General features: G+C 40.6%; 180 protein-coding genes and 7 tRNA genes (1 of these 187 running past the window's edge). 101 read left to right on the forward strand and 86 right to left on the reverse strand.

Going from position 1 to position 186,550, the window contains the following annotated elements; all coding sequences use genetic code 11:
* From FJX03_03125 to FJX03_03170, 10 genes are all read right to left on the reverse strand, one after another.
* Positions 1-925: the 5' portion of a replication-associated recombination protein A gene (locus FJX03_03125; GenBank protein ID MBM3632685.1), read on the reverse strand. The gene continues 365 nt to the left of window position 1, outside the view; 925 of the gene's 1,290 nt are visible here — the first part of the coding sequence; the start codon lies at positions 923-925; the stop codon falls past the left edge of the window.
* Positions 922-2,307, reverse strand: a complete 1,386-nt coding sequence (locus FJX03_03130) for a PDZ domain-containing protein (protein MBM3632686.1) — start codon at positions 2,305-2,307, stop codon at positions 922-924. The genes FJX03_03125 and FJX03_03130 overlap by 4 nt, the downstream gene beginning before the upstream one ends.
* A gap of 134 nt (positions 2,308-2,441) precedes the next feature.
* Positions 2,442-2,954 (reverse strand): hypothetical protein, encoded by a 513-nt coding sequence (locus tag FJX03_03135; GenBank protein MBM3632687.1) that lies wholly within the window; start codon positions 2,952-2,954, stop codon positions 2,442-2,444.
* Positions 2,955-2,981: 27 nt separating this feature from the next.
* Complete coding sequence (locus FJX03_03140; protein ID MBM3632688.1) at positions 2,982-3,746, reverse strand: MetQ/NlpA family ABC transporter substrate-binding protein; 765 nt, start codon at positions 3,744-3,746, stop codon at positions 2,982-2,984.
* A 13-nt stretch (positions 3,747-3,759) separates the two neighbouring features.
* Positions 3,760-4,398 carry an ABC transporter permease gene (locus tag FJX03_03145; GenBank protein MBM3632689.1) on the reverse strand — a complete coding sequence of 213 codons (639 nt, stop codon included), beginning with the start codon at positions 4,396-4,398 and terminating at the stop codon, positions 3,760-3,762.
* Positions 4,395-5,492, reverse strand: a complete 1,098-nt coding sequence (locus tag FJX03_03150; GenBank protein ID MBM3632690.1) for an ATP-binding cassette domain-containing protein — start codon at positions 5,490-5,492, stop codon at positions 4,395-4,397. The genes FJX03_03145 and FJX03_03150 overlap by 4 nt, the downstream gene beginning before the upstream one ends.
* Positions 5,493-5,562: 70 nt before the next feature.
* On the reverse strand, positions 5,563-8,139 hold the full coding sequence (clpB, locus tag FJX03_03155) for an ATP-dependent chaperone ClpB (protein ID MBM3632691.1): 2,577 nt from the start codon (positions 8,137-8,139) through the stop codon (positions 5,563-5,565).
* Positions 8,140-8,383: 244 nt separating this feature from the next.
* Positions 8,384-8,770 carry a DUF4167 domain-containing protein gene (locus FJX03_03160; GenBank protein ID MBM3632692.1) on the reverse strand — a complete coding sequence of 129 codons (387 nt, stop codon included), beginning with the start codon at positions 8,768-8,770 and terminating at the stop codon, positions 8,384-8,386.
* 139 nt (positions 8,771-8,909) lie between these two features.
* The gene (gene prmC, locus FJX03_03165; GenBank protein ID MBM3632693.1) at positions 8,910-9,845 is read right to left on the reverse strand and encodes a peptide chain release factor N(5)-glutamine methyltransferase; all 936 of its coding nucleotides are present in this window, start codon (positions 9,843-9,845) and stop codon (positions 8,910-8,912) included.
* A complete protein-coding gene (locus FJX03_03170; protein ID MBM3632694.1) occupies positions 9,758-10,993 on the reverse strand; it encodes an MFS transporter in 1,236 nt (411 codons plus the stop codon). The genes prmC and FJX03_03170 overlap by 88 nt, the downstream gene beginning before the upstream one ends.
* A 351-nt stretch (positions 10,994-11,344) precedes the next feature.
* On the opposite strand from FJX03_03170, the gene lpxC reads away from it, so the two are divergent.
* On the forward strand, positions 11,345-12,226 hold the full coding sequence (gene lpxC, locus FJX03_03175; protein ID MBM3632695.1) for a UDP-3-O-[3-hydroxymyristoyl] N-acetylglucosamine deacetylase: 882 nt from the start codon (positions 11,345-11,347) through the stop codon (positions 12,224-12,226).
* Positions 12,227-12,277: 51 nt separating this feature from the next.
* Here the strand turns inward: lpxC and FJX03_03180 are convergent, their stop codons facing one another.
* From FJX03_03180 to FJX03_03235, 12 genes are all read right to left on the reverse strand, one after another.
* Positions 12,278-12,541 carry a hypothetical protein gene (locus FJX03_03180; protein ID MBM3632696.1) on the reverse strand — a complete coding sequence of 88 codons (264 nt, stop codon included), beginning with the start codon at positions 12,539-12,541 and terminating at the stop codon, positions 12,278-12,280.
* A gap of 280 nt (positions 12,542-12,821) precedes the next feature.
* The gene (locus FJX03_03185) at positions 12,822-13,316 is read right to left on the reverse strand and encodes a hypothetical protein (protein ID MBM3632697.1); all 495 of its coding nucleotides are present in this window, start codon (positions 13,314-13,316) and stop codon (positions 12,822-12,824) included.
* A gap of 585 nt (positions 13,317-13,901) precedes the next feature.
* Positions 13,902-15,287 carry a type VI secretion system protein TssA gene (tssA, locus tag FJX03_03190; protein ID MBM3632698.1) on the reverse strand — a complete coding sequence of 462 codons (1,386 nt, stop codon included), beginning with the start codon at positions 15,285-15,287 and terminating at the stop codon, positions 13,902-13,904.
* A 2-nt stretch (positions 15,288-15,289) separates the two neighbouring features.
* Complete coding sequence (locus FJX03_03195; GenBank protein MBM3632699.1) at positions 15,290-19,768, reverse strand: hypothetical protein; 4,479 nt, start codon at positions 19,766-19,768, stop codon at positions 15,290-15,292.
* Positions 19,765-20,709, reverse strand: a complete 945-nt coding sequence (locus FJX03_03200; GenBank protein MBM3632700.1) for a DotU family type IV/VI secretion system protein — start codon at positions 20,707-20,709, stop codon at positions 19,765-19,767. Before FJX03_03200 ends, FJX03_03195 begins: the two co-directional genes overlap by 4 nt.
* A gap of 8 nt (positions 20,710-20,717) precedes the next feature.
* Positions 20,718-22,076, reverse strand: coding sequence for a hypothetical protein (locus FJX03_03205; protein ID MBM3632701.1), 1,359 nt, complete (start codon positions 22,074-22,076; stop codon positions 20,718-20,720).
* 295 nt (positions 22,077-22,371) lie between these two features.
* Positions 22,372-22,977 carry an OmpH family outer membrane protein gene (locus FJX03_03210; protein ID MBM3632702.1) on the reverse strand — a complete coding sequence of 202 codons (606 nt, stop codon included), beginning with the start codon at positions 22,975-22,977 and terminating at the stop codon, positions 22,372-22,374.
* A gap of 21 nt (positions 22,978-22,998) precedes the next feature.
* Positions 22,999-25,266, reverse strand: a complete 2,268-nt coding sequence (bamA, locus tag FJX03_03215; GenBank protein ID MBM3632703.1) for an outer membrane protein assembly factor BamA — start codon at positions 25,264-25,266, stop codon at positions 22,999-23,001.
* 16 nt (positions 25,267-25,282) lie between these two features.
* Entirely contained in the window at positions 25,283-26,386 is a 1,104-nt protein-coding gene (gene rseP, locus FJX03_03220) for an RIP metalloprotease RseP (GenBank protein MBM3632704.1), read from the reverse strand.
* A gap of 79 nt (positions 26,387-26,465) precedes the next feature.
* Entirely contained in the window at positions 26,466-27,626 is a 1,161-nt protein-coding gene (locus FJX03_03225) for a 1-deoxy-D-xylulose-5-phosphate reductoisomerase (GenBank protein MBM3632705.1), read from the reverse strand.
* Between the two features lie 12 nt (positions 27,627-27,638).
* Positions 27,639-28,457, reverse strand: a complete 819-nt coding sequence (locus tag FJX03_03230) for a hypothetical protein (protein ID MBM3632706.1) — start codon at positions 28,455-28,457, stop codon at positions 27,639-27,641.
* A complete protein-coding gene (locus FJX03_03235) occupies positions 28,429-29,187 on the reverse strand; it encodes an isoprenyl transferase (protein MBM3632707.1) in 759 nt (252 codons plus the stop codon). Before FJX03_03235 ends, FJX03_03230 begins: the two co-directional genes overlap by 29 nt.
* Before the next feature lie 154 nt (positions 29,188-29,341).
* Here FJX03_03235 and FJX03_03240 point away from each other — a divergent pair, with 154 nt between their 5' ends.
* Positions 29,342-30,112 (forward strand): hypothetical protein, encoded by a 771-nt coding sequence (locus tag FJX03_03240; GenBank protein MBM3632708.1) that lies wholly within the window; start codon positions 29,342-29,344, stop codon positions 30,110-30,112.
* Here the strand turns inward: FJX03_03240 and FJX03_03245 are convergent.
* The 9 genes from FJX03_03245 to FJX03_03285 all read right to left on the reverse strand — a co-directional run bounded on the left by FJX03_03245 (position 30,087) and on the right by FJX03_03285 (position 41,527).
* Entirely contained in the window at positions 30,087-30,671 is a 585-nt protein-coding gene (locus tag FJX03_03245) for a demethoxyubiquinone hydroxylase family protein (protein MBM3632709.1), read from the reverse strand. The two genes, FJX03_03240 and FJX03_03245, sit on opposite strands and share 26 nt — an antisense overlap.
* Before the next feature lie 366 nt (positions 30,672-31,037).
* On the reverse strand, positions 31,038-32,840 hold the full coding sequence (gene mutL, locus FJX03_03250; protein ID MBM3632710.1) for a DNA mismatch repair endonuclease MutL: 1,803 nt from the start codon (positions 32,838-32,840) through the stop codon (positions 31,038-31,040).
* Positions 32,837-34,096: a glucose-6-phosphate isomerase gene (locus FJX03_03255; GenBank protein MBM3632711.1), complete on the reverse strand. Its 1,260-nt coding sequence runs from the start codon at positions 34,094-34,096 to the stop codon at positions 32,837-32,839. Before FJX03_03255 ends, mutL begins: the two co-directional genes overlap by 4 nt.
* A gap of 30 nt (positions 34,097-34,126) precedes the next feature.
* Positions 34,127-35,563: an insulinase family protein gene (locus tag FJX03_03260; GenBank protein ID MBM3632712.1), complete on the reverse strand. Its 1,437-nt coding sequence runs from the start codon at positions 35,561-35,563 to the stop codon at positions 34,127-34,129.
* Positions 35,563-37,041 carry an insulinase family protein gene (locus tag FJX03_03265; GenBank protein MBM3632713.1) on the reverse strand — a complete coding sequence of 493 codons (1,479 nt, stop codon included), beginning with the start codon at positions 37,039-37,041 and terminating at the stop codon, positions 35,563-35,565. The genes FJX03_03260 and FJX03_03265 overlap by 1 nt, the downstream gene beginning before the upstream one ends.
* Positions 37,038-37,601 (reverse strand): DUF3035 domain-containing protein, encoded by a 564-nt coding sequence (locus FJX03_03270; protein ID MBM3632714.1) that lies wholly within the window; start codon positions 37,599-37,601, stop codon positions 37,038-37,040. The genes FJX03_03265 and FJX03_03270 overlap by 4 nt, the downstream gene beginning before the upstream one ends.
* 26 nt (positions 37,602-37,627) lie before the next feature.
* On the reverse strand, positions 37,628-38,086 hold the full coding sequence (gene lspA, locus FJX03_03275) for a signal peptidase II (GenBank protein ID MBM3632715.1): 459 nt from the start codon (positions 38,084-38,086) through the stop codon (positions 37,628-37,630).
* A gap of 101 nt (positions 38,087-38,187) precedes the next feature.
* Positions 38,188-40,977 carry an isoleucine--tRNA ligase gene (locus FJX03_03280; GenBank protein ID MBM3632716.1) on the reverse strand — a complete coding sequence of 930 codons (2,790 nt, stop codon included), beginning with the start codon at positions 40,975-40,977 and terminating at the stop codon, positions 38,188-38,190.
* Positions 40,978-41,080: 103 nt separating this feature from the next.
* Positions 41,081-41,527 (reverse strand): outer membrane protein assembly factor BamE, encoded by a 447-nt coding sequence (locus FJX03_03285; GenBank protein MBM3632717.1) that lies wholly within the window; start codon positions 41,525-41,527, stop codon positions 41,081-41,083.
* Positions 41,528-41,621: 94 nt separating this feature from the next.
* On the opposite strand from FJX03_03285, the gene FJX03_03290 reads away from it, so the two are divergent.
* From FJX03_03290 to FJX03_03330, 9 genes are all read left to right on the forward strand, one after another.
* Positions 41,622-42,164 (forward strand): hypothetical protein, encoded by a 543-nt coding sequence (locus FJX03_03290; GenBank protein MBM3632718.1) that lies wholly within the window; start codon positions 41,622-41,624, stop codon positions 42,162-42,164.
* Between the two features lie 7 nt (positions 42,165-42,171).
* A complete protein-coding gene (locus FJX03_03295) occupies positions 42,172-42,699 on the forward strand; it encodes a DUF177 domain-containing protein (GenBank protein ID MBM3632719.1) in 528 nt (175 codons plus the stop codon).
* Between the two features lie 512 nt (positions 42,700-43,211).
* Positions 43,212-43,415, forward strand: a complete 204-nt coding sequence (locus tag FJX03_03300; GenBank protein MBM3632720.1) for a 50S ribosomal protein L32 — start codon at positions 43,212-43,214, stop codon at positions 43,413-43,415.
* A 30-nt stretch (positions 43,416-43,445) separates the two neighbouring features.
* Positions 43,446-44,462 (forward strand): phosphate acyltransferase PlsX, encoded by a 1,017-nt coding sequence (gene plsX, locus FJX03_03305; protein MBM3632721.1) that lies wholly within the window; start codon positions 43,446-43,448, stop codon positions 44,460-44,462.
* Positions 44,463-44,466: 4 nt separating this feature from the next.
* Complete coding sequence (locus tag FJX03_03310; GenBank protein ID MBM3632722.1) at positions 44,467-45,447, forward strand: ketoacyl-ACP synthase III; 981 nt, start codon at positions 44,467-44,469, stop codon at positions 45,445-45,447.
* A gap of 29 nt (positions 45,448-45,476) precedes the next feature.
* Positions 45,477-45,767, forward strand: coding sequence for an integration host factor subunit alpha (locus tag FJX03_03315; protein ID MBM3632723.1), 291 nt, complete (start codon positions 45,477-45,479; stop codon positions 45,765-45,767).
* A 139-nt stretch (positions 45,768-45,906) separates the two neighbouring features.
* On the forward strand, positions 45,907-46,818 hold the full coding sequence (locus tag FJX03_03320) for a hypothetical protein (protein MBM3632724.1): 912 nt from the start codon (positions 45,907-45,909) through the stop codon (positions 46,816-46,818).
* A gap of 127 nt (positions 46,819-46,945) precedes the next feature.
* Positions 46,946-47,022: transfer RNA gene (locus tag FJX03_03325), tRNA-Pro, on the forward strand.
* A gap of 96 nt (positions 47,023-47,118) precedes the next feature.
* Positions 47,119-48,333 (forward strand): acetyl-CoA C-acyltransferase, encoded by a 1,215-nt coding sequence (locus FJX03_03330; GenBank protein ID MBM3632725.1) that lies wholly within the window; start codon positions 47,119-47,121, stop codon positions 48,331-48,333.
* A gap of 10 nt (positions 48,334-48,343) precedes the next feature.
* Here the strand turns inward: FJX03_03330 and FJX03_03335 are convergent, their stop codons facing one another.
* Positions 48,344-49,585, reverse strand: a complete 1,242-nt coding sequence (locus tag FJX03_03335) for a hypothetical protein (GenBank protein ID MBM3632726.1) — start codon at positions 49,583-49,585, stop codon at positions 48,344-48,346.
* Between the two features lie 223 nt (positions 49,586-49,808).
* Between FJX03_03335 and FJX03_03340 the strand changes: the two genes are divergently transcribed.
* From FJX03_03340 to FJX03_03390, 11 genes are all read left to right on the forward strand, one after another.
* Complete coding sequence (locus FJX03_03340) at positions 49,809-50,399, forward strand: methyltransferase domain-containing protein (protein ID MBM3632727.1); 591 nt, start codon at positions 49,809-49,811, stop codon at positions 50,397-50,399.
* The gene (locus FJX03_03345; GenBank protein ID MBM3632728.1) at positions 50,351-51,082 is read left to right on the forward strand and encodes a methyltransferase domain-containing protein; all 732 of its coding nucleotides are present in this window, start codon (positions 50,351-50,353) and stop codon (positions 51,080-51,082) included. The genes FJX03_03340 and FJX03_03345 overlap by 49 nt, the downstream gene beginning before the upstream one ends.
* A 172-nt stretch (positions 51,083-51,254) precedes the next feature.
* A complete protein-coding gene (gene nuoL / locus FJX03_03350; GenBank protein MBM3632729.1) occupies positions 51,255-53,237 on the forward strand; it encodes an NADH-quinone oxidoreductase subunit L in 1,983 nt (660 codons plus the stop codon).
* Entirely contained in the window at positions 53,234-54,826 is a 1,593-nt protein-coding gene (locus FJX03_03355) for an NADH-quinone oxidoreductase subunit M (protein ID MBM3632730.1), read from the forward strand. The genes nuoL and FJX03_03355 overlap by 4 nt, the downstream gene beginning before the upstream one ends.
* Positions 54,823-56,295, forward strand: coding sequence for an NADH-quinone oxidoreductase subunit NuoN (nuoN, locus tag FJX03_03360; protein MBM3632731.1), 1,473 nt, complete (start codon positions 54,823-54,825; stop codon positions 56,293-56,295). Before FJX03_03355 ends, nuoN begins: the two co-directional genes overlap by 4 nt.
* Positions 56,296-56,303: 8 nt before the next feature.
* Positions 56,304-57,032, forward strand: coding sequence for a biotin--[acetyl-CoA-carboxylase] ligase (locus FJX03_03365; protein MBM3632732.1), 729 nt, complete (start codon positions 56,304-56,306; stop codon positions 57,030-57,032).
* 207 nt (positions 57,033-57,239) lie between these two features.
* The gene (locus FJX03_03370; protein MBM3632733.1) at positions 57,240-58,823 is read left to right on the forward strand and encodes a ribonuclease J; all 1,584 of its coding nucleotides are present in this window, start codon (positions 57,240-57,242) and stop codon (positions 58,821-58,823) included.
* Positions 58,824-58,895: 72 nt separating this feature from the next.
* Entirely contained in the window at positions 58,896-59,297 is a 402-nt protein-coding gene (gene mce / locus FJX03_03375) for a methylmalonyl-CoA epimerase (GenBank protein MBM3632734.1), read from the forward strand.
* A gap of 169 nt (positions 59,298-59,466) precedes the next feature.
* Complete coding sequence (locus tag FJX03_03380; GenBank protein MBM3632735.1) at positions 59,467-60,201, forward strand: gamma-glutamyl-gamma-aminobutyrate hydrolase family protein; 735 nt, start codon at positions 59,467-59,469, stop codon at positions 60,199-60,201.
* Positions 60,198-60,953 (forward strand): rRNA pseudouridine synthase, encoded by a 756-nt coding sequence (locus FJX03_03385; GenBank protein MBM3632736.1) that lies wholly within the window; start codon positions 60,198-60,200, stop codon positions 60,951-60,953. Before FJX03_03380 ends, FJX03_03385 begins: the two co-directional genes overlap by 4 nt.
* 19 nt (positions 60,954-60,972) lie before the next feature.
* On the forward strand, positions 60,973-61,542 hold the full coding sequence (locus tag FJX03_03390) for a DUF924 domain-containing protein (protein MBM3632737.1): 570 nt from the start codon (positions 60,973-60,975) through the stop codon (positions 61,540-61,542).
* Positions 61,543-61,545: 3 nt separating this feature from the next.
* Here FJX03_03390 and FJX03_03395 read toward each other — a convergent pair whose 3' ends face one another.
* Complete coding sequence (locus tag FJX03_03395; GenBank protein ID MBM3632738.1) at positions 61,546-62,832, reverse strand: MFS transporter; 1,287 nt, start codon at positions 62,830-62,832, stop codon at positions 61,546-61,548.
* Positions 62,833-63,089: 257 nt separating this feature from the next.
* On the opposite strand from FJX03_03395, the gene ychF reads away from it, so the two are divergent.
* The 4 genes from ychF (at position 63,090) to dnaE (ending at position 69,475) form a co-directional block, all read left to right on the forward strand.
* Complete coding sequence (gene ychF / locus FJX03_03400) at positions 63,090-64,190, forward strand: redox-regulated ATPase YchF (GenBank protein MBM3632739.1); 1,101 nt, start codon at positions 63,090-63,092, stop codon at positions 64,188-64,190.
* Positions 64,191-64,239: 49 nt separating this feature from the next.
* Positions 64,240-65,454: a multidrug effflux MFS transporter gene (locus FJX03_03405; GenBank protein MBM3632740.1), complete on the forward strand. Its 1,215-nt coding sequence runs from the start codon at positions 64,240-64,242 to the stop codon at positions 65,452-65,454.
* 6 nt (positions 65,455-65,460) lie between these two features.
* Positions 65,461-65,928, forward strand: a complete 468-nt coding sequence (locus FJX03_03410) for an NUDIX hydrolase (GenBank protein MBM3632741.1) — start codon at positions 65,461-65,463, stop codon at positions 65,926-65,928.
* A 73-nt stretch (positions 65,929-66,001) separates the two neighbouring features.
* Positions 66,002-69,475 carry a DNA polymerase III subunit alpha gene (dnaE, locus tag FJX03_03415; protein MBM3632742.1) on the forward strand — a complete coding sequence of 1,158 codons (3,474 nt, stop codon included), beginning with the start codon at positions 66,002-66,004 and terminating at the stop codon, positions 69,473-69,475.
* Positions 69,476-69,532: 57 nt separating this feature from the next.
* Here dnaE and FJX03_03420 read toward each other — a convergent pair whose 3' ends face one another.
* Entirely contained in the window at positions 69,533-70,780 is a 1,248-nt protein-coding gene (locus tag FJX03_03420; protein MBM3632743.1) for a hypothetical protein, read from the reverse strand.
* 218 nt (positions 70,781-70,998) lie between these two features.
* Positions 70,999-71,940: a hypothetical protein gene (locus FJX03_03425; GenBank protein MBM3632744.1), complete on the reverse strand. Its 942-nt coding sequence runs from the start codon at positions 71,938-71,940 to the stop codon at positions 70,999-71,001.
* A 216-nt stretch (positions 71,941-72,156) separates the two neighbouring features.
* Between FJX03_03425 and FJX03_03430 the strand changes: the two genes are divergently transcribed.
* The 8 genes from FJX03_03430 to lpxB all read left to right on the forward strand — a co-directional run bounded on the left by FJX03_03430 (position 72,157) and on the right by lpxB (position 80,700).
* Entirely contained in the window at positions 72,157-73,689 is a 1,533-nt protein-coding gene (locus FJX03_03430) for an acyl-CoA carboxylase subunit beta (protein MBM3632745.1), read from the forward strand.
* A 140-nt stretch (positions 73,690-73,829) separates the two neighbouring features.
* Positions 73,830-74,162 carry a 2TM domain-containing protein gene (locus tag FJX03_03435; GenBank protein MBM3632746.1) on the forward strand — a complete coding sequence of 111 codons (333 nt, stop codon included), beginning with the start codon at positions 73,830-73,832 and terminating at the stop codon, positions 74,160-74,162.
* A gap of 5 nt (positions 74,163-74,167) precedes the next feature.
* Positions 74,168-76,087, forward strand: coding sequence for an acetyl-CoA carboxylase biotin carboxylase subunit (locus FJX03_03440; protein MBM3632747.1), 1,920 nt, complete (start codon positions 74,168-74,170; stop codon positions 76,085-76,087).
* Between the two features lie 148 nt (positions 76,088-76,235).
* A complete protein-coding gene (gene lpxD, locus FJX03_03445; GenBank protein MBM3632748.1) occupies positions 76,236-77,255 on the forward strand; it encodes a UDP-3-O-(3-hydroxymyristoyl)glucosamine N-acyltransferase in 1,020 nt (339 codons plus the stop codon).
* A 57-nt stretch (positions 77,256-77,312) separates the two neighbouring features.
* The gene (fabZ, locus tag FJX03_03450) at positions 77,313-77,765 is read left to right on the forward strand and encodes a 3-hydroxyacyl-ACP dehydratase FabZ (GenBank protein MBM3632749.1); all 453 of its coding nucleotides are present in this window, start codon (positions 77,313-77,315) and stop codon (positions 77,763-77,765) included.
* A 102-nt stretch (positions 77,766-77,867) separates the two neighbouring features.
* Positions 77,868-78,668: an acyl-ACP--UDP-N-acetylglucosamine O-acyltransferase gene (gene lpxA, locus FJX03_03455; GenBank protein ID MBM3632750.1), complete on the forward strand. Its 801-nt coding sequence runs from the start codon at positions 77,868-77,870 to the stop codon at positions 78,666-78,668.
* A gap of 5 nt (positions 78,669-78,673) precedes the next feature.
* Positions 78,674-79,537 (forward strand): LpxI family protein, encoded by an 864-nt coding sequence (locus tag FJX03_03460; GenBank protein MBM3632751.1) that lies wholly within the window; start codon positions 78,674-78,676, stop codon positions 79,535-79,537.
* Positions 79,534-80,700: a lipid-A-disaccharide synthase gene (gene lpxB / locus FJX03_03465; protein ID MBM3632752.1), complete on the forward strand. Its 1,167-nt coding sequence runs from the start codon at positions 79,534-79,536 to the stop codon at positions 80,698-80,700. Before FJX03_03460 ends, lpxB begins: the two co-directional genes overlap by 4 nt.
* Here the strand turns inward: lpxB and FJX03_03470 are convergent.
* The 6 genes from FJX03_03470 to FJX03_03495 form a co-directional block, all read right to left on the reverse strand.
* Complete coding sequence (locus tag FJX03_03470; protein MBM3632753.1) at positions 80,693-81,652, reverse strand: hypothetical protein; 960 nt, start codon at positions 81,650-81,652, stop codon at positions 80,693-80,695. The two genes, lpxB and FJX03_03470, sit on opposite strands and share 8 nt — an antisense overlap.
* A 99-nt stretch (positions 81,653-81,751) precedes the next feature.
* Positions 81,752-82,558, reverse strand: coding sequence for an undecaprenyl-diphosphate phosphatase (locus tag FJX03_03475; protein MBM3632754.1), 807 nt, complete (start codon positions 82,556-82,558; stop codon positions 81,752-81,754).
* Complete coding sequence (locus FJX03_03480) at positions 82,555-83,313, reverse strand: MBL fold metallo-hydrolase (protein MBM3632755.1); 759 nt, start codon at positions 83,311-83,313, stop codon at positions 82,555-82,557. The genes FJX03_03475 and FJX03_03480 overlap by 4 nt, the downstream gene beginning before the upstream one ends.
* Positions 83,310-84,104 (reverse strand): TatD family deoxyribonuclease, encoded by a 795-nt coding sequence (locus FJX03_03485; protein ID MBM3632756.1) that lies wholly within the window; start codon positions 84,102-84,104, stop codon positions 83,310-83,312. Before FJX03_03485 ends, FJX03_03480 begins: the two co-directional genes overlap by 4 nt.
* A 3-nt stretch (positions 84,105-84,107) precedes the next feature.
* Entirely contained in the window at positions 84,108-85,637 is a 1,530-nt protein-coding gene (locus FJX03_03490; protein MBM3632757.1) for a methionine--tRNA ligase, read from the reverse strand.
* Positions 85,624-86,658, reverse strand: coding sequence for an AAA family ATPase (locus FJX03_03495; protein MBM3632758.1), 1,035 nt, complete (start codon positions 86,656-86,658; stop codon positions 85,624-85,626). The genes FJX03_03490 and FJX03_03495 overlap by 14 nt, the downstream gene beginning before the upstream one ends.
* Positions 86,659-86,976: 318 nt before the next feature.
* On the opposite strand from FJX03_03495, the gene FJX03_03500 reads away from it, so the two are divergent.
* From FJX03_03500 to FJX03_03515, 4 genes are all read left to right on the forward strand, one after another.
* Positions 86,977-87,651, forward strand: a complete 675-nt coding sequence (locus FJX03_03500; protein ID MBM3632759.1) for a glutathione S-transferase family protein — start codon at positions 86,977-86,979, stop codon at positions 87,649-87,651.
* A complete protein-coding gene (locus FJX03_03505) occupies positions 87,651-88,496 on the forward strand; it encodes an SDR family oxidoreductase (GenBank protein ID MBM3632760.1) in 846 nt (281 codons plus the stop codon). The genes FJX03_03500 and FJX03_03505 overlap by 1 nt, the downstream gene beginning before the upstream one ends.
* A 77-nt stretch (positions 88,497-88,573) precedes the next feature.
* Positions 88,574-89,203, forward strand: a complete 630-nt coding sequence (locus tag FJX03_03510) for a guanylate kinase (GenBank protein MBM3632761.1) — start codon at positions 88,574-88,576, stop codon at positions 89,201-89,203.
* A 211-nt stretch (positions 89,204-89,414) separates the two neighbouring features.
* Positions 89,415-92,831, forward strand: a complete 3,417-nt coding sequence (locus FJX03_03515) for a hypothetical protein (protein ID MBM3632762.1) — start codon at positions 89,415-89,417, stop codon at positions 92,829-92,831.
* A gap of 20 nt (positions 92,832-92,851) precedes the next feature.
* Here the strand turns inward: FJX03_03515 and FJX03_03520 are convergent, their stop codons facing one another.
* Positions 92,852-93,082, reverse strand: coding sequence for a DUF1467 family protein (locus tag FJX03_03520; GenBank protein MBM3632763.1), 231 nt, complete (start codon positions 93,080-93,082; stop codon positions 92,852-92,854).
* 177 nt (positions 93,083-93,259) lie between these two features.
* On the opposite strand from FJX03_03520, the gene FJX03_03525 reads away from it, so the two are divergent.
* Complete coding sequence (locus FJX03_03525) at positions 93,260-94,096, forward strand: diaminopimelate epimerase (GenBank protein ID MBM3632764.1); 837 nt, start codon at positions 93,260-93,262, stop codon at positions 94,094-94,096.
* Between the two features lie 228 nt (positions 94,097-94,324).
* Here FJX03_03525 and FJX03_03530 read toward each other — a convergent pair whose 3' ends face one another.
* From FJX03_03530 to FJX03_03540, 3 genes are all read right to left on the reverse strand, one after another.
* Positions 94,325-94,594, reverse strand: a complete 270-nt coding sequence (locus tag FJX03_03530; GenBank protein MBM3632765.1) for a hypothetical protein — start codon at positions 94,592-94,594, stop codon at positions 94,325-94,327.
* 87 nt (positions 94,595-94,681) lie between these two features.
* Positions 94,682-95,146, reverse strand: a complete 465-nt coding sequence (locus tag FJX03_03535; protein ID MBM3632766.1) for a thioredoxin-dependent thiol peroxidase — start codon at positions 95,144-95,146, stop codon at positions 94,682-94,684.
* A complete protein-coding gene (locus FJX03_03540) occupies positions 95,147-95,362 on the reverse strand; it encodes a hypothetical protein (GenBank protein MBM3632767.1) in 216 nt (71 codons plus the stop codon).
* A gap of 144 nt (positions 95,363-95,506) precedes the next feature.
* On the opposite strand from FJX03_03540, the gene FJX03_03545 reads away from it, so the two are divergent.
* Positions 95,507-98,374 carry a DUF3971 domain-containing protein gene (locus tag FJX03_03545; GenBank protein ID MBM3632768.1) on the forward strand — a complete coding sequence of 956 codons (2,868 nt, stop codon included), beginning with the start codon at positions 95,507-95,509 and terminating at the stop codon, positions 98,372-98,374.
* Here FJX03_03545 and FJX03_03550 read toward each other — a convergent pair.
* A complete protein-coding gene (locus FJX03_03550; GenBank protein ID MBM3632769.1) occupies positions 98,364-99,536 on the reverse strand; it encodes a dicarboxylate/amino acid:cation symporter in 1,173 nt (390 codons plus the stop codon). The genes FJX03_03545 and FJX03_03550 overlap by 11 nt on opposite strands.
* 242 nt (positions 99,537-99,778) lie before the next feature.
* Between FJX03_03550 and amrB the strand changes: the two genes are divergently transcribed.
* Positions 99,779-101,209 (forward strand): AmmeMemoRadiSam system protein B, encoded by a 1,431-nt coding sequence (amrB, locus tag FJX03_03555; GenBank protein MBM3632770.1) that lies wholly within the window; start codon positions 99,779-99,781, stop codon positions 101,207-101,209.
* Between the two features lie 19 nt (positions 101,210-101,228).
* Here amrB and FJX03_03560 read toward each other — a convergent pair whose 3' ends face one another.
* Complete coding sequence (locus tag FJX03_03560) at positions 101,229-101,870, reverse strand: LysE family translocator (GenBank protein MBM3632771.1); 642 nt, start codon at positions 101,868-101,870, stop codon at positions 101,229-101,231.
* A gap of 221 nt (positions 101,871-102,091) precedes the next feature.
* Here FJX03_03560 and FJX03_03565 point away from each other — a divergent pair, with 221 nt between their 5' ends.
* Positions 102,092-102,727, forward strand: coding sequence for a hypothetical protein (locus tag FJX03_03565; GenBank protein ID MBM3632772.1), 636 nt, complete (start codon positions 102,092-102,094; stop codon positions 102,725-102,727).
* A 6-nt stretch (positions 102,728-102,733) separates the two neighbouring features.
* On the opposite strand, the gene FJX03_03570 is transcribed toward FJX03_03565, so the two are convergent.
* Positions 102,734-103,759 (reverse strand): aspartate-semialdehyde dehydrogenase, encoded by a 1,026-nt coding sequence (locus tag FJX03_03570; GenBank protein ID MBM3632773.1) that lies wholly within the window; start codon positions 103,757-103,759, stop codon positions 102,734-102,736.
* Positions 103,760-103,842: 83 nt separating this feature from the next.
* Entirely contained in the window at positions 103,843-104,841 is a 999-nt protein-coding gene (rfaD, locus tag FJX03_03575; protein ID MBM3632774.1) for an ADP-glyceromanno-heptose 6-epimerase, read from the reverse strand.
* A gap of 360 nt (positions 104,842-105,201) precedes the next feature.
* Between rfaD and FJX03_03580 the strand changes: the two genes are divergently transcribed.
* From FJX03_03580 to topA, 4 genes are all read left to right on the forward strand, one after another.
* Positions 105,202-105,477 carry an HU family DNA-binding protein gene (locus FJX03_03580; protein MBM3632775.1) on the forward strand — a complete coding sequence of 92 codons (276 nt, stop codon included), beginning with the start codon at positions 105,202-105,204 and terminating at the stop codon, positions 105,475-105,477.
* A 76-nt stretch (positions 105,478-105,553) separates the two neighbouring features.
* Positions 105,554-105,628 (forward strand) — tRNA-Val (locus FJX03_03585).
* A gap of 141 nt (positions 105,629-105,769) precedes the next feature.
* On the forward strand, positions 105,770-107,056 hold the full coding sequence (locus FJX03_03590) for a class I SAM-dependent RNA methyltransferase (GenBank protein ID MBM3632776.1): 1,287 nt from the start codon (positions 105,770-105,772) through the stop codon (positions 107,054-107,056).
* Between the two features lie 177 nt (positions 107,057-107,233).
* Entirely contained in the window at positions 107,234-109,708 is a 2,475-nt protein-coding gene (topA, locus tag FJX03_03595) for a type I DNA topoisomerase (GenBank protein ID MBM3632777.1), read from the forward strand.
* Between the two features lie 102 nt (positions 109,709-109,810).
* On the opposite strand, the gene FJX03_03600 is transcribed toward topA, so the two are convergent.
* Positions 109,811-110,245 (reverse strand): metallopeptidase family protein, encoded by a 435-nt coding sequence (locus FJX03_03600; GenBank protein MBM3632778.1) that lies wholly within the window; start codon positions 110,243-110,245, stop codon positions 109,811-109,813.
* A gap of 130 nt (positions 110,246-110,375) precedes the next feature.
* On the opposite strand from FJX03_03600, the gene FJX03_03605 reads away from it, so the two are divergent.
* The 9 genes from FJX03_03605 (at position 110,376) to FJX03_03645 (ending at position 116,866) form a co-directional block, all read left to right on the forward strand.
* Positions 110,376-110,855, forward strand: a complete 480-nt coding sequence (locus FJX03_03605) for a hypothetical protein (protein ID MBM3632779.1) — start codon at positions 110,376-110,378, stop codon at positions 110,853-110,855.
* A 138-nt stretch (positions 110,856-110,993) separates the two neighbouring features.
* Positions 110,994-112,343: a signal recognition particle protein gene (locus tag FJX03_03610; protein MBM3632780.1), complete on the forward strand. Its 1,350-nt coding sequence runs from the start codon at positions 110,994-110,996 to the stop codon at positions 112,341-112,343.
* Positions 112,344-112,372: 29 nt separating this feature from the next.
* Positions 112,373-112,909, forward strand: a complete 537-nt coding sequence (gene rpsP, locus FJX03_03615) for a 30S ribosomal protein S16 (GenBank protein MBM3632781.1) — start codon at positions 112,373-112,375, stop codon at positions 112,907-112,909.
* Positions 112,910-112,928: 19 nt separating this feature from the next.
* Positions 112,929-113,489 carry a 16S rRNA processing protein RimM gene (gene rimM / locus FJX03_03620; protein MBM3632782.1) on the forward strand — a complete coding sequence of 187 codons (561 nt, stop codon included), beginning with the start codon at positions 112,929-112,931 and terminating at the stop codon, positions 113,487-113,489.
* A gap of 14 nt (positions 113,490-113,503) precedes the next feature.
* Positions 113,504-114,244, forward strand: a complete 741-nt coding sequence (gene trmD, locus FJX03_03625) for a tRNA (guanosine(37)-N1)-methyltransferase TrmD (GenBank protein ID MBM3632783.1) — start codon at positions 113,504-113,506, stop codon at positions 114,242-114,244.
* Complete coding sequence (locus FJX03_03630; protein MBM3632784.1) at positions 114,241-114,699, forward strand: 50S ribosomal protein L19; 459 nt, start codon at positions 114,241-114,243, stop codon at positions 114,697-114,699. Before trmD ends, FJX03_03630 begins: the two co-directional genes overlap by 4 nt.
* A 182-nt stretch (positions 114,700-114,881) precedes the next feature.
* Positions 114,882-115,832 (forward strand): GNAT family N-acetyltransferase, encoded by a 951-nt coding sequence (locus FJX03_03635; protein MBM3632785.1) that lies wholly within the window; start codon positions 114,882-114,884, stop codon positions 115,830-115,832.
* Between the two features lie 118 nt (positions 115,833-115,950).
* Positions 115,951-116,487, forward strand: coding sequence for a hypothetical protein (locus tag FJX03_03640; protein ID MBM3632786.1), 537 nt, complete (start codon positions 115,951-115,953; stop codon positions 116,485-116,487).
* 55 nt (positions 116,488-116,542) lie between these two features.
* On the forward strand, positions 116,543-116,866 hold the full coding sequence (locus FJX03_03645; GenBank protein MBM3632787.1) for a hypothetical protein: 324 nt from the start codon (positions 116,543-116,545) through the stop codon (positions 116,864-116,866).
* A gap of 25 nt (positions 116,867-116,891) precedes the next feature.
* Here FJX03_03645 and nuoK read toward each other — a convergent pair whose 3' ends face one another.
* The 11 genes from nuoK to FJX03_03700 all read right to left on the reverse strand — a co-directional run bounded on the left by nuoK (position 116,892) and on the right by FJX03_03700 (position 126,276).
* Complete coding sequence (nuoK, locus tag FJX03_03650; protein MBM3632788.1) at positions 116,892-117,203, reverse strand: NADH-quinone oxidoreductase subunit NuoK; 312 nt, start codon at positions 117,201-117,203, stop codon at positions 116,892-116,894.
* A gap of 17 nt (positions 117,204-117,220) precedes the next feature.
* Positions 117,221-117,844 carry an NADH-quinone oxidoreductase subunit J gene (locus tag FJX03_03655; protein MBM3632789.1) on the reverse strand — a complete coding sequence of 208 codons (624 nt, stop codon included), beginning with the start codon at positions 117,842-117,844 and terminating at the stop codon, positions 117,221-117,223.
* Between the two features lie 9 nt (positions 117,845-117,853).
* Complete coding sequence (gene nuoI / locus FJX03_03660) at positions 117,854-118,342, reverse strand: NADH-quinone oxidoreductase subunit NuoI (protein MBM3632790.1); 489 nt, start codon at positions 118,340-118,342, stop codon at positions 117,854-117,856.
* A 10-nt stretch (positions 118,343-118,352) separates the two neighbouring features.
* Positions 118,353-119,378, reverse strand: a complete 1,026-nt coding sequence (gene nuoH / locus FJX03_03665; GenBank protein ID MBM3632791.1) for an NADH-quinone oxidoreductase subunit NuoH — start codon at positions 119,376-119,378, stop codon at positions 118,353-118,355.
* Positions 119,371-121,443: an NADH-quinone oxidoreductase subunit G gene (locus FJX03_03670; GenBank protein MBM3632792.1), complete on the reverse strand. Its 2,073-nt coding sequence runs from the start codon at positions 121,441-121,443 to the stop codon at positions 119,371-119,373. The genes nuoH and FJX03_03670 overlap by 8 nt, the downstream gene beginning before the upstream one ends.
* Before the next feature lie 139 nt (positions 121,444-121,582).
* On the reverse strand, positions 121,583-122,866 hold the full coding sequence (nuoF, locus tag FJX03_03675; GenBank protein ID MBM3632793.1) for an NADH-quinone oxidoreductase subunit NuoF: 1,284 nt from the start codon (positions 122,864-122,866) through the stop codon (positions 121,583-121,585).
* Positions 122,866-123,471 carry an NADH-quinone oxidoreductase subunit NuoE gene (nuoE, locus tag FJX03_03680; protein MBM3632794.1) on the reverse strand — a complete coding sequence of 202 codons (606 nt, stop codon included), beginning with the start codon at positions 123,469-123,471 and terminating at the stop codon, positions 122,866-122,868. The genes nuoF and nuoE overlap by 1 nt, the downstream gene beginning before the upstream one ends.
* Positions 123,468-124,631 carry an NADH-quinone oxidoreductase subunit D gene (locus FJX03_03685; protein MBM3632795.1) on the reverse strand — a complete coding sequence of 388 codons (1,164 nt, stop codon included), beginning with the start codon at positions 124,629-124,631 and terminating at the stop codon, positions 123,468-123,470. Before FJX03_03685 ends, nuoE begins: the two co-directional genes overlap by 4 nt.
* Entirely contained in the window at positions 124,628-125,281 is a 654-nt protein-coding gene (locus tag FJX03_03690) for an NADH-quinone oxidoreductase subunit C (GenBank protein MBM3632796.1), read from the reverse strand. The genes FJX03_03685 and FJX03_03690 overlap by 4 nt, the downstream gene beginning before the upstream one ends.
* A gap of 39 nt (positions 125,282-125,320) precedes the next feature.
* On the reverse strand, positions 125,321-125,884 hold the full coding sequence (locus tag FJX03_03695; protein ID MBM3632797.1) for an NADH-quinone oxidoreductase subunit B: 564 nt from the start codon (positions 125,882-125,884) through the stop codon (positions 125,321-125,323).
* Complete coding sequence (locus tag FJX03_03700; GenBank protein MBM3632798.1) at positions 125,875-126,276, reverse strand: NADH-quinone oxidoreductase subunit A; 402 nt, start codon at positions 126,274-126,276, stop codon at positions 125,875-125,877. Before FJX03_03700 ends, FJX03_03695 begins: the two co-directional genes overlap by 10 nt.
* Positions 126,277-126,493: 217 nt before the next feature.
* Between FJX03_03700 and FJX03_03705 the strand changes: the two genes are divergently transcribed.
* Positions 126,494-127,351: an outer membrane protein assembly factor BamD gene (locus FJX03_03705; protein MBM3632799.1), complete on the forward strand. Its 858-nt coding sequence runs from the start codon at positions 126,494-126,496 to the stop codon at positions 127,349-127,351.
* 12 nt (positions 127,352-127,363) lie between these two features.
* On the forward strand, positions 127,364-129,061 hold the full coding sequence (gene recN / locus FJX03_03710; GenBank protein MBM3632800.1) for a DNA repair protein RecN: 1,698 nt from the start codon (positions 127,364-127,366) through the stop codon (positions 129,059-129,061).
* 94 nt (positions 129,062-129,155) lie between these two features.
* Here recN and FJX03_03715 read toward each other — a convergent pair whose 3' ends face one another.
* Positions 129,156-129,746 (reverse strand): hypothetical protein, encoded by a 591-nt coding sequence (locus tag FJX03_03715; protein ID MBM3632801.1) that lies wholly within the window; start codon positions 129,744-129,746, stop codon positions 129,156-129,158.
* Between the two features lie 221 nt (positions 129,747-129,967).
* Here FJX03_03715 and rpsU point away from each other — a divergent pair, with 221 nt between their 5' ends.
* The 3 genes from rpsU (at position 129,968) to FJX03_03730 (ending at position 131,182) form a co-directional block, all read left to right on the forward strand.
* On the forward strand, positions 129,968-130,171 hold the full coding sequence (rpsU, locus tag FJX03_03720) for a 30S ribosomal protein S21 (GenBank protein MBM3632802.1): 204 nt from the start codon (positions 129,968-129,970) through the stop codon (positions 130,169-130,171).
* Between the two features lie 172 nt (positions 130,172-130,343).
* Positions 130,344-130,709, forward strand: coding sequence for a ribosome silencing factor (gene rsfS / locus FJX03_03725; GenBank protein MBM3632803.1), 366 nt, complete (start codon positions 130,344-130,346; stop codon positions 130,707-130,709).
* Positions 130,710-130,723: 14 nt separating this feature from the next.
* Positions 130,724-131,182, forward strand: coding sequence for a 23S rRNA (pseudouridine(1915)-N(3))-methyltransferase RlmH (locus FJX03_03730; protein MBM3632804.1), 459 nt, complete (start codon positions 130,724-130,726; stop codon positions 131,180-131,182).
* On the opposite strand, the gene rsmD is transcribed toward FJX03_03730, so the two are convergent.
* Complete coding sequence (gene rsmD, locus FJX03_03735; protein ID MBM3632805.1) at positions 131,154-131,723, reverse strand: 16S rRNA (guanine(966)-N(2))-methyltransferase RsmD; 570 nt, start codon at positions 131,721-131,723, stop codon at positions 131,154-131,156. The genes FJX03_03730 and rsmD overlap by 29 nt on opposite strands.
* 123 nt (positions 131,724-131,846) lie before the next feature.
* Between rsmD and FJX03_03740 the strand changes: the two genes are divergently transcribed.
* From FJX03_03740 to FJX03_03750, 3 genes are all read left to right on the forward strand, one after another.
* Complete coding sequence (locus FJX03_03740; GenBank protein MBM3632806.1) at positions 131,847-132,350, forward strand: hypothetical protein; 504 nt, start codon at positions 131,847-131,849, stop codon at positions 132,348-132,350.
* A 136-nt stretch (positions 132,351-132,486) separates the two neighbouring features.
* Positions 132,487-133,596, forward strand: coding sequence for a hypothetical protein (locus FJX03_03745; GenBank protein MBM3632807.1), 1,110 nt, complete (start codon positions 132,487-132,489; stop codon positions 133,594-133,596).
* A gap of 116 nt (positions 133,597-133,712) precedes the next feature.
* Complete coding sequence (locus FJX03_03750) at positions 133,713-134,795, forward strand: hypothetical protein (GenBank protein ID MBM3632808.1); 1,083 nt, start codon at positions 133,713-133,715, stop codon at positions 134,793-134,795.
* Between the two features lie 19 nt (positions 134,796-134,814).
* On the opposite strand, the gene FJX03_03755 is transcribed toward FJX03_03750, so the two are convergent.
* The 6 genes from FJX03_03755 to FJX03_03780 form a co-directional block, all read right to left on the reverse strand.
* Positions 134,815-135,525: a DNA replication protein gene (locus FJX03_03755; protein ID MBM3632809.1), complete on the reverse strand. Its 711-nt coding sequence runs from the start codon at positions 135,523-135,525 to the stop codon at positions 134,815-134,817.
* Complete coding sequence (locus FJX03_03760; protein ID MBM3632810.1) at positions 135,522-136,628, reverse strand: AI-2E family transporter; 1,107 nt, start codon at positions 136,626-136,628, stop codon at positions 135,522-135,524. The genes FJX03_03755 and FJX03_03760 overlap by 4 nt, the downstream gene beginning before the upstream one ends.
* Before the next feature lie 18 nt (positions 136,629-136,646).
* Positions 136,647-137,270 (reverse strand): CDP-diacylglycerol--glycerol-3-phosphate 3-phosphatidyltransferase, encoded by a 624-nt coding sequence (pgsA, locus tag FJX03_03765; GenBank protein ID MBM3632811.1) that lies wholly within the window; start codon positions 137,268-137,270, stop codon positions 136,647-136,649.
* Positions 137,271-137,279: 9 nt separating this feature from the next.
* Complete coding sequence (locus FJX03_03770; GenBank protein ID MBM3632812.1) at positions 137,280-137,702, reverse strand: nucleoside-diphosphate kinase; 423 nt, start codon at positions 137,700-137,702, stop codon at positions 137,280-137,282.
* A 220-nt stretch (positions 137,703-137,922) separates the two neighbouring features.
* Positions 137,923-140,142 (reverse strand): calcium-binding protein, encoded by a 2,220-nt coding sequence (locus FJX03_03775; GenBank protein MBM3632813.1) that lies wholly within the window; start codon positions 140,140-140,142, stop codon positions 137,923-137,925.
* Positions 140,143-140,326: 184 nt separating this feature from the next.
* Positions 140,327-141,511 carry a vanadium-dependent haloperoxidase gene (locus tag FJX03_03780; GenBank protein ID MBM3632814.1) on the reverse strand — a complete coding sequence of 395 codons (1,185 nt, stop codon included), beginning with the start codon at positions 141,509-141,511 and terminating at the stop codon, positions 140,327-140,329.
* A 241-nt stretch (positions 141,512-141,752) separates the two neighbouring features.
* Between FJX03_03780 and FJX03_03785 the strand changes: the two genes are divergently transcribed.
* The 4 genes from FJX03_03785 (at position 141,753) to FJX03_03800 (ending at position 145,179) form a co-directional block, all read left to right on the forward strand.
* Entirely contained in the window at positions 141,753-142,052 is a 300-nt protein-coding gene (locus FJX03_03785) for a 50S ribosomal protein L28 (GenBank protein MBM3632815.1), read from the forward strand.
* A gap of 83 nt (positions 142,053-142,135) precedes the next feature.
* On the forward strand, positions 142,136-142,918 hold the full coding sequence (locus FJX03_03790; protein MBM3632816.1) for a queuosine precursor transporter: 783 nt from the start codon (positions 142,136-142,138) through the stop codon (positions 142,916-142,918).
* Between the two features lie 30 nt (positions 142,919-142,948).
* Complete coding sequence (tgt, locus tag FJX03_03795) at positions 142,949-144,181, forward strand: tRNA guanosine(34) transglycosylase Tgt (GenBank protein ID MBM3632817.1); 1,233 nt, start codon at positions 142,949-142,951, stop codon at positions 144,179-144,181.
* A 329-nt stretch (positions 144,182-144,510) separates the two neighbouring features.
* Complete coding sequence (locus FJX03_03800; protein ID MBM3632818.1) at positions 144,511-145,179, forward strand: hypothetical protein; 669 nt, start codon at positions 144,511-144,513, stop codon at positions 145,177-145,179.
* Between the two features lie 64 nt (positions 145,180-145,243).
* Here FJX03_03800 and FJX03_03805 read toward each other — a convergent pair.
* Positions 145,244-145,320: transfer RNA gene (locus tag FJX03_03805), tRNA-Arg, on the reverse strand.
* Between the two features lie 131 nt (positions 145,321-145,451).
* On the opposite strand from FJX03_03805, the gene FJX03_03810 reads away from it, so the two are divergent.
* From FJX03_03810 to FJX03_03820, 3 genes are all read left to right on the forward strand, one after another.
* Positions 145,452-145,640, forward strand: a complete 189-nt coding sequence (locus tag FJX03_03810) for a zinc-finger domain-containing protein (protein MBM3632819.1) — start codon at positions 145,452-145,454, stop codon at positions 145,638-145,640.
* A gap of 88 nt (positions 145,641-145,728) precedes the next feature.
* Positions 145,729-146,502 (forward strand): ABC transporter permease, encoded by a 774-nt coding sequence (locus tag FJX03_03815; GenBank protein ID MBM3632820.1) that lies wholly within the window; start codon positions 145,729-145,731, stop codon positions 146,500-146,502.
* A 4-nt stretch (positions 146,503-146,506) separates the two neighbouring features.
* Positions 146,507-147,271, forward strand: coding sequence for an ATP-binding cassette domain-containing protein (locus tag FJX03_03820; protein MBM3632821.1), 765 nt, complete (start codon positions 146,507-146,509; stop codon positions 147,269-147,271).
* Between the two features lie 10 nt (positions 147,272-147,281).
* Here FJX03_03820 and trxB read toward each other — a convergent pair whose 3' ends face one another.
* A complete protein-coding gene (gene trxB / locus FJX03_03825; protein MBM3632822.1) occupies positions 147,282-148,220 on the reverse strand; it encodes a thioredoxin-disulfide reductase in 939 nt (312 codons plus the stop codon).
* Positions 148,221-148,353: 133 nt separating this feature from the next.
* Here trxB and FJX03_03830 point away from each other — a divergent pair.
* The 12 genes from FJX03_03830 to FJX03_03885 all read left to right on the forward strand — a co-directional run bounded on the left by FJX03_03830 (position 148,354) and on the right by FJX03_03885 (position 157,807).
* Positions 148,354-148,429 (forward strand) — tRNA-Thr (locus FJX03_03830).
* Between the two features lie 319 nt (positions 148,430-148,748).
* Complete coding sequence (locus FJX03_03835; GenBank protein MBM3632823.1) at positions 148,749-149,288, forward strand: HNH endonuclease; 540 nt, start codon at positions 148,749-148,751, stop codon at positions 149,286-149,288.
* A gap of 347 nt (positions 149,289-149,635) precedes the next feature.
* Complete coding sequence (locus FJX03_03840) at positions 149,636-150,043, forward strand: hypothetical protein (GenBank protein ID MBM3632824.1); 408 nt, start codon at positions 149,636-149,638, stop codon at positions 150,041-150,043.
* A gap of 526 nt (positions 150,044-150,569) precedes the next feature.
* Positions 150,570-150,848: a hypothetical protein gene (locus FJX03_03845; protein MBM3632825.1), complete on the forward strand. Its 279-nt coding sequence runs from the start codon at positions 150,570-150,572 to the stop codon at positions 150,846-150,848.
* 98 nt (positions 150,849-150,946) lie between these two features.
* A complete protein-coding gene (locus FJX03_03850; GenBank protein MBM3632826.1) occupies positions 150,947-151,246 on the forward strand; it encodes a hypothetical protein in 300 nt (99 codons plus the stop codon).
* Positions 151,247-151,400: 154 nt separating this feature from the next.
* Positions 151,401-152,678, forward strand: a complete 1,278-nt coding sequence (locus FJX03_03855; protein MBM3632827.1) for an NAD/FAD-binding protein — start codon at positions 151,401-151,403, stop codon at positions 152,676-152,678.
* Positions 152,671-153,438 carry a DUF1365 domain-containing protein gene (locus tag FJX03_03860; protein ID MBM3632828.1) on the forward strand — a complete coding sequence of 256 codons (768 nt, stop codon included), beginning with the start codon at positions 152,671-152,673 and terminating at the stop codon, positions 153,436-153,438. The genes FJX03_03855 and FJX03_03860 overlap by 8 nt, the downstream gene beginning before the upstream one ends.
* A complete protein-coding gene (locus FJX03_03865) occupies positions 153,435-154,628 on the forward strand; it encodes a class I SAM-dependent methyltransferase (protein ID MBM3632829.1) in 1,194 nt (397 codons plus the stop codon). Before FJX03_03860 ends, FJX03_03865 begins: the two co-directional genes overlap by 4 nt.
* A complete protein-coding gene (locus FJX03_03870) occupies positions 154,629-155,933 on the forward strand; it encodes an MFS transporter (GenBank protein ID MBM3632830.1) in 1,305 nt (434 codons plus the stop codon). It begins immediately after the preceding gene.
* Entirely contained in the window at positions 155,930-156,460 is a 531-nt protein-coding gene (locus FJX03_03875) for a DUF3833 domain-containing protein (protein ID MBM3632831.1), read from the forward strand. The genes FJX03_03870 and FJX03_03875 overlap by 4 nt, the downstream gene beginning before the upstream one ends.
* Before the next feature lie 3 nt (positions 156,461-156,463).
* Positions 156,464-157,231: an SDR family NAD(P)-dependent oxidoreductase gene (locus FJX03_03880; protein MBM3632832.1), complete on the forward strand. Its 768-nt coding sequence runs from the start codon at positions 156,464-156,466 to the stop codon at positions 157,229-157,231.
* 57 nt (positions 157,232-157,288) lie between these two features.
* Positions 157,289-157,807, forward strand: a complete 519-nt coding sequence (locus FJX03_03885; protein ID MBM3632833.1) for a hypothetical protein — start codon at positions 157,289-157,291, stop codon at positions 157,805-157,807.
* Positions 157,808-157,841: 34 nt separating this feature from the next.
* Here the strand turns inward: FJX03_03885 and FJX03_03890 are convergent, their stop codons facing one another.
* Together FJX03_03890 and FJX03_03895 are read right to left on the reverse strand one after the other, a co-directional pair.
* The gene (locus FJX03_03890; protein ID MBM3632834.1) at positions 157,842-158,741 is read right to left on the reverse strand and encodes a TIGR01777 family protein; all 900 of its coding nucleotides are present in this window, start codon (positions 158,739-158,741) and stop codon (positions 157,842-157,844) included.
* Between the two features lie 36 nt (positions 158,742-158,777).
* Complete coding sequence (locus tag FJX03_03895; protein ID MBM3632835.1) at positions 158,778-159,854, reverse strand: alkene reductase; 1,077 nt, start codon at positions 159,852-159,854, stop codon at positions 158,778-158,780.
* A gap of 737 nt (positions 159,855-160,591) precedes the next feature.
* Between FJX03_03895 and FJX03_03900 the strand changes: the two genes are divergently transcribed.
* The 4 genes from FJX03_03900 (at position 160,592) to FJX03_03915 (ending at position 163,760) form a co-directional block, all read left to right on the forward strand.
* Positions 160,592-160,780 (forward strand): TIGR03643 family protein, encoded by a 189-nt coding sequence (locus tag FJX03_03900; protein ID MBM3632836.1) that lies wholly within the window; start codon positions 160,592-160,594, stop codon positions 160,778-160,780.
* Positions 160,781-162,319 (forward strand): cryptochrome/photolyase family protein, encoded by a 1,539-nt coding sequence (locus FJX03_03905; GenBank protein ID MBM3632837.1) that lies wholly within the window; start codon positions 160,781-160,783, stop codon positions 162,317-162,319.
* Between the two features lie 73 nt (positions 162,320-162,392).
* The gene (locus tag FJX03_03910) at positions 162,393-163,010 is read left to right on the forward strand and encodes an oxidase (GenBank protein MBM3632838.1); all 618 of its coding nucleotides are present in this window, start codon (positions 162,393-162,395) and stop codon (positions 163,008-163,010) included.
* 27 nt (positions 163,011-163,037) lie between these two features.
* Complete coding sequence (locus FJX03_03915; protein ID MBM3632839.1) at positions 163,038-163,760, forward strand: SDR family oxidoreductase; 723 nt, start codon at positions 163,038-163,040, stop codon at positions 163,758-163,760.
* 78 nt (positions 163,761-163,838) lie between these two features.
* Here FJX03_03915 and FJX03_03920 read toward each other — a convergent pair whose 3' ends face one another.
* The 3 genes from FJX03_03920 to FJX03_03930 are packed head-to-tail and all read right to left on the reverse strand — an operon-like array spanning position 163,839 to position 165,354.
* On the reverse strand, positions 163,839-163,928 hold the full coding sequence (locus FJX03_03920; GenBank protein MBM3632840.1) for a hypothetical protein: 90 nt from the start codon (positions 163,926-163,928) through the stop codon (positions 163,839-163,841).
* Between the two features lie 27 nt (positions 163,929-163,955).
* Complete coding sequence (gene mutM, locus FJX03_03925) at positions 163,956-164,699, reverse strand: bifunctional DNA-formamidopyrimidine glycosylase/DNA-(apurinic or apyrimidinic site) lyase (GenBank protein ID MBM3632841.1); 744 nt, start codon at positions 164,697-164,699, stop codon at positions 163,956-163,958.
* A gap of 19 nt (positions 164,700-164,718) precedes the next feature.
* The gene (locus FJX03_03930) at positions 164,719-165,354 is read right to left on the reverse strand and encodes a heme-binding protein (GenBank protein ID MBM3632842.1); all 636 of its coding nucleotides are present in this window, start codon (positions 165,352-165,354) and stop codon (positions 164,719-164,721) included.
* Between the two features lie 144 nt (positions 165,355-165,498).
* Here FJX03_03930 and FJX03_03935 point away from each other — a divergent pair, with 144 nt between their 5' ends.
* Genes FJX03_03935 through FJX03_03945 form a run of 3 tightly spaced genes read left to right on the forward strand, consistent with a single transcriptional unit; the run spans position 165,499 to position 166,364 of the window.
* On the forward strand, positions 165,499-165,717 hold the full coding sequence (locus FJX03_03935; protein MBM3632843.1) for a deoxyribodipyrimidine photo-lyase: 219 nt from the start codon (positions 165,499-165,501) through the stop codon (positions 165,715-165,717).
* The gene (locus FJX03_03940) at positions 165,674-166,069 is read left to right on the forward strand and encodes a deoxyribodipyrimidine photo-lyase (GenBank protein ID MBM3632844.1); all 396 of its coding nucleotides are present in this window, start codon (positions 165,674-165,676) and stop codon (positions 166,067-166,069) included. Before FJX03_03935 ends, FJX03_03940 begins: the two co-directional genes overlap by 44 nt.
* Positions 166,059-166,364: a hypothetical protein gene (locus FJX03_03945; GenBank protein MBM3632845.1), complete on the forward strand. Its 306-nt coding sequence runs from the start codon at positions 166,059-166,061 to the stop codon at positions 166,362-166,364. Before FJX03_03940 ends, FJX03_03945 begins: the two co-directional genes overlap by 11 nt.
* 149 nt (positions 166,365-166,513) lie before the next feature.
* Here FJX03_03945 and FJX03_03950 read toward each other — a convergent pair whose 3' ends face one another.
* Together FJX03_03950 and FJX03_03955 are read right to left on the reverse strand one after the other, a co-directional pair.
* On the reverse strand, positions 166,514-167,434 hold the full coding sequence (locus FJX03_03950) for a J domain-containing protein (GenBank protein MBM3632846.1): 921 nt from the start codon (positions 167,432-167,434) through the stop codon (positions 166,514-166,516).
* A gap of 117 nt (positions 167,435-167,551) precedes the next feature.
* On the reverse strand, positions 167,552-168,871 hold the full coding sequence (locus FJX03_03955; protein ID MBM3632847.1) for an erythromycin esterase family protein: 1,320 nt from the start codon (positions 168,869-168,871) through the stop codon (positions 167,552-167,554).
* Between the two features lie 319 nt (positions 168,872-169,190).
* Between FJX03_03955 and FJX03_03960 the strand changes: the two genes are divergently transcribed.
* Positions 169,191-169,265: transfer RNA gene (locus FJX03_03960), tRNA-Gln, on the forward strand.
* 20 nt (positions 169,266-169,285) lie between these two features.
* On the opposite strand, the gene FJX03_03965 is transcribed toward FJX03_03960, so the two are convergent.
* Complete coding sequence (locus tag FJX03_03965) at positions 169,286-169,885, reverse strand: hypothetical protein (GenBank protein MBM3632848.1); 600 nt, start codon at positions 169,883-169,885, stop codon at positions 169,286-169,288.
* Positions 169,886-170,083: 198 nt separating this feature from the next.
* Here FJX03_03965 and FJX03_03970 point away from each other — a divergent pair, with 198 nt between their 5' ends.
* Positions 170,084-170,266, forward strand: a complete 183-nt coding sequence (locus tag FJX03_03970; GenBank protein MBM3632849.1) for a hypothetical protein — start codon at positions 170,084-170,086, stop codon at positions 170,264-170,266.
* A gap of 107 nt (positions 170,267-170,373) precedes the next feature.
* Entirely contained in the window at positions 170,374-170,694 is a 321-nt protein-coding gene (locus FJX03_03975) for a DUF167 domain-containing protein (protein MBM3632850.1), read from the forward strand.
* Positions 170,695-170,775: 81 nt separating this feature from the next.
* On the opposite strand, the gene FJX03_03980 is transcribed toward FJX03_03975, so the two are convergent.
* From FJX03_03980 to FJX03_03990, 3 genes are all read right to left on the reverse strand, one after another.
* Positions 170,776-171,690: an EamA family transporter gene (locus FJX03_03980; GenBank protein MBM3632851.1), complete on the reverse strand. Its 915-nt coding sequence runs from the start codon at positions 171,688-171,690 to the stop codon at positions 170,776-170,778.
* Between the two features lie 191 nt (positions 171,691-171,881).
* Complete coding sequence (locus FJX03_03985) at positions 171,882-173,876, reverse strand: response regulator (GenBank protein ID MBM3632852.1); 1,995 nt, start codon at positions 173,874-173,876, stop codon at positions 171,882-171,884.
* The gene (locus tag FJX03_03990) at positions 173,877-174,443 is read right to left on the reverse strand and encodes a cytochrome b (protein MBM3632853.1); all 567 of its coding nucleotides are present in this window, start codon (positions 174,441-174,443) and stop codon (positions 173,877-173,879) included.
* Positions 174,444-174,725: 282 nt separating this feature from the next.
* Here FJX03_03990 and FJX03_03995 point away from each other — a divergent pair, with 282 nt between their 5' ends.
* From FJX03_03995 to rlmB, 5 genes are all read left to right on the forward strand, one after another.
* The gene (locus FJX03_03995; protein ID MBM3632854.1) at positions 174,726-175,151 is read left to right on the forward strand and encodes a DNA-directed RNA polymerase subunit omega; all 426 of its coding nucleotides are present in this window, start codon (positions 174,726-174,728) and stop codon (positions 175,149-175,151) included.
* Positions 175,152-175,240: 89 nt separating this feature from the next.
* Positions 175,241-177,361, forward strand: a complete 2,121-nt coding sequence (locus FJX03_04000; protein MBM3632855.1) for a bifunctional (p)ppGpp synthetase/guanosine-3',5'-bis(diphosphate) 3'-pyrophosphohydrolase — start codon at positions 175,241-175,243, stop codon at positions 177,359-177,361.
* A gap of 33 nt (positions 177,362-177,394) precedes the next feature.
* On the forward strand, positions 177,395-177,793 hold the full coding sequence (locus FJX03_04005) for a holo-ACP synthase (GenBank protein ID MBM3632856.1): 399 nt from the start codon (positions 177,395-177,397) through the stop codon (positions 177,791-177,793).
* A gap of 20 nt (positions 177,794-177,813) precedes the next feature.
* Entirely contained in the window at positions 177,814-178,548 is a 735-nt protein-coding gene (lepB, locus tag FJX03_04010) for a signal peptidase I (protein ID MBM3632857.1), read from the forward strand.
* Positions 178,500-179,330 carry a 23S rRNA (guanosine(2251)-2'-O)-methyltransferase RlmB gene (gene rlmB / locus FJX03_04015; GenBank protein ID MBM3632858.1) on the forward strand — a complete coding sequence of 277 codons (831 nt, stop codon included), beginning with the start codon at positions 178,500-178,502 and terminating at the stop codon, positions 179,328-179,330. The genes lepB and rlmB overlap by 49 nt, the downstream gene beginning before the upstream one ends.
* Before the next feature lie 2 nt (positions 179,331-179,332).
* Here rlmB and FJX03_04020 read toward each other — a convergent pair whose 3' ends face one another.
* Genes FJX03_04020 through kdpA form a run of 3 tightly spaced genes read right to left on the reverse strand, consistent with a single transcriptional unit; the run spans position 179,333 to position 183,571 of the window.
* Complete coding sequence (locus FJX03_04020) at positions 179,333-179,848, reverse strand: potassium-transporting ATPase subunit C (protein MBM3632859.1); 516 nt, start codon at positions 179,846-179,848, stop codon at positions 179,333-179,335.
* A 4-nt stretch (positions 179,849-179,852) separates the two neighbouring features.
* Positions 179,853-181,907, reverse strand: a complete 2,055-nt coding sequence (kdpB, locus tag FJX03_04025; GenBank protein ID MBM3632860.1) for a potassium-transporting ATPase subunit KdpB — start codon at positions 181,905-181,907, stop codon at positions 179,853-179,855.
* Positions 181,904-183,571, reverse strand: coding sequence for a potassium-transporting ATPase subunit A (gene kdpA / locus FJX03_04030; protein ID MBM3632861.1), 1,668 nt, complete (start codon positions 183,569-183,571; stop codon positions 181,904-181,906). Before kdpA ends, kdpB begins: the two co-directional genes overlap by 4 nt.
* 409 nt (positions 183,572-183,980) lie before the next feature.
* Here kdpA and FJX03_04035 point away from each other — a divergent pair, with 409 nt between their 5' ends.
* A complete protein-coding gene (locus FJX03_04035) occupies positions 183,981-184,832 on the forward strand; it encodes a TraB/GumN family protein (GenBank protein ID MBM3632862.1) in 852 nt (283 codons plus the stop codon).
* Positions 184,833-184,919: 87 nt separating this feature from the next.
* Here FJX03_04035 and rnd read toward each other — a convergent pair whose 3' ends face one another.
* Positions 184,920-186,101 carry a ribonuclease D gene (gene rnd / locus FJX03_04040; protein MBM3632863.1) on the reverse strand — a complete coding sequence of 394 codons (1,182 nt, stop codon included), beginning with the start codon at positions 186,099-186,101 and terminating at the stop codon, positions 184,920-184,922.
* Positions 186,102-186,167: 66 nt separating this feature from the next.
* On the opposite strand from rnd, the gene FJX03_04045 reads away from it, so the two are divergent.
* The 3 genes from FJX03_04045 to tuf form a co-directional block, all read left to right on the forward strand.
* A tRNA-Tyr gene (locus tag FJX03_04045) sits at positions 186,168-186,253 on the forward strand.
* A gap of 52 nt (positions 186,254-186,305) precedes the next feature.
* Positions 186,306-186,379 (forward strand) — tRNA-Gly (locus tag FJX03_04050).
* A gap of 44 nt (positions 186,380-186,423) precedes the next feature.
* On the forward strand, positions 186,424-186,550 hold a 127-nt coding region (gene tuf / locus FJX03_04055; protein ID MBM3632864.1), incomplete at its 3' end, for an elongation factor Tu.

Consider the following 186,550-nt stretch of genomic DNA (forward strand, 5'->3'; position numbering starts at 1 on the left):
GTTCATAGCTTTGTTGGCACGCCATGGCATGAATGAGGGCTTGAGGATCTGCAAGTCCAATATCTTCTGATGCAAATCTAACCATTCTTCGGGCAATAAATAGGGGATCTTCCCCACCAAGAATCATTCGTGCCATCCAATATAGAGCGGCATCAGGATCTGAGCCCCTCATCGACTTTATAAAAGCGCTGATTAAATTATAATGAAATTCTTGAGAACGGTCATATAAAGCGGCGCGTTGTTGTAATATCGTTGATAGGTCTTCAGGGGTGAGGGGTTTGTCGGATGATTGACATTGAATGGTTTCAATAAGATTGAGGAGCATTCTTCCGTCGCCATCTGCTAGGTGGATGAGGCTGGTGCGGGCTTCCGTTGTCAGAGCCAGTGAGTGTCCAATTTTCTTTTCAGCTCGTTGAACGAGGGCTTCTAGAGCCTCTGAGGTTAGAGAATGAATCACAAGAACGCGTGCACGAGATAATAAGGCAGTATTAAGAGCGAAAGAGGGGTTTTCTGTGGTAGCTCCAATCAAGGTGATGAGTCCGCTTTCCATGGGTCCCAAAAGAGCATCCTGTTGAGATTTATTAAATCGATGAATTTCATCTACGAACAGGATTGTATTTGTTGCTTTAGAAGCTTCCTCAAAAACACGGCGCAAATCGGCAACACCCGCAAAAACAGCCGATAATTGGATGAAGGGTTGATTCCGTTCCTTGGCAATGAGACGTGCGAGGGTCGTCTTACCTGTACCTGGAGGTCCCCAAAAAATAAGAGAAGGAAGACGTGGGGCTTTTAAAAAGGTGGTAAGGGATCCTTCTGCACTAATTAAATGATCTTGACCAACCACTTCACTTAAAGAAGTGGGGCGCAATTCTTCAGCTAAGGGGGGCATGGGTTCCGATAGATTGGAGGTAAATAAATCTGTCATGAATTTTTATTTACCTCTATTCGTTTATCGCCTTGGCGTATAATAAGTGATCTCAAAGTGGATGCCTTTGTTAATAAATCTTCTACTGATTCAATAGGGTAGTTGTTAATTTGCTCAAGGATGTCTCCGGGTTTTAATTGTAATTTTTGAGCCAAAACGTTGGTTCCCGGATTCGTTATAATAACACCTTTTTCAGGTGTTGTGAAAGGAAGCTGATATTGAGAAATAAGAGCCGGAGACAGATTCGCAACCTCTAAGCCCCTCAAAATTCCACCCAGTCTAGTAATAACTTGCTGATTTGGCGCTGGAACAGCAGGGGGCACAATAGGCTGGAAGGTTAATTGTTGGGCTTGCCCATTGCGCAAAATGCTTAGTATAATATTTTGGCCAATGGGTACAGACTGAATGCGATAAATAAATTCTTCTGGGTTGGAAATGCTTTGACCATTGAGAGAAGTAATAATATCCCCGGTTGTAAGCCCTGAGAGAAGGGCTGGGCTCGCGGCATGCAAAGCGCTAATAAGAACGCCTTGAGGAATGGGAAGATTGAGAGATTTTGCAATTTTGCTTGTCAGGCGCTGGACAGTAATACCTGCCCAAGGTCGTACAATAATTCCACCATTAGGAATGCTCTCCAACAGGGTTCTTATAACCGCTTGGGGAATGGCAAAACCAATACCATGGCTTGATCCTGTTTTAGATAGAATTGCGTTGGGAACACCAATTAAATTGCCTTGCATGCTGACCAGTGCGCCCCCGGAATTTCCTGGATTGATAGAGGCATCTGTTTGAATAAGCATACGTCCGCGAACATTTCTTGCAATTGCGGAAATAATTCCACTCGTTACAGTTTGGCCCACGCCAAAAGGATTCCCTATGGCTAAAATAAAGTCACCAACTTCTACATCGCTGTTTCCTAATGAAATTGAGGGAAGGGGAAAAGTCGATGGCACATCTTTCAGTTGAATGGCTACGAGGTCATTTTGATTATCCTTTGCAATTACTTCGCCTTCAAATTCACGATTATCGTTTAAAGTTACAAGAATTTTTTCTGCATTTGCAATAACATGGACACAAGTAATCACAATGCCTGTAGGGCTAACAATGACCCCAGATCCTAATGATGTGGCCCGAGCTTTTTCAGGTAGGTCTTTTAAAGGGGTATGACTGCCAAAGTAGAAGGTAAAAAAAGGGTCATTGCCTAATAATTCATTGTGTTTCTTCATGGATTTTGATGTGGAAATACTGACAATTGCGGGCGCCGTTTTCTTAACGATACTTGAGTAAGTAGTCTCGATGGAAGAAGTTACAGGAAAAGCGGCTCGTCCAGATAAAGGGGAGGACAAGAAGAATATCAAAATTAAGAGAAACAACCGATACATTATTAACCTTTCATTATAATTTTAAAGTATAGCAAAATAGTATTAAAGATAAGTTAGGATATTTGTTAAATGAGAAAAATTTTGAGACTGTATAAATAAATATCAAAATTTTTTGAAAAAGAATTAGTTAATGCTCATGTGTGTTTTCCATCATTTTTTGTCGCTATTGTTGGCTCTTCGATTCTAAGACGTTTAAGTAAAACTAAAATAATGATTGAAAAAAGGTTAATGCCAAGCTTTAGCATATTGTCTTTAGGGATTGTAGATAATGAAAATTTGTAATTAAGCACAAAGGCATGGAAATTTGTGCCCATACTTAAGGTTTTTGAATCAGTTGATCCAATCCAAATTGACAATTCTGGACCAAAATTAAACTGGTAAATTATTGAGTTATAGATAAATATCATAGGAATTGACAGATATAAAAGGCTTTTGAAAATGCGATATTGACCTTTTTTATAAATTTCCCAAGCGGCAGTTATGAACGCAAATGTGGTTATAATCCACAAAATGCACTGAAAGTAATTTTGAGCATTTCCAATTGCAAATGCTTTCTCAAAGTTCAATAAAAGAGATAAATTCAATAAGAAAGAAAATGCTAAAATGAAAATTGAAAAAACACTAAATATTTTGATTTTCATCATCATCTCACTCAATAAGTTATCTAAATTACTTTACCAAGCCGCAATAACGGCTCCTTTGTAGGTTGTTTCAATGAAAGTGCGAATCTCGGGGCTTTGGTATAATTTTACAAACTGCTGAATGTCGCTTTTATTTTCATCTTCTTCTCGGACAGCAATAATATTGACATAAGGAGAGTCCTTATCTTCATGGGTGATAGCTGTCGTGGGATCTAGGCCGGATTGTAAGACCCAATCAGTGTTGATAACAGCCGCATCAACATCTGGTAGAATTTTGGGAATAAGGGGAGCCTCCATTTCAACAAAAGAGATATTTTTGGGGTTAGAAGTTATGTCGAGGACAGTAGGGTTTGTGACACTTTTAACTTCTATTGTTTTGTTTTTTGATAATAATTTTAACGCACGTCCACCATTTGTTGGGTCGTTTGGGATCGCAATTTTAGCCCCCGCAGGCAAATCAGCTAAGGATTTAATTTTTTTTGAGTAAATACCAAGAGGCATGACAACAGTTTTGCCAATTGCCTTTAATTTGTAGCCGCGACTTTCCTTTTGTCCGTTCAGGAAAAGTTCATGTTGATAGCTATTAACATCCAAATCTTTGGAGGCTAAAGCCTCATTAGGTAAAACATAATCATTAAATTCAATCACATCGATAGTAAGGTTTTGTTTTTTAGCTATTTCTTTAATTTTGTTCACAATATCCGCATGAGGTCCTGCAGTGACCCCAACTTTTAATGCCATCGCTGCTGCACAAAGGGTAAAGGATGCGAATAAAATAGCTGAAAAATAGAGTTTCATTTTATAAATTCTCTTATTTGGTTAATCTTCTAGAAATAAAGTCCCCAAGCATTTGTATGGTTTGTACAAGTATAACGAGAATGACAACAATTATCAGCATCAAAGTGACATCATACCGTTGATATCCATAACGAATAGCGAGATCTCCCAATCCACCACCACCCACTGTGCCGGCCATTGCTGAAAATCCAATAAGGTTAATGATAACTGTAGTGATGCCGGCTATTAGGGAAGGCATAGCTTCAAAGAGAAGAATCTGAGTAATGATTTGTCGCTTTGAAGCGCCCATAGCGATACCAACTTCAATCAATCCCTGAGGTGTATTGCGCAATGCATCCTCAACCAGCCGTGTAACGAGAAGTGCGCCGGCTAAACTTAAAGGAATGATAGCGGCTAGAGTTCCAATAGAAGAGCCTACGAGAATACGTGTGAGGGGCATCAGGAGTACGACGAGGATAATATAGGGAATGGAACGAATCGCGTTTATGAAACTTCCCAAAATATGGTGAATCGCTGCGTGTGGATACAAACCCCTAGGAGCTGTAATCGACAATATTACGGCCAAAGGCAGGCCAATCAAGATAGATGCTAGCGTTGAAGCACTAACCATGAGCAAAGTTTCGAATAAGGATTGGAGGAGTAAAGATGTCATGGTGGGGGAATATATCCTAAAATTTCAGCTGAAATATTGTGTGTTTGAAAATAGGTTAAAATATCAGTGACAACAGTGTCTTCTTGGGTTTTATAGGAGGTGGGGAGCGTGACCACCATTGAGCCAAAAGCGACTTCACGGACATGTCCCAGGCTACCAATAATGATATTAATAGGTACATGAAACTTCTGAATAATATCTGCAATAGCGGGCTGATAGGAAGTGTTGTTTGAGAAGAATAGGCGAATTACCACATGGTCACCCTCACCAGATATAGGGTGCATCGTAGCACTGATGGCGCGCGGTAATTCCTTGATAAACAAATGGCTCACAAGGGATTGTGTGACCTCATGTTGTGGCCTCAAAAGAATGGATTCTACATTTCCAATTTCTACAACTTTTCCCTCATCTAAAACACAAACTTGGTCACAAATTTCTCGGATCACAGACATATCATGAGTTATAAGCAGAATAGTAATGCCCAACCTTTGATTCAAATCCTGCAAAAGAGCTAAAATTTCTAGTGCCGTTTCGGGGTCAAGAGCACTTGTAAATTCATCACACAACAAGAGGGATACATTTGAAACAAGAGCACGAGCAATAGCAACTCTTTGATTCTGACCCCCGCTGAGCTGACTTGGGTAAGAATGATATTTGTCGTGTAAACCGACAAGATCTGCAATCTCTTTGGCTTTTATTGTTATTTCATTAGCATTTAATCCTCTAAATTCAAGAGGCAGAGCAATATTTTCTAAGACAGTACGGCGACGTAATAGATTAAAATTTTGGAACACGGTCCCAATTTTTTGTAAAATATCCCGTCGCAATGGAAGTGAGGTATGGTTCATCGACACTTGATCGATAATGACCTCGCCAGAATTAGGAGATTCAAGTCCGTTCAAACACCGTAGGAGCGTGCTTTTACCTGCACCACTTCGCCCGATAATGCCAAATATTTGGCCTTGCGGAATAGACAAATCAATCCCTTTTAGAATTTCTTTAGGTATTTTGTCTGTTGTAAAGGTAACTTTTAAACCTTTAATATTGACGGCAAAATTGGTGAACACAGAACGCCCAAACTCATCTTTAATCAATCCACATGTTTATTTATACCATGTGCACACATTAAGTGAGGTATTTTTTAATAATTCATTTCTAATCGGACTAATTTTTAATAACCAAACCTTCCTTATTGCAGGAAATGTTCACCGTATCGCCCTCCTTAAGGGTGCCGTCAAGAAGTTTTAACGCCAGCGCGTCTTGAAGAGTGCGTTGGATAACACGTTTCAAAGGTCGCGCACCATATATTGGGTCAAATCCAGCTTCACTTAACCATTCCAAGGCTTTGTCATCAATGCTTAAAGCAATCTTTCTCTCGAGCAAACGGTTTTCCAACTGTTTCAATTGAATTTTGACAATCTGAGCCATATTTGCTCGACTCAAGCGATGGAAAATGAGGATTTCATCTAATCGATTTAAAAATTCTGGCCGGAAAGCTTGTCTGACAGCGTTCATGACCTGATCTCGCATATGAGGGGTCAAATCTCCTTCAAGATGATCTGCTAGGGCTTCAGCCCCTAGGTTGGAAGTCATTATAATCAGCGTATTCTTAAAATCGACCGTCCGACCTTGACCGTCTGTGAGACGACCATCATCTAAAACTTGCAAAAGAATATTAAACACGTCTCGATGAGCTTTCTCAACTTCATCAAAGAGAATAACCTGGTACGGACGGCGTCGAACGGCTTCTGTTAATTCACCCCCTTGCTCATACCCTACATACCCGGGAGGGGCACCAATGAGCCTTGAAACCGCATGTTTTTCCATATATTCCGACATGTCGATGCGAATCATATGAGATTCATCATTAAACATAAATCCCGCCAAAGCCTTCGTTAATTCGGTTTTGCCGACGCCAGTAGGACCTAAGAAGAGAAAGGAACCCATCGGCCGATTCGGATCTTGCAAGCCTGCTCGGCTTCGACGTATAGCATTGGCGATGGCTTTAATAGCTTCATCTTGACCTATGACACGTTGATGCAGTGACGCTTCCATGCCTAAAAGCTTATCTTTCTCGCCCGTCAACATTTTTTCAACAGGAATGCCTGTCCAGCGTTCTACAATGGCTGCAATATCTTGCTCAGTGACCTCTTCCTTTAAAGAACGCTGAGTTTGCTTGGATTCGATATCTAAAAGCTTGGTTTCAAGATCTGGAATAAGCCCATACATAATTTGACCGGCTCGTGCAAGATCTCCCTTACGTTGTGCCATATCAAGTTCCGAGCGTAATGAGTCAAGTTGTTCTTTGAGTTTTTGAGCTTGGTTTAAAATTTCCTTTTCCGCTCGCCATACTGAACTTAAGTTCAATGATTTTTCTTCTAAATCTGCGAGCTCTGTTTCAAGTTTCTGCAGTCGTTCCTGGGAGGCTTTATCTGTTTCTCGTTTCAGGGCCTCCCGTTCAATTTTAAGCTGAATAATTCGACGATCTAGCTCATCAATTTCTTCAGGCTTTGAGTCAACAATCATGCGTATACGGCTAGCTGCTTCGTCCATAAGATCAATGGCTTTGTCGGGTAGGAAACGATCACTAATATAGCGATTCGATAAGGTACAAGCAGCAACTATGGCTCCATCGCTAATTCTCACGCCATGATGAAGTTCATATTTTTCTTTCAACCCGCGCAAAATGGAAATGGAATCTTCCACTGTCGGTTCTGAAACGAAAACGGGTTGGAAACGACGAGCTAATGCCGCATCTTTTTCAATGTGTTGACGATATTCGTCTAAGGTTGTAGCTCCCAAACAGTGTAACTCTCCCCGAGCCAAGGCTGGCTTTAACATATTGCTGGCATCCATCGCTCCATCAGCTTTTCCAGCGCCAATGAGGGTGTGCAGTTCATCAATAAAGAGAATAATATCTCCTTGGGCGTGCGTAATCTCATTCAAAACGGCCTTAAGACGTTCTTCAAATTCACCGCGAAATTTTGCGCCAGCAATTAAGGCTCCTAAATCTAAAGACATCAGCTGAGTTTCCCGCAATGTCTCTGGCACATCCCCATTTACAATCCGTTGGGCAAGCCCTTCAACAATTGCTGTCTTCCCAACACCCGGCTCGCCAATTAAAACGGGGTTGTTTTTTGTTCGACGAGACAAAACTTGAATGGTCCGTCGTATTTCCTCGTCACGACCTATGACAGGATCAATTTTTCCCTCACGGGCAGCTTGAGTGAGATCACGGGCATATCGTTTTAAAGCATCATACGTATCTTCTGCAGTGGCGCTATCTGCTTTGCGCCCTTTTCTGAGGGTTTGAATCGCTTGATTCAAAGCTTCGGATTTCACACCCGCTTTTGCAAATAGACTTTTAGTAGGTTCAACCATTGATAGAGCTAAAAACAATATTTCAGCGGTGACAAAACGGTCACTAGCTTTATCTGCCGCCTTTTCGGCAACTTCTAGGACTTGCGCAACCTCAGGAGAAAGGTAAATTTGTCCCGCACCTCCACCGGTGACTTTGGATTGTTTATCAAGAGCTTCTTGGATAAGAGACTGTAATTGGTGCCCGGCATTGTTTTGAGAGGTGGCTTCATCAGCGAGCTGGCGACACAAACCCTGTTCATCATCCAAAAGAATTTTGGCGATATGTTCAGGGGTTAATCGTTGGTGTCCCTCTCGCAACGCAAACATTTGAGCAGATTGAATTATCCCTTGAGCTCGTTGCGTATAACGTTCTGTATTCATGGAGTTTTCTCCTTATTATATAAAATATTTATGAAAGATTATAACATTACTCCTGCCTAACCGCAATTTTGTTCTTAAATTGAGAGTAATTCGTCTTTTTTTCCTGAAAAATAGACGGTCATAAATGTTTGGGACGGTGATAGAGGGATAAAGAAAGTTTACAATGGTGATTGGAACAGGGGCATAAAAAAAATCTCGGCTACTTTTGAGAGAAGCCGAGATAGAGAAAAAAAGGAGTAAGGATTTATTGATTGGCTTGAGCAATAGCTAATTCTTGCTCAATTGAAAGTTCAAAATCGTTTGCAGCAATTAAAGCATCATCCTTTTCTGGGGTTTTCGCTTCTGCGCGAGGAAGGATAACGATGTTTTCTTTATACTCGTTGTTTAAACGTAAATAGTGCTCAGCTTGTTGATAATAGCTCTCAGCTAAAACGCGATCACCTGTCGTCATGGCATCACGCGCAAGAGTCGTATACTTTTCAACAGAATTTTGGATATTGCTTCTCAAATTTCCGCGAAGATTTTCATTTTGAGAGTATTCATTCACATTGGATTTAATAGAGCTGGACAACTTAGATCGACTAGTAGGAGTTGAACGTGTGCGTGCACGCTTCATCATCATCTGTTTCATCTGAAATCCCCAAAAATTATGATGCCATTAGATAAATTTATATTGAAGCGATGTGTTTTTTCTTATCAACTTCAAGGTATGCATTTAATATATCTTATAAAGAATCATTTAGCAATATATTTTTGCATGCCTTTTATGCTTATTTGACAGGCTTGGTTTTCCTAGACAAAATGACACATCGCTCGAAATTCTGGATGTCACGGTAAAATTCATATATATAACTATCTGAAAAAATTCGAATAACATCAGAAGCTTGGTCCGCCCCAAGTTCTAGAAAAGCTTTTGATGAAGTGGCTATAAGGTTTGGAATTTGCATCGCAAGGGCGCGATAACACTTGAGACCGTCGTCGCCAGCAAATAATGCTAGGAAGGGATCAAAGGAAGCAACCTCTTTTGATAGTTTCTCATAGGTAGCAATATAGGGAGGATTACTTATGATGATATCAAATGTTGCTGAAAGTGCATCTCCCCAATTTCCCACAATAAATGACACTCTATTTTCGAGATGGTGATTGTGTGCGTTTTCCTTGGCAACTAAGACAGCAGCTTCGCTGATATCCACACCTACTCCCGTTGCTTGAGGATACTCGGATAATAAAGTAAGGAGTAAACACCCCGTACCCGTACCCAGATCAAGTATTCGATAAGTTTGTGTTTTATCTTGAAAATGATCAAGAACCGCTTGAATTATGGTTTCGCTATCAGGTCTTGGGTCCAAAGTATCTGGAGTCACACAAAATTTACGGCTCCAAAATTCACGATATCCCCGAATTTTGGATAAGGGCTCTTGATTAAGGCGGCGTTTTAGAAGTCTATTAAATTCAGCTTTTTCATCGGCCGTTAAGTGTCGATCGTTTGCAAAATAGATTTCTTCATAAGAGGTCTTCAAGGCGTGAGCCATTAATAAACGGGCCTCTCTTTGAGGATTCTCAGTTATGGTAACCAGTTGGAGACTGGCGGCTTGAATGATATCGCAGAGGAGGGAGGTCATTTTTTGTCGGAAGGGGAAAAGATAATAATCAGCCCCAAGGCCAAGGCAGCGATCGAAGTAAATACCATACCCCCGAAAAAACATCCCTGAACGCCATAGGTGTCTGATAAGTGTCCTGCAATCACGTTGCCGATCATCACAGAGCCCCCAATACAAAAATAATAGAGGGCAAATGCGGTTCCCCGCAAATCAGCCGGCGCTTCTTCGGCAATCATGGCGGATATTAATCCTTGTGTCATTCCCATATGGAGGCCGACAATCATAACGCCACAAAGGGATCCCTTCCAAGTGGTGGCTCCAGCAAGGACGTAGTTAGCGATTAAAAGGACGCCCATGCCGAGAAGGAGAAGTTTTTGGCGGCTTACTTTATCGGCAAGACGACCTATCGGATAAGCAACTGCAGAATGAACCAATTCGTAGGCAACAAATAAAAGGGGCAACATCGCAATTTGCCAGCCTACAGATTTTGCTTGTAGATTTAAGAAAGCTTCACTAAATCTGGCTAACATGAGAATGGTGGTAACACCCAATAGTAACCAGTATCGATGGGAAAGAAATTTAATATCTTTTATATTCCATCGAAGGGTGCGCTTGGGTATTTCATGTTGAATTTTTGGTTGGGGTATGAGGAAGACAAGAATGAGCAAAGCAATAACCCCTGGAATTGTTGCTAATAAAAATACTGTTCTATAATTATTTGAAGTTACCATCATAAGACTCATGGCCAATAAAGACCCAAATACCACACCTAAAGGGTAGAGTGTTTGACGGATTCCATAACTTTTTCCATGAGTATGATTTGTTGTTAAATCTGCGATTAAAGCATCAGTTGGAGCAGATCTAACTCCTTTGCTCAGCCGATCAATACATTTTGCCATAAAAACAAGGTTAAAGCTGGTTGCAGCTGCAAACATAAATTTCACCAAGATAGTAAAAAGACTTCCTATAGCAATCATGGGTTTCCGGGTGCGAAAAATGTCACTTACCACGCCGGAAATAATTTTTGAGGCAAACATAAGGGCAATTGCAACTCCTTCTAAAATACCTACTTTTGTGTGGGAAGCGTGAAGGACCTCAGTCAAAAATGTAGGCAAGAGCGAGCCCACCATGATTGTTCCTGCACTCCAAAAAAAGTGCATCCATCCTACAGCCCACAAGGATCCATCCCCCAAGGTGGGTAAGCGTGCGTCAACCTTGTCGTCTTTGTTATCAGGGGCAATTCGCACCATCATTAATATCCTATAATATGCTAGAAGCTTAAGCGGCTTAATGATCAAGTATGTACCCTTCTTTTATTTTAAAAGCAATCGCTCGCGTATTTAGAAATTAATGCTTAATAATTTCCTAATAAATGTTTGGTCTCAGAGTGGAGATTTTTATGGATAATATTTTCAAGATAGCTCGAAAATTGAGGGTAGGGCTCTTAGGAAAGTGTGCGTAACACTTTGTAACATTCTAGCATTTGCCCAAGCTTTCTAAGTACGTCATTCTATATTAAGAATAAAGTATTAAAATGAGTGATATCCATTGTGGAAAGTTTGAGAATTGCCTCTAAGAATGTAAAGTCTGATGCGCAAGTAACCTTGCCGCTTAAGGTCCCTCATAATTCATTTGATTGGCAAAAAACTCTTGCTTCGCCTGTATCTTGCTCAGGTGTTGGTGTGCATTCAGGAATGCCGGCAACGATTACACTCCGTCCTGCAACGGCAAGCGCTGGGTATGTTTTCATTCGTACAGATGTTCCTGAAGATTCTCGCCGTATTAATGCTCGCTGGGATAAGGTTACAGATACGGCAATGTGTACGAAAATTACAAATGCTCATGGAGTATCTGTATCTACTATTGAACATGTTATTGCCGCATTGGCTGGTTGTGGCATTCATAATGCAATTATCGAATTAGATGGTCCTGAAGTTCCTATTATGGACGGAAGTTCTTCAAATTTTGTTGAATTGATTCATCAGGCATCTGTTCGCTCTCAGCGAAAGCTCCTCTCCCGAATCAAAGTGTTAAAGACCGTTGAGGTTAAAGTAGGTCATTCAACAGCAACTTTTAAACCAAGCGATGAATCTAAGTACACAATCCAATTTAATGCCAACGGACGTTTAGGCGATCAATCTTGGTCCCTATCTTATTATCCAGAACAAGATGATTTCTGTGATCTTCTCTCAGCTGCTCGGACTTTTGGGTTTTATGAAGATGCACAATATCTTTGGTCTCAAGGTCTTGCACAAGGGGCTTCTCTTGATAACACGATTGTTATTAAAGACGGTAAGGTCATGAATGAAGATGGACTTCGCTTCAATGATGAATTCGTTCGTCACAAAATGCTCGATGCCGTGGGTGACTTTGCTTTAGCTGGCATGCCTATTTTAGGACATTTTATAGGTGTGAATTCTGGTCATTCCCTTAACAACCAATTATTACGTGCCTTATTTGCAGATCAGTCTAATTGGTGTGTATAAAGCGATATTTTCGTCTTAAATTTTTTCTGATATATTTTCCTGTTAAGTAACCTATCGAACAGCTTTTTTGGTATAAGAAGATTTGTACCACCTATAAATTCCCACAAGACTGAGTCCAAACCATATAATTTCGATGAATACGGCTGTGAGATTCCATGCATTGATAAGAGAGAATAGAATTAATACTGCGCCAACAAGATTTAAGACAGAATAAATCAAGCCATCTGGCGACATTTTCTTGGCTTGGAGAAGAAAGTAAGCAAGCAAAATAGCAATTGCTCCTAAAAAGCCAATAACATCGTGAAGTTCTATAATCATCTCTTGTAACTCTTACTTTTGTTTATGTCTGAATATTGAGTATAGCAGATTTGTGGGGCAGAATGCAATCATCTGTGGCCAAAAGCTTGCTCTACCAGCCGTTTCGATCATAATCAACTGCGTGCGGGCGTTGGCTCCTTTAGGGGGATACAACCTTACAGTCTCCTGGGCGAAGCGGGAATGAGAGGATTGTCACATCAATATCACTCCTCATTTCTTAAACTTTTTAGCCCTCTATTTTGTTACGTTTAGTTTAATTCCCCCTATTTTTTGCCTCTTAGTAGGTGTAGGCGCTAGATTCATTACCCTGAATATGAGGTGCCTCATATGAATTATTGTGAACTTGTTTTTGTTGAAATGAAGCCCTTGGAGTTTGTCTTCTGTTTCGTGAGGGATTATGTCTTTGTGATATTCCAGCGTGCCCAAATCTTTTCTGACCACCAATTTGATACATTTGGTTGTTGCGTCTATAATTTTGCGGTCTTTGAGAGAATTGCGTTCGTGTATTTGACCTTAATTGACGTGTTCTTCCCTGACGAGGACGGCCTCCAATATACTTTTTCTGAGTGTGTGTTTCAGAAGGTTCATTAGCAAATGTATTGCTTAATATTCCAATTAAACTGCCTATAATTTGAGCAGCTGGATGAGAATTTTGAGCCTGTCGGGACAGATTGCCATTTATATTTCGCAAATCTAAAGCTTTGCAGTGGTTGTTAAATGATCCAGCAATGAATCCAACAATTAAAAACTTATATATGTTCAAAATTTTCATTATATTCCTCGTTTAAAATTTAATATACATGGTTAAATAGTTTTTTCTTATCTGCCAGTAATATGTATGTGTGAATTTAATGTTATAAATACAAGATAAATATTATTTTTTATTTTAATAATTTTATTTGCAAAAATGGGTGGCTAATTATTTAGAAAGCAAAAAATTGAGAATAGTGCGATTTATAGAATTATTAATATTTTTTTTATATTTATAGCCTAATATTAACTTATAACTTGTCTAACCAATGGAGGCGAAAATTAAATCTCTATTCTTTTTTATTATGACTCTTGGAATATTAACTTCAAATGCATATGGAATAACAAGTCGTCATATTTATTGCGAAAATAAGTATGATAGATGTGCGAACAAGTGTGCAGCGCTATACGGCAATCAGGGTTGCTATAATAGTTGTGATAATCGCTATAATCGGTGTTTGAACAAGGCACCTCGGATTATTGATCCTAATATTTATATACAGCCCTATACTTATGGTGTTCCTCAACAGCATTATTGGAGAAGCTATCCGAGACACCATCATCGGCGATACTAAATAGCGTGAGGGGTGGGTATTTACCCACCTCTTCATTCCTTTTTCTCATAAGAAATACCAAAAACCTTTTTTAGAATCTCGTACTCTTCAGGTGTTTTGGCAATTTCGTCAAATATTTCAAAAATACTTTTGTTTTCCCACTTTATCAGTTGATTAATAAGCGGGGGAGCGACGCTATGACGATCACTTTCTTCAAGAAAATTTGCAATAATGGCTAGCTGACGATAAGCTTCCTTTCGAGTTTTAACCTCACCATTACCATAGGCTTCAACTTTAGAGATTTCTTCATCTGTAGTTAAATTAAGGGGGGTATCTAATTGTGATGTCGTCGCCTCTTTCGGTTCCTCTGCCTTCAGGGAAATTTCTTCTAAGTCTGAATGATCTTGTGATTCACCGATAGGCTCTGAAAGAGTTTGCGTATCCATTTCAGGAAGAGCCTGGTGCTGAATGTCGGGTAAATCTTCTGATAGAGGGGCAGATTCATCTTCGGTTTCCACCTCTGCATCAGATTCAGTCACGTATTCTGGTTCATCTTCTGATGGAGGGGGGAGGTCGGATCCTTGCTCTATGACTGCTTCAGACGCAAGATCCTCCGGGGAGGGCTCTCGCTGTTGAATGGCCGATGAACAAATTCTCACCATCTCCTTTAGGGTTAATAATATTTGAGAAAATGAGGGTGGAGCTTCGTTCGTTAGGGTTGCAAGCATATTTTTAAAGCTCTGCATGGCATCTATTGCGTTTGTGAGGCTTTTGAGTTGTTTTAAGAGAAACTCATTGGATGTTTGCTCAAGGCTTTTTTGAAATTCTTCAACAGTTCCAACAATTTTACCTGGATCCATTCTTGCCATTTGATTGCGAGGTTTTTCTCCTCTCTTTTCAGAAGCATCACTCAGTTGAGCAGACTTATAATACCCAAGTCCAAAAGAGGATGAATCAATTTTGGACTGAGTTATTGGAATCAACATGAGCTTGGGAGGCAAAACGCTATCAAGCCACTCAAAAATTAAGAAGCGCTTTTCTGAATCTCCATCCGCTTCGAGTTGGGGGTAAATTGTTAGCCAAAATGTTTCACATAAACCTGACATTAGTAATGTACCGCGCGTTTGGCCTTCAATTCCATCCAAAGAGATCCAGGCTTCCATGAGCCAGGCGGTTATTTGAATATCTTTCGTTTTCTTGAGAAGTGCATCCACACATAAGTCTTCAATCTTGCCCCACTCTGCCCGTTTAAGGTCAGTTTTCCATATTCCCATAGAGAGCCTGGAATCATCTTCCTGTCTGTGGAGTCGGACATCATCATAAAGGGGATCATACCTTAACGATGAGCCGGTAGGATTTTGGGGTGTTACGGGACTTAAGAAATCCTTAAGTGCCGGAAGTGGTTTTCTCAAAGAAGAAGGAAATTGGGGGGTGGACATCACTACCCTCCTTTTGCTTTTTTGTCTTCGGCAGCTGGGGGTTCCGGTGCTTCTGGAGCTTCGGCAGCGTCTTCTTCAGGCTTTTTGGTTTTCTTGTCCTTCTTTTCCTTTTTGTCCCTTTTTTCAATATCTTCGCTGATTTCTTCTGTTGGTTTGACAAGACCTTGAACAATAACGGGCTTCTCGGCCATATCTGTGATTTTTTGATCCAAATCTGGGGCATCCGTTGGGAAGGAGGGAAGACTCAATATACCGCCGGGTTTTTTTCCGCTTGCAGGTTTGTTCAAAATAATACGATTGTATACAGTCGTTTTTTCTTCAGGACCATTGGGGATCTCAAATCGCAAGGTATTCGGTTTGGTATCTTGCATATTGGTAAAATCACTGTTGTTTGCTTGTTGTGTGCGTAACAGCCAAAGGAGAGCCCATTGTCCTGGGTAAGTATAGGTAACAGTTTGCTCGTCAACAGCCATAAAAGGCTGAGCATCATCTTGAAAGGGTTGTGTTTCAGATGAATCTGGCCAACGGAAAGTCATCGTGACCGGGTTCCCATAGGTCCAGCGACCGGCTTTCTTTTTATCATTATTTGAAATGGTTACCGTATCACTGGGGGCAATCGTCCACTCAATAATCATGTTGCCGCCAACTTCCTTTTCTTTATTGACCCTAAAGTCAATGGAAAAGTCCAATGCAGGTAAGTCGCCTGGAGATTTTGATTTCAAATAAGTATGAAAGAATTCCTTAACTTCTTCCATATCTTTTAAGAATTGGTAGGGTTCTTTGGCAGGTTCACCGAGTTGATAAACTTGTTCCAAGATGTGTTTAGGGCTGTCGCCAAACTGATGGTAAAGGGTAAAGAAGGCCTTAATATCTTCTGGTTCAGCCTCACCTTGGCTTTGAGAGGGATTTTCACCAACAAAGGGAAATTTATCTTTTAAGGTTTCATTAAAAGTGGCGACTAGCTTTTCGTAATTTTGGATACTATCTTTGCGTTTGGCAATTTCGCAGCGAGACATGAGTGCCCTTTGCAACTGTATGCGTCGATCCAGGAAGAAATCTCCAGAATTTTTTGCAACACGCTTCAAAGAGAACTTTGTAAAGCAGTTGCTCATCGTAAGATCAGCTGCATCTTTGTCGATAAAGTTTTCTAGGGTGGTAATGGCATTGTCAGGCTTTCGCTTGTCATATTGAGAAAGCTGATCAATAATTCGGGTCCATCTGTTGATGAGTGCTCTTTTCCCGACAAATGCCTTCATCATATCTGCCCCAAGAAGTTTAATCAGGGGTTGAGCATAGTTAATAGCTAAGTGAGAAACTAAAAAGCGTTGTTGTTCTAGATAGTTTTTGAGCTCTTCGGTGTCTTTCACCCGGAAACCCTCCAAGAATACAGGTGTTTTGCCATCCCACCAGTCAAAATTGTTATCACGAACTGTGTAGGGTTGGTACGAAATGAGGAGCGCATCAACCCGTTCTAAAAGTCTCGTAGCTAAAACTCCTAAAAGATTTTGCAGCTCCACAAACACCGTACCATTGTTCATATGGTTGAGTGTTTCTAATAACTTAATGAAAGAGGGGGTGGTATTTTTTATATCCCCTATGGCATTTCGTAAGAGTTCTTCATTGGTATCCCCAACTTGCAGACCTTTAGGAATATCAATAAAACTTTGAGCTTTTGCAATATCGGCAATGACATTGAGCTGCAAATTCTGTAAAGCAATTTTTTTAAAAGTTTCTCTGAGATGAATAGGAAAAGAATTCAATTCTTTCTCAATAAAGGTTTCATACTGCTTAATTAGATTTATAGTATTTTCAATAAGCTTTTGATTCCATAAGACAAATTTATTCTCAGGAATCTGCGTGATAAACATCTCCCCATTTGTTTTTGCCATAAATGACTCTGCAAAAAGCTTATGAAGATTTTTCTCGAGATTAAATATTCCCTCAGAAGGAAGATTTTTCTTTTGTGCCGTTCCTGTTGGATTCACCAAAGAAGCATTCATTTGCAATAGTTCATCATGGAAAGACTTGTAAAGGGTGCTGGTTAGGCTGGCAAGTCTTTCAACAAACGTTGGGCCAAAAGGGGGTAATGCATCAATTTTGGCCATTAAATCTGCAAATTCAGGGCCGGGATCAAAATAATTTCCATCAATCCAGTTATGTCCTGAAGTACCAAGAATGGGTAGACTTTCTCCAAGACCCGTTATAAATCCGCGAATAAGTTCCAGATTTATAGGTTGGTTGGGTTGGCCATTTCCGATGGTTGCCGTTAAATATCGGAGTTGTCCTATAAGAGACATAGGATCTGTTTGAGCAAATAAAACACTTAAAAAATTCATATAGAGAGTTTGAAGCGTGTTTTGGGCAATTGGATAGTATGCTTTCAAATCAATTGGGGGATATGGTGCTTCATGCAAAACTTTTCTAAATTTTTCATAAGAAGCAGAAAATTCTGGGGGCAAATGAATATTAAAAGTATACTCGATTAATTCACTTAATACACTTGAGTTAGCCTCTTCTCTTAAGCGGTTATATTTATCAATATTTTGAATTAATTGATTTATCTGCTCAACATAGTTTTTTACTTGATGATACTCAGACGTATTCAATGGGGTCAAAAGCATTACGATTGAGGTCGTTTTTGGCGCAGTGCCAAATATTGAATCTCCGGGGCGCATATTTAAGATGTCACGGGCTTTGAGGAGAAGATCCATATAAATAGTTCGTAAGATAATTTGTTCATAAGATATCTTTAAAGAACTATTCAATTGATCTTGAAGAGGGCTAAACCAGGAAGAGGGAATGAAAAATGAGAAAAAGCTTGTTCTTTGCAAATGGTTCATCATTTCAAGCAAACTTCGAGCTTGATTGTTGAATAAAGATTCGGGGACAGTTGTTTCTGCAAGTTGCGACGCGGGGAGTTGTTGTAAGATAGAGTTTACCTTGCCTAATACGGGCATGAGATAGTCTCTATTTTTCATGAAATTCTCATAGGCATTAAACATTCCGAAGGTTCCAATACCAACAAATGCAACCATTCCAGCCTTAGCAAGATTAAGATTTCGATTTGCAGAGATAAGACGGCTATAAATAGGGTAGGCAAGGCCTGATTCAAAGAATATTTTGCTTTCAAATATATCTTTACCAAAACAGATATTGCGAAATGTTGAGTTAATATATTGAGATTCATCCGTTTCAAATAAACGAGCTTGGCTAATGCGACTCAGCCTATTGGGGGTTTCGTTATTTTCATTCCATAGCAAAGAATCTTCTTCTTCCGTTGGCCGAGGCTGTGTTGAAAGTATGAGTTCTGATTTAAGCTCATTCTCCACATTTTCATTTTCTAAATCTTCTGTCATCAAAACACCAGAAGGAATTTGGCCACTATCTCCGCAAAAATAAATACCTCGTAACATTAAGGATTCTTCGTAAGCACTGCTTTTAAATAGGTGATCTAAATAAAGCTTCAGTCCATGTTTCAGGGAAAAGAATTCATTGGAAAGAACGAGAATTCCATCTCCATGTTCTTCCTCAACACCATGGGCAAACATTTCTAATTGAATACTGGCTAATTCTTCAGCAACACTTGTAAAAGCGTCATCTAACCAATGTGGTGAATATGCCGAATGCAGGGCGTAAGGGACAGACCATCCTAACATATTGTGTTGTTGGGCAATGGGAAGTTCGTGACAAAAACTTTGGAAGCCCGGTAAGAAATCACACTTTGTTACAATCACATATACGGGTAAGCGAAGACCAAGTAGGTGTTGGGCAGCGGTTAATTTGTGAGATAGAAACTTTGCACGTGCATTAATATTTTCAGGGCTTAATTGATGTCGGCCGTATAGTTCTGATGCAGAAATGGTTAAAATAATACCATCAAGGGGGCGTTTCGCGCGATAACGTCCTAAAAGGTTCAAAATCGTCCGCCAGCCATGTTCATCTGCAGCCGTTTTCTTTTCTTCAATTACAAGAGAACCATGAACATCTAAAACAACGGCACGATTATAAAACCACCATCGACAGGCAGGGTGACGATCCTTAATTCCAAAATCAGGCATACCAACAGGAAGATTCAAACCGGAACTTTCCATAAGAGTTGATTTTCCTGAATTGCTTGCTCCAATAAGTAAATACCAAGGAAGTTGATATTTATAAACAAGCGTGTCAAGTCGACCCCTCAAGAAAGCTAGGGCACGCAAAAAGGATAAGCTTATATCCCCAACACGAAAAGTACCTCTTAATGTTAAGAACTGTGATATGCGCCCACCTAAGGGAGGCATTTTATATTCAGGAATAATTTTTTCTACATAAGGATCGGGCTCAGGGTCAGGTATAGGCCCCTTTTTTTTAGCTTGCTTAATCGCATAGGTTGTTAAGAACGTGAGGGCAAGAATCAGGACAACGGCCAAAATGGTAATGATAAGGATAATTTCTGGAATCCGGCTTCCCAGATGAGAGAGTGAGTAAAAAAAAGAACTCATGTAATCCCCATCTGTTGAGCTTGAAGTAAAATATTACTTATAGATGAGTCCATTTCTTTGACAAGTTTGTACCATAGGACTGTCGAGGCAAAAAGATATACACCCAAAATACCCACAAAAGTCAGAAACCACATACGAATTTCTGGAAGTCCCTTACTGATAGTGGAATCCAAAACGTGTTCATAACAGCTCTCAATCAAATGTTCTCGACCGGGATCATATAAATTCGACGGGTGTCGGTTCACCATCCTGAAAAGTTGTTGGCGGTATAAATTTAATTTTTCCGGATTTGCATCTTCAGCGCGAAATTGACCTTTGAATCCAAGTCCTAAAATTAAGAGGTAGATAATGGCTAAATCTGCCTTTAAAGGATCATTGGTGCTAATAAGTTCTTCTATTTTTTTAAAAATTAGTTCGCCGGCAATTTGTGTTTGAAAAAATCGGCTTTCCAGCAAATTATCTTCCCATAACTTTTGACTCTTCCAGGGTATATTTAAAAATACCTCATCCGCAAACGCTACCATTGCATATAGAGATTCTTGATAAGAACTAACTGCAAATTCACCAGCTTGAATGGTTGATCGAATGGCTTGCTCTTCCAAGAGGATACTTAAGCGTCGTTGAATAATATTTACCAAAGGTTGTTCTTTATATTCTTCTGGTTCTTTTATTTCCTTAAGATCTTCTTCGTGTTCTGATTCAAGTGTCGCAGCATTAGCAGCTTCAGCGGCGGCGGTGATTGCTGCTTCTGTTTCTTCTAGTGTTTCTGGTTGTAATATGGGGTCAGGATCTTTCTTCTTGCCTTTTTGCTTTGAAAGTTTTAGGGGATCATTGCCATCGTTTGCTCTTAAAGCCAATTCTTTTTGACGCAATAAGAGATTAAAAAACTCATGGAAGTTCTGAACAAGAAATGAATGGGAGGTAATTTTAATACGACTCATTTATTGACTTAACCTTCTTGCTCAGTCGGTTCATTCTCGAAAGGATGAGGACCTTTTGCATATAAAACGATTCCTGATGGACGTTTGCTGGGTTGATCAGCGGCGTGAAAAATCATGAGATTTTCCCCAAGTTTAATATAATGAGGATCCATTTGGATGCGGTATAGCTGTAAACCACTACCAGGCATGAGATCTGCTAACTCATCGGCTTCAAGGGCCTCACGTGGAGCACCCGTTACACGTCTTATACGCGCTGATTCTATAAAATTTTCTGAGGTAATAACGCATTCCCTTACCCAATCAATCATTTCATTGGCATCCATAGTTTGTGGAATACGTACACCGATGAGGATACTTCCTTCTTCCCATACATGAGGAAGCTTGTGATAAAATAACCGATCGTTTTGCAGAAAAGGGATTATGGAGTATGTTTGCTCAATGCTTTGAATTATACGTTCCATCCACTCCAGAATTGGATTGATTGTATTGAAAATTTCATTATGTTTGTATGCAGAAAATGAGGGAATTGTTTGACTAAACCGTAAAGTTGCTAGGCGACCTGCAATCGTACATAAAGTTAAGTATAGATCGTAAGGGTGCGCCTTTCCCGTTCCGACAACAGCTTCAAATAAAGGGAGAGATTCGGCAAGTGGCCTGAGCAATTCACCTGTTTCTCTTAAAATTTCACTGCCAATCTGATTTTGCCATTTCTCGATTAAGTAGGAAGATTTTTCCCGCATTTTCAGGGCTAGGGATGCACAGCGAGTGCCTAGAGGAGAATTTTGATGAACCATAAAACAAGGCGGCATATACGGTGTCAAAAGAAAAGCTTCATCCTGATAAATAATGCGCGCAAGAGGAATATATTCATACCGAGCTGGGGGGACAACGCCCATCACTAGAGCTATTTTTGGTAACAACCTTGGAATCTGGATGATATTGTCGGGTGTATTTTCGTCTACGACTTCAGGACCATCGCTTGATGTATATCGAGGCCATTCTCCAATTACAGAGGAGCTTGTCCCTGTTCGCTCTGGAACAACGAGATACAGGGTCATGGCTTCTTTTGAAAGATCTTCTTTTAAGGGAGTGAGATCTAGTTCTAAGGGAATTTCATTGTCACTAGATCGATTTACAATAAGTCCGTCTGGCATGACAGCTTCAATTTCTAGAACACGTATAAGTCCAGTACTTAAAACAACAGGATCAAGCTTAAAATGATGGATGCCCCAATAAAAAGGAGTCAATCGATGCAAATGGTAGGACATGATTTGCTGATTACGCAATTCCATTTGCTGAAAATGTTGAGGGGATAATAGCATTCCTTCATGCCACTGAATTTCTGGTATTACAGGCGCTTTAGTCATCCTGTCATTCTCCCCTTTGCACAAGATGTTAAAAACATCTATTTAAAATTTTACAAAAATCCTTTCTTACTAGTATGAGCAGATTAATCAACTGAGACAAGGGTGTAAACTAAGGAAAGTGCATATTATTTTACAAAAATTTTTTATCATTTAATTGTGCTTAGCAAAAACAATTGCTTTTGCCAATATTGTGTTTAGGGAAAAGCGCCTATTTCCCTCAATTTTTGGCATAAGGTAATCAACAAACGATTAAAAAAATAGTTTAGAGACTACACAAAAAGTTTGGGCTAATAAGTTACTTATCCAGCCGTTTGATGACTTCATCTGTGAGATCTAACCCATCATTACAGTAAAGAACAATTGATTGATCCATTTGATTACCGTCGCCAATCGATGTATTCAAGATAATTTTTAAGTTCAAGGTTTTACCCAGATCATCTATAATCTCTTTGAGATCTTGTTTAATTTTTACGAGCCCACTTGTATATTCCTGATCTAACTCTTCTCGGCGACTTCGAACAATCTTTTCAAGCTCAGCAACCTTTTTATCAAATTCTGCCCGTTGTTTATGGTTTTCTTGAGTTGGCTCTTTACCTTCTTCATCACTTTTTTTAAATTGTTCGTACTCTGCGCTAAGTTTTGTTTCTCTTTGTAAAATTTCCTGATGAATTTTAGCATTCAGATTGTCTAAAGCATTTTTAAATTTTTGAAAAACTTTAGAGTTGGATTTTATGCGATTTATGTCCACAACACCTATGGATATAGTGGTGGGAAATTTTGTATTTGTGCGTTTAAAAAGAGAAAAAGATGTGGATGGGAAATGACTCCCAATCCACATAAAAATTCCAGCGCTACATAGCAATACCAACAAAAATAATAAAATGTTCTTTCGCTGGGTCATTCTTTCTCCTAAAGTCTTGCACTACCAGCGTGAGCTAAATCCAAACAGAAAGCGTTGTGTATCGTCATATTTCTCTCTCTTCACAGGGATTGCATAATCAATCTTTAGAGGTCCAAAAGGCGATGTCCAGGACAAACCGATACCAACTGAGGCACGAATCGTTCGTCTATCGATAACTTGCGGACCTGTTTGGCCCGCTTTCCATGTTGTACCGAAGTCAGTAAATATGGCACCTTTGACGCCAAATTCATTGGGAAGACCAATTGGGAAAAGGGTTTCAATAGTACCTGTCCAGGATCGCGTGCCTCCCATAGGGTCTCTTGTAATACTATCTCGTGGTCCAATACCACCCCAGGCAAATCCGCGGAAGGAATCTGCACCTAATTGAATACTATCCACAATACGAATAGGCTTTTTGCCCGCGCGTAATATTGCTGAAACGTTACCTCTTACGTTGATAACAACATCTTCAATAGGTGAATAAAACCATGTTGCGCCAATAGAATTCTTTAGGAAGTTTACTTTTCCTCCTAGACCTGCATACTGGTTACTTAAGCTTAAGAGATAGCCAGAGGTTGGATCAATACGACTATCACGTCGATCATATGCCAAGGTTTGCCCCACAGCTGATGTTACGAACTTTCCAGCTTGCTGTTTAATGATGGCAGAGGCATCATTTGCAATATGAGAAATATGATCATTTTTTAAGGTGTAAGTGAGAGTTTGGCCCAAATATTCCGTAATAGAATAAGCAATATGGGGTGAAAAACCATTTGTCGATGAAATAAAGTGTGACAGACGCGTTGAGCGCAGACGGAATAGATCTATACCGGCTTCAAGATTGTAACCTAGGAAATAGGGATCTGTGATACCTACATCATATTCTTGTGCGCGACGAGCAAGAGTAACGTTCGCATGAACAATTCGTCCTGTTCCCATAAAATTCCGCTCAGCGAATTTAACGTTACCCAAAATACCATCAAGGGTTGAGAAACCAGCGGCAACACCCATTTCACCAGTTGGCTGCTCCTCAAGTTTGACCACGAGGCGCGCCTTATCTGGTGCTGTGCCTTGTTCTGTCTGAATCTCAGATTTTTTGAAATAACCTAAGTCTTTTAAGTTCTTCTCGGCTTTCTTAAGTTTTGTTGAGTTATAGGCATCACCTTCGAGCATACCCAGTTCGCGTCGAATAACTTCGTCACGGGTGCGATCGTTCCCAACGACATCAATACGCTCAATATAGACTCGAGGACCTTCCCGAACTTCGAAGATGAGATCGATAGTTTTCTTTTCCCTATTTTTTTCAATTCGGGGTTGAATATCAGCAAATGCATATCCGTAGGTGCCGACATGGGTATTAAGAGAGGTAACATTACGTTCAATTTGTTTGCGAGAAAACTTAGCGCCACTTTGGATGTCGACAAGCGTCTTTAGTTCTTCGGCATTAACTTGTTTAAGGTGAGATATTACGTCAATTTTACCAAAAGTGTAAAGCTCACCTTCATCTACGGTAAAAGTAAGATAGAAGTCTTTATGATCTGGGCTCAATTCCGCAACGGCAGAAACTAATCGATAGTCCGGATATCCCATATCAAAATAATATTGTTGAAGATTTTGTTGATCAGCTGTGAAACGATCCGGGTCAAAGGTATCATCGCTTGCCCACAAACGGAACCAACGTGCCCGTTTTGTAAACAGCTGCTCTTCTAATCGTGATGAAGAGAAGTGCTTATTCCCAATAAAATTTATTTTGCGAACATAGGTGACTTCGCCTTCATTAATTTCAAAAACCAAATCAACACGATTTTCTTCTAAACGGATAACTTTAGGTTCAACCGTTGCATCAAATCGTCCCATACGACGATAAATTTCTAAAATACGTTGTTGAGCAGCTTGAATCTTTGTGCGGGAAAGAACTTCCCGTGGGCGCAATTGAATTTCCTCAGTTAGTTTATCTTCTTTCAATTTTGAATTGCCCTCAAAAGAAATACGGTTAATTAGGCTATTTTCCGTAACTTCAACGAGCAAACCATTATTCTGACGATGAATTTTAACGTCAGCAAAATAACCTGTGGCAAAGAGATCTTTTAATGCTTGATTCAGTTGAATATCGTCGAAAGAATCTCCAACCTTAAGGGGTAAGTTAGAAATAACTGTTTCTGATTCAATACGTTTGTTGCCAGTTACTTGTATCCCTTGAATGGTATTGGCAAACGCAGAAGATGCGAGAGTTGTGGTGACCAAGAAACCTGTTGCAAAAGACTTTATTGTTTTGGTTGCTGAAAGCATTATTTCTACCCTTTATTTATTTCAGTATGAGACGAACAACATCATTCCATGTGGACATGAGCATGACACTTACGACTATCGCTAACCCAGCCATGAAAGCATATTCTTGTATCTTTTCTGGAACAGGTTTGCCGCGAATGGCTTCAATGCCATAAAATAAGAGATGTCCCCCATCAAGAACGGGAATGGGGAGAAGATTGATAAGACCTAAATTAATTGATAAGAAAGCCATGAAGACTAAAAGAGCGGCGATACCCCCTTTAGCACTTTTCCCAGCCATGTCTCCGATGGATAAAAGGCCGCCTAATTCTTCAGAAGATCGTTTTCCGACAAGCATCTGCCCAATGCCTGTAAGGGCTTCAACGCAAGTTGTCCATGTTTTTTCAACAGCATGGGTGACGGCTGTTAGGGGATTAACTTTATGGTATTCGGGAAGGGAAGGTTTAATGCCTATCACACCAATAGGTTTTTGATTGCCTGCAGCATCGGTTTCAACCATTTTAATTTGAATAGTTTGCTCAGCACCATCTCGTGTAAAGCGGACGTCTACATCTTTCCCTTTGTTATTGATAATGAGATCCCGCAAATCATAAAAATCTTTTGCGACAATACCATTAAGGCTTATCAGTTTATCTCCAGCCTTGAGGCCTGATTTTTCTGCAATTTTTCCGGGGACAACTTCGCCGATTACCGCTGGAAGAATGGGTTCACCTTTTATGACAAATAAAGCAGAGAATATGGCGATGGCAAATAGGAAATTTGCCATAGGTCCAGCTACTGCTACAGCCATGCGTTGCCCAACTCTCTTGCTATGGAGACTCATAGATTTTTCTTCTGAGTTCATTTTCTCTAAAGAGTTAGCGTCAGGACGGCTACTCGCATCTGCGTCTCCAAAGAAACGAACATAGCCACCTAACGGAATTGCGCTTATTTTCCAACGTGTACCGGCGCTGTCATTCCATCCAAACAACTCAGGTCCAAATCCAATAGAGAAGACTTCAATCTTAACTTTATTATAACGGGCGATAAGATAGTGACCAAGTTCGTGAACAAATACAAGGATTGTTAGTACAATGAGAAAGGGAATCACATGTTGGGCAAAACTAAGCAGTGAGGTCATAGATTAAATTCCCGTTCCAAAAAGTTTAATTATTTGCAACCTTAGCTGATTCTGGGCGTTATGAAAATGTGCAAAAGCACTAGAAGGCAATTTTTTTGTGAATAACTTTTAAAGCTTCATTGCGAGCTTGTTGATCTATTTGTAAAACTTCATCAAGAGACCCTAAACGTGACTCGGGCATTTTTTCTAAAACTTCTCGGGAAATATTGACAATATCAAGGTAAGAAATTTTTTCTTCAACAAAAGCCTGTACGGCAATTTCATTTGCAGCATTAAGAACTGTAGGGCGGTCCCTTCCTATTTTTAAAGCTTGTCTTGCTAACAGAATTGCGGGAAATTTATTGGTATCCGGCTGCTCGAAAGTAAGCTGCCCAATTGAGGGTAAATCCAATCGTGGAAGATCTGTTTTGATGCGATTTGGCCAGGCGAGAGTATAAGCAATAGGAACGCGCATATCATGAATACCAAGCTGAGCAAGAACGGAACCATCTTGAAAGGAAAGTAAGGAATGTACGATGGATTGAGGGTGAATCAATATATCAATCTGCTCTTCAGAAAATCCAAAAATATAGGAAGCTTCAATCATTTCCAATCCTTTGTTCATTAAATTTGAACAATCGATGGTAACTTTTGGCCCCATAGCCCAGTTGGGGTGCTTTAAAGCTTGCGCAACGGTTACTGCTTTCATTTCCTGCACAGACAGCGTTCGAAAAGGGCCACCTGAGGCCGTTAAAATTAATTTTTCCACATAGGAACGATGCGGCTCATGGAAGACTTGAAAAATTGCATTATGCTCTGAATCAACCGGTAAGAGTGTGGCGTTATGATCTTTTATGGCTTTAAGCATTACAGGGCCTGCGGAAATCATGGACTCTTTATTGGCTAAAGCAATAATAGCTCCTCGCTCAATAGCCGCATATGTGGGTCGTAATCCTGCTGTTCCCACAATCGCAGACATGACCCATTGGGCAGGGGCTTGTGCCGCTTCAATGACAGCCGCCTTTCCTGCAGCAACAGTTATTCCTGTTCCCCCCAAGGCATTTTTCAAATTTATATATTGAGATTCGTCTTCTACAACCGCTAGTTTGGCTTTCAGAATCTTACTTTGGGCTGCAAGTGTCCCCACATCTTTTTGGGCAACCAGTGCTTCAACAGTAAATTGTTCCGGATTTTTTGATAGAAGGTCAACGGTACTCCTCCCAATTGAGCCAGTACTCCCTAAAATCGTAATGGAGCGCATAATTTAGGTTCCTCAAAAAAGCTTAAAAAATTTGAGGCCGACAAAGAAAATGGCCACCAGTAAGAGACTGTCAATTCGATCTAAAAGCCCCCCGTGGCCAGGTATAATATGACTAGAATCTTTAACTTTGAAAAGCCGTTTAGCGGCTGATTCTAAGATATCTCCTGTGTGACCCACGAATGTCGTCAATAGTGTCAGACAAAAGAGTATGGCTTGGCTTTTTATCCCCAATTCGCAATAAGGAGCAAGAGTTATCCCTATAGCCGTGCCGAGCATAGATCCTCCCATAAATCCGGACCATGTTTTCCCCGGACTAATGGTGGGGACCAATTTTGCTCCTCCCACAAGGCTTCCTACAACATAAGCGCTAATATCCGTTGTCCAAACAATTATGAGGGCCCATAACAAAGTAAGAGGGGTGAATTTTGCCAGATTTAAGATAGCTATCATTCCCAGACCAATATAAAGAGGTCCTGAAAGAAGTATTAGCGATGGGATGAGTCTGGTACCTAAGCGTTTGTGATAATAAAGAATAAATCCAAAGCCCCCCAGTGTGAAACAAAAAGGAATGACAAAACTGCCTGTTCCCATGATAGCCCACATCATTAGAAGACTGACAAGAAGATTAATGGGGTGCGTTAAGGGTAGGCCAGACATTTTTGACCATTCCCATAAAAGAATACCCAGTAAAAAGATAGTCAAAATATCAACGTAAGGGGATCCGAGGAGGACCGCACCAATTACCAGGGGCCCCCCAATGGCGGTTGATAATGTACGTTTTCCAAAATTACTCTGGTCAAAACTACTTTTTGGAGGCGATAACTGCACCATAACGACGCTCTCTTTGTTGATAGGTTTCAAGGGCTTGATCAAAATCTTCGGGTGAAAAATCTGGCCACAGTGTAGGTGAAAACACAAATTCTGTATATGCCATTTGCCACAAAAGGAAATTACTTATTCTTTTTTCACCGCTGGTCCGAATCAGCAAATCTGGATCTGGAATCTCTGTTGTATAAAGGTTATGACTGAAAATATCTGTGGAGATCTCTTCTACCTTTAATGTACCTGCTTTGACTTGCTCGGCAAGCTTTTTTGCTGTGCTGACGATTTCATCACGACCACCATAACTGAGAGCCATTATAAGTGTGATTCGGTTGTTTTCCTTTGTGAGGTCTTCGCTATCTTCGATAAGTTTTACTATATCATCGGGAAGTTTTGTCCGGTCGCCAATGACTTTTAAACGAACACCATTCTCAGCTAAATCCTTAACTTGATTTTTTAAGTTATAACGCAATAGTCCCATAAGTTCATCCACCCAACCTTGAGGGCGCAGCCAATTTTCAGCAGAGAAAGCATAAAGGGTTAAATAAGCAATGCCGCGCGAAGCCGCATGATGCACAATTTTACGTGTCACCTCAGCACCTTTGCGGTGGCCTGATATGGTGGACACACTATTTTTATCCGCCCAACGACCATTTCCATCCATAATAATGGCAACGTGTCGAGGGAGTGGCGAGCGGGCTATTGCCTCAATATGTGTTTGTGTCAAAGTTTCAGGCATAACCCTTACAAACCATTAAGAACATTTTTAAAACTATACCTATAAAGCATGCTTTTGAATCACTCGTCAATGAAAAGGCAATTGTTTCCTTATCTTTTCTGGAGTAAATGTAAGAAGAAACAAATTCGGTCATGTGAATTAAGAGAAAATCCTGATGAAATCTAAAACCAAAATAGGAATCTCAGCGATCGTTGTTTTTATAGCTGCCACAAGCTTATATATATATCCCATTTTCTTGAGCCAACCCCTGCCATCCGTATTGGTAAAAAAACAACTTTTCGCATCGGCCTTGTCCCCGCAAAGTATTTGGAGTCAAAAGTTTTTAGACCGCAATCCGTTGGTAAAGAGTAAAATTATTCAATTTGAAGCGGGCACTATATGTCAGAATTTAAAGACATTAAATACAAAATTATTGACTCATGAACAAATTTCTAATGAATTGAAAAATAGGGGATATATTTGTGTTTCGCGTCCCTTATCTGTCAATCCGAAAGCACCCATTAAAAAGTATTTGAAGATTGATAAAACCATCACAGAAAATCCAGAGGAGTCGGGAGTGGCTTACCAGGAAGTTTGTTATGATGCGGCACAACGGGAATGTGTAATTCGAATCAAGCGGGATGGTTTTCCCTTGAACAGGCGATCCAATCCTCATTCGTCAAAAGCGGTGTTGTTGGATGCTGAGGCGGATCCAGCGAGTTATGAAAATGAGGCTTTTAAGATTGGGGGAGACGGGCAAGCCATTCCCAAAGGGCCCCATAAATTTGGCTTGAAGAAGTGCCCTTATAAAATTAGCCAGAATCAAAATTATACAGCGTTATGTGAGGAATGGGTTGATCTCATTATGGAGCAAGCTCACCCAACTCTGAGGGAGCCAAAGAGGACGCAGAATTTATCTATCAAAACCGTGACGAAAGCCAAATAGCTGTTCGAGATATTTTTTTAATGGTTGAGGTTAAGAACTGATATGCTGGGGCGTCATGTCCCCCAAGTTCGATGGCTGTCTCTTTGTGTGCTATCTCATCTTGCCGACATTCTTCAATAAGGGTGATTAAAGCGTCATGATGATCTGTTGTTTTTTTTAATTCCTTCAATTGGCTTTGATAATGCTCAGCTATAACTTCTTCAACGGCAATCGTGCAGGCATGGGCGGCTTTCTCGCCTATGATGGCTGTAATCATCCCAAGAGCATACCCACCGACATGCCACAGAGGTTGTAAAATTGTCGGGCGGACTTGGTTTTCTATTATAAGGCGGTTAAATTTTTGTAAATGCTCTGCTTCTTCAGCGGCCATTGCAGTCAAGCTTTCCTCTGCAGGCGTATCTTTTAAAATGGCAAGTTGTCCTGCATAAATTCTCGAAGCTCCATATTCACCAGCTTGATTAACCCGGATCATTGACTTGATTTCGCTAGAGATTTCGACTGTACGATCGTTTTGTCTTGTCGATGATATGATCTGAGGGGGTGTTTTCCTTGAATTCATAGCTTAATTAATTCCTTTAACGATAACTCTTAAGGTGACTATATCAGAGAATTAATTGGTTAAGGACTTAGATTTTTGTAGAAATTTTTAACAGGAAAATTACGGGGCTAATTTTTTTATTTTTTTTATCATAGCCCCTGGCTATTAGATAATCCAAAAGCCAATTCGGTTGCAATGATAATTGTATAATTATGAATTAGAAAACGCTTAAAATGAAAGAATAATTTTATATAAGACTTAAATAACTTATTGAAAATAAATGATAAAAATAGTAAAAAAATTGAATTTGCGACAAAAGATCACACTCACTTTATTGATGATCATTTATAACTGAAATGAAGATTTTCGTGAAGACAAAACCATTTTCTATCGTCGTCCAAAGAGTTTTTCAATTTCTGGTCTTTGTAGCTTGATATAAGTTGGTCGTCCATGATTGCACTGTCCGGAATAAGGTGTTGCTTCCATTTGGCGTAAGAGGGCATTCATTTCGTCCAATGAAAGTTGACGGCCGGCCCGCACACTATTGTGGCAGGCAAGAGTTCCCATAATCTCATTTAGTTGCTCAGATAATTGTAAGGTAGTGTCCATATCCAAAATCTCAGAACTTAAATCATAGATGAGCTGTTTCCAGTCAGCTTTTCCTAATATAGCAGGGACTTCCCGCACCATGATGGCTGTAAGACCAAATTTATCTATAACCAGTCCAAGCTGATGCAGATCTTGTTGGCGAGAAAGAATGGCTTTTAAAGCCTCATCGGGGAGATCAACAATTTCCGGTAATAGTAAAGTTTGTCGCTTAATGCCGGCTGAAGCCTGTTCTTGTTTCATTTTTTCGTAAACAAGGCGTTCATGGGCTGCATGCTGATCAACTATAACAAGACTTTCAGGGGTTTCACTTAAAATATAGGTGCCATGAATTTGTGCACGTGCAAATCCAAGTGGATACTTATCTGAGGGTTCTGGAGCTGATTCAGGGATTGTAATTGCAGATAAGGGAGCGGCATGATAGGTAGCAATGGTTTCATCTAATCCCGGGGCTAAGTGCTGTTCAGGAAAAGAAAGCCGGACGGAATGAGAGGGAGCTGATCTCAAAGAAGGTCCGGAATATTGTTTCCCTGTCCAAGCACCTGGAGTCATGGTTGGCCGTTGGAAAGCAACAATAGCTTCTTTAGAAATTGTTGTTGAGCTTTGATGCGCGGCTTCCTGTAACGCGTTTTTAAGGGCACTGATCATCGTCCCTCTCACCAACCCTGCATCTCTAAAGCGAACTTCAGCTTTTGCAGGATGAACATTTATATCAACTTCAGCAGGGTCTATATCTAAAAATAGCGCCAAAACTGGGTGACGATTGCTTGCAAGAAAGTCCTGATAAGCCACGCGCACGGCAGCAGATAAAAGTTTATCTTTCACCGGGCGACCATTAACAAATAAATATTGAGTTGCCGCAGAACTCCGGTTAAATGTTGGCACACTGATTTTCCCTTTTAGTGTGAGTCCTTCTCGAACCATGAGCACAGGGCAAGAATTTTCAAGAAAATCCTTTCCTAAAATGGCACTAATGCGGTCCATGTTATTGGTGTAGGAAAATACTTGGCGTTCTCCATCAAATAAAGAAAAGTGAATTTCGGGATGAGCTAAGGCTAAACGGCTCAGTATATCGACAATGTGGGATAACTCCGTTGAGGGGGATTTCAAAAATTTGAGCCGTGCAGGGGTTGCATAAAAAAGGTCTCTGACTTCAACGCGTGTACCACAACCAAAGGACGTGGGGGAGAGTGCACTTTTACTGCCTCCCTCAACAGTTAGACGCCAGGCTGAATCATCATTTTTTGTTCGGCTGATAATTGTTAAGCGGCTTACGGCACCGATTGAGGGCAGGGCTTCCCCTCTAAATCCCAAGGTTCGAATATTAAATAAGTCGCTATCGGGTATTTTTGAAGTCGCATGTCGCTCCACGCTTAAATTTAAGTCGTTTTGGCTCATGCCTTGACCATTATCTGTAATAGAAATTAACGTACGACCCCCTTCGCGAACCACTATATCTATTTTCGTGGCTTGTGCATCAATGGCATTCTCAACCAACTCCTTAATAGCAGATGCGGGTCTTTCAATGACTTCACCCGCAGCAATCTGGTTAATGAGAGTGGGATCAAGAAACCTAACATTCATGCGATTTTACTCAAATAGTGTTGAGTCAAAATTTTTCCTTCTTCAACGGCGGGTTGGTCGAAAGGGTTTACGCCCAAAAGATGAGACATTGCAAGGGTTTCAAGAATATAATGCATCATCAATCCTCCCAAAGTTTTGGCGTCCAATTTTTCAAGTTCAATGACGCGCGTTGGGCATTTGTGACGTCGCAAAGTATCGATGGTGGCTTTTTGTTCAGCCATCATTAAATTGCCCATTGATTTTCCCTGAAAAAGATCTACGGCTGGATGCCCTACGGGAGGTATTGCTATTTTAAATATGTCATCAAAATGGTTTAACGTAATAAGGGTATAGACTTTATCACGGGGTCCATCTAGATAAAGTTGGAGTTGTGAATGCTGATCGACAGTTCCTAAAGCTTGAATGGGTGTAATGCCTTGAGCATTATTAGCCTTATCTTTTTTTCCTAAACTTTCTGCCCACAGTTGTCGAAACCACAAGGAGAAAGTGTTGAGTCGATCTATATAAGGCATCATTACAGTTTGAGTGATTCCCTCCTGGCTTAAACGTATATGTGCAAGAGCTCCCTGAAGAATTTGGCACTCTTGTGTATTAATTGCTGCTAAATTAGAATTCAAAATATCACGGGCACCATTTCGTATCTCTTTTGCATTTACACCCGCAATAAGGGCGGGTAGCATTCCCACAACGGTAAATACAGCAAAACGCCCCCCGATATTTGTCGGGTGATCTAAGCAAGCAATGTTGTAGGCAGTTGCCAATTGACGAATACCATTTTCAAAAGGTTCGCTGATGACAACAAAACAATCTTTAATAATTTTTTCATAACCTAAATCAACCCAATATTGCAGGCAAACTAAGAGTTGCATTAATGTTTCAGCGGTATTGCCTGATTTCGAAATGGCAATGATACCGGTCTTGGAGGGATCGATTTTATTGAGAGAATTTTTAAAAGTATGGGGATCAATATTGTCTAGGAAATGAAATCTCGGAATACATTTGTTGGCATCTCTTAAGCAAAGAAGGGTTTGCCCTCCTAAGCTAGATCCTCCCGTTCCCAAAATGAAAATATCTTCGAAATTCTGAAATTGATCGACTACAGGCTTTAATTGGGACAATAAATCATCAGATTGTAGTTCAATAAATAAGGGGAGGGTTGCATTGAGTGTTTGCAAATAGGATAAAGTTTCCGGAGCTTCTTCTAGAGAAGGGATTCCATCTAGGTTTTGGGTGAACAAAGTATTTTGCAAAATCACAAGCTAAGTCCTTATTTTTAAAACTATTAGTTATTTCTTATTTGTTTCATTCTGAGGAATTGGGGGTACAGTTACGTTATTTTGATTTTGCCTTAGTTGCGTGCATTGTAGTTCTTCAAGTTTTTGTTTTTCTTTGTATCCTTCGGGGTAAATTGTAGCAATGGCTACTGGATTTTTGGATAAGACAAAATTTGCGGCTTCTTGAACTTGCGTAGGTGTCACAGCGTTTATTTTACTGGGTAAGTTATCGATTTGTTCCACAGTAAATCCGACACCCAAACGAGTAAATGCCATAACACTGCTATTATTTCCATCTCTTGCGAAAGCAAGATTTGCAAGAATATCTCTTTTAGCATCCGCAAGCTCTTTATGAGTCACCCCTTTTTTAATAACATCTGAAATATGCTTTTGTATGGCGACTTTTAGAGCTGTAAGGGAGGCATCGGGGGCCAGTGTAGCGGAAAAAGAAAATTTCTCAGGGTCATAACTATCATCATCATAAGAACAGTAGGCACTCACAGCAATTTTCTGTTCATCAACAAGGCTTTTATAGAGTCGACTTGTATCATTGCCTCCCAAAATTTGTTCAAGAACAATTAGGGGATAGTAATGCTCGGCATTGGGGGCACGATGGTTAGGAGCGGCAAAATTCCACTGAACGGTCACTTGACTAACCCGCGGATTTTCTTGTTCAACTGTGATAGTAACTCCTTTATGATCTGGTTCTTTTATGCGAACACGCTGAGGAATAGGCTGAGACGGTATCATGCCAAAATGCTTTTCAACCATGGGTTTGAGTTTTTCCATAGTGATGTCCCCGGCAATAACAAGTATAGCATTATTGGGTGCATACCATTTTTTATAATGTTCATAGGTTGCTTCTCGTGTATAGGCAGCTATATGTTGAGGATATCCAATGGGGGGAATACCATAGGGATGATACCAGAAAGTTGCACGTAATAGAGATTCATAAGCCAAATTAAATGGGTTGTTATCCTGGCGCATCAAGCGTTCTTCTTGAACGACTTTCTGTTCTTCTTTCAATTCTCTTTCATTCAAAACCAAATTTTGCATTCGGTCGGCTTCAAGTTTGAGATAGAAATCTAAAAATTCAATAGCAATGTCACACGTGTAGGCTGTGAGGTCAGGCGTTGTGAAAGCATTAATTTGCCCTCCGTTGCTGGTGATAATCTTGCGAAATTGATCTGTGGGAATTTCTTTTGTACCTTTAAACATTAAGTGCTCAAGGAAGTGAGAGATGCCATGCATCGCTTCAGGGTCATCTGCTGTACCCACTTTATAAATTAAATTAACTGAAACCACTGGAGCCAAGTGATTTTCGATTAAAACAACTTGAAGACCATTTGGTAAAGATAATGTAGAGGGGTGAAAAATACCCTCTGCAGAAATAGGCGATAGGATGGAGTGAATGAAAAGTGTAACGGCCAAAATAATCCATTTTTTCATTATGAGCTTGCTCCTATTTGTTTTCCTTGAATTATATTTTGGCTGGAAAGTTCTTTAGGGTCACCAACAATAACGAATGTCAATTGGTCGGGTTTTAAAAGAGTTTTTGCAACAGCATTAACCTCCTTAAGGGTGACAGCAGAGATAATTTCATTCCGTTTATTGATGTAATCTAATCCGAGGTTATCTATTTGATAAACTAATAACGCTTTGGCAATTTTCATAGTTGAGCTGAAATTTAAAGCAAAGCTCCCAATTAGGCGCTTCTTAATAAAATCGAGCTCGGCCTGTGTTGCGCCTTCCGCCATGTCTGTCCATATTTTTCGAATCAGAGTGATCATTTCTTTGACACTCTTACTTTTTGTTGATGTATCTCCCGCTAGCAGAGAGGAATGCTGTGACCAGGTCAAATTCGCATCAATATCATAAGTTAGCCCCCGTTTTTCACGAATCTCATTCCATAAGCGAGATTCATATTGGCCTTCTCCCAAGATTTTAAGGAGAAGAAAGGCGGGGTAAAAGTTAGGGTCGGAGCGGGGAATTCCGGGTTGGGCAAACCGGATAAAACTTTGGGGAATATTAAGAGGCTCAATAACAGTCGTCCCCATTTTGGGTAGAATGGCCCTATCAATGTCATAAGGAACAGCTTTTGGTGGCAAATCTCCAAAAGTGGTATCCAAATAGTCCTTGACTTCGTTTGCGGAAATATCACCGACAATAGAGATGATTAACTGATCTTGGGCAAATCGGTCTTTCATAAATTGACGTAACTGAATATCAGTGATTTTTGAAAATTCCTTCAAGGTTTGTTGAACAGTTGTTCCATACGGATGGTTGGCAAAAAGGATCGTATTAAGTTTATTTGTAGCTATTGTGCGTTCGCTGTGGAGCGATTGTTCCAATATGGTTAGAATTTGATTTTTGACGCGGATAAGGGCCATTTTGTCAAAGCGAGGCTTTGTTAATATGTCTTTTAAAATATGAAAGGCTTGATGTATATTTTTTTTGACGGCTCGAATGCTAATTTGAAAGAAATCTTGAGAAGAGGCGATTGTTAGTTCAATATTATTTTTCAGCAATTCTGCCTTAAATTCTTGGCTATCCCAGTTTCCTGCGCCCTCATCTAATGTGCTTGATAATAAATAGGTAAGACCAGAAAATCCCTTGGGATCAGAAGCATTGCCGGCATTTTTAAAAGCCAAAGCAACGGAAACAACAGGAATATCATGGGTTTCTACCATCCACGCGCGTAGACCCTTTTTCCCTCTAACTTCTTGCACATTAATGGGCTTCGATTTGGGTTGGTGTGTCGGCGACGGTAAAGAAGATTGTCCGTGAGCAATACTTACCGAACAATAGAAACCCAAGACAATAATACAAGCAAAAAATGCTTTTATGAGTGACTGCTGCAGTAAACTGAGCAATAAACTAGAGTCAGAAATCCTTTTACAAAAAATTCGGGATTTTATCCTCATCATTCTCCTTCTTTCTCTGGGGGGGTCGTTTTTTTGCCAGCGTCAAGATTATTTTCAACTTTTTGATCTGTGGTGTTAGGCCGTGATAAAGTCAAATTTTCAGAGGCTTCTTTTTTCCAATTTTTTATTTGTGTGATTATTTTCTCAGAGACGTTGCCATCAATCTGGGCTTCTTCATCAACTTTTTTACGAATATCTGCAGGAACTTCCTGGTTTTCTGATGCCTTTTCAATGAGTTCTTTCTCTCCTTGTGAAGAAGTACGAGCTGAATCAATATGATAATCATCTCCTAAAATTGTTTTTTGGGCTTTTGCCGTTTCGGGAATAGCGTGCGGATTAGGTTTCCCTGGTGTAGGAGGTGGCAGCTTGGGGCGTGAAGCAAAGTCAGGGGGCAAAATAAGGCCTGGACTTGGTTCTGCGGTGTTCCATTCGTTAGGACTTGAGTGGTCTAAACCTAAAGCATTTCGGAAGCTATCGCATCCTCCTAAAATAAGAGTGTTTAATAGAAAGCCTGTTAAAAAGTACTTTTTATAACTTAATTGTTTTTCAGAAATTATCTTCATTTTTTTACCTAGTTAATGTTTATTATTTATTTTTGGAACCACATTTCTTTTAAATGCTCAATAATCACGAGACCAACGCCGACAACAATGCCAATGTCTGCAATATTAAATGTATACCAATGATAGCCATGAACATGAAAATCAAGGAAATCTGTAACCGCACCAAAACGAAGACGGTCTATTAAGTTACCAACAGCACCTCCCAAGACCATACCAAATGCAATGGCGAGCATCTTTGAATCAGACCGCCAAATCCAGGCTATCAGAACAAAAGCAAATGCAAAAGCAATTGAAGCTAGAATCCATACTCCATAAGGATTGTTGCTCGAGAGAAGTCCAAAACTAACCCCACGATTCCAGGCTAAGATAATATTCAGAAATGAAGTAACCCTTAAATTTTGAGGAGGAACCATGAGGTGATTCAAAACAATCCATTTGGAAAGTTGATCTAAAACAAAAATAATTCCCGCAAGTCCCAGGCCCATAAAAGGCCAAATACAAGGCAACGAATGAGAACGCAGCGTTTTTGCGTCACTTGACTTTTCTCCAGTTAACTCTTTTTTAATTTTTGCTTTTTTTGTCATCTTTACACTTCCTCTACGACATCCAGGCAACGTTTACATAAGTCTTCATGGATGCGTCCGACTTCTTCTAAAACTTTCCAACATCGACTACATTTTTGTCCCTCAGCCAAATTGACTATGACGCCTATATTTGTGACATCTTCGAGAACAAAAGCACCGGGAGGAGGTTGGGCAATGATTAGTGTTGCTTGAGAGGTAATGGAAAGTTCGGCTAACTCTGGGTCACTCATATCAAGCGATTTAAGAGTTTCGGCAATCTCAGGGGTTACGTAAATGGCGACATTGGCTTGTAAGCTAGACCCAATTGTTTTCGCGGTCCTTTCAACTTCTAAGGCACCTGTAATGACTCGTCGCACATCTCGAATAATTTCCCATTGAGAAGCTAAGGCAGCGTTAGTCCAGCTGAAGGGAATATCGGGAAAAACTTGCAAATGGATACTGTCCACATCTTCTCCATAGCGAGCTTGACGAGCCTCTTCAGTTGTGAAACTTAATACCGGAGCTAACCAATGGGTTAAGCAAGCAAAAATATGGTCCATAACGGTACGTACTGCGCGACGTTTTAGGGAAGACGGGGAGTCGCAATAGAGGCAATCTTTGCGTAAATCAAAGTAGAATGCGGATAAGTCAACAGCACAGAAAGTATGTAAGCTGGCATAAAAGTTCATAAAATCAAAAGTTTCGGCACTCTTTCGCAACGCCAAATCTAATTCAGCCAGACGATGTAAAATCAATTGCTCAAGTTTAGGCATATCATTGAAGGGAACTTGTTCTTCTGGGGTGAAGCCATCAAGGGCACCTAACAAATAGCGCAATGTATTGCGTAAGCGGCGGTAAATATCTTCTTGATATTTCAGAATTTCAGTCCCAATGCGCATATCTTCTGTATAATCGACGGATATAACCCATAAACGCAATATATCAGCCCCCATGGTATCAATAATGGTAATAGGGGCTAGAGCATTACCTTCCGATTTGGACATTTTAAGTCCTTTTTCATTTAAGGTAAAACCATGCGTTAAGACTTGGCGATAAGGAGCGTTTCCTGTTGTTCCGCAAGCTTCCATCAACGAGGACATAAACCAACCGCGGTGCTGGTCTGACCCTTCAAGATAAAGGTCGGCTGGCCAAGCTAATTCAGGACGATCTTTCAAAACAAATTCATGTGTACAGCCGCTATCAAACCATACATCCAGAATATCCATAACTTTGTCGTAATCATTAGGGTTGTATTTGGGAGCTAAAAAGCGACTGGCTTCGCTGGTGTACCAAGTATCACCACCCTCTTTAGCAACGGCTTCGACAATGCGGGCATGCACGTCAGCATCCCGTAAAACTTCCCCTGTTTCTTTGTGAATAAATAACGTCATGGGCGTTCCCCACGCACGTTGGCGCGACAAGTTCCAATCTGGACGGCTTTCGACCATGGAGCGAATACGATTTTTGCCAATGGTCGGTAACCAAGTGACTTCATCAATTGCCTTCAAAGATTTCGCACGCAAGTCATTTTTTTCCATGCTGATAAACCATTGTGCCGTTGTGCGAAAAATTAGCGGTGCCTTAGATCTCCATGAATGAGGATAACTATGAATGATTTTTGTGGCATGAAGAAGGAGGCCGACTTCTTGAATCGCTTCAATGACTTTGGCATTGGCTTTAAAGACAAATGTTCCGGCAAATAAGGGAACATTGGCATAATAGTGACCATCATCCGCAACGGTTCTAGGAATTTCAAGACCATGTTTTTTGCCAACTTCAAAGTCTTCTAGTCCATGACCTGGTGCTGTATGAACAAGGCCAGTTCCGGCTTCGGTGGTGACATGCTCCGCGTTAAGGAGAGGAACCGGAAAATCATACCCCTTTCCTTGTAAAGGATGAGAACAAATTACCCCGGCTAACTCCTTGCCACTAAGAGTTCCAAGTACGTGGTGTGTCTCAACATCTAATTTGGCGAGAAAGTCGGCAACCAAATCAGTTGCTACAAGGAAAGCCTGGTCATGCTTATCAGACTTAATGACGGAATACTCGATACTTTCTCCATATGCGATGGCTCGATTTCCGGGGAGGGTCCAAGGTGTCGTGGTCCAAATGACGGCAGCCACATTATTCAAAATAGGCAAGTGCGTTTCCTTGACAGGAAAAGCAACATAAATAGAGTCTGAGGTGTGATCTTTGTATTCAATTTCTGCTTCAGCCAATGTTGTTTTTTCAACAACGGACCACATAACTGGTTTTTGTCCCCGGTATAAACTTCCATTCAGAAGAAAACATCCTAATTGTTCAATAATTCGGGCTTCTGTTTTGAAATTCATGGTGGAGTAGGGATCATCCCAGTCCGCAACGATTCCCAACCGTTTGAATTCTTCCCGTTGAATATCAACCCACTTGGCGGCAAAGGTTCGGCATTCGGCTCGGAATTCTAATACATCAACATCATCTTTGTTAAGGCCTGCATCTCGATAGCTTTCCTCAATTTTCCATTCAATAGGTAAACCATGGCAGTCCCAACCGGGAACTAAAGGAGCGTCATAGCCAAGCATTTGGTATGTTTTATTGACAACGTCTTTTAAAGTTTCTGTGAGGGCGTGCCCAATATGAATGTGACCATTGGCATAGGGAGGGCCAAAATGAAGAATAAATTTTTTCCGGCCTTTAGATTGGGAGCGCAAGGTTTTGTATAGGTCAATTTTTTTCCAATAATTCAAAAAATCAACTTCACGTTTTGCCAAATTTGCCTTCATGGCAAAATTTGTTTTGGGGAGAAAAACTGTATTTTTATAATCGACTTTCATAAGCTTACAAGCTGACCTTCATTCCCTATGTGGTTTACGAGTAATTTTTTACTCACATAAAAATATACTAACCTTTTTGTATGAATGACAAAAGGGAGTTCGTCTATTTTGATGGTTTTTTGCTGCTTAGCCGCCCAAAGTTACTAAATACTTCACGCAAAACGCCAGTTTCATACCCTGTCGTTTCAGTTTTACGGTCAATCGGTTTAATATTTTTTGCCTCTTCACCGGAGTATGTTTTAATATCGCTTACTGTGTTACTTTTATCAAAATTAATTACGGTAACTTGTTGTTCCAGAACTTCTGGCGTAAAGAAGGATGTTGTTGCGGTTTTCTTAGAAACATAATACCAAGTATTTTGGTCAAAAGTAGAAATAGTGGACGGGCTTCCTAAAAGATCTTGCACTTGTTTCTTTGTTTGAACGCCTGGTTTAATTTGAGTAAATTGAACATTTTCTGCATTGAATCCCCGGGATTCTATAGTTGGGGCACAGCCAATTAAAAAACTTGAAAATATGAAAGAAGAAAAGAGAGATGCATTGCACTTCATGAGTTGGTAACCTAAAATAACTCTAATAATGTAAAATGAAAAACTACACTACATTTGACATCAACTCTTCAAACTGTCAATCATAAAGGTCTTGATGATCATGAAAATTTTGAATAAAACACAACCTAAAATGACTGATTTAGCTGCTGACCTCTATGCAAGTGTAACAAGTCAAGCCAGACAATATATATTTTTTGTGGATTATCAAATTCCTGATACACCGCAAGGTCGATTTGAGATCTTGGCACTCCATTTGGCTTTAATGTTACGAAGACTGAAATTTCCTTGGCCGAATGAGGTTGAGATGTGTCCCGAACTGAGCCAAAGTTTATGCAATTGGGTTGTGGCTGATATTGAGGAATCAATTAGATCCATGAAAGTAAGTGAATTGAAGATTACGCGCCATTTGAAGAGACTTATGGAAGGCTTCTATGGTCGACTCGTTGCCTATGACAAAGCGCTGGAATTGAATGATAAGGACATGCTAGAACAGACTATTCGTCGCAATGTCTATGGAATTGCTGATAAAATTGTGGATGATATCGTCATGGGTTTGGTTGCTTACACGCGTCAGACCTGGGATTGGATGCTAGAGACAAGCATTTCCCAAATTATCGTTGATTTAAAAGGAGATTAAGTAGGAGATGGAGTCGGATCCAAATATTGAATTCAGTCGAATTGTCCTTTTTGATGAAATCGGGGCAACAGGTGCAAAATATCACATAGAAGCCAAAGAGGAAGAGTGTCGAGGTCTGACAAGACGGTTTCAACTCGTGGCTATTCACTTTTTGAAAGCTGATTTTGAATTGTTTCAGGAATCAGAGCCTGGCTGTTACCGAATTGAGGGAACAGTCGTTGGGGATGTCATTCAAAGTTGTGTATCAACACTTAAAGATGTGCCGGCCCAAGTTCATGTGATTGTTAATATTCTGTTACGTCCTTCTCGGGAAGAAAATAAGGATGAAGAGTTTATCATTGACTTAGAAGATGAACGCGACATTGAGTATTATACTTCAGAATCCATTGATTTAGGTGAGACAGCTGCTCAATATCTTTATTTAAATTTAGATCCTTTTCCCCATGCACCTGGCGCCCCAGAATTTTCTCAAGACGAGAGTAAAGAGACCTTAAGTCCCTTAGCGCAAGCATTAGAAGTATTAAAAAAGAAGTAGAAAGAATGATAGTAGATAAAAATTTAAGAGATGATTTTATTATAACTATTAATATTAAAAAGTTTTTTAAGGGGTTCAAAACTTGCTTCAGAGACATCAACATAAATATATAAATTTCTCATTCTCTGTTTCTTTGTATTCACTAGTGTTCCAGTAAGTTATGGCCTTGAAAGTCCTGATGAATCTGAAAGGGCCAATGCGGATCAAATTACTTTACCCCAGTGAATGCTCCCTCAGTCCAAAGTAAACTGAATCTCCAACAACGGGGAGGTGTGATCAACAGGTTTTTACAGGGGTATTTTAATAACTCAGAAGAGGGAGATTCATTTTTTTAAATTGTTCGTCTAGAATTTAAAAGCCCGATTTTAAGGTCTTATAGGGTTAACTTTAAGCTTTTATCTAAGTTTTCTTTTTTGTTTTGAATTGCCTTTTGTGCTTGCTCTTTGGGTGAATTTGCGATAAAAACTGTAGCAAGACTGTCTGAAATCTATGTTATCTGGAGTTTTAAAAGAATGGCTGTTCCAAAGAAAAAAACATCAAAGTCTCGTAGAGATATGCGCCGTGCGCATCATGCTCTGACATCGATTCATAGTGGTGAATGCCCAAATTGTGGTGCTCGTAAGCTTCCGCATCATATTTGTGGATCTTGTGGCCATTACAAAGGGCGGCAGGTTGTTTCCAAGTTGGAAGCTCAAGCTGACCAACAAGACACATAAGGTGATCTTTCCTTTGGGAGGAACCTTATAATGTCATTTGTAATATCATTGGATGCAATGGGGGGAGATTCAGCTCCCCAAATTGTTATTGATGGAGCCGCCAAAGCTCTTTCCAATGGCTTAAAATGTACTTTTCTCGTATTTGGTGACGAGCATAAAATTAATCCTTTCCTATTAAAACATCCCCAGTACAAACAATATTTTAAGATTATTCATACGGATGAAGTCATTACAAATGAAATGAAAGTGGTTGTAGCGATTCGCACTCTTCCCAAATCAAGTATGCGTATGGCTATTGATGCTGTCGCGAAAGGTGAAGCTGCCGCTGTCGTTTCTGCGGGAAATACGGGTGCCTACATGGCTTTAAGCAAGTTGCTACTTAAAACTTTCGAGGGGATTGATCGCCCCGCTCTGGCTACGACGATCCCAACTTTGACGGGTCAAGCTCTTGTCATGGATTTTGGCGCAAACGTAGAGTGTACCTCTGAAAATATCACTCAATTTGCAATTTTAGGTCATGTCTTTGGTCAAAGGTTATTAAAAAAGGCCAGTCCAACGATTGGATTGCTGAACGTGGGTACGGAAGAAGTAAAGGGCAATGCCATTGTTCAAGAAGCGGCACAAAAAATACGTAACTTGAAGCATTTGAATTTCCATGGATTTGTGGAAGGTGATGACATTACATCTGGCACGACAGATATAGTCGTGACAGACGGATTTACGGGTAATGTTGCTTTGAAGACCATGGAAGGCACAGCAAAACTCATTCAAAAAATGTTAGAACAGTCTTTGCGCCAATCTTGGCGTGGTAAATTGGGGTATTTAATGGCTAAAGGTGCCTTTCAAAATATGAAAAATCGTATTGATCCTCGTATGCACAATGGCGCCCTATTTTTAGGCTTAAAAGGAATAGCTGTGAAAAGTCACGGGGGTATGGATGCATTTGGATTCGCCAATGCAATTCGTGTTGCAGCTTCTCTAGCTTCAGATGCAGCCTCAGGGCAAATTGCAGAGGATTTAGAACGCTTTTTAAAAGAAGAAAAATAATACAATGGCTATTCGATCAGTTGTCAAAGGGTGTGGGGCCTATCTTCCTAAGCAAATTGTTACAAATCATGATTTGGCTGCAACAATGGATACCACCCACGAATGGATTGTAGAACGTACCGGCATTCACCAACGTCATGTAGCTGCAGAAGGAGAGATGACTTCTGATTTAGCAACCCAAGCGGCATCTCAAGCTCTCCAGCGAGCAGGCATCCAAGCCGACAATATAGATTTAATTGTTTTGGCGACCACAACAGCTGATGATACCTTTCCAGCTGCTGCTGTTACTGTCCAAAAAAAGCTAGGGGCACATAACGCTTTTGCATTTGACGTTCAAGCGGTCTGTTCTGGTTTTGTTTATGCTTTAAGTGTTGCTGATAATTTTATCCGTTGTGGTCAAATTAAAACCGCTCTCGTGATTGGGGCCGAAACGATGTCACGGTTGCTTGATCCGACAGACCGGGGAACAGCAGTCTTGTTTGGGGATGGAGCAGGAGCTCTTGTCCTTCAAGCTGAGCAAAATGCTGACTCTGAATCATTTTCTCAGCGAGGCATTTTGTCCACACATCTTTATTCAGATGGACGATGTCGAGATGCATTATATGTTGATGGAGGCCCGGGTCGAGGCGGCTCAATTGGATACATAAGGATGCAGGGTCGTGAAGTTATGAAGTGCGCCGTAGAAAAAATTGGGGGTGCTGTTAAAAAAGCACTTGAATTTCATGGGCTTACCCCTCAAGATATCGACTGGTTCGTCCCTCACCAAGCGAACATACGAATCATAAATGCTGTAGCAAAGCATTTTGATTTGCCACCGGAGCGTGTTGTCATAACCGTTGATAAACACGCGAATACATCTGCGGCTTCCATCCCCTTAGCTCTGGCTCAGGCAGAAGCAGATGGAAAAATTTTAACGGGGCAGTTGGTTGTTATTGAAGCAATGGGTGGTGGATTTACCTGGGGATCTGCCTTAATAAGGTGGTAATGAATAACTAAAAAGAATGGAGAATTATGATGACAGCTGAGACAGTAACTCGGGCTGATTTAATTAACAAAATAACCCAAGATAATAAATTGACACGTCAACAAGCTTCTGAAATTTTGAAAAAAACCTTAGAAGAAATTGAAAAAGCTTTGGCTAAGGGAGATCATGTGAAAATTTCCTCTTTTGGAACGTTTTCTATTCTTCAAAAGAAAGAACGAGTTGGGCGTAATCCTCGCACGGGCAAAGATGCTAAAATCTCACCTCGTCAAGTGATTAGCTTTCGAGCCTCTCCTGTTTTCAAAAAGTCCGTCGGAAAATAATTTTTTCTGGATTTTTGAAACGGCACTCTAAAAAGTTATAAGCATTGACCAACTACCCTATAAAATTATATATAATATCATCTAAATTTAAATTTAAGATTACTCAACAAAATATTTAAACCCGTAAGGAAAATAAAATATGAAACTCCTTAATTTAAACAAACTGCTTTCCATAATTTCCCTATCAATTATTTTAATGAACTCAGTTTTAGGCAATACGCCTGAACTCATTCCAGGTCAATTTGTAGATGGGCACCTCAAAAATTACTCCGAGGAAGAGCGTCGACTTATTGATGATGAGCTTAACAATATCAGCCAACTTTGTTTTCGGGGTCAAAAACCTTCTGTGAATCAGTTAATTTACGTTGCGACAGCGGGAGGGCCTGGTGCGAGTAAGTCAACAATTCTGGAAACGTATTTGCAAGAAAACTCTGAGTTTGTTTATGCCGATCCTGATCAAAGAGCATTGAAATTTATGATTAATACATATCTTCAGTCTCTAACGAATTATCAAATCAGCAGAACACCTTCTTATCGACTTTTACTAAATTCAGCTTATGAAAAGTGGCGTGCTGGTTCAAATTACATAGCATGCAAGATTCTAAATAATGCATATACGCAAAATTACAATATTGCGCATGGAACAACCTCCACAGCCAAAGAAATAAGTAGTCTCTACGAGAGATTAAAAGAGAGAAAATATAAAATTATTTTGCTGTTATGCGGGTCAACGGATCAAAATCGAATCAATGCGTTGCGTACACGGGCAGAAACGCAAGGATTTGTCCAAAGTTCGGATGAGGATACTATTAATAAAGGAAAAGCTTTTTGGGAAAGGCTACCCGTATATTTCCAGTATGCTGATGAAATACAAATCTATTGGACTCAAGATTTTAAACAAGGGAATATAAAAGCCGCAACTTTTGATAGAGTAAAAGGTTTAAAGATTCTCGACCAAAAAGCCTTTGATAGTTTTGTGAAACAGTATGAGTTAGCGCGTAGCGAAAAAAAGGAATTGGTGCCATTTAAATCGATTGTGCCGATTTTATAGAATTGTAAGACATTCGATCCTGAGAAATATTTCTTAGGATCGAATTTGGTAGAAATAATCAAAGAATCTAATAACCGCAGGTCTTCTCTTGCAATCCCCGGGCTAGATTAGTATATTTCGAAGAAGTCGGAACGTAGCGCAGCCTGGTAGCGCACTATTCTGGGGGGATAGGGGTCGTGGGTTCAAATCCCGCCGTTCCGACCATTTACCCTCAATTTCATTTTTCATAATACTTTCATAGAATCTTAATGAATTTTTCTCTATTATTTAATCACAAGATCTCTAAATGGTTGAATGAATATGACTCAAACTAAGATCACATTATCATTTAATGACAATGATATTGTTATTACAGCGGCAAAACGTACTCCTATGGGTGCATTTCAAGGAGCCCTTTCGGCTTTACAAGCTCCCCAGTTGGGAAGTATTGCCATTGAAGGGGCTTTTCAGGCATCTGCTTTAGATCCAAAAGATATTAATGAAGTGATTATGGGATGTGTTTTACCTGCCGGAATAGGCCAAGCTCCTGCTCGCCAAGCTGCAATTGGAGCCGGTGTCTCCAACACAACACCTTGTACAACGATTAATAAAGTTTGTGGTTCTGGTATGAAAGCGGTCATGAACGCGCATGATCAGATCTGTCTTGATAATCGTCGAATCATCATTGCAGGTGGCATGGAGAGTATGACAAATGCCCCCTATTTGCTGGATCGTGCCCGAGGAGGCTATCGCTTAGGTCACGGAAAAGTGGTGGATCATCTTCTTTATGATGGTTTAGAAGATCCCTATCATCCCGGAAAATTGATGGGGAACTTTGCAGAAGATACGGCAACACACTTCCAAGTGACTCGCCAAGCTCAAGATGATTATGCCATGGAGTCTTATCGTCGGGTACAATTAGCCGCATCAAAGGGATATTTTCAGGCAGAAATAGCTCCCATTGATCTTATTATGGGAAAAAATCGCTTAGAAATACATCAAGATGAGACACCGAGCAAAGTTAAAATTGATAAAATTCCTCATCTCAAGCCTGCATTTCAAGCCAATGGAACGGTGACAGCAGCTAACTCCTCATCCCTTGCGGATGGGGCAGCTGCACTTGTGCTGATGTCGGCGGGAGAGTCAAAGAGACGAGGATTGGAGGCAAAAGCTGTCATCCGAGGGCATGTTTCTCACGCCCAAGAGCCAGAATGGTTTACAACCGCTCCTATAAAAGCTATCGAAAAATTGCTTGAAAACCTAAATTGGTCAACGGAAGATGTTGATTTATTTGAAATTAACGAAGCATTTGCCGTCGTAACAATGGCGGCGATGAAAAAACTAAATATTCCCCACGAGAAAGTTAATATTTGGGGGGGAGCGACAGCCTTAGGTCATCCTTTGGGTGCCAGTGGAGCTCGCATTCTAGTGACGTTGACGCACGCTTTAGAAAAAACGAGGCGTTCGAAAGGAATTGCTGCCTTATGTATAGGTGGAGGCGAAGCGACTGCCATCGCTATTGAACGATTGTCATAAGCCTGTATCTTTAGTTTTTGGCTAAGACTTTGGGCTGATAAAGATTTGGAAATTTGCTCTTAAGAATATTTTTTGCGGCTTCTCCATCTGCAACCAGAATCTCTTTAAAGAGTTTTTCTTGGTCCCCAATCGGCATCTGCAAAACCGTTTGGAAGAGCTTGTTTAGATGGTCTAAATATTCCTTGTCAATCCCTTTAACCCACATGCCCCCGATAGGCGCTGGAAAAGCACATTGTCGTTCTTTTAGGAGTGGTAACATTTTTTGTCCGCCCATAAGGGAAGGAAGATTTTCACTACTAACAAAACCACTTTTAGCGGTATGTTTATTGCCATACATGTTACTGCACGTTGTGCATGGCATACTTCCTTCTATTCCCACCATTAATGCGGATCTGTTTTTATTAAAATTACTGACCTGTAAGTAAGCATGACCGTGTTGAACTTTTGGAGAAACCGTCTTTGTTGAATTATCATACCGAAATCCTTCGGGAGCAATTTCCTGATTAAATTTATCAGGATTACCCACCCCGCCAATAGCAATATTAACTCCCCGATGTTTTCCTGTAATTCCGAGCATCATATTTTTAGGTAAATTTTTCAATCCGCCTAATTTTTTTTCTTTTATTTCTAGTTTTCCATTGAGCATTTCAGCACTAAAACCATGGCTTGCTCCAAGTCGTGTCATATCAATTTGCGGAATTTTCGAAAAATCCCCAGTTAACAAAAGATTATAGAGTGTATTCCCATCTCCAATTTCCATATCAAAAAGAATTCTTTGACCGTGAGATAAAGCGACAGCTAACGGATAAGGCCAGGTTTTTAGAGAAGGTATGTTGTTTGCCTGTTCTGTGAATTGTAAAGGCGCATCTGCTAAAATGAGAAATAGCCTTTTTACAAAATTTTGACGCTCATCTTCTATCATTAATTTTTTGTCGAGACAGGCTTGTGATTTTTGTTGTGCCGGTATAGCCCGTTTGCAAGTGTGAATAGATTTTTCTCGCTCATTTGAGGGAAACATCGTGTTAAAAAAAACAACAATATCTGCTGTAAATTGTTTTGTAAGGGAAAGGGAATCCTTTTTTTCCATTTCAGGCTTTCCTGTTCCCCAGGTTCCGGGAGCAATTTTCCAATCTTGTATTGTAATTTTTGGAGTGCAGACGGGTTGGCTAGTCATAATGGATTGGTCATTAATCTTAGCACTTCCTGTAGAAATTAGGCTTGTAAAAAAGATTATTAAAAGGTTACGTTTCATGTTCACTTCCCGAATTTATGTCGGCACAACTATAAAAATATTATGGGCACAAAAACTTTAATGAGAAGTGAATATTGGTAATATTCTAAGGATGAGAAAAAATTGTTTAAAGGGTTAAATTCATGATTTTTCCAAAATAATTAAAGAAAAAACCCATTCACTTGTTGCGCAAGACCTTAAATCCGTCTATAAAAAAGTCAGTGATTTTCCAAGGGGAGTATAGGTGAAAATCGTGAATGAATCTCAAATAAGACGGGCAGAAAATAGATTGTTTTTTCGTCGGTGGGTACAAAATCCTCGTCAATTGGGTACACTTGCCCCTATATCAGTAAAATTATCCCTACTGGCAGCCAAGCAAGCCGTGAAAAGCTATGTGCCCGGAACCCCTGTCGTTGAGATTGGAGCGGGTACAGGTCGACTCACTCGGGCATTACTGCAGTGCGGTGTTCAACCTCAAGATCTTACCGTAGTAGAACTTGATGGTGAGATGTGTGATTTCATGCGCAAATCTCTTCCCCTTATTACCGTTATAGAAGGGGATGCGAATCAGCTTGCGGAATTAATTAATTCAAAAATTTGTGAAAAAGTTGGGGTTGTTGTATCTGCAATCCCTTTAATGTACTTACCTGAAATTTTACGCAAGTCCCTTATAAATGCAGCATTCGCGGTATTAAAACCCAGTGCAAAAATTATTCATGTTACTTATAGCCCTGTATCTCCCTTAAAGTTTTGGGATGCCATTCAGCAAAGGTGCATTGAGTCAACTTGGATGAATATTCCCCCGGGTTTCGTTTGGCAGTTTCAACAACAATGACGTATAGCGCTCAAGCCAAAAAGGATATTGCACAAGCCAAGCGAGATGAAAATCTCCTTTTTTTCAAACGTCTTTTAAAGAATCCCAAGGCTTTGGGAGCTGTTACACCCAGCTCGCTGGCTTTGGCTAATTTTATTTGTCGTCATGTGGAATCTACCCCTGAAAGTTTTGTGGTTGAAATCGGGGCAGGGACGGGAAGATTCACTCGGGCGTTATTGCGCTATGGCGTCACCCCTACGCAGATTTATGTTGTGGAAATGGACCCAGAGCTTTGCAAATTTTTAACCCAACATTTTCCCCAAGTGACCGTTATTAATGGAGATGCAAGAAATCTTTTGGATATTCTTCCGGCTCACATTATTGGAAAAGTGAGTACGGTCATTTCTGGCATTCCCCTTGTTAATTTGTCCGAAACCATTCAAGCCCATATTGCTGATGCCTGTTTTGCTGTACTTGCCGAAGGTGGGCAAATGTTACAGTTTACTTACGGCCCTATTTCTCCTTTATCCAGTCGCAAACTGGGTTTGCATAAAAAGCGTTTAGGAAGCGTATTTTGGAATTTTCCGCCAGCAGTAATCTGGGCATATAAACGTGCAGAAATGCAAGAAGAAAAATCTCAAGTTTTCATTCGCCGATTACGGAATTTGCGTCGCAAAATTTTGATTAAAGTGAAGCAGAGTTAACCTATAAAAACAGGTTAAAGGCACTGAGTCGTATTTAATGAGCATATTTTTTCTCGTTTTAGCACAATCCGCGCCCCATTGGCGGTAAGCAAATCTCGTGCTAATGTCATATTAATTACAAGTTTTTAGAAGTTTATTGTTGAGTTATTAATGACGCCATGAAAGGGAAGGAATGAATTTATTTCATATTGCTGAAATGGCGCTCATTTCACCATTGGTTGGGTTTGTCATTGCCGGTCTTGGAAGTTTAAATCCCCAAAGCTTTACGGAAGAAGGGTTAGACTTTGGAGATCGATTATTTCAAGTCGTTACTTGTACCTTAATGGGTATTTGTGTTTTGGCGTCTCTTATTTTGTTTCAACAAGTTGGGCTTGGGCACCTGGAGGCTTCAACATTGACGTTGCCCTGGATTCATACGGACCAATTTACTGTTTCGTGGGGCATTAAGCTTGACGCATTAAGTGTCACGATGATGCTTATTGTTTCTCTTGTTTCTTTTCTTGTTCATATTTATTCCATCGGTTACATGAAAAACGATAATTGTATTCCTCGATTTATGGCCTACCTTAGTTTTTTTACTTTTGCCATGTTGGCGCTTGTTACGGCTCCGAACCTGCTCCAGCTTTTTTTTGGTTGGGAAGGTGTAGGGCTCGCGTCTTATTTGCTCATTGGGTTTTGGTACGAAAAGCCTTCAGCAGGGGCGGCTGCTATAAAAGCTTTTGTAATGAATCGGATTGGAGATGTAGGGTTGGCTCTAGGGATATGTGCTATCTTTACTATATTCCAAACCATGGATTTTGAAATACTTTTTAAAGAATTAGCGACTTACTCCACCGGTTCTGCGGGTCGTCCTATTTTTAACTATTTAGGGTTTCCTGTTGACGCCTTAAATTTGATTGGTGCTTTGCTCCTAATTGGTGCAATGGGGAAGTCGGCGCAGCTAGGGCTTCATACGTGGTTGCCAGATGCTATGGAAGGACCTACGCCCGTATCTGCTTTGATTCATGCGGCAACAATGGTAACTGCAGGCGTTTTTTTACTTGTGAGAATGTCGCCCTTATATGAATTAACTCCTCTCATACGGGATTTTATCTGTATTATCGGAGCCTTAACGGCGTTCTTTGCGGCAGCTATAGCGGTTACTCAAAATGATATTAAACGCATCATTGCTTATTCGACATGCAGTCAATTAGGATATATGTTTTTTGCAGTGGGCGTTTCTGCCTATGGTGCGGCCATGTTCCACCTCGTAACCCATGCTTTTTTTAAGGCTCTTCTCTTTTTAGGCTCAGGTGCTGTTATTCACGCTATGTCAGATGAACAAGACATTCGTCGCATGGGGGGAATTCGTGCTATGGTTCCTATTACCTATACAATGATGTGGGTGGGCAATCTGTCATTAGCGGGCATTCCCTTTTTTGCAGGTTATTATTCTAAAGACGCAATATTAGAAGCGGCCTATCTTAAAGGTACTGTTGTTGGTGAAATTGCTTTTGTTTTGGGACTTTTTGTGGCCATAATGACCGCATTTTATTCCTGGCGATTGTTGCTCCTTACATTTCATGGAACTCCCCGTGCGGATGACCGTGTCATGGCCCATGTGCATGAAGTGTCTCAATCCATGAAAATTCCATTATATATCCTAGCCTTGGGGGCGATGGTATCCGGCTATCTGGGGCAAGATTTATTTTTAAACACCGGGTTCTGGGGACATGCTATTCCTTCGGCAAGTTTACATCACGGCGGGGCAAACTTGTTGTCGTATGTGGTGCGGTTTCTGCCCCTTGTATGTGCTATTATGGGAATTTCTATCGCTTACCTATTCTATTATCAAAATCAAATTATTCCTGATCGTTTAGCCCTAAAATGGCCTCGTTTATATAGTTTTTCTCTTAATAAAGGATTTGTAGACGAGGTTTATAATCGGTTGTTTGTGGCTCGGGCTCTAGCCTTGGGTTGGGTATTCTGGAAAAAAGGAGATGAAAAAATTATTGATCGCTATGGTCCGGATGGATTCACAACGGTCTCTATGTTTATTGCCCACCTTGCGGCCCGTTTGCAAACGGGATATGTTACCCATTATGCCTTTGCTATGTTGTTAGGTATTGTTGCTTTAACAACGTGGCTATTAATTTCAAAAGTTTATAACCTATGAACAATCTTCCCCTCCTTTCCGCAATTATCTTTCTCCCCTTAGTTGGCAGTCTTTTTATTTTTGCTATGAAAGGGCAAGAGTCGACCATTGCAAGCAATGCAAGAAATGTAGCCATTTGGACATCTTTTCTAACCTTTGCTTTGTCAATTATTTTATGGATAAATTTTGATGTGAGCCAAATATCATATCAATTTGTTGAAAAGACAAATTGGGTTAAGGATTTAGGTATTCGGTATCATTTAGGAATTGATGGTGTTTCCTTATTTTTTGTATTATTAACAACTTTTTTAACACCTTTATGTATTTTAGCCAGTTGGGATTCTATCCAATTTCGTGTACGGGAATATATGATGGTATTTTTACTGCTAGAAACATTCATGATTGGCATGTTTTGTGCCCTAGATCTCGTCCTGTTCTATGTCTTCTTTGAAGGTGTGCTCATTCCCATGTTCTTAATTATTGGTATCTGGGGAGGGGAGCGTCGAATTTATTCTTGTTTTAAATTCTTTTTGTATACTTTTTTTGGCTCCGTCTTAATGTTAATAGCTATTTTATCTATCTATTACATTACGGGAAGCACAGACCTTCAAGTCGTCATGGACTTCTCCTTTACATTGGCAGCGCAGAGATGGTTATGGTTGGCCTTTTTTGCCTCTTTTGCCGTCAAAATTCCTATGTGGCCTGTTCATACATGGTTGCCGGATGCTCACGTCGAGGCTCCAACGGCAGGATCTGTTATTTTAGCAGGAATCTTATTGAAAATGGGGGCTTATGGATTCTTAAGATTTTCGATTCCATTGTTTCCAGGTGCAACAGTTGTTTTTACTCCATTGATCATGGTTCTCAGCATCATCGCCATTCTTTATGCATCTTTAATAGCTCTTGTCCAAACAGATATGAAAAAATTGATAGCCTATTCTTCTATTGCTCATATGGGTTTTGTGACTTTAGGAATTTTTACACTCAACACCCAAGGGGTGACGGGGGCGATTATTCAAATGCTGAGTCATGGTATTGTTGCCGGGGCTTTATTCTTGTGTGTAGGAGTGGTTTATGACCGACTTCATACCCGGGAAATTGATCGATACGGAGGGCTCGTGTCCCGTATGCCTTTTTATGCACTATTCTTTTTAATTTTTACCCTTGCGGCCATCGGATTGCCCGGAACAAGTGGATTTGTGGGAGAATTCTTGGTGCTTGTGGGTGCATTCCAAATGAATACGCTGGTTGCAACTCTTGCCTCAATCGGTATGGTTTTGGGGGCAAGTTATGCGTTGTGGTTATACCGAAGAGTCATTTTTGGAAAATTAGTTCACGCAGATTTAAAAACGATATTAGACCTCAATTTGCGGGAAGGCATAATTCTAGGCTCACTGGCAGTTTTGGTGTTGTGGTTGGGAATTTATCCGCAGCCATTCTTAAATATTATCAATCCCGCAGTTAAAGAGTTGGTTGAAAATCATAAGGCTTGGGTTCAAGAAGAAGCCTCAAATGTAATAGAAAAAGCGAATGAAAAGGAAAGTTTGAGCCTTCATAAAATTGCGATGCCCAATCCTGATTCTTCGTTTGTGTGGGGAGCGTCTTTATGAATTTGGCTTTTGAGGGTGTAGATTTAAACCTTATTTTTCCAGAACTTGTTCTATTGGGAGTGGCTTTTGTTCTTCTTGTGTTGGGTTTGTATAGGGGCGATTATGCTTTTAATCGCGTAATGCTATTATCCAAAATTGCTTTAGGGGCGGTTCTCGTTCTTGTTTGTGTGATGCCAGCAGAACGTGAAATTGGTTTCCAAGGGGCTTTTGTGAGTGATAGTTTTTCAATCTTGATGAAAGCCCTTATTATATCTTCAGCTCTTATTGTGTTAATGGTGAGCCGAAAGTCTCTAACTTCAGAAGATATTGCTCAATACGAATACCCAATCTTGATCCTGTTTGCTGTTTTGGGAATGATGGTTATGATTTCGGCAAACGACTTGATCAGTTTGTTTATGGGACTTGAATTACAAAGTCTAAGTCTATACGTATTGACGACATTACGTCGAGACGATGCCAAAGCTTCAGAAGCTGGAATGAAGTATTTTGTTCTGGGAGCTCTGTCCACGAGTTTGCTGCTATATGGTTGTTCGTTAATTTATGGATACACAGGAACAACGAATTTTGATGTTATAGCTCATGTCTTGAAAGGAATTCATGATGTTCCTTTGTCTATAATGGTTGGGTTGGTTTTCCTGATGGCTGGGTTGGTTTTTAAAATTTCTGCGGTTCCTTTTCACATGTGGACCCCAGATGTGTATGAAGGATCGCCTATTTCCATTACAACATTTTTGGCCTCAGCTCCCAAAATTGCAGGTTTTGCTCTCATTACACGCGTTTTTATATCCCCTTTTTTGCATTTCGTGGGACAATGGCAACTTATGCTGGGGGCGATCGCAATAGCCTCAATGATTTTAGGAGCATTTGCAGCTCTAACACAACGGAACATCAAACGTCTTTTGGCATATAGTTCTATTGGGAATATGGGATATGCGCTTATTGGCATCGTTGTGGGCACTGAAGAAGGGGTAACAGCAAGTACGTTATATATGCTGTTATATCTCATCATGATTATTGGGGTGTTTGCGTGTCTTCTCAACATTACACGCCGAAGTCAGGAAACAAATAACATTCAAGATCTTAAAGGACTCGTTCGTTTTTATCCAGGAACTTCATTTATTTTAAGTTTTCTCCTATTCTCAATGGCTGGCATTCCCCCTCTTGCAGGATTTCTAGGGAAATTGTACGTATTTAAAGCAGCCGTTGCCGCAAATTTTTACTTTTTGGCAATTGTTGGCGTTCTGACGAGCGTCGTTGCTGCGGCTTACTATCTTTGGATTATCAAAGCTATTCTTATGGATGCCCCAGATTTGGACCGATGGGCGGAGCATTATCGTACTTATCGAAGGGAGCCAGCCATGACTTTTGTTTTGTTGGGGACGGTTGCAGGTCTTCTTTGGATCTTTATTTTCCCGAATCCTATTATTCGCATCACGAACGATGCTGTTGCTTCTCTATTTGATATGTAGAGGATTTATTGTTGAATTACATTCTTCATGAATATCCTGTTGTTGAAAGTACGAATGATGTTGCTAAGAACCTTTTAAAGGAAGGCGCAGGAGAAGGCACAGTTGTTCGAGCGGACCGCCAAACAGCGGGGCGAGGTCGACGAGGACGTGAGTGGGTATCTAATTCCGGTAATTTATACTGTTCTTTTATCCTAAAGCCGCACTGTCCTTTGAGCCAAGTCAATCAACTTTCATTTGTTATGGCTTTAGCCGTTGGCGAGACGATTTTATCTTTCCTATCCTTGCCCGAGAGTTTGTCTTATAAATGGCCAAATGACTTACTTTTAAATAAAGAAAAGGTTGGCGGGATATTGATTGAAACAGAGTCCAGTGGGGGAAAACAAGTTGAAAGTTGTGTGGTCGGTATTGGTGTGAATCTTCTATCAAGCCCTTCTCATATGGCTTATCCCGTGACATCTTTAAAACGGCATGCAAAAGTGACGCCAATTTTAGAGATTTTATTTTCTGAACTTTTGGATCAAATCAAAACTTTCTATCATATGTGGAAACAAGACGGTTTCGAGCTTATTCGAGAAAAGTGGCTGCAAAGAGCTTATTGTCTTGGAGAAGATCTATCTATAGTTGTGGGAGAAAACAAAATCCGCGGAAAGTTTATTGGATTAGATCCCAGCGGTGGGCTTCTTATTAAAAGAGAAGATAATAGCATTGAAACTCTATTGTCGGCTGAAATTTCATGAAATTTATAGAGCTAGAGGTTATTTCAAGATAAGTTCGTTCCTAAACTTTTATAAAGACTTGAAATGGCTTTCTGAACAGCCTATTTAATGAGTAGTGCTCTTGTATCAAAAACAAAAATTTAATCTAGGTATAAAATATAAGTGAAATATAATCCAACCAAAAAAGATCTATGGTTTCTTCCTCTTGGAGGATCAGGCGAGATCGGTATGAATCTCAATCTCTATGGTCACGATAACGAATGGATTATGGTAGACTTAGGAATAACTTTTGGAGATCGGTTAGGTGTGGATATTATTACACCTGATCCGGCTTTCATTGCTGAGCGTCGAGATTCACTAGTTGGAATTATTATTACGCATGCGCATGAAGATCATATAGGGGCTGTTCCCTACCTGTGGCAACATTTGCAGTGTCCCGTTTATGCAACTCCCTTCACCGCGAGCATTTTACGTCAAAAACTTAAAGATATTTCGTGGGGCAAGAAAGTTCCGATTATTGAAGTTCCCCTTTCAAGTACCATCCAGGTTGGAAAATTTTCTGTAGAATTCATTACTTTGACTCACTCTATTCCGGAGCCAAACGCTTTGGCGATTACGACACCTCTCGGCACAATTCTGCATACAGGGGATTGGAAAATTGACAGCAGTCCTTTTGTGGGAGAAGTTACCGATCATAAGCGTCTTAAAGCCTTGGGTGATAAGGGTATTTTGGCCATGGTTTGTGATTCCACAAACGTTCTTAACGAAGGAAGTTCAGGTTCTGAACAGGGCGTAAGAGAAGAACTTACGGATTTGATTCGTCGTCATCCGAATGGTCGTGTTGCTGTGGCTTGTTTTGCGTCGAACGTTGCTCGTTTAGAGACAGCTGCATTGGCTGCACGGGCAAACGGTCGTCAACCCGTATTGGTGGGCCGTTCCTTAATACGTATGGAAGAAGCAGCACGTCAAAATGGATACCTGACGGACATTCCCCGATTTCTTAATGAAGAAACGGCAGACGGATTGCCCCGGGATAGGATTTTGCTTATCGCTACAGGTTCTCAAGGAGAGCCTCGTTCAGCGCTTTCACGTATTGCCTCAGGACAGCATCCAGCTATAGAACTTGATGCTGGAGATACAGTTATATTTTCATCTCGAATGATTCCGGGTAATGAACGGAGTATTAGTGCGTTGCAAAATCGTCTTGTCTTAAAAGGCGTAAAAGTCATTACGGCTCATGAGGAAGATATTCACGTATCTGGACATCCTGCTCAGGATGAGCTTCGGCAAATGTATGAATGGGTTCGGCCTGAAATCCTAGTCCCGGTTCATGGAGAGGCTCGCCATCTTCAAGCCCATGCAGCCTTTGGTTTAGAATGCGGTATTGCTCAATCTATTACGCCAGAAAATGGAACGTTAATTCGTCTGGCGCCGGGTTCGCCTGAGATCGTTGATAATGTGCCAACGGGGCGAAAAGGTTTTGATGGCAATCGGTTAATTTCTATGGATAGTCTGATGCTTCGTGATCGTTATCGTTTGTCTATTCAAGGAACAATTGTGGTAACCATTGCACTTGATAAGGTTGGACAGCCGGCTCGTCCGATGCACCTTACGATGTTAGGTGTTGCCGAACCGGGAGAGGAAATGGATGAATTGTCACGGGATATTAACCGAGTCATACGCCAAACATTATTAGATAATCATAAAAATGAAGAGGTGCTAACGGAGGCACTTCGTGTTGCAATTCGCCGAGTTGTGAATACTCGGCTAGGCAAGAAGCCTCTAACTGAAGTACATTTAATACAAGTGTAAAACCTACAAAACTGCCTATCAATAAGCAGGGTCACTTTTACATGTAGGCAAATCAGGGGAGTGAAAATTTAAATGCTGAATCGATTAAATCATGTAGCAATTGCGGTACCTGATTTAGGTGCAGCTGTTACGTTTTATCGAGATGTTTTGGGGGCAGAAGTCTCTGAAGCTATGGACTTGTGGGAACACGGAGTGACCTCAGTTTTTGTTTACCTATCTAATACGAAACTTGAACTGATAACACCTTTAGGAGACCACTCACCCATTGCAGGGTTCCTAACCAAAAATCCTGCAGGGGGTTTGCATCATCTTTGTTTTGAAGTACAAGATATTCATATGTCATCGGATAAAGTTAACGCGGCGCACGTGAGACTTATTGATGTTCCTAAACAAGGAAGTCAAGGTAAGCCCGTTGTTTTTATGCATCCTAAAGATGTTTTTGGATGTTTATTAGAGTTAGAAGAATCAGCATAAAAGGTAAAATAAATGTGGAAATATGCTTTTTTGATAGGGCTTAGCACTTTGGTAAGTTCTTGTGGAAAAAAAGGTCCCGTGGAGCCTTTAGAGCCCAGCAGTTATCCTCATACTTATCCCAAACCTAAAATTATAGACCAGGAAATTGTTAAAAATTTAAAAAATGAGGATGTTAATGACGACTAAGCCACTTATTCTAATAACACTCGACGTGGAAGAGCCGGGCGGTTATTCAAAAATGCCTTGGTTTGCTTTGCGCAAGAATTATTGTGATGCTATTTTAGCTGCGGGAGGCATTCCTTTGCCTGTTCCCCACTATGAGGAGCTAGATGAACATTATGCATCTCTAGCCGATGGTTTTGTATTTACAGGTGGAGATTTTGATATTGATCCCGCGTTGTACGGCGAGGCCCACCGTCACGAGACTGTAAGGACCAAACAAAACAGAACAACTTTCGAATGGCGTTTATTGGAGTTAGCTCTCGAGAAAAAGAAACCGGTACTCGGTATTTGTGGAGGAATGCAACTTGTGAATGTTGTTTTAGGGGGAAGCCTGATTCAACATATTCCAGATGAAATCAATAATGGCTTACCTCATGAACAACCCAATCCACGAACTGAGGCAGGGCATGATGTGCAAATTTATGAAGATACGCTGTTACACAGACTTGTTTATTCTACAATAGTGGAAGGCAATATTCCCGTGAATAGTGCTCACCATCAAGCCATTAAGACATTAGGGAATGGACTTGTTATTAATGCAATGGCTTCTGATGGCATCATAGAGGGAATTGAAGATACACAACGGCCTTTCTGCTTAGGTATTCAATGGCACCCGGAATATCATATTAGTCATGCGGATAAAAATATTTTTCAAGGGCTTGTAGAGGCTGCAAAACAATGACGACATCTTTGACTGCACAGCCGATTGTAGGAGAACGCATTGCCAAACGCATGGCCCGAGCGGGTCTTTGTTCTCGACGTGATGCGGAGCGTTGGATCTTTGAGGGTCGCGTAACGATTGACGGAGAAATTCTAACCACCCCCGCCATAGTTGTGACGGATAAAATGAAAATTATGGTGGATGGAAAACTCATAACAGAAGTGCCAGAACCTCGACTTTGGTTATACCATAAGCCTGTTGATCTTTTAACAACTCATCATGATCCACAGGGTCGTCCCACAATCTTTGAAAACTTACCGTCATCCATGCCGAGAGTAATTTCTATTGGGCGTTTGGATTTAAATTCTGAAGGATTGCTTCTTCTCACCAATGATGGGGAATTATCGCGATATGCTGAGCTTCCTGCAACAGGATGGGCAAGGTCTTATCAGGTTCGTGTTTATGGAGAAGTTGATGAAAATGCGCTAGCAGATCTTGTGCATGGTGTTACAATAGATGGTATTTCGTACGGCCGCATTGAAGCTCAATTAGAAGATCCAAGTCACAATACGCGCTCAAATACTTGGCTCTTTATGACACTTTACGAGGGAAAAAATCGTGAAATCCGAAAAGTTATGGAATACTTAGGGCTTAGAGTGAACCGTTTGATTCGAGTGAGTTATGGTCCTTTTTCTTTGGAAGACTTAAACCCAGGTCAGGTTAAGGAAATTCCTCGAAGAGATTTTCTAAACGTGTTTAATGTTAATAAATAAGAAAATAATAGGATTATACATGCCAAATATTAAGTACCCCCTTCTTAAAGGTATTCTTGATTTCTGGTTTTCTGCAGAAGTCGAGCCATTTTGGTTTTCCAAAAATGATGACTTTGATACAACCATCGTGAAACAATATGGCATGTTATATGAAGAAATGGCGGCGGATTATCGAGATAAAAAACTTGATGAGATTAAAAGTGGCCAAGAAGCGTTGGCCCTTGTTATTCTTTTCGATCAATTTTCCCGCAATATGTTTCGAAATTCCCCCAAAGCATTTGCAACGGATGACCTAGCCCTTACCATTTCTAAAAGGGCTGTAGAGAGAGGATTTGATAGAGAATTAACATCTCTCGCACATCACAATTTCTTATATATGCCTTTTATGCACAGTGAAAATTTAGACGACCAAGAGGAAGGAATTCGTCTTTTTTCAGGTTTGCCGGGAAATGAACAAACAGTTTCTTATGCACGTCATCACAGGGATATTATTGCAAAGTTTGGCCGTTTTCCTCATCGCAATATTGATCTGGGGCGAAAACCTACCCCTGAAGAGGTTGAATTTGGAAAGACTTTTACAGGCTTTTAATAATCAAGTTGCTGGTGAGGGAGATATTTTTTCTAAGTTTTCTGGATATTCCTGACTTTGCTTAATAAACAAAGAAAGAATGACTGAAATACAAGTTACAAATAAAATCACGCCAAAGGCGACCTGATAAGTATGAATGGAGTAGGCGCGAATGCCTGCTTCTGTCATTTGTCCTTCCCAAAAATAGTCAAGAACTTGTCCTACATATTGTTGAATCATGGCGGCGGCCAGACTGACGATTCCATTTAGAAATCCTGTCATTGTTCCGGCAACTTCTGGTCCCATGATTGTGCAAGCGGCAATGAAACACAAAATTTCAGCTCCTGTACAAATTCCAACTGAAAATAAAATAGTATTGCCGAGCCAAATAGGAATATTTGGGACAAATACAATATAGGCTAGAAGCGCAACTATACCAACGCCCCCAAGAATGATTGCCTGCTTTACAGAGCCCAAAAGACGACTTATCCAAGCAAATAAGGGGCAGCCACAGGCTGTTCCAAAATAAATATAGGATACCATTTGTGCGGCCTCTTGCCGGTTAATATCAAATTTTTCCTCCATGAAGGAAACACCCCATAAATCTGCGACGACAGCGATGGAAAGATACAAACCAATAGCAACAAGAGCAAACAACCATGCCTGACCACTTTTGAATACGGATAACACTGATTGGAATGAGGCGTGTTCTTCTCCAGGTATAATCTCTTTTGTTTTTTTTGAAGCACGGGGGAGAATAAAGAAATTCAGCAGCAAAACAAGAGATCCAATAGCAGCCAGAATCATTAAACTTGCTCGCCAGCCTTGACTTTCAATGAGCATGACAAGCGGTCGACCTCCTAAGTAAGCCCCAAAGGTGCCAAATGTGGCTGTTAAGCCCATCATGAGACCTTTCCGATTATCTGGAAACCATTCATTTACAATCTTACTAACAGAAAGAAATGCGCACGCAGATCCGGTGCCCATCATCATGCGGGCTAGATATCCAAACAGCAATTGTTCACTGTGAGAAAAGAGAAGCACGCCTGAAACGCACAGAGCAATAGAGGATAAGATCATGCGGCGGGTTCCGTATCGATCAACTAACATCCCCACAGGTATTTGCATGAGCGCATAACAATAAAGAGCAAAAGAAGATAAGCTACTGAAGCCGCCGGCGGTCACGTCGAAAGCGATCATCAAATCGTCTTTCATGACACTAGGAGATACTCTAATAATGTATTGATACAAGTAGAATAAAACTGCACAAAGCCAAAGGAAATATGCAGAAGGAATTCGCCGCAATAACATAATTTTTAAATTCTCTTGGTAAATGATACTTTCTTTTTGATAAGTTGTATTGCTGAAGATTGCAAGATTTTTATATAGCGTCTCAAGAATCGGCAATCAAATTAAGTCCTAATAATTTTATAAGGTATAGCCTCTTTCACTAAAACAGCAAAGGCAGAAAACCATAGATATACTCGGATCAAGGTGTTAATTCAATTGCAACTTAGCTCTTCATCCATTAGAAGTTGATATAATATTTGTTTAACTGAGTAAAAATTATGGGATTTAATTGTGGAATTGTGGGGCTTCCGAATGTTGGAAAGTCCACTCTATTTAATGCACTAACAGCAACGGCAGCAGCTGAGGCTGCGAATTACCCTTTTTGTACGATTGAACCCAACATAGGTCGTGTGGGGGTACCGGATTCGCGGTTAGATAAGCTTGCCCTTATGGCCGGTTCGCAAAAGGTCATTCCAACTCAATTAGAGATTGTTGACATCGCTGGACTTGTGAGGGGAGCTAGCAAAGGCGAAGGATTGGGCAATCAATTCTTGGGTCATATCCGGAGTGTCGACGCGGTTATTCATGTTTTAAGATGCTTTGAAAATGATGATATTACCCATGTAGATGGTAGTGTTGATCCCATACGGGATTTGACAACCATAGAAACAGAATTAATGCTTGCTGATTTGGAAAGTTTAGAGCGACGGATGCAAGCTGGAGCCAAAAAGGCCAAAGGGGGGGATCTGGAAGCTAAAGCTCTCTTAGCGTTAATGGAGCAAGCGAAAAATCATTTGGAGCAAGGGAAACCTGCAAAAACAATGGTTGTTTCTAAAGAAGACGCGGATCTCTTTCAGCAAATTCAGCTTTTATCGGCTAAGCCAATGCTATACGTATGTAATGTATCTGAAGGCGAAGCCAGTACCGGCAATGAATGGACAGCAAAAGTGGACGACTATGCAAAGAATCATGACGCACGGGCTGTTGTGATATCTGCTGCCATAGAGTCTGAAGTCGCTGGGTTAGATAACGAACAGGATCAACGAGAATTCCTTCAGTCTCTTGGTTTAAAAGAAACAGGCTTAAAGCGCGTCATTCACGAGGGATATGGTTTGCTAAATCTCTTAACATTTTTCACTGTTGGTCCGAAAGAAGCTCGAGCGTGGACTACCCATCAAGGGTCCAAAGCTCCCCAAGCAGCAGGCGTCATACATACAGATTTTGAGCGTGGATTTATTTGTGCAGAGACAATTTCTTATGAAGATTATGTTGCATGTGAAGGGGAAGCGGGCGCAAAAGCGGCCGGTAAATTGCGTCTTGAGGGGCGTGACTATTTGGTAAAAGATGGGGATGTATTTCACTTTCGTTTTAATGTTTAGCCTTGCCGGTAATTAAATACAAACTCAAGGCATATAAGGTTATAGTAATATGAAAAGCATTCTTCTTCCTCGACGAAGACTTTTGGCAGTATTAATAATGTTAGCCGTTGCCTTAATGGTCTCGAGTATGGATATTTTCTTGCCCGCGTTGCCAATGATGCGTGATTATTTTGGTACAACAGAATACCTCATGCAACTCAGTTTGATGATTAGCCCGCTTGCAAGCGCCCTCGTAGCTCTTATTTTTGGGCGCATATCTGACATTTATGGTCGTCGACCGATTCTCTTTGCTTCTTTTGCTTTCTTCTTAATTGGCGGTCTTGGATGTTGTTTTGCCCATACAATGGAATCCTTTATGGTTAGTCGTTTTATTCAAGCCATTGGGTGTGGGGGCTTAAGTGTTGTTGGTGTTGTAATCATTGCAGATATGTTTCATGGTATCGATTATGCAAGATATATGAGTATATATGGGTCTTTATTTCCGCTCGTGTTCGCAATTTCACCTATACTTGGAGCTCATATAACAGAGCATTTTGGTTGGCGATTCTGTTTTATCCTAAACTTTTTGTCCATGTTGATCGTTACCCTATTTCTTCGTGCTCTTTTGCCGGAAACAATAAAAAAGGGTGCCCATGCCAATCAGGGTGGATTTCGAGAATTACTTGAAAAAACGACGATGCTTCTCACGAGTGCTGAATATTTGTTGATGGTTCTAGGGCACGCGCTTCCTATCACCCTCACAGGATTATTTTTGGCAAACGGCTCTTTCATTTTTATTGATGGTTTTGGATATACGCCCACTCTATTTTCCCTATACCAAGCTGTCCCTATTACTCTCAATTTTTTATCCTCATTACTCTATCGACGGTACATTGGCCGTTTAGGATTGAAGGGTGCCTTGCGGGTGGGTGCAGTAGGAATGTTTGGATTTGTCCTAGGTTCCTTAGCTTTGGTCACGCATCAAGTCCCCAGTACAGCTATAATAATTCTTGCCATTTTCTGTTTAAGTAATATAGCCATGCCTTTTGTGGTTGCGACTTGTGCGACGCGTGCTATAGAAATTTTTCCCGATGATCGGGGTTTGTCGGTATCCATTATGGCCATGGTGAGAAACATATTTCTAGCCGTGATTGTGAGCACAGCAGGACTTTTCTTTAATGGCACAATTTTACCGGTATATATTGCAATGATGTTGGTCGTTATCGTGGTGCTGGGTATTGTCTTCTTAGCATTACAGCGTCCTCTCGTTTTTGCAGGGGAGTGAGAGTCTATGGAATCTATTTCGCTTCTTCCCCCTGAAAACTTTCACCCTAAGATTGAGGTTGCGGGTTGTTATTGTGAATACGAGAACAAAATTCTTCTGTTAAAGCGGGCCCCGCATAAACTTCAAGGAATGACATGGGGTATTCCCGGAGGTAAATTAGAGTCGGAGGAAACACCAGTTGAGGGAGTTATCCGAGAAGTTTTTGAAGAAATTGGGCTGAAAATTGATGCAAATAAATTAAGTGAAATTGATACATTGTATGTTCGGCGTTCGTCAATTGACTATATATTTTATAGGTTTCGAGCCCACCTATCCTCTTTGCCCGTACTTCATTTAAATCTTGAGGAACATGTGGAAGCACGATGGGTTACCCTCGAGGAAGCTTTAGATTTGCCCCTCATTTATGGGGGTGCAGAAGCATTGGTAAATTATAGGACATTTCTAGAGGATAAGGTAAATCTAAAAGGCTCATAATCGTCCTTGGCGTATCCTTTACATCAGGCTATAAAAGAGAAGCGTTACACTTCTAATAAAGATTTCTGCAGTCATGACTCCATTCGTTCATTTACGTGTTCATACCGCTTATTCCCTCGCAGAAGGGGCTATTAAGCTGAAAGATTTGGCCAAGCAGTGTCGCGAATATTCTATGCCTGCTGTGGCAATCACGGATACGGCTAATCTTTTTGGAGCTCTCGAGTTTTCCATGAGTTGCGCTGAAAATGGTATTCAACCTATTATTGGGTGCCAAATCCATTTGCGCCGATCTTCCCCATCTTCCCCCGGGAATCAAAAACCTATTGAGCCGGATCAACTTGTTTTGATTGCTCAAAATGAGGAGGGATATCGCAATCTTCTTCATTTGGTTAGTGATTCTTATTTATCAGCGGCAAGTGGTGAATTACCTCAAATGACTCTTGAAGCTTTAAAAGAGCGAAGTGCGGGGTTAATAACTTTAACAGGGGGGCCAGCCGGTCCTATTGGTCGTTTGATTGCAGAAGGTCAACGAAGCGCTGCGGAAGAACTTCTTCTCACCTTAAAAGCCATTTTTCCCAATCATCTCTATGTTGAAATTATGCGACATGGATTAGCAATTGAAGATCAAATTGAGCCTATACTGGTTGATTTAGCCTATCAACATGATCTTCCTTTGGTAGCGACCAATGAGGTTTTTTTTAAAGACCCCGATATGTATGAAGCGCACGACGCTCTTTTGTGTATTGCAGAAGGTAGATATTTGAATCAAGATGATCGCCGACGCGTAACGCCTCATCATTTTTTCAAGACTGCCCAAGAAATGATAGAGATATTTTCAGACTTGCCTGAAGCCATTCACAATACAGTGGTAATTGCAAAGCGCTGTTCCTATATGCCTATCCCGCGTCATCCTATTTTACCACCCTATCCGACGGAATCGGGGCGTTCTGAAGGTGAGGAGCTCCGCGATATGGCAGAAAAAGGCTTACACGGGCGCTTGGAGCGTCAAGTCTATGATTTGACAGATTCTGCTGAAACCAAAATCGAGAAGCGTCAAATTTACTTGGATCGCCTAAACTATGAAATCAATGTCATTGAGAAAATGGGATTTCCCGGGTACTTCCTTGTCGTTGCAGATTTTATACAATGGGCAAAAAGTCAAGGTATACCTGTTGGTCCTGGTCGTGGGTCGGGTGCGGGCTCTTTGGTAGCGTGGGCTTTGACAATTACGGATATAGATCCCATTCGATTTGGATTATTGTTTGAGCGTTTCTTGAATCCAGAACGCGTTTCTATGCCTGACTTTGATATCGATTTTTGCCAAGAACGTCGCGATGAAGTGATTACTTACGTTCGTCGCAAATATGGCGACGATCGTGTTGCTCACATTATCACTTTTGGAAAGATGCAAGCCAAAATGGTTCTGCGAGACGTGGGACGTGTGCTCCAACTCCCCTATGGTCAGATTGACAGAATTTCTAAGCTTGTCCCCAACAATCCAGCCAATCCAGTAACGCTAGAGCAAGCCCTGGAAATGGAACCTTTATTGCGAGAAGCTCGTGATACAGATCCCGCAGTTGCAACGATGATGGATATGGGCATGAAGCTGGAAGGTTTATATCGTCATGCTTCAACCCATGCTGCAGGCGTCGTGATCGGAGATCGTCCCTTAGCTGACTTGGTGCCGCTTTATAAAGATGAAGGATCTATATTGCCGGCAACTCAATTCAGCATGAAATATGTGGAATTAGCGGGTTTATTAAAATTCGACTTTTTGGGTTTAAAAACATTAACAATTATTGAAAATTGTTGTCAGCGTCTGAAGACAAATGGAATTTCGATTGATATTGCTCAAATTCCCCTTGATGATCCTAAGACTTTTGAACTTCTTCAAAAGGTTGAAACAGTTGGTGTTTTCCAAGTTGAAGGTGCGGGCATGCGGGACGTGCTGCGCAAGCTTCGACCCGATCGCTTTGAAGACTTAATTGCTTTGGTCGCTCTTTATCGTCCAGGCCCTATGGATGATATCCCCCGATATCTGGCTTGTAAACATGGTGAAGAGAAAGTGACCTATCTTCACCCCCAATTGCAGTCCATACTGGAGCCAACATATGGGGTTATGGTTTATCAAGAACAGGTTATGCAAATTGCTCAAGTTTTAGGTGGATATACATTGGGTGCCGCAGATCTATTGCGTCGAGCCATGGGAAAGAAAATTAAGTCAGAAATGAATGCCCAGCGTGCTCAGTTTGTTGAAGGGGCAATTAAAAATGGTTTGATACCTGATATTGCCAGTCAAATTTTTGATCAAATGGCCAAGTTTGCCGGATATGGTTTTAACAAATCCCACTCTGCCCCTTATGCTCTATTGACTTATCAAACCGCCTATTTAAAAGCGAACCATCCTCTGGAATTTTTTGCAGCATCCATGACATATGATGTGAATAATACCGATAAACTAAATGTATTTCGTCAAGATATGGACCGATTAAAAATTGCTCTACTGCCCCCAGATATGAACGCTTCAGAAGTTTCGTTTTGTGTTGAAGGCAATGGCATTCGCTATGCATTAGCGGCTATTAAGGGTGTTGGTGAAGCGGGAATGAAAATAGTTCGACACGATCGTCAACTTCACGGACCTTTTAAAAGTTTGCTAGAATTTGCCCAGCGAATCGGCACGTGTGGAGCCAGTAGCGCGTTAAACAAGCGTCAATTGGAAAATCTTGTTTCCGCGGGAGCGTTCGATGGGTTAAATGCCAATCGCAAGCAAACCCATGGTGCAATTGAGAGCATGTTGAGACAGGCGGCACTTTCAGCTCAAGAAAAACAGAGCCAACAACATAGTTTGTTTGGATTTTCGGCATCTCAAAACCATCAAACTCTTTTGCTTCCTCCCATGAATGATTGGGGATCTCTTGAAAAATTACAGAATGAGTTTGACGCTCTCGGATTTTTCCTCTCCGCTCATCCTTTGGATATTTATGGATCTTCTCTGGCACGTCTCGGGGTGACGTCTAGCGAAACTGTAAAGGAAATGGGAGATGGGGCCACAGTAAAGTTGGCAGGAATTGTATTGGTCAAGCAAGAGCGAACTTCCAAAACCGGTCAAAAATTTGCTTTTGTAAAACTGTCTGATGCCCAAGGGGTTTTTGAAGTTGCCGTATTTTCAGAAGTCTACAGTCGCAGCCGGGATCTTTTAGAGCCAGGAAAGCCTTTGCTGGTGAGTGCAATTTTAAAGCAAGAATCGGAAGGTCCGGGAGGTGAGAGAAACTTTCGCTTAACAGGCCAGGGCGTGCAACTTTTAGATGAAGCGATGCAATCTTTGACAAAAATGATTAGGGTGCGCGTGAATGAAACGGCAAAAGCCGATGATTTACGTCAAATATTTAAAAGTGCTCCTGCCGGTAATGCCCGTGTGAGTATTGAAGTGATTTTTACCTCGACGCCGACCATTCAAATATTGTTGCCTGATAGTTACCACATCCATGCAGAAACACGCTCTCAGCTTTTGGGAGTGCCAGGCATTATAGGGATTGAGGATTTATAAATATAAAAAACCCCTCTCGAAAGAGAGGGGCTCATTTAATCTATAAAATTTTTATTTTTATTTCCAATCATCATCATCAGTTTTAGGGGTTTCTTTTGATTCGATCTTTCCTATAATAGCACCCCTCCTTTGAGACAGGGCTTTAGATAATACGCTTTGCACTGTATTAGAATTATCGCCTTGATGTGTCTCTTTACTGTCGGGATGAGGCACGGTATTATCTACTTTCTTAAGCACTTTTCCACCTTGAATTTGAGCTAACAGGTTCCCACGAGGGGTAGGTTGAGTTAAAGGTTGCGAGGTAGCAGAATTTTTATCACTCGCGGGCGGTGGGGGGGCTGCAGGTATATCAGATGCCGTTGAGGGGGCATTGTTGGTCATGCTTTTTGCAGGAAGCTGAGTCGTTCTGAGTTTCTTTGCTTGGATCTGATCCAATAATGGATTGGGTGCCCGTGTTTCTTCCACCGGTGAGACAGGATCGGTGGAATGTTCAGTGGATGAAGAAGCAGGTATTGACTCATTGAGGGCTGTATTAGGAGGATTGTTTGGTGTTCGATGTTGCCCCAATTTGGGGGTAGAAGCATCACTTCCAAGGGCGGTTGATGAATGACCTGGAGCTGCGCGTACAAACCCTCCGTCTTTACCGGCAGGAGATAATGACTTAGAATCTGAAGACGCTTCTACCGCATTAGACAGACCTAATCGCTCCTTTTCTTTGGTAGTTAGCACATTGAGAAGCTGCTTTTCTTTATCACTCAGCTTCGTTGGGTCGATACCCGCAGGCACCAAATTGGATGTTGGGACAACACTTCGTGAAGTGGGTGTCATTTCACAATTTTTCATCTGTTTCGCAACTAAATCTGCTTTATCCGTCAAAGTTTTGCTTTTTTTCTGGTAGTCATTTAAATACTTTTTCCCACGGGAGTCCGTTGCTTTTTCAAACCGTGTAATATTCTCTTGGTTATCTTTAATTGCAGTCTCATAACCCATTTTTTCGTCTTCCAATATCTTTTGTAAATTTGCTTTGTTTGTTGGGTTTAAATTCTTACAAAATGCAAGAAGAGCATCTTTAATTTTTGTGTTATCGCAGTTTGCGGCACAATCATTCACATTTTTTTGAAAATCTTTAGAAGATCGATTTGCCAGCACTGTTTTTCCACATTTTAGCTTGCAAGTTGCTACATTCCACGCAGCTTCTGTTTTTTGTGTGCTTAAACATGTAAATGTTAAAGTTCCTAAAACTAAGCTTAAAATCGAAATTGTATTGCGCATAGTTACTTTTTCCATTGTTTTCATCCTTATCATCTATTATGTCGCCTATAAATTATTATGAGCTAAGAGAATTAAAAAAATCTTAACTATTTTAAATCTCTATTTTTTGGATATTTCATAAGGTTCTGAAAGGTATTCAATTCGCAAATAAACTTTTTCAAGTTTAGGAGCTGTGCCTGTTTGGAGAGCAACTTATTTATAAAAAAAACCCCTCCGAAGGGAGGGGTATCTTACATAATTTAAATCTTAGTTTAATTACCGTTAGCGGCTGCGGCAGCAGCGGCTTCTCTTTTTGCTTTCATGGCGAGCGCAGCTTTCTGTATTTCGTTGATACTTGACCCTTGATCGGTGTTCGTTGCTGGTTTAGGTGTACCATTTGCAGATGGAGTGGGTAGAGAACCCAATCTGCGAGTAGGTGAAGTAGTATCGGGCGCTCCTACAGGATTTGCTGCAACTGGAGAAGTTGTTGCCTTAACATCTGTCTCATTTTTTTTAAGTTCTCTACCTTTTCGAATGTCAGCTAACAAATCTGCAGGTTGAGTTTTGTTTGCTGGAGAAGGTGCTGTTGCAGGTACTGCTGCTTTTGCAGAAGCTGGAGGTGGTGGCGGTGGCGGAGCAGGCGGCACATTAGATGGTGCAGTATTCACATCCGCTGGTGACGGAGCTGGTTCAGGCCTAAACATTGGTGTTGGGACTGGAGGTACAGCTGGAGCTCCGGCCGGAGCTGTTATTGCGGGAGTGGCAACATCCAATGCAACAGGGCATTTCTTCATTTGATCCGCAACGGCTTTAATCTTAGTGTCTAATAATTTATCTTTACTCGTATATTCTTTTGTGAGTTTTTTCCCTCTATAGTCTGATGCATTTTTAAATTGATCTATTTTACTTTGATTTGCTTTTTTTTCTTCTTCATAACCGAGTTTTTGTTTACTTAAATCATCATTTAATTTTTTCTTATCTACCAACTTATCGCAGTTAGCGAGAAGAACATCCTTAATGATCGCATTATCACAATTTCTAGCACACTCATTCAGAGTTTTCGTCTTGTTTCCTACCACGTACTTATTACATCTTACTTTGCACTCTGCAGGGCTCCAAGCCACTGTATTCTGAGTGCCTAGACTCATAATTGTTAAAGTTCCCATAATTAAGCTAAGTGTGGAAACTCTGTTTTTGGAAATTAATTTTTGCATTTTTTTATCCTTTAAATTATATAAACAATACAAATTCATTGTAATTATTAAATAATTAAAAAAATATTAAAAATATATATTAAAAAAATTTTTGAAATTAACAATTATTAGAATGTCTATAAATTAATATTATTTTAAGATTTTTCATGGAACATAGAATTATAGGTTAGATTTACTAAAAGTTTACAAACTCTCAAAATAGTTTGGCAAAATAAAATGCAAAAAATTCTGAACCAGCTCGAAGAAAAACGCAAAGCTTGTTATTTAGGGGGCGGCCAGGAGCGTATTGATCGTCAACATGGTAAGGGAAAATTGACCGCACGCGAACGTTTAGATATTCTTTTAGATGAGGGATCGTTTGAAGAGTGGGGGCTTTTTGTTGAGCATCGATCTCAAGATTTTGGGTTGGATAAACTAACCATTCCGGGAGACGGAGTGGTGACTGGTTATGGCACTATTAATGGCAGGCTGGTGTTCGTATTTTCCCAAGACTTTACCGTTTTTGGTGGCTCATTAGGCGAAGCCCACGCCGAAAAAATTGCCAAAATTATGGACAAGGCCATACAAGTGGGAGCTCCCCTTATTGGGTTAAACGATTCTGGAGGGGCGCGCATTCAAGAAGGTGTCGATTCTCTTGCAGGTTATGCAGAAGTTTTTCAACGAAATGTTTTGGCCTCTGGCGTGATCCCCCAACTATCTTTAATTATGGGGCCGTGCGCAGGGGGTGCTGTCTATTCACCCGCGATGACAGATTTTATTTTTATGGTAAAACAGACAGCCTACATGTTTGTGACAGGTCCCGATGTTGTCAAAACTGTAACTAACGAGACCGTTAGCGCAGAAGATTTAGGAGGTGCTAAAGTTCATACGACCCAATCCGGCGTTGCCGATTTGGCGCCTCCAAATGATATAGATGCTCTTATGCAAGCGCGTCGATTGATCGATTTTTTGCCGCTTTCAAATCGGGAATCTCCGCCCCTTCGTAAAACGTCAGATGCGCCAAATCGTCTCGATCCGGCACTGGATACCTTGATTCCCCCTAATCCAAATCTTCCCTATGACATGAGGGAGCTCATCCATAGCGTGCTTGATGATGGAGATTTCTTTGAAATGCAGCCTGAATTTGCGCCCAATATTCTCATTGGATTTGGTCGCATGGATGGTCGATCGGTAGGTATTGTTGCTAATCAGCCTATGGTTTTAGCAGGCTGTTTGGATATTAATGCATCTCGAAAGGCGGCTCGATTCGTTCGGTTTTGCGATTGTTTTAACATTCCCTTGCTAACCTTCGTCGATGTGCCGGGATTCTTACCCGGTATTGAACAGGAGCAGGGCGGTATCATTAAACACGGGGCAAAATTATTATTTGCTTTTGCTGAAGCAACGGTTCCTAAAGTCACACTTATTACACGGAAGGCTTACGGGGGGGCTTATGATGTTATGAGCTCAAAGCATATTCGCGCAGATGTCAATTTCGCGTGGCCAACGTCAGAAATTGCCGTTATGGGCCCTAAGGGTGCTGTAGAGATTATTTTTCGTGGGGATTTAAGTTCGCCTGAAAGCATGGCGTGCCGCGAGGAAGAATACCGAGATAAGTTTGCAAATCCCTTGATTGCAGCCCATCGTGGATTTATTGATGATATTATTCAACCACGAGAAACACGATTGCGAATGTGCCGTTCCTTAGACATGTTGGCGAATAAAACACTTGTCAATCCGTCAAAGAAGCACGACAATATCCCATTATGACTCTCTCACAAAGCACAAGAGTGTCAGTTTAGGCATTAGAAGTTTTAAGGAACTTCATATCAGACTTAGCTGGCAAATAGGAAGCTGTGACTGAGACGGTTTTTTGGGAACATAAATTGAAATGTTAGGGAGATAACCAAATGGATAAAGAAGCACAAGTCAGAGAACGTGTTCGTGAATTACGGGTATATTATACCAATCTGGTCGTTTATGCAGGAGTAACAGCCGGATGTATTCTGGTTTGGTTGCTCAATGGTGCTGGTGCCTTTTGGCCTATTTGGCCCATTATGGCTTTTGGAATTGCTGCTGCTTTACAAGGCGCGCGTCTTGGACAATTAAAAGCTCTAGAAGAATGGTTCCCTTTTTTAAGTCCAGAGTGGGAAGAAAATCAGGTTAAGACACTCATTAAGGGACGTAAAGAAGATAAAAAATCAAAGCCCACTGGAAAATTAACTGACGATATGAACGATTAAGTTTCTTGTTTAGCAAGATTCTGATTGCAAATCGGGGGGAGATTGCTTGCCGGATCATGCGCACATGTCGGCAAATGGGTATTGGTACGGTCGCCATTTACTCCCAAGCAGACTCAAGAGCTCTACATACACATTCGGCTGATGAGTCCTATCTCATTGGCCCACCTACCCCCAGTCAAAGTTATCTTAATGCACAAATTATAATTGAAACGGCTTTAGCCGCTGGGGCTCAAGCCATTCATCCTGGGTATGGTTTTTTATCAGAAAATGCAGATTTTGCAAAAGCGGTTGAAGAGGCAGGCCTCACGTTTATTGGCCCTCTCTCACGTGTTATTCGGATCATGGGTGATAAACTTCAAGCTAAAACTTTAGCTCGCCAGGCCGGTGTATCCATTTTGCCGGGTAGTGAAAGTGCAGTGACCACTAAAGATGAGGTTCAACGTTATGCAGATCTCGTTGGCTACCCTTTGTTGTTAAAAGCAGCAGCGGGGGGTGGCGGCAAAGGTATGCGGATTGTCTATGACGAAAGTCAGATAAACGATAATTTAAATCATGCTATGCATGAAGCTTTTTCAAGCTTTGGGGATGGGCGGGTATTTGTTGAAAAATATGTGCAATCTCCTCGGCATATCGAAATTCAAATTTTAGGAGACCATCAGGGAAATATTGTCCATTTGGGGGAGCGGGATTGCTCCCTTCAAAGGCGCCATCAAAAAGTTATTGAAGAAACTCCCAGTTGTTTTATTACGGCGGATGTGCGCCAAAGGATGGTCGATCAAGCAATCTCTTTAGCTCGTCAAGTGGGATATACGTCTGCTGGAACGATAGAGTTTATGGTTGCGCCCAATAAGGAATTCTATTTCCTTGAAATGAATACACGACTTCAAGTTGAACATCCAATTACAGAAATGGTCACAGGTCTTGATCTTGTTGAACAAATGATTCGTATTGCAGCAGGAGAACCTTTATCTTTTTCTCAAAGCCAAATTACATTCACAGGTCATGCGATTGAAGCCCGCCTATACGCTGAAGATTCCTGGCAAGGCTTTTTGCCATCGAGTGGTCGAGTTACACAATTCATTCCTCCAGTGCTTTCAGACAATCTACGCTTGGATACGGGAATAGAAGCGGGGTCAGAAATTAGTATTTATTATGATCCCATGATTGCAAAACTCATTGCATGGGCTCCTAAGCGCCATGAGGCCATTAAAAACTTGAAGCAGGGATTGACACAATTTATTATTGAAGGACCGGTCCATAACACGGGGTTTTTAGAGCAGCTCCTCCATCAACAAAAAGTAAAAGATGGAGACTATTCTACTCACTTTATAGAAAAAGAGATGAGCCAGAACATACCAGACTGTCAGAAAAATTTGGTATCGGCAATTGCCGTCATGATCTATCAGAAAATTTATGTACATGATATTTCATCTGAATGGATTGTGGTGGAAAACGGGCAGGGAACTCTTGTTAAAATTCAAGATCATTTTATTTGTGTAGGAGAATATAAGACCGAGTTGTATCTTGACTGGGAACCTAAAGAAAAATTGTTTGTTGTGAAAAGTCCTGAAGAAACTTTTTCCGGCAAAGTGCAGATTACAGGCATAAACTTGACTATTAGTCTTTTTGGCTTTGAATATAAGGTTCAAATTATGCGTCCCAAAACCTGGGACTTATATTCACATGTTCAGCCCCCGAAGGCCGTGCCAGATAATCTCCTAGTGAAAGCTCCTATGCCGGGCATTTTGATTTCAATGCCTATAACAACAGGAGATCGCGTCAAATTGGGCCAGACTCTCCTTGTTATTGAGGCTATGAAAATGGAAAATGTCATTAAAGCGCCGACACAAGGGGTCGTGAGGGAAGTCTTTGTTCGTGTCGGCGATACTCTTCTACGAGATCAAATCCTTATAAAACTTGTTTAGCATAGCTTTTTTCCAATGAATCTCTCCCCTTTTTTGTTTAAAATACAAGCTCATGTGTGATATGGTTTTGACAGTTTTAAAGTAACGCAAAAGTTACCCTAGGTGTGGTGAAAAGACTGATAATTTGAGCAAGGGGATATCCATAAAAATGGCTGACGAACGTTTCTATCAAAAATCTGGACCTTACACTGTACAGGATATTGCCGTCATTTGTGGAATTGAATTAACTCCAAATGTAGATGGCAATCAAGTTATTACAGATGTTTCTCCTTTGCATAAAGCTGGTTTTGGGCATATTAGTTGTTTTCATAACCCCAAATATCTAGAGCAATTTAAAGTTACAAAAGCTTCGGTATGTTTGGTGGCATCTGAGTATGCTAAATATGCCCCTAAAAACCTTGTCGTGCTGATAACCCCCAAGCCATACCGGGCTTATGGACAGGTAGCAGCCCTTTTTTACCCTCCTATTAAGAAAATGGGGGGGATTTCATCTCAAGCAGCAATTCATTCGACTGCAAAAATAGGCAAAAATTGTTATATTGGTCCTTTTGCCGTCATTGAGGAAAATGTTCAGATTGGTGATGGTTGCGAAATTGGTGCCAATTCTTTTATTGAAGCAAATGTTGAACTGGGTGCTGAATGCAGAATTTCCACACATGTTTCCATAAGCCATGCGCTGCTCGGAAAGCGGGTAGTCGTGAAATCTGGTGCTCGAATTGGTCAAAAAGGTTTTGGTTTTCATATGGATGAAGATGGCCACTTAAATATTCCCCAACTTGGACGTGTTGTTATTGGTGATGATGTAGAAATTGGTTCAAATACGACAATTGATAGAGGAGCAGAAACAGATACGTTTATCGGATGCGGCACACGAATTGATAATCTTGTCCAAATTGCTCACAATGTACAAATTGGTGAAAATTGTGTTATCGTTGCCCAATGTGGAATTGCAGGGAGTACGCAGCTCGGTAGGTTCGTTATTGCTGCAGGTCAAGTTGGTATTGCGGGTCACCTTGTTATTGGTGATGGAGTCAAAATTGCAGCAAAAAGCGGTGTCTACAGCAATATTGAAAAAGGTCTGACTGTTGGTGGCTTCCCAAGTATACCTATTCGAGATTGGCATCGTCAAAGCGTGGCATTAAAAAAACTTGTTAATAAGGGAAAATAAAGAAAAATGACTCAATCTTCTGTTATCATTCATAATTTTCAAAAGGAAGATCAAACCATGAAAGATGTAAAGTCTTCTAACGTTGCTCATATCGAAGAAATAATGTCTCTTATTCCGCATCGTTACCCCATGCTACTCATCGATCGCGTTGAGGACATTGAACCCGGAGAGTCGGCGGTAGGAGTTAAAAATGTTTCATTAAATGAATGGTATTTTCAAGGACATTTCCCTGGCAGGCCGATATTGCCAGGTGTATTAATCGTTGAAGCTATGGCGCAAACTGCTGCTGTCGCAGTCATGAGAAATATCAGTGGAAATGATAAAAGTGTTTTCTTTATGTCTATTGATGAAGCTAAATTTCGCAAACCCGTCGTCCCGGGAGATGTCTTAAAATTAAAAGTTACAAAAGAAAGAAGTCGGGGTACTGTTTGGAAATTTAAAGGTGAAGCTACCGTTGATGGCACATTAGTTGCTGAAGCTAGTGTTACAGCAATGATTGGGGATAAGTAACACTTTGTAACATTCCATTGTTTGCCCTCAATTCATTGTTGAGACATCCTATATATATGCAACAAATTCACTGCCCTCATTTTACTATTGGGAACTGTTATTATGAATCAAATTCATCCTTCTGCAATTATTGATAGCAAAGCTCAACTGGGCACAGGAATAGAAATTGGTCCATTTTGTTATGTAGGACCTGAAGTTATTATTGGTGATAATGTTCATTTAGTCTCGCATGTTACGATTTCTGGGCGAACAGAGATCGGGGCGAATTGTAAGTTTTATCCTTTTTCCTCCATTGGTCATTACCCCCAAGATTTAAAATATAATGGTGAACCTTCGCAGCTTTTTATTGGGGTGAATAATACTATTCGCGAGTATGTGACCATCCAGCCAGGAACAGAAGGGGGAGGCATGGTTACAAAAGTTGGTGATAATAATCTATTTATGGCTTCTGCCCATGTCGCTCACGACTGTCGAGTCGGAAATAACGTCATTATGGCAAATTGTGCAACCTTAGGAGGACACGTCACCCTTGAAGATTATGCTTTCGTTGGAGGTTTAGCCGCTGTTCATCAATTTGTCCGCGTTGGGGCACATTCCATTATTGGTGGTTTGTCTGCTGTTGTGCAGGATGTCATTCCCTATGGACATGTAAAAGGAGAGCGGGCCCATCTTGCTGGGCTCAATTTAGTTGGGCTAAAGCGTCGAGGTTTTTCAACGGCAACTATTCAAGAACTTCGCAGTGCTTACGACGATTTATTTGATGTCGCTACACCATCTTTATCAGAGCGAATTGAGGTTGTTGCAAAGAAATATACTCAAAATGAAGACGTTATGCAACTTATTGGGTTTATCAAACAAGAGTCTCGCCGAAGTCTTTGTTTACCTGAATCTATGGCAGGTTAAACGTCGTGGCTCGTATCCTTGCTCTTTTTGCAGGTCAGGGAGATCTTCCCTCTAAAATCATCCATGAGTGTCATGCAAAAGGTCTGCCTCTTTTCCTTATTGCTTTTGAAGGACAAACAGATCCAGATCTTATCGATCAAAATCAATCTCTTATTCTGGGCCATATTTGGATTCATTTTGGAGCCATTGGTAAAATGCTGAATTATATGAAAACCAATAAAGTTACTCATATTATTATGGCGGGTAGTATGCGTCGACCGGCTTGGTCGGAGCTCAAACCTGATTGGAAAGCCGCCCAATGGCTTACAAGGATAAGTCTTACAAAGTTGGCAGGTGCTAAACTTGCGATAAGTGCTGCGGGTGATGATGGTTTATTAAAAACGATTATGACTTTTTTGCGCGAAGAAGGGTTTGAATTTATGAGTTCTGCAGACATTCTTGACAATCTTTTGGCACCTGAAGGAGTTATGGGAATGTACGAACCTAACGAAACAGACTGGCAAAATATAACACGGGGAAAAGAAGTTATTCATCTTTTAGGAGCTGGAGATATTGGCCAAGCTGTGGTGGTTCAAGAAGACCTCGTTTTGGGAGTTGAAGCTATTGAAGGAACAGAAGGATTGCTTTCCCGTTGTGGGTTGCTTCGGCGTGAAGGTCGTGGGGGGGTTTTGATTAAAATGGCGAAGCCGAACCAAAGCCGCATGGCCGACTTGCCTACCATTGGTGTTGCCACTATTCATCAAGCACAAGCTGCGGGTTTATCGGGTATAGCTATAGAGGCTGGATCAACTCAAATCCTAGATCAAAATGCGGTTATAGCAGCTGCAGATAAAGCAGGTCTCTTTCTCATTGGTGTTACATATTCATGAAAAAATACAAGGTTTTCTTGTCTGCAGGTGAACCATCAGGCGATTTTTTAGGGAGTCATCTTATGAGTTCCCTGAAATGGCAGTTCAATAACAATATTGAATTTGTTGGCCTGGGAGGTTCCTTAATGGAGGAAGAAGGAATGTCTTCTCTATTCCCCATTGATGAATTATCCATCATGGGCCTTGCGGAAATTATTCCTCATATTTGGCGGATTCGTAAACGCATCTTCCAAACAGTTGATGCGATTGAGAAAATCAATCCTGATATTATCGTAACGATTGACTCTCCGGGGTTTAATTTTCGTGTTGGAAAAATACTCAAGAAGAGAGGTAAAGCCATCCCACTTGTACACTATGTTGCCCCTTCTGTTTGGGCATGGCGTCCAGGTAGAGCAAAATCAATTGCAAAATTTCTCAATCATTTACTAGTTTTGTTTCCTTTTGAACCTCGCTATTTCCTAAAAGAAGGGTTGCCGACCCAATTTGTGGGGCATCCCGTGGTTGAGCTGGGATTAATAAATACGGCGCACTCTTCATTTCGACAGCGACATAATATTCCCCTATCCGCTTCAATTTTGACTGTTCTTCCCGGAAGTCGCCGAGGGGAAATTTCTCGACTTTTACCCATCTTTCAAAAAACGATTTTAAAGCTTCAACAAAATGACCCTAATTTACATGTTGTAATTCCAACTTTGCCTCACTTAGTGAATCAAATTCACCAGCAATTGACTGTGCCAGCAACAATAGTCACGACACAATTGGAAAAGATTTCGGCTTTACAGGAAAGTCGAGGTGCATTAGCTGCGAGTGGTACAGTTTCCTTAGAATTAGGGGCAGCAGGTTTACCAAGTGTTATTGCTTATAAAATAAATCCATTTACGCATTTTGTGATAAATTTCATGATAAAAGTAAAGTATGCGTGTCTACTTAACATACTGATGAATAAAGAAATTGTTCCGGAACGATTGCAGCAAAAATGCACATCTGAAAATTTAGCATTAGCTGTCAAAGAAATTTTATATAACGACAAAGTTCGTGAATCAATGAAAATAGAAATGAAAAGAGCCTTGAGTATGCTTAAAGCTCCTTCAAAAGATTTGTCCCCAAGTCAGTGTGCCGCTCAATATATAGCCCAAGTCTTAAACATTAATGGTCCTAATTAAAGATGCCGACTCCAGCTTTGCAGAGGAGCTGAACATAGCCAACAAATCCACGATTCATGCGTCCTTGAATGCACCCCCCTCTCGTGAGATGACCTTCTAGAACTTGATCAAATATCATCTGAATATAAGAAAAATTTTGGTTTTTGTTGTAAAGATTTATGGCTAACGACCACGCACGAGACCAGACTTCACGAGCTGCAGGGCAGAGGCTTATTTCTGAATCCATTCGCGCAAAATGATTATTGAGATAGGTCAAAATTGTGTCAATATCAACAGGCCTTTCTAAATATTTATAGGCAGCAAAAAATTTATCGTTGTTTAACACAAATTCACACATTTGTTGACCCACTTGAGCTAAAGTCAAATTTGGATTGTCAATACTATACAAGTTTCCAATGTCTAAAAGATGGCGGATGTTGTTGCCACCTCCAAATACATAATCATCTAAAATATGAACGTCAGAATCGGCGTAAATTTGACTTAAATAATTGAATATTCGCATAAAATTTTCAAGAATAGGTCTTTGTTTTCCCGCTGCATATTCCCGTGATAACTTATTGGTTCGCAAGATATCTACGCTATGTCCCGGACTATCTTCAAAATTATTGTAACGTACCTGACGATGTTGAATTAAGGATACATGATCGTGAGTGCTTGTTGCAGAATGGGCCATATCCCCTCTTCTGTTTTCTTCAACCAAAAGTTTGCGAATGTAGTCTAGCGAGGCTTTCTCTTGTGGGGCAATCACTTGAGGTGGGGGGGCCGTTCTTCGAGTATCATAAAAACCTTCCCGATTGATTTCTGCTTTCAGGCCATCTCTATACTCCTTTAAGGTTAATCCTAACGAGGCGGTAAGAGCGGTATCTAAGTCATTATCTTGCTCTTGCGCGAAACTAATGGAGATAGTTCCCACAAGAATAGAAATAAAAAAAGCCCGAATAAAATTTTCCACGTTCTAATCTTTCACAATAAATTTTCGGATTTTCTCATTAATACGATGAGAATTATAATTTATATGAGAACGGCAATAAGGAAATTCAAGTCATTTTAATTATAAAATCAATAAAATTCCAAGACCAAGGAGAATGCGGTAGATTACAAAAGGGGTTAAAGAATGACGTGCAAGAAAGGTCATCATCAAATGGATTGCAGCGATTCCGGCCATACCGGAGAAGATGATGGCCAAACCAATATTGTTCCAAACGAGAGGTGTCCCCTCTTTCACAACATCAATTGTTGTGAGTGTTGCGGCACCCAATATTGAGGGAATGGACATTAAAAAGGCAAAACGGGCAGCGGCAATTCTGGTAAATCCGAGACTGAGAGCCGCGCTTATACATATTCCTGAACGGCTCACACCCGGGACAAGGGCAATAGCCTGTGCAAGACCAATAAGGAACCCTTGCTTTAAAGTTATGGCTTGGAGTGATTTTTTCTGGGGTCCAAAATGGTCGCTGGCAAACAATACCAGCCCAAACACAATGCTTGTTGTTGCAATAACTCCGACTTGACGAATTTGATCCATACCTAGTTTTTTTAAGATGAACCCTACGACGACGGCGGGGAGTGTTGCTACGACTAAACTTAAGGCGAGGCGGACTTGATCATCTAATAACGGAAGGCGAAATCCCTGGAGACAAAATCGAAAGAAATGGGTGCACATACCCCAAATATCATCACGAAAATATATTAATACAGCTAAAAGAGTTCCTACGTGGAGGGCAATATCCATTTCAAAACCCTGATTTTCCCATCCAAAATAATTGGGCAACAAAATGAGATGCCCGGATGAGGAGATAGGTAAAAATTCTGTCAGACCTTGTATCACGCTCAGAATGAGAATATGAAGTATTGTCATGGAAGCTCCAGGATCATTCCATCATAGGCCGGTGTAACATTAGGGGGAGTGCGGCCATTGAGGTCATCATAATCCAAATCATGAGTCATATGCGTTAAAATAGACTGTTCTGGTTTGGCTTTATTAATCATCTTAAGGGTCTGTTCTACATTGGCATGACTAATATGGGGTTTATCGCGCAAACAATCCACTACCCAAATCTTAAGATTTTTCAAAATTTCATAACTTTCTTCTGGTAATTCAATAAGATCAGTAGAATAGGCAAAATCCCCAATCCGATAACCAAAAGAGGACCGATGACCATGATATTGAAGAAAGGGAATAATTTGAATACCATGAAAGTCTATGATTTCTTCCAGTTCGCGTCCTTCTAAAAAAGCAGGATATTGAGGATCTAAGGTTGTCAGGGCATACCGATAATTTTGTCTTAAGCGGTTCAAGGTTCCATGATCGGCATATGCGGGTATCGGTTGATTATATTTCGCATAAATTTGACGCAAATCATCTATCCCTCCGACATGATCAGCATGGTCGTGTGTATAAAGAACCAAATCAATACTTCCTACTCCCGCATCCAAGAGCTGTGTGCGAAGATCTGGGCTGGTATCAATTAAAATATTCTTCCCTTTTGTTTGGATTAAAACAGAAGCGCGACGTCGGCGATTTTTAGGGTTATTGGGATTGCAGGAACCCCATTCTCCGGTGATTAGGGGTACACCGCCAGAAGCGCCGCATCCCAAAATCGTAATCTTCATGGTTCTAATCTCGCCTTAGTGAACAACGAAAAAAAATTGTTCGTGGTTGCTGTTTCGATCGCACTATAACTTAAACTTTTTAAGTCCGCTAGGAGTTCTGCGGTATAGCGAGTGAAGGCTGGCTCGTTGCGTTTTCCGCGGTGAGGCACGGGAGCTAAGAAGGGCGCGTCTGTTTCGACAAGCATACGGTCGAGAGGCGTGTCTTGGACAATTTGACGCAATCCTTCGGCATTCTTAAAAGTCACAATACCGGAGAAGGAAATATAAAATCCGAGTTCCAGGGCTTCACGCGCAAGGGCAGCACTGCCACTGAAACAATGAAAAACACCTTTGACGCGACCTTTCCCAGTTTCTTTAAGACACAAAATTGTGTCTTCGTCGGCATCTCGGGTGTGAATAATGAGAGGAAGATTTAGTTTCATACTCGCTAAAATGTGGTCTCGAAATGAGGAAATTTGATCCTCTCGAGGACTCTTGTTGTAATAATAATCAAGCCCAGTCTCCCCAATACCAATAACTTTAGGATGTTGTGCCAATTTAATAATTTGGTCTGTTAAGGCTTCACCTTCATAACCCTTAAAGTAATGAGTCGCATCATGGGGGTGCACACCCACAGTGCAATATACTTCTGAATAATGATCAGCAATCGCTTGAAGATTTTTAGCTTCTTCCAATTTTGTATTAATGGTTACCATCAATCCAATCCCATTCTCTTTTGCTCGAGAGATAACATTCTCTAAGTCAGGAGCAAAATCAGGAAAATTTAAGTGACAATGACTATCAATAAGCATGAGTTATATTTCCTTCTTTACCCAACGAGGGAATACGCCTTCAGGTGGCGGTAAAATTGTCCCCGGAGTTAGGGGAGTATCCAAATGAGCAAAGGTCCGCATTTCAGGCATAACATTCAGCTGGTCCAAAATGCGTTGACTGGCTTGTGGAATAAGGGGTTGGGTTAATAGGGCGATTTGACGGATAGTTTCTGCCAAAACATATAAAATGGTTTTCATGCGCGTAGGGTCTTCGGTTTTTAGAGACCAGGGTTTTTGCTCATCCACATATTTGTTTGCCTCGCCAATCACATGCCAAATTTCTTCAGCGACTTTGTGCAAAGCCTGTTTTTCGATTTCACTTCTTAAAGTGGGTAAAATTTCTGTGGCTTTTAAAAGCAGGGCTTTATCTATAAGCGTTAGTTTGTCAGGTGAGGGTAAAATACCTCCACAATTCTTAGCAATAAACGAGAGGACTCGTTGTACAAGGTTTCCATAACTATTCGCAAGATCGCTATTGAGTCGTCCAATGAGGGCTGATTCAGAGAAATCACCGTCGTTTCCAAAAGGCACTTCTCTTATGAAAAAATAGCGAACAGCATCCCGACCATAAGTATCAACAAGTTTGATAGGATCAATGGCATTCCCTAGGGATTTTGATATTTTTTCACCTGCATTTGTCCACCAACCATGCGCAAAAACTCGGGAAGGGGCAGGTAAACCTGCGGCCATCAGAAATGCGGGCCAATAGACGGCATGAAAACGTAAAATATCTTTGCCAACTACGTGAAGGCTTTGGGGCCAGTAAGACTTAAAATCAACATTTTCCAAATCTGGGTAGCCAAGAGCGGATATATAGTTTGTTAGGGCATCTAACCAAACGTAAATAATGTGGTCAGGGTCGTTGGGGACGGGGATGCCCCATTTAAAACTTGTTCGTGAAATAGATAAATCATTCAGTCCACTCTCCACAAATCGAAGAACTTCATTACGTCGGCTTTGGGGCGCAATAAAATCAGGGTTTGCCTGATAAAATTTAAGGAGTCGATCCTGCCAGCGAGAAAGACGAAAAAAATAACTGGGTTCTGTGACCCATTCTACGTCGGCTCCTGTCGGGGCTTTGCCATTGATGAGTTCTGATTCTTGATGAAATGTTTCGTCACGGACAGAGTACCACCCGGAATATCCTCCTAAATAAATCTCATCATTGTCGAGAAGTTTTTGCCAAAGGTATTGGACGGCAGTCTTGTGACGTGGTTCGGTTGTGCGAATAAAATCATCTGTGGAAAATTGCATGAATGTGACGAGATCTCGGAAGTTTTGGGAAACCGTATCCACAAATTCCTGCGGATCTTTTCCGGCATTCGTAGCCGCCTTTTCAACTTTTTGTCCATGTTCATCCGTTCCGGTAAGAAATTTAACATTCTTACCATCTAAACGCATGAAGCGTGCCAACATATCACAAGCGAGAGTTGTATACATATGGCCAATATGTGGAACGTCGTTCACATAATATATTGGGGTTGTTACGTAAAAATTTTTAGAGTCGTTCATAAATAAACTCATCTCCAGTTGTTGGATTTTCAATTATAAAAAAAATGGCCATAAGTATATGATTTCTATCTAAATAACTGGTTTGAGCAGTCTTTAAAAATTCTTGAACGCGGTGAAAGACATCCACCCAGTGGGACATAGGTTTCCGTTTAACTAACGTAGCTAATTTCCCATCTCCCGCCGTGGCAGGTAAGGTAAGATGATCAAGTATAATCAAACGATGAAGAGCCCAAACGACTAAGTCGAGCATGACATCATAGCCTGGATTATTTTTGTCAAATGACGCACTTAAGGCTTGGGCATTGCGCCAGTCACTTTTTAAGGCATCACCTGTTGCTTGAATAATTAGGTCCAATAGTTTGGTGCCGCCTGAGCGCTGCAAAGCGATGGCTCGTCCTATGCTTCCTTGACTTAAAGGAATAATTTCAGAAGCAATACTCTTGCCAAGACTTGTTGCAATTTCTTCATCTGATAAGGGGAAAAGCTGAAGTTTGCAACTACGAGAGCGAATGGTAGGTAGGACTTGACCCAAAGAATGGGTAATGAGAAAGAATACGGTTTTTGCCGGGGGCTCTTCTAGAATTTTTAACAGGGCATTTGCAGCGTTGCGGTTCATCTCATCAACGGCATCTATAATTACGACGCGCCATCCGGGAATGGCGGCGCATTGACGTAAAAAAGCGCTAACCTTTCGTCCTTCTTCTACGTTAATTTCACGTAACGCTTTCCCTTCCGCGTTTACGCCTTTCTCAACAGCAAGAAAATTTGGATAACTTCCCAAATATATTTGGCGAGCAACGACAGCGGGATTTTGCACTTCATGCTCTAAAATTTCACGAGCCATTGTATAAGCGAGAGTTGCCTTGCCAATTCCCCGTTCGCCAGCAATAAGCCAGACGGGATGCATCGCGCCTTTAAAAAAAGCCTGACGCATTTGCTCGTGGGCATGATGATGTCCCACCAAGTGTATTTGACCCTTGGGATGAAGATCAGGATTTATATTGTCAGGAGTCTCTAACACTGTGTCTCTTTTTCTCGAATCACCAAAACTCCTTACGTTGTAGCAAAGCTATAGTCCTGTTGACAATGCTAACTTAACATAAGGGATAGGGAGAGTGTTTATGAATTCCTTTGCCTTTTTATTTGATTATACAAATGGTAACTGACTGTAAAATCGGCGTTTTTGCCGCCTTATTTTTTTCGTTTTTCCCTCCACATTCGAAAGAATAATTTTTAATTGGTGAGAAGGTATATTTTTGGAATAAACCCTTTCTTTCAAAACCACAGCCGATTAAGATATATATCGAAAGGTTTTATACCCCAAAAGGTTTTTTTACTTATGCGTACACTTTATCATTATTGGCTATGCCCCTTTTCCCGCAAAGTTCGCCTTATTTTGGCAGAAAAAAAATTGGACTTTAGTGTTGAAACAGAAAGAATGTGGGAACGACGGCCGGAGTTTATTGATTTAAACCCTGCGGGAAAGGTTCCCTTACTGGTTGATTTAAATGGTACTGTTGTTGTGGATAGTATGGCTATAGCTGAATATTTAGATGAAGCCTATCCCGAACGGTTATTAATTGGAGTCGGTCTTTCTCAGCGAGCAGAAGTTCGCCGGCTATCGGCTTGGTTTGATGATAAGTTTGCACAGGAAGTGAGTGTTAGTCTTATATTGGAGAAAGTACTTAAAAAACATATTTATAAGGACCACTCGGGTCCCAATTCTGCCATTTTACGATTAATAAAGTCTTATGTTCATGATCACCTCACCTATATTTCCTGGCTTGTTGATCGCCGCAAATGGTTAGCGGGTGATGAATTTTCATTAGCGGATGTTACAGCAGCGGCTCATTTATCTGTTGTTGATTATCTTGGAGATGTCCCTTGGGATAAGTATGAACTTGCAAAAGATTGGTATGTAAGAATCAAATCTCGTCCGAGTTTTCGGGCTTTGCTAACGGATCGTGTTCCTGGAATGCTCCCATCTCCACATTATGCCGATCTCGATTTTTAATGCCTCCCGCGATACTTATTTTTGGTTTGGGATATGTAGGTCAACACTTAGGGCGTTCTCTCTTAATAGAGGGTTGGCAGGTGAAGGGAACAACACGCACCCAAAAGCAAGCAAACATCCTTACAGAGCAGGGATTTGAAGTAATTGTATGGGGAGGTTCCTTACCTTTCCCCTCACACATTTTAGAAAATGTTACGCATATTTTGGTTGCGATCCCTCCGGATGAAGAAGGTGACATTGTTTTAAGGTGCCTTAAGACTCTTCCAAGCTCTGTAAATTGGCTGGGTTATTTATCTGCAACATCGGTGTATGGGAATCATCACGGAGCTTGGGTAACCGAAACGACATCTCTATTGCCAATATCTGAACGGGGACGTCAACGCCAACTGGCTGAAACCCAGTGGTTGGATAAAAAAAACCATGAGCCCTTTTTTCCCATTCATATTTTTCGTCTCAGTGGAATTTATGGCCCCGGACGGAGTGTTTTAGAGTCTATCAAATTAGGAAACTCTCAACGATTAGATAAACCAGGTCATGTATTTTCTCGCGTGCATATTGATGATATTGTAACAGTTTTGAAGGTTTCGATTCTTAATCCTCATCCTGGAGAAATATACAATGTGGCCGACGACGAACCCGCCTCAACTGCTGACGTTATTGCTTACGGGTGTCAGCTATTGGGATGTGATGTGCCGCCTCTGATTGCATTTGGGGATGCAACGGTTTCTTTGATGTTACAAGAATTTTATGCGGAGCACAAACGTGTTTCAAATGAAAAAATCAAAGCATCTCTCGGCATAAAATTAACTTATCCCACCTATCGGGAAGGTCTAAAACATTGTTGAGTTTGTTATTGAACTTTCCCCAAAAATTGGTACTTTTAAAAAGAAACGTTGAGTTTTTTGAAAAGTAGGATTTTATGATGAATATTACGCGTCGCGGTATCATGCTTGTTCTTTCCTCTCCCTCCGGAGCCGGAAAAACCACTATTTCCAAAAAATTACTTGAATTAGAACCCACACTGGCTCCTTCAATTTCAGTAACTACACGTCCCACGAGGCCGGGAGAAGTGGATGGCAGAGATTATGTTTTTGTCTCACTTTCTCAATTTCAGAGTATGGTTGATGGCGAAGAATTGTTAGAAAGTGCAGAAGTTTTTGGCCATAGTTATGGGACACCTAAGCAAAAGGTCTTAGACACCTTAGCGGCAGGAAAAGATATTATTTTTGATATTGATTGGCAAGGGACGCAACAATTGGCGCAATTAGCACGGACGGACTTAATTAGTATTTTTATTTTACCCCCATCTACAGAAGAATTAGAGCGACGCTTACGGTCACGGGCACAAGATGAAGATGTTGTTGTTGAAAGGCGTATGGCCGATGCCGCTACGGAAATGAGCCATTGGGCGGAATATGATTATGTTATTATTAATCATGATTTGACCACAAGCGTGGCACAAGTTCGGGCAATCTTGACGGCCGAACGATTGCGACGGACTCGACAACTAGGCTTGATTGATTTTGTAAATGAATTGCGTCACACACATTAGGTAATTACATAAACCTCTAGATATTTTTAAAAGGCATATTCCGAGAAAACTAAATTTTTTAAGCAAAAAATTAAATATAATAATTAGTTTAAAATAATGGTTTTGAATATCCAGCGACCTCATCAGCCTTTTAGACTATTGACTCTTCTTTAGGGGGTTGGATATTGTGAATTAATGCATATTTTTCTAAAATTAGGTTAAAAATAGTTCATTGAGATACGTTCCTTCACTTACTCTTATTCTCAGCTATCTCACCTTATTATTGCAATCTTCCTCTGCGGTCGAAGAAGATCCATATATCCAAACCGGTAAAACAGATCTCACGCAATTATTTAATGCGACATCGCGTAGCTCACCTCGCCCGTCCTCTGATTCTTTCCCGCAAGAGCCGGTTTACTCAAATCACAATACAAACCCTTTTGTAACACCACGATCCGCACGCACAACTGCACGGACTCCGCGTACGCCACGTACTCCGACCTCTACTCCCGGGGGAAGTTTACGCAGTAGTACATTTTATGGTTCGCAAGAGGTGGCGACAATGTCTGCGTCTCCTCGGTTAGAAAATCTTCGAAAGTCTGCAGGATCACAAACATTTCCAAAAGAAGGGTTAGCGTTGAAGGTTACCTCAACTGCGGAAAGTGACTCCGAAGAGCCAATGGACGTTGAGACCTCGAGTGAGCCGATGGAAGTGGAGACAGAGAGCTTACCCACCCCACCACTTTCGGGGAGAAGAAATTCTCTCGGAACTCCGTTAGCCTACAAGGGGCGGGTGAAGAACACAGAAATAGGTCCTAATAAATTGGCATTATCTCTTAATTTGAGCAGTTTGACAGCTTCTGCTCCTCAACTTAGGAAAACGATCGGACTTAAATCTAAAGAAGGAAGCGTAAGCCAATATCAAAAAATAGAGGATCGTAATACTCCAGCTCAATCGATGAGACTTGTAAATTTAGAAAATGGATTTCGTCGCGCCAAAAAAAATTATGATTTTAAAAGGCGGTGTTACTTTGATAGCGATAAGATGCCCCCTAAACAGCCTAAAAGAGAAGCTCTCAGTAATAGACTCGGCCATGAACATACCCTTTGGTGGGGTCGCGCAAAAAAAATGGCCGATGAATTTAATACCAAAAGAATGTTCAAAATTAATTTGGAAGATAATTATAAGCTCCAGTGCGCGCAGGCACAAGCCGAATTAGGGATAGGCCAAGTTTCATTTGAAGTACTAGATGAGCTGGAAAAACTTTATCGTCCCGTTGATCAGGGGGATTATTCTAAGAATTATGCGAAAGAATTGCATGACGCCTTAGAAGCAAAAAAAATTCATGTTTCTGTCAAAGATATTGAGTCTATTTTGCCGCGCTTTTCTAGCAATTTTAAAACGAAAATGACTGCAATTCGAGAGGAAAAAAAGCAAGTGGAAATTGCGGCACGAGAATTTGAGGTCATTCAAAAACGGTGTCAGATACAACATGTTGTTAGAGGAAAATTAACGGAAATTCAGAATTTAACTGATCAGGTAAAGTTATTTCACTTTCAATCAGATGATGAAATGATGTTGCGATCATTTAGTTTAACAGAAGAGGATCTTGAAGATCGTAAGCTATTTGATTCAGAAGATGGAGAACATGTAATCTTTAAGCTGACGGATTCAGAGCTTGAGGACTACATGTATAGTCTGCGAAGAAATTATAATGTCAGTACGGACCCCTTTGTTCATCCTTATCAAAACAACCCTAAACAACTCACGGGCTCAAATCGGGTAAAGTGTTTTGGATTGAGTTTGCAGGACCTTGAAATTGAAATTCAAATCCTACAGATGTGGTTGAATGAACATCTGATCCGGGAATCGCAAATATTTGACGCTATCATAACTCAATATGGGGGTAATTATTGCGATAAAGCCCATACCTCCTTTGAGGCCATTCAACTGCAGTTGAAATTTGATTTTAATCCCACAACAGTTACTGTAGGAAAGCAGCAAAATCCACTAATAGAAAGGGAAGCAATTAAAAGGCAATTTGTCATGCCAATCTTTGGGCAATTGTTAGAGCCTGATATGAAAAACGAAGAGACAGATTCGTCATTGGATGAGATATACTTATTAGAACGACAGTTAGACCAGCGTTATAAAAGACTGCAGCAACCAGAAAATTTTTTACCGTTTAATAAAGCTTACGTGGGATTGGATATACGGACTCGTTATTCCCATCCCTGCGTTATAGAAACGGAAAGAAAAAGAGAATGTAAGACGGTTAGTCGTCGAGCGTTTTTCAAACCTACTCCAACGTATTTTGAAAAAATTATTCGTCGAAATTATAATTCCTGTATAGATCCGACTGAAGAGATAACTCTTTCGCCATTTACTTTATCAAAACAAATTACTATGGCAGAGGATTTTCCCTCAATTGAGATTGTGGAACTTCATAGAAAAAGATTTATCGCTGTTCTCGAGGACTTAAGAGATACTAATTGGATCTCTAGGAGGCAAAACTCATTTAATGGCCCTAAAATTATAAAAAAATTACAAGATACTTATGATGAACACCTTACAAAATGGGAGGCCTCCCTAAAAGTCAGATTGGAAACGAGCAAAAAGACAAGGCAAGATAAAATGCTAAATCGGCCTGAGCAGAGGCAACGACCGGAGTCGGTACACGACAAACTTGCCTTGCATGGAGAATTGCTCGCTGCCTACAGAAGGAATGTTATTAGACAAAGCAGTCAATTAGATAAACTTAAAGGACCACCCAAAGGTTGGGTTGAGGCTGCGTATGGATACTGGTCCGTAAAACCCTTTTCCTTTTTCTTTGATAATCAAAGTACTGCTTTGTCAGATGTCTTTCTTGAAATAGGGGCGGGAAAAATCGATTTAAGCTCCCTGCAATTAACAGATCCTCAACTCAATCGACGACGCCTTGTTCGAGATGAAACGGATCCTGGATTATTTAATTCAGAACTCGCTTTATGTGCCTATTCTGTAATTGATTTATCCTGTAATCGGCTCGAAAACCCTCGTTTGTTGAGAGACCTTCGATGGACACTGCGTTGTTTAGATTTATCTAATAATGCCCTAATAGGGTTGGAGTGGGCATTAGAATTAGAATATTTGGAAGTTTTAAATGTCTCAAATAATCCCGGGATCAAGACCCTCGCTAAATTAAAAGGGAGCTCAGTTTCAAGTCTTAAAGAGTTAAATATTGCAAATATTGGTCTTACAGCTCTGTCAGAGCTAGATATATTAAGAGGATTTATGGGTCTTGAGATCTTAGATATTTCATTCAATCTTTTAGAGCAGGATGATGGGCAATTTGGTAAAGGTGACGGCACTCAATCGAAGCCGCCTAAGCTAATTACTCTTAGTGCGATTCCTTTAGAGATCTTAATTGCCCATGAGTGTGGATTTGATGGATTGTGGAATGATTATTTTGGTTATTTGGTCAATTTAAGAACCTTATCCGTTGAGAGGAATAACTTGCAGTGGCTTGATTCTTCTTGGGATCAAGTACATAATAAAGTGGAGTTTCAAGACCACTTCCCAAAATTGCAAGTTTTTGTGCCTCAAGAAGGGAAAAGAATTGAGGCCATTGACGGCACGAATGTTTCCCTAGATCACTTAAATACTTAGCTCATTATTCATTGAGACAATTAGGTAAACTTAATCCATTGATTAACCATAATAATTTGTATTATCCCCCAAATAATGCTGGTTAGAAGCGTAGTTATAAGAAATTTTTTCTTTAAATTAGGATTTTTGGGAGTTCCTGTTGCAAATCCCTTTTGGGGATGCTGGTCGGTTTGAATGCCAAAGGGAAGAACTACGAATATGACAACCCACCAAATGACAAAAAAAACCAGGGAACCGGATATAAAAGTCATTTGATGTCTCCTCTATGGCCTATTTTTATCATGTGAATGAAGTTTTGCACCACACAATAGTTTCAATTATAAATTTTATTAGTCTTTTTAGCTAAAACCATATACAAGTTTTCTTAAGAGTCGTAACGACAACCATTTCAAAAATTTGCTTCCCTGTTTTTAGAAAGGTGCAACGCTATGCCCCGTATTTCTTTTACAAAAGCTGTGGCCCTTGGAAATGATTTTATCATTATTGATGCCAGAGACGAATTTGTGCCCCTAGATTCCCAGCAACTTCAACGGCTTGCCAATCGCCGGCAAGGTGTGGGTTGTGATCAAATTATTTTTCTACTCCCTCCAACAGATGCCCAGGCAGATCTTCGTCTTAAACTCTATAATGCAGATGGAAGTGATGCGGGGGCATGTGGCAATGGAACTCGGTGTGTCGCACGGCTTATCATGGAGGCTGAAAAAATAGACGAGCTGATTATACAAACGGCAGGAACTCTTTGTCGTGCCTTTTGGTCCAATGATCAACGGGATGAGGGGGCTGCCATTTCTGTGACGATTGGTACACCTCGATTTGATTGGGAAAAGATTCCTTTGGCAAATCCAGAAGCGTTGAGAGAGGTATCTTACAATACAATTGCCTCTTTTTGTGTGAATGTTGGAAATCCTCATGCGGTATTTTTTGTAGGGGATGTAGATGAGATTCCTTTAGCCAGCATTGGACCTCAGATTGAAAATCACCAAGCGTTTCCTGAGCGTGTCAATGTTGGTTTTGCCCAAATTATAAATGGAAGAACTTTACGTTTGCGGGTATGGGAACGGGGTGCAGGATATACGATGGCATGTGGGACTGGTGCATGCGCGGCAGCTGTGGCGGCTATTCATCAAAAATTAGTTTCATCCGGGCAGTCTCCGCTTCGGGTCATTCAAGAGGGGGGTGAAATTCTTATTGATTGGCGTGAGGGTCATCCGATTACAATGACAGGTCCAGCTCATATCAAATTTCAAGGAGAGATAGATCTTTAAGCAAAGCCCTAACAGGTACAATCTTTGCGTATAATTATGTAAGGAGGAACGAAAGTAGTATTGCAATTCCTATGTTCCTGTTTACTTATGAAAATTCGAAGAATGTAAAAAGAATAATTATATCATTTTCTCTTTAGAAAAATAACAAAAAGCCCCTATAAAAGGGGCTTTTTTGTTATTTATTAGCAATAGCCTTATTAAGGTCTTAACGACTTTAAGGGGTTAAAGTTATGGTTTGTCTGAAGGATGGTAGAGTTGATTGGGACCATAAGTATGGTCATATCGGTGGTCACCATACCCAGAGTTGGAACGTTCATATTTCTTATAATAATCATTATCATAATAAGAAGAATTTGGATAAGTACCGTAATGAGGAGGTTGGTAACGACCACCTTCACATGCATTAATGTCATATGGATTTGCACAACCTGACATTAATAATGCAGAAGCTGATAAAACACCTACAGTTAGAAGTAATATAATTTTGGAACGCTTCATGTTAACCTCTATATTTAAATTTAACTTTCAATTTTATTATAATTCGATTAATTCTTAAAAATAAGTTAAGAAAATTGTTTCGAGTCCCTAAATGGTTTGAATGGCTTGCAAAACTTCTTTTGCGTGGCCATCAACCTTAACTTTACGCCAAATCTTTTGGATAATACCCCTTTCATCGATGAGAAAAGTTGATCGTTCGATTCCAAAATATTTTTTGCCGTACATAGATTTTTCAACCCACGTTCCATATTCAGAACAGACAACTCCCTCTTCATCAGATAGAAGGGGAAAGGTAAGCCCATATTTTGCTTTAAATTTATCGTGAGTTTTGGGAGAATCTCGTGAAATACCAAGGACAATAACGTTTAGGAGGTTAAAATCTCTTAACCTATCCCGAAAATCACAAGCTTCAGTTGTACAGCCACTCGTATCATCTTTGGGATAAAAATAGAGAACTACCTTTTTTCCCTCAAAGTCAGATAACTTATAGATCTGCCCGGTATCGCCGGGCAGGTCTATATTAGGAGCCGTGCTTCCAATTTCGAGAGACACTTAAGAAGTTTTCTTTTCTTCTTTTGTTTCTTCTTTCGTCGTTTCCTTTACAGTTTCTTTTGTTTCTGGTGTTGGTTTCGTTTCTTCAACCTTTAATGGACTTGTAGCAGGTGCTTCTTCAACTTTTTTCTCTTCTTTTTTGCCTTCACAAGCAATTAAACTTAAACCGAGTAACGCGACAGACAAAAGATTCCAATTTAAAAGATTCCAGTTCATATATATCTCCCTTAATTTAAAAAGTTAATAATACTGTCTAGCCTCACAATCATGATCTCAGATAGTATTAAGTTGTATATTAATGGATTGCACTAAGAAAGGGCAAGGTTCATCATCGCGCGTAGCTATAAAATCTTGTCGAGTGTGGCTAAATTACTTACAATTCCTTTAGTTACAATCGTCTTGGCTGGAGCTCTTGCGTTTTATCGACTCCCTCCCGGTTGGTTAACACCTTCTTTGCAACTGGCTCTGACAGAAACTATTGGAAATGTTGAGTTATCGCTCCCCAAAGCAAAAATGAGGTGGGGGGGCTGGCGTCATCCTTTGGGAATAAGGGTGCATAATGTCAGCATAAAAAATGAGGAAAGAAATTTAAAACTCGAAATTCCCCGTCTTCTCTTCTCCCTTAAAATTCTCCCTCTTTTTAATGGTAATGCGGAAATTGGCAGAATATTTTTTGATTCTGCAAAAATCTCTTCTCAAAATGATTTAATAGGAATTATTTCTGGAAAAGTGAAAATGAGGGGCCAAGATGTGGCAATGCACGCAGAATTTCACAGTGTGAATATTAGCGCTTTGGCGCATTTTCTTTGGGGTCAACATTTAACTCAACAAACTTCATTTATGGTTCAAGGTAAATTTTTCATGGAGGGAAGTCGTTTCCTTGGCATTTCAAAGGCCAGCTTACAGTGTATAAGTGAGGGGGGAACCCTTTTGATACCAGAAATTTATCCTGACCCCCTTCATGTGGATCAAACTCAACTGACTTTGATTGTAACCGAACAAAACGTGTACTTAAAAAAATTATCTCTGAAGCGAGGAGATTCTTATTTGTCATTAAAAGGCTCGCTTCGTTCCCCCATTACCTGGAAAAAGCTTCATAAAGAAGGAGGTTTGCTTGAAGTATCTTTAGAGGGCAAAGGAGGAGCCATACCTGTTGATGACCTCAAGTTACTCTGGCCAAGAGGCTTAAGCCCCAAACCTCGGCATTGGGTAGTACACCAGCTTTCAAAGGGTAAAGCAGATACTGTCATGACAAAAATGCAAGGCATAGTTCACGTAGATGCGGGTGCTAAAATTAACCGTTTTGAGGTGCCAAACATTTATGGCCAGATTGGCGCAAGTCAAGTAACGGTTCATTATTTTGGTTTGTTACCTCCAGCAACTGATGTTACAGGCAATTGTACATTTACTCGTGAACAATTTAAAATTCAGGCTGTAGGGATGGCGAATGATATTCGTCTTAAAAGTGCTAATATTGTGATCAATGATCTTCATATCAATGATCAAACTATTGATATTAAATTGGATTTAGAGGGCTCTATTCGCAATAGTCTCGAAATTATTAATTCGGATCCTCTATATTTAGCTAAAAAGCTTGATCTTGATCCGCAGAGATTTGAAGGTCGTGCTGCAACTCAAGTTTCTTTAAGCTTTCCCTTGGAAACAAACGTTCCTTTAGAGTGCGTCAAAGTGACCGCTAAAAGTCAAATTCAAGATGGAAAAATACAGTATGATGCCCTCATAAATGGCAAACCGGTTACGCTGGATAAAGGAAACTTTGTTTTGGACGTTGATAAAGAGACTTTAACAATGAAAGGGGGGGCATCTATTCAAATGATTCCCACTCAAATTGGTTGGCAAGAACATTTTGAGGGTAAAAATATTCCTTTTCGTCGCCAATTTACGGTGCGCGGTGATCTAGATGTTCAGCAGTTAAAAAATTTGGGTATTTATGCCTCTGATTATTTGGGTGGCAAAGCCTCAGCCAATATACATTACACAGTAGGAGAGGATGCAAGGAGCAGAATAGAGGGGTTTGTTGATCTCACGCAGACAGTGATGGTCTCTCCGATCTTGGCGTGGCAAAAGCCAGCAGGAGAAGCTGCGCATTTAAAACTTAAATTTTATAAAAAGCAAGTTCTTGAAACCTATCATTTAGATGAAGCTCTATTAGTGGCTCCCCAACTTAATTTAACAGTGAAGGAACGGAACAAAACAGGAAAAGTGTATGAAGTTGATCACCTGCAAATTGGCAATAGTCACTTGAAATCAATTATACACCAAGATAGCGATGGAGTGCTCCAGGCATCAATTCAAGGAAAGGTGCTGGATTTATCTTATATTTTGGATGATTCAACTCAAGAGCCTCTTTTGCAACCCCTACCATCTCCTAAAGGAGCGCAAGCAACACGATTTAAAGTTAAATTATTGTTGGATGAAGTTTTTTTGGGAAAAATCAATCCTATACATCATGTAGATGGGGAAATGATTTATGAAGGAAATACTCTCATGAAAGCGGATGTAAAAGGAAAAGTTCCGCACAAGGAAGAAAAAATTTCATTAAGTATGTCGCCTGTGTCGCCTGAACAACAGCAATTTACCTTAGAATCTGCTAATGGAGGCTATCTCCTAGAGATGCTAGGTGCAGACTATGATGTCGAGGGAGGGCATCTGGTAATAAAAGGCATTAAGACTGAAAAAAATAGAAATATCGCAGATGCTTTGTCGAAGAGTGACAAAAATAGCTGGGAGATTAGGGGAAACATTAGCATCGGCAATTTCACAATTAATAAGGCGCCTCTATTGGCCAGGTTACTATCAGCAGCCTCTCTTAAGGGAATTGTGAATTTCTTTTCTGGACGAGGAATTCATTTTCAGGAAGGCACTACAGACTTTTCTCTTTCTCCTGAGAAGCTGGTCGTAAAAAAAATGCGACTGATTAGTCCATCCATTGGTCTGATCTTAAATGGGTCTTTGGACCGCTACGCAAACAAAGTCAATTTTTCAGGAGAACTCATTCCATTATATATTATTAATACAATCTTGGCGCGCATTCCCTTGGTGGGGAGTTGGATTTCGGGGGGAAGAGAAGATGGCGTATTCATGACGCAGTTTACCATGACAGGGGACCGGCAAGATCCTGCGCTTGCCATTAACCCTATTACGAGTTTAACTCCTGGGTTGGTTCGAGAATTTTTAAACGCCCAAGAGTCAAAATCTAAAGTGTAATGGCTTTTTTATCTTGGCGGGTTATTTTGCGAATTAGGACTGCAAAAGCTCCATTGCCCATGACATTTGCGCTGGTGAAAATAGGATCTTGCACAATATAAATAGTGGTCATCAAAGTTGCCATTTCAGGTGTCAGATGCAAGTACTTTTGTAAAATGGGGAGCATCACAATAATGCCTCCGCCAGGAATTCCTGCCACGGAAAACTTAGCTAAGCAAAAATAAAGAGTAAACAATAAATAGTTCTCAATTGTCGGTAGAGGAATTCCTGAAAGACTTAACACGGCCAGAGCCAAAATGGGAATTCCTAAAGCATCCCCAATAAGATGGATGTTGACAGTGGTTGGAATCACGAGGTCCGCAAATTGCTCGTCATTCGTATTTTTTTCAGTTGCTGCTAATGTTACCGGCATGGTTGCAGCACTTGACATGGTGGAAAAACCTGTAATCCCTGCAGGAATCATGTTGCGCACGAGCTCGAGAAAACGAGTCATTCGAAATCCACTCGCGACGAGGTATAAGGATGCAATGTAAATCACAATAACAGCACACAATAACCCAAAAATATGACCAGAATTCTTGATAAGAATGGACAAAGTTCCTTCGTGTTCCATTTTCAAAATAAAGCCAAAGACATATATTGGCAACAAAGGGATAAAAGCTTTTTGCAGAAAAACAGTCACATAATGGCGCATATCGATAGCGAATTTTGTAACAACAGGAACTTTGAAAAAACTAAACACGAGCCCAACAATGATGCCCAGTAGCATAGACCGGTCGGGAGCAAGAATTTCTGGGATATGTAGAGAGAAAATAGGGCTTACAGTATCCTTAATATTTGTTAAAACATCTCCGCCAATGGTCAAAAGAGGAAGGAGAGTTACCCCAATCCCGTAAGATATTAAAACCGTAAACGCATTCGAGAGAGTGACCAGAGCTAAAATGCTTAATATAAGCAAAGGAGCTCGCTGTTCCATGGATAAAATAGCTGCAGCAATATAGCTGAAAATGATAAAGGGTAAGATACCCATTAAGATTTCTTTCAAGCCACAACTAATGGTGAAAAAGATTCGCGTGATATCAAGAGTTAAAATATCACTTAAGAAAAAAGCAGCAATTATGGCAATGATGAGTTGAGCGGGTAAGCTTTTAAGGAGGGTCATTTCTCTACTGTGCCTTGAGATTAAGGGTTAATTCATACGATTAATAATTTTCGGTAAAATAAGGTAATGCCGCCTCAGGCGGACGTCCACTTGGCCATAGATGTGAGAAAAAGATTGATCATGATTTTCACAATATTCGCAAAAATATGGAGACGCAAGAAAAATCGAATTCTAATTTTCTGAAGTAATATTTTTATGAATGTTCTAGAATAAAAAAATCAGGCATTCTGTCGGGAGTTAATATGTTTCAAAAAATTTGCTTTATGATTTTTGGCATGATTCTGGCGTGCTCAGCTTCAAACCTGGTGAGATATCCCGTGGTATCTGGACAGTTTTATCCTGCGTCATCTGCGGATTTGAAAAAAGATATTGCTACCTATTTAGGGGCTATAAAGCAAGAGCCGCCTATCCCCAAGTCGGCCAAAATTCTGGGGATGATTGTTCCCCACGCGGGATATAAATATTCCGGTCAGACGGCAGCTTATGTTTATAAACTAATTAAGGATTATCCTGTTGATGTTATTATTCTGATAGGTCCATACCACGCTTCCCCGTTTCCGGGTGTATCAATTTGGCCAGAGGGTGATTGGCAAACACCGCTTGGAAAAATTTCCATCGAAGAGTCATTGGCAAAAAGCCTTCGTGATGAGTCTCCAGATTTTCTCTATGATTTTAATATTCACAGTTCTGAACATTCTCTGGAAGTTCAAATTCCCTTTATTCAATCTGTTAGCAAAACTGCAAAAATCGTTCCCATTTTAATTTCAGATGTTAAATATGCAAAGTCGTTGGCTCAAGCTCTTTACAAGCATCTTCGAGGACGTTCAGCTTGTGTTATTGTTTCGACCGATCTCAGTCACTATCATCCGGATCCCACAGCTCGTAATATTGATCAAAACACCCAAAATGCTATTCAAAAACTTTCCCCCCCTTTTTTTCAAGAAGCGTATGAAAAAGGCGAGATTGAATTATGTGGTGCAGCAGCCGTTCTGACACTTTTGGAATTAAATGCTCTTTCTGGGCAAGGTGAGTACCAAAATCTGAATTACGCCAATAGCGGCAATAATATTCACGATAAATCATCGGTGGTTGGTTATAATGCATCACTAATTTTGACATCAAACGAGATAAAGGGAGATAAGGGGAATATCCTTATTAATTTGGCGAAAGATACGCTTTCGGCTTACCTGAAAAATCAAACAGCACCCTCCTTTATAATTGAAGATCCCGTCTTAACACAAAAGCGAGCTGTTTTTGTGACTTTACGGGACAAGAGAGGGAACCTTCGAGGTTGTATGGGTCGCTTCGAAGCTGAAGAGCCGTTGTATCTTGCGGTACAACACATGATAATTGAGGCGGCTACGCAAGATATTCGGTTTGCTACTGTAACCTTAAATGAAGTGAAAGATTTGCTTATTGAAATCTCTATATTAGATAAACCCCTTATAGCAAGAAGTGCGCAGGATATTGTTTATGGCACCCATGGAGTTATTGTTTCTCAAGGAAAGCGTAGTGGCGTATTTTTACCGGAGGTATCTAAAAATTTTCGTACTAAAGATGATTTTTTATCAGAATTATGTTTCCAAAAGGCTGATTTGCCAAGAAATTGTTGGCAAAATCCGTTGACTCAAATTCAGATATTTACCACACAAACCATTCACGAAAAGCCATAATTTACAGAAATTCACCCTCCTAATGAGAACTGGCCTCAGCAAAAAACATCCGAATACCCAAAAGAATTAGTAAACATCCCGTTACACGCTCAATCCAATGGTGCATATTGCTAAAATTATACCGTAAGCGTTTATTGGAAAAGCAAAGCGCGATTAAAAAAAACCAGACAAGTGTTGTCAGAAAAATAATGGCACCATAGATGAAAATAATGACTCCGGGAATATTAGGTTTTAAAAAGGCAGTAAGGATGCTTAAAAAAAACAACATACACTTTGCATTGAGAACATTAGTTAAGAATCCATTTCTAAGAGCTGCTAAAGTCGATATGTCTTTTTGCTGATGGGGAGTTCCGTATTCTAGCGTTTGTTTGCGCGTCTTTAACCCCTTTATGCCAATATAAATTAAATAAAAACATCCTAAGTATTTGAATAAAAGAAAAATCCACTGGTTTTGGGCGATAAGAATGCCAAGACCTAAAAGAATATAAGACAGGTGGACAAAAATGCCTAAAGCAACACCGATGGCGGTTAAAATTCCTGTTTTTCGGGAATAAATTAGGCAATTGCGTACAACAACCGTAAAGTCCGGGCCAGGACTAATCAAGCCCACGATTTGGAAACTTGTTAGAGCAAGAATAGAAGGCCAATAATCCATATACATAATTTATGTCTTTTACTCTCATAAAAAAAGGGTAAAGCTAAGGTTTTTTTTGTATTTAATGTATCCTACGCTGCCTTAAAATCTATGGCAATTGGAAATAATTAAGACCTCTTGGTGACCTATAAACATGATACATTGACTTCTATGCAGTAAGCCTTTAATCATCAATATAACGTCCAAAATCCCTTGAAACCTATAGCTACAGTTATAATGGAGACAAAATGGTTAAAGTTACCAAAATAATAGTTATGACTTTTACTTTATGTTTTTTCATTGGGTCGGGATATTGTGTAGATAATCAACAAACTTCCGAAGTTATTAAAGAAAATTTAGATCCTGAGATTACCAAATTAAAAACGACTAGAACGAGTGTGGTAGAATTTCCTAAGCAACAAGAAGCTTTGAAAGCTGCGCTAAGAGAGCGATGTGCTGAAATTGAAATTTATATACCTAGACCGACTTTGGGTGTTCCAATATATAAAATTGATACTCATTTTTTAGACGATTGCGAGGACTTTACCAGTATTGAAAATCTTGTGATTAAGCATTCTATAAAATCTGACAGCGGTATTAACAAACGAGCAATTGAGGCCATACTTCCTTTGATAAAAGGTGCTAAAAACTTAAAAAAACTAGTTGTAACCCATGCGCTCCTTGATTATCTTCTGCCGTATTTACCAAAAGATGTCCAAATATTATTGGAATGTACTTGTTGTTATCGGGCTTCTGATACAGTAAAGCCTTCGAATCAATTAATATATTTTGCAAATGCTAAATTGGACAGCTATCGCGAGAAATATCCTGGATATAATATTGATATTGTCCCAATTCCAACAACATTGTTTGGAAACTTTTAAAGTTAATTACAGGTAGTCTTTGGCTACAATTTCAGCAATTTGTACCGCATTAAGGGCGGCACCTTTCCGTATGTTGTCCGCAACAATCCATAAATTTAAGCCATGCGTCACACTGGTGTCTTGGCGAATGCGACTAACATAGACCGGATCCTCTCCTGCGCATTCAATGGGCGTCGTATAATCTGTTTCCTCAAGAGTGTCCGTGACAATGATGCCGGGAGCAGATTTAAGAGCTTTACGTGCTTCTATTGTGCCGATTGCCGATTCAAATTCTACATTTGCAGATACACAGTGACCAATAAAGACCGGAACACGCACACAGGTTGCAGAAACCTGAATATCGGGAGTAAGAATCTTCTGCAATTCTACGACCATTTTCCATTCTTCATCTGTACTGCCATCATCTCGAAAGTTGCCGATTTGTGGAATTACGTTAAAGGCAATGGTTCGAGGTAAATGGTGAGATTGGGTTGGGTTATTCATGTAGAGTGCACGGGTTTGACTTAAAAGTTCATCCATTGCATCTTTTCCGGCTCCCGAAACAGACTGATACGTTGAAACGACAACTCTCTTTATTTTGGCAATTTTTTGCAATGGCTTCAGGGCCATAACCAACTGGATCAAAGAACAATTGGGATTTGCAATTATTCCCCGATTTTTATACTGAGCGATTCTTTCTCCATTAACTTCAGGTACCACGAGGGGAATATCGGGGTCATTGCGAAAATGGGATGTATTATCAATAACTATGCATCCGCTTGCCGCGGCTTTTGGCGCATACTCTGCCGATACTTTGCCGCCAGGAGAAAATAAAGCGATTTGAACACCATTAAAATCAAAAGCATTTAAAGGCATTACTTTTAACGTGCCCTCATCGCCATATGAAACTTCGTGGCCTGCAGACCGATCCGAGGCAACTGCATAAACATTTTTGATAGGAACGTCCCGTTCACTTAATACAGAAAGCATGGCTCGACCCACATTTCCTGTAGCCCCGACGACGGCAATTTTGAGTTGCTTTAGGTTTGTCATAGTGTTCCTTAATTTTCAGATAAAGTTAATGGCGTTGGTTGTTTCAGGTTTTTTTATAAACTCACGCAGTCTTTCCTATAGCTTTAGCGATAGGGATCCTCTTTCAGTAAATAGTTGTGGACATAATCATTAATACCGACCTCTAGAGGTGTAAATGGCTGATTGTAGGCGTTGGCCCCTAAACTCGCATTCGTACTTTGCGTAAAATATTGGTATTTACCTTTTAGAATATCCGGCATTTCAATATAGTTAATAGCTTCAGGTTTGTTAAGTGCTGCAAAAACAGCTCGAGCAACATCAGCAAAACTTCGGGCTTCACCTGTGCCAACATTAAATAGACCACTGACTTCGGGATGATCATAAAGCCACATCATCACATTCAAACAATCTTCTATGTATATAAAGTCCCGTAATTGGCCCCCATCAGCATAGTCTGGATGATCTGATTTAAAGAGACGAGCTGTGCCATTTTCACGAATTTGATGAAACACCTGATTCACTACGCTCACCATGCTTCCTTTATGGTATTCGTTTGGGCCATAAACATTAAAAAATTTGAGACCTGCATATTGAGGTGGCAAGGAGTGATCTTCTTTTGAACTCAATTCTCGAATTTGAGCAAGAGAGCGATCAACCATATGCTTGCTCCATCCGTACGGATTAAGAGGGCGGAGTTTTTGAAGATCTTTGCGTGTAAAGGAATCATGGAATCCTGCGCTACCGTCTCCATATGTGGCTGCTGAAGAAGCATATATTAAGCGAACACGATGACGCCCACACCATTGGAGTAAATTCATCGTTAAGCGATAATTTTGGTCTAAGACGAGGTCAACATTGCTTTCTGTTGTATCGGAAAGAGCTCCCATATGGAAAATAACTTGAATTTGAGATTTTTGCGATTCTAGGTAGGGGAAAAGTTGACTGGAGTCAATACAGTTATATAAATCGCGTTTAGCCAGGTTATGCCATTTATGGCTTGTGCCTAGAGTGTCGCAAGCAACTATTCTATTGATATTCCGCCCTTCTAAAGCCGCAATAATATTCGAGCCAATAAATCCTGCAGCACCTGTAACAATGATCATAAAAGACCTACCTAATAATATATATGTAATTATTCCTCCTATTTATAAAAGGAATATACCCCCTTCGCAAGCATCTCCTACCCCCCAAATGATAAATATAATCATTATGACTCCCGATTAAATATTTAAATACCGGTGTAAAAAAGGGGTAAGTTTATGTTTAAATTGTCGCAGGAATTTTAGTAAAAATGGCTCAAATCTGCCATAAAAACGCTTTTTTTTGTGATTTTTGCCAAAAAATGGCAGAAAATTGCATATTTCTTGGCAAAAAGCCAATATTCCGTGTTGACGAAAGGGGAAAAGTCGCCTTAAGATTCTAAGTGTAGTCTAGTGGTTCAACTTTAATATAGGACATATACCGTGAATAAAAGTGATTTAATCTCAAAAGTCGCAACTGCTTCAAATCTAACAAAGACAGATGCAGAAAAAGCAATTGACGCAACATTCCGTTCCATTACTCAATCTTTGAAAAAAGGTGAAGAAGTACGTTTGATCGGTTTTGGTACATTCGTTGTAACAAACCGTCCAGCTAGCGATGGCCGTAACCCACGTACTGGTGCAGCAATTCGCATTCCAGCAACACGCCTACCTAAGTTCCGCGCTGGTAAGCAGTTGAAAGAAGCTGTTGCAAAATAAATTATGAGTTTCTATCAAACAACGATTGAAATGATAGATAACTTGTTTTATGGTGCATGAGTGACTGAGAATAAGTGGGCGATTAGCTCAGCGGTAGAGCGTCTCGCTTACACCGAGAGGGTCGGCAGTTCAAATCTGTCATCGCCCACCACCTTTCAGCACTCACCTAATATGAAAGCCTGATTTGTTCAGGCTTTTTTTATATCAACTTCCTTTTGCCATTTCCCTTGCAGAAAATTAAAAAATACCCTAGAACGTGTCGAGTATCTGATGATTTTTAAAAGGGATTTCTATGGCACAAAGCTCAACAATTCAGAAAGACCTTCTTGTCCAAGAATTAGGTCAAAACGGGGATGGGGTTGTCATTGCTGATACCCAACGTCTCTATATTCCTTACGCAAGTCCTGGGGATGAAGTCAGTGTTGAGCTTTCGTTAACAAAGAAAAATCGATATATCGTGGTTAACTATGAAATTATGAAGCATGGTGCCAATTATGTTGACCCACCCTGCCCACATTTTGGAGTCTGTGGCAGCTGTCAGCTCCAACATCTCAATGACATGACTTACACCCAATTTAAACGCGATAAAATTTTGAAACCATTATTGTTTGAAGGTTTTGAGTCTCCTCAACATCTTGTGAAAACACCTATTGTGCTTCCTGCGGGGATAAGACGAAGAGCCAATTTTAATTTCCGTTGTCTACCCAAAGGGGTTGAATTGGGGTATCATAAGTATCATAGTTATGAACTTCTCACGCTGAAAAGTTGTCATATCTTAAAACCTGAAATTGTTTCGTTTATGAACCCTCTCCTGACTGTTATTGGAAAATCCTTTCCTCCTGGATTTGAAGGAGAAGTCTTTATAACTGCTGCGGAAAATGGTTTGGACGTCAATATAGAGGTGCGCGATAGAACACCCCTCACTTTGGAACAACGAGAATTGTGGGGAGAATTTGCTGCCCATCAGAATTTATGCCGACTCATCGTAACCTTAAAAGGAAAAGAAGACTTCACACTTATTCGAGATACGCCTTATGTTTTATTTGATGGTGTTCCTGTCGAGAGTAATTGTCGGGGCTTTTTACAACCCAGTGCAAAAGCAGATGAAATTCTTACAGATATTGTGACGAAGCTTTTGCCACCAGCTCCTAAAAGAATTGCAGACCTTTTCTGCGGCCGCGGAACGCTCTCATTGCCCTTGTCGCGGTTTGCGCCAGTCGTCGGTTATGAAATGGACGAACCTGCTTTGTTGGCTCTTAAAAATGCTAGCCAGAAATCCCAACGTCCTATTACAACAGTCTATCGGGATCTTTTTAAAACGCCGCTCAAAAATAATGAACTTTCTGAATATGATGTTGTGGTCATTGATCCCCCGCGCGCTGGAGCGGAAACTCAAACGAATGCCTTGGCCAATTCCGCCGTTCCTACGCTTATTTATGTATCTTGCAATCCTTTAACGTTTGCTCGGGATGCCCGCGTCCTCGTTGCCGGAGGATATCAAATCGAGTACATTCAACCCCTTGATCAATTTCGTTGGACTGTTCATGTGGAAGCTATTGCAAAATTTACGAGAAGATAAGAGTGCCTTCAATATAGGAAGAGAATTAAGCATTGAATTCTCAACCCAGCTTCTAACTTTCATCACACTTTAAGAAATTTTTCTTGATCTTTTGTATAATCCCTTGCTAATAGGCTGTAAGGTTAGCAAAATGAAAATCATCACGCATCCGCATTACGGTTAAGGACAAAAAACCTTATGAAAAACGTTGTTATTGTAGAATCTCCAGCCAAAGCCAAAACGATTAATCGTTATTTGGGAAAGGATTTTATCGTTCTGGCAAGCTTTGGGCACATTCGTGATTTGCCATCCAAAAATGGCTCTGTTCGCCCCGAAGAGGATTTTGCTTTTACGTGGGAAACAGACGAACGGGCTAAAAAGCATATAGCCGAAATCGCCAAAGCCGTTCGAGGTGCTGATCATCTTTACCTCGCAACCGATCCGGATAGAGAAGGGGAGGCCATTTCTTGGCATGTCCAGCAAGTTTTAAGTGATTCAGGGGCTCTATCTGCAAAAACTCAAGTTGAACGGATTGTCTTTCATGAAATTACGAAAACTGCTGTACAGCATGCACTAGCGCATCCAAGGCCAATCAATAGAGAGCTTGTTGAAGCCTATATGGCACGACGCGCCCTTGATTACTTAGTTGGTTTTACCCTTTCCCCTGTTTTGTGGCGTAAATTGCCGGGATCCCGGTCTGCTGGGCGTGTACAATCCGTGGCTTTAAGGCTGGTGGTTGAACGTGAAGCCGAAATCGAAATATTTAAACCCCAAGAGTATTGGTCAATCACGGCGCAACTCATGACGCCCCGTAAAGAAAAGTTTGTCGGTCGTTTGACGCACCTCAATGGAAAAAAACTTGATAAATTTGATCTTAATAGCCAAAGCTTAGCAGAATCTGCTTGTGCGGCTATTCGTCAACAAACGTTAGCTGTATCGACTCTTGAGAAGAAACAAGTCAAACGACATCCTGCAGCGCCCTTTATTACCTCAACCTTGCAGCAAGAAGCGTCTCGAAAGCTGGGGTTTGGAGCGTCTCGAACTATGCAGCTTGCTCAACGTTTATACGAAGGTATTGAAATTGGTGGTGAAGTCACAGGTTTAATTACTTACATGCGTACAGATAGCATTCAAATTGCCAATGAAGCTCTAACCGCTGCACGCTCTTATATAGAAAAATCTTACGGGAAGCCTTATTTACCCTCTTCCCCGCGGGTATTTAAAAATAAGTCCAAGAATGCTCAAGAAGCTCACGAAGCCATTCGTCCAACAGAAGTCTCTCGCCGTCCTGAAGAAGTGCGAGGCTACTTAGATGATGCCCAATTCAAACTTTATGAACTGATTTGGAAGCGAACTGTTGCCTCACAAATGGAAAGTGCTCTCTTTGACCAAGTTACTGTGGAGATGTCTTCGCCTGACAAACGAATTACTTTGCGGGCAACGGGTACCACCTTAACCTTTGATGGATTTTTAAAGCTTTATCAAGAAGGCGTTGATGAGGATTCGGAAAAGGATGAAGAAGATCGGCTTTTACCTGTGCTTTCCATGGGTGAAGCTATTGAACAAACACAAGTAACTCCTAATCAACATTTTACACAACCGCCACCACGCTATAGTGAGGCAAGTTTGGTAAAAAAGTTAGAAGAACTGGGTATTGGCAGGCCCTCGACTTATGCCTCGATCATCAATGTTTTGCAAGAGCGTGATTATGTTCGACTTGAAAAGCGTCAATTCATACCCGAAGAACGAGGCCGACTGGTTACAGTATTCCTCGTTAATTTCTTTAACAAATATGTGCAGTACGACTTTACAGCCAATCTAGAAGAAGAATTAGATGAAATTTCCCAAGGGAATTTGCCTTGGAAAGCTGTTCTTGGTCGATTTTGGGAACCCTTTCATGAAACGGCAGATTCAACACAAAATTTGCGCACAACAGAAGTTATCGACCGCTTAGAGCACGATTTAAGCTTTCACCTTTTCCACGGGGATGATGAGCGTGTTTGTCCAACGTGTAAAACGGGTCGAGTCAGCTTAAAATTGAGTCGATTTGGTGCCTTTTTAGGCTGCTCTAATTATCCGGAGTGTCGCTATACAAGGCCTTTAAGTGTAAATGCAGATGAAGCGACCGCGACCGCCCCCGAGGAGCCAAAAGAAATTGGGAATGATCCTGATACGCAAGAGATGATTTCTTTGCGAAAGGGCCCTTACGGTTATTATATTCAATGGGGAGATGAAACCACGGTATCCGCTCAAAAGCCTGCAAAAAAGGAAGAAAAAGAAGACGCTCCTAAGAAAGGAAAAGCTAAACCTAAGAAAAAAGCGACAAAATCTACACAACCAAAACCAAAACGGGTTTCTTTGCCGGCCACGACGCCACCGGATGATGTAACTCTCGAAATGGCCTTACAATTAAAAAATTTGCCTTTTGCTATTGGCGTACACCCTGAGACGGGAGAAAAATTAAGTGTGGGCTTGGGGCGTTTTGGACCTTACGTAAAGTTTGGTGACCAATTTGCTTCTATTCCGAAGTCTTATGATTTTTTGAACTTAACGTTAGAAGATGGTGTTGCCATCGTAAATGCCAAAGTTCAAAAAGCAGCTTCGGGAGGAGGTCGTCGCGGACGGTTTGCTGGTGCCAAAAAGGGGGCTCCAAAGAAGAAAAAGGGCGAGTAAACCTCTTGTAAATTTTCTTTATCCAAAAGGCTAGGTGAATATCTTTGCGTGGCGTGTCAGCAAAGGGGAAATTTACAGATTTTTATTTCAATACCTATTGACCTAATCAAACTTATTCTCGATCCATTCCATATCAAAATCACTAAACCCAAAATGATGACCCACTTCATGAATCATAACACTGTGAACCAGGCGGGGCAGTGCTTCGGAATTTTCACGGGCAAAGCGAATTAGGGGGCCGCGGAACAAATAAATAATATCCGGAATAGCCAGCGTGTCGTTTGATCCTTTTAATGGCAGAGGAATTCCTTGGTATAAACCAAGAAGATCATATTTATCGGTTAATTTGAGACCATCTAGAATATCCTGATCAGAGAAATTTTCAACGCGAACCAGAATATTGCTTGTATATTCTTGAAAGCGATGTGGCAAAAAATTCATTGTTCTATAAGCAAGTGCGTAGATATCAGCCAAATCGGGAAGATCAGCATCTTCATACCTTGTGAGGGGTTGGGTTTGTTTGTTCTTTTTTTTCATCTCTATGTTCTTTCTCTGGCTTGCAAAAATACGTGGCGCGCGTCTAAATTAGATCAATAGAAGTATTCTACCCTTAAACTGGTTAATAAATGGGTAAGCGCCGATGATTAATTGTAAGGAAAATATAAAAATGACTATTTGGAAGCGTTTATGTCTAATCCTATGCTTGGGTATTTTTCTTCAAGGATGTGCCGATGGTGCCCTCGCAGGGGCGATTAAAATGGAACAGGCCAAGATTTGGCTTGAAAAAGTCAATTTTAAAGTCAGTAAAAAAGTGAACAGCAATGCGCCCGTCGATGTTCATCTCATTCTTATTTATGACGACGGCGTTATGGGACAGGTTGCTGCCATGACTGCAGAGCAATATTTTGCAGCAGTTGACCAGTTACGCAAAGATCATGCCGCTGATATAGATGTTATAGAGTGGGAAGTCGTTCCCGGCCAAGAGATGGACAGTGAAAACATTACAATGTCCAAAGCCTATGCGAAGGGAGCTTTCATTTTTGGGCGATATACGACGCCAGATACCCATAGAGAAGGATTGGCAGATGAAGAGGAAATTACTCTTCATTTAGACGAAAAAGATTTCTTTATAACGAGAGATCGATAATTTGCTAGTCTTTTTCCTGGTTTTACAGACATTAAGCTTGACGGCAGAACCAGAGATCTATAAATAATGTGTAAAGCTTTCCAGGCATGAGTGGGGGGCTTTGTGCATTTAATTTTTTGAATTTGGTACGTATAAGGTATGTTTGAAACACTTTCGGGGCGATTGACGGGAATTCTCGATCGACTTCGCGGACGCGGCGCTTTAACAGAAGCAGACGTCGTCGCAGTAATGAGAGAGGTTCGCATTGCCTTGCTTGAGGCTGATGTCGCTCTTCCTGTTGTTAAACAGTTTATTGAAGACGTTCGCGAAAAAGCAATTGGTCAAGACGTAATCAAAAGTGTAACGCCGGGCCAAATGGTTGTGAAAATTGTTCACGATCATTTGGTTGAAATGTTAGGAACTGAAGTTGAGCCTTTAAATCTATCGGCTCCCGCGCCCTTAACAATGTTAATGGTTGGGTTGCAAGGATCAGGTAAGACAACTTCTACGGGCAAGATTGCCAAATTGTTGAAGGAAAAGCACGGGAAAAACGTGCTGATGGCTTCTTTAGACGTATATCGTCCTGCGGCACAAGAACAACTTGCCTCTCTCGGGCGTCAGCTTGAGATCGAGACGTTGCCAATTGTGCCTGAAGAAAAGCCTTTAGTCATCGCACAACGTGCGATAACCATGGCGCGGCTACAAGGTTTTGATGTGCTCTTACTAGATAGTGCGGGCCGTTTGCATATTGATGAAGTCCTGATGGCGGAAGTTGCTGCTGTTAAAGCAGCGACACAACCTACAGAAACGTTGCTTGTTGCTGACGCCATGACCGGCCAAGATGCGGTTACGATTGCTAAGGCATTTCAAGACCAAGTTGGCATTACGGGAATTGTTTTGACCCGTATTGATGGTGATGCCCGTGGGGGTGCTGCTCTATCCATGCGGGCTGTTGCAAACTGTCCCATTAAATTAATGGGCGTGGGTGAAAAATTAGACCAGTTGGAGGTTTTTCAGCCGTCACGCATCGCGGGACGTATATTAGACATGGGCGATGTTGTCAGCTTAGTCGAGCGGGCAGCAGAGGTCATAAATGCAGATGATGCTCAAAAGATGGCTGAAAAGCTTCAGAAGGGTGTCTTTGATTTGAATGATATGGCTAGCCAGCTTGAACAAATGATGAAGATGGGTGGCTTGAGCACAATGATGGGTTTCTTGCCCGGCATTGGCAAAATAAAAGATAAGATTGCTGAATCCGGTATGAACGATGGCGTAATTCGCCAGCAACTTGCTGTGATTCGATCAATGACAAAAAAAGAACGACGAGATCATCGTTTATTAAATGCGTCTCGTAAAAGACGGATTGCAGCAGGGTCAGGAACAACAGTTGTTGATGTAAATCGACTGATTAAGCAGTTCCAACAAATGCAGTTAATGATGAAAAAAATGGGTAAAATGGGCAAAAAAGGATTAATGCGACAAGGTCTGAAGGGGCTTTTTGGGCATTAGAGATTAAGATAAAGACTAGGGAGAAAAAAATGGCATTAAAAATTCGTCTTGCACGCGGTGGAGCTAAGAAGCGTCCGTTTTACCGGATTGTCGTCGCAGAAGCAAGCAGTCCACGTGATGGTCGCTTCGTTGAAAAAGTGGGTACCTATAACCCATTATTACCTCATGGCCATGCAGAAAGAATTGTTTTGAATGTTGAAAGGATTCAGCATTGGTTGTCAGTTGGCGCTAAAGCAACAGATCGTGTTGAATTATTCTTAAGCAATGTTGGTTTGGCTGAAAAGAAGGTTCGAGCAGCAGACCCACAAAAATCAGCTCCTAAAAAGCGTGCGCAAGAACGGGCTAAGGCTGAACAAGATGCTTTAGAGGCTGCAAAAAATGCACCTGAACCTGTTGTTGAGGCCGCCCCTCCAGCTGCTCCAGTTGAAGAAGCTGCGCCTGCCGCTGAGGAAACATCGGTTGTCAGTGAGCCAGAAGTTGCCCCAATTGAAGAAGCTGCGCCTGCCGCTGAGATTGAAGAAAGCATTTCTGAACCTGTTGAGGAAGAAAAAACCTCTGCTGAATAAAAATTCTTCAGGAAATCCCATGATTTTATTAGCTATCATTGCTTCTGCTCATGGGATTCAAGGTGCCGTGAAGGTAAAAACGTTTACGCAAATACCCACAAATATCTTTGATTATGGGCCGCTGCGGAATGAAAAAGGTCAGACGTTTTCCCTCAAACTAGTCAGAGAAGTTTCGTCCAACAGTTTAATTATGAAAATTGATGGTATTACGGATAGAAACCAAGCGGAGGCTTTAAGAGGAACGAAACTATTCGTGAATCGACAAAGTCTACCCGACCTTCCTGAAGAAGAATTCTATTACAATGATTTAATCGGCTTAACGGTAAAAGATTTAGAAGGCGACCTTATTGGCATTATAGATGCTTTGGGGAATTATGGTGCGGGTGATTTTCTTGAAATTAGCGACCCAGAGCATCATGTATACACAATTCCCTTCACGCGAGAGGCGGTTCCTATCGTTCGATTGCCTGAGAAAGGTAAGGACGGGGAGATCCGAGTTGATCGTCATTTTTTATTGAACTCAACCGCCCCTCAAAATGAAGATAACAAAGCAGAAGAGTTTTCCGAAAAGAAAGAATGAGCATGACATCTAAAATGCCATCACAACCTTGGGAAGCAACCGTGGTCACTTTGTTTCCAGAGATGTTTCCCGGACCTTTAGGGCATTCTTTATCTGGTCGAGCTTTAGAAGAAGGGTTATGGTCCCTAGATTTGGTGCCCATTCGGGATTTTGCAACCGACAAGCATCGATCTGTTGATGATACATGTTTTGGAGGGGGGGCTGGTATGGTCTTGCGTCCTAATGTTGTGGATGCGGCCCTTGAACATGTTATGACTAGGGAGGCGCCTCAGGCAACGCGGCCTTTAATATTTTTGACACCCCGAGGAAAGCCTTTAGATCAAGCGATGGTTAGGCGGTTTGCCTCGTGTTCTGGGATCATTCTCTTGAATGGTCGCTATGAAGGCGTGGATAACCGTGTTATAGAGCATTGGGAAGAAAAAGGCAGGTTAGAGGAAGTTAGCATTGGAGATTATGTCCTTTCTGGGGGAGAAATGGCGGCCCTCACATTACTTGATGCTTGTATTCGCTTGCTTCCTGGTGTAATTGGTAAAGAAGAGTCATCTGCCAACGAAAGTTTTGAGCTAGGATTATTGGAGTATCCGCAGTATACTCGACCACAAGTTTGGAAAAATAAGATGGTTCCTGAAGTACTTATTTCAGGGGATCATAAAAAGATTTTGGCTTGGCGCCAAAAGGAAGCATTACGAATAACGCAGATACGACGGCCTGATTTATGGGTGCGATATCTGGAACAGATAGGGAGAAAACAATGAACCTCTTACAGCAAATTAATAATGAGCAAGTCAAGAAATTGACTGAAGGCAAAGAAATTCCAGATTTTCGTGCGGGTGACACAGTTCGTGTGCACGTGAAAGTTACAGAAGGTGAACGTCAGCGTATTCAGCCTTATGAAGGTGTTGTTATTGGACGCAAACTTCGTGGACTTAATTCTTCTTTAAGAGTCCGTAAGATCTCCAATGGGGAAGGCGTAGAACGTGTATTTCCTTTACACTCCCCAAATATTCGTATTGAAGTGATTCGTCACGGAGATGTTCGTCGTGCTAAGTTATATTATCTGCGGGATCGTACCGGTAAAAGTGCTCGTATTGCTGAGCGTTCTCGTCACAAATTACAAACAAAAGGGTTGTTGCAAGCTGTGGCTACGAAAGCACCTGAACCCATCGCTGAGCCTGTTGTAGAAGTCAACACGCCTGAGACTGCCGAATAAAAATTAGCTGTCCAACTAATTGATGAGAAGAGCAAGAACTTGCGTTCTTGCTCTTTTTTGTGGTCTAAGTAAGCATTGATTTTGATGGGTTGTCATTATGATAGGCTCTAAAATAGCTTGTCTTTCAACAGTATGGCCAGGTCACAAAATAGGCGGCATGTATGCTTAAATTTAATCTCGAAATGACCTCCCAAGGGCCTACTATAGAAGTTGTCCCCTATGATCCTGCATGGTCAACAATGTTTGCTCAAGAAGCAGCCTTGATTCGTACGGCCTTGGGGAAGAATTGTGTTGCCATCCATCATGTGGGATCGACATCAATACCAGGCCTGGCAGCAAAGCCAATCATTGATATGGTGCCAGTCGTTAAAGACATCTTGCATGTGGATGCGAAAGCATTAGAAGCTATGGGGTACCTCGACCGTGGTGAGTTGGGTATGCTCTTTCGGCGTTTTTTCACCAAAGGCATATCTGAACGGACCCATCATTTGCATATTTGGGAAGAAGGTAATCCCGAAATTGATAAACATTTGTTATTCCGTGCCTATTTACTAGAAAATCCTGCAGAACTTAAGCGATATGAGGATTTGAAATTGAATCTGGCGATCAAGTATTCAAATGATCAAAATGCTTATACTCTGGCAAAAGATGACCTTATTACAGAAATGTTAGAAAAATCGGGCTTTCAGGGGTTAACCTTGGTTCAAGCGCTTACAGAGCGTGAATGGGGGAAAGTTAAGTATTTTCGGCAACACTATTTCTTTCGTCTTCTTAATATAGAAGATCCTTATACAAGGACTTTCAACGACCCCTCACATTTTCATATTGTTCTGCGCAAAGGTATGACAATCATAGGTTATGCTCACCTTCAATTTTGGCCGGAAGCCCGAGCGGCTTTACGTATGATTGTTCTTGAAGAGTCTTATCGCAATCAAGGAATAGGTCAAAAATTTATACAATTTTTAGAACGTTGGTTAAGTCATCAAAAGATTAAAGCTTTGCACATACAATCCTCCCCTGAGGCCTATAATTTCTACAAGCGGAATGAGTATAGGGAAATGCCGTTCGAAGACCCGGAAGGTTACCAATCCCATCCCAAAGACATAGACATGGGTAAATTTATTAAAGAGTAGCGTTTTAATAAGTATTATGTTAATAATTGATCCTAAAATAAAAAAAATTATAATTTCAAAACTTTTATAATAGATAATTGATAAACTTTCTTAAGCCAATAATTAGTGGAATGACAATATGAAGAAATATAGAGTTGCATTATTCATCGTTCTTTCTATGTGTGTTTTTAATAATCAGCGTGTTCTTGCAGTAGAAGCTATTGTTATTAGTAATGAACAAAAAATTCTCTCAACTTTAGAAGCTCACCCTAAAATTACGCGGTTAATTGTCGGGTGTGGAAAAGATCCCTATAATTGGAAGCCTTCGAACGAAAATGGGGAAAATAAGTGGTTAAATGATGCTGACAAAGGAAATCACGACCACGCAGATAGTTTAACGCTAGCTGAAACAGAAGATGTTAGGCCTGACATTGTGTGGGATTGGACTAAGCCTGTTCCTCAATGTTTAATTAGTAGATTTTCGCTTATTTATTTAGAAAAATTACCTCCACGGGTATTGGAACAACCAATTTGTATGGAAAATTTGAGAGGGTGTTTAAAACCCGGGGGTTTAGGAATTTTTGATCATCAATTATATAATATTGAGGCAACTTCCTATGCTATTGTTAGTCCTTTTTGCATAAGTGTCACTCCCCCCCCCTACGTCAGATACTGATGAAATTAATAAATTAACTGACTTGAATAATAAGTTTAAGGAAAAGTTTAATAAGTTGGCTGGTTTTCCCCCTAATACTACTCTAAATTCGCAAAATATGAGTCAAGCTGATTTTGAGGCACTCTTGTTAGCAAATCCAGCCTTAGAGCAATTAAATGCATTGATGTATGCCAATAGAGTTCGGATATCAAATATTCAGCAAAAATTCCTGGCCGGCCAAAACCGTGAAATTCTTAAATTTACGAATGCTATTTATGTGCAGCTTAAAGAAAAAATGATTTCATTAGGGTTTGAGACGGCTGACATTCAAGTAAACATTACAAATCCCCATAATGGCCGCAAAAACGCAGTTCTTGTTAAAGTAGAAAAAACGAAATAAGGGATGCCAAAATAATCAGGCATCTCTACCCTTTCATTTGACTTAAATCGTCTATTTTTATGGTTGCGCGGTTGCGAAAATATACAACCAGGATAGCCAAACCAATTGCGGCTTCTGCGGCAGCTACGGTTAGGATAAAGAGGGAAAAAACTTGCCCACTTAAGTCTTTTAAAAACCAAGAAAAAGCGACAAAGTTAATATTGACGGCCAAAAGCATCAACTCAATGGACATCAACACAATAATAATATTGCGGCGGTTTAAAAATACACCCATTACGCCTAAGGTAAAGACAATTGATGAGACAACAAGATAATGTGTCAGCGTGAGTTCAAGCATAACATGAGCTCCCTTCTTTATAAGTTCCCATAGTCCTCAAGTCCTTTGCCAGATGGAATTTTTATCATTTCCAGTGAATTTTTTGGTGATCTATTTAATTGATCACGATAATTTTGAATATAAGACGCTCTGCGCGGACGCAACGTCAAAACAATAGCCCCCACCATAGCGACCAGAAGAATAATGCCCGAGAGTTGGAAAATATAAAAATAGTCTGTATACAAAATTTGCCCAATAGCATGCGCATTAGAAATTGTTTCAGGAGTGGTATGAGCATTGTCTGCTTGGGCTTTAGGGTGGGATAGCCATAAAATAGCCACGGTGATCAATTCTCCTGCGAAAATCAAGCCAACCAAGAGTCCGATGACGCTATATTTTGCCATACCTCTTGAAAGGTCTTTAAAATCAATATCAAGCATCATAACCACGAATAAGAAGAGGACAGCAACAGCACCGACATATACAATAACCATAATCATTGCCAACAATTCAGAACCAGCTAACAAAAATAAACCAGCTGCATTCAAAAAGGCAAGAATAAGAAACAAGACAGAATGCACAGGATTGCGACCCAAAATCACCATTAAGGCTGATCCAATAAGGGTACCAGAAAATAAATAAAAGAAAGCCGTTTGTATCATGGATGGATCCTATTTATATTTCGCGTCAACAGATAAGTTTTCGGCAATTTCTTGTTCCCATCTGTCGCCATTCGACAGAAGTTTTTCCTTATCATAATATAATTCTTCACGGGTGAATGTTGAAAATTCAAAGTTTGGGCCTTCAACAATAGCATCAACAGGGCAAGATTCTTGGCACAAGCCACAATAAATGCATTTTACCATGTCAATATCATAACGCGTAGTTCTGCGACTGCCATCTTCTCGTTCTTCGGCTTCTATGGTAATCGCTTGGGCTGGGCAAACGGCTTCACAGAGTTTGCACGCAATACACCTTTCCTCACCATTTGGATAACGTCGTAACGCGTGTTCTCCCCGAAAACGAGCACTTAATCGCCCTTTTTCGTAAGGATAGTTTAAGGTTACTTTTCGTTTAAAAATATAAGAAAAGCTTTGAGCAAGTCCGAGAACAATTTCAATCAATGTCCAGCTGCGAATTCGACGCATGAATGATGACATTTCTTTACTCCTATGATCCATGGGGAAGCCATCCCATCATTAATAAAACCCCAGCCGTTAAAACAACCCAAGCAAGGGTGAAGGGTAAAAATATTTTCCATCCCAAACGCATCAGCTGATCATAACGATATCGGGGTAATGTAGCTCTAACCCAAAGAAATACAAATAAGAAGAAACAAATTTTTAGGACAAACCATATAATTCCTGGAATCCAAGTGAAGGGGGTTATGGCCATCGGGGGTAACCATCCTCCAAAGAAAAGAATCGTGGTCATAGCACTTAACAATATCATGTTTGCATATTCTCCTAAGAAGAATAAGGCAAATGGTAGTGAAGAATATTCAACATGATAGCCGGCTACAAGCTCTGCTTCTGCTTCAGGCAAGTCAAACGGCGTTCGATTTGTTTCTGCTAAAATGGAAATGAAAAATACGATAAACATGGGAAATAGGGGAATGGCAAACCACAAATTTTCTTGGGCTTGGACAATTTTTGTTAAATTTAAAGACCCTGAACATAATAGAACAGATACGATGATTAGTCCCATAGAGACTTCATAGGAAATCATTTGGGCAGCGGAGCGGAGCGCTCCTAAGAATGCGTATTTGGAATTGCTGGACCAGCCCGCAATGATAATGCCATATACTCCTAACGACGAAATGGCGAATAAGTATAAAACCCCAACATTGATGTCTGCTAATGCTACTCCTAAATCAAAAGGAATAACAGCCCAAGCTGCTAAGCTCAGGCTGAAAGTAATGATGGGTGCTAAAACAAAAAGTAGGGGATTGGATGCTTTGGGAATTATGACTTCCTTATGAAGAAGTTTTAGTCCATCTGCGATCGGTTGGAGTAGGCCAAAGGGTCCCACGCGGTTAGGGCCCCGGCGAAGTTGCATGCCAGCAAGAACTTTTCTTTCAAAGAGCGTTAAATAAGCTATGGCTAAAATTAAGGGAACGACGATTAACAAAATTTTGCCGCACATTATTACCGTAGTCATAAAATAATCCCAGAAAATTTCTTTAAATTCAGCCATGGTTCACCTGACGCGTCTGTTCAACAGATTTAGAACAATGAGCCATAGTTAATGAGTGTCGACTAATCGGATCCGTTCTATAAAAATTTTGAATAGGAAGTTGAAAAGCAAGTTGACTTAAAGTTTCTGGCGTTCCTGATGGTAACATTTCCCATGAGCTTGAGATGATTTGACCTGTAGCTGCGAAAATGGAATTTTCTGCAATTAACCGGTCTCGTACCTGTTGTAAAGTATCATAAGGTAACGGATGTCCTAAGGTTTGTGATAAAGACCGAATAATGCGCCAATCTTCTTTGGCCATTCCAGGAGGGGGGACAGCGGAATTTGTGTGTTGTGGGCGACCTTCCGTATTCACATAAGTTGCATTTTTCTCCGTATAAGTTGCGCCGGGCAAAATAACATCTGCGCGATGAGCGCCCGCATCGCCGTGATGACCTTGATATATAACAAAGGTTTCTCCCAATTCAGTCATGGGAATTTCATCAGCTCCTAAAAGGTAAAGAACTTTTAATTCCCCATTATGAGCCGCGTTTATGATACCGGCTGTATCGAGTCCACCCGTTTGGGGAAGAAAACCAATGTCAAGGCCACCAACACGCGCAGCAGCGGTGTGAAGGGTATTGAAACCATTCCAATCGTTTTGAATAAAGCCATACTTTTCAACAATTTTTTGACATAAATTTAAGATTTCTAAACTATCACGACGGTTCATTGCCCCTTGACCTAAAATAAGCATGGGGCGTTGGACGGCCTTTAATTTTTGGGAAAAGGCGTGCTTACCTTCTAAAATTTCCTTAATCGTTTTAGCATTCTCTCCTAAACAATCAACAGGATAAGTTAAGTCAATTACAGGTCCTATTGACGCGATTTCAAGAGGTTGTGAGAGACTGCTTCTTAGGTAGCGCTTACGTATACGTGCATTAATAAGAGGAGCTTCATGACGGGGGTTTGTTGCAATAAGGAGAATAAGATCCGCTTTCTCGATACCTGCGATGGTGGTGTTAAATAAGTAAGCTCCCCGAGATCGTGCATCCCAGTGAGTTCCATCTTGGCGACAATCCATGTGGGGACTTTTGAGATGCGTCATGAGATCTTTTAAAGCAATCATGGATTCACAATCCACCTGATCTCCTACAAGAGCAGCTATCCCTTTTCCATGAACACCTTTGAGATGTTTTTGAATGTGCCCAAATGCTTCTTCCCATGTTGCTGGTATGAGCTTTCCTTCTTGACGAATATAAGGTTGATCAAGCCTCTGTTGTTTTAATCCGTCATAGGCAAAACGTGTCTTGTCAGAAATCCATTCTTCATTAATTTCTTCATTGAGACGTGGTAATATTCTTAAGATTTCTTGTCCTCGGCTATCTACACGAATATTGCTTCCCACAGCATCCAATACATCGATAGTATCTGTTTTGGTCAATTCCCAAGGTCGCCCATGAAATGCATAGGGCTTGCTTGTCAAAGCACCGACGGGACAAATGTCAATCATATTGCCGGAAAGTTCTGAGGTAATCGCTGTTCCTATATAGCTTGTGATTTCCATGTGTTCTCCTCGACCACAAGCGCCTATTTCGGGAGAGCCAGCAATTTCATTTGCAAATCTGACACATCGGGTACAGTGAATGCAACGCGTCATCGTTGTTTTTATTAATGGCCCCATAGGTTTATCGGGCACGGCTCTTTTGTTTAAAGAAAAGCGACTTTTTCCTCGCGAATAATTGCGCGTAATGTCTTGTAGATCACACTCGCCGCCTTGGTCGCAAATGGGGCAATCAAGCGGATGGTTAATCAATAAAAATTCCAGAACACCTTCTCGAGCTTTTTGAACGACGGGAGTATGGGTTTTAATATCCATGCCTTCAGTAGCTGGCATGGAGCAGCTGGCAATAGGTTTAGAGGATGAACCTATTTGAACAAGACACATACGGCAGTTGCCGGCAATAGAAAGTTTGGGATGATAACAAAATACGGGAATTTCAATGCCCAACTGTTCACACGCTTGAAGAACAGTCGATCCCTCTTCAACTTCGACTTCCATTTCATTAATAGTCAGCTTTGGCATACTCTGGTCCTTTTTCGGTGCCAAGAAGGTTTGAGATCGGAAGGATGAGGAAAGTTTGCAAATTTCATGAAGAGAAACATTCCCATATCCCTAGATCTTCCCTTCTTTAATCATAAAAATTATATCAGACATCATCCGCTTATCCTAGGGGCTGCTGAGCTGTTGATTGATGAATACTATCTTCCATTTCTTGACGGTAATGGCGAATTAACCCCTGGACAGGCCAGGCGGCTGCATCCCCTAAAGCACAAATAGTATGGTTTTCTACTTGTCCCGCAACTTCTTCTAATAAGTCAATATCTTTAAGAGAAGCTTGCCCTTGTCCAATACGTTCCATCATGCGCCACATCCACCCTGTTCCTTCGCGGCAAGGTGTGCATTGCCCACAACTTTCGTGCATATAGAAGCGAGATAAATGGGAGATGGCTTTGATAATGTCTGTGGATTGATCCATCACAATAACTGCAGCGGTACCTAAACCACTTTTTACGTTACTTAAACTATCAAAATCCATTAACACCGTATCACAAATCGACTTCGGTAATAGAGACACTGAAGAGCCACCGGGAATAATAGCTTTAAGGTTTTTCCAACCCCCTCGCACTCCCCCGGCATGCTTTTCGATCAACTCTTTCAAGGGGATTCCCATTTCCTCTTCAACATTACAAGGGGTATTCACGTGCCCTGAAATACAGAAAATTTTTGTTCCTGTATTGTTGGGACGGCCAAGTCCCGCGAACCAATCGCCACCGCGCCGTAATATCGTGGGCACCACGGCTATTGTTTCTACATTATTAATAATTGTGGGACAGCCATAAAGACCCATGTTGGTTGGGTAAGGAGGCTTGAGACGAGGCATCCCTTTACGACCTTCAAGACTTTCTAGAAGAGCAGATTCCTCTCCACAAATGTAAGCTCCAGCACCGCGGTGAATGTATAAGTCAAAGTCCCAACCAGATTTAGCCGCATTTTTGCCTAATAAACTGGCGGCATATGCTTCATCTATTGCTTGTTGAAGAATTTCGGCCTCACGAACATATTCTCCCCGCACGTAGATATAACCTACATGAGCCCTGATGGCAAAAGCAGCTAATAGACATCCTTCAATAAGTTTATGGGGCTCATAGCGTAAAATATCACGATCTTTGCACGTTCCGGGCTCACTTTCATCTGCATTGACGATAAGATATGAAGGGCGACCGTCACTGACTTTTGGCATAAAAGACCATTTTTTTCCCGTGGGAAATCCGGCGCCACCTCGGCCCCTTAGGCAGGATGTTAGAATTTCATTGATAATCCAATCCGGTTCTTTAGACAAAAGACTTTTTATTGAATCCCAATCTCCCCGAGTCTTGGCTGCCTTTAAGAAGGGGGAGCTGGATCCAGATAAATTGGTGAAGATGCGATCTTGAGTAGTGAGCATTAACTCATTCCCTTTTTATGATCGAGTTGGTTTTTTTGAGCTTTTGATGAGGGTTTTGCGGGGGAGGAAATAGTTTTTCCTGTTGCCAAGTTTTGTAAAATAACTTTCATAGATTCTGGGTTCAGGTTTTCCAAGTAATCATCATTAATCTGAACAACAGGTGCATTAATACAAGCGCCGATACACTCAACTTCCATCAAGCTAAATTTACCATCAGTTGTAACTTCACCCGGCTTAATACCTAAGTGAGATTCGCAAACCGATTGAATGTCTGCTCCCCCCCTTAGCCAACACGGGGTCGTGCGACAGAGTTGGATATGATGCTTGCCAACGGGTTTCAAGTTAAACATTGTGTAGAAAGTTGCAACCTCTAGGGCTCGAATAAAAGGCATTTTTATCAAGAGAGCAACAGTTTCAATGGCGGATCGGGGAAGCCACCCCCCATTCTGTCTTTGAGCCAAATCTAACAGGGGCAAAATCGCACTGGCTTGTCGACCAACTGGGTATTTCTTGAGTATTTCTATGACAACATCTTGGTTCTCTGTGGAGAAGGTAAAATTCTCTTCCGTGGCTTCAGCTGAGGAGATATGCTTGTTCCCTGTCATCGGTCAATCTCTCCAAAAACGATATCTAAAGACCCAACAATAGCAACCACATCCGCTAGCATATGTCCTCTGGATAAAAAGTCTGTTGCCTGTAGAAAGGAATAAGAAGGCGCACGTATTTTGCAACGATAGGCACGATTTGTCCCCTGAGAGACAAGATAGACGCCAAATTCTCCCTTAGGGGCTTCCACGGCAGTATAAACTTCACCTGCGGGGACATGAATACCTTCTGTGTAATATTTAAAATGATTAATCATGGCTTCCATCGATCGTTTCATTTCTGCTCGAGGAGGGGGGGCTATGCGGGCATCATCCGTCATTATTGGACCTTGGGGCATATTATCAACACATTGATGAATTAATTTTACAGATTCTCGCATCTCCGCAACGCGAACCAAATATCTGTCGTAACAATCACCATGCTTGCCAATAGGGATGTCGAAATCCAACTGATCATAAATTTCGTAAGGTTGAGATTTGCGCAAATCCCATGGTATGCCACTGGCACGAAGCATAGGGCCTGTAAATCCCCAATTTAATGCATCATCAGCTGTAATTTTCCCAATATCAACAGTGCGCATTTTAAAGATACGATTTTCTGTTAGAAGAGTTTCTATATCATCAATGACTTTTGGAAACCGTAAAGCGAAGGCCTCAATTTCTTCAATAAGACCTTCAGGCAAGTCTTGGTGAACACCACCGGGACGGACGTAGGCGGCGTGAAGGCGAGCACCACAAACGCGTTCGTAAAATTCCATGATGATTTCGCGTTCTTCAAATGCCCATAAAAATGGCGTGATAGCCCCCACGTCCATGGCAAATGTGGCAATATTCAATAAATGGTTGGATATGCGGGTGAGTTCAGAGTAAAGAACCCGAATATATTGAGCTCTAACAGGAGCTGTTACGCCCAGAAGTTTTTCAATAGCAAGAACAAAAGCATGTTCTTGATTCATAGGAGACACATAATCGAGCCGATCAAAATAAGGAATCGCTTGCAGATAAGTTTTCTGCTCAATGAGTTTTTCTGTTCCTCTGTGGAGGAAACCGATATGAGGATCAGCGCGTTCTACCACTTCCCCATCAAGCTCAAGAACAAGGCGTAAAACGCCATGTGCAGCAGGATGTTGGGGCCCAAAGTTTAGGGTATGCTTTGTCATTTTCTGACCTGTGGGTCTGAGAGGAGGGAAGGGTTTGTATTTGATTCTTGCGTTTTGGTCTTCGTATCTAACATGCCTTCCCAGGGACTTAAGAAATCAAAAGTGCGGTAATCCTGGGACAAAGAAACGGGATTATAAACAACGCGCTTTTCAGTTTCGTCGTAACGTACTTCATAGAAGCCTGTTAATGGAAAATCTTTGCGTAAAGGGTGACCCTCAAAGTTATAATCTGTTAAGAGTCGGCGTAAATCTGGGTGATCTGCAAACGGGATACCCATCATATCCCAAACTTCTCGTTCATACCAGTTTGCACAAGCATAAATACCTGTTACGGAAGAAAGCGGCGTTATGCCATCTGTTGCAACTTTGATACGAATTCGTTGGTTTTTTTCCACACTTAACAAGTGATAAACAACATCAAATCTTTGAAGTCGCTCAGGGTAATCTATAGAGCAAATATCAATGAGTTGCTTGAACAAACATTTACTATTGTCTTTTAAGATGGTCAAAACCCGGGTGATTGATCCTGCATAAACGGTCAAAGTTAACTCTTCCAAAGCATAATCTATGTGAATAAGATCCGGTCCTAGGTGGTCCTCAATTATTGCCGCCAAATTCTTTAGAGATTCCGTTTTTTTATTATCTATCATGAAGGCTACCTTCTCAATCTTCACTTGCTAGTTTAGTCTTTAGCGCGCTATTTGTGAACCACGTTTGATTTTTTCTTGCAGTAACATAATTCCGTACAATAAGGCCTCAGCTGTTGGAGGACATCCCGGGACATAAACATCAACCGGAACAATGCGGTCACATCCGCGCACGACTGAGTAAGAATAATGATAATATCCCCCACCATTTGCACAGCTCCCCATAGAAATGACCCAGCGGGGCTCTGCCATTTGATCATAAACTTTGCGCAAGGCAGGGGCCATTTTATTCGTCAGCGTGCCGGCGACAATCATAACATCTGATTGACGAGGACTGGGGCGCATGATAATGCCAAACTGATCCAAATCATAGCGACTAGCAGCTGTATGCATCATTTCGATGGCGCAACACGCCAAACCAAATGTCATAGGCCATAAGGAACCGCTTTGGGCCCATGCTGCCAAATTATCGAGTTTTGTAATGATATATCCTTTATCATTAAGTGTCTGGGATATTGCGCTAAACAATTGTTTTTCATCTCTTAGTTCTGGAGGTAATTTATTTTGTAAATCACCAGATTTTGGGATTGTTAACTCTACTCCCATTCCAATGCCCCTTTTTTCCATTCATAAATGAACCCAATTGTTAAAATACTCAAAAAACTAATCATTGAGCAAAAGCCAAACAGGCCAATTTTACTTAAAGTTATGGCCCAGGGAAAAAGAAAAGCAATTTCTAGATCAAAAATAATGAATAATATGGCAATAAGATAAAATCGAACATCAAATCGGTGGCGCGTGTCTTCAAAAGCATTAAATCCACATTCATAAGGAGAAATTTTTTCCGGATCCGGGTTTCGGGTGGAGCGGAGATGATTGAGAACAAGCAATGCAATTGAAAGACCTATAGCCAGAATAAAAAAAATCATTATAGGTAAGTAATTATTAAGGTATGGTGCCACACTGGGTATTAAATGGGGTGAGGGGAGCTCAGGCATTTTTCTTTCTCATTACGGCTAAGTTATATCTTAAATGAAACTTTAGCACGAGATGATTTTTCATGCACTAGACGAAATGTCAGATGCAAAATAAAATCAAGGTATCTGTTCACCACCAGGTTATGCTATGGTGAGGGCAGATTTTTTTTAAACTCATTATGAGGGATTGATAATGGACAAGAAGACGATAACTAAAGGTATTGCTTTGGGGCTTTTCATGGGACTTGTGCAGACAGGATGTTCTGATAGTGAAACTCTGTTTGAGGAACTTCCGGTAGAATCCCTCTATAATCAAGGTATGGATAATCTGGAAAAGGGAAGTTTTATCCGCTCTGCTAAAGCCTTCGTTGAAGTTGAACGTCAACATCCTTATTCAGCCTTAGCCCCAAAAGCATTATTAATGGCTGCCTATGCTTATTATCAGGGAAAGAAATATGAAGATGCTTTGGAAAACTATAATGTTTTCATACAGCTTCACCCAGGTCATGAGCATATAGCTTATGCTTATTATATGGTTGGTATTTGCTATTATGAGCAAGTCCCCATGATTGAACGAGATCAAAAAACCACTGAAGAATCCTTGCGGGCTTTTGAAGAAGTTATCCGGCGATTCCCCGCCACTCCTTATGGCAAAGATGCCAAATTAAAGGTTGATTTAATTCGTGACCATCTTGCAGGTAAAGAAATGGACGTTGGGCGCTATTACTTAGGCAAACAAGCTTATTTGGCTGCTTTAAACCGCTTTAAAAATGTTGTGGAGGGTTTCCAAACCACATCTCATGCTCCAGAGGCTCTCCACCGTATGGTGGAATGTTATTTGGCTTTAGGTATTTTGGAACAAGCCCTAAAAACTGCTGCTGTTTTGGGATATAACTATCCCGGAAGCAGTTGGTATGGAGATACTTATCAATTGATTGGCACGAATATGCCGGATGCATTAAAGGAAGCCCCTAAGCCGGGGAATGGGCCTAAGGGTGTTGAAAAACCACTAGAAATTGTGGGAGAGTCATCACCTTTAACAAAAGCACCAGTTTCTGGTGGAAATATTAAAACCCGTCAAAAAACAAAGGAATAATTAGGCTTTCGAATGCTCTTAAGTCTTTCAATCAAAGATCTTGTCTTGATTGACACACTACATTTAAGTGTGGATGAAGGCTTGAGCGTTTTAACCGGAGAAACTGGGGCTGGAAAATCCATCCTTCTGGATGCTTTGGGGCTAGCATTAGGGATGAGGGGGGACGTATCCCTCATCCGCTTAAATACAGATCAAGCTATTGTTTCTGCAGAATTTTATATCAAAGACAATCCTATTATCGCGAAGCTTTTGATAGATAATGGTCTTACCGATGAAAGCTCGCAACCCCTTTCAACTCTTGTTTTTCGTCGAATCTTAAGTCGATCAAGCTCGGCAGAGGGGAATCCTTCGGGCCGAAGTCGAGCTTTTATCAATGACCAAATAGTTAGTGTGGGGTTGTTACGCGTTTTGGGTGACGCTCTTTTAGAAATACATGGTCAATTTGATCGCCTTCTGGATCCAACATCCTACCGTAATTTGTTGGACGAGTTTGCAAAAGCACAAAATTTACGCACAACAGTCTCTCATAATTTTATAACGTGGCAAAATGCAAATCAACAATGGCAAGAAGCTGAATCAAATGTTACTTTTTTGCGTCAAAATGAAGATTTTCTAAAGCTACAGCTAGAAGAATTAAAAAAATTAAATGCCGTACCTGGTGAAGAAGAAATGTTGCTGAAAGAACGGGCAGATTTGGCTCACGTTGGGAAATTAAGCGAAGCCATTCGTGAGGCAACCACCCACTTGCAAACTCCCTCTATGGAATCCTCACTTTATGCAGCAACCAAGTCCCTCCAAAAGGTTCAGGGTCAAGGAGATGGAAAAATTGATGCGGCCATCCAGGCGTTGGAAAAAGCTTCAGGGGAAGTGATTGAAGCCAATGCCCAAATACAAGATATTGCTGATCAATTGGCAAACCATCCCCGTCGACTCCTAGAAATTGATGAACGACTTTATGCACTTAGGGCTGCTGCCCGTAAGTATGGTGTTATGGGGGATGCTTTAAGTGAATTACTACAAAAGCGAACGGATGAGTTGGCGTCCCTTGAGCAAGCAACGGATCTACTAGCCAGTTATGCAAAAGCCGCTTCACAGGCTCGAGTAACCTATTATGCGTCTGCCCAAGACTTGCATCAGTGCCGTATAGAAGCAGCCTTGGTTCTTGAGGAAGCCGTTATGAATGAATTGCCGGCTTTAATGCTTCCTCAAAGTCAATTTAAGGTCCAGGTGCATGAATTGCCTGAAACCCACTGGGGTGATTTTGGTTTCGACCGCATTGATTTTATGGTGGCAATGAATAAAGGACAAGATTTTTGCAGTGTGAGTAAATCTGCGTCCGGTGGCGAATTGGCCCGTTTGATGTTGGCTTTAAAAGTGGTGTTGGCCAGTCGATCTTCAATTCCCACAATCATTTTTGATGAAATTGATACAGGAGTTGGTGGCGCTGTTGCGGCAGCAATTGGAGAACGGTTGTCAAATTTAGCGAATCATGTCCAAGTCTTAAGTATAACGCACTCCCCTCAGCTTGCAGCCTATGCAAAAACTCACTTTTTAGTCTTTAAAGAGGATCAAGGAACTTTTATGCGCACTTCTGTTCGTCGTTTAAGTCCTGAAGAGCGGCAGGATGAGCTAGCTCGGATGTTATCAGGTGCCGAAATTACTGTTGAGGCTCAAGCGGCAGCGTCACGATTGTTACAAGGGCTTGGATAAATCAGAAAACATATAAGTGATGCAAATAAGCTACTCATTCATCTTTTGCACAAAAATCTCTCATTCCTTTGTAAGTTCTTTGTTTCAAAAGTCTTTACGGATTAAAAGATCTGTTCAGTACAATTATGTTTCTATCAAATTGCTTGAATTCCTTAGGCTTGGAAGCTAGAATTTTGTCACATTGATCTTGGAAACCCTTTGGGTCCAACATTCTCTTTAATTTGCTTTTGCCTGGTTGTCCCGATGCGTCATTGGATATAGCTGTTTTGTCCAATAAAGTGCCAACATATTCAAGAGCTTTCTCACCTCTTGCCAACTCTTCTTGAGATTGGTTAGCTCCCGCTGGATCGTTTTTATCTAAGTTAAAATTTCCAAGAAATTTGCAATGAAAATTCGGTGTCGCTACCGCTGAACACTCTAACAGGCACCTCACTGCTCTTCCTACAATTTTTGTTTGGCGAGCACCATCTTGGCCTACTTTTGGTAAAATGGTTGTGTTTGTAAAATCTGCCGATGGATCTTTTAAGAAACGGTTTTTTAGAAATTTACTGTAGACAACGGCCCCGTGTGTGCCCAAATGCTCTGTACAAGAATCCTTACAGTTTATCTTTGTATGGGCTAAAGTTGTCTTAATTGTGGTTATTACGAGGATTGATAGTATAATTTCTCTCAATGTAAATTTCATCTTAAAAGCTTCTCAATGGATTTTCGCACATAATTTAGTAATAAGGGTTTTTTATAAACATATCGTTAATAAGTATCTATTTTCTCAATGATTTTATTTGTTTTAGGGGAAATTTAAGTGTTTATATTCCCACAGATATGATTGTGTTTGAAAAATAATCATGCTATAAGCTTGATTTATGGTTTTATAAACCAAATTTTATGGAAAGGAGTTGATGATTCGTGAAAGTTGATGTTCGTGATAATAATATTGACCAAGCTTTGCGTGTTCTAAAGAAAAAAATGCAACGTGAAGGTATTTATCGGGAAATGAAATTGCGCCGTCACTTTGAAAAGCCTTCTATTCGTCGTGCGCGAGAGAAAGCTGAAGCGGTCCGCCGTTTCCGGAAGTTGATGCGTAAGCGTTTGGAGCGGGAAGGGTATTAATTTTTAGGCCCTTTTTTCACGAAAATAAACAATAAGAAAAAAGGGGGCTTGTTGTCCCCTTTTTTTGTAGAGAATAATCTTTATTTAAGCCCCTAGGGGTACATAAAAAATTTCAAAAATCTGGGCTCTGTTGTGCGAAAGAAGTCAACAAGTAGCTGAGGGAGAATTAGTCATTACCAGAAAGAAAAAATCATCACCCCTTTCATCGCGAGATCTCTGCACTTTAATCGAAAAGATTTTAAGTGATAAGAAGGCAGAAGATATTGTGTCATTAGACTTAATCGGGAAGACATCCATTACCGATTACATGATTATTGCGACCGGTCAATCCGCCCGCCAAGTTGGCGCCATGGCTGAAGCTGTTCAAATAGAGCTAAAAGCCCATGGCATCAAGACAGTTATCGAAGGAATTCCTCAATGCGATTGGGTTTTGGTCGATGCTTTTGATGTCATTGTGCATCTTTTCCGTCCCGAAGTTCGAAAGTTCTACAACTTGGAAAAAATGTGGGGCGTCGAAATCCCCGAAACGATCTCTTGATTCCCCATTAAGTTATGAAATTTATTCTTCTTTGTGTTGGAAACTTAAAAAATGGTCCTGAAAAAGCTATTTTAGATCAATATCGCCCGCGTCTCTCTTGGTCTTTTGAGATGCAGGAAGTTGTTTGTCGCAAATTGGGAACACCGGAACAAATTAAGACTTGGGAAGGAGATCTTCTTCTTCAAGCCATTGACTCTAATAGCGTTGTTATTGGATTGGATGAGCGAGGAAGGTCAGTTTCCAGCGTAGAATTTGCCCAAAACATTCAATCTTATCGCAATGAGGGCGTTAAAGCCCTCACTTTTGTGATTGGGGGTGCAGATGGTTTAAGTGATGCGGTGAAGTCGCGGTGTCACCGACTTATTTCATTGGGTTGCATGACCTGGCCCCATCTGCTCGTGCGGGGAATGCTGGTCGAACAAATTTATCGTGCACAGCAAATTCTTATTGGTCATCCCTATCATCGCGCATGATGCGACAAAATGAAACGAGCGCAGCTCCATAACGCCGCTGATCTATAAGCTGGATAGAGGGGGGTAATTTTAGGGCCCTTTTATAACTCGTTTCCAAAATAATAAGTGTTTGATCACTTATCCATCCTTGGTATTGAAGAGCCAAGATACAGACATCCTCACAATGCTGATCATAGGGAGGGTCTAAGAATACCAGGTGCATAGGTTGGCGCGCTTTGGGGGGGGTGGTTGCATCTCCAACAATAAGAGTGCAGCAAGACTCACTGTTAAAGTTTGCAATATTTGCCTTTATGGTTTGTGCGGTCTGCGGACTATTTTCTATAAATGTGACGTGTTTGGCCCCACGTGATAAAGCCTCAAGGCCTAATGCGCCACTCCCTGCAAATGCGTCCAACACCAAAGCATCCTGGAAAAACAAATTTTTGATACTTTGAATAATATTAAATACGGATTCGCGAGCCCGATCCGATGTGGGACGTGTTAAATTTGTTGGGGGTGAAATCAGTTTTCGGCTTTTAAATTTTCCAGAAATAATTCGCATAGACTATTGTTCGTTAATTGACAAATGAGTGCGTCTTCTTGTACCACAGCTTTAGTGATCTTGTGAATCAATGATTTTTCAGGTTAAGATATAATTAAGATCCCTTATAGAAGTTATACTGCGATGAAAAAATTGATTCTTATGCGTCATGCTGATTCCCAACCTGAGCAATTCAGCCTCACCGATCGGGAACGCCCTTTATCTGGTGAAGGGTTAGAAGAACTTGAGATGGTTCGCAAAAAATTACAAGGGGAACTTCAAGGCCTTAAACTTGTCTTGTGTTCTAATGTCAAAAGAACCCGTCAAACCTTGGAAGGAATAAAAGCAATCTTGCCTTCGTCGTGCGAGTTTGCCTTTGATGATGCTTTATACCACGCACCCGCTGCCAATTTGATTAACCGTCTTCAATCTCTGGAGGAATCTTCTGATTTCGTCATGATTATTGCGCATAATCCGGGAGTGAGCGATTTTTTTAACCTTGTTGTTAATTCCACCCAAAGACAAACCAGCATGCCGCAAGTTCTCCCCACTTCAGGAGTAGCTATTTTTGGGGGAAATTTTAAAAAATGGAAAGAAGCAGCGCCGGCGCTATTTACTTTGCAATCCTATTTGATGCCCGGTCGATAAAGGGATAAGCTGTATTCTCTATAGGGAAGTATGTCAATATCCTTGACATTATTAAAGATATGTTCTACTAAAATCAAAGAAAAAAAGAATAATAAAAATATTTGTATCTTTAATATAAACGATGCGGGTTAAAATCATGATTCCTAATTTTTACATAGTATTCATTCTTTTCTTAACTTTTTCCTCTCTTAAAATTTTCGAAGTTAGTGCTGTAGAATCACCATTTCAAGTTTATTGTAATGAAGATGCTAGTCAAGAATATAAAGCGTATTTTAGTACACCACGACTACCTGAGAAAAAGGTTATTCAAAAACTGGTGGAGTTTACTCTAAAAGGCGAAAAAGATGCTTTTCATACAGTTTATAACCTTTATAATAATGCCGAATCAAATGGAGTTGTTACCCAATCAAAAGAAGTTTTTCTAAGAACCGTCGCGACTCCCCAAAATGGTTTTGTTTTTCCTTTCTTAGCAAGACACCTTGATGATGCTCATAATCCTGAATGCTTGATATGGTACCAAAAATGTAATGATAATTATGTTGCAGATCCCGATAGTATAACGAACTATGCCATGGCAATTTTAATTTATTCGCAGCCTTCCATTGTTGTGACGGATAAGGCTTTGGCTCTTCTCCAAAAATGGGATCGGGAACATATGACGAGCAGTAAACAAGATATGTTAACGTTTGTGGCAGTTTATCAACTGATATTTAAAAGCGCAAAAAAACTTCAATATACCGATTTAATTATAAAGCATGTTAACTGGAAACATAGATTTCCTGCTGTTATGGAAGGAGTTCGCAAAACTTTTATAGAAGTATTTGAAGGAACGCCTTATATAAACCTTATTATAAAAGAGACAGGTTTAGTGCCTATTTTGATTAAACCTGAGGATCTTTTCACACCAGAAAATATAATGAAAATAGCGCTCAAAATTGTAAGTAGACATCAAGAATATGATAAAAATGTTGTTTCTTCAGTTGTTCACAAACTCTCTGATATTTTGAAGGATAAAAATGCCAGAGAGGCTCCTCATCGTAAATATAAGGATTTCAAACCAACTCAGGCGACTCGGGAGCAAATTACTTTTTGGGCACGGGATATTATTATTACCCGACGTGCTCAGCTTGTTGAGTATACGGGAGATGATGTTATGCTTAGGCAACTATTTAGTGAAATAGACAATGTAACCCTTGAAAAATATCTTATCAGTGCATTTAAAGAAATGTTTTGCTTGGAATTTTAGTTTTAAATAAAATATAGATTTTTAATGAGATCTATCAATAAAAAACTAAAGATAATTGCAATTATTAATAATATAAATTATCTTATTATTTCGCTAAAAATTAAGGGTTAAAGGTCATGAACAAAAATATTCACCTTTTAATTTCTATTCTCCTAACTCTATTTTCCTTAAAAACCTATGCCACAACCTCACCTGACGATAATTATGTTGTAATTTGTGGCTCCAAAGCAAGCTCGGCTTATAAAAAATTTGTTCAATCCCCTGCTAAGGCGGCAAATTGGCAAAAGCAATTATTAAAGTTTGCCGAAGAGGGGGAGAGAGACGCGATCTTAACGATTAAGGAAAGGCTAAACAATGCACAAAAAGAGGAAGCTTTTGTAAGAGATCTTGCAAAAAAACAAAACAAAGCTGCTGTTCCTATTCTGGCAAAACATCTACAGGATCAAAGAAATCCAGAATGTGTCATTTGGTACAAAAGAAGTGAAAAAGCTGAACTTTTCGATGTGGATTTTCGTATCAATTTTGCGATGGCACTTTTGTTTTTTGAAAAGGAAGTAAAGGAGTCTCTTGAAGTGAGCTTTAAACTTCTTCAAAAATGGGAATATGAGGATAAGACTGACACCTTAGAAGATCATCAATTTTTGTTAGGTGCTTATGTTCTTTTATTTGAGGGAATAAAAAAATTAGGCCATGTCAATTTAATTTATAATTATGTGGATTGGCGGCATAAAACTTCTGAAAACACTAAATTGATCCGAAGTGTTTTTATTAATATATTTCAGGGAACACCCTATATAAATTTGATTGCGAAAGAAAAGGGAGTTCTTCCTGTTTTAGTGTCGTTAGAAGATATTTTGAAAGAAGGACATATTGAGGAGTTAGTTGCTAAAATATTACAGGAAAACAAGCATTATGCTAATAATGTTATATCTATAGTGATAGGTAACCTTTTTGCCATTTTGCAGGATAAAGAGATAAGAGAATTTCCTAATAGAAAGTATAGGGATTTTAATCCAAATAAGGCAACTTTGTCTCAAATTATATATTGGGCACGAGAAATTATTTATACGAAACGCTCACAACTTATATATAGTGGTGATGACATTATGCTTAAGCAACTATTTAGTGAAATAGACAATGTAACCCTTGAAAAATATCTTGTCAGTGCATTTAAAGAAATGTTTTGCTTGGAATTTTAGTTTGGCAATTTAAGGCAGGTTAGATATGTTTAGGAGCTAAGTCACTCAAAACATCGCGTACCAATCCCAAGGTGAGAGAGCGATGAAGTACAAGTGTTTCATGATCTAAGATATTGACAAGATTGCGAATGCTCTCAAATGAACGTTCTACGCGGCGTAAAATATATTCGGCAACTTCACTTGAAAGGGACATGCCCTTTTCTGCACAGAGTTTAAGAAGAACGGCGTGTAAGACACTTTCATCCGGTGGGTTCACGGCCACACTTAAAATTGTGCTCAAGCGAGATCGTAAATCCGGGAGGGTAACGCCCCAGTGGTTGGGCGCTTGTCGACTGCAGATGAGAAGGTCTTTTTGTTCTTCTTTAATAAGATTATAAAAGTGAAACATCCACTCTTCTTGATCTTTTTGAGATTGAGCATTTGTTGAGGTGTGTAATTCCGCATCATCCAGAATAATAGCCTGATTTGCTTTTAAAATTTCTTCTGGCGATGAGATCAGAGCTTCTGGCATGGTTAAATAGCTTGCCCCCGACTTTTCCTGCCAGATATGCGCCAGATGTGTCTTGCCACAGCTGGGTTCTCCATAAATGGCGATCATTTTCATGGGCCAATTTGGCCAGCGGTGTATCCATTCTAACGCTTCCCAATTACAAGGGCTTTTCATAAAATTTGCACTTGAATAATCCGGCTTGTAAGACAAGTCTAGAAGCAGCTGGTTCGCCCGGGTCATTTAAGGCGAGGTGGCGCTTTCAAGCGCCCTTTTTGAGAAATTGTCTGTTGATAGATGGAAGAGTTAAGGTACCAATCTATAATAATGCGGGACACAACCCCTAATGCAGCCGTAATCGGTAAAGCAAGTAAAATGCCCATGAAGCCGAACCATGTGCCGGCTGCAAATAAAGCAAAGATTATCCATACGGGGTGCAGTCCGATTTTTTGACCAATGAAACGAGGGATTAAGATATTTCCCTCAATTAGGCTAATACACACAAATATAAGTGTGACAAAGCCAATGGCAGACCAGTCGGTGAAATTGGCAAAAATCAGTCCTAAACTTGTTAAATATCCAAGAAGCATACCAATGTAGGGAATGAAAGACATAAATCCGGTTAAAATGCCAACGATTATCCCCTGCTTAAGACCAATTGCCCATAAGCTCACCGCATATAAAACCATTAAAATAAGACAAATCGTTGATTGACCCTTTGCATAGGAAGACAAGGTTCGGTCTATGGTTAAGACATGCTGGCGAATTTGAGGTTCCCACTTTTGCGGAAGTAAATTATCTATTTTCTGAATCATACGAGGCCAGTCTTTTAAAAGATAGAATGTGATGATAGGTGTTAAAATGACCAAAGACAATAAGTTGGCCAAAGCCATGCCATTACTCAATAAATTTGTTAAGACACGTACCGACCAGGTTAGGACATCCCCTAAGTGACTAATAACTTGCGTTTTTAGTTCCGCAGCACTCGGGGTGCCGTAATCTTGAGAAACACGCTCTAAGGTAGGGGCAATGCTTTGAAATAGATGTTCAATAAGAGGAGGAATACTACTGGCAAGCAGAAAAAGTTGTTGTTGGAGGTAAGGAAGAGCAATCAGCATTAACGTGACTAATATAATAATCAAAGATAAAACCAAAAGGCCGCTGGCTATACCTCGTGATAGATAATGTTGAGAAAGCCAAGTTGCGGGCCGATTCAAAGCATAAGCGCCGATAAAGGCTGTGAGAAAAGGCAGGAGCATTGATCCTAAACTGTAAAGGGTTCCTATGAAGGCTGTGAGCCCCATAAGAGTAATCCAAAACCAATGTATACGCCGTTGCTCAACCATTTTCACCCCTCTTCAAGGTCAACTTCTTTGTCGAAGAATTCCTATTGCCGCTTTTCCATAGATTATACCTGATATCAGGGTTGTAAAAGCGACGATATAGAGCGAGATTACCATGAGAATGTGTGGAATACTAGAGGTTGGGATGGGGAGAGACGGTGTATGAATGGCTAATATGAATCCAATGAAAAGCATTTGAAAAGTTGTGCTAATTTTTCCTATCCACTGCGAGGGAAGCTGAATATTCCCATGAAATGCAAAAATTATGCTGGCACCCACGCTAAGAATCAGAAAATCACGAACGAGAACTAAGCCCGCTAACCATGTGGGAATATACCCAAGATAACTCACCATAACGTAAGCAGCCACCAAAAGAAATTTATCAGCCATGGGATCGAATATTTGACCAAATTTAGAAGTGACACTCCACCGTCGAGCAAGATAGCCATCAAGCCAATCTGTTAAGCTTGCGGCTAAGAAAATCCAAAAAGCTTTGGAAAAATCTTTGTAAGCCAGAAACCACACAAGTAACGGCGTGCACAAAAGTCGGAATGTTGTTAAGAGATTAGGTATATAGCGGTAAAAAGAAAAAAAGCCAAAGGAAAAGCTATTATTAAGTCGCTCATGCCTTTGGCTTTTTGTCATAAAGCTTTCCTAGCCAACAATTTCAAGGTCACTAAAAAAGAATTTAATTTCTGCCGCAGCTGTTTCAAGAGCGTCAGATCCATGGACGGAGTTGGCTTCAATAGATTCCGCAAACTCGCGGCGAATTGTTCCGGGTTCCGCATTCGCTGGATTTGTGGCTCCCATAACATTGCGATAAGTCGCAACGGCATTCTCGCCTTCCAAAACTTGCACAACGACGGGGCCGGAAGTCATGAAAGCACATAAATCATTAAAAAATGATCGTGTTGCATGAACCCCATAAAAGGCTTCCGCTTGAGGAAGTGTTAACCAAAGGCGCTTTTGTGCAATAATACGCAAAGATGCCGCTTCGATTTTTTCGTTTATTTTCCCAGTTAGGTTGCGTCGAGTGACGTCCGGCTTAAGAATTGAAAACGTTCTTTCTATTGCCATTTTAAACTATCCTTTAAAAAAATGATTGTTAAATACTATACCGACGAGATGTAGCATTCATAAGTGAAATGACGGAAAAAATCAACAAGAACATCAGGAATTTACAAATTTTTTGAATGAGAATATATGATATTGAATAAAATAATAAAAAAACCTACCTCACACGTATTTGTGAGGTAGGTTTTTGTTTCATAATAGTCGTTCTAAAATATAAACAATTTTAAGCTATAAACTTAACTTGGTTTACATGATCAAACGTTACAACTTCATGGTTTACACTGCTGGTTATTGTACCATGCAATGTTTGACCTGTAGCCGCTGTCCAGCTTCCATCTGCATTATGGACAGCTGATCCTGGGTCAGTAATCGTTATTGTCCATGTTGAAGCAGCACCTTTTAGCCCAATAATGTTGTTTGCAGAGGCTGCATTTCCATGAACGGTGTCATGTCCATCACTGATGAATTGGAAGCCAGAGGTAACAGATTGGTCTGCTAACGCAACCGGATAAACTTTGTTACCTTGGATGCCTTGACTCAACAATGGATACTTTAAGTCATTGAAGACAAAGAGGTTATCCCCTAAGCCACCAATATAAGTATCGTTTCCACCCCCATCATAGAAGGTGTTGTAAGAATGGTTACCACCGGTGATTGTTACGTGATCTCCCCACTCTGCGTAGAATGTATTGTGAGAATAATCTCCACCAACGATGATAGCATTCCCGCCACCTCCATAGATGAGGTTAGTGGAATTAAATCCGCCGGTTATGGTGACATCACCACCACCACCGTAGATTGTGTTGCAAGAACAGTCACCACCAAACAATTGACTCGGAGCTGGTCCGCCATAGATGGTGTTAACGGAGCTGTTACCACCATGGACGATATCGTTACCGGTTTCTGTATAGATCACATTGGTTGCATGATCACCACCTGTGATTGTTACATTCCCTGTACCGCCATAAATGGTATTTGTTGAATAATCACCTCCGATGATTTTATCAACGCCGCCGCCGCCCCAAATGTTATTTGTGGCATGATCACCACCAAACATTTGTTGATTGCCGCCGCCGCCGTACATGAAGTTTGTGGCTCCATCGTCACCACCATACATTTGGTTGGTAGCATGACTACCTCCAATCATATAGTTACGCGTGCAGTCTCCGTCGCCACCGTACATCACATCACATCCATAGTTCGCTGCTCTTAATTCATTTGTAACGGTGAAATCTCCACCAATTAACAAATCGTTTCCATCTCCTTGCAAGAGATTATAAGAAACATGATTGAGGCCATGGTGTGTATTGCTTGCGGAGTAGTTTGTAGGGGGCGCATGACCGAGCCCGCCAGAACTACTTGTGGAGCAATCTGCAAAGGTTCCAGAAACATATTGCAAACTAAAGTCACTACTATCAGCGACAATAGATCCTTGACCATTCGTATCCGGAGCGGATGTGCTTGGATTATCGTAAGCGAGACCCGTTAATACAACTTTATCAAAGGTTATGCCATTGACTGTAACAGATACACTTCCAGACCCATTATCCACAGCTGTGAAATGAGAATTAGAAGTTGTGCCGTTGGCAACAATTTCTGAGGTTCCGACAAGCACGCCACCATCATAAAGTTGAATTTGCATGGCTTCGTTTTTGCCTTGATCTATATTACTTGCTGCATTGTAGAAGTAAGACAACCCAAATTTGGCTGTTTGTACATCATGAGCAAAATTAATAATCAATCCCTCTGATTGATGAGTTACAGGATCATATCCTGTTTCACCATTTGGGCTGGAGCTGCCTGGGGTTGTATTTCCAGCTACACCAATGCCCCCCGCTTGAAGGGCTAAAAGAGTACTGAAATTCGAACTATTCACCTCAGTTGTTACTGTTGGTCCAGCAACAGTGCTGCTACTGAGGGCAACGGTTGAGATTGTAAACCCAGATTGTCCCCAAAGAGAGGCAAAACTACCGGTTGTTGCAGCCTCAGTTTGCGAACCCAACATAAATGTTAGGGGGATGTCGGGGGTATGGCAACCACAGTCAGCTGGTGGAGGTGTTGGCTCACACGCAGGTGGTGGCGGTGGAGGTGTTGGCTCACACACAGGTGGTGGCGGTGGGGGTGTTGGCTCACACACAGGTGGTGGCGGGGGTGGATTATGCGGTTCACACACGGGTGGCGGCGGTGGGGGTGTTGGCTCACACACAGGTGGTGGCGGGGGTGGATTATGCGGTTCACAGACTGGGGGAGTCGGATTATGATGTCCGCCCCCATGATGGTCGTTATCATGGTGCCCGTTATTGTGATGTCCGTTATTATGATGACCATTATTATGATGACCATTATTATGATGATCGTTATCGTGGTGGCCCTTTGGTGGCGTATCACATCCCGGCTTGTTGTCGTGATCGTTATTTTTATGGCTCATTTTTTTCTTAGACATGTTTATATCCTCCCATTAAATACACATAGTATGTGCATATTATTCACTCTACACATTCAAATATAATTTTAATAAAAATAAAATCAATATGTAAAAAACAATTAAATAATTTAATATAAAAAATTACTATTATTTAATTATATGTATATGAAAAAGTAAGATTTATTTAAATAAAGAATAGTGTTTACTGATTTTCTAATTTTTTTGTTATCCAATTGCCAATTTTGCGGCCGAGTTCCACACCGTCGTGCTCATCAACCGGAAAATGAATTCCCCCCCAAAGACGAGAATGGGCAATCTCAGCTGCTGTTTCATTCCAAACGGACAAATTTTCCGGAAAATAATGGTCCATTATAATAGCGGCTGCCATAGATAACGTTGCATGACCTGAAGGATAACTCGGTTCCTCGGGGGTTTTTATATTTGGTTTTATGTCCGGGAATATCATTTCAGGACGTTGTTTCCAATAGGTAAATTTCGTATCAAAGCATGCAATTGTTGCATCGGCAACACCCATCGCAAGAATAGATCTTATGAGAATCGACTGGGGGAGAGGGGTTTTGTGCTTTGCCATATATTGATTTGCAAGGTTTAGCCATTGACCAGAAGTTAAAATTGTTCCCGAACCAGCTGACCATTTGTTAGCAATTTCAATTTGTTCTTTTGTTACCGAAGAAAGTATAGTTTTAAGCTCTTCTTTTTGATTTTTTATGTCCTTTGTGTCGTAAGATTGGGGAGTGGGGAGTCTAAATTGGCTGCTTGTCTTCATAAACCAGGGTGTTTGATACCCAATTTTTTGGCCAAAGTAAGCTTTGTTCTTTTCCCACTCTTGAGGAACTTTAGAGTCGGTCACCTCGTCCATGGCTTTTTTTTCGGCTTCAAGTCGTTTGCGAATTTTGTCAGTGACAATTTCTGCCATTTTTAGAGAATATGCATCAGTTTTTTCTGAAGCGTGAAGAGAAGCACAGGTGTTAGGCAGCAGAAGACACAAAGTTTTCTGAGAAACCGTTGAAAGAGAACCGGAAAGCTTTTTCTTAATTTGGTACGATAAAGCCGCGGCATCTCGTTGTGCGGCAAAAAAATAAGCATAAAGGCGTGTTGCATCATCTTTACTGCGGTTTTCCTTTACTAATTCAAAGACAATTTGTGTCCATTGATCAACTTCTGCCTCTGTCATGACTTTTTCAGAGTTTAATTGTTCCAAAGCTTGAATTTCACCAGGAGAATAAGAAAAATATGTCGTCAAGTCTGTAGAAGAGGATAGGGCATTCACAGGGGCGTGATGTAAGACATAATATAATATGCCCAAAGTGATTATGGCGATCGTGCTAAGATAGGAAGTTATACGAATGATATGTTTATCCATCATTTTCTAAAAATCTCTAAACCTCATAACCGTTGCAACGAAAGTCGAAATAATTGGTTGTGCCGGAAGGCGAGACAAAGCCCGTCTTCGGCACATAAACATGATATTAAATGCAGAAATATTACCAAAACATTAACAGATCTAATTTTGAGAGGGATTTTTAGAGAACACTTGACGAAATTGTCAATATCGCGTAACTAATGAGTTAACTTTTTGAGAAAATCCATATTTTGGGAGGCAAATAATGTCAAGGCGCTGTGCAATTTCAGGTAAAGCTGTTCTTTATGGGAACAATGTAAGCCATGCAAACAACAAGTCACGCCGTCGTTTCTTACCAAATTTGCAAGAAACGTCTTTTATGAGTGAAGCTTTGGGTCGTCTGGTTCGATTGCGCCTATCTACCAACGCTATTCGTACAGTTGAGTTTCATGGCGGTATCGATGCTTATTTGACAACGTCATCTTCTTTAAAATTGACGCCAGAACTGGTTCGGTTGAAGAAAATTATTCAAAGACTTACAAAGGCGTCTGACGCGGCTGCTTGATGCCGCTTAAGGTTAACGTTTAAAAGCCTGTGGGTGTGGTGCCCCGGGCTTTTTTAATTTCACCAACCTAATTTGCGAATTTTATGGATACTTCACTCATTATTCCCCTGATTGAGTTTATGCAAACTCTACCCCTTGAAATGATGGCAGGAATGACATTTTTGGTGTGCGCATTATCAATCCTCATTCTCTTTCGCACTTTTGGGGCAACAGGGATATATCTTTATAATACCGTTATTGTGTTGGTTGCTAATATTCAAGTCCTGAAGATGGGTAATTTTTGGTTTTCCCCTGAGCCGGTTGCCTTGGGAACAGTTGCTTTTGCAACAACTTATTTAGCAACGGATATTCTGACCGAACATTATGGAAAAGCGGTTGCGCGAAAAGGAGTGTGGATTAGTTTTGCCGGGCATATCCTAATGACATTGCAAATGGTCATGACGTTAGGTTTTGCTGCATCGCCTGGAGATAAAGCCCATGAAGCGATGGTAACTTTATATACGCCCTCAGCGCGCATCCTCGTAGCGGGGCTCTTGGCCTATGGTATCAGTCAACTCCTTGATATTTCTCTATTTGATTGGATTGGCCGTTTAACGCAACGTCGATGGCTGTGGCTGCGCACCAATGTCTCAACTCTTTTAGCGGGGTTGGTGGACAACATTCTTTTTAGTACGTTTGCGTGGATTATTTTAAATCCCCATCCGATAAAGTTCTATTCTCTGATATTTACTTATATTTTGGGAACATATTTTGCCCGGGCATTGGTCGCTATAATGTCGACACCAATAATATATTTAAGCTATTGGCAGCTAAAATTCCCTATAAACTTTAGGGACCAAGAAATTGAAATTCGCAAAGCCGCTTAACGCAAACTCATTTAGAAATTGAAGGATTCTATGTCAGCTTTTTCATTTACTTATCATTATCCTATGCCTCTCTCGCGAGCCCGCCTGGGACGGTTGGAAACCCCCCACGGTGTCGTGGAAACCCCTGCTTTTATTTTTTGCGCGACAAAAGCTGCCATTAAAGGGGTGACGCCCCAACAAATGCGCGCATGCGGTACGCAATTCATTTTATCCAACACCTATCACCTCATGTTGCAACCCGGTGCCGAAGTGGTGTCGAAAATGGGGGGACTCCATCGCTTTATGGGGTGGGATGGTCCCATGTTGACCGATTCCGGCGGATTTCAAATTTTTAGCTTAGGGCACGGGTCTGTGGCGGCAGAAATAAAAGGAAATCGTCACGGCAGTGGAATGGGGGCGCGCCAAAAAACACTATTAAACATCACAGAAGAAGGCGCACGTTTCAAATCTTATAGTGATGGGTCCATGCACCTGTTAACACCGGAAAAATCCATAGAGATTCAGCGCCTCTTGGGTCCTGATCTCGTTGTGGTCTTAGACGAATGCACCCCTTTCCATGTGGACAAAACTTACACCCAACGCTCTTTGGATATGAGTCATCGCTGGGGCTTTCGCAGCCTTCAAGAGTTTCAGCGGCACGATGACGGTCGTCAATCGCTTTATGGCATTATTCAAGGGGGAATTTATGAAGATTTGCGCGAACAAGCGTGTGATTTCGTAAACAGTCAGCCCTTTTTTGGCCATGCCATCGGCGGCTCGTTGGGTGCGCATAAAGAGCAAATGTATGATGTTGTGGCCATGACGGCAAAACGTCTTGACCCGAATCGCCCCATTCATCTCTTAGGTATTGGAGGTGTTCGTGATATTTTTGAGGGTGTGGAGCAGGGTATTGATACCTTCGATTGCGTCCATCCCACCCGCCTGGCACGTCATGGGGGTGCTCTGGTGCGGCCCCCTCATGCTTTGAGAGAGGGAAGCGAGCACTTAAACTTGCGCAATAGCGCTTGCCGAGAAGATCCAAACCCCATTGAGCCGGATTGCTTTTGCCCGACTTGTACGACCTATTCGCGAAGCTATCTTCACCACTTATTAAAAGCTCAAGAACTTCTCGCCATGACCCTCATTACCATGCACAATGTTGCCTTCATGAATCGGTTGCTCAGTGCGATTCGTACAGCTATAGGGCAGGGAAGGTTGGCCGAAGAACGCAAAAACTGGGTTCCTGAAAAAAATGTTGAATCCTCGCAAGATCTTGCGGCTTAAAGTTTGTAGCTTACTCTGTACTTCAATTATTTTATATAATTTACTTTCACACTTTAATAAAGTCTAATATACCATGCAATTATAATTGTTAGAGTAGTTAGAATAAATTAAATTTACACTCATTAATATTCAAAATTTTTATTGAAAACAAAATCTAACTCTACAATAATTTATGTCCTAATTATTTTGCTGACTAATTTCGCATCTTTTACGCTTCAGGATTCAAATTGACTAAATTGTATCTGAGGATTATCCTGCCTTTATCTTAATCAATTTGGTTGTAAGGCGCTTGCGCGATTTATTGCCCCATAGTGGTAAGGATTTTTTCCATGAAAATATTCATTTGCGGTTCTTTCGGTTTATTATTGTTATGTTTGCCGGCTTACGCGACTGATGAAAGACCTTCGCTCTTAGAGGAATTTAGAATTTTTTCTAAACAGACTAGTTCGACGAAGAAAAGACTAGCTTCCATAAATATTGAGGAAGAGCCAACAACAGCTTCTAAAACACCCAAGAGAACAGCCCGGGAAGATAGAGCCTCTGCGCGAGAATATAAAAAAGAAGTCCTTATGATGGTAACTAGAAAAGCTGATATTCTAAATCGTGAACTTCCCAAAGTGACTGAATCACTTAATGTAATTTACCGTGATCTTCAAAAAATAGCCGCTACCTATATAAATAGTAATCCCCCACGAGCGTGTGAATTGGCGGCCTTAGCATCGGACCTTAAGTCCTTATTGAAGTCTATTGAGACGGTGTTGAGAAATTTAAACGCGCAAGGATATGAAAATCAACAAACGCGATTACATACCAGTTTAGCTATCCCTGCATCAGGCGCTCTCACACCTCAAATAGATCGGATCGTCGATGCCTTGCAATCCGTTGAGGATACACGCGGCATAAACTGTACTATCCTCAAAGACGTCAGTGCTGAAATTAAAAGAATTACAAAAGATAGTGATGTGAAGAATTTCAGACTTTCTGAGGAAGCTGAGTGATTTATAAGGGATTAGGATAGATAGCTTAAACCTACACGAAATGGCAGACACTATATAAAGATGTTGGCGCACCCGAGACGATTCGAACGTCCGGCCTTTGCCTTCGGAGGGCAACGCTCTATCCAGCTGAGCTACGGGTGCAAATAAGTTTGCGAGATCTTGCAACTTGACTCTTGTTTATATACTGTAATTTTAGAGGGTTGCCAAAGGGTTATTTTGGATTTAAATCCTCAAAGGTTAAGCGAATGGCAATTTTTGAAGAGTTTTAGACAATGCCACAGACATCTTCTCAAGGTTCAGGCCATGACATTATTCGGGTAGAGTCCTCTGTTGTCAGTTGCGATGGGCGAAAGACCGCAGATGATTTGGGTCATCCTTTGGTTTATCTCAATATGGGTGATGAGGATCAAGTGTCCTGTCCTTATTGTAGCCGGGTGTTTATGTTGGTTGAAATTGTTTAGCGCGTGAATATTAATTGCCCCTTCTACTTTACGGGTGAGAACCCAGTAAAGAAGGGGTTGTTTAATTAAATAATAAGGATAAACCGTTGTGAATTTTTTAAGAACCATTGGACGCATTTTTATCACGTTTCTTATGAACGCTGGTCGTTTTGGTCTTTTCTTTGTCACCAGTCTGCGCCATGCCCTGTCACCCCCTTTCTACTGGCGCCAATTGGGATATCAATTCTTACATATTGGCTATTTTTCTCTTCCCGTAGTGGGGCTCACCGCCATATTTACGGGCATGGTTTTGGCCCTTCAAAGTCACACCAGCTTTGCTCGGTTTAATGCGGAGGGTGCTGTTGCCACCGTCGTGGTTTTGTCCATGACGCGTGAATTAGGTCCCGTGCTCGCAGGTTTAATGGTTGCCGGGCGCGTGGGTGCGGCCATGGCCGCAGAAATTGGAACCATGCGGGTGACTGAACAAATCGACGCGTTAACCACACTTGCCACTAACCCTTTCAAATATCTTGTGGTTCCTCGCCTCATTGCCGGTGTCATTATGCTTCCCATCCTCGTTTTGGTGGCGGATATCATTGGTGTTTTTGGCGGATATTTGGTGAGCGTTTATAAGCTGGGCTTTAATCCGACCAATTATTTAACACAAACGGAAAAATACCTTGAAACAGAAGATGTGGTTTCGGGTTTAATTAAAGCTGCAGTGTTCGGTCTGATTATTTCGTTAATGGGTTGTTATCATGGATATCAATCCGGACGGGGAGCGGCAGGCGTGGGTCGGGCAACCACCAGCGCTGTGGTGTCAGCATCCATTTTGATCTTATTTATGAATTATGCTTTAACCTCTATTTTATTTTCGAAGTAATCTAATGAAAACACCCCTTAAAATTTGCGTTCGTGGCCTTAAAAAATCTTTTGGAAACCATGTTGTTTTAAATGGTATTGATCTCGACCTTCACGTGGGTGAATCTTTCGTGGTGATTGGCGGGTCGGGCACAGGTAAATCTGTTCTCATTAAGTGCATCTTGGGCCTTATACAGCCAGATGCGGGAAGTATTAAAATTGATGGCGAAGAAATTATAGGACTTTCCTATGCCCGTCAGCAACAAGCCTTGGATAAAATTGGCATGTTGTTTCAAGGGGGAGCGTTATTTGACAGTATGACCGTGTGGGAAAATGTTGCCTTTGCCCTAACTCAAGGTCATGGCATGAATGCCCAACAAGCCAAAGCCATTGCGTTGGAAAAACTGCAAGCGGTGGATTTGGATGAAAGCACGGCCTCAAGTTATCCGGCAGAATTATCAGGCGGTATGCAAAAGAGAGTGGCGCTTGCCCGGGCCATTGCTTCAAATCCGGAAATTATTTTCTTTGATGAACCAACCACAGGCCTGGACCCTATCGTCAGTGGAACCATCAATAAATTAATCATCGATAGTGTGCGCCGCATCGGCGCGAGTGCGTTAACCATCACTCACGACATTAGCAGTTTGCGCCAAATAGCCGACCGAGTGGGATTGCTCTATGAAGGTCAATTAATTTGGACGGGCACTGTCAAGCAGATGGATGCCTCTAAAGATCCCTATGTGGTTCAATTTATTAATGGTCTGCCTCACGGTCCGTTTACAACGCCCTAGAATCTCAACGCTAATGACTTAAAAAACGTTCAGCTTCAATGGCAGCCATACAGCCTTGACCCGCAGCTGTTACCGCCTGACGAAACACCTTTTCCTGAACATCGCCAGCTGCAAATACACCCGGGATAGCGGTCGCCGTGCTATTGGGCTTGGCGATTAAATATCCTTCACTATCGGTTTCTAGTTGGTCTTTAAAAACTTCACTCATCGGGGTATGACCAATGGCTATGAAAAGACCCTCAACGGCAATTTCAGATAACCCATTGGTTTGCGTGTCGCGCAACTTTAAACCCGTAACAGAAGGGGGGGCGTCTGTCCCGAGAATTTCCTCCACCGCTGCATTCCAAATAACAGATACTTTTGGATTTTTAAAAAGCCGGTCTTGTGCAATTTTTTCGGCTCGCAAAGTATCTCGGCGATGAATTAACGTCACGTGCTTGGCAAAATTTGTCAGATACAGCGCTTCCTCAACAGCCGTATTGCCCCCACCGACAATGGCGACTTCTTTGTCTTTGAAGAAAAATCCATCACACGTGGCGCAGGCAGAGACGCCAAAACCGCGGAATTTTTCCTCCGAAGGTATCCCCAACCATTTGGCTTGAGCGCCTGTTGCCACAATGACGGTTTGCGCAACGTATAAGGTTCCACTATCTCCCCAGCATTTAAAAGGACGCGTGCTAAAATCAACTTTGGTGATCATGTCTTCAACCATTTCCGTGCCCACGTGTTCGGCTTGAGCACGCATTTGCTCCATTAACCAGGGTCCCTGGATGGTCTCGGCAAACCCAGGATAATTTTCAACGTCTGTGGTAATCATCAATTGGCCACCGGGTTGGATGCCAACCGCTTGAATGGGTTTCAAATTTGCGCGCGCTGCATAGATGGCAGCTGTATAACCCGCAGGCCCGGCGCCAATGATAAGAACTTTGGTTTCTTTGGTTGTGGTCATGAATTGCCTCTTAAATTATTCCTAAACGATAGACTTTATATCCCACAATCTCTCACCTCGTATTATTTTTCAACCAAGAAAGCGAAAAGAGGTAGAAATAACCTTTGAAACCTGATAATAAATGAATCATGGCGCCGGCTTAGCTCAGCTGGTAGAGCAACTGATTTGTAATCAGTAGGTCGCGAGTTCGAATCCTGCAGCCGGCACCATCTTTTTCCTTACTAATTTTTCAGAACGCCCTTCTTCTGCAAAAATTCCTTTTCCTTAGGTTATTCCAACGATATGAATTTTTATGAGATTAGCGTCTCAGCGTGTATAGAGCAAATCACAAAATCAACTCACACTATTTTATTATCTAATGTTTAGTTCTTTCTAGCATGAATATAATTCCCGCACATTATAAGTATTGCCTACTTAAGTAGAGATCTTACGTAATTTTTCCCGATCGTAATCTTGAGGTTTCTCGAATTATAAATTGTTAATTCAACGCTTACTATGCGGTGATTGACGTATAAGGAGAAACGTAAAATGAAGATGATTTATAAGAATAGTAGGGTTCTATCAACTCTATTTATACTCGTTCTGTTTTCAGTAACTCTTACTGAATGTTTGGGAATTGAATTTTCGCAGTATCTAGATAGAATTGATCAGATTGTGAAAACCAGAGAAGAACGACCAAAAAGTATTTATGCTGCCCAACGAAGATTGTTGCTTGAGCATCAGGGGGATATAAGGGCTCTCACTCTAAAGAAAGGGAATGCGGATGATACGCTTTATCATGTTCGCCGCAATGCTTTTGATGGGGGAGTAGTCAAGTACCAGCTCATTAAGCAATGGGAAATCAATACAGGAGTTTCCTGGCCAAAGTATAATTGTAAAGATTGTTGTCGAAAAAAGGGTTCATGCTACCATCGTTATTTTGAAGCACATCATGTTATACCTCTTGGGTATAACGGTGCCAATGAATGGTGGAATATTTTTCCGTTGACGATAGAGCAACATACCGGAAGCACAGGCATTCATGCCTCAAAAGAAGCAAAAGCTTGGTTTCCTAAAGTGAAAAAATAATAACCCCCTACAGAGAGGCGTGAGGATTATAAAGAGGAATTTGGGGAAAATATGGTCAACAATAATCTATGTATTCTTTTATTTTCGTAAAATTTCCTTTCCTAAAATAGGATTAAAATTCTAGAAGACAAAAATCGACTTAAACAAAAAATTTATCAAAAACAACAATTTATTTAAAAATAGTTCATTCATAGAAGATGAACTAGCCCTTTCCTGACATTTTTTCTGAATGCTAATAATAATTTGTACTTAATAATGAATAATTTTTTCACCTTTGCAAAAACTTTTATTATAAATTAAAATAATTATGTAAAAGGTATTCAATATATAATTTAAGGAATTTTTTTATGAAAAAATTGTTGATTACAGGTGCATTATTTATAGGTTCTTTATGTGTTGTGGGAGTAAATCCTGCATGGTCCGCAGACTTTTCTCGGGATCATGATACTTTTCGGAAAACGGATGCCAAATATGCTAGCCATACTTCAGAGTGTCCTAGTTCCGCAAGTTTACGAAAAGCTCTTGAGAGCATCACACAATTTCCACCCGAGGAAATAGTGATAGACGAAAAAACATGGATCGTTAAAAATTGGAATATCTATACGAAGGGATTGACTGCGCAAGAAGTATCTCAACTTCCTCTTGTGTATGATTCCTTTAGTAAAAATAAGGCAGGAAAAACAATGTGTCTTGTTCAATTTCATAAAAAACCAGGCGGAGCAAACGATGCTTCGATGGCTATAATTGAAAAGTAAGAGTTATAGATTTAATTCACCTTCTCTCATTAAATGAGAGAAGGTGAATTCATGATACATTATATCGTTCTTTTCATATGATTGCAAAAATTGTGTAATTATAAGGTGCTAAAAAATGGTCATTATTAAATATAATCCCATCAAAATTAACATCATTTGAATGAGAAAAACTCTATTGAATACTCCCCACTGGTTTTTTAACTCAGTACCAGGACTTTGTTCTTTACGACGTGTTCCACAATATTAAAGCCCATCTGCTCTATCCTCTTAACTGCGGTTGTGGGGAAGATTGCCTGTCTGAAGCGACAAGAGCGAAGATCGTTTTGTCTTTGAATGTCGACCTTTATAACAAGCCCGAATATGGCGATAAATCCCTGATCGGCTCTATGCCCTGAGGTATTACTTCAAAATCCCTGACGATACTTACTTTAGAAAGCATTATGCTGAGTGTTACCCCGTTTGGCTCATTGACGAGAAATTCCGTGAAAAAACAGCTCAGAACCATTTCCAAATTGTCGGGCGTTTGGTGTGGACGCTTTTACGTCTGGCGACAACTTATGAGCTTTCCTTTTATCGGGAGCATAGAGCCAGCTTAACCGAAGCGGTGAGTATTATTTTAGGCAAAACTCCCCTCAAAGGAAAGAAAGCCAAACAAGAAAAGACAATCTACCTCTGTGGAGAAAAGGACTATACGGCTCACTTTAATACTTATAAATCCGTCTTTCTTCAGAAGTGCAATTCTTCCTTCGTAACTGGCTTGAGAACTCACAGAACAATCCAAACGGCAATAATCATGAAATCATAGTGCAGCATCTATCCAAGTACAAAAGCCTTATGCAATCTCTGTAGCTGATCTTTCATATTATCAATATTGCTGATGGGCAGAAGGACAAAGACATAACTTTGTTCTCTGTGCAAAAACCAGCGGTTTGGTGTGATTATCTGGAATCCCACGTTCGCCGCATTTATGGGATGGTTTTGGACACCAAGTTCGACCCCAAACCTTCGCCATCGAAATCAGAAGAATTGTTGGCGTGGATGCGCAAACAATCTCAACACACAAATCAACCTTTAAAGTGTCGATTCATCATGCGGTATTCCAAGTTCAGAAGCTCTAAAGAGCTTGATCCGCTCCTGTCTGATTTGGTGCACATGGGGTATGTCCCGGAAGAGCCTCAAGGCACGTTTAGGGTTAATGATTAAGTCTGGGCATCTTAACAACTATAAACAATATAAATGAATTCATGTCTACTTACCCTTATTTTTGTTCCAACTTCTAATGGTTCCTCATTAGAATATAACCTTGTATTATGGACAAGACTCCCATAATTTTAATTAAAAATGGATTGGAAATTTTATGAATGTTGCTATTATTGGTTGCGGTATCGCAGGACTTGCTGCCGCACGGTTGTTGCACAAAACGCACAACATTACTTTATTTGAGAAAAATGATTATGTGGGAGGCCATGCCCATACAATCAGATTACCTTCTCTGGATAAGGATCTTGTTGTTGATAGTGGTTTTATTGTCTTTAATCATCGGAACTATCCTGAATTTCGAGGTATGTTAGCCCACTTAAACGTTGAAACGATAGCAACCGATATGTCATTTTCTGTTTCAGATCGACAAAACAATAATGAATTCTCAAGTGACTGGCCCCGGGGTGTTTTTGCCGATCCCCTTAATATTTTTCGTATACGATATTGGAAATTCTTAAGAGAAATTACCAGTTTCAATAAACTGGGTAGAGAAACCGTGCAGGATCAAGAACTATCAGAAATTTCTCTGGGTGCGTATTTGAAGACTCACACATTTAGTGATTCTTTTACCAATCAATATCTGATTCCTATGGCAGCAGCCATATGGTCGGCGCCCTTTAAAAAAATCCTTGATTTTCCTTTAATGGTTTTTTTAAAGTTTCTAGATAACCATGGACTTCTTACCATAAATGAGCATCCTCAATGGTATACGATTAAGGGGGGGAGCCGGGCCTATGTTGTTAAGCTTGTTGAGCCTTTTCACGATCGGATCCAACATCAAGAAGTTATCAGCGTTCATCGCAAAAAGTCATCTATAGAAATCATCAGCTTGACAATAGATCATGGGGAACAATCTGAGACATTCGACCATGTGATCTTTGCAAGCCATGCTGACGAAACGCTAGCACTGCACAAAACGCCCACATCGGAAGAGTTTGAGTTTCTGAAAGCGTTTCCTTACCAGAAGAATGATGTCTATCTGCATCAAGATGAACGTTTGATGCCTAAAAGAAAACACGCTTGGGCCAGTTGGAATACCTTGATTGAAAAGGAATACAAATTTGAAAATCCGGTGTGCGTGACCTACTGGATGAATCGGTTGCAAAATATACCCTTGAAATTTCCTTTATTTATTACACTTAATCCGAGTCAAAAACCCAACAGTATCCTCAGGAATTTTTCTTACGATCACCCCCAATTTACCCAGAAGAGCTTGGATGCACAAAAGAGATTTGAGCAAATTCAAGGAAAAGATAGAATCTGGTACTGTGGAAGTTATTTAGGGTATGGCTTTCATGAAGATGCGCTAAAATCAGGTATAGACGTTGCTTTAGCATTGGGTGGTCAAAGAGAGTGGACAGCAATTGATGGATAGTTTTGTACCGATGACCGTTATGCACCATCGCCTTTCACCAAAGGTTAACCGATTTTTTTACAAAACATTTTATCTTTGCTTAGATGTGTCCTCTCTCAACAATCTTAATAATATTCTGTTGGGGTTTGAAAAATTTAGGCCCTTTTCCCTTCGCCATAAGGATTATGGATTTCAGGATGGGACAACCATTCAAAGGTGGTTGAGTAAGGTTACCAATACGTATGGTTTGAGCCATGAGAAGGTTTATCTTGTAACTATGCCCCGTGTCTTGGGATACGGGTTTAACCCGATCAGTTTTTGGCTATTCCTTGATGAAAATTCAAAGCTTCAGGCTGTTATTGCAGATGTGAACAATACTTTTGGCGAAAATCATCAATATTTTATAAGGGATAAAAAAGGGGGGAAATTAAGCTCAAAAAAAGTATATCAAGCTGAAAAGCTTTTTCATGTTTCCCCTTTCATGCCTGTTGAAGGAACCTACAGCTTTCGCTTTATGGTGCCTGAGGATATGAGTCAAGAATGCGCTTCTCTTGGGTTCTGGATTGATTACTCTATTGATGGTCAAAAAATGCTTCTCACAAGCCTCAACGGGAAACTAAAATCTTTGTCAGAGAGGATGCTATTAAGAGCCTTGATTACCTATCCATTTATGACCATTATGGTTGTATGGCGTATTCATTATCAAGCATTTAAACTGTGGATGAAGGGCATAAAATATTATTCCAAACCGAAACCTCCCAAAGAGAAAACAACTGAATGATCATGATCAAAAAGCAATCCCAATATGAAGATTTTTTTAACAAAACCATAAGGAACCTTGGCATTGGATCTTTGATTGTTTCAGCTCCTAACTCAAAAACTATAGAGTACCGTGGGTCGAATTCTGGTCCTTGCGCCGATATGATCATCAAAGATTGGGACATGATTAAACAGGTTATCAAACAAGGCGAAATGGGATTCTTAAAGGCCTATCAAACGGGGATTTTAGAAACAACCAATCTTGCTAATTTAATTATGATAGCCATTTTAAATGAAACCCATTTAAGAGCTTTACTGAACTTTAGGGGCTTACGCAAATATATTTATCTCCTCTATAATTTTTTCCGAAGAAATACCGTAAGGGGTAGCCGCAAAAACATCAAAGAACACTATGATTTAAGCAATGATTTCTTTTCTTTATGGCTTGATCCGAGTATGTGCTACTCCTCAGGACTATTTTCCGATGAGAGCGTTACAACGCTTGATCAAGCGCAAAATCAGAAAATGGCACGGGTTCTTGATCAACTTAATCTTCCCCAAGGCAGCCATATCCTAGAGATTGGGTCCGGGTGGGGGGCTTTCCTTCTTGAAGCTGCAAAACGAGACTATAGGGTAACGGGAATAACCATTTCTGATGAACAGTTTGCCCACACAAAGAAAAACATTGAAGAGAGTTCTTTCGAGCCTAACGTGAATGTCCAATTGCTTGATTACAGAAATATCAAGGGACAGTTTGATGGCATCGTCAGCATTGAAATGTTTGAAGCAGTTGGTGAACAATATTGGCATCAATACTTCACCTCTATTTCAAACGCCTTAAAACCAAAAGGAAGAGCGGTGATTCAGACCATCACTATTGATGATGACCACTTTGAAACGTACCGTAAAACGCCTGATTTTATTCAATTATATATATTCCCAGGAGGAATGTTACCCAGCAAGAAGCGCTTCATTGAAGAAGCTAAGCAAGCGGGATTAAGGGTGGTAGATGATTTTCGGTTTGGTCAGGATTATGCTCGAACCCTTCAAAAATGGTTAAATCGATTTGATGACGCGAAAGAAGAGGTTCTGCGCTTAGGGTTTGACGAAGCATTCATTAAACTTTGGCGCTTTTATTTAAGCTATTGCATCGCTGGTTTTACGACAAAAAGAACAGATGTGCACCAATTTACCCTTGAAAAGTCAGATTAAATGAATTCACAAAAACATCTTTCCCGAAAGAGCATTTTTGGGTATGCGCTTCTGGCGCCGTCGATTGCTTTTGCTCAGCTTCCCTTGTACTTGTATATTCCAAAATATTATCATGTTGTATTTGGGCTAAATCTAGGAACAATAGGAATCATCTTGCTCATAATTCGCAGTATCGATGCCCTTAAAGATCCTTTTTTGGGCCTTGGCGTGGATAAATTGCTCCAATTAAAATTCACTTATAAACAAATTATTCTCCTTTCTCTGATACCTTTCGTTATAAGTTATTATTATCTATTCCATCCCCCCCAATCCATAGCCATTGCAGTCTCTTTGGCGATTGCTTTGTTTAGCCTCCATTTCTTCGATAGTCTCTTGAATATTGCCTATTTAGCATTGGGCGCGGTGATGACAGATCAATACCATGAGCGCACTCGAATCACAGCTTACCGAGAAGGTATAAAAGTCGTTGGCGTTATTTTGGCCGCTCTCTTGCCTGCTATATTTATACAAGCCCAAGATGACTCTAAACAATTGGTTGACTCATTCACCCTTGCCACCTATGTTCTTGCGCTTCTTGTTGCCATTGGGGGACTGTTATTTTATCGATGGAGCCCTCAGCCCTTAAAGCGTTCCCCCAAGACGAGTGACTCTACGCCATTGAGAATCGTTTTTAAGCAGGCCGTTCAGTATCAACCTTTTCGAAATCTTGTGACCATTTATGCCTTCAATTCAATAGCTGCAGCCATCTCAGCAACGCTTGTGTTCTTCTTTATCGATCATGTCCTGAAAGCTTCCTCCTACACTTTTGTTTTTTTGGCCATATACTTCCTAGCCGCCGTCTTTGGCATGGGTGTGTGGACAAGATTGGCTAAAGTCCGATCAAAGAAGTTCAGTTGGCTTGTGGGAATGATCGTATCTATCATTGCCTATAGTTTTGCCTTTTGGTTGACTGAGGGTGATATAATCCTTTATGGGTTCATATGCTTTTTTTCAGGTCTGTGTTTGGGCTCTGATGTTGCGATTCCTCCTGCCATTTTTGCCGATGTCATTGATAGGGTCGATCCCAATAAGAAATGGCATTCCGGCTTTTTTGGGGTGTGGAATGTGACAACCAAATTATCCATTGCAGTTGCTGCAGGTCTTGCTTTGTCCCTACTTGGCTATGCGGGATTTAATGAAAACCCGGGCAGCGGCTTTAGCTTGACCATGCTCTCCGCAATTTATGCTCTGATTCCTTGTTTCTTTAAAATTTTAGCAACAATTATGTTATACTGTTCATCTATAGACCAGGAGCAAAAGCTATGAGACATTTCAGCAAATTTTTAACGTCCCTTTTTATTCTTCTTAGTGGGTGCGAAAGGTATAATTTAGAAGACTACCAGGATGCCAAACCCAAAGTCAGCATTAAGGAATTTTTTAATGGTCCTTTACAGGCTTGGGGTATCTTTCAAGATTATACAGGAAAGGTTATCAAACACTTTACCGTCAAAATGGAGGGGCATTGGGTTGGGAACAAAGGCGAACTTTCTGAAGTTTTTCTATGGAGTGACGGCACAACAACGAAACGCACTTGGAAGTTGGAAGCCTTAAATGACCATCATGTCACCAGCACTGCAGAAGATGTTATCGGCCAGGGTGAAGGGAATTCTGTTGGCAATGCCATACAGTGGGTTTATCGCGTGAAAATCCCTGTAAATGGCACTGAATACGAGTTTGACTTCGATGATTGGATGTTTGCCCTCGATGACAAAATTATCATTAATAAGGCCAAAATGAAGAAGTTTGGGTTCACCTTAGGCGAAGTCACCTTATTTATGAGGAAGGGAAAATGACCATTGGCGACACCTATCAAAAATTGGGTTGGTAAACGGGTTTGGGTGATTGGGGCAAGCTTTGGTATTGGCCATGCTCTTGCACAAGGTTTGGCCCAGCAAGGTGCCATTTTGATCTTGAGTGGTCGTACAAAAGCTGCATTGGAAGAACTAAGATCGGGTTTGCCCGGAAAAGGTCACCTGTTAATCGTTTCGGATGTGGGTTCTGAAGAGAGTCTGAAAAAATCGTTTAAAGAAATCATAAAAAAAGTAAATGATGTCGATGTTATTATTTACTGTGCTGGCACCTATCATCCAGGTCTGCTTTTAGAGGGATCCAATTCAGATTTTACCCAAACTTTCGACACAAACTTCTTGGGGGTATTGCGTCTGCTTCAGGTTGCGGCCCCGCATTTTTCAGAAAAAAAGAGTTGCCAAATGGTTTTTATGGGCAGCATTGCCGCCTATAGTGGCCTTCCGAATTCAAATGTTTATGGCCCGAGTAAAGCAGCACTTTTAAATTTTTGCGAGGGGATGAAGATTGAATTGGAATCAAAAGGAATAGACATTCGGATTGTGAGTCCCGGCTTTGTTTCAACACGGTTAACAGACAAAAATCCTTTTCCGATGCCCTTGATCATTTCGCCTGAAAAAGCTGCTAGTTACATTATCAAGGGTCTTGGAACACGCTCTTTTCAAATTGATTTTCCGAAGCCTATGTCACTTTTCTTACGGTTCTTGCGATTACTACCCTATCCCCTATATTTCTGGATTGTTCGGAGAACGCTTTAAAGAGATTTTAATAGATTAAGCTCCATACTAGTAAGATATAGGCATAGAGGAAGATTTATGATTAAAATTCTCTTTTTATTAGTCACATTCTGGCAAATTACACCCCTTATGGCAGCCGCACAAAAGCCACCTGAGTTAAGGAATCTTATTGAATCTCCACGCCCCTATGGGGAAGCCAAGCTTACCAAGCTTCTGTGGGATATTTATGATATTTCTTTATGGACTGATGCAAATGTTTGGTCAAGCGATGAGCCTTATGCCATTACTATTCATTACCTTAGATCCTTCACCACAGATCAGCTTGTTGATAAAACCATTGAGGAGATGAAACGCCTAGGCGCACCATTTAACCCGGAGAATTACCGAAAAAAATTGGAAACACTCTTTCCCAATGTGAATGAAGGGGATCGTATTACAGCTTTCTTTGAATCAGGCTCAAAAGTCACCTTCTTCTTCAATGGCTCCGCTAAAGGAAACGTTAGCAAAGGAGACTTTGCTAAGTATTTTTCTGATATTTGGCTATCTCCTGAAACGGAAGAACCCGAAGCGCGGCGGGAACTTCTCAAAAAGGAATAAATGAAATTAAGCCTTTGAGCAAAAACACCTCCCCTCAAGTCTCCTTATAGACAATATCCTCTATGGCTCCCTCAAGAGTTGGATATTTGAATTTGTATCCAGCTTTCATAAGATTATGGGGGATGACCCGTTGTCCTTTCAGAAGCAGGGCCTCTCCCATTTCTCCAAAGAGAAGTTTCACTATCAAATCAGGTAATTTCAGAAAAGACGGTCTCTTTACTGCTTTTGCTAACTCCTTTGTGAATTGAGCGTTTGTAACAGTTCCAGGGGAAGCAAGATTAAACGGTCCGGCCAGCTCGACGTTCTGAACTAGGAAATCTATTGCCCCCACAACATCATCAATGTGTATCCAAGACATCCATTGCTTACCATTGCCTAGCTGAGCCCCCAATCCAAGCTTAAAAGGGGGAAGCATCTCGGCTAAGGCCCCCTTGTTTTTGCCGAGCACAATCCCAGTTCTTATGATGCAAACTCTTACCCCATATTCTGAGGCTTTCATTCCTTCTGCTTCCCAATCAGCGCAGATTTTATGAATAAAACTATGATGGGCGGGTTTGGTATCTTCTGAGAAGTTTTTTGACGAACTGGTGCCATAAAACCCAATCGCTGAGCCCGTTACCAGAAGGTTTGGCTTGACTTTGGCAGTTTTAATATAATCGACGATATTTTGCGTACTTTGAATACGGCTATCATAAATGACTTTCTTGACGCGATCATTCCATCTATTTTTGTTTAAGGGTTCACCCGCTAAATTTATGATGACATCATAAGATGTTTCTGCGTCATTTAAATTGTCTATAAGAGTTGCTGCTTTTGGCAAATCTGATTCATGGATATTTCGAGTCAAAATAGAAATCCTGAACCCTTGAGCATTAAAATGCTCAGATAATTTCGAGCCGATAAACCCTGTTCCACCGTTTATTAAAATGTGCATGTTTTTATTCACATTCCTGTTATATGAGTGAAAGAGCTACTGGTTTAATACCGGATAGTCTATATACCCTTTTTCACCGGGTGTATACAAAGTAGCAAAATCAGGGTGATTATATGGCCCATCCGTTTTGAAGCGTGAAATCAAATCTGGATTCGCAAGATAGAGCATTCCAAAGGTAATGGCATCCGCTTCTCTATTTTCCAAAGCCATATTTCCTGAAGCCTTGGTGTAGCCACCGTTCGTTACAATAATGTTTTCATAAACCTTTCGAATATGCGGCAAGATCCGCTCTCCTTCTGCATACATCATATGTCCGGGCAAGGCTTCTAATATATGTAAATAAGCAAGTCCTAGTGGGTTGAGAAGCTCTGCTGCCCGAGTGAAAGTTGCAATTGGGTTGCTATCTTGCATATCATTATATTGACCCTTAGGCGATAAACGAACACCAACTTTGTCTGCACCAACGGCATCAGCAAGAGCTTTCGTTATCTCTACCAAAAAACGTAGACGATTGTCCGTACTCCCCCCATATTCATCGGTCCTTTTGTTTGATCCATCTCTGATAAATTCATCAACAAGGTATCCATTCGCCCCATGAAGTTCGACCCCATCGAACCCAGCACGAATCGCTCTTTTTGCAGCTGAGGCGTAGTCCCCAATTGTAACATGGATTTCGTCAATAGTGAGGGCACGGGGAGTCACATAAGGCTTCTTTCCAAGGGGTGTGTGCGATACTCCTTGAGCCACTATTGCTGAAGGACCTACAGGCAATTGCCCGTCTAAAAAGTCTGGGTGGGAGACCCGCCCTGTATGCCACAATTGGAGAAAAATCCGCCCTCCATGGGCATGGACAGCATCCGTGACAACTTTCCAGCCCTGTTCTTGAGCATCTGTCCAGATGCCGGGAGCATTGAGCCACCCATACCCTTGAGGGCTAATGGCTGTTGCTTCTGTAATCAAGAGACCAGCATCTGCTCTCATCCCATAATAATCGGCCATAATCCTCGTTGGGACAGCGTCCGCTTCAGCCCGCCCACGTGTCATGGGGGACATAAAGATGCGATTGCTTAGGCTGTATTTTCCGACAGTTATGGAATCAAATAGGGTTGTCATCGTTCATATCTCCGTGTTTTGCCCTTATAGAGCGCGTGTGTTCAAGTTTTTTGTTAGTGTTGAAATATTTTCAACAATCTCCAAACCCATTGTCACTCTCTTTTACCGCTAAAATACTATACAATCCATTTTCATTAAATGATAGGCAGATGGAAGAAAATTTACATTCATGAGGTTTGTTGAAACCGCCTTGAAACACATCACAACTTCTAGAACTAATTCTATATTAAATCACTCCGAAACAAAAATTCCTGTTGAAGACTAAAAGGGTTAGCAAGATTAACTGGTAAAAAATATTTTTGCACTGTTTTTAACTATCCTTTAAATTTTATCTAAAAAATTTCATTTATCTAGCCGCAATGCATTGTATTTTCGTGTAGGTCTCTTAAGATTGGCTTTGTGTATTGTCTATTCAGATATTTACTTTCGCAGGAAATGTTGTTTTGCAAAGGAATTTACTCGCTTAGCATGTCTGTGTGTGTTAAAAAAGGCTGTTTGTGTCTGATTGATGGCAAAACAGCTTTCTGTCTAATACCCAATATACCCCAATTAAAGACTGAACAATTGAGAAATTGTATTTATGGGGAATACGATTGTAGCTTCTAATAGGATTATTTAAAAATGGAAAAGTTTTTGGTCAGGGAATGAAGTGTTGGTAATGGCTTATTATCTGGAAACAATGGGATGGAACCGTGAAGAAAGAATATAGCACATCGTTCATCAGCGAAATTATCAGTATGGCATGGGCTGACGACATTTCATTTGATAAAATCAAAAATGGCTGTGGCCTCAGTGAGAGCGAAGTCATTAAAATTATGCGCAGCAATTTAAAACTTGGAAGTTTCAAACTTTGGCGCAAAAGAGTTTCTGGCCGAAACTCAAAACACGATAAAAAAATAAAACTCATTATACTTGAGGCAGAGTAAATGCCTGTGCTTCGTCTTATTTTAACCGACCAACTTTCCTACACAATTACTTCACTTGAAGGAATCAAAGCTGAAGAAGATGTTGTAATGCTGTGCGAACTTATGGATGAATCCACATACGTTAAACACCACAAAAAGAAAATTGCATTTTTGTTCTCAGCTATGCGTCACTTTGCCGAAGAATTAAGGTGTAAAGGCTATTCCATTCGTTATGTTAAGTTGGATGACCCTCTCAATACCGGCAGTTTTGCTGGTGAGATAAAACGCGCCATAGCGCAAGTTAAAGCGACTCGCCTTATCGTCACAGAACCCGGAGAATACCGTATATTGCAAAAAATGAAGCACTGGCAAAGTGAATTTGGTATTCCCGTCGAGATTCTATGTGACACGCGTTTCTTGACCACGCATGAAGAATTTGCTTCATGGGCAAAGAACAAGGTGCAATTGCGCCTGGAATTCTTTTACCGCAGAATGCGTCAAAAATACAAAATTCTTATGGAATCAGAAAGCAAACCAATCGGTGATAAGTGGAGTTATGATAAGGAAAATCGAAAACCACCAAAGGCTGGAATGAAGATACCAAAGCGTATCAGTCACAAGAAAACTTCTATAATTGAAGAAGTATTAGAATTGGTCCAGGCCAAATTCACAGATCATTTTGGGACCCTAGAGCCGTTCCACTATGCTGTCACTCGCGACCAGGCATTGCTAGAATTAAATCATTTTATAGATGAATTGTTACATGACTTTGGACGCTATCAGGATGCCATGGTAGCAGGAGAGCCATATCTGTATCACTCGCTGATTTCTTCGTATCTAAATGCAGGTTTGCTTCTCCCTTTGGAAATATGTAAGGCCGCGGAAGCCGCATACCTTGCTGGCAAGGCGCCGCTCAATTCTGTTGAAGGCTTTATTCGACAGATTCTGGGGTGGCGTGAATTTGTTCGCGGCATCTATTGGATGTATATGCCTGAATATGGGGAAAAGAACGATCTTGCAGCAACAAACCCGCTTCCAGATTTTTACTGGGGGGCAAAAACAAATATGTTCTGTGTTGCTGAAGCCGTACGCCACACCCGTGACCATGCATATTCACACCATATTCAAAGGCTCATGATAACAGGCAACTTTGCAATGCTGGCAGGAATTAACGTCAAAGCAGTGCAAGAATGGTATTTGGCTGTCTACTCTGATGCTTATGAATGGGTAGAAATGCCTAACACACTGGGTATGGCTCTATATGGGGATGGGGGCATAGTGGGCAGCAAGCCTTATGCTGCCAGCGGGAAATATATTCATCGAATGAGCGACTATTGCAAGCATTGCCAATATGATCCAGATGTGGTGACTGGGAAGAATGCGTGCCCTTTTAACGGACTTTACTGGGATTTTCTGGTGCGTCATGAAATAAAATTTCGACACAACCAGCGCATGCCATATGTATTTTCTACATGGGATAAATTCGGCATAGAAAAGCAGCAAGCCATTCGTAATCAAGCCTCCCTAACCTTGGAAAAAATGAAGGCAGGTATATTGTAATGTTTATATGATGATTTTTTAGATGTAAGGCTTTCAAGTGTTTGTATTTTAATACTTAAAAAGGGGTGAAAAAATGGCAAAAAAGATGAATGATATTAATCTTAATGTGCATCATGTTCCAAAATCTTTTTCAGATCACATAGCCTATAGAATTGTAAAGTTATTACGCTTCTTTGCAGATTGCTTCTTTACCACTCGTTACGGTCATAGAGCTGTGGTTCTAGAAACGGTTGCAGGTGTTCCCGGTATGGTTGGTGGTATGCTTCAGCACTTAAAAAGTTTGCGGCTTTTTAAAGATGATGGGGGACGAATTAAAGTGCTATTGGAAGAAGCTGAGAATGAACGAATGCATTTGATGACATTTATTGAAATAGCTCACCCAAATTGGATAGAAAGGGCATTAATTGTCATTGCTCAAATTCTCTTTTTTGGTGTTTATTTCCTTCTTTATATTTTGTCACCAAGAACATCCCATCGTTTGGTGAGTTATATGGAAGAAGAAGCTGTTTATTCCTACACTCAGTATCTTCATGAAGTAGAAAGCGGAAAATTGGATAATGTCCCTGTACCTCCTATTGCTGTGAAGTATTGGAATTTAGATCCCGATGCAAAATTAGCAGATCTGATTGTCGCTGTTCGAAGAGATGAAGCCCATCACCGCGATCAAAATAACCAATATGCCAACGAGTAAGGCTTTAAATAATACAGGAATTATGAAATGGCAAATTTCTTAGTCATTGCTGCTTCCAGCACTTTGGGAAGGTCAACTTGCAAACTGTTGCAAGAACATGGCCACCGTGTTTATAAAACCGCACGATCTGGCGATAAAATCACCCCTGATTCTATTTTGGATGCTACAAATTTTGAAGCTGTTGATGCCGTATTTGCTCTTGCTAAGCAAAGTATGGGTTCTATTGATGGTGTTGTTAACTTTGCGGGTTCTCTTCTTTTAAAGCCAGCTTCTTCTATCAATCAGGAACAGTATTATCAGACTATTCAAAGTTCGCTCACCACCTCTTTTGCAACCGTGAGAAGCGCTCAACAACATATTGATGGAGGTGGCTCTGTTGTACTTATATCTTCCGCTGCTGCCTCAATTGGGCTGCCTAATCACGAAGCAATAGCAGCTGCTAAAGCTGGGGTGATAGGTCTAATGCGCTCTGCTGCCGCGACTTACGCACATCGAAATTTGCGGTTTAATGTTGTAGCTCCCGGTCTTACGGAAACAGATTTAACTGATAAAATTATACAAAGTAAGGCAGCTCTTGATTATTCACTTAACATTCACCCGTTAGGACGCATTGGCAAACCTGAAGACATAGCGCGCGCAGTGGTATTTTTTCTGGATCCTTTGAACAATTGGATCACAGGCCAGGTCCTTCATGTAGATGGGGGACTTTCGACGCTCAAAACACCTATTAATCCTAAAAATCGTAATTGAGTTGAGAATAAGGGATATTCCAAATGATGCGCGATTTTCTGTTATTTTGTTGCCGAGCTGGGGAACTCAAAAATCAACTTATTTCTGGCATTTTTCGCAATAATATGTAGCTCTCCCATTTTTAATAAACTTGGTAATAGTCGTCAATTGGCAATGCTTGCAAAGCAAGTGCGCTCGGTTATAAACATTAAAAGATTATTGAAAATACCTAGTATCACCATTTGGTAGGGCATAATCTTGCAAAGTAGATCCCCCCGCACTAATGGTGCGTCTTAACACGTTTTGAGTTTCTATAAGTAAAATCTTTGTTTCTTTCAGGCTAAGCGTATTTGCCCGACGTCTTGGTGACAGCCGAGCTTGCCATAAAGCCTCAGAGGCATAAATACTCCCCAATCCTGCGATAATTCGTTGGTCAAGAAGGGCATTTTTAATGACAATAGTCCGTTGCTTCAAAGCTGCATGAAATACTGAAGCACTTAAAGGTATGTCTCCAAGTGGCTCAGGGCCTAATGTGTTAAAGGGGGGTAAGCTCTTGAGTTGATTTGTGGGGTAAAGTAACAAAAAACCAAAACGGCGAGGATCGCGAAAGGCAATTTTATAGTTATTGGATGCTATAAAAACAACATGGTCATGTGGCCCCGAATTTAAGGAGTAAACATTAAGGTTTTCAATAATCACGCGCCCTGATATACCTAAATGCCAAATGAGGGTTAAGCCATGGCTAAAATCAAGCAAAAGATATTTAGCGCGGCGACTTATAAGCGAAATAAGCTTATGATTAAGTACTGTCTCCAGATTAACAGGCAAAGGATAGCGTAAATCAGGTCGGTTAGCTTGAATCTTTAAGAACGATTGTCCTTTAAGCAATGGTTTTAAAGCTTGGCAAATTGTTTCAACTTCTGGAAGTTCTGGTATAGTGTAATTTTTCTTTATAAACAATTAGCATATTGAGAGGTTTTTATACCTTAATTTCAATCATAATCTCATTACGCCGCAAGAACGGCAGGGTCCATGGTGGATTGTAAAATGCATAAACAGGTTTGCCAACTTCATGAAGTATTTTTGAACCTATGTATTGTTGTAGAGCGTCTAAATTTTTGTGGAGAATGCCCTCCCTTGCCAATCCAGAAAAACGAATAACGGCATAACGTTTTGCGGGAATCGACAAAATCTCTATTTGTTTGTTCTTGGGGCGAGGTAGAGTTTCTAGGGTGTATTCAGAAGGCATTACAAATCTTACATTCCAATGCAAATTATCCAGAGATTCTTGTTGAATAACAGGGGCTGTCATGGAAATTTTCTCACCTTCTTGTTGTTCAACGGGAGCTGTCATGGCAATCTTTTTGCGCCCCTCATTATTGCCAAAGATATAATCTGCAAGAATTCTAAATCCTGCTGAAATGGCATTTTTTCTTTCACCGGTTACTGAAACTTGTGCAACAAGGATGGGTGCATACTCCCGAATCTCAATGTTTTCATCTGAGGAAAGCACTTTATGTTTTGGTTTGTTAACTTGGCTCATGATGGTACCACTCAAAGCAATAATGATTAAGGCGACAAGAAGGGAGACGGAGATGATCAGTTTCTTTGTGATTTTTAGTTTCATAGTCCTTCTCATTATATGATTGACAAGCTGTCAGATAAAATTGGCCGTACAAGTTCATAATAGACTAATAAGGAACCCAAAAATAGGGTATCAAATAGGAAAAGGGGTTTAATGGACGAATAAAAACCAGCCATTTTTTGGCATCGTCAAGATTTAAGGTTTGAAGATAATCCTGCCTTAAATGCCGTCTCAAAGCATCCGTTGTTGACTCTTTATATCTTGGATGAAGAGGACCCTTGTCTCCAGGGGGAGCATGAATGGTGGCATTGCAGAAGCTTGAGCTCACTCCAACGGTCTTTTAAAAAGCGTGGTGTTCAACTTGTCTTCAAGGGGGCAAACCCATCGAAATAGTAAAAAACTGATCAGCGAAATAGATGGTTGCGCAGTTTATTGGAACAGGTGCTGTGAACCTCACGCTATAAAAAGAGATAAAGAGATCAAGTCCCAATTAAAGAATACGGGAATCAGTTGTGAAAGTTTTAAGGCATCATTATTAGCGGAGCCCTGGGAGCTTCAAACAAAAACGGACAAACCGTATCAGGTCTTCACGACCTTTTGGACAGCTTTTCAACGTTTGACATTTCCCAAGCTACTGCCCATTCCAGATATATACGGTTATCAGCCTTCCATTTTCAGTGATGAGATCGAAACTTGGGGGCCGTATAGTTCGATTAAATTTAATGGGAACAAGTGTGACTTATGATGGAATCGCTCTTTTGTGGAAATCAAAATATTTGGGAAGTGTACGAGATGATGAGACAGTCTATGATCAATTCTACAATTTACAAGCTTCTGTTGTGATGATCGAGATTGGCCATACACCTGCCTTACAACAATATAAAGATATATTACAGTCTAGGGAGAAAAAGATTTTTCCGCTCCCTTTACGCAAAGAGTTTGAAATAACTAACTTGAGCTATGCAGGTGACAGTAGTCAGGAAGAAGCAATGGGATTTAAAAAAGTGATTTTATTCGATCATGGCAAGAAATTGGAATAATTTTTTTGCATAGATTTTACATCAATTTTTTAAACGTTTAGCCATTTCTAAGATAATAGTTTGCCTCTCACTTTCAAGATGAGGGTAAATTCATGATGCATCGTGTCGTTCCTTTAATATGAGAGAAAAGGTTGTGTAATTATAAGTTGCTAAAAAATGGTCATTATTAAATATAATCCCATCAAAATTAACATCATTTGAATGAGAAAAACTCTATTGAATACTCCCCACTGGTTTTTTAAACGTCGTAATTTATATGAGGCGAGAGAGCTGTCTAGTTTCAAAAGATCCTCATAAAAATTCATAAAATCTTGAATATATGTAGTTTCATCCTGCCCTTCAAGAAAATCAGGGGTCGTTCTCAAATATATATAGGGGTTTAATTGAAACTTTTTCGCCTCAGCTAATGCTTGCTGAACAACGGCTTTAGCCAGGGCAGAATTTCCTGTTTTCTTCAAATAGGTGGCTTGCTGTTTTAAAATAATTGCATTGATGTGGGGGGGGCGTATACCGCCCCATAAATTGATAGCAAGAGCCTGTAAAGACCACAATATGCCCCAAGGAAAATTCCACCATCCCAATATCCAAGTGCTTAAACTTGCGCTTACGGATATAAGACTTCCACATTTTGCACAAAATATTCCATTGATAGGTATTTTTTGACTGGCTGCGAGAAAGCTCCAAACTTTATAGAAAATGACATATCTGGGTTGTGCAGAAACAACACCACAATTTGCGCACTTGATAGGACCATTTTTGGTTGATGCTGTTGAATGATAATGATCGTGGCTCTTTGATTGTCTTTTAGAGGGGCCTTGTCTGTAATATTTGGGAGGCTCTTGTTGATAGAATGTATGATCTGAGGAATCATATAGTGCTCTTAGTTTAGGATTTTTTAGAGTATTGTAGGCTTCCTGTAGTAATTGAAAGCGAGCCGTTGTGTTGGTATTAAGATTTTTATCCGGATGAAGTTGTTGCGCTTTAAGACGATAGGCTTTTTTGATTTGCGCATCGGTAGCGGAAGGCGGCACGCCCAAAATTTTATAATACCCTTTGCTATCTCCAGCCATCTTTTATCCCTTAATGCTAAATTTTATAAATATATATTTTTTTATTTTGGCAAAATTGAGCTTATCATAACGAAAATTTCAAAAAATGAATATCTGTATTGTCCACATGATAAGGATTTAAAAACCTGTGGGGTAAGTTCTTGGTAAGTCTGCTTTTTTCCAACCATGCACTTCGTGAAGGGGGATAAGGGGTGTTGTAACATCAATATGAATAACCACATTATACTCGAGAGATAAATAGCTCGTGTAATAGTAGTTGATATACTTATTCTCGCGATAAATAACACCCATGGCCCTTTGTAAGGAATGCTTCGGTAAGGGGGTTTCTTTGTCTAAGAAAAGAAGGAACTTTGGTAAATTTAACTGATGGAAAATAGATTCATAACTCACCTGGGGGGCTGGTCTTATATTTCTATTTTCTGTAAATCCGCCCCATTGAGAGGCTGTTGTTACTTCTCCAGTATAAATAGTGAATCCTACTGTATAACAACTCGTTTGATATTTTTTCTTAATAAGTTGTCCCAGCGTTGTTCGCTTTTTCTGAAATGTGTTTGGAGAAGCAACATTGGCAACATGCATATTATGGGCCCAAACAACTATCTTGGGTGTAAAGCCAAGTATATGTTGATAATGCTTGCGCAAATCTTCCAACGTTTCTACCATGTGCTCTTCTCTAAAATTCCAGAGAATCTCCGGTTGTTTTAGCAATAATCTATAATAGTTTTCGGCGTTGGAAATCACTTTAGCGTTTTGGTGAATAAACAAAAGTTCTTCATGGTCTAAAATGGGATTTTGTGAATCGTAAAGTCTGCTTTGTAAAAGTGTGACCAAAAGAGTGAGTAATTCTTCACTACAATTCGGAATTAAGCCTTTATCAGCTGATAGGGCGTAATGCAAAGGATCTTCACTATGGTGATATAAGGATTGATAGCGTTTCCGGGCTTCAGCAGCAACATCAGAATTTAATTTATCCAGGTAATCGAGAACAACATGAATTGAAGAATCGAGGCTGTATAAATCCAGACCATATAAGCCAATTTTAATGGGGTGAATCACGGTGCGATCATTATAAGCCCGCAGCCAAGTAATAAATTCCAGCATAACCTTATTGCACCACATCCAACTTGGAAAATGATCAAAGCTGGCAAGTGCTTTGTATTTGCTAACAGCTTTATCTTTATTCTTTATGTAAGTGTTAACCTTGTAGGCAGCTGTCCAATCGCCCTCAATAGCGATTGCATGAAATCCTTTTTCCTTAATCAAGTGCTGCGTAATCTCAGCGCGCATCTGATAACATTCATTGGTTCCATGAGATGCAGATCCAAGAAGGACAACTTGCGCATCCTTTATCTTATCAAGGAGGGGGGCATAATCCTGGGGAAGGCCATTAAGGGCGATTATATTTTTAGTAAGAAGCTTAAGGTTTGTAAGTTTCATGAAACACTTTTTATAATTTTAGGTTATTCATCACTTTTAAGCACAAAAGTATATTTTTTTATAACAAATTGCTAGATTGTTTGCATAATTCATAAAATGCAACTCTCTGCAAAGTGTAAAATTTATGATGGATGCATTTGTTTTGGGTTAAAATGGCTGATAAGCTCAATTTTCTTCATCTTTTCCTCTGTCAAATTCTTTAGAGTCAGACCTTTTTAAATTTGCACGCAAAAAGATTTTGAAAAAGGGACACGAAACCCATTGCAAAATTTAGTAGACTTGGTATTATTTTTTTGACAATACCAGACAATTTGAGTATTGGGGTGTAGCCAAGTGGTAAGGCAGCGGGTTTTGGTCCCGCCATTCCTGGGTTCGAATCCTAGCACCCCAGCCAATTTATAAAATATAACCCTCTTATCCAATCATTTGAATTTGAAATTGATTATCTGCAATGATAGCAATTTGAAGAGTTCCTCCCATATTTTTGGCCAGTGTACTTGCAAAGTAGGCCACAATTGTTCCCGCAGTTTGATGAGCAAGGGATGTTTTGCCTGTAAGAGCTAACGCCGCATCTTCCCGTAGAAGGGCTGTAGGTCCTTCAGCTGTAATACTCAAATTAGCATTAACGGTTAAAGAACCACCGCGGGGCAAACCATCTGCTGCTGTTATTATAGCAGCAAGGACCAAACGGGCCGGGGGGCCTTGTAGGTTTTCTAAGTTTTGGACTTTCCAAGTTACGGAAATTTTGTTTTCCGGCCAATAATTTTGTAAAGCCTTTTGAATATCTACGCCCGTTGGCTTATCCACGTTACCTGAGAAACCCGTTAAACAACGAAAAAGCTCTAATTTGGAAATTGTAGATTGGGCACTGTAATGAATAAGTTCACGGGTAGAGGGGTCTTGTGGAGCTTGTTCCAACATTTCTAATCCCATGGTAACGGCGCTTGCGGGAGCACTTAAGTCGTGACATATCTTGGCGCACATCAAATGCATTAGAGTCATATCCGTAGTCATAGCGAACTCAATTCATAAAAATTTACCGTGGGAACTTAATATTATATTAAAATTAAAACAACTATTTTATTTTTGCTATTAATTTCTATTGACCAATTAAATTAGGTATCATATTAGTATGGTATCCAGGCTAAACATATAATGTGTTTTGGCCATTGGGTTTGTATAACGTGGTTAAAATATTATTAGGAGTTTATAATGGTTAAGAATTTTGCACTTGCTGCTATCGTTGCTTTGTTTGCTACAACTACTTTTGCTGAAACAAAAACAGAAACAAAAACAGAAGAGCACAAAGCTACAGTTGTTGAAGAAAAAACAGACGCAACAAAGCCTGCAGCAACTGACGCTGAAGCAGCAAAAAAAGACGAAGCAAAGAAATAAGCTTTATCGCATTTTTTTGTTAGATACAAAAAGCGGTGACTTTAGAGTTGCCGCTTTTTTTATTAAGTTCATTTCGGGATTTTTCCTAAGGTTAGCAGAAGTTCACTATGGATTATGCACACGTCTTCCGAAAGTCAACAAAAGGGCCATCAAATCGAAGGGGGTGGGAACTCTTGGTTCAACTGACTCCTAAAGCCTCACAATCAAAACTGGGCGAAGTTTGTAGGGATGCCAATGGCCAGAATTATTTAAAAGTTTATGTCACTGCTGCTCCGGAAGACAATAAAGCAAACAAAGCTTTATTGAACTTGCTTTCTAAAGAATTTCAGATTCCAAAAACAAATCTTCTCATCCTTTCTGGGCAGACTTATCGCCGTAAAGTTATTTGGTTTGGGGGAGATGAGTTGCCCAGTTTAAAAACTCGTTAGACAGGGTTTCCACAAATAGTCTATTAATATTAAATTTTATTTATTTAATTCCCAGTAAACATACTCATAACCTATAGCTTTTTAAGCTACTTTTTCTTTAGCTTGAGGGGGATTCGCAATTTCTTGAGACTGAATAATGATTTTGCGAACTTTCCATTGATTTATAATTAATCCTACAAAGATTAATCCGCAGGATAAATAAGCAAAAGGTGTAAACTGTTCATTTAAAAGAACATGGCCGAAGGAAATCCCAAAGATAGGAATCAAAAGAGAATAGGGGACCACTAGGGAAGCGTCATAGGTGCGCAGTAATATTCCCCAAAGTGTTGATCCTATCCATGTTGAGCCAACCGCGGTAAAAATAAGACAGCTCCAGCCCAACAAAGACATGTGGGAAAGCATTTGGGGTAAGGCCCCGGGTCCTTCATATATAAACGATAATACGTACATTGGAATGGGGGGAATAAGGCTTGTCCACACCACAAGGGAAAACATATTCACCTTACCGGCAAGTTTAACCAATATATTGCAAAAGGCCCAGGAAATCGCTGCGCCTATAATTAAAAGAAAACTAATTAAGGGACTACTTTCATGCAATGTAATTCCAATAAATGCAATTCCTAAGAAAGCGATGATCATACCAATAATCTGATTGGTGCGAACATTATCATTTAAGAAAAATGCGGACAAAACTGTCGTGAACAATGCTTGGCTTTGCAGAACGAGAGAGGCAAGACCGGCGGACATACCCATATGGAGCCCCATAAACATGAATCCAAACTTTATTACGCCAAGGGTTACCCCAATGCCAAAAATTAACATCCAGGAAACGGAAGGTTTCTTAACAAAACAGAGGATGGGAAGACAAGAAATACAGAATCGTGCAGCACAATAAAGGAATGGGGGCATTTCTAGCAGTCCCACTTTGACAGCTATAAAGTTAAAACCCCAAAGGGCTGCGACTAAAATGGCAAATAAGATATGATGAAGTTTCATCTTGATAACTCAAAAGTTCAGAAAAATAATGGTTTAGGCTATATGTAAGAAGCCAAATGAATTTTACAACTATACCATTCCTCTTTATTAAATTCAATAATCTGAATTTCTTAAAATCATTTATTACAAAATGGAGCACTTCATGAGATATTCTAGTTTTTGTATATATAAACTCGATAATTGAGGGAGAGCTATAAATCATACAGCTTCTGAAGTTCGGTCAGGGTAACTTCAAAATTTCGTTCTAAATCTTGCACTAAAATGGGTAAATTCTCAGGTGTTTCTAAGCTAGAACTCATGATCCTTCGAGCGGTTTTTCCGACCAAAAGGATGCCTAAATTTTCAGACATACCGGCAAGAGTATGCGCGTAATTTTTATAATCGTCAGGTGTGCATTTTTTAAGATGATTCACAAGCACTAAGGCATCTTTTCTATATATATCAAGAAGTCTGAGAACTCTTTCTTTCCCCAGATCTGTTATCAACGTCTCTAAAGTATTTGAATCCACAATAGCGGGAGTTAAAGGAGCGGTTAACTTTGATAAGGGGTTATGCGAAGAATATGTGGCATTATCACTTTGCAAAGTGGGCGCATGCCGATGAGGTAGCAAAGCCATTTCTAAGGAAATTTTTGTAATGGGTTTGGTGAGAACTTGTGTAATTCCTTGCTGTAAACAGCTTTCATGCTCACCGATAAAAGTATTTGCCGTTACTGCAATAATAGGAATTGTTCCGTTCGGGAGTTTTCGAAGAGCCTGTGTTGCTTGAAAACCATCTAAAATGGGCATATTAAGGTCCATTAATACAAGATCAAATTTCTTTGATGGGAAAACATCAATAGCTTCTTGGCCATTATTGGCAATAGTTACGTCGTCACCCAATAAAGTGAGGAGTCCGTGCATCACTTCTTGATTAACTTTGTTGTCTTCAACAAGGAGAATATTGAGTTTTCGCTGCTTAGTTGGGATAGGGGACGTATTGGGCATAGAGTGTTCATCTGAAACCGGGATCACTCTTTCTTTAATAGGAATAGTAAACCAGAAAGTACTTCCTTCATTTGGCAAACTTCTAACACCAATTTCACCCCCCATTAATTGTACCAATTCTTTACAAATTGCCAATCCAAGTCCTGTGCCCCCATAAATTCTATTAATGGATTTATTTGCTTGGGTAAAATCTTGGAATAAATTATCTTGAATTTCAGAAGCAATACCAATGCCTGTATCAGTAATTTCAAAATTCAAAGTGCTATTGGTAGGGGAGTCATTTATAAAGTCTGGGGGAATATTTCTAACTTTGAGGGTTATACTGCCTCGAGAAGTAAATTTTGCAGCGTTTGTTAATAAATTCACCAAGACTTGCTGAAGGCGGGTAGGGTCCCCCATCATAAATTCAGGAATATCATCATCTAAATATGTAGTAAAAGTAACATTTTTCTTGATGATATTGGGGCGAATGAGGTCTGAAGCACTTTTTATCACTTGAAGAGGCGAAAAGGGAATATATTCAAATTCAAATTTTCCTGAATTTAATTTTGTAACATCTAAAATATCGTTAACTAGGGCAAGAAGCATTTCAGTGGAATTTACAATGTTATCCGTAAAGTGACGTTGATCGGGGGTTAAAAGTGTCTCATTCAATAAAGTAGTCATACCGATGATGCCACTTAAGGGTGAGCGAAATTCATGACTTAAATTGGAGAGAAACCTCATTCTATTTTGATCAATTTTTTCCTGGTCTAATATAATTGTATATAATTGATTATGAATGTACTTTTGAGGAGTATTATTGATGGCCATACCCGTAACACGAATGAGGTTGTTGTCATCATCGCGTAATATTTTAGCCTGGTTTTCAAGCCAAATATAGTCACCATTCTTACACAAAAATCGAAAATCATCAAAATAGGTGAATTCAATTTTTGAAGAAGACAATTCTTCGAACTTACGTTTAATTTCCGCCTGATTATCGGGATGAATTTTCTCTAACCACCACCCCAGATTATTGTGTTTGGTTTCTTCTTCCGAATATCCGATTAACTCCCTTAATTTGCGAGAAATATAAACTTCATTCTTAGAAGCATTCCAGTCCCAATGACCATCGGCGCATTCCTCTAAAGCAGCGAAATACCAGGAGTCTTGTGTTCCTTTGCTTTCTTTTGACAAAAATGACCTTAAATTTAGCAATTATTGCCTCCTTGAGGATCCGGCGAACCATGAAGGGAGCATTCTTTGTAAAACGCTATTTTTTAAGACAAAATGATGGTACAGCGCGGCAGAAAGATGTAATACAAGAATTCCAATAAATACAAAAGCTCCATATTCATGAATAGTACTTGCGAGCTTGGAAATTTCAGAGTTTTTTTCCATAAAATTAGGAACTGTAAATAGACCATAAATAGAAATAGGATATCCACCGGCTTCAGAAAGGATATAACCACTAATAGGCATCAAGAATAACAAAGAATATAAAACAATAGGACTTAGTTTGCCTATTCGTCGATGCCAAGAGGTTAATTCACGAGGAAGTTCAGGGGAGGGATTGTAGATGCGCCATATAAGTCGTAAAAAAACCAGTCCTAATATGACAATACCCGTTGATTTGTGCAATCCGTAAATAAAGAATTTTGTCGGTGCAGGCTCCATAGCTGTCATAATAAAGCCTACAGCTAACATGCCGATGATCATTGGGGCGATAATCCAGTGAAATGTTTTTGCTATCAATCCATAGGAATTGGAAGTGTTTTTGATCATGCTGTTCTCCTGTCATATAATTGCTTTAGACATGTCCTTAATCTCATGTTAATGAACAATAAATTAATAATATGTTAACACGTATTAAGGATTTATATCGTCTTTCTCTCCGCACTGCATAGCCTTAATATAATTGAATCAAAAGGCAAATTCATTATTTGTAACCTTCTAAAGGAGCCATGTTACCCATGAACGTTTATGTTGCTTTTCCATTAAAAATCATATAAATCTTGAGTTTAAGGACTATTTTCACCTATATGATTTGTTAAGGAGATCCGTTGAATGGCACGCGTTACCGTTGAAGATTGTGTTGAAATTGTTTCCAATCGATTTGAACTCGTTCTGTTGGCTGCTCGCAGAGCCAGAGAAATTTCTGCTGGATCAGGCTTAACAGTAGATCGAGACAAAGATAAAAATCCAGTTGTTGCTTTGCGTGAAATTGCAGAACAAACTATTTCTCTTCCAAGTTTGCATGAAAATTTAATTAAAAGTATGCAGAGGCATGCATTTCGAGATGAGACGGAAGATCTTGATAGTGAATTGGAAGAAGCCTTGCAAGCAGATCGTGGCCTTATTGGAGATGGTTTACTTGAAAAGCTTTCCGACAAAGATGAAGATGAAGAAGATGATATTTTATCAGCCCAAATGGAAGAAGCGGAAGCTGCAAGTCATTTGGATGTTAAAGTTGATACAGAGATTGACATATAAGCAAAGGGATTTTATCCAGGCGTTAGATCAAGAAGAAATGTAAATTTTGCCGAGGATCTATCGAATTTGAGCCCTTTTTAAGGCATAGCATGATTCGTCAATTTGAGTTGGTTGAACGCCTAAAAGCCTATGATCCAAATGCAGATGAGGATCTTCTCAATCGCGCTTATGTGTTTTCAATGAAAGCCCATGGATCCCAAGTAAGATTATCGGGGGATCCGTTCTTTTCTCACCCCTTAGAAGTTGCTTCTTTACTCGTCGACTTGCATTTAGACTGCTATTCTATTGTTACGGCTTTACTTCATGACACTGTTGAAGATACCCTAGCAACGCTAGAAGAAATTCAAGAATTATTTGGCCCTGAAATCGCAAACCTTGTCGATGGGGTAACCAAAATATCTCTTCTCGAGCTCCAATCTGAAAAAACGCAACAGGCAGAAAATTTTAGAAAGCTTGTGTTGGCTATGTCAACCGACATCCGCGTCCTTCTTGTGAAGCTTGCTGATCGGCTTCATAACATGCGTACTCTTCATCATATTCCCTCTGCGGAGAAGCGCCAGCGCATTGCGCGTGAGACTATGGATATTTATGTCCCCTTGTCAGAGCGAATGGGAATGCAAAGCTTTAAGGATGAGTTAGAAAATCTTGCTTTTGCTCAATTGAATCCTGAAGCACGCGAATCCGTGGAAAGTCGGCTGAAATTCTTGCATGAGACCACAGAAAATCCTGTTGAAAACATTATGCAAGAATTGAAAGAAATTTTAGATTCATCTCATATTGCGGCTCAAGTGACTGGACGTGAAAAAACTCCTTATTCCATCTGGGTTAAGATGCAAAGTAAGAATATTGCTTTTGAGCAATTATCAGATATTATGGCATTTCGTATTGCTGTTGACTCTGTTGAGCAGTGCTACCAAGTGTTGGGTGTAATCCACAGAAATTATTCTGTTGTACCTGGGCGATTTAAGGATTTTATTTCTACACCAAAGCCTAATGAATATCAATCCCTTCATACAACAGTTATTGGTCCTTTAAATCACCGAATCGAGGTACAAATTCGTACACATGAGATGCATCGTATTGCGGAGTTTGGTGTTGCTGCACATTGGCAATATAAACAAGGTGATACCCATGATGGCGGACAATATGATTGGTTACGCACTTTGTTAGAAATTATGGAACACGCTACTGGCCCAGAAGAGTTTTTAGAGTATACGAAACTGGAGATGTTTCGTGATCAAGTCTTTTGTTTTACGCCTAAGGGTGATCTTATCTCTTTGCCAAGGGGAGCCTCTTCCATTGATTTCGCTTATGCTGTTCACTCTGCCGTTGGGGATCATACCGTTAGCGTTAAAATTAATGGACGGCAAATGCCCTTGCGAACCATTTTACAAAATGGCGATCAAGTTGAAATTATTACGTCAAAAACACAATCCCCCTCTCCGACATGGGAAAGATATGTCGTTACCGGTAAAGCTCGATCTCGTATTCGTCGATTTATTCATAGTCAACAAAGAGGACAATTCCTCGAACTCGGACGCTCAATTCTTGAGAAAGGACTTAAGAATGAAAAAAAAGAGATATCAGATAAAAATCTTATAGACGCAGTGAAATGCTTGAATTACAACACTATCGAAGATCTTTATATTTCTATAGGAGAAGGCATCCACACAGTTTCTGATATTATAGCTGTTGTATATCCAGACGATAAGCCCTCCTCACCAGTGGTCCCGCCTAAGAAAGTAAAAGCAGCGTCGCCATCCAGTACGGCAATTTCAATAAAAGGTTTAATTGAAGGAATGACTGTTCATTACGCGGCCTGTTGCCATCCTTTACCTGGCGATGCAATTACTGGCATTGTTACGGAAGGAAAAGGCGTAACAATACATACGCAAGATTGTGAAGATTTAAGTAAATTCTCAGATACTGAGCGAATTGTGGAAATAGCGTGGGAGGATGATTTAACTCAAAAAAATCGCCATGCCGGTCGATTGAAAATAACCTTCTTAAATATACCAGGTAGTTTAGCAAGCGTCAGCACGACAATCAGCACGCAAGGAGCAAATATTTCCAACATTAAGGTTGCGAATCGTACCGTTGATTTTTGGGATGTTCTTATTGATGTTGAAGTGAAGAATGTGACGCATTTGAAGAGTGTTATTGCTAGCCTACGGGCACTTTCCATTATTAATTCCGTTGAACGGGTTTAATTTTATAAATATATCAAGAAAGATAATATGGACATGATATTGGGCATTGGGAATGATTTGGTGGACTGTAGGCGGATTGAAAAAACGATGAAACGATTTGGATCTCGGTTTCTTAATCGGGTATTTACGCCTCAAGAACAAAATCGAATGACACAAAAGTCGAATCAAGTAGCAGGTTACGCAAAACTGTTTGCAATGAAGGAAGCCACTCTTAAAGCTTTAGGGACGGGACTTACCAAGGGAATTTTTTGGCAAGATATTGAAATATTTAGAGAATTTATGAATGCACCTTCCGTTGAACTTTCAGGTATGGCAAAAGAAATACTTAAAAAGCAAACTCCAGAGGGATATAAAGCTTATATGCATATAAGTGTGTCTGATGAGTGGCCATATGCACAAGCATTTGCTATGATCAGTGTAAAACCAGTTTAAAATTAAGGGAATAATAGATTATGAAGAGAGCGATTCAGGAAATTCTTGGCCTTGCGTGGGCATTTATTGTAGCTATAGTTATACAAACTTTTCTGTTCCAACCTTTCTATGTTCCCTCGGGCTCTATGTATCCTACCTTAGAAATTGGTGACTTCTTTGTTGCCTCTAAATTTAGCTATGGGTACAGCGTTTATTCATTACCATGGTTTCATCCCCGGGTTTTTGAAGGGCGTATTCTGGAAAAAGAGCCAAAGCTTGGGCAAGTTCTTGCTTTTAATGGTGAACCCAATTCAACGGATGATTTTATTAAACGCTGTGTTGGATTACCCGGAGATCGCGTCCAAATGCGCGAAGGTGTTCTTCATATTAATGGTCATGCATCTTTACTTGTGCGCACCGCAGATTATTTAATGATCGATCCCCGCAAGCCTGGGGAAGTAAAGGTTATTCCTCAATATGTTGAAACGCTCCCTAACGGTGTCAAACATAATATCTTGAAAGATAAGCCGTTTGGACAAGGTGAATTTGATAATACGGAGGAATTTATTGTTCCTCCCCGACATTACTTTATGGTGGGTGATAATCGGGATCATTCCTGGGATAGTCGTGCAAAATCGCCTATAGGGTTCGTTGAAGCAGAAAAACTTATTGGACCCGCTCAAATGCTTTGGTTTTCAACAGAAGCAAAGTGGTATGAACCGCAGAGATGGCTTTCAGGTTTGAGAATAAGCCGCTTCTTTACTTGGATAAGGTAAGGGCATATTTTTCAAGCGAAAGTAATCCTATGAGCTCCAAAAAGTCTTCCTCAGCCTTGTGGTTATATGGTATTCATGTCTGCCATATGGCCCTAGAGAATCCCCGTCGTCAAATCCTTACAATCTGGGTTACCAACGATGGCATTTTAGATAAGGTTCTGACTTCAGATAAAGGGACAAATCATCAAAGTAAAGTGAAACAAGTTGAACGACAGAAATTAGAGTCCGTTTTGCCTGTAGGGGCTGTTCATCAAGGAATTGCGATAAATGTGGCGCCTCTACCCTCATATATGATTGATGATATCGAGCAAGACCAATCTGCCAATCAGTGTGTCGTGGTTCTAGATCAAGTAAGTGACCCGCATAATGTAGGCGCAATTTTACGTTCAGCTGCCGTATTCGGGGCAAAAGCAGTCATTCTCACTGACCGTAATGCCCCACCTGAAACGGGTGTGTTAGCCAAGTCAGCGTCTGGGGCATTAGAAATTGTGCCCCTCATACGGGTGACAAATCTAGCCCATGCTCTCAAAGATCTGAAAGATATTGGATTTTGGTGTGTGGGGTTTGCCGAGTCTGGTACTCAAACATTGGACCAAATTGATCTCAAAGGTAAAGTTGCCTTAGTGATGGGAGCAGAAGGGGACGGAATGCGTCGCTTAACAAAAGACTTGTGCGATTTTACGGTGTGTCTTCCTGTTGCGTCTACTTTTAGTACCTTAAATGTATCTAATGCGGCGACAATTGCCTTGTATGAAACCTTTAAAATGCAACAGAAGGTTTGATTTTACGGTCTAACGTCTTCTGTATCTTTGTTTAATTCAACAACATTAACTTTCTCATTTCCAATAAAACCCCATTTCTCGGACTGCGTGTGCTTTTTAACGAGTTTTTCCAAAATACTTTTTTCCCAATTTCGTGCTTTAGCAATGCGGGGAATTTGGAACAAAGCAGCATGTACTGATATATAGGGGTCATAACCACTGGCCGAAGCAAAAAGTAAATCGTGCGGGACAGAAACTCCTGGGGCTTCCTCTGTGAGGGTTTTTAGGCGCTCGTTAACTTCTTGAGCCAGTTTTTGACTTGTAAAAGATAGATTAGACGCACCCGAATAGGAGCCACCACTTGAAGAGGGACGACCCTGAAATAGGTCTGCACGTTGGATGGGATGTATAAGAAGTGAGGGTGAGGATTTGATGGGAATCAAAAGTTGAATGCCTGCCAATAATGTTGGGTAAATAATCCCTAAAGCTATAGTGGAGATCGCTGTAAAAAGAATGCTGACTTGGATTTGTTTTTTCATAGTTTCAAAGCACCTTTAAATAGCAAATGATGATATCAATGGCTTTGATGCCAATGAAGGGGACTACAATTCCCCCCAGACCATAGATTAGCAAATTTCTGCGCAATATTTCGACAGCTGTGGCCGCACGATATTGTACCCCCTTTAAAGCTAAAGGAAGTAGACCAACCAGGATTAATGCATTAAAGATAACGGCGGATAAAATAGCGTTATTGGGTGTGGAAAGATTCATGATGTTGAGCACTTTGAGCCCTGGATAAATGCTGGCAAAAATCGCTGGAATGATAGCAAAATACTTTGCCACGTCATTAGCGATACTAAAAGTTGTTAAGGCCCCCCTTGTTATTAACATTTGTTTGCCGACGGCTACTACATGAATGATTTTTGTGGGATCAGAATCTAAATCTATCATATTACCCGCTTCTTTAGCAGCTTGGGTGCCTGTATTCATGGCTAAGGCAACATCGGCTTGAGAAAGAGCAGGCGCATCATTGCTTCCATCTCCACACATGGCAATTAAATGACCTTCACTTTGGGCTTGGCGAATGTAGTTAAGTTTAGCTTCAGGTGTAGCGTGAGCTATTACATCATCGATGCCAGCATCAGCAGCTATTGCACGGGCAGTTAAGGGGTTATCTCCCGTAATCATGACAGTTCGAATTCCCATGCGTTTAAGCTGTGCAAAACGAGCTTTTAAACCTGGTTTAATGATATCTTTTAGGTGAATTAATCCGAGCAAGGTTGCTTGAGAATCTTCTGCTTTCATAATGGCTAAGGGCGTTCCCCCTGAATTCGAAATACGCTGAACTTCTTGAGTAAAGAAATCAGAACTTGCATAAGAGTCCCCGCTGACTTCTTTCATATAATGAAGCACAGCATCTGTAGCGCCTTTCCGGATTTCAAAATTCTTGTAGCGAATACCACTCATACGTGTATGGGCGCTAAAAGCAATAGAATCATATTTCTTTAATGACTGAGGAGGGGCCCAGTCGTATTTTTCAATGGCTAATTGAATGATAGATCGTCCTTCAGGTGTTTCATCTGAAAGAGAGGCAAGACCGATGCTCTCTACAAGGTCACTCATATCAATCCCTGGCATCGCAACAAATTCACATGCACAACGATTTCCAATAGTAATTGTGCCAGTTTTATCAAAGAGCATAACATCCACATCACCCGCTGCTTCAACGGCACGTCCCGAGGTTGCGAGTACATTTAATTGGAGAAGACGGTTCATTCCGGCAATGCCAATAGCAGATAATAATCCCCCAATTGTCGTTGGAATGAGAGTAATAAGAAGAGCAATTAAAATCACAACATCAACGGATTTTGATTGAGAAAATGAGGCCAAAGGTAAAATGCTCGCAACGACAACAAGAAAAATAAGGGTCATGGCTAAGAGAAGAATTGTTAAAGCGATTTCATTGGGTGTCTTTTGTCGGAAACTGCCCTCTACCATGGCGATCATTCGATCGAGTGCTGTATCACCTTGTGCAGCTGTGATGCGGATACGAATCCAGTCAGATAATACTTTTGTTCCTCCTGTAACAGCACTGCGATCTCCTCCACTTTCTCGGATGACCGGCGCAGATTCGCCTGTAATGGCAGATTCATCTACGGAAGCAATTCCCTCAATAACATCCCCATCACTGGGAATCATATCATTAGCTTCTACGAGAACAACATCTCCAAGGGCTAGTTGATGAGCTGGGACAATTTCATATTTCTTGCCTATACATCTTTTAGCCATAATTTGGGCACGTGTGGCTTTGAGATTCTCAGTTTGGGCTTTCCCTCGTCCTTCAGCAATAGCTTCAGAAAAAGTGGCAAATAAAACCGTTGCCCATAACCAAAGAGTAATTTGAAATGTGACGCCAAATGATTCCAAATTTGATTGCCAATAGCAATAAAAGCTAACGTAAATCGCGCCAATTTCAACAATAAAAATGATGGGATTACGCCAAAGGACCCAAGGGGCTAGTTTTTGAAAAGATAAAAGGATTGTGTGGAATAAAAAAGAAGGACTCCACAAGGACACAGCCCTTAAAGAATGTTTCATAGGGACGGGATTAAGGGCCATGAGGATACCTGTTCAGCTAGAGGTCCAAGGGAAAAAATAGGGAAAAATATTAAAATGCTTGTCATCAGAATAACAGCAATAAGTAAACCAATAAAGAGCGGACCGGTTGTTGGAAATGTTGCTGTTGTTGCAGGGATTTTTGGCTTTTGGGCTAAATTCCCCGCAAGAGCTAACACCGCAACAATAACAACAAAGCGTCCTATGATCATAGTTAGGCTTGTTGTGAGTTGATAGAAAGGGGTATAGGCTTTAAGACCGGCAAAACTGCTGCCATTATTAAATGAAGTGGAGGCAAAAGCATACAGAATTTCCGTTAAGCCGTGAGGGCCGGGATTGGAAACAGCATGAGGTGCATAGAGTATGCCAAGGGCGGTAAATACCAAAACGAATAGTGCGGGAATCATAAGAGCAAGAACAACCATTTTCATATCGTAAGGCTCAATTTTCTTACCCAAATATTCTGGTGTGCGTCCCACCATCAAACCAGCTAAAAATATAGCTAAAATCGCATAGAGTACGATGAGATATAATCCACTACCAACGCCTCCAAATATGACACCCCCACATAAAATATTAGATAGAAATTCAAGTCCAGTCAGGGGGGGGAAACTCGATAAAGCTGCTGTCGTTGCTCCTGTACCCGTTGTCGTAGCTGTAACATTAAAGAATAAAGTTCCTATCCATCCAAAATGCGTCTCCATGCCCTCCAGGGTCGGCCCCCAGGGGATCATTGCTGCATACTGAGCCAAAAAAGCACTGCTCAATGCTGTCATAAATAATATGACCATAGCCTTTAATAAGGCACTTCCCTGGGCAGGTTCATTGACCATTTTTCCGTAAGTCTTTGGAAAACTGAATACAATTAGTAGCATTGCTGAAATTTCTACAAGGTTACAAAAAGCAGAAGGACATTCTAGGGGATGAGCAGAATTGGCATTAAAAAATCCACCTCCATTTGTTCCTAGCAGTTTAATAGCTTCCTGACTTGCGATGGCTTCAAAAACTGTTTGCGTCATTCCCAGACCCATAAAGAGGATGGAAAGAAGAAAAGATAAGGGAACAAGCACCCAAAGAGTCATGCGTGTACAGTCTACCCAAAAGTTACCCAAAGTTTTTATTTCATTGATTTTGGAAACGTTGAGGGTCGAGGGAGTTTTTCTTTCCATGAATGAGCGGGTAAGGGCCAAGGCAATAGACATTCCTGTTGCGGCGCTTAAAAACATTTGGACACTGAGTCCCCCCATTTGCACAAAATTAGAAAGCGTTATTTCCGGGGTATAGCTTTGCCAATTTGTGTTTGTCACGAAACTGATAGCTGTATTGAAAGCTTGAATAAAGCCAATATTTGCGCGGGTTGAATATAAGCTTTGCGTCATTTGCATAATGAGGAGAAAAACCGCTCCCACAAGGTTTAAAGTAATGGCTGATAACGCATAAGTTTGCCATCGGTGTTCAACTTCGGAATTTATTCCGATTCCCTTGTAGAATCGATTGGCTAACGGAGAAAAAATTTTATCAAGTTTTGTGGGTTCTTTTAAAGCGACTTTTGCCATATAAGAGCTTAACGGGCGGCTTAGAAACCAGACAATTCCAAAAACAAAGGGTATTTGGAATAATGTTATCCATTTAAACTGATCTGCCATAAATCAAAACTTCTCAGCAGACAATAGCATGAATAGAATATAAACGAATAAACAGCCTGCCATACTTGTTGCTACGGTCAATTCCATATCATCTCCATCATGGTTACACCCTGCTTCTATTTAAAAGGATGGCATATATTTTAAAGATCAACAAGGGGAGGATGAAGTATTTTTAAGAAGGAAATCATTTGTACGAATTTATAAGTTATTCAATGCCATAAATGTCAAAAATTTTATTATATGATTCTGTACTTTCTTCAAATAGTGATGGTAGGATTAGTTAAATTAAATTGCTGAGGTGACAGTGAATATTACATCATATTGGCTTTATCGTTATGGGGCACTATTAAGCATCTTCTTCTTTTTCATCTGTCCTATTTATGCGATTGATTCTATTGAGAACTTTTCGATGTTTCGCTTTGAAAGTGCGCAAGCCCATCCCAATCAAAGAACTTTTTACCTACTTGTTACGAATGCTCGGGTAAATTACTCTAATTTACCCTTAAGTGTGCGAGGAAAAATTGAACAATGTCGATCACTGTATGTTGAAAATAAATTCCCACCCTCTGCTGATGAACACCAAAGGGCACACCTTGATTATGATTATTCCAGAAATTTTCAGGATTCGGATTGGTATGCAAATTTATCACCATATTCTAGAGATATATTAAGCACTCTATTTGAGCAGCGGGTAATTGAGCTCATTCAAAAATGGCGAATTCAATTTGCTTATGCATTATTAATTGTCTCTCGATGTCCTGACGATCCAAATAATGAAGTCATCAATCACCTGGGTCATATGTTTTCTGAACACCAAAAGCCCACAGAGGGAATTTTCAGCACGCAAGACATAATAGATATGGCCGCTTCACATCCTTGTTCAGATCAAGAAATCCAGGAAGCAATTATTTATTTTGGAGAAAATCATACAGATACAAATTCTTTAACTGTATTGGAATCAACAAACCTTGCTCATACGGAAAAAAAGTTGGAGGTTGAGAAAAATTCAGGAAATCCCGTAGTAAAATTTTCTAATCGACTGTATTTAAATCTATCGGCTCTATTTGTCGAGCGCCTTCTCGAAACTTCAAAAACATGGGTAGGACCCTCAATTGTTGCCATTGGAAACCAACTACGGCTCGTAACAAAAAAAGGAATAATTGCTTTATTTCAGGAAAAAGGCTGGTGTGTTAAGCGTTTGACGCCTAAAGGACAATTTGTTTGTGTAAAAAATTATTGTGAAGAGGAAAGTGAATCCTAAAGATTTCATCACAGATGGTGAGGATGAAATACCGCTTTTGCCTCTCTTTAACACTGGGAGTTACTTTTTTTATGGAGTTGATGAATGCTAGTCGTTATTCATACGTGTAAAGATGCCTTCCACTATATGGCCAAAAATTTCATATCGCCATCCATTCATAATACGATTGCCTTCGAGGTGCTCTTCTGCTAGAGCAATTAAATCTTGTTTAGGGGCAATAAGTCGGGCTGGGACATTTAAGCTGGTTGCGACTTCATTCAGCTTATCGCGCAAAATTTCTAACCGTTGGCGAGCCAAAGATGATAAAATTTGCTTCTTAGGTGCTTCGGGCCAGGTTGCTTTTGGTTTATTCAGGGCTATTTGAGATATGGAGAAAAGTTCTTCGAGTAGATCATCTGTTAGAACATGTGAGTCTGCCATTACTTTAAGCTCATTTACCGTTTTTGGGAAATTCAGTCCCATTTTTAAAATGCACTCATCACGTAAAAGGCGTCCTCGATTAATATTTAAACGGATTGCATTGGTTTCTCTCCAAGCGCAAACATCTTGCATAAACCCAAGATTTTGAGGTTTTTGTCGATGAGTATGAAGACGTAACCAGGCATTTTGGGGATCTGACTCATAAGTTGAGGAACTCAGAAGCGTAGTAATATCCTCAGCCATCCAATCCCATCGATTAAGTTCAAGAAGACGATTTTTTAAAATATCATAAGCTGGCAAAAGGTGGTTGACGTCTCCTTGTGCATAAGTGATTTGCTTGTCGCTTAAGGGACGCCGAGACCAATCCGTATATTGGGACTCTTTCTCGAGATCAATATCGAAAAGCGTTTTGACCAGTGTGCTATACCCAATTCCATCTCCCATACCACAGACCATGGCCGCTATTTGCGTATCAAAAAAGTTTTGAGGAAGGGTGTGCCACTCGTGCCAAAATATTTCTATGTCTTGACGAGCGGAGTGAATTACCTTTGTAATATGAGAAGCGGCGAGTAATGCCTGAAAGGGACTGAGGTCCAAATCGATCAGGGGGTCAATCAAAATAGGCTCGTCTTGGGTTGTTGTAGAGCTTGTCAGTTGTATAAGACAAAGCTTAGGCCAAAAGGTTCTTTCGCGGACAAATTCTGTGTCAATACCTATGGCTAATGGTGCCTTAGACGCGAGTAAGGGATTGCAAAAATCTGAAAGTTGGGCGTTCAATGTTATTATCTTCATGGAGGTCAGTGTATCAAGAGATTGATACTTAAGGCGATAAAAAATGATGAAATTCATAAAATAGTTGATTCTTTCGTTGACAGAGATGCCTAAAATCCACTAGATCAGGAAGAGTAGAGGGCTGGAAGGGTGGCCGAGTGGTTAAAGGCAGCAGACTGTAAATCTGCCGACGTTAGTCTACGTAGGTTCGAATCCTACCCCTTCCACCATATTTTGACCCCTTTCTGAAAAGTGGTCTGGGTAATTTGAGAGGTGAACTTTGCGGGTGTAGCTTAGTGGTAAAGCCCCAGCCTTCCAAGCTGGTTATGAGGGTTCGATTCCCTTCACCCGCTCCATTATTTGTGTATTGAATGCTAACGTATAAACAGGGTTTGGAACGATGACGAAAGCGAAATTTGAGCGGAATAAGCCGCATTGTAACATAGGAACGATTGGTCACGTTGATCATGGGAAGACATCATTGACAGCCGCGATAACGAAGATATTGGCAGAGAAGGGTCAAGCGA

The sequence above is a fragment of the Alphaproteobacteria bacterium genome (genome assembly GCA_016870095.1).
Taxonomy (GTDB): Bacteria; Pseudomonadota; Alphaproteobacteria; order Paracaedibacterales; family VGCI01; genus VGCI01.

What these genes read in the sequence shown, in the direction of transcription:
- FJX03_03130 (MBM3632686.1), bottom strand. Translation starts at nt 2,307, where the DNA reads ATGTATCGGTTGTTTCTCTTAATTTTGATATTCTTCTTGTCCTCCCCT.
- FJX03_03135 (MBM3632687.1), bottom strand. Translation starts at nt 2,954, where the DNA reads ATGATGATGAAAATCAAAATATTTAGTGTTTTTTCAATTTTCATTTTA.
- FJX03_03140 (MBM3632688.1), bottom strand. Translation starts at nt 3,746, where the DNA reads ATGAAACTCTATTTTTCAGCTATTTTATTCGCATCCTTTACCCTTTGT.
- FJX03_03145 (MBM3632689.1), bottom strand. Translation starts at nt 4,398, where the DNA reads ATGACATCTTTACTCCTCCAATCCTTATTCGAAACTTTGCTCATGGTT.
- clpB (MBM3632691.1), bottom strand. Translation starts at nt 8,139, where the DNA reads ATGAATACAGAACGTTATACGCAACGAGCTCAAGGGATAATTCAATCT.
- FJX03_03160 (MBM3632692.1), bottom strand. Translation starts at nt 8,770, where the DNA reads ATGAAACAGATGATGATGAAGCGTGCACGCACACGTTCAACTCCTACT.
- prmC (MBM3632693.1), bottom strand. Translation starts at nt 9,845, where the DNA reads ATGTTTTTTCGGGGGTATGGTATTTACTTCGATCGCTGCCTTGGCCTT.
- FJX03_03170 (MBM3632694.1), bottom strand. Translation starts at nt 10,993, where the DNA reads ATGATGGTGCGAATTGCCCCTGATAACAAAGACGACAAGGTTGACGCA.
- FJX03_03185 (MBM3632697.1), bottom strand. Translation starts at nt 13,316, where the DNA reads ATGAAAATTTTGAACATATATAAGTTTTTAATTGTTGGATTCATTGCT.
- tssA (MBM3632698.1), bottom strand. Translation starts at nt 15,287, where the DNA reads ATGTCCACCCCCCAATTTCCTTCTTCTTTGAGAAAACCACTTCCGGCA.
- FJX03_03195 (MBM3632699.1), bottom strand. Translation starts at nt 19,768, where the DNA reads ATGAGTTCTTTTTTTTACTCACTCTCTCATCTGGGAAGCCGGATTCCA.
- FJX03_03200 (MBM3632700.1), bottom strand. Translation starts at nt 20,709, where the DNA reads ATGAGTCGTATTAAAATTACCTCCCATTCATTTCTTGTTCAGAACTTC.
- FJX03_03205 (MBM3632701.1), bottom strand. Translation starts at nt 22,076, where the DNA reads ATGACTAAAGCGCCTGTAATACCAGAAATTCAGTGGCATGAAGGAATG.
- FJX03_03210 (MBM3632702.1), bottom strand. Translation starts at nt 22,977, where the DNA reads ATGACCCAGCGAAAGAACATTTTATTATTTTTGTTGGTATTGCTATGT.
- bamA (MBM3632703.1), bottom strand. Translation starts at nt 25,266, where the DNA reads ATGCTTTCAGCAACCAAAACAATAAAGTCTTTTGCAACAGGTTTCTTG.
- rseP (MBM3632704.1), bottom strand. Translation starts at nt 26,386, where the DNA reads ATGACCTCACTGCTTAGTTTTGCCCAACATGTGATTCCCTTTCTCATT.
- FJX03_03225 (MBM3632705.1), bottom strand. Translation starts at nt 27,626, where the DNA reads ATGCGCTCCATTACGATTTTAGGGAGTACTGGCTCAATTGGGAGGAGT.
- FJX03_03230 (MBM3632706.1), bottom strand. Translation starts at nt 28,457, where the DNA reads ATGGTGCAGTTATCGCCTCCAAAAAGTAGTTTTGACCAGAGTAATTTT.
- FJX03_03235 (MBM3632707.1), bottom strand. Translation starts at nt 29,187, where the DNA reads ATGCCTGAAACTTTGACACAAACACATATTGAGGCAATAGCCCGCTCG.
- FJX03_03240 (MBM3632708.1), top strand. Translation starts at nt 29,342, where the DNA reads ATGAAATCTAAAACCAAAATAGGAATCTCAGCGATCGTTGTTTTTATA.
- FJX03_03245 (MBM3632709.1), bottom strand. Translation starts at nt 30,671, where the DNA reads ATGAATTCAAGGAAAACACCCCCTCAGATCATATCATCGACAAGACAA.
- mutL (MBM3632710.1), bottom strand. Translation starts at nt 32,840, where the DNA reads ATGAATGTTAGGTTTCTTGATCCCACTCTCATTAACCAGATTGCTGCG.
- FJX03_03260 (MBM3632712.1), bottom strand. Translation starts at nt 35,563, where the DNA reads ATGAAAAAATGGATTATTTTGGCCGTTACACTTTTCATTCACTCCATC.
- FJX03_03265 (MBM3632713.1), bottom strand. Translation starts at nt 37,041, where the DNA reads ATGATGAGGATAAAATCCCGAATTTTTTGTAAAAGGATTTCTGACTCT.
- FJX03_03270 (MBM3632714.1), bottom strand. Translation starts at nt 37,601, where the DNA reads ATGAAGATAATTTCTGAAAAACAATTAAGTTATAAAAAGTACTTTTTA.
- lspA (MBM3632715.1), bottom strand. Translation starts at nt 38,086, where the DNA reads ATGGGCCTGGGACTTGCGGGAATTATTTTTGTTTTAGATCAACTTTCC.
- FJX03_03280 (MBM3632716.1), bottom strand. Translation starts at nt 40,977, where the DNA reads ATGAAAGTCGATTATAAAAATACAGTTTTTCTCCCCAAAACAAATTTT.
- FJX03_03285 (MBM3632717.1), bottom strand. Translation starts at nt 41,527, where the DNA reads ATGAAGTGCAATGCATCTCTCTTTTCTTCTTTCATATTTTCAAGTTTT.
- FJX03_03290 (MBM3632718.1), top strand. Translation starts at nt 41,622, where the DNA reads ATGATCATGAAAATTTTGAATAAAACACAACCTAAAATGACTGATTTA.
- FJX03_03295 (MBM3632719.1), top strand. Translation starts at nt 42,172, where the DNA reads ATGGAGTCGGATCCAAATATTGAATTCAGTCGAATTGTCCTTTTTGAT.
- FJX03_03300 (MBM3632720.1), top strand. Translation starts at nt 43,212, where the DNA reads ATGGCTGTTCCAAAGAAAAAAACATCAAAGTCTCGTAGAGATATGCGC.
- plsX (MBM3632721.1), top strand. Translation starts at nt 43,446, where the DNA reads ATGTCATTTGTAATATCATTGGATGCAATGGGGGGAGATTCAGCTCCC.
- FJX03_03310 (MBM3632722.1), top strand. Translation starts at nt 44,467, where the DNA reads ATGGCTATTCGATCAGTTGTCAAAGGGTGTGGGGCCTATCTTCCTAAG.
- FJX03_03315 (MBM3632723.1), top strand. Translation starts at nt 45,477, where the DNA reads ATGACAGCTGAGACAGTAACTCGGGCTGATTTAATTAACAAAATAACC.
- FJX03_03320 (MBM3632724.1), top strand. Translation starts at nt 45,907, where the DNA reads ATGAAACTCCTTAATTTAAACAAACTGCTTTCCATAATTTCCCTATCA.
- FJX03_03330 (MBM3632725.1), top strand. Translation starts at nt 47,119, where the DNA reads ATGACTCAAACTAAGATCACATTATCATTTAATGACAATGATATTGTT.
- FJX03_03335 (MBM3632726.1), bottom strand. Translation starts at nt 49,585, where the DNA reads ATGAAACGTAACCTTTTAATAATCTTTTTTACAAGCCTAATTTCTACA.
- nuoL (MBM3632729.1), top strand. Translation starts at nt 51,255, where the DNA reads ATGAATTTATTTCATATTGCTGAAATGGCGCTCATTTCACCATTGGTT.
- FJX03_03355 (MBM3632730.1), top strand. Translation starts at nt 53,234, where the DNA reads ATGAACAATCTTCCCCTCCTTTCCGCAATTATCTTTCTCCCCTTAGTT.
- nuoN (MBM3632731.1), top strand. Translation starts at nt 54,823, where the DNA reads ATGAATTTGGCTTTTGAGGGTGTAGATTTAAACCTTATTTTTCCAGAA.
- FJX03_03370 (MBM3632733.1), top strand. Translation starts at nt 57,240, where the DNA reads ATGAATCTCAATCTCTATGGTCACGATAACGAATGGATTATGGTAGAC.
- mce (MBM3632734.1), top strand. Translation starts at nt 58,896, where the DNA reads ATGCTGAATCGATTAAATCATGTAGCAATTGCGGTACCTGATTTAGGT.
- FJX03_03380 (MBM3632735.1), top strand. Translation starts at nt 59,467, where the DNA reads ATGTTAATGACGACTAAGCCACTTATTCTAATAACACTCGACGTGGAA.
- FJX03_03385 (MBM3632736.1), top strand. Translation starts at nt 60,198, where the DNA reads ATGACGACATCTTTGACTGCACAGCCGATTGTAGGAGAACGCATTGCC.
- FJX03_03390 (MBM3632737.1), top strand. Translation starts at nt 60,973, where the DNA reads ATGCCAAATATTAAGTACCCCCTTCTTAAAGGTATTCTTGATTTCTGG.
- FJX03_03395 (MBM3632738.1), bottom strand. Translation starts at nt 62,832, where the DNA reads ATGTTATTGCGGCGAATTCCTTCTGCATATTTCCTTTGGCTTTGTGCA.
- ychF (MBM3632739.1), top strand. Translation starts at nt 63,090, where the DNA reads ATGGGATTTAATTGTGGAATTGTGGGGCTTCCGAATGTTGGAAAGTCC.
- FJX03_03405 (MBM3632740.1), top strand. Translation starts at nt 64,240, where the DNA reads ATGAAAAGCATTCTTCTTCCTCGACGAAGACTTTTGGCAGTATTAATA.
- FJX03_03410 (MBM3632741.1), top strand. Translation starts at nt 65,461, where the DNA reads ATGGAATCTATTTCGCTTCTTCCCCCTGAAAACTTTCACCCTAAGATT.
- dnaE (MBM3632742.1), top strand. Translation starts at nt 66,002, where the DNA reads ATGACTCCATTCGTTCATTTACGTGTTCATACCGCTTATTCCCTCGCA.
- FJX03_03420 (MBM3632743.1), bottom strand. Translation starts at nt 70,780, where the DNA reads ATGATAAGGATGAAAACAATGGAAAAAGTAACTATGCGCAATACAATT.
- FJX03_03425 (MBM3632744.1), bottom strand. Translation starts at nt 71,940, where the DNA reads ATGCAAAAATTAATTTCCAAAAACAGAGTTTCCACACTTAGCTTAATT.
- FJX03_03430 (MBM3632745.1), top strand. Translation starts at nt 72,157, where the DNA reads ATGCAAAAAATTCTGAACCAGCTCGAAGAAAAACGCAAAGCTTGTTAT.
- FJX03_03435 (MBM3632746.1), top strand. Translation starts at nt 73,830, where the DNA reads ATGGATAAAGAAGCACAAGTCAGAGAACGTGTTCGTGAATTACGGGTA.
- lpxD (MBM3632748.1), top strand. Translation starts at nt 76,236, where the DNA reads ATGGCTGACGAACGTTTCTATCAAAAATCTGGACCTTACACTGTACAG.
- fabZ (MBM3632749.1), top strand. Translation starts at nt 77,313, where the DNA reads ATGAAAGATGTAAAGTCTTCTAACGTTGCTCATATCGAAGAAATAATG.
- lpxA (MBM3632750.1), top strand. Translation starts at nt 77,868, where the DNA reads ATGAATCAAATTCATCCTTCTGCAATTATTGATAGCAAAGCTCAACTG.
- lpxB (MBM3632752.1), top strand. Translation starts at nt 79,534, where the DNA reads ATGAAAAAATACAAGGTTTTCTTGTCTGCAGGTGAACCATCAGGCGAT.
- FJX03_03475 (MBM3632754.1), bottom strand. Translation starts at nt 82,558, where the DNA reads ATGACAATACTTCATATTCTCATTCTGAGCGTGATACAAGGTCTGACA.
- FJX03_03480 (MBM3632755.1), bottom strand. Translation starts at nt 83,313, where the DNA reads ATGAAGATTACGATTTTGGGATGCGGCGCTTCTGGCGGTGTACCCCTA.
- FJX03_03485 (MBM3632756.1), bottom strand. Translation starts at nt 84,104, where the DNA reads ATGCTTATTGATAGTCATTGTCACTTAAATTTTCCTGATTTTGCTCCT.
- FJX03_03490 (MBM3632757.1), bottom strand. Translation starts at nt 85,637, where the DNA reads ATGAACGACTCTAAAAATTTTTACGTAACAACCCCAATATATTATGTG.
- FJX03_03500 (MBM3632759.1), top strand. Translation starts at nt 86,977, where the DNA reads ATGCGTACACTTTATCATTATTGGCTATGCCCCTTTTCCCGCAAAGTT.
- FJX03_03505 (MBM3632760.1), top strand. Translation starts at nt 87,651, where the DNA reads ATGCCTCCCGCGATACTTATTTTTGGTTTGGGATATGTAGGTCAACAC.
- FJX03_03510 (MBM3632761.1), top strand. Translation starts at nt 88,574, where the DNA reads ATGAATATTACGCGTCGCGGTATCATGCTTGTTCTTTCCTCTCCCTCC.
- FJX03_03520 (MBM3632763.1), bottom strand. Translation starts at nt 93,082, where the DNA reads ATGACTTTTATATCCGGTTCCCTGGTTTTTTTTGTCATTTGGTGGGTT.
- FJX03_03525 (MBM3632764.1), top strand. Translation starts at nt 93,260, where the DNA reads ATGCCCCGTATTTCTTTTACAAAAGCTGTGGCCCTTGGAAATGATTTT.
- FJX03_03530 (MBM3632765.1), bottom strand. Translation starts at nt 94,594, where the DNA reads ATGAAGCGTTCCAAAATTATATTACTTCTAACTGTAGGTGTTTTATCA.
- FJX03_03540 (MBM3632767.1), bottom strand. Translation starts at nt 95,362, where the DNA reads ATGAACTGGAATCTTTTAAATTGGAATCTTTTGTCTGTCGCGTTACTC.
- FJX03_03550 (MBM3632769.1), bottom strand. Translation starts at nt 99,536, where the DNA reads ATGACCCTCCTTAAAAGCTTACCCGCTCAACTCATCATTGCCATAATT.
- amrB (MBM3632770.1), top strand. Translation starts at nt 99,779, where the DNA reads ATGTTTCAAAAAATTTGCTTTATGATTTTTGGCATGATTCTGGCGTGC.
- FJX03_03560 (MBM3632771.1), bottom strand. Translation starts at nt 101,870, where the DNA reads ATGTATATGGATTATTGGCCTTCTATTCTTGCTCTAACAAGTTTCCAA.
- FJX03_03565 (MBM3632772.1), top strand. Translation starts at nt 102,092, where the DNA reads ATGGTTAAAGTTACCAAAATAATAGTTATGACTTTTACTTTATGTTTT.
- FJX03_03570 (MBM3632773.1), bottom strand. Translation starts at nt 103,759, where the DNA reads ATGACAAACCTAAAGCAACTCAAAATTGCCGTCGTCGGGGCTACAGGA.
- rfaD (MBM3632774.1), bottom strand. Translation starts at nt 104,841, where the DNA reads ATGATCATTGTTACAGGTGCTGCAGGATTTATTGGCTCGAATATTATT.
- FJX03_03590 (MBM3632776.1), top strand. Translation starts at nt 105,770, where the DNA reads ATGGCACAAAGCTCAACAATTCAGAAAGACCTTCTTGTCCAAGAATTA.
- topA (MBM3632777.1), top strand. Translation starts at nt 107,234, where the DNA reads ATGAAAAACGTTGTTATTGTAGAATCTCCAGCCAAAGCCAAAACGATT.
- FJX03_03600 (MBM3632778.1), bottom strand. Translation starts at nt 110,245, where the DNA reads ATGAAAAAAAAGAACAAACAAACCCAACCCCTCACAAGGTATGAAGAT.
- FJX03_03605 (MBM3632779.1), top strand. Translation starts at nt 110,376, where the DNA reads ATGACTATTTGGAAGCGTTTATGTCTAATCCTATGCTTGGGTATTTTT.
- FJX03_03610 (MBM3632780.1), top strand. Translation starts at nt 110,994, where the DNA reads ATGTTTGAAACACTTTCGGGGCGATTGACGGGAATTCTCGATCGACTT.
- rpsP (MBM3632781.1), top strand. Translation starts at nt 112,373, where the DNA reads ATGGCATTAAAAATTCGTCTTGCACGCGGTGGAGCTAAGAAGCGTCCG.
- rimM (MBM3632782.1), top strand. Translation starts at nt 112,929, where the DNA reads ATGATTTTATTAGCTATCATTGCTTCTGCTCATGGGATTCAAGGTGCC.
- trmD (MBM3632783.1), top strand. Translation starts at nt 113,504, where the DNA reads ATGCCATCACAACCTTGGGAAGCAACCGTGGTCACTTTGTTTCCAGAG.
- FJX03_03630 (MBM3632784.1), top strand. Translation starts at nt 114,241, where the DNA reads ATGAACCTCTTACAGCAAATTAATAATGAGCAAGTCAAGAAATTGACT.
- FJX03_03635 (MBM3632785.1), top strand. Translation starts at nt 114,882, where the DNA reads ATGACCTCCCAAGGGCCTACTATAGAAGTTGTCCCCTATGATCCTGCA.
- FJX03_03640 (MBM3632786.1), top strand. Translation starts at nt 115,951, where the DNA reads ATGAAGAAATATAGAGTTGCATTATTCATCGTTCTTTCTATGTGTGTT.
- nuoK (MBM3632788.1), bottom strand. Translation starts at nt 117,203, where the DNA reads ATGCTTGAACTCACGCTGACACATTATCTTGTTGTCTCATCAATTGTC.
- FJX03_03655 (MBM3632789.1), bottom strand. Translation starts at nt 117,844, where the DNA reads ATGATACAAACGGCTTTCTTTTATTTATTTTCTGGTACCCTTATTGGA.
- nuoI (MBM3632790.1), bottom strand. Translation starts at nt 118,342, where the DNA reads ATGTCATCATTCATGCGTCGAATTCGCAGCTGGACATTGATTGAAATT.
- nuoH (MBM3632791.1), bottom strand. Translation starts at nt 119,378, where the DNA reads ATGGCTGAATTTAAAGAAATTTTCTGGGATTATTTTATGACTACGGTA.
- FJX03_03670 (MBM3632792.1), bottom strand. Translation starts at nt 121,443, where the DNA reads ATGCCAAAGCTGACTATTAATGAAATGGAAGTCGAAGTTGAAGAGGGA.
- nuoF (MBM3632793.1), bottom strand. Translation starts at nt 122,866, where the DNA reads ATGCTCACTACTCAAGATCGCATCTTCACCAATTTATCTGGATCCAGC.
- nuoE (MBM3632794.1), bottom strand. Translation starts at nt 123,471, where the DNA reads ATGACAGGGAACAAGCATATCTCCTCAGCTGAAGCCACGGAAGAGAAT.
- FJX03_03685 (MBM3632795.1), bottom strand. Translation starts at nt 124,631, where the DNA reads ATGACAAAGCATACCCTAAACTTTGGGCCCCAACATCCTGCTGCACAT.
- FJX03_03690 (MBM3632796.1), bottom strand. Translation starts at nt 125,281, where the DNA reads ATGATAGATAATAAAAAAACGGAATCTCTAAAGAATTTGGCGGCAATA.
- FJX03_03695 (MBM3632797.1), bottom strand. Translation starts at nt 125,884, where the DNA reads ATGGGAGTAGAGTTAACAATCCCAAAATCTGGTGATTTACAAAATAAA.
- FJX03_03700 (MBM3632798.1), bottom strand. Translation starts at nt 126,276, where the DNA reads ATGCCTGAGCTCCCCTCACCCCATTTAATACCCAGTGTGGCACCATAC.
- FJX03_03705 (MBM3632799.1), top strand. Translation starts at nt 126,494, where the DNA reads ATGGGACTTGTGCAGACAGGATGTTCTGATAGTGAAACTCTGTTTGAG.
- recN (MBM3632800.1), top strand. Translation starts at nt 127,364, where the DNA reads ATGCTCTTAAGTCTTTCAATCAAAGATCTTGTCTTGATTGACACACTA.
- FJX03_03715 (MBM3632801.1), bottom strand. Translation starts at nt 129,746, where the DNA reads ATGAAATTTACATTGAGAGAAATTATACTATCAATCCTCGTAATAACC.
- FJX03_03730 (MBM3632804.1), top strand. Translation starts at nt 130,724, where the DNA reads ATGAAATTTATTCTTCTTTGTGTTGGAAACTTAAAAAATGGTCCTGAA.
- rsmD (MBM3632805.1), bottom strand. Translation starts at nt 131,723, where the DNA reads ATGCGAATTATTTCTGGAAAATTTAAAAGCCGAAAACTGATTTCACCC.
- FJX03_03740 (MBM3632806.1), top strand. Translation starts at nt 131,847, where the DNA reads ATGAAAAAATTGATTCTTATGCGTCATGCTGATTCCCAACCTGAGCAA.
- FJX03_03745 (MBM3632807.1), top strand. Translation starts at nt 132,487, where the DNA reads ATGATTCCTAATTTTTACATAGTATTCATTCTTTTCTTAACTTTTTCC.
- FJX03_03750 (MBM3632808.1), top strand. Translation starts at nt 133,713, where the DNA reads ATGAACAAAAATATTCACCTTTTAATTTCTATTCTCCTAACTCTATTT.
- FJX03_03755 (MBM3632809.1), bottom strand. Translation starts at nt 135,525, where the DNA reads ATGACCCGGGCGAACCAGCTGCTTCTAGACTTGTCTTACAAGCCGGAT.
- FJX03_03760 (MBM3632810.1), bottom strand. Translation starts at nt 136,628, where the DNA reads ATGGTTGAGCAACGGCGTATACATTGGTTTTGGATTACTCTTATGGGG.
- pgsA (MBM3632811.1), bottom strand. Translation starts at nt 137,270, where the DNA reads ATGACAAAAAGCCAAAGGCATGAGCGACTTAATAATAGCTTTTCCTTT.
- FJX03_03770 (MBM3632812.1), bottom strand. Translation starts at nt 137,702, where the DNA reads ATGGCAATAGAAAGAACGTTTTCAATTCTTAAGCCGGACGTCACTCGA.
- FJX03_03775 (MBM3632813.1), bottom strand. Translation starts at nt 140,142, where the DNA reads ATGTCTAAGAAAAAAATGAGCCATAAAAATAACGATCACGACAACAAG.
- FJX03_03780 (MBM3632814.1), bottom strand. Translation starts at nt 141,511, where the DNA reads ATGATGGATAAACATATCATTCGTATAACTTCCTATCTTAGCACGATC.
- FJX03_03785 (MBM3632815.1), top strand. Translation starts at nt 141,753, where the DNA reads ATGTCAAGGCGCTGTGCAATTTCAGGTAAAGCTGTTCTTTATGGGAAC.
- FJX03_03790 (MBM3632816.1), top strand. Translation starts at nt 142,136, where the DNA reads ATGGATACTTCACTCATTATTCCCCTGATTGAGTTTATGCAAACTCTA.
- tgt (MBM3632817.1), top strand. Translation starts at nt 142,949, where the DNA reads ATGTCAGCTTTTTCATTTACTTATCATTATCCTATGCCTCTCTCGCGA.
- FJX03_03800 (MBM3632818.1), top strand. Translation starts at nt 144,511, where the DNA reads ATGAAAATATTCATTTGCGGTTCTTTCGGTTTATTATTGTTATGTTTG.
- FJX03_03810 (MBM3632819.1), top strand. Translation starts at nt 145,452, where the DNA reads ATGCCACAGACATCTTCTCAAGGTTCAGGCCATGACATTATTCGGGTA.
- FJX03_03820 (MBM3632821.1), top strand. Translation starts at nt 146,507, where the DNA reads ATGAAAACACCCCTTAAAATTTGCGTTCGTGGCCTTAAAAAATCTTTT.
- trxB (MBM3632822.1), bottom strand. Translation starts at nt 148,220, where the DNA reads ATGACCACAACCAAAGAAACCAAAGTTCTTATCATTGGCGCCGGGCCT.
- FJX03_03835 (MBM3632823.1), top strand. Translation starts at nt 148,749, where the DNA reads ATGAAGATGATTTATAAGAATAGTAGGGTTCTATCAACTCTATTTATA.
- FJX03_03840 (MBM3632824.1), top strand. Translation starts at nt 149,636, where the DNA reads ATGAAAAAATTGTTGATTACAGGTGCATTATTTATAGGTTCTTTATGT.
- FJX03_03855 (MBM3632827.1), top strand. Translation starts at nt 151,401, where the DNA reads ATGAATGTTGCTATTATTGGTTGCGGTATCGCAGGACTTGCTGCCGCA.
- FJX03_03860 (MBM3632828.1), top strand. Translation starts at nt 152,671, where the DNA reads ATGGATAGTTTTGTACCGATGACCGTTATGCACCATCGCCTTTCACCA.
- FJX03_03865 (MBM3632829.1), top strand. Translation starts at nt 153,435, where the DNA reads ATGATCATGATCAAAAAGCAATCCCAATATGAAGATTTTTTTAACAAA.
- FJX03_03870 (MBM3632830.1), top strand. Translation starts at nt 154,629, where the DNA reads ATGAATTCACAAAAACATCTTTCCCGAAAGAGCATTTTTGGGTATGCG.
- FJX03_03875 (MBM3632831.1), top strand. Translation starts at nt 155,930, where the DNA reads ATGAGACATTTCAGCAAATTTTTAACGTCCCTTTTTATTCTTCTTAGT.
- FJX03_03885 (MBM3632833.1), top strand. Translation starts at nt 157,289, where the DNA reads ATGATTAAAATTCTCTTTTTATTAGTCACATTCTGGCAAATTACACCC.
- FJX03_03890 (MBM3632834.1), bottom strand. Translation starts at nt 158,741, where the DNA reads ATGCACATTTTAATAAACGGTGGAACAGGGTTTATCGGCTCGAAATTA.
- FJX03_03895 (MBM3632835.1), bottom strand. Translation starts at nt 159,854, where the DNA reads ATGACAACCCTATTTGATTCCATAACTGTCGGAAAATACAGCCTAAGC.
- FJX03_03900 (MBM3632836.1), top strand. Translation starts at nt 160,592, where the DNA reads ATGGCATGGGCTGACGACATTTCATTTGATAAAATCAAAAATGGCTGT.
- FJX03_03905 (MBM3632837.1), top strand. Translation starts at nt 160,781, where the DNA reads ATGCCTGTGCTTCGTCTTATTTTAACCGACCAACTTTCCTACACAATT.
- FJX03_03910 (MBM3632838.1), top strand. Translation starts at nt 162,393, where the DNA reads ATGGCAAAAAAGATGAATGATATTAATCTTAATGTGCATCATGTTCCA.
- FJX03_03915 (MBM3632839.1), top strand. Translation starts at nt 163,038, where the DNA reads ATGGCAAATTTCTTAGTCATTGCTGCTTCCAGCACTTTGGGAAGGTCA.
- FJX03_03950 (MBM3632846.1), bottom strand. Translation starts at nt 167,434, where the DNA reads ATGGCTGGAGATAGCAAAGGGTATTATAAAATTTTGGGCGTGCCGCCT.
- FJX03_03955 (MBM3632847.1), bottom strand. Translation starts at nt 168,871, where the DNA reads ATGAAACTTACAAACCTTAAGCTTCTTACTAAAAATATAATCGCCCTT.
- FJX03_03965 (MBM3632848.1), bottom strand. Translation starts at nt 169,885, where the DNA reads ATGACTACGGATATGACTCTAATGCATTTGATGTGCGCCAAGATATGT.
- FJX03_03970 (MBM3632849.1), top strand. Translation starts at nt 170,084, where the DNA reads ATGGTTAAGAATTTTGCACTTGCTGCTATCGTTGCTTTGTTTGCTACA.
- FJX03_03975 (MBM3632850.1), top strand. Translation starts at nt 170,374, where the DNA reads ATGGATTATGCACACGTCTTCCGAAAGTCAACAAAAGGGCCATCAAAT.
- FJX03_03980 (MBM3632851.1), bottom strand. Translation starts at nt 171,690, where the DNA reads ATGAAACTTCATCATATCTTATTTGCCATTTTAGTCGCAGCCCTTTGG.
- FJX03_03990 (MBM3632853.1), bottom strand. Translation starts at nt 174,443, where the DNA reads ATGATCAAAAACACTTCCAATTCCTATGGATTGATAGCAAAAACATTT.
- FJX03_03995 (MBM3632854.1), top strand. Translation starts at nt 174,726, where the DNA reads ATGGCACGCGTTACCGTTGAAGATTGTGTTGAAATTGTTTCCAATCGA.
- FJX03_04000 (MBM3632855.1), top strand. Translation starts at nt 175,241, where the DNA reads ATGATTCGTCAATTTGAGTTGGTTGAACGCCTAAAAGCCTATGATCCA.
- FJX03_04005 (MBM3632856.1), top strand. Translation starts at nt 177,395, where the DNA reads ATGATATTGGGCATTGGGAATGATTTGGTGGACTGTAGGCGGATTGAA.
- lepB (MBM3632857.1), top strand. Translation starts at nt 177,814, where the DNA reads ATGAAGAGAGCGATTCAGGAAATTCTTGGCCTTGCGTGGGCATTTATT.
- rlmB (MBM3632858.1), top strand. Translation starts at nt 178,500, where the DNA reads ATGGCTTTCAGGTTTGAGAATAAGCCGCTTCTTTACTTGGATAAGGTA.
- FJX03_04020 (MBM3632859.1), bottom strand. Translation starts at nt 179,848, where the DNA reads ATGAAAAAACAAATCCAAGTCAGCATTCTTTTTACAGCGATCTCCACT.
- kdpB (MBM3632860.1), bottom strand. Translation starts at nt 181,907, where the DNA reads ATGAAACATTCTTTAAGGGCTGTGTCCTTGTGGAGTCCTTCTTTTTTA.
- kdpA (MBM3632861.1), bottom strand. Translation starts at nt 183,571, where the DNA reads ATGGCAGATCAGTTTAAATGGATAACATTATTCCAAATACCCTTTGTT.
- FJX03_04035 (MBM3632862.1), top strand. Translation starts at nt 183,981, where the DNA reads ATGTTTCGCTTTGAAAGTGCGCAAGCCCATCCCAATCAAAGAACTTTT.
- rnd (MBM3632863.1), bottom strand. Translation starts at nt 186,101, where the DNA reads ATGAATTTCATCATTTTTTATCGCCTTAAGTATCAATCTCTTGATACA.